Genomic DNA, 178583 nt, shown 5'->3' on the forward strand with positions numbered 1-178583 from the left:
GGGTCGTCGGTAAAGCGTTGTCTTTCGTCATCCGCGCGCTGAAGAAGTAGTTCTCGCCTAGACTGGCGGTAGTAACACGGGAGTCCGGTGAACCGGGCTGAGAGGAAGATTCCGTAATCTTCGACCGTCGAACCTGATCTGGGTAATGCCAGCGCAGGGAGGCAAACTATCTCGCTACCCGTGCCCATTCGAAAGGGCGCGTTTCGTGCATTCAACAACAGTAAAAAGTTCCGCTTCATCTACTACCGGGACCACCCCGCGAACGAAGCGGAATCTCCGCTGGCGGGTCGTGGACATCGTCGTTGCCAGCGTTATCGGCGTGGCATCCGGTGTCATCTTCTGGGCGTGGGGGCTCGCCTGGGGTCCGCTCAGTGCAGCCCTGTCCTTCACTCCGGGGCTCGGTGGTCTTCTCGCCGGCGGCTGGCTTTTCGCCGGTGTTCTCGGCGCGCTCATCATCCGCAAGCCGGGAGCGGCGATCTACACCGAACTCGTCGCTGCGGCTGTCTCAGCCCTGATCGGAACCGTCTGGGGCTTTGAAACGCTGATCTGGGGCCTCGTGCAGGGCATCGGAGCTGAGATCGTCTTCGCTCTCTTCTTCTACGCCAATTGGCGGATCGGAGTCGCCCTGCTCGCCGGAGCCGGAACCGGTCTCGCGGTCGGCCTCCTCGACACGACATTCACCAGCTACGCAGCCCTCGACATCGCTGCAAAGACGACGTACATCGTCAGTGCCATCGTGTCAGGTACCGTCATCGCCGGCCTGCTGTCGTGGTTCGCTGTCCGCGGTCTCGCCGCGACCGGAGCGCTGAGTCGATTTGCCTCGGGCCGTTCGGCCAAGACGGTGTCAGCAGCCGGGAACCCATGACCGACAGACTCGGCTCCGGCTCAGTCCCTGGCGCGAGCATCCGCGCCAGGGACTGGGGCTGGCGTCACGCCGGCCGCGGTAAACCCGCGGTGTCGGCGCTCGACCTCGACATCGAACCGGGGGAGCGAGTGCTCCTTCTCGGTGCATCCGGAGCCGGCAAATCAACCCTGATGCAGGCGATGGCCGGCGTTCTCGGCGGTGACGAAGAAGGAGACGAATCCGGCACGCTCCTCCTCGACGGCCGGCGACCAGCGGATGCCCGTGGCCGGGCCGGTCTCGTCCTGCAGGACCCGGACTCGCAGATCGTCCTGGCTCGAATCGGTGACGATGTCGCCTTCGCGCCGGAGAACCTCGGTGTGCCCCGCGAAGAGATCTGGCGACGCGTGCGGTGGGCACTCTCAGCCGTCGGACTCGATCTGCCCCTTCACCATTCATCGTCCGACCTGTCCGGCGGGCAGAAACAGCGGCTCGCGCTGGCGAGCGTTCTCGCCATGCAGCCCGGACTTCTGCTCCTCGATGAGCCAACGGCCAATCTCGACCCTGATGGGGTCCGTGAGATCCGTGACACCGTCGACCGTGTCGTGGCGAACACCGGGGCGACCCTCGTCGTCGTCGAACACCGCGTGGCTGTGTGGCGCGACATTGTGGACCGGGTGGTCGTACTGGATCCGTCGGGAGGGGTCCTCGCCGACGGCTCACCGCACGCGGTTCTCGAACGTGAAGGGCCGCGGCTCGCCGCTGCTGGCGTTTGGGTGCCAGGAATCCCACCGCGGGTTGCCGATCGACCGCACCGCAGGGCAACCGGTGCGGATCTCCTCGTTGCTTCTGATCTCGCGGTGGGCAGGACGCCGTTCGCCTCCAAACAGCCGTTCGTCGCGGCATCCGCGATCGATGTCACGCTCGCGGAGGGAACCGGTCTTGCCCTCACCGGGCCGAACGGAGCAGGCAAGTCGACGCTGGCTCTGACCCTCGCCGGCCTGCTGGAACCGGTCGACGGCTCGCTTCGGGCGACACGCCCTCTCGCTCGCGGTCTGTCCGGCTCACCGTTCCGCTGGAAGTCTCGGGACCTGCTCACCCGGCTGGGTACGGTGTTTCAGGATCCGGAGCACCAGTTCCTGGCTGCCACCGTGCGCCGCGAGCTCGCCATCGGGCCTCACGCCCTCAAGCTTCCTCAGCGCGACGTCGATGCACGCGTCGATGAGCTTCTGCAGCGACTCCGGCTCGATCACCTCGCGGATGCGAATCCGTTCACCCTCTCCGGCGGGGAGAAGAGGCGGTTGTCGGTTGCGACGGTGCTCGCTGCCCGGCCGCAGGTCCTTCTTCTCGACGAGCCGACGTTCGGACAGGATGCCGTCACCTGGGGTGAACTCGTCTCGCTCCTGGGGGAGCTCGTTGACGAAGGCCGTTCGGTCGTCACGGTCACCCACGACCGCGCGCTCGTCACCACGTTCGCCGATCGCGAGCTGGCTCTCGGCACGACCTCAGGGGTTCCGGCATGACCGCGCTCATGCCGGAGATCCGGGATTCCGCCGTCGCCCGCGTGAACCCGATAGCCAAGCTGGCGGTCGCGGTGGTGATCAGCCTCACTCTTTTGCTCTCGATCGACGTGGTCTCGGCATCCGTCGCCCTCGTGCTCGTGGGCATCCTCCTCTTCTGGTCGGGCCTCGACGCCCGCCAGTTCTGGCTGCGGACGTCACCGCTCTGGCTCGCTGCTCCATTCGCCGGGCTGACCACGGTGCTCTATGGGGAGGATTCCGGCGCCCTGCTGTTCGAGTGGGGCCTGGTGTCGGTGACCGAGGGGTCGCTCGGCCTCGGCGTGTCGATCACCCTTCGTGTTCTCGCGATCGGATTGCCGAGCATCGTGCTGTTCGCGACGACGGACCCGACAGATCTCGCCGATGGGCTCGGGCAGATCCTGAAACTGCCGTCACGGTTCGTCCTCGGGGGACTGGCGGGCATGCGCATGATCGGGCTGTTCATCGACGACTGGCGAGCACTGGGCCAGGCCCGACGGGCACGGGGCGTCGGTGACGCTCACGTTCTCATCCGACTGGGCACGCAGGCGTTCGCGCTGCTTGTGCTCGCCATCCGCCGCGGGAGCAAACTCGCGACCGCGATGGAGGCCAAAGGCTTCGGATCGGATATCCCCAGAACCTGGGCCCGTCCGTCGACGTTCGGGGGGCCGGAAATCGTCCTCATCTCGATCGGGCTCGTCATCGCAGCGGCAGCCGTGACGGCGGCTGTCCTGGCTGGAACCTGGAACTTCATTCTTGACTGATGCAACCGGCGCGGAGCCGGACGCCATGGCCGTGAGTGTCGACGATGCCGTCGGTCGGATTCTCGAGCTGTGCACACGCGACATCGAAACGGTTATCCTCGACGGGCCAAGCGGTGCTGGCAAATCCACTCTTGCGAACGCCCTCGTGCTTGCGTGGCCGGGAGCGCTCAGCCTGGTCCGGATGGACAACGTCTATCCCGGCTGGGGCGGGCTGGCGGCGGGAAGCCGGCACGTGCACGACGCCCTGCTCGAACCGAGACAGCGATCGGTGCCCTCGCGCTGGCAGCGCCACGACTGGGCGAGCGGAAAAGCAGCGGAATGGCACTCGGTGCCCGCGAACCACTCGCTTCTCCTCGAGGGATGCGGCGCGCTCTCGCGACGCAACGCCTCGCTCGCGACGGTACGGATCTGGCTGGACGCTGATGATGAGGAGCGCAAACGGCGGGCGCTCGCTCGCGACGGCGGCGGTTTCGATGCCCACTGGGATGAATGGCAGGAGCAGTTCGAGCGGTTCGTTGACGCGGAAGACCCGGTGTCCCGTGCCGATGTGCGGCTGCGGTTGCCGTAGCGAGAGTTAGCGGGAAGGGCGGCTTAGAGCGAGTCGATCAGGGCACCGATGACGGCGCCCGGATGCGAAAGCCGCCAGAAGACGCCTGGGTCGTGCAGACTCGCTCCGAGCTTCAGTGAGATCGGTTGTTCTTCTCCCGATCCGTCGTCGACGAAGATCGTTCCCACCCGCGTTCCCGTCCCGGCGGTCGTCACCGGGTCGGTGTCGACGGTGATGTCAGGAGTCACCCGCCCCCAGCGTGGCGCTTCCGGTGACAGCCCTGCCAGGGCATCGGCGCTGTCACCCCACGCGGTCGTGAACGTCACGACCGGTGTCCCTTCGGCAAGGATCGGCGTCGCGGAGACACCCGCCGTCGCGCTGTCGACGAAAGCGTTCATGGCGGCATCCAGGGCGTCCCAGTCCGGCTGTCCCAGGATCGCGCCATACGCCCGGAACGACTCAGCTGACCCCTCGACGGGAATGTCCAGCCCGAATTGCAGGCAGATGCCGGCGGCATCCGTGTAGCTGCGGGAGATTCCGGTCACGCCGCGCTCGGGCAGGTACGTGGTGGTGTTCTCGATGCCTCGGCGGCTGGGGAGTCCGGTCACCGGCTCGGCGAGCACCGAGGCGATGGCGGGCGTTTCGAGAGCGATGGCTGAGAGCCTCGCCAGATCCGCCGCCGTTCCGACGCTCCTGTCGCTCAGACCGGTTGTGTCAACCACAGTGGTCTCGGCGAGACCCTGCTCGGCCAGCCATGCGTTCGCAGCGACGAGATAGTCGTCGACGGATCCGAACGCCCAGCGGGCGAGGGTGTCGGCGTGATTGTTGCTCGAGCCGAGCAGCATCGCCTGGAGCATCTCCCGCTCTGACCAGGCGTCAGCGGTGTAGACGCTGACTGTTCGGGTACCTGCCTTCTGATAATCGAGATAGGCCAGATAGTCCTCGCTCGTGATCGGGACGGTTTGTCCTTGAGACTCGGCACCGAGCGGATGCTTGTCGAGCACCACGAGGGCTGTGATCGTTTTCGTGATGCTCGCCATCGGGACGGGTTCGGTGCTGCCGGACGTCGCGAAAGGCGGGGCTGTGACAGCCTCTGTCACAGCACTGGCGCCGGCGGCGGGGAGGACCGGGGGAACGGCCGGCTCCGTCTCGGCCATGGCGACCCGCGTCACGGATGCCGTCGGCAGCGGACCCACGAGCGCGGCGGACCCGCAGACCCCGACTCCGAGGATGATGACGGTTCCCGTGAAGATCCCGATTCCTCGAGCTACACCCATCGCCTGCCCCCGAATCCCGTCACAGCCTCAGGCTAACCCGGGGAGGGGGAATCGCTCGTCAGGCCCAGCCGAGTGCGTGCAATTCGTCGTCGTCGATCCCGTAAAAATGCGCGATCTCATGCACCAGGGTGACGTGAATCTGTTCCCGGAGGTGGTTGACATCCTCTGCCAGTGCGAGAAGAGGGTCACGATAGATGCTGATCATGTCGGGAAGCTCACCGAAACCGTACTGGTCCCGATCGGTGAGCGCGACGCCGTGGTACAAACCGAGCAGATCGAGAGACCCGTCCTCAGGAAGATCCTCGATCATGATCGCGACGTTGACCAGTCCATCGACCATGTTGTCGGGGAGCGCATCGAACACCTCGCCGACGAGGGCTTCGAACGTGTCGGCATCCATGTCGATCATGTGACCTGAACCGATCTGCGAGCCTCGGCGAACTGGCTTGCTGCTTGGGGTGAGTAACGGGGCTTGAACCCGCGACCTTGCCTTGGGTCCTGCACCACAACCAGGCGCTCGGTCTACTTGGGGTGAGTAACGGGGCTTGAACCCGCGACCTTGCCTTGGGTCCTGCACCACAACCAGGCGCTCGGTCTACTTGGGGTGAGTAACGGGGCTTGAACCCGCGACCTCCTGGACCACAACCAGGCGCTCTACCAACTGAGCTATACCCACCATGCGCAACTTCCGACCGGAGTCGAACTTTGCAACCCTGAAAGTCTATTACAAAGTTTGGCTGTAGTTGTCCACCACGGCCGCGGCGACGATCTTTGCTTCGTCGGAGGTCGGCCCGGGCAGCGGGACGAACGCAGCCTGACGGTAATAGGCGAGTTCACGGATGGACTCAAGGATGTCCGCGAGGGCACGGTGGCCGCCGTCTTTCGCCGGAGCGTTGAAGTAGATGCGCGGGTACCAGCGGCGTGCCAGCTCTTTGATCGAGGACACGTCGACGTTGCGGTAGTGCAGGTGAGCGTCCAGCCGAGGCATGAACTTCGCGAGGAACGCCCGGTCGGTGCCGATCGAGTTACCCGCCAGCGGAGCCTTCTGCTCATCCGGCACATGACTGAGGATGTACTCGAGAGCCTGGAACTCGGCGTCAGCGAGGCTGACTCCGTTCGGGATCTCTTCCAACAACCCCGAGGAGCGGTGCATGTTCGTCACGAAATCACCCATGTTCTCCAGCGCGGAGGCATCCGGCTTGATGACGATGCTGATTCCCTCGTCGACGGGTGCCAGATCGAAGTCGGTGACGACGACGGCGATCTCCACCAGTTCATCGACAGCGAGGTCGAGCCCGGTCATTTCGCAGTCGATCCATACCAGGCGGTCGCTCACATTACTCATGCCCCAATGCTACTGGCGACCAGCGACGCTCAAGCCCGCTCCCGCGGCTGCGGTATCCTGAATGCTGCCCGCCTCCGTAGCTCAGGGGATAGAGCAGGAGCCTTCTAATCTCTTGGTCGCAGGTTCGAATCCTGCCGGGGGCACTTCGTCAGGAATCTCGCGGTGTTTCTCATGCTCTTGATCGCAGGTTCTCATCGCCATGACGAGGGAGAGAGGCATCCGATGACACTGCGAGGCGAGCTCACGACGTTCACGGATGCGCTCGGCAGCTCCATGACGGACGGCCGATCGATCGCGGCCTTCGTCGCAGTCGATCTACCCACGGCACGGAGCGACTATGACCTCGGCGACAGCCATCGAACCTATTTGAAGTCCACGGACAAGGGCGTCGAATTCGTCTACGAGGACGGACGGCTCCGCTCAGTCTTCATCTCCACGATCGACAACCCGATTCGCCGAGCCTATCCGCGGCCTGACGCGCTCATCGAAGGCCTCTCGGGGACGGCGACTCGCGGTCAGGTGCTCAAGCGGTTCGGGGAGCCCGAGTGGACGAGCGAAGAGGCAGATCGGTTCAAGCTGGCGGCGGCCTGTTATGTGCGCTTCGCCTACGAGAACGGCCGTGTCGTTCTGATCAGCGTGATGCGCGAAGTGCCCCAGTGACCACGGGTGAGATCGAGACCCACTCGTACATCCGGGATCCCGCTCGGAATCTTCCCGGTCCTTCTCCAGCACTCTCAGCCAGGATGAGGCCATGACTTCGCCAACTCGCCCCCGCCATCCCGTTCCGACTCCAGCCGGGCCCGGGCAGGAGTCCGTGTGGGACTACCCGCGGCCACCGAGAGTCGAGCCAGCGCGCGATCGCGTCACCATCCGGCTCGGGAGTGCGGTCATTGCGCAGTCCGAGCGTGCAGTGCGTGTTCTGGAGACGAGCCATCCGCCGGTCTACTACGTTCCCATTGACGACTTCGTCGCTGGCGCGTTGACCCCGGTCGGCAGGTCGACGTGGTGCGAGTTCAAGGGTGAGGCACGGTACTTCACCGTAAATTCAGGGAACACCGTCGTCGAACGCGGCGCGTGGCACTACCCGTCGCCTCGACCGGGCTTCGAGTCGCTGGTTGGAATGGTTGCGGTGTATCCCGGCCTGATGGACTCGTGTGAAGTCGGCGACGAAGCAGTCCAACCCCAGGAGGGGGACTTCTACGGAGGGTGGGTGACCTCTCGCATCGTCGGTCCCTTCAAGGGGGCTCCGGGAACGATGGGCTGGTAGCCACGAAGTTCCGCGGCGAAACACCGTCGTCATCTGGCCACGGTAGGTTAACGCCATGCGACAGCTTCAGAAGCAGATCATCGAAGAACTGGGTGTCCAACCGAGCATCGACGCCGCGGCTGAGGTCGCCCGGCGAGTCGATTTCCTCGCCGATTACGTCCGGGCCACGGGAACGAAAGGGCTCGTGCTCGGCATCAGTGGCGGCCAGGATTCTACTCTGGCAGGCCGGCTATGCCAGCTCGCCGTCGAAAAGCTTGCACAAGGGGGCACAGTCGCGACCTTCATCGCCGTTCGACTGCCATACGCGGTGCAGCACGACGAGAAGGATGCGCAGCTCGCTCTGGACTTCATCCGGCCGAGTCGGACGATCACCTTCAACGTCCACTCCGCCGTTGACGCAGTCGAAGACGAGTACGCCGAGGTCGCCGGCGCGCCGCTGACCGACTTCCATAAGGGCAACGTCAAGGCACGAACCCGGATGATTGCGCAGTACGCCATCGCGGGGGAAGAAGGATGCCTCGTCGTCGGCACCGATCACGCGGCGGAAGCGGTCACCGGCTTCTATACGAAGTACGGAGATGGTGGAGCCGACCTGCTTCCGCTGAGCGGGCTGTCCAAGCGGCAGGGGCGCCAGCTGCTCGAGTACCTCGGTTGCCCGGTGTGGTTGCGTGAGAAGCCGCCGACAGCCGATCTTCTCGATCGGAAGCCCGGTCAAACCGACGAAGCAGACCTCGGACTTGAATACGAGGACATCGACGATTATCTCGAGGGCAAAGAACTGAGCGACGACGTCGCTTCTGCCATCGAAGCCCGCTTCCTGGTGACGCGGCACAAGCGCACGATGCCGGTCACTCCTGCGGATACCTGGTGGCGGGACTGACTCGTCCCAGGCAGCAAAAAAGCGGTGCCGTATTCGTGCGGCACCGCTTCTTTTAGCAGCTGAGCTAGGCGAGCTTCTTCTCTTCTGGCTGTTCGCCGGCGGCACGCTTGACATCCATGGCTGCGACGTCGTCGATGAGTTTCTGAGTGGTGGTGTCTGGGCCGGAGAACGCGGCCGGCGTGACGGACGGCTCGCCGGCATCCGTGGCCGTGTACTTCTCCCGGTGTTCGCGCGCAGCCCAGGCGTCCTGCTCGGCGACGAGAGTCTTCTCATTGGCGGTGGTCTCAAACTTCCAGCGCTCGAGGTCGCTCTCGAAGACCTTGCGCGTACGAGACGGACGCGCCTGCCACTCGAGCAGCCTGTCGCGGAACTCCGTTCGAGCCGCACCGAGCTCGAATCCGAAGGTTGCCGAGTCTCGTTTCATTTCTGCCAGCTGATGTGCCGCCCAGTTCGCAGCGGTCGCTGCGCCCTTGATCGGGAGCAGTCGCAATTGGATGTCGGCCTGTGCGACGGCACGGTCAGCGAACGACTGTTCCTGAGGCGTCAGGGAATTCCACGAGGCCGCTTCGCTGGACGCATCGACCAGTGCAGCGATGGCGGCGGTCTTGAGGTCCCGGTCGCGCTGGTCGACCAGTCGCCGCACGGCGGCCTTGGTCACAGCGGCGGCGATAAGGGCCGACACGAGGATTGCGACAGCAACGACAGCGGCGATGAAAAGCACCGGTCGAGTGTCAGGTGCGGTCAGCCAGGCTACGAACTCATTCCACAATTCCATGTGCCGAAGATTACCTGCGAACCTGTTTGGAACCGCGGAACTCGGGCCGTGTCGTGGAAATGGTCGGGCGCCACGCCGGTTGTCAGAGCGCGCGCAGGCAGTCCATCGCGTCGTCCATCCGCCAGAATTCGCCGAGAGTGTGGAAGCGAGACTGACCGGGGGCGAGACGTTTGGCGACGTACTCCGTGCCGTCAACGCCGTCGCGACGCTCGATGTGCCCGACAATGCGACCATCGGCGACGGTCGCTCGCCACAGGTCTTCCTTCACGCGCACCAGGCTCAATCCACTCCGGTGACGCGCGATGTCGGGCGTTGCATGCCCCTGTGCTGCGAACCGCGTCGCGGTCGACCCCGTTGAGCTCGTTCTGCTCCTCGTGGATGTCATGTTGTCCTCCTCGCGCGTGGCCGGCCCCGGTTGTTTTTGTAATCCGAGGCTACGGTGCACCACTGACATCGCCAGCTGTCAGGCGCGAGGTGGCGATACGCCCTACTTCAGTCCGGTGCCGTCAACGGCGAATGGGTCGATGGCGGCCAATTCGTCTGCACTGAGGGGTGGTGCTTCGAGCGCTCGTACGTTCTGTTCGAGCTGATCCACCGAACTGGCTCCGATGAGAGCCGAGGTTACCTGTGGCCAGCGCAGTACCCACGTGAGGGCGAGCTGTGCGAGTGTTTGGCCTCGTTCCTGCGCGATGGTGTTGAGCGCGCGGGCGCGTTTCAGGTACGTCTCGTTCAATCGGTCCTGTGGCAGGAAGTGACTGGTCGCAGCGCGGGACGACGAGGGGACGTTCCCGTCGAGGTAACGGTCCGTGAGCATGCCCTGTGCCAGAGGGGAGAAGACGATGGAGCCGGCGCCGACCTCGTCGAGTACATCGAGGAGCCCGTTTTCCACGTGACGGTTGAACATCGAGTAGCTCGGCTGGTGGATGAGCAGGGGGACTTTGTGCTCGGCGAGTGCTGCAGCGGCCTGCAGCGTCTGTTCGGGCGAATAGTTCGAGATCCCGGCGTACAGGGCACGTCCGGAGTGTACGGCGGTGGCGAGGGCCCCCATCGTCTCTTCGATCGGGGTGTCAGGGTCTGGTCGATGGGAGTAGAAGATGTCGACGTAGTCGAGCCCCAGTCTGCGCAGGCTGGCGTCCAGCGACGACAGCAGTGTTTTGCGGGATCCCCATTCGCCGTATGGACCAGGGGCCATGTCGTAGCCCGCCTTGGTCGAGACGATGATCTCGTCACGATGGGAGGCGAAGTCCTCGTCGAGGATCCGGCCGAAGTTCTTCTCAGCCGAGCCAGGGGGAGGGCCGTAGTTGTTGGCGAGGTCGAAGTGGGTGATCCCGAGATCGAACGCCCTGCGCACGATCGCCCGCTGGGTTTCACCATCTCGTCCGTCGCCGAAGTTGTGCCAGAACCCGAGGCTGACGCGAGGAAGAAGCAGACCACTCCTGCCCGTTCTGGCGTACTGCATGGTGTCGTAACGGCTCTGGTCGGCAACGTAGCTCATGAGGCAATGCTAGTGAGCAGGTCGAGGAAGCGATGTTCCTCCACCACGGATGCCGCCACGCGCTTCATCCACAAGTTCGTCCTCGTGAGATGCTCGCCGCCGTCAGCGAACCACACTCGGAGTGTGGTTCCGGGGTCGGCAGTCCGGCACGAGGGTCGGCTCCGGAACCATGCGGTGCCACCACCCGGTGTGCTCGACGACAGAAATGGAGCAACCTCATGACCGACATCATCACCCTGACCGGACTGGTCGCCACCGTGCCATACGTGGTGAGCCAGGACGACAAAGTGCCCTTCACCAGCTTTCGGCTGGCATCCAACCAGCGCTACTTCGACCGGCGAACCTCGCAATGGGTGGCCGGCGACACCAACTGGTACACCGTGACCGCGTTCCGTGCCCTGGCGGTCAATGCGGCGGCGTCGATCCACAAAGGAGATCGGGTGATCGTGACAGGAAGACTCAAGGTCCGGCGATGGGAGACAGGGGAGAAGAGCGGGCTCGCCGTCGATGTCGAGGCGGAGGGCATCGGACACGATCTGGTGTGGGGAACCACGCGGTATGAACGGACCGCCCAGCGTGAACAGCAGTCTGCACCGCCACAACTCGGTGTCTCCAGCGCCGGGGAGAGTCGCGCCGATTCTTCCGGTTCCTCGGAGCCAGGCCTGCAGGATTCCCAGGAGGGGAGCGTCTGGCCAGTATCGACGCCGGGGCATACCGGCGACCTTGTGTCCGCGTCTGCCGACTCTGAGCCTCCGTTCTGACCGGAGCCGGACAACCTCGCCTACTATCGACTCGGGCGCGGGCGACACAGCCGGGACCCGGATCAAGGAGTTCAGGCATGCGCGGCACCCTCGCCAACGTCTCTCAGGCTGCCATGGCGACGGCCATCGCGGTCCTCGTGCTGACGGGGTGCTCGATGCAGTCCTCGCCGAGCCCCGCGACATCCGGCCCGGGCATGCAGGGGAGCCCGACGGCGACCCCGGTGCCGTCCTTCGACCCGGCAGCCCCCGTGGACGACGCACGGATCGTCTTCGACAGTGTGAACACCGCAACGCTCGCCGGCAATCCCGATGCCGAAGGCAGCGACTTCGTCGATGCACTCTCCGCGGCGGGTTTCGACAGGGCAACGATGGAACTCACGGCGGACGAGACGACGATCGGGAATGCGGCCGACTCGATCCAGTTCTCGGTCCGTTGGGGGGAATCCTGCCTCATCGGGCAGAACGGGCCGGCGGTGGGTGGGTATCACTCCACAGTCGCGCCGGTGCTCGGAACGGGGCGATGCCTCATTGGGAGCACTCGGCCGATAGACTGGTAGCAATATGGCTGAATACATTTACTCAATGGTTCGCGCCCGTAAAGCGGTCGGCGACAAGCTCATCCTCGACGACGTCACAATGTCGTTCTACCCCGGCGCCAAGATCGGTGTGGTCGGCCCGAACGGTGCCGGTAAGTCAACAATTCTGAAGATCATGGCCGGCCTGGATACTCCGAGCAACGGTGAAGCCAAGCTCACCCCCGGATACACCGTCGGCATCCTCATGCAGGAGCCCGAGCTCGACGAGAACAAGACGGTACTCGAGAACGTCCAGGAGGGCGTCGGCCCGATCAAGGGCAAGGTCGACCGCTTCAACGAGATCTCCGCGGCGATGGCCGAGCCCGACGCTGACTTCGATGCTCTGCTGGCCGAGATGGGCACGCTGCAGGAAGAGATCGACCATGCTGACGCCTGGGACCTCGACTCGCAGCTCGAGCAGGCCATGGACGCACTCCGCACCCCGCCGGGGGATTCCCCGGTCGCCAACCTCTCCGGTGGTGAGAAGCGCCGCGTCGCGTTGTGCAAGCTCCTCCTGCAGAAGCCTGACCTCCTGCTCCTCGACGAGCCCACTAACCACCTCGATGCCGAAAGCGTCCTCTGGCTCGAGCAGCATCTCGCGAAGTACCCCGGTGCTGTGCTCGCGGTCACTCACGACCGGTACTTCCTCGACCACGTCGCCGAGTGGATCGCCGAAGTCGACCGCGGTCACCTGTACCCGTACGAAGGCAACTACTCGACCTACCTGGAGAAGAAGCAGGAACGACTCCAGGTCCAGGGCAAGAAGGACCAGAAGCTCTCCAAGCGTCTCGCCGAGGAACTCGACTGGGTGCGTTCCAACGCGAAGGGCCGCCAGGCGAAGTCCAAGGCCCGCCTCGCCCGTTACGAAGAGATGGTCACCGAGGCTGAGCGCACACGGAAGCTCGACTTCGAGGAGATTGTGATCCCGGTCGGACCACGTCTCGGTGCGCAGGTCATCGACGCGAAGAAGCTGCAGAAGGGATTCGGCGAACGGATCCTCATCAGCGACCTCAGCTTCACACTTCCACGAAACGGCATCGTTGGCGTCATCGGTCCCAACGGTGTCGGTAAGACGACGCTGTTCAAGACGATCGTCGGCCTGGAGCCGCTGGATGGCGGCGAGCTGAAGATCGGTGAGACCGTCGACGTGTCCTACGTCGACCAGAGCCGTGGCGGAATCGACCCGAACAAGAACCTGTGGGAGGTCGTGTCTGACGGCCAGGATTACATCCAGGTCGGTAAGACCGAGATTCCGTCGCGCGCCTACGTCTCGCAATTCGGCTTCAAGGGACCCGACCAGCAGAAGAAAGCCGGTGTCCTCTCCGGTGGAGAGCGCAACCGTCTCAACCTGGCTCTCACGCTCAAGCAGGGCGGAAACCTCCTCCTCCTCGACGAACCGACAAACGACCTCGACGTCGAAACTCTCGGAAGCCTCGAGAACGCGCTTCTCGAATTCCCCGGGTGCGCCGTGGTGATCACTCACGACCGGTGGTTCCTCGACCGCACGGCGACTCACATCCTCGCGTACGAAGGAACTGAGGAAGACCCGGGCAACTGGTACTGGTTCGAGGGTAACTTCGAGTCGTACGAACAGAATAAGATCGAGCGACTCGGACCGGATGCTGCGAAGCCTCACCGCTCCGCGTACCGCAAGCTCACGAGAGACTGATGCGGGTCCACGTCCCGATCCACTTGCGCTGGGGCGACCTCGACGCATACAACCACGTCAACAACGTGGAGCTCATGCGGCTCCTCGAGGAAGCCCGAGTGCGGGTGTTCTGGCGTGACGACGCCGAAGGCGGCGACGTCGACGCTGGGATGGCGCTGATCGAAGCGGAAGCAGGGTCGAATACGATCACCCTCATTGCCAGGCACGAGGTCGAGTACCTGTTGCCCATCCCGTACCAGCGTCAGCCGCTCGACGTGCAGGTGTGGATCGGGAATCTTGGCGGCGCAAGTCTCGAGGTGGACTACGAGGTGTACGGTCCTGTCGGCGGCGATCAGCCGTTGTACGCCCGCGCATCGAGCACCATCGTGCTGGTCGACGCGGCGACGTCGCGTCCCCGCCGGATCACCGACGAGGAACGCACCGCGTGGACCCGCTACCATGAGGATCCGATCCCGTTCGTCAAGCGACGTTAGGCGGGGCCGCCGGCCGACAGCGCCAGTGGCACCCGAACCATGCCCTCCTGGGCGACGCTCGCGACGAGGACACCGTCGCGCGAGTAGAACCTGCCCTGTGCAAGCCCGCGCCCGCCGGACGCGCTCGGGGACTCCTGGACATAGAGAAGCCACTGGTCGACGCGGACCGGCCGGTGCCACCACATCGCGTGGTCGAGGCTGGCCGCCTTCAGGTCGCGCGTCATCCACGGCAGACCGTGGCGGCGCATGATCGACTCGAGGAGCGGGTAGTCGCTCGCGTAGGCGAGTGCAGCCCGGTGCAGGTTCTCGTCATCGGGCAGATCGCCGATCGATTTGATCCACACGGCATTCGTTGCTGTCCGCTCTCCCTCGACCGAGAGATAGATCGGTGACGGCACGTGGCGGATGTCGAACGGCCGGTCTCCCGCCCATGACCGGGCAACGGGATGGTCGATGTGGGCGAGGACTTCAGCTGTCGTCGGAAGGTCCTCCGGGTCCGGGTAGCCTTCGGGCATCGGCGCCTGGTGGTCGAGGCCTTCGTCGATGTCCTGGAATGACGCGATCATCGACAGAATGGGCAGTCCGTTCTGATAGGCCTGTGTTCGGCGGGTGGAGAACGACCGACCGTCATGGATCCGGTCGACGCTGAACGTGATCGGCTGGTTGACGTCCCCCGGCCGAAGGAAGTAGGCGTGCATCGAGTGGATGACGCGCTGTTCCTCCGTGGTGCGCGACGCAGCCATCACCGATTGTGCGAGAACCTGGCCCCCGTACACCCGTCCTCCCGGCATCCACTGAGACGGCCCCGTGAAGATGTCCTCACTCGTGCGAGCGCCTGTGTCCGACAGGTCGAGGGCGCGAAGCAGGGAATCGAGGGGGTCGGTCATGAGTCTCCGATCGAAGGTGGGGCGCGGTCGGTGTTTGCTGCGCTGTCAGTTAGTTTAGACAGCAGATGACGAACACATTTTCGCTGGAAGACTCCGCCGCGATGGCCGATCTCCGCACCTATCTGGCCCGGGCGCGAGTGGTCGACGACACCGCCGTCCGGTTGATTGCCGCGGGGGGAGTACTCGCGGTGTACGCAGCGGTCCTCTACCCGCGCGGGCTGCTCGATTCGAGTCCGACGATCCTCGGCCTGCGGACGTTCGCCGAAACATCCGGCGCCGTTTTCGATCGTGTGGTCCCACCGGCCGCGATCTCCGATCGGCTCGCCGCCCTGGAGAGTTCAGCGGGCGCGGTCCAGGTCTCGCTCCCCGACAGCGATGTGCGAACGAGCTGGTCAGGGATCGCGCCTCCCCGTGGTGCCTGGGAACAGATCGGCTCGGTGAGTTCCGTGGTCCTGGAACTCGTCGCGCGTGACGGTGCCGGCGAGGTGGCGCGTGCCGTACCTGAGAACACCGGCGACCTGCTTGTCCAGCGGGTGCGATCGGACGTGTGGTCGCGGCCGCTCAGTGAGTCCCAGCCGGTTCCCGCCGGACTCGCGTTCGCCGCTGCGAGCCTCGGGTTCCTGGTCGGGGAGGAAGAGGTTCCGCTCTTTGTCTCCGGGCAATGGCTCCGCGCGAGTCCTGTTCGAGGCCACGTCCTCGTCCGCAGCGGGCGCGGCTGATTCACTGGTCTCAGCCGAGAAGCTCGGTCATGCTTTCCTGGGCGATCCTGCGAAGCACAGGCGAGTCGTCCGACGAGAGCATCACAGCGGATGCCATGACGAGAGCCCACCCCTCGGCGCGCCTCCAGGTGGCTTCGATCGTGATGTCGACCTCAGCCGCCGGTGTGGTTCCCATGACCCCAGCATCGCAACCGTTCCCGTTTCGGTCGCTCAGAGCAACTGGACGTCGATCGCGCGGCCGACCGTTCGACCGGTGAACAGGCATCCGCCGAGGAAGGTTCCCTCGAGCGCGCGGTAGCCGTGCATGCCGCCGCCGCCGAAACCGGATGCTTCACCGGCCGCATAGAGGCCTGCGATTGGTGTACCGGACGCATCGAGCGCCCGGCCGGACAGGTCGGTATGGATGCCGCCGAGGCTCTTCCGGGTGAGGATGTGGAGCTTGACGGCGATGAGCGGCCCGGCTTTCGGATCGAGCAGCTTGTGCGGTGTGGCTACCCGGAGAAGTTTGTCACCCCGTGAGGCGCGGGCTCCCCGAACAGCGGTGATCTGCGCGTCCTTCGAGAAGTCGTTGTCGAGCTGGGCGTCACGCCATCGGATCTCCTGTTCCACCCGTGCGACGTCGAGCGGCGCATCGCCGGAAAGCGTCCGCATCCCCTCGAGCAGTCCGGAGAGGTTGGGCGAGACGACGAAGTCCTCGCCGTGTTGCTTGAACGCTTCCACCGGCCCGGGAGCTCCCGCCCCGAGGCGTTTGAGCAGCAGTTTCACATCCTTGCCGGTGAGGTCCGGGTTCTGTTCGCTTCCCGAGAGCGCGAATTCCTTTTCGATGATCTTTTGCGTGAGCACGAACCAGCTGTGGTCGTAACCGGTGGAGACGATGTGCTTGAGCGTGCCGAGAGTATCGAACCCGGGGAACAGCGGTGCGGGCAGTCGCGTGCCCGTGGCATCCAGCCAGAGAGATGACGGTCCGGGCAGGATCCGGATGCCGTGGGCCGGCCACACCGGATCCCAATTGGTTATGCCCTCGGTGTAATGCCACATCCGGTCGCCGTGAACGAGGTGCGCGCCGGCATCCTGCGCGATCCCGAGGCCGCGACCGTCGACGTGGGCGGGCACACCCGAGAGCATGGATCGCGGCGGAGTTCCGAGCCGCTCGGGCCAGTTCTCGCGAACGAGATCGAGGTTGCCGCCGATCCCGCCGGTCGTGATGACGACCGCTTCAGCAGTCAGCTCGAATGCTCCGTCGACGTCGCGGGAGCTGGCTTCGCCTCGCGCCGCATCCGACGGCGAGAGGATGCTGCCGCGAACGCCGGTGACCGAGTCGCCGGTGCGCACCAGTTCGTCGACCCGGTGGCGGGGGAGCAGATGCACCCGACCGTCGGAGACCCCAGCGAGCACGCGGCGAAGGAACGGCTCGACGATGGCGGGGCCCGTTCCCCACACGATGTGGAACCGCGGGACCGAGTTTCCGTGCCCGTTAGCGGTGTAGCCGCCCCGCTCGGCCCACCCGACGACGGGAAAGAAACCGATGCCCAGTGCATTCAGCCACGCGCGTTTGTCACCGGCGGCAAAGTCCACATAGGCCTCCGCCCAGCGCTTTGCCCAGCCATCGTCGGGCCGGTCGAACGCGGCGGAGCCCTGCCAGTCCTGCCAGGCGAGGGCATGTGAGTCACGGATCCCCATCCGCCTCTGCTCGGGGGTGTCCACGAGAAAGAGTCCGCCGAACGACCAGTGTGCCTGGCCACCGAGACAGCTGCGTGGTTCCTGGTCGACGAGGAGAACTCGCCGACCGGCATCCGATAATTCAGCGGCGGCGACGAGACCAGCGAGTCCGGCGCCGACGATGATGACGTCGGCCGAGGTCGGTGTGGGCGCTGGCATCGGGATCTCCTTCGGCCCGTCAGCTCCGTCGCCGGCGGGCTGCCCCCATCGTAGGAGATGGGCGGGGGCCTGGCGCTACTCCTCGAACGTGTTGACCATCGCCTGGGCGGCGCGCTCGAGGTAGTCCCAGAGGGTTGCCTCGTGGAGTGGCGACAAACCGAGGGTGTCGACGGCGGCGCGCATGTGAAGGAGCCAGCGGTCCCTGGCATCCGGATTGACCTTGAACGGCATGTGCCGCATCCGCAGGCGCGGGTGGCCTCGCTGCTCGCTGTAGGTGGACGGTCCGCCCCAGTACTGCTCGAGGAACATCAGGAGTCGCTCCGTGGCCGGACCGAGATCCTCCTCCGGATACATCGGTTTGAGCACGGGATCCGCTGCGACGCCCTTGTAGAACTCGACGCAGAGCTTCTCGAATGTTGGCCGGCCTCCGACCTCCGTGTAGAAGGTGGATGCCATCGCGTCACTTGCCATCTGAATCCTCACTACCGGTGGATGCGGGGCCGGCATCGGCCCGGGGAGCGGACTTCTTGGGTCGGCGTGGTGCCTTCGGGCGTCGCGCCGGTACCTGCGCTTCAAACGGAGCGGTGTCGACGACGGGCACCGCGGCGGCGGCTTCGGCTGCTGCATCCGGTACCTCGCTTCCTGAGGTCACAGCAGCGGCGCCGTCCGAGTTGGTGCTCCCGGCAGAGACTGGCCCGTCCCCGGAAGCCATGACGACGCTGTTGAGCGGGGTGAGTCCGGAACCCATGCCGTCGAGAGCCTTCTTCAGGTGGAGCCGGAGGTCACGGGCAAAGTCCCAGCGGGCACCGACCCGGGTGCGCACGACGAGCCGAACGACGAGGGCCTCCGCCGAGATGGACTCCAGTCCCCAGACCTCGGGCTTGCCCAGCATCGCGGAGCGCCACTTCTTGCTCGACGCCAGGGCGCGAGCGACCCGGAGCAGCTCGGCCTGCACTTCTTCGACGTCGGACGCGTAGGGGATGGCGAGGTCAACGATGACCCGGGCCCAGCCCTGTGACATGTTTCCGGTCCGCAGGATCTCGCCGTTGCGCACGAACCAGAGGGTTCCCTCGACGTCGCGGACCTGGGTGATGCGGATGCCGACGGTCTCGACGACACCGGTCGCCTGTCCGAGGTCGACGACGTCACCGACGCCGAGCTGGTCTTCCATCACCATAAAGAGCCCGTTCAACACGTCCTTGACGATGTTCTGGGCACCAAAACCGAGACCCGCGCCGAGGGCAGCGGTGAGGAGCGCGAACGACCCGAGGATGCTCTGGTCGATCACATTGACGATGAGGAGAACGGCGACGACGACCACGGTCACGTTGATGATGTTGGTCAGCACAGAACCGAGCGTCCGTGTGCGCTGAACGACGCGGGCCGTTGTCACCGGAGAGACGGTGAGCGACTGAGTGTCGTCGACGTTCTGGCCCTTCTTGACCCCCGACACGATCTGCGCGACAACGCGGCGGATCGTGAAGAGCAGAAGCCAGCGCACCACGAAGGCGAACAGGATGATCAGGGCGACGCGAACGATTTTGAGTTCGTAGATGCCAGCAACGACGGCTGTGAAGGATTCCCAAGTCATATCCGGCAAAGTCTACCGACCGGTCGCCGCGCGAACGCTGGGACCCGCTGCCCCATGAACGCGAAATGCCGGGTTTCGCGGGTGTCGGACGCATCCGACCCGCGAAACCCGGCACCTCGTGACGGATCAGGCGCGCGCGTCGCGCTCCTGGGCCTTCAGCGCACGCTCGACACCGGCGAGGTTCTCGACCACGATCCGGCGAAGAGCCGGTGGCTCGGCGTTCTCGTCGAGCCACGCGATCGTCGCGTCGCGGAGTTCTGCGTTCGCGAGCGGGGCCGGGTACATCCCGACAGCGAGGTATTCGGCGATCTTGTAGCTGCGCGACTCCCAGATGCCCTGCAGCATCCCGAAGTAGTCCGGGATGAACGACGCGAGCACGTCCTTGTCGCGGGCACGCTGGAACCCGATCCCCGTCCACTGCACGATTGCGTTCGGTGCGGTGTCGCTGTCGACGACGGATGCCCACGCGGCACGCTTCGCTTCGAGCGTCGGGATTGCGGCACGGGCGAGTGCCGCTGCCTTGGCACCGTTGGCCGTGTTGTCGTTCGCGAGCGCTGCGTCGACCTCGTCGTTTCCGGCGACGCCGCTGGCGGTGAGCGCTGTGAGGAGTTCCCAGTCCAGGTCGGTGTCGACCTCGAGGCCATCGAGCGTGAGTTCTCCCGACCGCAGGCCGCGGAGGATGTCGACGTGCACGTCGGTCGACGCGACGCCGGCGAAGAACTTCACGAACTGGAACTGGGCGTCAGAACCCGCCTCAGCACCTTCGGCCAGCTGCCAGAGAGCGTCGCCGACCTCGACGAGGATCTCCTCACGCGCTTTGGGGGCGACGTACTGGGTCGACGCGAGGACGAGCTGGGTGAGGGTGGTCCGAATGGTCGTCGACTCGGTCTCGCTCGCGATGTTTCCGAGGACGAGGCGCACGTAGTCACGTGCCGGTGTCTCAGCATCGCGGGTGGCATCCCAGGCGGCAGCCCAGACGAGCGAACGGGCGAGGGGGTCCTCGATCGTCGCGAGCGACGAGGTGGCAACGGCGAGCGACGCGTCATCGAGGCGGATCTTCGCGTAGGCGAGGTCATCGTCGTTCAGGAGAACGAGGTCGGGGCGCTTCTGGCCGACCAGCTCGGAAACATCCGTCCGCTCTCCGTCGACGTCGAGCTCGATCCGGTGCTGACGCACGAGAGAGCCGTCGACCGAGTTGTAGAAACCGATCGCCAGGCGGTGCGGCCTGATGGTGGGGTACTCGGGTACGGCGGACTGCAGGACGGTGAATGATGTGATCACACCGGCGTCATCGACCTCGATCTCCGGACGGAGCGTATTGACTCCGGCCGTCTCCAGCCACAGCTTGCCCCAGTCGCTCAGGTCGCGACCGGATGCTGTCTCCAGTTCGGTGAGCAGGTCGACGAGTTCGGTGTTGCCCCACTCGTGCTTCTTGAAGTAGGCGGCGACGCCGGCGTAGAACGCGTCGATGCCGACCCAGGCGACGAGCTGCTTGAGTACCGATCCACCCTTGGCGTAGGTGATGCCGTCGAAGTTCACCTGTACGTCTTCGAGGTCGTTGATCGTTGCGACGATGGGGTGCGTGGACGGCAGCTGGTCCTGCTTGTATGCCCAGCTCTTCTCCATGGCGTTGAACGTCGTCCATGCGCCGGTCCATTCCGTGGCCTCGGCGACGGCGATGGTTGATGCCCACTCGGCGAACGACTCGTTGAGCCACAGGTCGTTCCACCACTTCATGGTGACGAGGTCGCCGAACCACATGTGGGCCAGCTCGTGGAGGATGGTGACGACGCGGCGCTCCTTGACGGCATCCGTCACCTTCGAGCGGAAGATATACGCCTCGGTGAAGGTGACGGCCCCCGCGTGCTCCATGGCGCCAGCGTTGTACTCGGGAACGAACAACTGGTCGTACTTCGGGAACGGGTACGGGTAGTCGAACTTCGATTCGAAGTACTCGAAGCCCTGTCGGGTCTTCTCGAAGATGTAGTCGGCGTCGAGGTACTCGGACAGGCTCTTGCGGCAGAACACACCGAGCGGGATGGTGCGTCCGTCGCTCGAGGTGAGTTCGCTGCGCACGGCGACGTACGGGCCGGCGATGATCGCCGTGATGTAGCTCGACATCACATCGGTCGGCTCGAAGGTCCACGTCTTGCTGTCCGCTCCGGCGTCAACCGGCTCAGGGGTGGGGGAGTTGGAGATGATGTCCCAGTGGGCGGGGGCGGTCACGGTGAACTGGAACGTCGCCTTGAGGTCGGGCTGCTCGAACACCGCGTACATGCGGCGGGAGTCCGGGACCTCGAACTGGCTGTAGAGGTACACCTCGTCGTCGACCGGGTCGACGAACCGGTGCAGCCCTTCGCCGGTGTTCATGTAGATCATGTCTGCGTCGACGGTGAGCACGTTCTCGGCTGCGAGGTCATCGAGGGCGATGCGGATGCCGTCGCTCACGGCTGCGGGGTCAAGGCTCTTGCCGTTGAGCGTCACGGCATGCACGGTGCGGGTGATGGCGTCGATGAACGTCGACGAGCCCGGTGTGGCGGTGAACCGGATGGTCGTGGTCGAGCGGAAGGTCTCCGGACCAGTTGTGAGGTCGAGGGCGATCTCGTAGCTCGAGGTGGAAACGAGCGATGCCCGTTCCTGTGCTTCGGCGCGGGTGAGGTTTTCTCCGGGCAACGCTGAACTCCTTAGTGCGGTGGCTGGGCACGAATCGGTCGGATCGTGCCCGACTTGCAAGCGTAGTCCTCCACTCGCATCGGGGCAGGGGGGAATGAGACGGCGGCCTTCCGTGGTTGGCTGGGAGTATGAGCACTGATACCCCGACCTCCGTTGATTTCTGGTTCGACCCCTCGTGCCCCTGGGCATGGATGACGTCCCGCTGGGTGGACGAGGCGGCGAAACTCCGCAACCTCGACGTGACGTGGCACGTGATGAGCCTCGCCGTGCTCAACGAGGACCAGGATGTCTCGGAGGAGTACCGCGCGTTCTTCCCCCGCGCCCTGCGGTACACCCGGCTGATCGCGGCGGCAAAGGAAGAGCACGGTGACGCCATCGTCAAGCCGCTCTACGACGCCCTTGGCACGCGCATCCACCCGGGCGGCTCGACCGACCCCGATTCGGTGATCCCTCAGGCGCTCGCCGACGTCGGCCTGCCCCCGGAATTCGCGAAGCACTCGGAGAGCGACGCATACGATCCCCAGATGCGTGCCAGCCACTTCGACGGTATCAATCGGGTCGGCCAGGATGTCGGCACCCCGGTCATCGCGGTCAACGGCGTTGCGTTCTTCGGCCCCGTGATCTCCCCGGCCCCGACGGGTGATGAAGCCGCGAAGCTCTGGGACGGCGTCGTCGCGGTGGCCTCCTATCCCGGATTCTTCGAGATGAAGCGCAGCCGCACAGTGGGCCCGATCTTCGACTGAGTGAGTGTCGGGCGCCGGCGGATCGCGAAAACGGCAGAATGGGAGCATGCGCATCCATATCGCCACCGATCACGCCGGCCTCGACTTCAGCCAGCACCTGCAGCAGCACCTCCGCGACTCCGGCCATGAGGTCGTCGATCACGGGCCCGCCGAGTACGACGCCCTCGATGACTACCCGGCGTTCTGCATCAACGCCGCCACCGCCGTCGTGCGTGACCAGTCCGCAGGGATCGAAGCCCTCGGGGTTGTGTTCGGAGGATCAGGGAACGGTGAGCAGATCGCCGCGAACAAGGTGCGAGGCATCCGCGCAGCCCTGGTCTGGAACCTCAGCACCGCAAAGCTCGCGCGCGACCACAACGACGCGAACGTGATCTCGATCGGCGCCAGGCAGCACTCGGTCGACGAGGTCATCTCGTTCATCGACGCGTTCATCGCCGAACCGTTCACTGCCGAAGAGCGCCACGTTCGCCGGATCGCGCAGCTCGCCGAGTTCGAGAAAACGGGCACCATCGCCGGCAAGAACGTCGACGCGGCTCCCGAACGAGCCTGACGTGCCAGAGGGTCACTCCGTCCACCGCATCGCCCGGCAGTTCCGCCAGAACTTCCAGGGCCGCCGGGTGAGCGTCTCGTCGCCCCAGGGCCGGTTCGTCGAGGGCGCGAAAGTGCTCGACGGGCGAACGGTCACCGACGTCAAAGCCGTCGGCAAGCAGATGTTCATCGACTTCGACGACAGTGTCTGGCTGCGGGTGCACCTCGGAATGTACGGTGCGTGGGACTTCGCCGGTGAGATCACCTCGGACGCTACGATCCAGTCAGCCAATGGCCGCATGGGCCACACGAACCAGCGGGGAACAGACCTCGCCGCGGCGATCCTCGACGATGCGGGGGAGAACTCCCTGAGTTCGATCGGCGCACCACGCAAGACGCGTGTGCGGATGTCGGAGCAGACAAAGGGGCTGGCTGACTCCGAGTGGGAGACATTCCCTCCGGAGCCGGTCGGGGCGGTTCGCGTGCGACTCCTGACCGAGAACGCCGTCGCGGATCTCCGTGGTCCGACCGCGTGCGAGATCATCGACGACGCCCGGGTCGGTGAGGTCATCGCGAAGCTCGGGCCGGATCCTCTCCTCGATGACAGTGACGCCGCTGAGGACCGGTTCACCGCCGTTGTGCTGAAGAAGCCGACGCCTATCGGGCTGCTGTTGATGGACCAGTCCGTTGTCTCCGGAATCGGAAACGTGTACCGGGCTGAACTGTTGTTCCGTGCGGGGGTGAACCCGCACACACCCGGAAAGCTCGTGCCGGAGGAGACAGTCCGCGACATCTGGCGCGACTGGTCCCGACTGCTCCGCATCGGTGTCGAGACCGGGCAGATGATGACGATGGACAACCTCACCGGTGAGGACTACCGCAAGGCGATGGCACACCGCGACGACAGACACTGGGTCTACAAGCGTGAGGGCCTGCCCTGCCGGGTCTGCGGCACGCACATTCTTCTCGAGGAGATGGGAGCCCGCAAGCTGTACTGGTGCCCCGTCTGCCAGGCCTGAGCCGGAGCATCCGATGACGAACTTCCGCCTGCGCGCGTCCCGGCCGGGATCCGGCATCCGTCGTACTCTGACCGGCGTCCGTATCGCCGGGTTGGGCGACGACGTCGTTGACGTGGTGATCGAGGACGCAACGGTCGCCGAGATCCGTCCGAGCGGCGCTTCCCAGCCGGACGGGGAGACCACGAACGGCGATGGGCGCTGGCTTTTGCCCGGCCTGTGGGATTCCCACGTGCACTTTACCCAGTGGGCGCAGATCTCGCGCCGCTTCGATCTGGGAGCCACCCGGAGCGCGCGCGAGGTGCTCGACGTCGTCGCCGCGAACACGGTGCAGGGGGAGGACGGGCCTGCCGTCGGTTTCGGGTTCCGCGACGCCCTCTGGTCGGATGCCGCGTCGCTCGGTGAACTGGACGGCGCGTCACATGGCCGAGCCGTCATCCTCATCGCCGCCGATCTCCACTGCGTCTGGCTGAACAGCGCCGCTCTGCACCAGTTCGGCCACCCGGGCTCGGACTCCGGGCTGCTCCGCGAAGAGGACGCATTCACCATTCTCCGTACCCTCGACACCGCTCCCGATGACGTCGTCGACGGCTGGGTGAACGACGCCGCGAACCGGGCCGCCTCCCGTGGGGTCGTCGGGATCAACGACTTCGAGATGTCATGGAATCTGAGTGCCTGGACCCGGCGGATCGCTTCGGGCACCATCGCGCTGCGTGCCCGGTTCGGCGTGTATCCACGCGACCTCGACCAGGCCATTGCCGAAGGGCTGCGGACCGGCGACATCCTCCCGCACACGCACGGGCTGCTCGAGGTCGGCCCGCTCAAGGTGATCACCGACGGATCCCTCAACACCCGCACCGCGTATTGCGTCGACGAGTACACCGGCGTCGCAGAACACACGCACGGTGTGCTCACGGTTCCGACCGACGAATTCGTCGGCCTCATGTCGCGCGCCCGCGACGCCGGGCTCGAGTCGGCGATCCACGCCATCGGTGACCGCGCGAACAGCCTCGTTCTCGACGCGTTCGAAGCGACAGGATCGCACGGCTCTGTTGAGCATGCGCAGCTGCTGTCGCCGGGTGACGTCGCTCGGTTCGCAACGCTCGGGGTCACCGCGAGCGTGCAGCCCGAGCACGCGATGGACGACCGCGATGTGGCGGAGCGCTACTGGGAGGGGCGCACCGGGCGAGCGTTCATGCTCCGCAGTCTCCTTGACGCCGGTGGCACTCTCGCTCTCGGGTCCGACGCACCCGTCGCCCCGCTCGACCCGTGGGTGGCGATCGCGTCCGCGGTCGGCCGGTCGCGCGACGGGCGTGCCCCGTGGCATCCGGAACAGTCAATCTCGATCGCCGAAGCTCTCGCCGCATCCACTCGCACAGGCAACACCACGGTGCGAGCCGGGCAGCCCGCGGACCTTGTGCTGGTCGAGCAGGACCCGTACGCGGCAACACCCGACAGCCTGCGACGGATGCCGGTGGCCGCGACGATCCTCAACGGCCGCGATACCTACACGTCGCTCTGACCGCGTTGCAATGACAAAGGAGGGCCGCCCAGATGGGCGACCCTCCTTTTTTGTCTGCGTCTAGCGGGAGACGTGGGCGACGAGGAACCAGCGGTCCTTTTCGAGACCGCGGGCGATCTCGATCGCGATGTCCTGGCTGGTCAGGTCGATGCCGTCCAGTTCGTCGACGGCCGTCTTGATGGAGACGAGAGCGGCGTCGATCTGTGCGACGAACTCCGCGATGGTGTTCTCTGACTGCTGGAAGCCAGCGGTCAGTTCACCGGTGGAAGTCTTGGCGGCGACGGTCGCGAGTCGGGCGTCGACGGGGAGGCCCAGGGCGACGATGCGCTCAGCGGCGCTGTCAGCCCAGTCCTGTGCGTGGGCGACGATGGTGTCGAGGAGCTCGTGGACTCCGACGAAGTTCGCTCCGCGAACGTGCCAGTGTGCCTGCTTGCCGTTGACGACGAGGGCGGTCATGTCGATGACGACCGGGGTCAGGAACTGCGCGACTCCTGCAGCGACGTCGGGGCTGACGGAGGTCGATGGAATCGTGGTGATGTCTGTCATGGTGTTCCCCTTCACTGTGCGCGTGGTTGATTGCGCTGTTGACGACAACGCTACTCAGGCTCAGGCATTCCGCAACCAAGCCAAGGCTCGTCTAACCCACCGGTCCAGCGACGTCCTCGCCGGCCGGGTCAGCGTAGGGACGAGATCCCACGGGCGACGCTTTTGAGGTCACGGATCCTTCGCTCATAGGTTGCGGCGAGAACGATGAGGATGACCCCGCCGATCCCCGCCCAGAGCCACCACGGGACGGAACCGTACAACCCGGAAATCCACGGCCACAGTTGGGCCAGGGCATGAACGACCACAACGGCGGCACCGATGAGCGTCGGAGCCTGCATTCTGAGCGCCAGTCCGACCCCGAGCACGACAAGCGACCCGATGCCCAGGGCAACGACCCGCCACAACTCGTTCGGGCCGAGGTTCGCGAGGAGCGAGGGAACGAGCAGAAGGAGCAACCCGGCGCCGATGGGTGCCCACGATCGCATCTGCGGGAACCGCGCGAGCCGCGCGGCGCCACCGGCTATCAGCGCAACCGCGAGTGGCGCGGTCGCCAGTTCGAACGGCGACGCTGCATCGGAAAGCAGCAGAAGCACGACGAGCACGGCAGCAGCGCTGATCGAGACCCATCGGAGCAGGGGCGAGAACTCGTCTCGAACGGATGCCGCCAGCACGATCCCGCAGACGACCAGAAGCACCGTCACCCCCCGCCACCCCGCGAGGGGCTGTTCCGCAAGAGCGGCCATCGTCGGCAGGGTGAGCGCCACCACGGATGCCGACAGGGCGACCGCGGGAAGGACAGCCGACGTCCGCTTGCTGAAGAACCACAGGAGCCCCGCAGCGATGAGGATGACGGCTGTTATCGCCGACCACACTTCGAACGGGACCCCGATGCTCGTCCGATCGCTGAGTGCGCGGAAGACGCCGGCCACGAAGGCGGCGAGCACCCCGGCGAGCCAGAACGGCCGGCCGGCGTTGAGGCCACGCGCCGCAGCCGGCGTGAGCAAACCGGCGACGACGAGGGCGGCTGACGTTGCCAGCACGACCCCTGAGCGCAGGAGCGAGTCGCCAAGGAAGAGTGCGCTCGGTGCGAGGCCGAGTGCCAGACCTGCGACAAGGAGAACCTGACGCTCACGGTCGACGTCTCGGACGAGCCTGACGATGACGCCCGCAACGATCGTTATCGCGAGAGGAACGGTGACGAGCTCGAACGGCGCCAGATTCGCCGGAGCGAGGAGCGCGCCGCCGAGCACCGCTGCGGCGGCAATCGAGACCCAGCGGAGCGCCGGCGAGAATTCGTCCCGCATGCACGCGGCGAGAACGAAACCGCACAGCACGAAGAACACGATGAGGGCGCGCCAGGGCTCGACCCCCGCGACGGCGACTGCTGCTGCCGTCGGTGCGGCGAGAGCAACGACCGCAGCGACGATCGACACGGTCGCGGCACCGCCCGGCGATCGGCGGGTCAGGTGCCACGCCAGGGTGGCAGCGATCAGCACGGCAGTGGCGCCAGCCGACCACCACTCGAAGGGGATGCTCTCGTCTGACTGGTGGAGGAATGCGCGCCCCACCCCGGTCAGGAAGCTCGCCCCGACACCCGCGGACCAGAGAATGACCCCGCCCCGCAATCCGCGGTGGGTCTCAGGAGCGAGCGCGCCGGCGACCACGAGAGCTGCGGAGACCGACAGGACGAGAAGCGGCCTGAGCGGGTCGGAGGTCAGACCGGCGATGGCACTGGGAACGAGTCCCACCGCGAGCGCGGCGATCAACAATGCTGACCGGCCGGGAACCGCCTCGGCGGCCACGGGACGCCTGGCAAGGATCAGCCAGAGAATTGCCAGCAGGAGCCCGGCGACCGGGAGGGTGTACCACTCCACTTCGTCGACGTCCGAGCGGACGAGTCCCAACCAGAGCGCGGAGACCGCCAACGGCAGTCCGAGCCACGCGAGATGCCTCCGCTCTGACGTGCCGGTGACGATGCCGCCCGGACCACTGGCCACGACGAGAGCGGCAACGGCGAGCAGCAGCAGTGCAAGCCAGCCCATCCGGGGGCTGTCGGGGAGGCCCGCGATGACCCCCAACCCGACGATCCCGAGAACAGAGTCCCAGACCATGCGCGGCGCGGCAGAGCGCGGAAAGAGAAGGAGCGCGACACCGGCGAGAAGAACCGCGACACCGGCGACGATCACAACGAGCGATGACGAGCGGTCCTCCGCGCCGAGAGTTGGAGCGTATCGGCTCCATGCGACAGCGGATGCCGATGCGATCGCGGCCGGCGCGATCGCCGCAGCGACGAATCGCTCGGGCCAGGTGGCCACGGATCGGACCAACTGCCAGAGGATGCCGCCGACGGCCGCGAGCACGAGCGTCGCGAGCAGGAAATCGGCTTCATCGGAAACGAGGAGCAGGCAGACTCCGCCGAGAGCGGAAAAGAGCGCAACGGTGAAGACCGCGGCGTTCTCCACGCGAGTGAGAAACCGTGTTCCGGCGAGGAGGCCGATCCAGAGAAGCACGGCGGTCGTTGTGAACCAGAGCACCGGCTGAGCCCACGGGAGTGGCCCGCCCGTCGCCGCTGCGAACCACCCGGGTATCAGCGACACCGTCGCCAGCACCGTCACGGATGCCACGACCGAGACCAGGGGCAGCAGCCAGACTGCGGCCGCATGGCGGACCCGGAACCACACGACCTGCCGGAAGGCGATGAGGAGGGCGATCGCCCCGAGGAGCGCGAAAGGGAATGTGACAGTGCTCGTCGCTCCGATGGTGCCGAAGGCGAGGAGACTCAGTCCGAAGACGAGTCCCAGCACAAGCCGCAGGCCGGGCAGCCCGCGAACAACCCCGACAAGGACGACGACCGAGAGCACCCCGAGCCACGCCGTGGAGGCGACCGGCTGCCCGAGCGTCGCACCCGCTCCGATGAGCCCGACACCGCCGAGCGCGACGGGCGCCCATGCCGTGCGTTGCGCGAGGCCGAGGAGGAAGAGCGCTGCGAAACCCAGGCCGGCGACGGAGAGCGCGGCGAGAGGGGCTGCCCAGCCCTGCGTGAAAGCGACACCGGGACTCTCGAACGCCGTAAGGCTGAACGCGCCGGAACCCACACCCCACGCTGCGGTGGTCAGGTTTGCTGCGGCGGCGGGAAGAGCCGCGAGGCCCGCAACCCCGAGTGGAACCCACGTCGCGAGCTTCAGAGCGCGCGCCAGCCGGGCGAGTCGTTGAGTCCGGGAAAGCGTGGCCACAAGGACAGCCGCGAGAGTCGTGCCGGCGAGAGGCAGCCAGCGCCATTCCTCTCCTGCGTCTCGGGGGACAAGCCCGAGCCCGGCGCCCGTCGCCGTGAGTCCCAGGCCGACAGCGGCGACCACCGCCCAGGGGGTGAGAGCAGCAGGGGTGGACCCACGAGAGTCTGACGGAGCCGCTTCAGCCGCTGGCGCAGGTTCGACAAGGAGGGAGAGGAGCCAGCATCCGGCCGCAATGGAGAACGCGAGGACTCCGCCGAACGCTAGATCGGGGAATGCGCCAAGGGCCAGGACGGAGCCGAGGATCGCACCGGCGACGCTCACCAAACGAAGCGTGACGCGTTCGACAGTGAGCCGGACACGGGACCAGAGCGCGGTCGCACCGAACGCGACAACCATGGCGGCTGCCCACAAGCCGGTGACGGGAGCCGGCTCAGGGAACAGGCCGAGCACCAGGGTGAACGCCGCGACCGGAGCGAGGAGTACGGCTGAGACCGACAGCGTGCGGAGTGGGAGGATCCGGAACGCGAGCAGGAGAAGCGCCGACAGAGCGCCGAGAGCGAGGCCGGTGTAGAGCCAGATAGCGAGACCGTCGGATCCGAACAGACCGTTCGCGCGGATGATCCACAGATCGAGCAGGAACAGAACGACGGCAAGGCTCGCGATGCCCTCGGCGGTTCCTCGAAGATTGCGGCGGAAAAGGAGGGCGGCGACGCCGAAGACGACGATACTCGCTGCCCCGGTAAGCACGGACCGGACCTCGAGGCTCGCCACGAGGTACGCGACGAGCACGAAGAACAGCGCCATGACCGCGACGAGCAGAACGCCGACGGTGAGCATGAGGATCTGGATGCCCGACCGTCGCGGTCGCGCACTCTCCTGAGGTTGTGGGAGGTTCAGCGGTGGGACCGGTGGAGCGGTAGGCGGCGCAGCGGGAGCCGCCGCGGCTCCGGGTGCGAAGCGTTCCGGGTTCACTCCGGGGTCGGTCGGATAACCAGAAGCCGGCGCGCGTTCCGGCGATGGCGAAGCCGGCGGATAGGCGAACTGCCCAGCTGCGGCCGGAGCGGTGAACTGTTGCGAAGCGAGGAAATCCGCCTCCCGGCGTGCCAGATCCGCCCGGCGGCGTTCCTCCTGCTGCACACGCATGCGGGCAAGCAAGTCCTGACGTCTCGACTCCGCGGCCGCAACCGCGGCGCCCGCCTCGAGCAGGTCCGTTGCCGCCGGCACCGTCAGATCGAGTCCGCAGTTGGCGCACACCGCGCCGCCGAGCGATGAGAAACAGGCGGGACAGACGGTCGTGTTGGTCAGCAGAGACGGGTCGGCCGGCCACCAGCGGGCGGGGCGGAAGGTGTCTGGCATTGCCCCATTCTGTCGGAGCGCCGCGAGCTGCGTGGGCCCCAGTTGTGGATGGGGAGGCTTGGAGCCCCCCTGTGGACAGCTCGGGGCCGCTGTAGTCTGGCCGCATGACGAGCGACGACGCAGCATCCATCATTCCGCTGACCGGCGTGAAGGGGCCTGACGTCGCTGAAACGGCATTCGTTGCTCCCGGCGCACGCATCGTCGGGAATGTGACGCTGAAGGATCGATCGAGTGTTTGGTACAACGCCGTTCTGCGGGGCGATTCCGCTTCGATCGTTCTCGGCGAGGGCAGCAACATCCAGGACGGCGTCGCGGTCCACGTCGATGCGGCGTCCCCTGTGGTCATCGGACGGGGTGTCTCCGTCGGCCACAATGCCGTCGTCCACGGGTGCACGATCGGCGACACCGTGCTCGTCGGAATGGGTGCGGTCGTGCTCAGCGGCGCTGTGATCGGCGACGAATGCCTCATCGCTGGGGGAGCGGTGGTGCTCTCCGGCGCCGAAATTCCGCCACGGTCTCTCGTCGCCGGAGTGCCGGGGAAAGTGCGACGCGAGCTGACTGACGACGAGGTCGACGGCATCCGGAAGAATGCGGAAATTTATCTCGAGCACTCGCGGCACCACGCCGAGTCGATCGAGGGCGGTTCGGTCTAGTCCGAACCGTTCTTCCTGACCCAGCGCCGATGCGAGGTCATTGCTGAGCCGAGACACACCGCGGATGCCGCCATGAGGCCCACTCCTGCACCGAAGCGGCCGGTTCCGAAGAAGATACCCGCGCAGATGAAGAGCGCGACGCCGATGGTCGTCCAGATCGAATACGAGCGGAGCATCTTCATCGCTTCGCCTTCGATTCGTCTGGTGGGACGGGGAACTGGAGGGGCTGACGAGAATCGAACTCGCATCATCTGTTTGGAAGACAGAGGCTTTACCACTAAGCTACAGCCCCGAAATCTGGCGGGGTACCGTCAGGGTTTCGGTTTGCGCCGGAAGACCGGCACCCGAATATCGTAGTACACGTTTCGGGGTGCGATGTGCCGCGACCCGCCGCGTCGGTTTTTTGCCCGCGGTCGTGCATTAGACTGTCTGAGGCCTTCCACTGCCGCCTCGATTCTTGGCGTGTGAGTCCAACCCGGTAGTTCCCTACCGGGGCGTAGCTCAGCTTGGTAGAGCGCCCGGTTTGGGACCGGGAGGTCGCAGGTTCGAATCCTGTCGCCCCGACAAGTCCGTACTCCTCAGATCGAGGACGAATCCACAACACAGGAGAACACACCAACGTGAAATCCACGGTCGAAAAGCTCAGCCCCACCCGCGTCAAGCTCGCCATTTCGGTGACGCCTGAGGACCTCAAGCCGAGCATCACCCACGCCTACGGCCACATCGCCGAACAGGTCAACATCCCCGGATTCCGCAAGGGCAAGGTTCCGCCGGCGATCATCGACCAGCGCATGGGCAAGGGCGCCGTTCTCGAGCACGCCGTCAACGAAGGCCTCGACGGCTTCTACCGCGCCGCTGTCGAAGAGCACAGCATCCGTACCCTCGGTCGTCCCTCCGCGGACATCGTCGAGTGGCCCAGCGACAAGGACTTCTCCGGAGACCTCGAGCTCGCCATCGAGGTCGACGTTCGTCCCGAGATCACGCTCCCGTCGTACGACGACATCACCATCGAGGTGGATGCCGCCGAGATCACCGACGAGGACGTCGCCGCAGAGCTCGACAAGCTCCGCACACGCTTCGGCACGCTCGTCACCGTCGACCGCCCGGCAACAACGGGTGACTTCGTTCAGATCGATCTCGTTGCCGCGATCAACGGCGAAGAGGTCGACAACGCGACCGGCATCTCGTACGAGGTCGGTTCAGGCGACCTGATCGAGGGCATCGACGAAGCACTCGAGTCGCTCACCGCCGGTGAGGTCACCACGTTCAGCGCTCCTCTGCTCGGTGGCGAGCACGAGGGCGAGAACGCCGAGATCACCGTCACCGTCGGTGCCGTCAAGGAACGCGAAATGCCCGCGGCCGACGACGACTTCGCACAGATCGCGAGCGAGTTCGACACCATCGCCGAGCTCACCGAGAGCCTCAAGGAGCAGGTCGCGCGCCAGAAGGCCTTCGGTCAGGGCACCGCTGCTCGGACCAAGCTGCTCGAGAAGCTCGTCGAGCTCGTCGAGATTCCCGTTCCGGAGAAGCTCGTCGAAGACGAGGTTCACCGTCACCTCGAGGGCGAAGGCCGTCTCGAAGACGACGAGCACCGCGCCGAGGTCACCGTTTCGAGCGAAGCAACGTTCAAGCAGCAGATGCTGCTCGACACGATCGCCGAAGCCGAGAACGTCCAGGTCAGCCAGGATGAACTCACCCAGTACCTGATCCAGGGTGCGGCTCAGTACAACATGGAGCCGGGCGAGTTCATCAAGGTTCTCGACGAGAACGGTCAGATCCCGGCCATGGTCGGAGAGGTTGCCCGCAACAAGGCCCTCGCTGTCGTGCTCGCAAAGACCAAGGTCGTCGACACCGAAGGCAACACCGTCGACCTGACCGGTTTCGTCCCGACGGACGACGAGGACGCTGAAGAGGCTCCCGCCGATGAGGCCGCAGCCGATGAGGCTTCAGCCGACGAAAGCTCTACCGAGAAGTAAGTTTCTTCTTATCGACGGATGCCCCGGGAACGTTCCCGGGGCATCCGTCATTTAACCGCGGAGCGGCGCGATATCTGCCCACGGCGAACAGAGCCGTTCAGCCGCGTTGGCTCCGATAGATTCGATTACACGCAACAACTGAAATGGAGCGCGACATGGCCGAACTGACACTGCCCAACAGTGTTTTTGACCGACTGCTGAAGGATCGCATCATCTGGCTCGGCGCAGAGGTCCGCGATGAGAACGCGAACGAAATCGCTGCGAAGCTGTTGCTGCTCGCGGCTGAGGACTCGAAGCGGGACATCTACCTGTACATCAACTCTCCTGGTGGCTCGATCACCGCAGGCATGGCGATCTACGACACGATGCAGTTCGTTCCGAACGACATCGTCACGGTGGGTATCGGCATGGCGGCGTCGATGGGACAGTTGCTCCTGACTGCCGGCACCAAGGGCAAGCGATACATCACCCCGAACGCTCGAGTGCTGCTGCACCAGCCGCACGGTGGGTTCGGTGGAACGTCGAGCGACATCCAGACCCAGGCGCAGCTCATCCTCGACATGAAGCGTCGTCTGGCCGAGATCACCGCTGCCCAGACCGGCAAGTCCGTCGAGCAGATCAACGCCGATGGTGACCGCGACCGCTGGTTCAGCGCGCAGGAAGCCCTCGAGTACGGGTTCGTCGACCACATCCGCGAGTCGGCCACTGACGTCGCCGGCGGCGGCGGAACCGAATCAGTCTAAGCGTCGAGAAATCAAGAGGATAAAACATATGGAAACCCCGACTTTCCGCGCCGCAGGCAACTTCGCCGCTACGGCCGCTGCCATGCCGAACTCGCGCTACATCCTGCCGAGCTTCGAGGAGCGCACCGCATACGGGTACAAGCGCCAGGACCCGTACGCCAAGCTTTTTGAAGACCGCATCATCTTCCTGGGTGTCCAGGTCGACGACGCGTCGGCCGATGACGTCATGGCTCAGCTTCTCGTTCTCGAAAGCATGGATCCGGACCGCGACATCGTCATGTACATCAACTCACCCGGTGGGTCCTTCACCGCGATGACGGCGATCTACGACACGATGCAGTACATCCGTCCGCACATCCAGACCGTGGTGCTCGGCCAGGCGGCATCCGCCGCAGCCGTCCTCACGGCCGCCGGTACGCCGGGTAAGCGACTGGCTTTGCCGAACGCCCGCATCCTGATCCACCAGCCCGCAGTCGGCGAGGCCGGACAGGGTCAGGCATCCGATATCGAGATCCAGGCGGCTGAGATTCTGCGGATGCGGATCTGGCTCGAGGAGACCCTCTCGGCTCACTCCAACCGGAGCGTCGAGCAGGTCCACAAGGACATCGACCGCGACAAGATCCTGTCGGCCGAGCAGGCACTCGAGTACGGCCTGATCGACCAGGTCCTGACGAGTAGGAAGCACGTTCCGACGACGAACACCACTGCTTCCGGAGCGATCACGTCCGCATAGCGCGCAAACAGCAACATGAGAGCGGAGCCGGGATGTCCCGGCTCCGTTTTCGTTTTCCGCCATCGAGTTTTTCGACACCCGGCACGTCACCTACGGCACGATGTCCGAGGTTCGGGTTAGGCTCAAAGTAGGCAACTAGCCAGCAAGAGGGAGTGTGGACTGATGGCTCGAATCGGCGAGAGCGCAGACCTGCTCAAGTGCTCCTTCTGCGGGAAGAGCCAGAAGCAGGTTCAGCAGCTCATTGCGGGGCCCGGGGTGTACATCTGCGACGAGTGCGTCGAGTTGTGCAACGAGATCATCGAGGAGCGCCTCGCCGAGGCAGGCGAAGCAGCAACACCTGACTTCGAACTGCCGAAACCGAAAGAGATCTTCAACTTCCTCGAGGAGTATGTCATCGGCCAGGAGCCGGCGAAGAAAGCTCTTTCTGTCGCCGTCTACAACCACTACAAGCGCACGCGCGCCCGCACCTCGCTGACCAGCGCCGACTCCATCGCCGACGACATCGAGATCGCCAAGAGCAACATCCTGCTCATCGGTCCGACCGGTTGCGGCAAGACCTATCTCGCGCAGACACTCGCCAAACGGCTCAACGTGCCCTTCGCTGTCGCTGACGCCACCGCCCTGACCGAGGCCGGCTACGTCGGTGAAGATGTCGAGAACATCCTTCTCAAGCTCATCCAGGCTGCCGACTACGACGTCAAGCGCGCCGAGACGGGCATCATCTACATCGACGAGGTCGACAAGATCGCCCGCAAGGCCGAGAACCCGTCGATCACTCGCGATGTGTCGGGCGAGGGCGTGCAGCAGGCACTGCTGAAGATCCTCGAGGGAACCGTCGCATCCGTTCCCCCGCAGGGTGGGCGCAAGCATCCGCACCAGGAGTTCATCCAGATCGACACGACGAACGTGCTGTTCATCGTCGCCGGCGCGTTCGCCGGGCTCGAAGAGATCATCTCGTCCCGCGCGGGCAAGAAGGGCATCGGGTTCGGTGCTCCTCTGCACTCGAAGGGCGACGACATGAACCTCTTCAGCGAGGTTCTTCCTGAAGACCTGCATAAGTTCGGTCTCATTCCTGAGTTCATCGGCCGTCTACCCGTCGTCACGACAGTCACCCCTCTCGACCAGCACGCGCTGATGGAGATTCTGACCGTGCCGAAGAACGCGCTCGTGCGTCAGTACCAGCGCATGTTCGAGCTCGACGGGGTCGAGCTCGAGTTCGAGCAGAGTGCGCTCGAGGCGATCGCGGATCTCGCGGTGCTCCGCAAGACCGGAGCTCGTGGACTCCGCGCGATCCTCGAAGAGGTCCTCGGCCCGGTCATGTTCGAGGTGCCGTCGACCGAAGAGGTTGCCCGCGTCGTCATCACCCGTGAGTCGGTGCTCGAGAACGCGGCGCCGACGATCGTGCCGCACAAGCCGCGCCGCCAGGAGAAGTCAGCGTAGAGCTCCGCTCGCCCGGGTCGCTTCGGTCGCTCCATCTGACCGACGGTTTGCTGCCCGCGTGTGCTGCGGGCGCGGCATCCGCGTGCTCCAGTTGCCTCATAAGGCTGTTTCGGCGGATCGAGTTGCCTCAAAGTGCTGTTCGCTGAATCGAGTTGCCTCAAAAGGTCGTTCGTGGTGAGTGGGAACGACCTCTTGGGGCAACTCGACGCCCTACGCCAGGCCGCGCCGCTCGAGCAGCGGTTCGATGCGGGCATCGCGCCCACGGAAGTCGCGGTACGCCTCGAGCGGATCCTTGCTTCCCCCGACGCCGAGCAGCAGGGCGCGGAACCGGTCCCCGTTCTCGCGGGTGAGTCCGCCGTTCTCGGTGAACCAGTCGACGGCATCCGCATCGAGTACCTCGCTCCAGATGTAGGAGTAGTAACCCGCGTCATACCCACCCGAGAACGTGTGCGCGAAGTAGGTACTCGAGTACCGCGTCGGCACCGCGGGGTTGTCGAGTCCCGCCGCAGCAAGCGCTGAGCGCTCGAACGCCTCAACGTCAGAGATCTCATCGTCCGCGGTGATCCGGTGCCAGGCCTGGTCGAGCATCGCCGCGGCGAGGTACTCGCTCGTCAGGAAGCCCTCGTTGAACGACGCCGAGCGGTGGAGATTGTCGACGAGAGCCTGTGGCATCCGCTCGCCGGTCTCGTAGTGCACCGCGTAGTTCGCGAGCACCTCGGAATCGAGCATCCACATCTCGTTGACCTGACTGGGGAACTCGACGAAGTCACGGAACACATTGGTTCCGGCGAATCGCGGATACGTGACCCGGGCGAAAAGTCCGTGCAGCGCGTGACCGAACTCGTGGAAGAACGTCGTGACTTCGTCGAAACTCAGCAGGGTCGGCTGTCCAGACGCCGGCTTCGGCACATTGAGGTTGTTCACGACGACAACCGGCTGGTCGAGGAGGCTGTTCTGGGACACGAGCGGATTCATCCATGCGCCACCCCGCTTCGAATCCCGGGTATACAGGTCGAGGAGATATAGGCCGACCGGCGTGCCATCGGCTTCGGTCACTTCGAACACACGCACGTCGGGGTGGTAGGCGACGAGGTCGGCGCGCTCGGTGAATTGCACGCCGTAGAGACGTTCCGCCGCGTAGAAGATCCCGTCGACGAGCACCCGTTCCGCCTCGAAGTACGGGCGCATCGCGGCAGTGTCGACGTCGAACCTGGCGGTACGCACCTGTTCGGTAAGGAACGCCCAGTCCCAGCTCTCCACGGTTAACGGTTCCGCTGACGCGTCGGCGAGAGCCTGCAGGTCCGCCTGCTCGATGCGAGCGTTGCGAGCAGCGGCCGGCGCGAGCGAATCCATCATCTCGGCGACCTTCGCGGGTGTGCGCGCCGTCTGGTCTGCGGTCACGAATGCGGCGTGCGACTCGAAGCCGAGCAGACGGGCCCGCTCGGCGCGCAGTCGCGTGATGTCAAGCACAAGCTCGCGATTGTCGAACGTACCGCCACGGATGCCACGGGCCTGCGACGCGCGCATCACCCGTTCACGAACGTCGCGGCGGGTCAGGCTGGCCAGGGCGGGGTTCCCGGTCGGCAGCACAAGGCTCAGCAAATACGTGTCGTCGAGGCCGCGCTCCCGCGCCGCTTCGGCGGCCGCGGAGGTCTCGCCTGCGCTGAGCCCGTCGAGGTCCTCGACGTCTTCCAGAAGGACGGCGAGCTCGTTGGTGTCGGCGAGCAGGTTCTTCTCGAACCGCGTGGTCAGGGTGGACAGGGTGCTGTTGAACTCGCGCAACCTGTCCTTGTCTGCGTCACTCAAGCCGGCGCCCGCGAGAGTGAACTCGGTGTAGTACCGTTCGAGCAGGTACCGCGATTCGGCGTCGAGCCCAAGGTGGTCGCGTTGCTCGTGAACGAACCGGATCCGCGCGTACAGATCAGGGTCGAGTCGGATCGCATCCGTGTGCGCAGACAACAGCGGTGCGATGCGCTCCTCGAGTTCAGTCGTCGTCGGATTGGAATCCGCCGACGTCTTGTTGAAGAAAACGGATGCCACCCGCTCGAGCATCTGCCCCGACCGCTCCAGTGCCACCAGCGTGTTCTCGAAGGTCGGCGCCTCGGCCAGCCGTGCGATGGCATCCACTTCGGCGAGCTGCTCAGCCATTCCCTGCTCGAAGGCAGGGAGGAAATGGTCGTCGCGGATGTCGGCGAAGGGCGGAAGCTGGTAGGGAAGTGTGCTCGGCTCGAGGAACGGATTCGGCGTGTTGGGCATGCCTCCACCCTAGGGCGGTCATGTGGGCTCGGAGGGCTCCCACACACGCATAGGGTGGGAGTATGGCAACTTCCGAGCGCTACACGCTGGGTCACCACGAAAGCGTTCTTCGCACGCACAGCTGGCGCACCGTCGACAATTCCGCAGCATATCTGGCACCCTATCTGACACGTGGTGCCCGGGTTCTCGACGTGGGTTGCGGACCAGGAACCATCACGATCGACATCGCCCAGCGCGTGTTCCCCGGTGCGGTGTTTGGGATGGATGCATCACCCGAGGTGTGCTTGCAGGCGTCGACCCTCGCGCGCGACAGCGACGTGCTCAACGTCGACTTTGCCGCGGGCGACGCGTACGCCCTCGACTACCCGGACGACACGTTCGACGTCGTGCACGCACACCAGCTGTTGCAGCACGTCGGTGACCCGGTCGCGGTCCTGCGGGAGATGCGGCGCGTGGTCAAGCCGGGCGGCATCGTCGCCGCCCGCGATGTCGTCTACGGAGCGGCATCCTGGTATCCCCTTCTTCCCGGCCTCGACACCTGGATGCGCGTGTACCAGTCGGTCGCCCGCTCGAACCAGGGGGAGCCCAACGCCGGGCGGTCGCTCAAAGCCTGGGCGATGGATGCCGGGTTCACCGATGTCGAAAGCACTGCCTCGATCTGGTGCTTCTCGACCACGGACGACAGGGACTGGTGGGGGAGCGCGTGGGCTGTCCGGGCTGTCGAGTCGAGTTTCGCGCCGCAGTCGATCGAAAGCGGGTCAGCGACCCAGGCCGAACTCGAGGAGATCTCCGCGGCGTGGACGGAATGGGTGGCCGACGAGCGCGCATGGTACGCCATGCCCCATGGTGAAATCCTCGCGCGCAAGTAGCCGCTGACCGAGGACTACAGTTGCTCTGTCCCGCCAACGGCCAGAGGAGTTTCCCATGAGTTCTAGCCCCCACAGCACGGTCTCCTCGGATCGATACGTGAAGTACCGCTGGTGGGGACTTCTGGCGATCAGCCTCGGTGTGGCGATCATCATCATGGATGCCACGATCGTGTCGGTCGCCGTGCCCTCGATCGTGGAAGACCTCGGGATCTCGAGTACCGAGATCCAGTGGGTGCAGGAGATCTATACCCTGCTGTTCGCCGCTCTGCTTCTGACGTGGGGTCGAATCGCTGACCGCGTCGGCCGGCGCAGGATCATGGCGATCGGAATCATCATTTTCGTCGCGGCGAGCGTGCTCTGCGCTGTCGCAGACAATGGAGCCGTCCTCATCGCCGGACGAGCGCTGCAGGGCCTCGGAGGGTCCATGATCCTCCCGACAACGCTCGCGCTTCTCAATGCGAACTTCTCCGGCCGTGAACGCGGCATCGCATTCGCCGTCTGGGGTTCCACGATCGGCGGGATGGCCGCCGTCGGACCCCTTCTCGGCGGCTGGCTGACCGAGAACGCGAGCTGGCGCTGGGCCTTCGGAATAAACATTCCCGTCGGCGCTCTCGTGCTCCTGGGCCTGTTGCTCTTCGTCGCCGAATCCTCCGAAAAGGTCAGTGGCGCGCTGCAGCGCCTCGACGTCGTAGGCGCTCTCCTCTCCATCCTCGGGTTCGGCGCCCTTGTCTTCGGGTTGATCGAAGGGCGTAACTACGGCTGGTGGACAGCCACAGCGGATGCCCCGTTCAGCGTCGGCGGAATCTCTCCCGTTCCGTTCGCCTTCGCGGTCGCGATTCTGGTGCTCACCGCCTTCGTGCTGTGGGAACGATCCCGAACGGCAGCGGGCAAGGGCGTCGTTCTCGACCTCTCGCTGTTCCGGATCCCCTCGTTCGCCAACGGCAATGTCACAGCGCTCATCGTGAGCTTTGGCGAGTTCGGGCTCATCCTCTCGCTCCCGCTCTGGTTCCAGAACGTCCTCGGCTACACAGCGTTCGAAGCCGGTCTCGCGCTCGTTCCGCTCGCGGCCGGGTCCTTCCTGGCCAGCGGCGCTGTCGCGGGGCTCTCGCGCCGGCTCTCGCCGATCGTCGTCGTCCGGATCGGCCTCGGCCTCGAGATCCTCGCGATCGCCACGCTTGCCCTTCTCATCCGGCCGGACAGCACCGGCTGGCTCACCTCACCGATCCTGCTCGTCTACGGAATGGGTGTCGGACTCGCCACCGCGCAACTAACGTCGGTCGTTCTTGCGGACGTCCCCCTCGATCGCAGCGGGCAGGGGTCCGCGACACAGAGCACGGCCAGGCAGACGGGTTCGGCGCTGGGTATCGCCGTTCTCGGAACGGCATTCTTCACCACGCTTCAGCTCGGGACAGAATCGCGACTCTCCGACGCACTCGCGGCGTCGCCGTCGCTCCAGCCGCTCGTCGACTCGGTCACTGCGACGTCGGGTGGCAACATCGCGTCCCTCGCGGCGGATCCGCAGACCGCTTTCATCGCGGATGCCGCGCGCGCGGCGATGACGGATGGTGCGTCCCTCGCCGGTTGGATCGCGGCAGGGGCTCTCGTGATCGGGCTCCTGACGAGCCTGCGGATTCGAACGTCGGTGGCGGCGCAAGACTCTGTGTCAGAGGAGCGCACAACCGCGGGCGAGTGATCTCTCGAGCGCCCGGAACTACTCTTCGTCGTCCTCTTCGAGAGCGTCGACCTGCCGGATGGTTGCGGTGTCTTCCGCGGCGTTGTACGTGATGACCGTGCCGTCATCGAGCTCGATGACGGGACGCCGTTCGAGCCACGTCAGCGTCCAGCGCCAGGAACGTGCGTCGACGTCTTCAGCTCGGAGCTCGTCCTCGACCGTTCGCACGGCAGCGACGACGACCTCGGGAAGTCCGGCCGGGGGTATGTCGCCGACGGTCCAGCGGGTTCCGAGTTGCATGATGCCTCCGTCAGACGGTCAGGTCGTAGGTGATCCACTCGGTTCGCTTCGCGACCTTGTCATACAGGACCTGCGCTTCGTCGTTGTCCGGAGCGGTCACCCAGCGGACGATCTCGGAACGCTGCGCCCGCGCGATCTCGGTCACGTGCTCGATGAGTGCCGTCGCGATGCCGGTTCCGCGTGCGTCGGGAGAGACGAACAGGTCATCGATGTAGATCCCGGTCCCGCCGGCGAGGGGACGCGCGAAGGTCCGGTAGTGAGCGAGACCGACGAGCGAGCCGTCTTCAGCCTGGGCGACGAGCGCAGACAGGTCGTGTTTCTTCTCGCTGATCCAGCTCCATACCAGCAGCGCTTTCTCATCCTGGACGGGTGTGCCGTAGAACTCGCCATACCCGGCGAACAGGGGCAGCCAGTTAAAGAAGTCGCGGTCCTTGACCGGGCGAATCTCAAACGTCATTGTTTCTCCTCAACTGTGGTTCGACGTAGGGGCGTCGACCGGGGCAAATTCCACGCCGGTGACCGCAAGCTCGTCTCCGGGGGTGAATGTGAGTCTAACGATACGACCGACCGCTTTGAGATCCCCTTCTGCGAGGGTCAAGAGTGTGACCTGCTCAGGACTTCCGGTGATGGTCGCCTTCTCAAGCGTGGCTTTCTGGGATGCCTTGGCGTCGGTCTTCGCCCGGCGGATGCTCGTGAGCGCCTGCCCGGTGAGCACCAGCAGTTCCGGCTGGCCGGCCGAAGCGAGGTCGTCCACGGTGGGCCACGCTGCGGAGTGCACCGATCCGTCATTCCACCAGGACCAGGCTTCTTCGGCGGCGAACGGGATGAACGGCGCGAAGAGGCGCAGCAGCACGTGAAGAGCCTCACGCAGCGCTGCGACAGCGGACGCCTGACCCGGGTGGGAAGCGTCGTACGCTCGTTCCTTCACGAGTTCGAGGTAGTCGTCGCAGAAGGTCCAGAAGAAGGACTCGGTCATTTCGAGAGCACGAGCGTGGTCGTACGACTCGAAAGCGGAGGTCGCGTCGGCGACGATCGTCCGGAGCGTGGCGAGCATGCTCAGGTCGATTGGTTCGGTGACCGCGGCGTCGTCCGCTGACTCGAAGCTCAGGATGAACTTCGATGCGTTGAGCACCTTGATCGCGAGGCGCCGGCCGATCTTGATCTGGGTCGGGTTCTGCGGATCGAAGCCGGCATCGGTGCCGAGGCGGGACGATGCGGCCCAGTAGCGGACGGCATCCGACCCGTGCTTCTCGAGGATGTCTGCCGGGGTGACGACGTTTCCCTTCGACTTCGACATCTTCTTGCGGTCGGGGTCGAGGATCCAGCCCGAGAGACCGGCGTGCTCCCACGGCTTCTGACCGTGTTCGAGCACCGACCGCAGCATGGTGGAGAACAGCCAGGTGCGGATGATGTCCTGGCCTTGCGGGCGGAGCGAGAACGGGAACACGGTGTTGAACAGTTCGTCGTCGCGCTCCCAGCCGGCGGCGAGTTGCGGAGTGAGCGATGACGTCGCCCAGGTGTCCATGATGTCGAGCTCGCCCGCGAACCCACCCGGAACGTTCCTCTGCGACTCGTCGTAGCCGGGAGCGGTGTCGCTCGACGGGTCGATCGGGAGAGAAGCTGCGTCCGGGGTGATGGGCGAGTCGTAGACCGGATTGCCCTCGGCGTCGAGCGGGTACCACAGCGGGATCGGCACACCGAAGAAGCGCTGGCGCGAGATCAGCCAGTCTCCGGTGAGGCCGCCGACCCAGTTCTCGTACCGCACCCGCATGAAGTCCGGGTGCCACTCGAGTTCGTTGCCGAGCTCGATCAGCCTGGCACGGAGTTCTTCGTCGCGCGCGCCATTCCTGATGTACCACTGGCGGGTGGAGACGATCTCGAGGGGCTTGTCGCCCTTCTCGTAGTACTTCACCTGGTGGGTGGTCGGTTTGGGGTCGCCGATGAGGGCGCCAGCGTCCTTGAGCTGTTGCACGACGGCCTGCTTGGCGCTGAACACTGTCTTGCCGGCGATCTCCGCGTACGCGGCGAGCCCGGACTCGGAGGTGATCACGTCCGGTGCCTCGGCGATGATGCGGCCGTCGCGGCCCATGATCGTGCGGTTGGGCAGGTCGAGTTCCCGCCACCAGATCACGTCGGTGACGTCGCCGAAGGTACAGATCATCGCGATGCCTGCGCCCTTGTCCGGCTGCGCGAGGTGGTGCGCGAGCACGGGGACCTCGACCCCGAAGACCGGTGTCGTCACGGTGGTGCCGAAGTAGGGCTTGAACCGCTCGTCGTCCGGGTGCGCGACGAGGGCGACACACGCCGGCAGGAGTTCGGGACGCGTTGTCTCGATCTCGATCGTTCCGCCGTCCGGCTTCGTGAAGGCGACGCGGTGGTAGTTGGCCGACTGCTCTTTGTCCTCGAGCTCGGCCTGGGCAACGGCGGTGCGGAAGGTGACATCCCACAGGGTGGGTGCCATCGCCTGGTAGGCCTCGCCCCGTTCGATGTTGCGGAGGAAGGCGAGCTGGCTGATGCGGATCGAGTCGTCGCCGATCGTGCGGTACGACTGGTCCCAGTCCACCGACAGGCCGAGAGTGCGCCAGAGCGCCTCGAACTGCTTTTCGTCCTCGACGGTGAGGCGTTCGCAGAGTTCGATGAAGTTACGGCGCGAGACCGGCTTCTGGTCGGCCGCTTTCGAGCTCTTGCCGTCTCCGCCTTCGAACGGCGGGACGAACTCGGCGTCATACGGGAGAGTCGGGTCGCAGCGCACACCGTAGTAGTTCTGCACGCGGCGTTCGGTCGGCAGGCCGTTGTCGTCCCAGCCCATCGGGTAGAACACCTGCTTGCCGGTCATCCGCTGGAAGCGGGCGACGACATCCGTGTGGGTGTAGCTGAAGACGTGGCCGATGTGCAGCGAACCGGATGCCGTCGGCGGGGGAGTGTCGATGGAATACACGCACTCGCGGCCACCTTCGACGGCAGCGCTCCGGTTGAACCGGTAGGTACCGGCGGATTCCCATTCGGGACCCCATTTGGCTTCAAGGCCCTCGAGGACGGGCTTGTCTGGAACGTGCGCGGTCATGGGAACTCCGGGTTCGCTATAGGCGGCACCGTGTGTACGTGCCTGAGTGTTGGGATCTGTCCATGGTAGCGGAGCCACGACCGGCCAGCCGGATCGAGCTCACGCTCAGCGTGGTGCGGCGAGCCGGGGAGCGTCTGCGATGAGTCGTGCGGTGTACGGATGCTGCGGGTCGTCGAAAACGCGTGTCGCGTGGCCGGTTTCGACGATGCGCCCGTCCTTCATGACCGCGACGCGGTCGCTCATGTGGCGGATCACTCCGAGGTCGTGCGAGATGAACAGGTAGCTGAGCCCGCGTTCCGCCTGCAGCCGGTCGAGAAGGTCGAGCACCTGAGCCTGGACGGTGACGTCGAGGGCAGACACCGGTTCGTCGCAGATCAGGATCTCCGGCCGGGAAGCGAGGGCGCGCGCGATCGAGACGCGCTGGCGCTGACCGCCGGAGAGGTACAGCGGCCGGGTGGTGGCGACCGACTGGGGGAGTCCGACGGCGTCGAGGAGTTCACCGACGGTGGACCTGTCGTCGGGGGGAGCGAGGGCGACGGCATCGTCGAGGATTCGGCGAACCGTCAGTCGAGGGTCGAAGGAACTCAGGCTGTCCTGGTAGATCGCCCCGATCCTGCGCCGAAACGGTCTGCGTTCGCGTTCCCTCAGCGCGGAGAATGGCTCTTCGTCGAGGAGAACGTCGCCGGCGTCGGCATCGGTCAGCGCGAGGATCAGCCGGGCGACGGTCGTCTTGCCCGACCCGGACTCTCCGACAAGGCCGAGGGTCTCGCCGCGAACCAGGTGCAGGGAGACATCATCCACGGCACGGAAGCGTCCGGCCGGTGCGCGATACGTCTTCACGAGGCCGGATGCCGACAGGACGACCGGCGGCGAAGCATCCTGAACAGCCATCGGAACAGTTTTCGGCGCCGGCGCCATCGTCTCGCTGGGGACGAGCGGGGTTCGTCGCGGTTTGTCCGTTGGTACTGCGGCGATGAGGCGGCGGGTGTATTCCTCGCGCGGGTTTTCGAGGAGGGTTCGGGTGTCGCCCGTTTCGACGAAGCGCCCGTCCTTCATCACGAGCACCCGATCGGCGATGGCGCTCACGACGGCGAGGTCGTGGCTGATCAGGAGGATGCCCGTCCCTCGGTCCTTGATGCTTGCGAGCAGGTCGAGGATCCGGGCCTGGATGGTGACGTCGAGAGCCGTCGTGGGTTCATCAGCGATGAGGAACGGAGGATCCAGCGCGATGGCTGCGGCGATGAGGGCGCGCTGGCGGAGGCCACCGCTGAGTTCACCCGATCGCTGCGACATTGCCCGCTCCGGGTCGGGCATCCCGACGAGGGTCAGCAGTTCGATCACCCGCGTCCTCGCCTGCTCGGCCGACAGGCGGGAGTGAAGACGCAGGGCGTCGCCGATTTCACGGCCGATCGGCCGGAGCGGGTCGAGCGAGCCCAGCGCATCCTGCAGCACCAGTCCGACCCGGGAACCGCGGACGCCGCGCCAGTCCCGTTCGGTTGCTCGCGCGAGATCGCGCCCGGAAAGGGTGAGCATCGAGGCGGACACCTGTGAGTCCCGGCCGGCGAGTCCGAGGAGTGCTCGGGCGGTGACGCTCTTGCCCGACCCGGACTCGCCGACGATGGCGACGCATTCGCCCTGCCCGATTGCGAAGGAAAGGTCGCGAACCACTGTCGTGTCGCCGAACGAGACGGTGAGCTGGTCGACGTCGAGGATATGGGTCATCGGTTTCCTGCCGTCCTGCGGGTGAGGCTTCGGCCGAGAACCGTCGTCGCGATGGTCGTGAGCACGATCATCAGCCCGGGGAACACGGTGAGCCACCACGCGGTGCCGATGTAGGTTCGGCCGGCGGAGAGCATGGCTCCCCACTCGGCTGCCGGGGGCTGGGCGCCGAGGCCGAGATAGCTGAGGGCAGCCGCCCAGACGACGGCCTGCCCGATCCCGAGGGTGGCGAGCACGAGAAGCGGCGCGAGAGCGTTGGGCAGGATGTGACGGGTGAGAATCCGAAAGGGCCCGTGGCCGAGAACCCGGGCGGATTCGACGTAGGCGGAGGTGCGGATGCTGACCAGCTGGCCGCGGATGATGCGCGCGTATCCTGGCGCGGTCGACAGGCCCACGGCGATGGTGGCGGTCACCGGTCCAGGGCCGGCGATGACGATCACGAGAAGGGCGAGGAGGAGGCCGGGGAAAGCGAAGAGCACTTCGATGGTGCGGTTGACGGTGAAGTCGAGGACCCGCCCACCGAAGCCGGCGAGGATTCCGAGGGCGAGACCGAGGACGAGCCCGATCGCGGTTGCTGACACTCCGATGAGGAGCGATGTCGATGTGCCGGCAACGACCCGGCTGTAGATATCACGCCCGGACTCGTCGGTTCCGAACCAGTGTGTGAGCGAGGGAGGCTGGAAAGCGTCCCGCGCGGAGATCGCGTTCGGTTCGAACGGTGAGATCAGGCCGGGAACGATGGTGGCAGCCAGGAGGAAGAGCACGAAGCCCAGCGCGAGCAGTTCGCCGACACCCGGTCGTGCGCGTCTGGCCGGTGCTGCGCTCGCCGCAGCGGTCCGCAGGTCGAGTTCGCTCATCGCGTTGCCTCCGCACGGCGCAGGCGGGGATCGGCGAGCCGCGAGGCGGCATCCGTCGCGATCGTCATGACGATGTAGACGAGAGCGACGAGGAGCACCACCCCCGTGACGATCGGGACGTCGCGCAGGGTGACCGCCTGCAGGAGGGTGCGGCCGAGCCCGGGGCGGGCGAAGATCGTTTCGACGACGACAGCGCCCGAGATGAGGTAGCCGAGTGCCCAGCCGGACAGGCTGATGGCGGGAAGGCTTGCGTGGCGGAGGGCATGTCGAAGCCGGATGCCGGTCGGCGATTCTCCGCGTGCGCGCGCGGAGACGATGAACGGGGCATCGAGGGTGTCGAGAAGAGTTTCGCGCATCACCTGGGCGAGGAAGCCGGCAAGAGGGATGGCGAGGGTGAGTGTCGGCAGGATGAGGCCGGTGACGCCTCCGGTTGAGACAGGGGGAAGCCAGCCGAGTGCGCTGCTGAAGATCGCGATGAGGACGGTGGCGAGCCAGAAGTGCGGGAGCGCTGCGCTCGTGAGTTCGATGCCCTGACCGACGGATGCGGCGAGGCGGCCTCCTCCGGTCGACCAGAGCGAGAGGGCGAGAGCGAGCAGCCACGCCACGGTGAGCGCGGCGAAGGCGAGGATCAGCGTTCCTCCGATTTGCGCGCCGAGGAGATCGGCGACGGGAACCTTGAGGGCGTACGAGGTGCCGAGGTCCCCGCTGAGTAGCCGGCCGAGCGCGTTCAGGTATTGGATGCCCAGCGGCAGGTCGAGGCCGTAGTCGCGTCGGACCTGATCGAGCGTTTCCTGCGATGCCTGTGAACCCGGGCCGCCGAGGACGGCCTCGGCCGGGTCGCCGGGGATCAGCCGGATGGCGAAGAAGGTGAGCGTTGCGACAGCCCACAGCACGAAGATGGACCCGCCGAGCCGGACCAGAAGCCACCGCGCGGTGCGGAAGCCCCTGGACCGGGACGCGCGATTACTTTCCGTCAAGCCAGGCGTCATAGAACGTCGGCGTCGACACCGTCGGCAGTGAGCGGGCATCCTTCACGTGCGTGCCCATCAGGAAGTGGTTCTGCTGGTCGTACAGGGGCAGGATGTGGAAGCCACCGAGGATGATGCTCTGGGCGTCCTCGTACAGCGATGCCCGCTCGTCCTCGTCCGAGATCTCCGACGCCCGCGTTAGCAGGTCATCGAGTTCCGGATTGTTGACTTGCGAGAGGTTCGCGAAGTATCCGCTCGGCGCCGGGGTGATCCCGTCGGAGTGGTACAGGATGCGCAGCACGTCGGGTCCGACCTTCGTGTACGGGGCGCTCACGAGGTCGTAATTGTTCTGTGCGAGCACTCCGTACCAGCTCGACAGGTCGAGCAGGCTGAGGTTGACCTCGAATCCGGCGTCCTTCGCCGTCGCCTGGATCTGCTCGAACAGGGACTGCTCGGCGGGGATCGACTGGTTCGTCGACACCGGGAAGTCGAGGGAAAGGCGCTCGCCGTTCTTCACGCGGTAGCCGTCGGCGTCCCGTTCGTTCCAGCCCGCCTCGTCGAGCAGTCGGTTCGCCTCGTCGAGGTCGGTGCTGAAGAGCGACTCGTCGGAGTACCCGGCGGATTCGACGCTCGAGAGCGGTGAGTACGAACGCCCAGCCGAGCCGAAGAAGAGTGATTCGATGCCGTCGTTGACATCGACGGCCCGAACGAACGCTTCACGAACGGCCGGGTCGCTGAACGGCTCGGCTCCGGCGTTCAGCTCGATGCGGTTCGATGCTCCCGGTCGCGGTGCGTCGAGGTGGGCGAGAGTCTCGGTTTTTTCGGCCGCTGCGATCGTGTCGGGCTGGGCGTTGTCGAGCACATCGACCTGGCCGCCCTGCAGTGCGGCGTAGCGTGAAGCGGAGTCGGGGATGAAGCGCCATTCGATGCCATCGAGGTATGCCTTGCCGTCGTGCTTGGCGTCGGCAGGAGGCGAGTTGTAGTCGTCGTTGCGCACGAGCGACACGTGGTCCTGCTTGACCCACTCGTCGACGATGAACGGGCCGGTGCCGATCGGCGCCTGGCAGTTCTCCTCCATCCCGCGAGCGATCCCGGCGGGGGATTCGATCGCCAGCCACGGCATCGAGAGTGACTCGAGCAGGGCGCTGTCCGGCGCGGAGAGAGAGAATCGGGCCACCGTGTCGGAGACGACCTCGACCGAGTCCACCTTTCCCAGTGCGAGGTAACCCGTCGACGACTCGGTCGCCGGGTCTTTGAGGTGCTCGACGTTGACCTTGACCGCTTCAGCGTCGAGCGGGGTACCGTCGGTGAAGCTGACGTCGTCGCGCAGCGTGAACTCCCAGCTGAGGCCGTCGTCAGAGGCGGACCATTCCGTCGCCAGCCACGGAATGATCTTTCCGTCAGCGTCGCGTGAGACGAGCGATTCGAGGAACTGCCCGGCGATGAGCGCCTGCGGGTAATTGCCGCCGACGTGTGGGTCCAGGCACGTGGGTTCGGCGTCGCCGCTGGCGTAGCTGAGAATTCCGCCCTCGACCGGCGTGGTCGATTCTTCACCGGCCGGGGCCTGGCACCCGGCGAGGAGGAGGGCGATGCCTGCGGCCGCTGCGACGGATGCGATTCCGCGCCGGGCGCGTGCGGGTGAAGCGAGATGCATGTGTGTTCCTTGACGCTGGAGGGTGAGACGGCAATGTGTGCTGCGCACATTATTGGACGCGGTCTAATAACTATCCTAAGCGCGAATTTGTTCCCGGCGAACCCGGGTCAGGTCTGGTCGCTACGCTTTCGGTGGGAAGGAGCCGACATGAACGATCAGCCCCAGCAGGTCGGCCGTCCCCGCCGCTCGTCCAAGCGCATCCTCGAAGAGGCCGCTGCCGAGCTTTTTCTCGAGCAGACCTACGCGCGGACCACCGTCGACGACATCGCGCAGCGAGCAGGCGTGAGCCGCAACACCTTCTTCAACTACTTCGGCTCGAAGTCCGACGTGCTCTGGGTCGACTTCGACGAGACCATCGAGCGGCTGTCGGTCGAGCTCGAGGCGTCAGGCCCGGCGAATCCGGTGATGGACGCCGTGGGCGACGCGATCGTGCGAGTCGCCGCGTCGCATCCAGACGACCGTGTGCCGTGGGCTCTCACCCAGGTGGACCTCATGGGCACACGCGACGACCTCGAGGCATCCGGTCTTCGCCGGTTCATGAAGCAGGCAGAGGTGATCCGGCTCTTCCTCTCCAGCCGGACGGCCGTGGACGACGGGCTTCAGCCGCAGGCGGTTGCATTCGCGGTTCTCGGCGCTGCCGCAGCGGCAGCGGGAGTGTGGGCGAGCGCCGGGATCGGACGCCGGCCGCTCGCCGACTACGTGGCCGAGGCCGTCGACCCCGTGTGTGCCGGTTTTGCGGCCAGGCGCTGAGCTCAGTCGAGGATGTGCCTGAGGTAGCGTCCCGGTGCGTCGAGGTAGGCCTTCCAGTTCCGGACGAGATCAAGGTTCTCCCACTCGGCGCGGTGGATGCCGTCCGCCGAGACCTCGAAGATGGTGGCGCCCGGGAGCGACGCGAGTACGGGGGAGTGAGTCGCGCAGAGAACCTGCGAGCCGTTCGCAACGAGTTCGGACAGGGCGCCGATCATGGCGAGCGTCGAACTGAATGACAGGGCGGCCTCCGGCTCATCGAGGCAATAGAAGCCGGGCTTGGTGAGGTACGACTCGGTCACGGCGAGGAAGGATTCGCCGTGGCTCATGCTGTGGAAATCACGCCCATTCGGCAGGGAGCCCTGAAAGGTGTAGTAACCATGCATCGTCTCCGCGCGCAGGAAGAATCCCCACTTGGGAGCGCCCGCGCGCTTGACCAGCCGGATCCAGTCGGCGAGAGGTGATTCGGTTGGCAAGGTTTCGTGCGCCGAATGGATCGTTCCGCCCTCCGGCCCGAGCCCGTACGCGGCGGCGGCCGCTTCGACGAGTGTCGACTTGCCGCTCCCGTTCTCGCCGACGAGAAATGTGACGCCGGCCCCGAGTTCGAGCCCGGATTCGAGAAGTTGGCGGACGGCGGGGATCGTGACCGGCCACTCGCCCGCAGGGACGTCGGCGTCTGGCATCCGCTCGATGGATCGCACGAGACGCTGGTCGGCGAATGGTTCCGGTGCGGGCATGCAGCCCATTGTGGCAGCCCAGGCACGTGGCGTACTTGTTATAGCTGAACTAGAACTATAGAATCGACGCATGCTCCTCCGAATCGACCCGTCGTCGCCGACACCGCTGTTCGATCAGCTTGCGGCAAGCATCCGTGGTGCTGCCATCGCCGGTGGCGTGAAGACAGGGGAACGGCTCCCCGCTGCGCGCGAACTCGCCGACTCGCTCGAACTCAACGTGCATACCGTGCTTCGCGCCTACCAACTACTGCGCGACGAGGGTCTCGTCGACCTCCGTCGCGGACGTGGAGCCATCATCACCGACCGCGCCGAACGGTACTCGCAACTCAGTTCGGCCATCGGGGCCGTCGTCGACCAGGCCCGAACCCTCGATATCAACCCGGACACCGTCAGCTCACTCCTCCGAGAGGCCTTCAAGAAATGACCACCGAACCCCGCTCAACCGGACGCAGCCGTCACCTTCTTCTCGGGACCCTCCTCCCGGTCCTCATTGCGGCGGTCGGCGCTGCCGTCGGGATCTCCTGGCTGCCCGAACTCCCGGATCCGGTCGCCATCCACTGGGGCAGTGACGGCGCAGACGGGTACGGCAGCGCGTGGACTCTCATCCTCATCCCCCTCGGGATCACCGTGATGTTCACCCTGTTCACTGAGCTGCCCCTTGCCCAGTCCAGACGCCGGGGAGGACTCACCAGCAACGACAAGTTCCTCGTCGTCACGCGTCACTTCCTCAGCGTCCTGCTGACCGTCGGAACGATCGGGTCACTCGCCGTGCAACGCGGCCTCGCCGACGCATCCGACGCCCCGAACATCGGCGGGCCGATGGTGTTCGGTGCGGCAGGAGGCATTTCGCTCGCCGTGCTGGTCTGGTTCCTGCTGCCGAAGGCAGTGCCGTCACGGTTCGACGTGGAGCCGGAGGTCGAGCCACTCGACGTCGCTCCGACGGAGCGGGTGTATTGGGCACGGACCGTTCACGTCTCCGGTCCCGTCATCGTGCTCATCTGCGCCGTCGTCGTGCTCAGCGTCGGCACGGTGATCCTCACCTCGATCGCGTCGGACGGCGGGCTGCCCTTTGTCGCCTGGATCTCCGCCTTCGTCGTCGTGCTGTCGATCGGGATGTCGTTCTGGCGGGTCCGCGCCGACCGCCGCGGGTTCTTGGTGCGAGGCGCACTCGGCTGGCCCCGCGTCAGCATTCCCGCGGCGGACATCGCAGCGGTCCGGGTGGTCGACGTCGACCCAACCGCTGACTTCGGCGGCTGGGGCTGGCGTTGGGCACCTGGACGCCGCACCGGCATCATCATGCGACGCGGTGCAGCGATCGAAGTGACCCGCCGTGACGGGCGCCGACTCGTCGTGACGGTGGACGACGCCGACAATGCAGCAGCTGTGCTCCAGACGGTGCGATCGCGCGTGGCATCCTGAGTCGCGAGTTGCCCGCTTTCACGGGTGTCGGGCGACGAGAACCCGCAAAACCGGGCAACTCGCGGCGAGGTAGCGGATGACCCGCTATCCTTGAGGCAACGACTGCGAACCGGCCATCACCGGGGAGTTTCCGGAAGAACAGCGGCACGAACCTCTGCCGCCCAGTAGAACCGGACGGGTCTGGCCCGTCACAGCCAATGAACGAGCGGCCGACACGTGCGGCAAGCGAGGTGGTACCGCGGATCTGATCCGCCCTCGCAGGTGAACATCGAGAACCTGCCGGGAGAAAAATGCCTTACCCCAAGTCATCAGACGAATCGCTCCAGACCGGGGCCGCGTTCGGCGTCACATCGTCGCCCCGTTTCCCCGACATCGAGAAGGACATCCTCGAGTTCTGGAAGACCGACGCGACCTTTGAGGCATCCGTCTCGCAGCGGGAAGGCGCCGACGAGTGGGTCTTCTACGACGGCCCTCCGTTTGCGAACGGCCTGCCGCACTACGGCCACCTCCTCACCGGCTATGCCAAGGACGTGTTCCCGCGCTACCAGAGTATGCGCGGCAAGCAGGTGCACCGCCGTTTCGGCTGGGACACCCACGGCCTTCCTGCAGAACTCGAGGCGGAGCGCCAGCTCGGCATCACAGACAAGAGCCAGATCGAAGAGATGGGCATCGCGGCGTTCAACGGCACCGCCCGGGATGCGGTCCTCAAGTACACCGAGGACTGGGAACGGTACGTGACGCGCCAGGCGCGGTGGGTGGACTTCGAGAACGACTACAAGACACTCGACATCACCTTCATGGAGAGTGTCATCTGGGCGTTCAAGCAGCTCCATGACAAGGGACTCGCGTACGAGGGTTACCGGGTGCTGCCGTACTGCTGGCGTGACCAGACCCCGCTGTCCAACCACGAACTGCGCATGGACGACGACGTTTACAAGATGCGCCAGGACCAGACCGTCACCGTGACGTTCCCGCTCGTCGGCATGAAGGCCGAGTCGCTCGGACTCACCGGCGTGCGAGCGCTCGCGTGGACGACAACGCCGTGGACCCTGCCGACCAACGCGGCCCTCGCCGTGGGTCCCGACATCGAGTACGCCGTTCTTCCCGCCGGACCGAACGGCACACCGGATGCCACGGTGCTGCGCGAAAAGGACGGCACCGGCGGAACCACCGAGGTGCTCGGGGGCGAATATCTGCTCGCCACGGCCCTCGTCGGCAACTACGCGAAGGACCTCGGTTACGAGTCCGCAGCGGATGCCGTCGCCGCGATCTCTCGCACCGTCGTCGGCTCCGAGCTGCAGGACGTCAGCTACGACCGTCTCTTCGACTACTACTCCGATGTGGAGGAGTACGGGATGCAGAACGCGTGGCGCGTCCTCGTTGCCGACTACGTCACCCTCGAAGACGGAACAGGTATCGTCCACCAGTCACCCGCATACGGTGAAGAGGACCAGAAGATCTGCGAGGCAGCGGGCATCCCGGTCATCATCTCGCTCGATGACGGCGGAAAGTTCCTGCCCGAGGTGACCGACGTCGCCGGCCAGCTGTGGTCGGACGCCAACAAGCCGCTCACCCAGTTGCTCAAGGCGGAGGGCCGGCTGCTGCGCCAGTCGAGCTACGAGCACTCGTACCCGCACTGCTGGCGCTGCCGCAACCCGCTCATCTACAAGGCGGTGTCGAGCTGGTTCATCCGCGTGCCCGAGTTCCGCGACCGCATGGTCGACCTCAACGAGCAGATCAACTGGGTTCCCGAGAACGTCAAGCACGGCCAGTTCGGCAAGTGGATCGGCAACGCCCGTGACTGGTCGATCAGCCGCAACCGGTACTGGGGATCACCCATCCCGGTCTGGAAGAGCGACAACCCGGAGTACCCGCGCATCGACGTGTACGGCTCTCTCGACGAACTCGAGCAGGACTTCGGGGTCCGTCCGACCGACCTTCACCGTCCGTTCATCGACGAGCTCACCCGCCCGAACCCGGATGACCCGACCGGGCAGTCGACGATGCGCCGTATCACCGACGTGCTCGACGTCTGGTTCGACTCCGGATCGATGCCGTTCGCCCAGGTGCACTACCCGTTCGAGAACCGCGAGTGGTTCGACTCGCACAACCCCGCCGACTTCATCGTCGAGTACATCGGCCAGACCCGTGGCTGGTTCTACACCCTCCACGTCCTGTCGACCGCTCTCTTCGACCGTCCCGCGTTCAAGAACGTCGTCAGCCACGGCATCGTTCTCGGCAGCGACGGGCAGAAGATGTCGAAGTCGCTCCGCAATTACCCCGACGTCAACGAGGTCTTCGACCGCGACGGGTCGGATGCCATGCGCTGGTTCCTGATGTCGAGTTCTGTCCTGCGCGGCGGCAACCTCGTCGTCACCGAGGAAGGCATCCGTGAGGGGGTGCGGCAGATGTTGCTCCCCCTCTGGAACACGTGGTACTTCTTCAGCCTGTACGCCAACACGGCGCGGGAGGGCGGGTACGACGCGAAGCGACGGACCGACTCGAGCGACGTGCTCGACCGGTACATCCTCGCCAAGAGCCGGGTCATGCTCACCGAGGTCACCGCGCACCTCGACAACCTCGACTCCACGCTCGCAGCGGCCACCCTGCGCGACTTCGCCGACGTCCTGACCAACTGGTACGTCCGCCGTTCGCGCGACCGGTTCTGGGTCGGCGTCTCCGACGACGGCAGCGGAACCGAGGCATTCGACACGCTGTACACCGTGCTCGAGACGCTGACGCGCGCCGCTGCACCTCTTCTCCCGCTTGTCTCCGAGCGGATCTGGAAGGACCTCACCGGAGGGCGCAGCATCCATCTCGCCGACTGGCCAGACGCGGGCGAACTGCCAGAGGACGACGTGCTCGTGACCGCGATGGACTCGATCCGCGTGATCAGCTCCACCGTCCTGTCGCTGCGCAAGCAGGCAGGCAAGCGCGTGCGCCTGCCGCTGGCGAGCCTCACCGTCGTCGCACCGGACCCGAGCATCCTCGAGCCGTTCTCCGACATCCTCCGTGACGAACTCAACGTCAAGGAGGTCCGGTTCGTGCAGTTCGCCGAATCGAGTGCCGCCGACTACGGCATCACCTCGCGACTGACCGTCAACGCCCGCGCGGCCGGGCCGCGCCTCGGCAAGACCGTGCAGACCGCGATCAAGGCGGCTCGCTCCGGTGACTGGAGTGAAGAAAACGGCATCGTCGTCGCCGGCGGCATCGCGCTCGAAGCGGGGGAGTACGACCTCGTGCTCGAGACCGCATCAGACGCGTCGTCCGATTCCGCGCTCGCACTCCTCGCCGGCGGCGGGTTCGTCCTGCTCGACACAGCGACCACTCCTGCGCTCGAAGCGGAAGGCCTCGCCCGCGACGTCGTCCGTTCGGTCCAGGACACCCGCAAGGCGGCAGGCTTCGACGTGAGCGACCGGATCGCTCTCGGACTCGTCTTCGCCGATCCAGGCGACGCGGATGCCGTCTCCTTCGTCACCGAGGTCGACATCGCCGCCGAGACGCTCGCGACCACCTCGTCCATCCACGTCCTCGACGAGGTGCCGGAGGCATCCCGAGTCGGCACACCCGCCGAATGGCTTCCGGGCCTGCTCGACGGCGACGTGGAGTTCTACCAGGAGTTCGCGGCCGGCGCTTTCGCCAACGCCGGAGCGTTCACCGTGGCCGTCCGCCGCGCTACCAGGAGCATCAATGTCTGACAGGGACGAGATCAACGACGAATTCGCTGAGCAGGGCCGTGCGGTGTATGAAGCACTGCTGGCCCGCACAGGGGAAGGTGCGCCGCAGCCGCGGCTCGAGCCGACCCGGCGCGCGCTCGACCTGCTGGGGGACCCCCAACGGGCGTATCCGATCATCCAGCTCGCCGGTACCAACGGCAAGACGAGCACCAGCAGGATGATCGAGGGGATCCTCCGCGGCTACGGACTCCGAACCGGCCTGTTCACGAGTCCGCACCTGGTCTCGTTCAACGAACGGATCGTCGTCGACGGCGAACCGATCTCGAACGAGACCCTCGTGCGCAACTGGGAGGACATCCAGCCGTACCTCAACATGGTCGACCTCGAGCTCGAGGAGGCCGGCGAGCCGACGCTCACTTTCTTCGAGGTGCTCACCGTCCTCGGTTTCGCCGTGTTCGCCGACGCGCCCGTCGACGTCGCGGTTGTCGAAGTGGGCATGGGCGGCGAGTGGGACTCCACCAATGTCGCCGACGCCGCGATCGCCGTGTTCACGCCGATCGACCTCGACCACACCAACCGGCTCGGCTCGACCATCGCCGAGATCGCCCGAACCAAATCCGGAATCATCAAACCGGCGGCAACCGTCGTGACGGCGGCGCAGCATCCGGATGCGATGGCGCAATTGAAAAACGCCGCTGAGCTCTCCGAAGCACCCATTGTCGTCCAGGACGTCGACTTCGCCCTCACGAGTGACGTCGTCGCGGTCGGCGGCCAGGTGATCAGCGTCCGGGGACGTGCCGGCGAATACACCGACCTGTACCTGCCGCTCTACGGTGACCACCAGGGGCAGAATGCGGCCCTCGCCGTCGCAACGGTGGAGACCTTCCTCGGCAACGGACTGCAGCGGCTCTCGACGGACCCGCTCACCGAGGGTCTCACCGAGGTGGAGTCGCCCGGCCGGCTGCAGCTCGTCGGCATCGAGCCGACGGTGCTCGTCGATGCCGCCCACAACCCGCACGGCGCTCGGTCGCTCGAGGCAGCGCTCGGCAAGTACTTCGACTTCCGCGAGATCGTGTTCGTGCTCGGGGTTCTCGGCGACAAGGACGCCGAGGGGATCCTCGAGGTCCTCGCGCCGCTCGCAGCGCGCATCCACCTCACCGCGTCCACGTCGACCCGCTCCGTCCCGGTCGACGAACTCACCGACCGCGCTCGCGCGAGAATCGACCCACGCCTCCTGCACAGCTTCGACAGCCTCGAGGACGCCGTCTTCGAGGCGCGGGAGTGGGCCAACGAGGGCGAGTCACGGCTCGTCGTCGTCACCGGTTCCGTGGTGCTCGCCGGCGAAGTCGTCGTGATGGCCGAAGACAACGGGTGGAAGAAATGAGGGGCGGCAACCGCGGGGTCCGCCAGTCGCTCGCCTCGATCGTCCTCGCCTTCGAACTCATCGTCGTGTTCCTCGCCGCCCTCGTTGCGTGGGGACTCAAGGTACAGCCCGGCCCTGTCGCACTCATCGGCGGCGGCGTCATCTGTCTCGCGATCGTCGCGACGCTCGCCCTGCTGCGCTACGACTGGGCGTTCGTCCTCGGCTGGGTGCTGCAAGGCGTTATCGTTGCCACGGGCATCTTCGTGCCGGCGATGTGGATCGTCGGACTCGTCTTCGCGGGCATGTGGGTGTACAGCATGGTCGTCGGCGGTCGCATCGATCGCCAGAAATCTGCCGCACAGGGAATGGAAAGTTAGAACATGGTTGAAGAAACACTCGTCCTGATTAAGCCCGATGGCGTCGCACGCAGCCTGACCGGGGAGATTCTCCGCCGGATCGAGGCCAAGGGATACTCGCTCGTCGACATCCGCATGGTCCAGCCCGAGCGTGACATCCTCGCCGCGCACTACGCAGAGCACGAGGGCAAGCCGTTCTACGAGCCCCTCGTCGAGTTCATGCTCTCCGGCCCGATCGTCGCCATCCGCGTCGCCGGTGACCGCGTGATCGAGGGATTCCGGATGCTGTCAGGCACCACGGACCCGACCCTCGCCGCTCCCGGCACGATCCGCGGCGACTTCGGTCGCGACTGGGGCCTCAAGGTTCAGCAGAACCTCGTTCACGGCTCAGACAGCCCCGAGTCCGCAGCGCGCGAACTCGCGCTCTGGTTCGCGTAACCCGTCTCGTTTCGCGCGCGGCGGCATCCTGGGTCTCTCGGGGTGCCGCCGTTTTCGCGTTCGTTCGCGGGCTCGCGCGTTTCAAGGGACGCAAACCGTTGTTCTCCGCCCGAATGGGAGCAGTTTGCGTCCCTCGAACGGATGGTCAGAGCGTCGCGAGCACGTCGAGCCGCAACTGGGCGAGCACAGCGATGACCACGTAGCAGCCGAACGTCAGCACGACGATCCAGCCGGACAGAACGCGAGCGGCCGAACGGATGCTCCGCGGCACCGGCAGGATCCCGTTGGCCAGGTTCCTGAGGGTGACCGCCCAGAACAGGGGAATCGTCACAGCCCACGTCACCATGCACCACGGACACAGCGTTCCGAGCACGAAGATGCTCTGCGAGATGAGCCAGAGCACGAACGCGAAGGCTGCGGTCACGCCGAGCTGGAACAGCAGCAGGAACCACCGGTCGAAGCGTGCGCCGGCGAGCAGCGCTCCTCCGACCATGATCGGCGCGACCCACCCGGCAAGACCGAGCACCGGATTCGGGAACCCGAACGCAGCCCCCTGCCAGGAGGAGAGGTTTGCTGCGCACTGGACCAGCACGCTGTAGTCGCACGAGAGTGCCACGCCGGGGGACTCGAGGGAGACGAACTTCTCGACGGTCAGCGCGAAAGCGGCGATCCAGCCGATCGTCCCTGCGACGAGGAGGAAGACTGCGAAGCCGACCGGACGGCTGGAGATTTCGGGCTGGCTCACTCCTCGGATTATGCCACGCGGTTACGGATCACCCGGGTCGAGCGCACGGGGAGAGGCCGGTCCGTGCGATAATGACAGGACGAGGACAGGGCCGCGCCCTGGACCCGTACAACGAAAGGCTTATCGGGTCAGCGGTCGTAACGAAACGACCAGGATCCGGTGTTCGACGGAAAGAGTTTCGTCGGTCACAACGACCGACAGAGAAGGTGTGGGGCTAGAGCCAGAGGGCCGGCACCACGCAGACAGAATTTGCGGGGGGAACGCGCAAGCGGCCCACCGCTCGATATTTCCCGTAAGGGCGGCGCGGTTCGCCCCGCCGGATGAGGAGTCCACCAGTAATGGTGAATAAAAATTCAGACAGCAACCCCGACCAGCCGACCGACGCTCACGCGGAGGAGGCAACGGCACTGAACGACGGCGCCCAGCCGACCGAGCAGCAGGACGAGACGACCGAGTCGTCGACGAGCGCGGAAAGCACGACAGCGGATGCCACGGCACCGACCGTGCCGGCGGCTCCCGTTTTCACCGGAGCACCGACGACCGCCCTGTTCTTCCAGGCGCCCGACGTCAAACCGTTGCCGCCGCGGCCGAACGACGACTTCGACGATGATGACGACGACGAGGACGAGCAGTCCACCGTCCGACGTCGCGCACGTCGCCGCTCGAATGACGACAGGCGTGGAGGGCAGAACGACCCGGCCAACACCGTCGTCAAGGTCCGCCAGCCCCGCGAACCGCGCGAGGTCGAGCAGATCACCGAGCCTCAGCGCATCAAGGGTTCCACCCGCCTCGAGGCGAAGAAACAGCGCCGTCGTGACGGTCGTGATGCCGGCCGCCGTCGTCCCGTCGTCACGGAAGCCGAGTTCCTCGCCCGTCGTGAGTCCGTCGACCGCAAGATGGTCGTCCGCTCGAAGAACGGCCGCATCCAGATCGGTGTCCTCGAGGACGGCGTCCTCGTCGAGCACTACGTCGCGCGCAACCAGGAAGCGTCGCTCATCGGCAACGTCTACCTCGGCCGGGTGCAGAACGTGCTGCCGAGCATGGAAGCCGCGTTCGTCGACATCGGCCGTGGCCGCAACGCCGTTCTCTACTCCGGTGAGGTCGACTGGGATGCCGCTGAAACGGGTAACCAGCCCCGCCGGATCGAACTGGCACTGAAGCCGGGCGACCGCGTTCTCGTCCAGGTCACCAAGGACCCGATCGGTCACAAGGGGGCACGGCTCACGAGCCAGGTTTCGCTTCCCGGTCGTTACCTCGTCTACGTTCCCAACGGATCGATGAACGGTATCTCCCGCAAGCTTCCGGACACCGAGCGCGCCCGTCTGAAGAAGATCCTCAAAGAGGTCCTCCCCGACAACGTCGGCGTCATCGTGCGCACGGCCGCCGAGGGCGCAACCGAAGAGCAGCTCACGCTCGACGTGAACCGCCTCATTAGCCAGTGGGCAGAGATCTCCCGTCAGGTCGAGAGCGTCCAGGCGCCGGCGCTGCTGCACTCGGAGCCCGACCTGCTCATCAAGATCGTCCGGGATGTCTTCAACGAGGACTTCCAGAAGATGCTCATCGCCGGCGACGACGCCCAGGAAGTCATCGAAAGCTACCTCCGCGGGGTTGCCCCGGATCTCCTCGAGCGCGTCGAGCGTTACGAGGGAACCAAGGATGCCTTCGACGAGTACCGGATCACGGAGCAGATCGAGAAGGCGCTCGACCGCAAGGTCTGGCTCCCGTCCGGTGGCTCGCTCGTGATCGACCGTACCGAGGCCATGACCGTCGTCGACGTCAACACCGGCAAGTTCGTCGGCTCGGGTGGAAACCTCGAAGAGACCGTCACCAAGAACAACCTCGAATCCGCCGAGGAGATCGTTCGCCAGCTCCGGCTGCGTGACATCGGCGGCATCATCGTCGTCGACTTCATCGACATGGTCCTCGAGTCTAACCGCGACCTCGTGCTCCGCCGTCTGATCGAGTGCCTCAGCCGCGACCGGACCAAGCACCAGGTCGCCGAGGTCACATCACTCGGACTTGTCCAGATGACCCGCAAGAAGCTGGGTCTCGGCCTGCTCGAGTCGTTCAGCGAGCCGTGTGATGTCTGTGCCGGGCGCGGCGTGGTCGTGCACCACGACCCGATCGTCAAGCACCGCCAGAGCCCGCAGCCGGAGACCAAGCGTCGTGGCAAGGGATCGAACGGCAGCGACCGCAGTTCCGGTGGAAACGGGAACGGCAACGGAAGCGGCAACGCCAGCTCCGCACCGAAGGCGTCAACGCACGCCATCACCGACGACGCCAAGAATGCCCTCGCGAAGATCGCGGCATCCACGATTGCTCACCACACCGATGAGGAAGCCCCGGTCGAAGCGCCGGTGGCCGAGTCTTCGGAGCGGCGGAACGAACCCCGCGGCGAGCAGAACGAGTCGCGGAACGACCGGAACGACCAGCGCGGTGACCGCAACGAATCGCGTGGCAACCGCAACGAGTCGCGCAGCGAGCGGAACGAGCGTCGGAACGGCCGCGGGCGTGGGCAGAAGCAGCCGCAGCAGGACGCCGAGCAGGCCCCGGCCGCAGAACGTGTCGCGGCAGCACCGGCGCAGACGTCGGCCGAGGCACCGTCTCTTGCCATCCTCGACATTCCGATCGAGCCCGCTCGTCAGCCCCAGCGGGTCGACGCTCGCGCCGCGGAGGACCTGCTCGGCTCCGTGCTCGACGCGCTGCCGGAACCGAAGGAACCCGGAAAAGGCCGTGCCCGTCGCCGCCGAGTGACGACCGCCGCTCTCACCGGCACCCCGGTCGCGCACGACGCCGATCCAGCGACGGCGCAGGGGGAGTAGCAGAACTAGGAACGGCGACTGTCCCCGGGGGGCAGTCGCCGTTCTGCACGTTCACGTGCAGTGATCCTCAACCCGCTGCCGATCAGCCGGCGCACGAGCTCGTGTCCGTCGACGGGCACAGCCCCGGTGGCAACCAGGCTGTCGTAGCGCGACGCGGGGACGTCGTAATGGTCAAGGTCGAAGCTGCGCCGCGGGACGTCGTTTCCGGCAGCGAAATCGTGGAGTTCGTCGAGGGACACATCACTGATCAGGTGGCTCCAGAGCGTGTCGTGGGCAGGCCAGCGCGGAGGATCGATAAGGATGGCCATGGGAGAATTCTAGGAAGCCGCGACACGGCATCCGTTGCATTTGTGGGATTGGGTGCGATGAAGTAAAGTTTCCTGTTGGTGCACGTTGGCTTATCACCCCGTTTGCCCATGGTTTTCTGTCAGCTTGACCTCCCTTCCCGCTGGGGTCTACCGCACAGTGAATTTTCCTTTGACAGATTGAGCTCGGAGCGAATGAGCTCCCCAGAGAAGTAGGTACGAGAAGTGGTTTACGCAGTAGTGCGCGCCGGTGGTCGGCAGGAAAAGGTAGAGGTCGGCACCATCGTGACGATGGACCGGGTCAAGAACATCAAGAACGGCAAGGTCGAACTGGCCGCTGTTCTGCTCGTCGACGGTGACAACATCACCACCGACCAGGACGCTCTCGCCAAGGTCAAGGTCACCGCTGAGTTCCTCGAGAACCTCCGCGGCCCCAAGATCCACATCCAGAAGTTCAAGAACAAGACCGGTTACAAGAAGCGTCAGGGGCACCGTCAGGAGCTCACGCGCGTCAAGATCACCGGCATCAAGTAGAGCCTGAGGGAGAACAGACATGGCACACAAAAAGGGCGCGAGTTCCACTCGCAACGGTCGTGACTCGAACGCACAGCGCCTCGGCGTGAAGCGCTTCGGTGGTCAGGTCGTCTCGGCTGGCGAGATCATCGTCCGCCAGCGCGGCACCCACTTCCACCCCGGCGTCAACGTCGGACGCGGTGGAGATGACACCCTCTTCGCTCTCTCGGCCGGTTCGGTCGAGTTCGGCGCCAAGGGCGGCCGCAAGGTCATCAACATTGTGACGGCAGCCGCCGAATAGGCATCCGTTGGTTTCAACTCAGGGGCGAGCTTCGGCTCGTCCCTGAGTCGTTTATCCAGCGATTTTCGTGAAGTACAAGGTAATTGGAGGGCTCTCGTGGCCACATTCGTCGATCAGGTGACATTGCACCTGCGTGCTGGAAACGGCGGTAACGGATGTGTTTCGGTGCGCCGCGAGAAGTTCAAGCCGCTCGCTGGACCCGATGGTGGAAACGGCGGCAACGGTGGCGACATCGTCCTCGTCTCCGACGCGCAAGTCACCACGCTCCTCAACTACCACCGCTCTCCGCACCGCAGCTCGCAAAACGGTGGCCCGGGAATGGGTGACCACCGCAGTGGAACCACCGGTGAAGAACTCGAACTTCCTGTACCCGTCGGCACCGTCGTCAAGGACACGGACGGTACCGAGCTGATCGACTTCAACGAACCCGGCATGCGCTTCGTCGTGGCCCAGGGCGGCCAGGGCGGACTGGGCAACGCTGCCCTGTCCAGCACCAAGCGCAAGGCTCCCGGATTCGCTCTGCTCGGAACGCTCGGCTGGGAAGGGTCCGTCACCCTCGAGCTCAAGGTCGTCGCAGACGTCGCCCTCGTCGGGTATCCGTCGGCGGGCAAGTCGAGCCTCATCGCCGCGATGTCCGCAGCGAAACCGAAGATCGCGGACTACCCGTTCACCACGCTGCACCCGAACCTCGGTGTCGTTCAGGCTGGCGACAACCGGTACACGGTCGCTGACGTGCCAGGACTCATCGAGGGTGCCAGCGAGGGCAAGGGGCTCGGCCTCGAGTTCCTCCGCCACGTCGAGCGCTGCTCCGCGCTCGTGCATGTTCTCGACTGCGCAACGCTTGAGCCCGGTCGTGACCCGCTGAGCGACCTCGACATCATCCTGGGCGAGCTCGGGGCGTACCCCGTTCCCGAAGGACAGCTGCCGCTGCTCGAGCGCCCGCAGTTCATCGCGCTCAACAAGATCGATGTGCCGGAGGCCCGCGACCTCGCCGACATGGTGAAGCCCGAGCTCGAAGCACGCGGCTACCGCGTGTTCGAGATCTCCACGGTGAGCCACGAAGGCCTGCGCCAGCTTTCCTACGCCCTGGGTGACCTCGTCGCCACCGAGCGCGAGGCTCGCCGGGTCGAAGCAGCGGAGAAGCCACGCATCGTCATCCGCCCGAGGCCCGTCGACGAATCCAAGTTCACCGTTACCGTAGAAGGCGGCAGCTTCGGAAACATCTACCGGGTCATGGGCGCCAAGCCCGAGCGATGGGTTCAGCAGACCGACTTCACCAACGAAGAGGCCATCGGCTTCCTGGCCGACCGGCTTGCCAAGCTCGGCGTCGAAGACGGACTGTTCAAGGCGGGCGCCGTCGGAGGGTCCACGGTCATCATCGGTCGCGACAACGGCGTTGTCTTCGACTGGGAGCCGACGCTCACCTCGTCGGCCGAGCTCATCACCACTCCGCGTGGTCTTGACGCCCGGCTCGACGCCAACAACCGGCCGACCCGTAACCAGCGCCGTGAAGAGTACTTCGAGCGCATGGACGCGAAGACCGAAGCCCGTGCCGAACTTGTGCGTGAGCGCGAGGCCGGGATGTGGCGGGACCAGTACGAGGCTGACGAGCAGGCTGCTGCAGCAGGCGCGGACGAGGACAAGTAAGCGATGGCGATCTCCGGCCGTGACGGCATCCGTTCTGCACGTCGTGTGGTCGTCAAGGTCGGTTCATCGTCGATCAGCGGCAAAAACGCCGGACAGATTGCGCACCTCGTCGACGCTCTCGCCGAGGCGCATGGTCGCGGCACCGAGATCATCCTCGTGTCGAGCGGGGCGATCGCCATCGGGATGCCGTTCCTCGAGTTGACGTCACGGCCGACGGACCTCGCGACGCAGCAGGCTGCCGCCGCCGTCGGGCAGAACGTCCTGATTTATCGCTACCAGGACAGCCTCGACCGCTACGACATCGTCGCCGGCCAGGTTCTCCTGACAGCGAGCGATCTGGAGATCCCATCGCACCGCAGCAATGCACAGCGCGCGATGGAACGCCTGCTTGCCCTGCGGATCCTTCCCATCGTCAACGAGAACGACACGGTGGCGACCCACGAAATTCGATTCGGAGACAACGACCGGCTCGCCGCTCTTGTTTCGATCCTCGTCGATGCGGATGCGCTCGTTCTGCTCAGCGACGTCGAAGCCCTCTACACGCGTCCGCCGTCCGAGCCCGGTGCTGAACCGATATCGACCGTGCCTGCCGGCGACCCACTCACCGGCGTCACCTTCGGAGACATCGGTGCTGCCGGTGTCGGTACCGGGGGAGCGGCGACCAAAGTGTCGGCGGCCCGCCTTGCCGCCGATGCCGGAGCCGGCGTGCTCGTCACGTCGACCAGCCGGGTGAAGGAAGCACTGGGCGGTGCCAACATCGGAACCTGGTTCGAACCCACGCCGCGGGGCTGACGGCGAGGCGGAGCCTGCGACCGGCTAAAATCGGGGCATGACCACAACAAGCCCGACAGTTGACGTGCCCGCGAATGATGCCGTTTCGGGCGACAGCGTGACCGCCCGGCTCGAGCGGGCCCGCGTGGCATCCCGTGCTCTCGCCACGGCGAACGGGGATGTGAAGAACGCGGCCCTCGAGGCACTTGCCGTCGGTGTCGTCGCCGCCTCCGAACGGGTGCTCGCGGCGAACACCACCGACCTCGAAAACGGCCGTACGGCCGGCCTCGCTGACGGGCTGCTCGACCGCCTCCGACTGGACGACAGCCGGATCGCCGGCCTCGCCTCCGCAGTACGTGAGATCGCCGCGCTGACCGACCCGATCGGCCAGACCCTGCGCGGATCGAAGTTGCCGAACGGTGTCAAGATCGACCAGGTCCGGGTCCCCTTCGGCGTCGTCGGTGCCATCTACGAGGCACGCCCCAACGTCACGATCGACATCGCCGCCCTCGCGCTCAAGAGCGGTAACGCCGTCGCCCTGCGTGGAGGCACAGCGGCCGAGAACACCAACCGGGTTCTGATCGCCGTGATCCGGGATGCCCTCACGTCGGTCGGGCTCCCCGCCGACGCCGTGCAGACTGTCGACGACTTCGGCCGGGCAGGGGCGACGGAGCTGATGCAGGCGCGCGGCCTGGTCGACGTGCTCGTGCCGCGGGGGAGTGCCTCACTCATTCAGGCCGTCGTCACTGAATCGCGCGTACCCGTGATCGAGACCGGCGCCGGCGTCGTGCACATCTACCTCGACGAGACCGCACGCACCGACTGGGCGACCGAGATCGTGCACAACGCCAAGGTGCAGCGGCCCAGTGTCTGCAACGCGGTCGAGACGGTCCTCGTGCATCGCGCTGCCGCAGAACGGCTGTTGCCGTCCGTGCTGTCGCGCCTCGCGGCATCCGGTGTCACCATCCACGCCGACGAGGCCGTCGCGGGGTTGTACCCCGACGTCGTCGCCGCGACCGAAGACGACTGGGCGACGGAGTACATGAGCCTCGACATCGCCGTGCGCGTCGTCGACGGCCTCGATGACGCGCTCGACCACATTCGCCGGTATTCCACCGGCCACACCGAGTCGATCGTCACCGAGGACGTAGCCGCCTCCGAGCGGTTCCTCGCCGAAGTGGACTCTGCCGTCGTCATGGTGAATGCGTCCACGCGATTCACCGACGGTGGAGAGTTCGGGTTCGGCGCCGAGGTCGGCATCTCGACCCAGAAGCTTCACGCACGAGGCCCAATGGGGGTCTCAGAACTTACCAGTACGAAGTGGATCGTGCGAGGTACCGGGCAGGTGCGGGGTTAGTCGGTAGACTGGTTCAGGCGCTCCCGCGCGCAGAGTATCGAATGGAGTAAAGATGTCGATTGCGACAACCCTGCTGGCCGAAGCAGTTCACCACACCGAATTGCCGATGCCCAGCTTCATGTATGGAGTGGTCGCGCTCATCGTCTTCCTTTTTCTCGGAGTCGCAACGTTCAGCTATCGTGACGTCGCCAACCGTCACGCCGGTCGCGCCGGTGCCCGTGCGCGCACCGGCTCAGGCCAGGAGACCGGCCACTAGCCGCGGATGGCAGTCCTGCCGCGCGCGCCACGCGTTGGAGTGATGGGCGGCACGTTCGACCCCATCCACCACGGCCACCTGGTGGCGGCGAGTGAAGTCGCGCAATCCTTCGATCTCGACGAGGTCATCTTCGTGCCCACGGGGCAGCCCTGGCACAAAGAGGTTGTGACTCCTGCTGAGCATCGTTACCTGATGACGGTCATCGCGACGGCGTCTAACCCCCGCTTCATGGTGAGCCGGGTGGACGTTGACCGCAAAGGCACGACGTACACGATCGACACCCTCCGTGATATCGCCAAAGAGCGACCGGATGCCGAACTGTTCTTCATCTCGGGGGCTGATGCGATCGCTCAGATCCTGAGCTGGAAGGACGTCGACGAGCTGTGGTCGCTCGCGCACTTCGTCGCTGTGAGTCGACCGGGACACGCACTCAACATTTCGGGATTGCCGCAGCAGGACGTAAGCTTGTTGGAAGTTCCGGCTTTGGCGATTTCGTCAACTGACTGTCGGAGCCGGGTGAGCCGGGGATTCCCGGTCTGGTATTTGGTTCCCGACGGTGTCGTTCAGTACATCACCAAACACCACTTGTATCGGAGTAATGCATGACCCCGCTGCCCGACGAGCAACCGCTCTCTCGTCGCCAGCTGCGTGAGCAGCAGCGAACGACCGAGTCCAGTGATTCCATCCCGACGCCTCCACGCCGGGTCTCGACGACGTCCCCGGTTCCCGGGGGAGACGTTCCCGAGGTCGAAGCAGCACCCGAACCACCCGCACTGTCGACCGATCAGGTCGCCGTGCTCGAAGAAGCACAGGCGCAGGGCCGCCCACTCACCCGTCGGCAGGCACGTGACCTGGAACGGGTGCGGACGTCGTCGATGTCCACCATCCCCGCCACGGATTCACAGCCACAAAAATGGAAGACGGATGCCGCTCCCCGGGCGGACGCGACAGCATTCGTTGACGAGACACCGACGGTAACGCCGGAAACGTCCAGCGCTGACGAGGAAGCGCCGCTCACCACCAAGCAGTCGAAGGCCGAGAAGAAAAACGCCAAACGGAACGTTGCACAGGCCAATCGGGCTCCGTCGTTCGTGCCTTCAGCCGCGGTCGTCGCTCCCGAAGCGGACGTTGTCGACGCCGAGATCGTGCCCGCAGCAACCGACGATGAGCCGTCTCCGGCGGTCGACCTCGGGGACAACCTCCCCGAGCCGCCGGTGGAATCCGCGTTCGGACCTGCGGCAACCGCGCAGATGACGGATGAGGACCTGGAGACCGAGCCGAAGCTGTCCAGCAGCTTCGGGGCATCCGTTCTCTCTGACGACGACTCGACCGCGGCGGCGCTCGCTCAGCCGTTCGACCAGATCATCGCGCGCGGGCTGGAAGAAGCGGGCAACGGTGTGAGCACGAGCTCGATCGTCCTGCCGTCGATGCCCAACGGTCAGCCGCTCACCGGCCCCCTATCAGCCAATGGGAATGTCGTGATCACCGGGTCTATCGACCTTCCCGCCGGAATCGGCTCGTCCGGCGGAAATTCCGACCACTTCGACAAGTCAGACATCGATGCGATGTTCGATGCCGAGGACGACGCGCGCCCCGCAACAGCCGGAACTCCGGTGTCTGCGAGCAAGGCCGTGTCGACCCACACGGCGACCCGCGATGTCATCAACCCGCCGGCGCCCGCCCGCAGCAACAGGCTGCTTCTTATTCTGGCCATCACCGCGGGCGTCCTCGCCGTCGCTGTGTTGTCGGTCATCGTCGTCGGTATCGCGACCGGCGCTTTCCAGTCGCGATAATTCCCCGAAAGGTACACCAGCAGTGACAGCACGAGAATCCACCATCGCGCACCTCGAGATCGCCGCAGCCGCGGCGAACGACAAAGGTGCCGAAGACCTGGTTGCACTCGACGTCTCCGGGCCGCTCCCGTTCGTCGACATCTTCCTCATCGCCACGGGACGCAGCGAGCGCAACGTCGTCGCCGTCGCCAGTGAGATCGAAGACAAGCTCAACGAATCCGGTGTCAAGACGCTTCGCCGCGAGGGCCGCTCAGAAGGGCGCTGGATTCTCCTCGACTTCGGCGACCTGGTCGTGCACGTCTTTCACGAGGAAGAGCGACTGTACTACTCGCTCGAGCGCCTCTGGAAGGACTGCCCGGTCGTTCCAATCTCTGTCGCCACACCGGCGCAAGCGGAGTAGATTCGCGAGTCGGCGCTCGATTTCGACCAGCGCCGATTCTGTAGTAATCTAAACAGGTTGCTCCGAGAGATCAGAGCAACCGAATGGGTCTGTGGCGCAGCTGGTAGCGCACCTGCATGGCATGCAGGGGGTCAGGGGTTCGAATCCCCTCAGATCCACCAAAACCCCTGATGAACGTAATGTTCTCAGGGGTTCTTTTCGTTGAGCGGGCCGTGTTCTTTCGTTCCGTCATCCGATCTGTTGTCCGAACTGACGGGCGCTGGCTGCGGCCCCACGCATGTTGTTTTCGCCGAGGGAGGCCTCGGCGAAAACAACATCGCACTCAGCGAGAACGTTTCCGTGAAACGCTAGATACAGCCCTCGTACCGCTGCCAGCTTCCGTCGCACGATCAGGACTCCGACTACGTTGTAGTCATGAACTGGAATCTTGAGACCTGGGGCGACGACCTAACGGTTCGTCTGCGCAACGCCCTTGCGTCGAATTTTCAACTCCTCACCGCCGATCTCGACCCGGCGGATGTCGTTGGTGTCGGCGCATACACGGACGCGGATGCAACGAATGTCGTGGCAGCTGTGCACACCCGCGACCACTATCGAGCAGCGCTCGAGCGTCGACCGCAGTATGCCAACTACTTCCTCTGGTCGATCGGCGAGTGGGATCTACGCTTTTTCGAGCACCTTGACGAGGACGCACTTCAGTCCGTCAATTCCGAATTATTGACCAGGAGCCGAGATGCCTCAATCGCTCCCGCCCGCGATGTGTATCGAACGACGGTCTGGAACGCGGTCGTGAGGGCCCTCTCCGAGGTCGTGGACAACGATCTGGACGCCTACTTTGCGGGCGCGGTCCGTGCGTTCGAACCCATCGACGCGGACGTGGCCGAGGCCGAAATTCGCGGCTGGACTGCGCAACTCAATGGGCCCGAACTCATGGTCAAGTACGACGCCTGGGTGGCGAACCCATCGAGCTAGCTCGATGCGGTGGCAACTGATTCGGCGCCTATGGCGTCCACGGCTTGCTCCCACCACATCGAAGGCGGCTATCGAGCCAAAGCGCGAAGCACCAGCGGACGGGAAACTTGTCTTAGCGCGCGATCGGCTCAGCGGCAAACTTCTCTCTACCCGCATACGCGAATGCCCGACCGAAAAGTTCGGAACTCTCGTCTGGCGCGCCGGGATCGCGGGGCAGCACCCCGGTCGCCGCCCACAGAGATTCGCGGAGCCACTGCCCGGCACCATAGACGCGGAAATTTCCAACTCGATTGAGGTCGTCCACCGCTCTCTCTAGAAGGATGTGCACCCTTTCGAGTACCTCGATCTCGTGGCTGAACGTCGTCCACTCAACTTGTTCTGCACCGTACTCGAGCGAATCGAAGTCCTCGTCCGGGTCCGCCACAAACACTTCGCGTTCTTCTATCGTTGCTCGCCCGGCAAGGAGGGTGGCGTCATGAATGGTGTAAGCCCGGACAACAAGGAGCGGGTTCACGAACTCGTCGACGAGCGCATTTCTGTACCGGTTGAAATCGAGCGGTACCGCCCCGAACGATTCGATGAGCTCGCTCGCTGCCTCGACCGTGATCGCTTCCGGTACATCGCAGTGCTCGCGGGCACTGGCTATCAGAGTGTCAAGTTCGTTGGGCATCTCGAATCCTTTTGAAGGGTGGGCGGCAAGAACACACGCCACTCCTATTCTCGTTGTGCGGGTGACCATGAGTTTGAGAGCGAAGGCTTAACGACTCAAGATATCGTGTCGGATGCGTCCCTGAGCAGTGCGCCTGCGCCGTAGACCTGCCGGTAGCCGAATGGCCCGTGCTCGCACGGAATAATGGCTCCATGCCCTTCACCGAGCTCACCGATACCGATCGCTGCCCGTGCCTGAGCGGGGAGAGGTACGGGGTGTGCTGCGGTCCGCTCCACCGCGGCGACGCCCAGGCACCCACCGCTGAGCGGCTCATGCGTTCGCGGTACTCGGCGTTCGTGACCGGCGACTCGCGCTACCTGCTTGCGTCGTGGCATCCGCGAACCCGACCCACCACACTCGATCTCGATCCGGATGTGCGTTGGTACCGGCTCGATATCCTGGCGACGACCGGGGGCGGCCCGCTCGACACGGAAGGCGTCGTGGAGTTCCGCGCGTTCTACCGCTCCCCGGACGGACGCGGCGATCAGCACGAGGTCAGCAGGTTCTCGCGTGACGCTCGCTCCTGGAGATACGTCGACGCGGTCTGACAGCGTCAGCGCTGGGGAACGACCGTCAGCACCCGCGTGATGAAGGTGAGGAAGTCGCCCATCCAATCCCGCAGGAATGTCTCGGTCCCCTCATTCGTGATCATGCCGTCGTCAGCGATGAGGCCCGGCGTGATCTGGATGTAAGCCTCCGGCGCGTTCATCTGGGGTGAGTTGCAGAAGCTGAGCACGCTGCGTAGGTTCTGCTGCGCAACGGCGGTACCGATCGCCCCGATCGATCCTCCGATCACAGCGGACGGCTTGCCCGTGAAGGCGTTCTCCCCGTACGGGCGACTCGCCCAGTCGATCGCGTTTTTCAGTGCTCCCGGGATCGACCGGTTGTATTCGGGCGTGACGAAGAGCACAGCGTCGACGTCGGCGATCGCCTGTTTGAACGACCGCGCCACCTCCGGATAGTCGTCGTCGTAGTCGTAGCTGTACAGCGGCAGGTCCCGGATCGGGATCTCCCTCATCTCGAGTTCGGCAGGAGCAAGCTTGACGAGCGCCCCGGCCAACTGCCTGTTGATCGATGCGGAGGCGAGACTGCCGATGAAGTAACCGACCGAGTACGGCGGTTCGTGTTCGTGGATGGTGGGCATGGGAGTCCTTCCTTTCGGGCCACGCACCGGAAGGCCTCAATCGGACACCCCGTCGTGACGCTCCCACGCTACGACTCACCGCGCGCGGTGTCCATGACGCGAGCGGATGCCACCGGTTACGCAGGCGGCGCTTCTCCCGACTCCGCCGCATCCTGTCTGCGTCGCCGCCGGGCTTTGCGTCGGATGTCGGCGAGGAGGCGCGGCCGGGGGATCCGAACTTCGGTGGGGAGGGTCCAGCCGTACCGCCGCGCGAGCAATGACAACAGGGCACCGCTGCCCATCGCAACGGCCGAACCGAGCGTCGGCATGCCGAGCTTGCTGAGCACGACCATCTCGACGCTAGACACGAGCGCGCTTGTCGCGTACAGCGTGTTTCCGCCGAAGATCCGGGGGATGCGCAGCAGCATCACATCGCGGACGGCGCCACCACCGACGGCGGTCACGATTCCCATCGCGACCGCCGTCAGCCAACCGAGGTCCGCGTCGAGAGCTTTCTGCGCGCCGACGGCCGCCCAGGATCCGATCGCGAGGGCGTCGATCAGCACAAGGGATCGTTGAGACCAGCGCCCCCGGAACGGCACGAAGAATGCGATGACGGCACCCGTGATCGCGAGCGCGAGATAGGCAGGATCGGTGAGGGCGACCGGGGGACCCTGCTGCAGCAGCGTGTCGCGAATGATGCCGCCACCGAGCCCGCTGAGAACGGCGAGGATGACGAAACCGACGATGTCGAGCCGTGCAGAGCGAGCGGCGATGCCACCGAGGATGGCGTTCGCGAGAACGCCGGCGAGATCCACGAAACGGAGGATCTGGTTGAAGGTGTCCACTGTCGGGTCCATTGTCGAACCCTTCGGTTCTCGGCGGGCGCGAGACTCCGGCTCTCGCGCTTCCCAGAGTAACGGAGCCGGAGCGCAGCATCGCGCGGGCTGCGGGATACTGGGCTGATGCGCGCAGTCCTGTACGAGTCATTTGGGGGAGTACCCCGCGTCGTCGACGTCGAAAAGCCCGCGGCCGGGCCGGGCGCCGTCGTCATCCAGGTTCTGGCCACCGGCCTGTGCCAAAGCGATGTGCACGCGTGGGCAGGACATGATCCCGGCATCACGCTTCCGCACGTCCCCGGGCACGAACTGGTCGGGCGGATCAGCGAACTCGGCGCCGGCGTCTCGACCCTGCGAGTCGGTCAGCGCGTCACCGTCCCGTTCGTCTGCGCCTGCGGCGACTGTCCCGAGTGTGAGGGCGGCAATGGACAGGTGTGCCGCAATCAAACCCAACCCGGGTTCACCCACTGGGGCTCCTTCGCCGAGTACGTCTCCATCGAGTCCGCCGAGGTGAACGTGATCCCCATTCCGGACTCCCTCGACCCCGGTGCGGCTGCAATCCTCGGATGCCGGTTCGCGACGGCGTTCCGCGGTCTCGTCGGCCAGGCGCGACTGCAGCCGGACGAATGGGCCGTCGTTGTCGGCTGCGGCGGCGTCGGGCTGAGCGCTGTGATGATCGCCGCGGCGGTCGGGGCGAGGGTGATCGGCGTCGATATCGCGACCGACGCGCTCGAGCTCGCCACGGCATCCGGAGCAGAGGCAGTGATCGACTCGAGCGGTCTGTCCGATGACGAGGTGGTGGCGCGAGTCCGCGAGGTCACCGGTGGCGGTGCCGCCGTGTCCGTCGAGGCCCTCGGCCGGGAAAACACGACAGCGACCGCGATCCGCTCCCTGGCCCGCCGCGGCCGGCATGTGCAGATCGGACTGTATGCCGGCGACCCCCGCATCCCGATGAGCGACGTCATCGCGGGCGAACTCACCCTGCTCGGCAGCCATGGGATGGCAGCCCGCCACTACCCGGCAATGCTTGACATCATCGCCTCGGGCAAGCTCCGCCCCGAAGAGCTCATCACCCGCCGGATCAGCCTCGACGAGGTGCCCGCAGCGATGATCGATCTCGCCAACGCGAGGAACACCGCGGGCGTGACCCTCATCGTGCCCAGCTGAGATCGTCCTGCAACACCCGTCGACACCGAAGGAGATCATCATTCCCGCCCGAAGCCCGGCCGATGTCGCCGTCGATGCGAAGCTCGCGAGCATGTCGCGCGAGCAGAAGATCGCGAGTCTCCTGATGCTCCATCTGCCAGGAACGGATGCTGCCGCCCTCTCGTCGTTCATCGAGGAGCACCAGCCCGGCGGAATGATCCTCATGGGTGACAACATCGCGGGAACGGTCGATGACACCGCCGCGTTGACGCGAGCGGCCACGATCGATCCCGCTTTCCCGCCGCTGATTGCTATCGACCAGGAGGGCGGTGACGTTCGGCGGCTCGGCGGCGACGACTGGGCGTCCGCGCTGACGCTCAAGGACGCGCCCGCGATGGAGACGACGCAGGCCTTCGCTGGCCGCGCCCGACTCCTCGCCCAGGCGGGCGTCAACATCAACTTCGGCATCGTGGCCGACGTGACCGCAGACCCGGCGTCGTTCATCTACCGGCGCGCGCTCGGAACGACGCCCGAAGCATCCGCGGAACGGGTGGCAGCCGCGGTGACGGGCGAGAAAACATCCGTGCTGTCCACCCTCAAGCACTTCCCGGGGCACGGCGCTGCTCCCGGCGACTCGCATACGAGCGTGCCGAGCACTGGCAAGACTCTTCAGCAGTGGAACGCGACGGATGCCGTTCCGTTCCGGAGCGGGATCGCCGCCGGCGCCCCTTTCGTCATGGTCGGGCACCTCCGGTACGACGCCGTCGACCCTGTTCCGGCCTCACTCTCAGCGCCCTGGCAATCCATTCTCCGCGACCAGCTCGGCTTCGACGGGATCACGATCACCGACGACATACTGATGCTGCGGAACACCGGGCTCGCCGAATACCGGAACACCTCGGAAAATGCGATCCGTTCTCTCGCAGCGGGCATGACCATGCTGCTGTACGTTCTCAGCGCAACGCCCGCCGACGAGGGTGCCGACCCGGCTGCTCTCGTCTCAGACATCTCGGCCGCTGTGGATGCCGGGCGAATCTCCGATCAGCAGATCGAACACGCGGCACGAAAGCTTCTTTTCAGCCGGTTTCATCTCAGTCAGCGAGCCTGAGCGCCACTCACTCCCCGACGATCTCCTCATGGATCCGGCGCAGGTCCTCCATGAGGGAGCCGATGAGCAGCCAGTGCTCCGGGTGAGGGCGCGCGATCGTCAGTTGTGACGTCAGAACCGGCAACTCATCCGTTGCCGGCGCTTCGGCGTCCGCTGTCTGCTCGACTCGCGGCGCCAGAAGAAGCAGATCGTGCGCGGCACGTCTGAGCTCGGTCGCAATCGAGTGCATCGACGGCTCCTCAATGAGGGAGTCGTCGTAGTGATCATGAAGCGCGCGAGTCATGCCGATCACGCGGGTGACGATGGGTGTGAGCCTGGTCAGAAGTCGTGAGGTGTCTTCCAACCGGGTGCGATGCGCGCTCTTTCGCGGGTTGAGCGTGAGTGACTCCTCGCCGAGCCGGATAGAGGATGCCGCGGATTCCCGCATGGGTCGCAGAAGTCTCGCTTCGATCATGAGACGGTCCAGCGACTGCCGGGTCTGCGGGGTGGTGAGGGCAACGGCCAGCCGCTCAAGACTGGAAGCCAGCTCGGACGTGAGCAGGCCGGTATCGCGTTCCGCGGGTGCCAGCGCGACCGGGGGCACGATGAGCACGTTCACGATCACACCGAGTGCTGCACCGATCAGGGTCTCGACGATCCGGTCGAGTGCATAGCCGGGAGTCGTGGCGCCGAGAGCGAGCACGAGCATGGCGCTGATCGGGATCTGATTCGCCGAACCCGGCGCGAGGCGGAACGCCCAGCCGAAGAAGATCGAGACGACGATCGCGAGCAGGATCACCCAGGCGTGGGTGCTGAAAACCAGTCCGATCAGGGTCGCGATCACGACACCGGCGATCACCCCGACGCTTCGCTCGACCGCTTTACCGAACGACTGGTTGACGCTCGGTTGAACGACGAGCAACGCCGCGATCGCGGCGAAGATGGGCAGCTCTGATGGGAGCAGGAGAACGGCGAGCAACCAGGCCAGCACGGTCGCGACGGATGTCTTGACGACCTGCAGCAGCGGAACGCGACTGGGCGCGCGAAGGAACGACGGCAGTCGCAGCGCTGGAAGTCGTTTCACGAGTCCACGCTACCTCGCGGGAGGGAACGCTTCGGCCGCGATCGTTTCCGACACCGGCTTCTCCTTGAATCGGCTGTAATGCTCCACTGCGCGCTCGATCCCTCGCTCCGTGTCCTTGTCCAGTGCATCGAACGGCATGACCACCACGTCGATGCCCCTGGCCTTCTCGCGGCGGGACCATGTGCCGGAGACCCGGCCCCCGATGACCAGAGTCGGCTTGAACACACCGTTCCTGCCAGGGACGATCCGCTCCGAGTGTTCAGGGTTCAGTGCCGCCGAGCGATCCGCGTAGCCAAGCAGTTGTTCATCGAACCCGGGCATCAGGAACACATCGCTCGCCGCTTCATCGGGCCTGGCAGCGTCGAGAACGTCGCCGGCTCCGTAGTAGGTTCTGCCGTCGATAGATCTGGATGCCATCCGGTCACCGATCGCGGCGATTGCGGCGCGAACATCCGTGAGAGTGAGATTGGCCCACCAGGCGAGATCAGCTTCGGTGGCGGGACCGTGGCTGACGAAATACCGCAGCGCGACCACGGCGATCGCCTCGTCCCGGTCGTACGTCGCGGCTGTGGAGGGCGCCCACTCGTCGAAAAGCACGAACGCCTGCTCGGTGCCGACGAACGGGCCCTGGCAGATGAGTCCCGCGTGAGCGAGTGAGGAGATGAGATGGATGCCGCGTTGCCCGGCGGTCGACTGGCCTGCGGCCTCGAACACCTCGAGAAGTTGTTTGCGCGTGAGCGGGCCTTCCCCGAGTGCGCGCGTACCAGCATCCGTCGCGGTCGTGACGTCGTCCGCGGTGATGCCGAGCTCGCGGTGGCGGCTTGCGACGGCGGTCTTCAGCCGGTGCCGCGACAGCGGGAGGATGAGCCGGAGGTCATCGGGCGCCGTTACGTGAAGTGTGCCCCGCATGGGCCAGCTGCGCACAAGTTCACGCCGGTCGAAGGCAGCGCGCACGTCGGATTCCGTCGCACCCGGGGTGCGGAGCCCGATCGACCAGAGAACGCCGGGCAGGTCCTGCCCCTGCATCGCCGTGAGTTGCGTCACCGTCTCGCTGGGAGTCGCTGGCCGGTGTCGGTGCACCCTCTGCGAGGTGAGGCGCAGTCGAGCGAGCTGTGCGGGGGAGGATGAGTCCATCGGCCCAGTCTGCCGTTCGTTCGGCGCGGGAGTGAACTCCTCGACGGAAGGAGGTGCCAGTGTCGCCGGTGTCGGGCAGGATGAAAGCATGTGCGGACGATTTGCGATGGATAAGGAAACCGACGACCTCATCCGGGAGTTCATGGCCGAGACCGGCAAGACGGCGCCAGAGTGGACGCCGTCCTGGAACGTTGCACCGACCGACTCGGTGCCGGTGATCCGGGAACACCACGGTACCCGTCAGGTCGAATCAGTGCGCTGGGGAATGGTGTCTCCGAACTCGCCGACCTTCGGCGGGGGTAAACCCGTGATCAACGCCCGGATCGAGACCGTTGCGACCAATGGCCTGTTCAAGGGTGCATTCGCGTCATCCCGATGTATCGTCAGCGCTGCCGGCTACTACGAGTGGCAGCTCACCGAGAACGGCAAGCAGCCGTACTTCATCCACCACCCCGGCCATGATGTCGCCATGGCCGGGATCGTGAAGGCCTGGCCGGATCGCTCCAAGGCCGATGACGACCCCGGCCGATGGCGGCTGTCGATGGCGATCATCACCCGCGACGCTCACGTCGCACCGGGCGAGGTGCACGACCGGATGCCCGCTTGCCTCACTCCTGAGAGTTACGACGCCTGGCTGGGCGCCGACCTGTCGTCCAACGACGCCCTCGAACTGCTCGACGCGACGTCGTTCGAGGTTGCGCACGATTTCCATTACTTCCCGGTGTCCAAAGCGGTGAACAGTGTGAAGAACGACGGCCGGCACCTCATCGATCCGATCGAATTGTCAGATCTTCCGGGAACTCTCCCGGGGCTTTAGACCAGACCGAGTTCTTCGAGCTGCTCGAGAAGTCCCGCGCCGTCCGGGGCGAAGATCCATGGTGCCGCCGTGGTGTCCCGTCCTTCGCCCTTCGACCGTCCTCCGGCGAGGACCGCCTCGCCGGGAGACAGCTGGCGGATCGCGATGGCTGCGACGTTCCCGGGGAACTCTTCGGCGAACTCGCCGTAGATCTCCTCGTCGTGCTGCCCGTCATCGCCGACGAGGAGCCAGCGGATGTCGGGGAACTCGGCGGCGAGCCGACGGAGGTTGTCTGCTTTGTGCTGGCGTCCGCTCCGGAACAACCGGTCGTGCGTCGGACCCCAGTCGGTGAGCAGAAGAGCGCCGGACGGATACAGGTGCCGGGAGAGGAACCGCGAGAGAGTCGGTGCCACGTTCCACGCTCCGGTGGACAGATAGATCATCGGCGCGCCGGGGTGTTTGCGCACGAGGCGCTCGAGCATGACCGCCATGCCGGGAACCGGGGTTCGAGCGTGTTCGTCGAGCACGAACGTGTTCCAGGCGGCGAGCAACGGCCGGGGGAGCAGCGTGACCATGACGGTGTCGTCGATGTCGGAGATGACCCCGACACGCACCTCCGGGTTCGAGATGAAGACGTTCGAGACGACCGGCCGGGAGCCCTCGCTGCGCAGCGTGATCTGCTGCCACCCCGGCTCCAGGTCCACGGGGATCTCGGCGTCGATGACGCCGCCGCGGTCCGCCTGAACGGTGTGGGATTCGTCGCCGACGTCGATCGTCACGGTCGCCGAGACGACCGGGATGCTCGTGAAGCTGCGCCAACCGCGGACGCGCTGGGAGGGAGCGGCCGCCGGTGTGGCATCCGGTTTGGTGAGAAGCACCCGCGCGAGAACACGCAACAGGGTCGGCGAGCCGTACCCGGTGTACGGGATGACCGTCGCGACGAGACCGCGTTTGCGCCCACGCCGTGCCCGCCAGTCGAGCCACGCGTCATCGATACGGGCTGCACGGTGCAGGGTCAGGGCTGCCTTGGACGCGCCGGGACCGGGCTGCTCGCGATTTCGCATTCTGACAGTCTGGCATGCCGGTATTCCTCCGGCGGGATTCACGGCTCGTCGAGCGTATTGGCGTCTCCATCGCCGGCACGGTTCATGTGGCGTTCCTGGGTCTTGTTGAGCACCTTCTTGACGATGAAGACGAGCACCAGGAACCCGGCGATGATGCCGACGAAGATGTATCCCGCGTAGTGCAGCCTGTCCGCGAGCTCGCGGTACGTTCCCGCCGCTGCCGAGCCGACGGAGACATACGCGATCGACCAGAGGATGCACGCCGGTACCGTCCACGAAATGAACCGGCGGTAGGTCATCGTGCTCATGCCGACGGTGAGCGGGATGAGCGAGTGAAGCACAGGGAGGAACCGCGAGATGAAGACCGCGATTCCGCCGCGCCGGTCGAGGTAGTTTTCGGCACGCTCCCACTGCCGCGCGCCGATCTTGCGACCGAGCCGGCTCTCCCGGATCCTCGGACCGAAGTAGCGGCCGAGAGCAAAGCCGATACTCTCACCCGCCAGCGCTCCGAGAATCACGACCACGACGAGCGACACGAACTGCCACGGCCCTTCGACCGCGGTGCTCGCGACAATCACGACCGTGTCGCCGGGCACGATGAGGCCCACCAGAACGGATGTCTCCAGCAGGATCGCGACACCGGCGAGCGCGGTGCGGAGTACCGGGTCGACACCCTGAACGAGGTCAAGGATCCAACTGAGAAACTCGTTCACCCGATTGAGCCTAGGGGAATCAGATGATGACGAGAAGCACGGGCGGGACCACGAGGAGCGCTCCGGACAGGGCAAGGACGAGGGCACGCGCGCCCGTGGACAACGGGGGTTGCGGGTGCATCAGTCGCTGCACGCGGCTTCCGGCTACTCCCGGTGCACTGTCGCCGGCATGCAGGTGCTCGAGCGTCGAACCATCCGGGCTCGCGGCGCCCTCCGAGGCGACGAGCGCGATCGCCGTCGCGAGTGTGCTGTCGTCGACGTCACGGCGCGCCTGGTCGTCGGCGAGCATTTCCACGAGAAGGCCGACGGCGTTCTCCGCCCGATTGGCGATCGGGAACCAGGGCAGAGCGCTGTGCCACGACTTGAACGCGACGAGGACGAGGTGGTGCTGTTGCCGGAGATGGGCCCGCTCATGTGCGATGACGGCCCGCAACTGCTCGGGATCCAGAAGGGTCACGATGCCCTCAGACAGCACGGTGACGGACCGGGTGACCCCGGGCAGGCAGTAGGCAACGGGCGCGGGGTGGTCGAGGACCCGGGTGCCAGGCCGGTCGGGCATCGGCGCGCTCAGCAGGTTCACGAGGGATAGGTGGCGGTTACGCTGCCGTTCGGTGCGGACGGCGGTGAGGATGAGGTTGAGCAGGAGGTGTCCGGCGAGCAGAACGGCGAGGCAGAGGGAGAAGATGTGCCCGAGGTTCGCGGCCGGAGGGAGGGTGCCGTCGAAGAAGTGGCGTTGGAGCTCCGCGAGACCCGGCAGGAGGCTGGGTCCGAACGGGATCAACCCGTACGTGACGAAGGCGCCGATCATCGAGAGGCCACCCGCGAGGGCGATGGCCTGCCACAACGCAAGGCCGGTCCCGGGTGCGCGGGACGGCCACTGCGCTCGGGCGAGGAGAAGGGGGACCGGCCAGGCCAGCAGGACGGCCAGACAGGCGAGCACCACGGAGATGAAGAACATCACGCTCGGAGCTTAGTGTTCGCTGCCGCTAGCTGGAGTGGCGCGAGGAAGCGCCGAGCAGTTGCCGCAGGGTTTCCGCCTCGGCGGGGGAGACCGAACCGATGAACCGGGCAAGCGCGGCCTCGCGGTCCTGAGCCGCTCCAAGCACCTCGTGCATGAGGCCGGCGGTGTGTTCGGCCCGGCTCGTCACCGAGCGGTACAGATGAGGTCGCATCGAGCGGTCCCGCGAGACGAAGTTCTTGGCCTCGAGCCGGGAGAGCACGGTGAGGACGGTCGTGACGGCAACGTCCTTCGCGCCGGCCCTCTCACTGGCGTGAAGGCGGTCGCGAAGATCGTTTGCGCTCAGCGCGTCGTCTGCGTTCCAGAGCACGTCCATGACCGCTCGTTCGAGATCTCCCAGTGTTGCCATGCCTTTACGATACCGGCTTCGCCGAAAGTTTTCTACAAACAGTAGAAGTAGTTCTACGGCGCGTAGAAATGTGTCCTACACTCAAGGGAGATGGTTTCTACACAATGTAGAAATTCGCCGTGGAGGTGAAGTGAACGAGCTACTGGATCCGCTGCTGTTGTCACGCTGGCAGTTCGGACTGACGACGATCTACCACTTTTTGTTCGTACCGCTCACCATCGGAATGGCGCTGACCGTTGCGATCTTCCAGACCGCGTGGGTGCGAACGGGAAAAGCCCACTATCTCCAGCTGACCCATTTCTTCGGCAAGATCTTCCTCATCAACTTCGCCATGGGTGTCGTGACCGGCATCGTCCAGGAGTTCCAGTTCGGTATGAACTGGTCGGACTACTCCCGCTTCGTGGGGGACGTGTTCGGCGCCCCGCTCGCATTCGAGGGGCTGCTCGCCTTCTTCCTCGAGGCGACCTTCATCGGCCTGTGGATCTTCGGTTGGGACAAGCTGCCGGAGAAACTGCACCTCGCGACCATCTGGGTGGTCTCGATCGCCAGCATCCTCTCGGCCTATTTCATCATCGCTGCGAACGCCTTCATGCAGAACCCCGTCGCGTTCCGGATCAATGAGGAGAAGGGCAGGGCCGAGCTCACCAGCATCTGGGAACTGCTCACCAACCCGGTCGCACTGGCCGCGTTCCCGCACACGATCTTCGCCTGCTTCATGGTCTCGGCGGGTCTCATCATCACGGTCGCCGCGTGGCACCTGTCGAGAAACCAGCACCTCGAGACCATGCGCCCCGCACTCAAATTCGGACTCTGGTCCATGGTGATCTCGGGTGCCCTCACCACCCTCGCCGGTGACCAGCTCAGCCTCGCCATGGTGGCAACGCAGCCGATGAAGATGGCGGCGGCTGAGGCGCTGTACGTAACCTCGACCGGCGCTGACGCCTCCTTCTCGATCTTCACCCTCGGTACCCCGGACGGCGTCCACGAACTCTTCTCGATCCGGATTCCTTACCTGCTGTCGTTCCTCTCGACACACACCTTCGACGGAACCGTCGAGGGCATCAACAACCTGCAGGAGCAATACCAGACCCTCTACGGTCCCGGCGACTACGTCCCGATCGTGTGGGTGACCTACTGGTCCTTCCGCTGGATGATCGGCATGGGGATCATGCACATCTTCGTCGCGATGGTGGGTCTCTGGCTCACCCGCAAGGGGCGGATGCCGTCGAACAAGTGGGTGTGGAAGGCTGCGGTCTGGTCATTCCCGCTCTCGCTCGGCGCGATGATCGTCGGTTGGGTCTTCACCGAGATGGGCAGGCAACCCTGGCTTGTGTTCGGTCTCCTCGAGACGGCGGACGGCGTCTCTCCCGGCGTCACCGGGCTCGAGGTCCTGCTCTCGCTCACGGCTTTCACCGTCGTCTACGGATCCCTCGCCGTCGTCGAGTTCCGCCTCATCAAGAAGGCGGCGCAACACGGCCCGGCCGACACCCCGGAAGCCGATCCCGAAACCGGCAAACCCCTCGTCACCACGACGGTCTACTAGGAGGACATCATGGATCTCGGCGTTCTCTGGTTCTTCATCATCGCGTTCTTCTTCGTCGGCTACTTCGTGCTCGACGGGTTCGACTTCGGCGTGGGGATGAGTCTCCCGTTCGTCTCGAAGGACGACACCGACCGGCGCGTGGTCATCAACACCATCGGTCCGGTCTGGGACCTCAACGAAACCTGGCTGATCGTCGCGGGTGCGTCGCTCTTCGCCGCGTTTCCCGAGTGGTACGCGACGCTCTTCAGCGGGTTCTACCTGCCCCTCTTGATCATCCTCATCGCCCTCATCCTCCGGGGCGTCTCGTTCGAGTACCGCCACCAGCGACCCGAGCTCGCCTGGAAGAGACGCTTCGACAACATGATCGTGTGGGGCTCGGCGATCCCTGCCCTGCTGTGGGGCGTGGCGTTCGCCAACATCGTCCAGGGTGTTCCCCTCGACGCCGGGCACAACTACACGGGCACCGTGTTCGACCTGCTCAACCCCTACGCCCTTCTCGGTGGCGTCACGACGCTTCTGCTCTTCTTCACGCACGGGGCGCTCTTCCTCACCCTCAAGACCGACGGTGACATCCGCGACCGTTCGCGTGCGCTCGCGACGCGTGCCGGCATCCTCACGATCGTGGTCGCGGCATCCTTCCTCACCTGGACGGTGCTGGCATACGGGACCCTTCCTGCGTTCTTCCTCGCAGCCGGCGCCGCCGTGACCCTCATCGCTTCGGTGCTCGCGAACGCCCGCAAGCGGGAAGGCCTTGCCTTCGGCCTCATGGCGCTCACCATCGGACTCGCCGTCATGACGCTCTTCGCCGCACTGTTCCCGGAGGTCATGCCCGCGAGCAACGACCCGGCGAACAGCCTCACGATCGCGAACGCGTCATCCAGCCCGTACACACTGCAGGTGATGAGCTGGACGGCGCTGTTTGCGCTGCCGCTCATCCTCGCTTACCAGGGTTGGACGTACTGGGTGTTCCGCAAGCGGGTCACCCGTACCCACATCGACGGCGGGGCGGATGCCGGCGCGCAGCCCGTTCCCGACGCAGCGCACTAACCTGATCCCCGTGCGCCCCCTCGATCCCCGGCTTCTTCGTTACGCCGTCAGTGCGCGATGGTTCCTCGTCAGCGGCGCCGTCATCGGCGCGGCGACCGCGGCGTGCATCGTCGCTTTCGCCTGGCTCGTCACCGTGTGCGTCACCGGGGCGATCGACGGCCGGTCGCTCGAAGACCTGCTGCCCGAGCTCGGCGCACTCGTGGGCGTCGCGCTCGCTCGCGCCGGTCTCGTTTACGCACGGGATCTCGTCGCCGCCCGCGGGGCTGCACGGGTGAAGAGCGAACTTCGACTCGGTGTGCTCGACGCGGTTCGCCGCCTCGGTCCGGCATGGCTCGTCCGGCACAGCGGCGGCCGGATCGCGACATTGCTGGGTCGGGGCATGGACGCGCTCGACGACTACTTCTCGAAGTATCTGCCTCAGCTCATCCTCACCGTGATCGTCACCCCGGTGATGGTGGGCGTCATTTTCCTTCAGGACTGGGTCTCGGCGATCTTCATCCTCGTGACGCTGCCATTGATCCCGCTGTTCATGGTGCTCATCGGCTGGGCAACCCAGGCCGTGCAGCGGCGGCAGTGGGAGGTGCTCGGTGACCTGTCCACGAGTTTCGTCGACACCCTGGGCGGGCTTGCCACGCTGAAGATTTTCGGCCGGGAGCGCCGACTTGTCGACCGGATGCGCACGATCACCCGGGACTACCGCGTGCAGACGATGCGCGTGCTCCGCGTCTCGTTCCTCTCCAGCTTCGCCCTCGAACTCGCCGCGAGCCTCTCGGTCGCCCTCGTGGCCGTGTCGATCGGCCTGCGGCTGGTCGACGGATCGCTGGCCCTCTCCGTCGGACTTTTCGTTCTGCTGCTCGCTCCCGAAGCGTTCCTTCCGCTCCGGCAGGTCGGCACCAATTTCCACGCCGCTGCCGAGGGTGTCGCCGCCGCCGAAGACGCGTTCGCCGTGCTCGACGAGGCGGCCAGGATCCCAACGGATACCGCGGCATCCGTCGCCAGCGCGCCTCACGCATCCGGGTCGCTCGCCCTCCACGGTGTCTCGGTCGACTACGGCGAGGGACCGGTGCTCGCCCCGGTGACCGCAGAATTCCCGCAGCGCTCCATCACCGTGATCGCAGGACCGAGCGGCGCAGGTAAGTCGAGCCTGTTCGCGGCGATCCTCGGGTTCGCCGCGTCGAGCGGCACGATCACCCTCGATGGGAACGCTGTTCCTGCTGCTGGGAGGGAGCGGCCGTGGCTTGCCTGGACCGGGCAGCGACCCGCTCTCGTGGCGGGAACGGTCGCCGAGAACGTCGCCCTCGGCTCACCCTCGGTGGATCAGGAGCTGGCTCGGCGCGCGCTCGACCTCGCTGCTGCAGCCGACATCGACCTGGGCACTGTCGTTGGCGTTGCTGGATCCGGTCTCTCCGGCGGACAGTCCCAGCGCGTCGGCATCGCCCGCGCCATCTACCGCAGCCTCCAGAAGAACTGCTCCGTCGTACTGCTGGACGAACCGAGCTCTGCTTTGGATTCGGCGACGGAGGCGGTGTTGCTCGACGGGCTCCGGACGCTCGCCGACGGCGGCCCGGCCGTGGTCGTCATCAGCCACCGTCGCGCGGTGATCGACCGCGCCGATGCCGTCGTCCCCGTCCAGTCCACCCTTCTGGCGGGTGTCCGATGAACGCCAGGACGGGTCGGGTTTCGCCCGAGCTGCGAGCGGTGCTCTCCGCCGCACAGCCGCGAACCGCCGGCTGGGTGTGGGGCGTGATCTTCGGCATCCTCGCCGCGTTCTCCACGGTCGCGCTGCTCGCGACGAGCGCGTACCTCATCACCCGCGCCGCCGAGCAGCCGCCGATCCTGTATCTGTCGATGGCTGTCGTCGGGGTGCGGGCTTTCGCGCTCGGGCGCGCGTTCTTCCGCTACCTCGAGCGTCTCGCCAGCCACGACTCGGCGTTCCGGCAGCTCGAAACCGTGCGCGTCGACCTCCTGCGCCGGCTGATTCCCCTCGCACCCGACGGCCTCGCCCGCACGGGCCGCGGGTCGTTGCTGTCATCGCTCGTCTCCGACGTCGACGAACTGCAGAACCTGCCGCTGCGCGTCGTCCAGCCGCTCCTCACCTCCCTCGGCGTCGCCGGGATCGCCGTGTGGGTCGTCGCGCTGTTGTCTCCGGCCGCTGCGGTCGGGCTCGCGCTCTCCCTGGTCGTCGCCTTCGTGATCGGGACTCTCGTCGCCGGCCGCGTCGCGGCATCCGCTGAACGCAGCATCGCGCCGAAGAGGGCCGCGCTCGTCGACGCTCTGCTCGACTACCTGGGGAGCCTCGACGTTCTGCTCGCGTACGGTGCTGAAGAGGGCAGCAGACGCACGGTCGCGACAGCGGATGCCGCCCTCACGCGCGCACTCACAGCGCGGTCGCTCGGGGTTGGTATCGCTGCGGCAGCGATGTCGTTGTTCTCGGGACTCGCCGTCGCACTCGCGCTCATCTCCGGCATCCCGTCTCTCGCGCAAACCGGCACGGGGGCACTGACCGGTCCAGGACTTGCCGTGATCGTGCTCGTGCCGCTCGCGATCTTCGAGGTCGTGGCATCCGTTCCCCTCGCGTCAAGTGCGTGGCGGCAGGTGCGCTCGAGTGCTCAGCGGATCGCCGACGTCGCGCCGACGGTCGTGCCCGCCGAGATCCCCGTTGCTGGTGGCGTCGAGGTGTGGGCACCGGATCCGGCGGCACCGATTCTCGACCTGCGCGACGCATCCGCCCGCTGGCCGGGAGCGGACACCCCAGCGATCCGGGTCCCGTCCTTCGCCGTCCGGCGTGGCGAACGAGTGCTGATCGAGGGGGCCAGCGGCGCCGGCAAGACCTCGCTCGCGCACCTGCTCGTGCGGTTCCTCGACCACGACGGTGACTACCGTCTGGCCGGCCAGGATGTTCGCAATCTTCCGCTCGAAGCGGTGCGGGACGTCGTGGGGCTGTGCGAGCAGATTCCGTACCTCTTCGACGAAAGCCTGCGCCAGAACCTCCTGTTCGCCAGGGATGACGCGACCGACGCCGAGCTCCTCGAGGTACTCGACCGGGTCGGCCTCGGCGACTGGTGTGCGGGGCGCGGGGGACTGGACGCGCGGATGGGTGAACGCGGGTCGCTGGTGTCCGGCGGGCAGGCGCAGCGGATCGCGCTCGCCCGGGCTCTGCTCCGGGACTTCCCGGTGATCGTGTTCGACGAACCGACCGCGAACGTCGAAGCCGATCTCTCCGCCGACCTTCTCCGTGACCTGCTCACCGCTGGGGCAGCCGAGGAACGCAGCGTTGTTCTGATCTCCCACGGGGACGTGCCGTCTGATCTGCTCGACCGGCGTTTCGTCGTCGCCGACGGTGTGCTGCAGGAGCCTGCTGCCGCGGACTGAACGCCGGTGCGTTTAGGGTCGGATGTCGTCGCCGACCGGCTCGCAGATGACCACGGGAATCTGGCGGTCGGTCCGACGCTGATAGCCGGCGTACCCGGAATATGACGTGACGATCTCGGGCCACATCCGTTGCCTCTCGTCGTCGGTCGCGGTGCGCGCGATGAACCTGCTCGTCGTTCCGTCGACGGTGAGTTCGACCTCAGGGTTCACGGTGAGGTTCGTGTACCACTGCGGGTTCCGGCGATCACCACCCTTCGACGCAACGAGGACGTACGTGCCGTTCCCGAAGATCGGAGCGGTGAGCATCGTCGATCGTCTCTTGTTGGACGTGCGGCCGATGGTGTGCAGCTCGACGACGATCATCCGGCCGAATTTCCGCCCGATTTTTCCGCCAGACACAGCCAGCAGGATCCGGTGCACCCCGTTCATCGCGCGCATACCGAAGTCGGTCAGGGACGTCCGCAGTGTCATCCCGGCAGTGTACGGCGCATGCCTTCGACAGCGCTGACGGTTGCGCCGCTCGAATCTCCACGATCTGTTTCTCCATCCCGCCGCGAGCGACACAGGGTGGATACTCGCCCGCGGGAACGCCAGAGTGTGGCGACTCGACCACCGGATCGCCGGCTTTCTCCGGACACCTAAGGTTGACGATGTGGAAAGCAGCTCGAGATTTCGGCGCCTTGCGGCGTGGGTCGACCCCGAAATCGCCTTCCGAACCCTGTTCGCCGATTCGCCCCGTTCGTTCTGGCTCGACAGCGGCGTCGACGCGAGCGCAGGCTTCAGCTATCTGGGCGACGCGACGGACCTTCTCGTCGCGTCCGTCGCCGACGCATCCGTCACCTCCTGGGCCGGAAGTGATGCGACGGTCACCGCGGATGCCACGATCTTCGACGCGCTCCGGAGGAGCCTCGCGGATGCACCGGAGTCGGCTCAGGCGGGGCACTTCGCGCCGGGCTGGGTGGGCTGGCTCGGCTACGAAGCCGGGGCGCAGACGACCGCGACCCCGTCGCATCCGTCACGCTACCCGGATGCCGCCTTCCTGCGGCCCGCGCGGATGCTCATCTTCGACCACGGCGCCGGCACCGTCACCGCGGTGGAAGGCAGCGATCGGGACAGCGCGTTCGGGTGGCTCTCCGCGGTGGATCTCCCGACCACGACCAGCCCGGTCTCCGCGGCGGATTCGGCAACCGCGACCTGGCGGCACGACGCGTCCGCCTATGGCGCGCTCATCGAGCAGGCGCAGGAGGAGATCCGCGACGGTAACGCGTACCAGCTCTGTCTCACCAACGAGGTGCGGGTGCCCGGCGCGTTCGACCCGGTCGAGGTGTACCGTCGGCTGCGGCGAGCGAGCCCGAGCCACCACGGCGGCTTGATCCGCGTCGACGGCACGGCGCTCGTCAGTGCATCGCCTGAACAGTTCCTGCGGATCACGCCGGACGGCGCGGTCACGACGAAACCGATCAAGGGAACGAGACCGCGGGGGAGCACGCCCGAACACGACGACGCGCTCCGCACCGAGTTACTCGCTAGCGACAAGGAGCGCGCCGAAAACCTGATGATCGTCGATCTCATGCGCAACGACCTCGGCCGGGTCGCTGCAGGCGGAAGCGTCGCGGTTCCCACCCTCCTCGCGGTCGAGAGCTACGCCCAGGTGCACCAGCTCGTGAGTACCGTCACCGCGAGGCTCGCACCGGGGGTGAGCGCGGTGGATGCCGTCCAGTCTGCGTTCCCGGCGGGCTCGATGACCGGCGCACCCAAGGTGAGTGCGATGACGATCCTCGACCGGCTCGAGTCCGGTCCCCGCGGAGTGTACTCCGGCGCCTTCGGCTTCCTCGGCGCCGACGGTGCTGTGGACCTGGCCATGGTGATCCGGAGCATCGTGATCGACGCCGGCGGAGCATCCGTCGGTACGGGAGGTGGAATCACCGCGCTCTCCGTCGTCGAGGACGAGATCGAGGAAACGCGCGTGAAAGCGGCGGCTTCGCTCGCTGCCCTCGGGGTGCGACAGGAACAACTAGGCTAGATCGGTGGATCGTGCGGCAGCCGGAGAGGTTCCGCGCGGGTCCGTTCCCCGCAGATGAATGAGAGTCACGTGTCGAACGACGAGCAGAACCAGGCCGGACAGAAGTACGACTTTGCCCCGATCCAGGAGAAGTGGCTGCCGGTCTGGGACCGGATGAAGCCCTTCGCGACCGACGCCGAGGGCGACAAACGCCCGCGCAAGTACGTGCTCGACATGTTCCCGTACCCGTCAGGTGACTTGCACATGGGTCACGCGGAAGCGTTCGGCCTCGGTGATGTCGTCGCGCGCTACTGGCGCCAGCAGGGCTTCAACGTGCTGCACCCGATCGGCTGGGACTCCTTCGGCCTGCCCGCCGAGAACGCTGCCATCAAGCGCGGCGTCGACCCGCGAGGCTGGACCTACGACAACATCGCCCAGCAGAAGAAGAGCTTCCAGACCTACGCGCCGTCGTTCGACTGGGACCGCGAAATCCACACCTCGGACCCCGAGTACTACCGCTGGACCCAGTGGCTGTTCCTCCAGCTGTTCGAGAAGGGCCTCGCGTACCGCAAGGCCAGCGCCGTGAACTGGTGCCCGTTCGATTTGACCGTGCTCGCGAATGAGCAGGTCGTCGACGGCCACTGTGAGCGCTGCGGAAACGCCGTCACCAAGAAGAAGCTCACGCAGTGGTACTTCCGCATCACCGACTACGCCGACCGTCTCGTCGACGACCTCAAGCAGCTCGAGGGTGCGTGGCCGTCGAAGGTCCTCAGCATGCAGCGCAACTGGGTCGGACGCTCCACCGGTGCTGACGTCAACTTCGTTATCGAGGGCAAAGCCGATCCCGTCGCCGTCTACACGACGCGACCGGACACACTGTACGGCGTGACCTTCATGGTCGTCGCGGCTGACTCTGAGCTCGCCGCCGAGCTCGTCGCAGACGCTCCCGAAGAAACCCAGGCCGCCTTTGCGGAGTACGTCGACCGGGTCAAGGGTGAGAGCGACATCGAGCGTCTGAGCACCGAGCGTGAGAAGACCGGTGTCTTCCTCGAGCGGTATGCGATCAACCCGCTCAACGGAGAACGCCTGCCGATCTGGGCATCCGACTACGTGCTCGCCGACTACGGTCACGGCGCGATCATGGCCGTTCCGGCACACGATCAGCGCGACCTCGACTTCGCGCGGGCGTTCGACCTGCCCGTCCGCGTCGTCGTGGACACCAACCAGCCGGTCACCGGTGCCATCCCGGTCCTCGTCGACGGCGTGCTTCCGGACGACCTCCCGCCCGCCGACCCGAAGTCGACGGGTGAAGCGCTCGTCGGTCCTGGCCGTCTGATCAACTCCGGCCCGTTCGACGGCTTGAGCAAGAACGCGGCGATCGCGAAGATCACCGACGCCCTCGCGGCATCCGGTCTGGGAAAGACGGCGAAGAACTACCGGCTCCGTGACTGGCTGATCTCGCGCCAGCGGTACTGGGGTGCGCCGATTCCGATCATCCACTGCGAGGCGTGCGGCGAGGTTCCCGTGCCCGAGGACCAGCTCCCGGTCGAACTGCCACCGGCAGAAGGACTCGACCTGCAGCCGAAGGGCACCAGCCCGCTCGGTGCCGCCGAGGACTGGATCAACGTTCCCTGCCCGCGGTGTGGTGCCCCGGCGAAGCGTGACTCGGACACGATGGACACGTTCGTCGACAGCTCCTGGTACTACCTGCGTTACCTCAACCCGCAGTCGGACACGATGGCGTTCGATCCGAAGCTCGCCGACAAGTGGGCTCCGGTCGACCAGTACGTCGGCGGCGTCGAACACGCGATCCTGCACCTGCTCTACTCGCGGTTCATGACGAAGGTGCTCTACGACCAGGGCTACCTCTCCTTCACCGAACCGTTCTCGTCGCTGCTGAACCAGGGCATGGTGCTCATGGACGGCGCGAAGATGTCGAAGAGCCGCGGCAACCTCGTCGAGTTCGCGAGTGAGCTCTCGACCTACGGCGCGGACGCTTTGCGCGTGACGCTCATCTTCGCCGGCCCGCCCGAGGACGACATCGACTGGGCGGATGTCTCGCCCGCCGGATCCGCGAAGTTCCTCGCTCGCGCGTGGCGCGTCGCCCACGACGTGTCGAGTGCACCCGACGTGGTGTGGAAGACCGGGGACGTCGCACTGCGGCGGATCACCCACCGCTTCCTCGCCGACGCCCCCAGCCTCGTCGAATCGTTCAAGTTCAATGTCGTCGTCGCGCGCCTGATGGAACTCGTCAACGCGACGAGAAAAGTCATCGACACGGGTGCGGGGCCGGCGGATGCCGCGGTGCGCGAGGCAGCGGAAGTCACCGCTGTCGCGCTCAACCTCTTCGCCCCGTACACGGCAGAAGACATGTGGGAGCAGCTCGGTTACGAGCCCGCTGTTGCGACGGTGCAGTGGCGGAAAGCCGACCAGACGCTTCTCGTCGCCGAATCGGTCACGTGTGTCGTGCAGGTCGACGGCAAGGTGCGTGACCGGCTCGAGGTGTCGCCGAAGATCGCCACCGATGAGCTCGAGAAGCTGGCCCGGGCGTCTTCCGCCGTGCAGCGTGCCATCGGCGACAGGACGATCGTGAACGTCGTCGTGCGTGCCCCCAAGATCGTGAGCCTCGCGACCAAGCCATAGTCGGGTTTACCCGTCCCTGCACAGGGACGGGGCAGACCCGGGTCTGTCCACCGCGGCTGCTGAACCGTACCGACAAGCGGGGTCGCGGTCTTGACTGGACCGCATGGCCAGGCACGCTTCCGCGCGGCCGCCGCGCGCGGCATCCGCCCCGCCAGGACAGCTGGCGACCCGTCGGTCGACCGGTGCCAGGATCGGTGCCGGTGCGTTCGTCGTGCTGCTGCTCGGCGGTCTCATCACCGCGGTAATCGTTTCCCTGCTCGGAGCGACCGGTCAGGCGCGGACGTTGCCGCTACCTTCCCCGACGGCCGCCGTGGACGATGGTGGGGGCGCGGCGTTCTACGTTCATGTTCTGGGTGAGGTGACGGCCCCCGGCGTCTACTCTTTGCGCGACGGCGACCGGGTGGTCGACGCGATCGCTGCGGCAGGCGGGTTCACGGCGGAGGCCGACCAGCAGGCGGTCAACCTCGCCCGGTTCCTCAGCGACGGCGAACAGATCCTCGTGCTCGCGGTCGGAGCGGCGCCACCGCCGGGGCAGCTTCCCGGGGCACCGGGTGGGCCAGGCGTTCCGGGTCTCCAGGGTGACACCGTCAACCTCAACACCGCGACGACCGTCGAGCTCGAGACCCTCCCGCGGGTTGGGCCCGCCCTGGCTCAGCGCATCCTCGCGTGGCGCGACGCCAACGGGCGTTTCGGCGCCGTCGAGGATCTGCTCAACGTTCCCGGCATCGGCGACAAGACGTTCGAAACGCTTCGCGACCTGGTGTCGGTGTGAGAGGCGCCACTCGGCTGGTGCCGCCCGCCGTCGCGGCTTGGGTCGCAGCGGTCATCCTCGTGAGCATTCCGTCGGCGGCCGTCCCGGTGGCGCTCATCGCGCTCGTTGCCACGTGCATTACAACCGGTGTCGCCGTTGCGCGCGCGCGGCATCCGTCTCACACCGCGCGCCCGGTGTCACCGTGGTGGGCATGGTCGGCACTGGTTTTGCTGGCGGTCTTCCTCGCGGCAACCGCTGTCGCGGCCAGGGCTCCGTCTCGAACGCCGGACGTTCTGACCGACGCGGCCGATGCCGGGCGGCTGACGTCCATCCGCCTCGTGGTGACCGAGAAATCCATCCTCGATGATGATCGAGCGTCGCCGTGGGAACGGCGGGCGGATGCTCCGGGGAGCGACAGCGGGGAATCCACGGGCGAGAGTGCCCAGCGGATCCGGGGCACGGTGACCGAGGTCCACGAGGGCGGCTCACGCGTCGCCCTCGCTGCACCGGTGGTGTTGTTCGCGACGGTTCCTTCGCGGCATCCGGTGCCCCTCGGGGCAGTCATCGAAGCGGATACCAGCGTGCGCAAGACCGCCCCCGGTGATGCTGCAGCGTTCCTGCTGTTCGCCCGTCAGCCGGCAACGGTCGTTGAGGGTGCGCCCTGGTATCTCGGGTGGGCCGCCGATCTGAGGGCCGGTCTGGTGAAGCGGGCGGCCGAGCTACCGGGGAGGGGTGGCGAGCTCCTTCCTGGGCTGTCCGTCGGTGATACCACCGCGGTGAGCGATGAACTCGACACTGCGATGAAGACGAGCGCACTCAGCCACCTCACTGCTGTGTCCGGCGCGAATTGCGCGGTCATCGTGGCCGTGCTGACGCTTCTTCTCGCAGCATTCAGCGCCCCGCGCTGGCTCCGGATCTCGGGCGCGCTGGTAGGGCTCGGACTCTTCGTTGTGCTCGTGACACCGGAGCCGAGTGTCATCCGGGCAGGCCTCATGGCCCTCGCGGTGCTCCTCGCCCTCGGTGCCGGGCGACCGACGGCGGGCCTACCGGTTCTGTCCCTTGTCGTGATCGTGATCGTGGTCAGCGACCCGTGGCTCTCGCGGAGTTTCGGTTTCGTTCTTTCGGCTCTCGCGACGGGCGGGTTGCTTCTGCTCACCCGCCCGCTGACGCGGTGGCTGTCGGTGTGGCTGCCGCGGCCGCTCGCCGCGGCGTTCGCGATCCCGCTCGCCGCGCAGATCGCGTGTCAGCCGGTGCTCCTCCTGCTGAACCCCGACATCCCCGTCCTCGGAGTGCCGGCCAACCTTCTGGCGGCACCCGCAGCGCCGGTGGCGACGCTGCTCGGGCTCGCCGCCTGCCTTCTTGTGCCGGCCATCCCGGTGCTCGCAACGGTTGCCCTCTGGCTGGGCTGGCTACCGGCGACGTGGATCGCGGCGATCGCCGCGACCGTGGATCGGCTCCCGGTCGCCAGTGTTCCGTGGCTACCGGGAGCGGGAGGCGCCGTGCTGTTCGCCGTACTCACCGCGACGGGAATCCTGGCCGTTCTCGCCGTGAGGGTCGGACGCAGGACCGTCGCAGCGGTGTGTACAGGCGTGCTTGTGATCGCCGGGGGAGCGTGGGCGGGCACTCTCACAGGCGAACGGCTCGTCCCAGCGATGTCCCTGCCGCAGGACTGGAGCGTCGCCGCTTGCGACGTGGGCCAGGGAGATGCCATCCTGATCCGGTCCGCCGGCGCCGTCGCACTGATCGACACCGGGGTTGCACCCGATGCTCTCACTGCCTGTCTCGACACCCTGGCCATCGGCACCCTCGACCTCGTGATCCTCACCCACTTCGACCTGGACCACGTCGGCGGCGTCGATGCGATCGTGGGAAAGGCAGACCTCGTCCTGACCGGCAGACCCGAGAATGCGGCGGACGAACGGATGCTTGACGATCTCGCCGCGGGCGGCGCGACGGTACGGCGGGCGGATGCCGGGATGTCCGGCACGCTCGGGACCGCTCACTGGCGCGTGCTCTGGCCCCCGCCGCGGGCCGGCCCGCTTTGGACGGGCAACGCTGCAAGCGTGACGGTCGTGGTGGAGCCGGCCGAGCCGGACGGCATCCGTTCGTTGTTCCTCGGCGACCTCGATGAACGCGCGCAGAAGCGGATTCTTGCGGGCCACGGACTGCGTGGCCCGGTCGATCTGGTCAAGGTCGCGCACCACGGCTCGGCCGACCAGAGCGCGCGGATGTACGAGGAGGCTGCTGCGCGGATCGGGCTCGTTCCGGTGGGTGCCGACAACGACTACGGACACCCGGCACCCGACCTTCTCGACATGCTCGCCGCGGCGGGAACGACGCCGTTGCGAACCGACCTGTGCGGGCTGATCGTGGTCGGTGGCACGGCGGCGGCGCCGGTGGTCTGGACGGAGATGCCCTGCTGAGCGCTCTTCCTGTCCGTGGTCGCCGGTAGGCTTGCGGTGGAAGGACGGTGGACAGTGGCAGCTCCACGCAGCGGTACCGCAGCGAAGTCGGCGGCGAAGGTCGCGATCCCGCAACTCGGCTGGAACGCCGTACGCCCGGCGCCGATCGTTCTCGTCTCTGGCACCCAGGGCTTTCTCGCTGACCGGGCCATCCGGAGCCTTCGTGACTACCTCCGTGTCGAGGACCCGAGCCTCGAGGTGAACGACATCGAGGCCGACAGCTACGCCCCCGGCGAGTTGCTCACGCTCGCGAGCCCGTCGTTGTTTGCCGAACCGCGGCTCATCCGGGTGACGAACGTCGAGAAGTGCTCAGACGCGTTTCTCGCCGACGCCCTCGACTACCTCGGCTCTCCGGCGGAAGGCGCCTACGTGGTGCTCCGTCACGCCGGGGGAGTGCGGGGCAAGAAACTTCTCGATGCCGTGCGCGCGAGCAAGGCGTTCGCGATCGAGGTCGTCTGCGCCGAGTTGAAGAAAGACAGCGAGAAGCACGACTTCGCCGCCGCCGAGTTCAAAGCGGCGGGAAAGGCCATCCGGCCGGCAGCGCTTCGCGCCGTCGTCGCCGCGTTCTCCGACGACCTCGCCGAGCTCGCCGGTGCCTGCGCACAGCTCATCTCCGACAGCACCGCCGAGATCACCGAGGCGACAGTGACCCAGTACTACGGCGGGCGGGTCGAGACCAACGCTTTCGCCGTCGCTGACGCGGCAATCGCCGGTCGCTACGCCGAAGCACTCGTCGGGCTGCGGCACGCCATCGACTCCGGTGCTGACCCCGTGCCGATCGTCGCCGCTTTCGCCAGCAAACTCCGGACCATGGCCAAGGTGCAGGGCGGTCGCGGGTCATCCGCCGACCTCGCCCGCCAGTTCGGCCTCGCTCCGTGGCAGGTTGACCGGGCGCGACGCGACCTCGCCGGCTGGACCGACCGCGGCCTCGGCCGCTGCATCCAGGTGCTCGCCGACACCGACGCGAGCGTGAAGGGTGCTGGTCGCGACCCCGTCTACGCACTCGAGCGCATGGTGCACACGGTCGCCGGTCGCGGGCGCTGACCGTCGCCGGTCACCGTCCGGCTCATCGGTCCCGTCTGCCGGGTTTTCGCCGCGAAAGTGAGCATTGGGGACCGACGAACCCACGGGCATCCGCGGCCCCCGGCTCATCGGTCCCGTCTGCCGGGTTTCTGCGGCAAAAGTGAGCATTGGGGACCGACGAACCCCCAGGCATCCGCGGCCATCCGACTCATCGGTCCCGTCTGCCGGGTTTCTGCCGCAAAAGCGAGCATTGGGGACCGACGAACCCCCAGGCATCCGACGCGTTAACCACCACAGGCCCCGCCGAAGCGGAGCCTGTGGTGAAAAGAGGGTGTCGCTTAGAGCGAAGCAACCTTCTTGGCGAGAGCCGACTTGCGGTTCGCTGCCTGGTTCTGGTGGATGACGCCCTTGCTCACGGCCTTGTCGAGCTTCTTCGAGGCGACCTTGAGGGAGGACTCAGCCTTCGCCTTGTCACCGGCGAGGATAGCCTCACGGGTCTGGCGGACGAGCGTCCGGAGCTGGCTCTTGACGGCCTTGTTACGCTCGGTCGCCTTCTTGTTGGTGCCGATTCGCTTGATCTGCGACTTAATGTTTGCCACGTTTGTACGCTTCCGTTGTATGTCGAATGGGATGTGCCACTGGGCGAGAGAGGGCGCTTCGCGGCTAAAATCGTGCGGGGCAACCCACACGCAAGTCAGGGAGCAACGATACCAGTTCAGGTGGCGTTACCGGTAATTCGGAGCCAATCGCGTCGAACGCAGCCCGGCACCGTTCATGGGACAATGGGGAGTTAGTCCCTTCCCGCCCATCAAGATTCCTGAGGAACGCGTGAGCCCCAAAGCTGTAAAGGCACTCGAGCCTGCCGCTACCGACCCGTCGTTCATCCGCAACTTCTGCATTATTGCGCACATCGACCACGGCAAATCGACTCTCGCCGACCGCATGCTCGGCGTCACCGGTGCCGTCGCCGATCGGGACATGCGTGCTCAGTACCTCGACCGCATGGACATCGAGCGTGAGCGCGGCATCACCATCAAGAGCCAGGCCGTACGGATGCCATGGGCGCTCGACGGTCAGACCTACGCGCTCAACATGATCGACACCCCCGGGCACGTCGACTTCACCTACGAGGTCTCCCGCTCGCTCGCGGCGTGCGAAGGCGCCATCCTCCTCGTCGACGCAGCGCAGGGCATCGAAGCCCAGACGCTCGCGAACCTCTATCTCGCGATGGAGAACGACCTCGAGATCATCCCGGTCCTCAACAAGATCGACCTCCCCGCCGCCGACCCCGACAAGTACGCGAAGGAGATCGCCAACCTTATCGGCGGTTCACCCGACGACGTGCTCAAAGTGTCTGGCAAGACCGGTGTCGGAGTCGAGGAACTGCTCGACCGTGTCGTCGAGCGCATTCCCCACCCGGTCGGCAACCCGGATGCTCCGGCGCGCGCCATGATCTTCGACTCCGTTTACGACACCTACCGTGGCGTCATCACCTACGTCCGGATGATCGACGGCCACCTCAGCCCGCGCGAACGCATCCAGATGATGTCGACGCGTGCCGTGCACGAGCTCCTCGAGATCGGCGTCAGCTCACCGGAGCCGTCTCCGACGCAGGGACTCGGCGTCGGTGAGGTCGGCTACCTGATCACGGGTGTGAAGGACGTGCGCCAGTCCAAGGTCGGCGACACAGTCACCACGGCGCTGAAGCCCTCCACCGAGGCGCTTCCCGGCTACACCGACCCGAAGCCCATGGTCTTCTCGGGCCTGTACCCGATCGACGGCAGCGACTACCCGGTCCTCCGCGACGCTCTCGACAAGCTCAAGCTCTCCGACGCCTCGCTCAACTACGAGCCGGAGACATCCGTCGCGCTCGGTTTCGGATTCCGCTGCGGCTTCCTCGGACTGCTTCACCTCGAGATCGTCACCGAGCGCCTCGAGCGTGAGTTCAACCTCGACCTCATCGCGACGGCACCGAGCGTGACCTACGAAGTCACCACGGATGACAAGAAGGTCGTCACCGTCACCAACCCGAGCGAGTTCCCCGGCGGCAAGATCTCCAGCGTCGAGGAGCCGATGGTCAAGGTCGGCATCCTTGCCCCGAAGGACTACGTCGGAACCATCATGGAACTCTGCCAGGGCCGCCGCGGAACGCTGCTCGGCATGGAGTACTTCGGTGAAGACCGGGTCGAGCTGCGCTACACGATGCCGCTCGGTGAGATCGTGTTCGACTTCTTCGACCACCTCAAGAGCCGAACGCAGGGATACGCTTCGCTGGACTACGAGCCCTCCGGTTCGCAGACCGCCGACCTCGTCAAGGTCGACATCCTGCTCCAGGGCGAGCAGGTCGACGCGTTCAGCGCGATCGTCCACCGCGAGAAGGCGTATGCCTACGGCCTCCTGATGACGGAGCGGCTCAAGAAACTCATTCCGCGCCAGCAGTTCGAGGTCCCGATCCAGGCCGCCATCGGCGCTCGGATCATCGCCCGCGAGTCGGTCCGGGCCATGCGCAAGGACGTCCTCGCCAAGTGCTACGGCGGCGACATCAGCCGGAAGCGCAAGCTCCTCGAGAAGCAGAAAGAGGGCAAGAAGCGCATGAAAATGGTCGGACGGGTCGAAGTTCCGCAGGAGGCCTTCATCGCCGCGCTTTCCGGAGAGACCGAGACGAAAGAAAAGAAGTAGCGGATGCGCCGGAGCAACTTCGAGGACCAGCCGGTCGACTACGCAGCCGTCGGCGCCACCCAGGCGCACGACCTTCTGCAGTATCCACCGCATGGCTTCACGCCGATGGAGGAATCGATCCGGCTGGGAAGCGGACAGGAACGCTTCGAGGCGGCATCCGTGTCCCTGTTCAGCTGGGATGTCCAACGGCTCTCCGGCATCGACGTTCTCGAGGTGAAGGCCGATTCCAGCACGCGGTACGGCGGAATCCGTTACGACGAGGATGGAACGGCGCTCGAGCCGATCGCCGTTTCCACGGAACAGCGCTTCGCCGCGGACGGAACGCCATACGTGGCATCCGGATCGACGGCTCGACTGCGGGGCAAGGTCGGCGGTTTCCACATCGATGAGCGGTTCCGTGTCGTGTTCGTGATCGAGGAGCCGACAGTGACCGCATTCGCCGTCGGCACGATCGGTGCGCACCGTGTGAGCGGTGAAGAGCAGTTCCGGGTCGAGCGCAGGGATGACGACTCGGTCTGGTTCACGGTCCGCTCGTTCTCGCGCCCCGTTTCGCTCGTCTACCGCCTGTTCCCGCCGCTCGTGAAGATGCGCCGCAAAGCCTTCGCGACCGCGTACCTGCGGGCGCTGTCGCCGCTCTGGTCGAGCCCGACATCCTGACCGTGCCCGCTCCCGTGATCCCTTCCCGCTGATGGCCGGTCCCCAGCTCATCGCAGATCCGGCACCCGTCGACGGTGCGCTTCCGCACTCTGTCCTCGACGGAGCAGAAGAGCGGATGCTGTCGGTCTACCTTCACGTTCCGTTCTGTCGCGTGCGGTGCGGCTACTGCGACTTCAACACCTATACAGCGACCGAACTGCGCGGCGCGAAACAGTCCGACTACGCGAGTGAAGCGGCTGCCGAGGTGGCGTTCGCCGGCGACGTGCTCCGCGCGACCGGCCTGCCGGATCGCCAGGCGTCAACGGTCTTCTTCGGCGGTGGAACCCCGACGCTGCTGCCAGCGGCGGACCTCATCCGGATGCTTTCCGCCGTTCGCGACTCGATCGGTCTCGCGCCCGGCGCTGAGATCACGACGGAGGCCAACCCGGACTCCGTTGACGCGGACTACCTCTCCGCGCTGGCGGACGCCGGATTCACCCGGGTATCGTTCGGCATGCAGTCGGCGGTGCCTCACGTACTCGCAACGCTCGAGCGTACCCACGATCCCGACCGGGTCCCGCTCGTCGTCGACTGGGCGCGGCGCGCCGGCCTCCAGGTCAGCGTCGATCTCATCTACGGCACCCCGGGGGAGTCCCTCGAAGACTGGAGCCGCTCGGTGGATGCCGCGCTGGCGACCGGGCCCGACCACCTGTCCGCCTATTCCTTGATCGTCGAAGCGGGAACGAAGCTCGCCAGGCAGATCAAGTCCGGTCTCGTCGCCCAGCCGGACGAGGACCTGCAAGCGGACATGTACGAGATGGTGGACGCCAGGCTCGAGGCGGCAGGGTTCTCCTGGTACGAGGTGAGCAACTGGGCGAAATCTTCCGAATTCCGGTCGATGCACAACCTTGCCTACTGGCGCAGTCAAGACTGGTGGGGCATCGGACCCGGCGCCCACAGCCACATCGGCGGGGTCCGGTGGTGGAACGTCAAACACCCGGCCGCTTACGCAGGCAGGATGAGCGAGGGGCTGTCGCCCGGCGCTGGCCGGGAGACCCTCTCGGCCGAGACGCGGGAACTCGAGCGGATCCTGCTCCTCGCCCGCACACGTGACGGCATCCCTATTTCAACGCTCGCCTCTGAAGCCCGTGTCGCGGTCGCCGGACTCATCGCTGATGACCTCGTCAACGCCGAAGCCGCCCTGCGCGGTCGAGTTGAACTCTCACTGCGCGGGCGGCTTCTCGCCGATGCCGTGGTTCGCCGGCTGACCGTTTAGAGCCGGCCGGCGAACCCGGGATCTCGCGGTTACTTCACCATCCGGAAGGCGAATGGGTACCGGTAGGCCTGGCCGTTGTTGACCTTCACACCACCGATGATGCCGAAGATGATGCCGAGGATGCCGACGATTCCTGCGAGCGGGAACAGGAACAGGCCGATGACCACGAGGGTCAGGATTGCTCCGAGGATGTACAGCGCCACAACGAGGATCGTCACCGTGAGCTGGAAGTTCAGTGCTTCCTTCGCCTCCTGGCGGGTGAACGGGCCGCGGTCCTTGTAGACCAGGAAGATGATCAGCGGTGCGATCCAGCCGGCGGTCCCCGCCCCGAGGAACGCTCCGAGCGCTCCACCGAAGTGCGCGAACGACGCCCACTGCTTGTCTTCTGCCTGGGTCAGCGGTGCGGCGCCGGGCTGGCCCTGGTACGCGTACTGCTGGGGCGGCTGCTGACCGTAGCCCTGTTGGCCGTAACCGGCGGGAGGCTGCTGGCCGTAGCCCTGCTGCTGGCCGTAGTTGGGAGCGCCGGCGGGAGGCTGCTGACCGTAATTCGGGGCGCCAGCAGGCGGCTGCTGACCGTAGGGCTGCTGTCCGTATGGCGGTTGGGGCTGCTGGCCGCCATAGGGCGGCGGCGGTGACGCCGGGCCCTGCGGCGCCTGCGGCTGCTGTTCATTCGGGTCAACCGGGGGTTGCGCGTTGGGGTCGGTCATGGCCAAGCCTTTCGATCGATGACGCTGTCGCTGCTGGGTCCGCTCGCTCCGGAAAGGGCGGCGGGCTTCAGCTAAAAGGTAGCGGTGATCTCAACGCGCGGCAATTACTCCCCGGGCGAGCCGCGCGCTAGAATTGGCACTCAGGGCAATTGAGTGCCAGCACGGTGAGTGCGATCCCAGCGGAAGAGGTGGAGCTATGGTTTCCGAACGCAGCCTCGAAGTGCTCCGCGTCATCGTCCAGGACTACGTCGCGAGCCGCGAACCCGTGGGCTCCAAAGCAATCGTCGAGCGCCACGCATTCGGTGTCTCGGCGGCGACGATCCGCAACGACATGGCGCAACTCGAAGACGAAGAACTGATTTCAGCACCGCACACGTCCTCCGGGCGCATCCCGACCGACAAGGGATACCGACTCTTCGTCGACCAGCTCGCTGACCGCAAACCGCTCTCCGAAGCGCAGCGCGAAGCGATCGAGACCTTCCTCGGCCAGTCGGTCGGGCTCGATGACGTTTTGATGCGAACGGTGAGGCTGCTGTCGCAGATCACCAACCAGGTCGCCATCGTCCAATACCCGTCGTTCGCACGAGCGCTCGTGCGCCATGTCGAACTCGTCTCGCTCACCGACCGGCGCGTTCTCACCGTTCTCATCACCGACACTGGCCGGGTCGAGCAGCAGGTCGTCGAACTCGAGCAGTCGGTGGAGCCAGAACAGCTCGAACGACTGAAGGCAACACTCAACAGGATGCTCGGCGGAATCAATGTCGACGCGTCCGCCGCCCTCCTCGAGAAGGCCCGGAGCGAAGCAGCTCCCGAGGATGAGGCGCTGATGACGCGGATCACCCACGCCCTCGCCGAAGAGTTCGCGGAATACCGCCACGACAAACTCGTCATGGCCGGCGCCGCGAACCTCGCCCGCACCGAGGACGACTTCTCCGGAAGCATCTACCCGGTCCTGGAGGCGCTCGAACAGCAGGTCGTCCTGCTTCGGCTGTTCGGTGAAATGGCCGTCGACCGCGGCGGCGTCTCGGCATCCATCGGTCGCGAGAACGAGTCGTTCGGCCTGGGCGAGACTTCGATCATCTCCAGCAACTACCGTTCCTCTGCTGGCGAACTTGCCAGACTCGGCGTGCTCGGACCGACGAGAATGGATTACTCCAACAACCTCGCCGCCGTTCGAGCCGTCGCCCGTTATCTGTCCCGCCAACTCGGCGAGGGCTGACCCGCTGCAGTGCTCGGCGCTCCACAGTTCCTACCCCGGTCGTCTCGCGTCGAGAGCGACGACCACTACGACGAAAGGCCATGAGTGGCTGACCATTACGAAGTCCTCGGTGTGTCCCGCGAAGCGACGACCGACGAAATCAAGAAGGCGTACCGCCGGCTCGCCCGCGAACTGCACCCCGATGTGAATCCCGGTGCCGAGGCATCCGAACGCTTCAAGGAAGTGACGCACGCGTACGACGTGCTCAGCGACGCCAAGCAGCGTCAGCAATACGACATGGGTGGCTCCGGCGGCATGGGCGGCCAGGGCTTCGGCGGGTTCGGCGACATCTTCGACACCTTCTTCGGCGGGCAGCAACAACGCGGACCGAAATCCCGCCGCGAGCGCGGCCAGGATGCGCTCCTGCGCGTCGAGGTCGACCTCGCCGAGGTCATCTTCGGCACTCACCGCGACCTCGAAGTCGACACGGCGGTTCTCTGCCCGACCTGTTCAGGATCCTGTTGCCAGCCGGGCACATCGCCCGTGACCTGCGACATCTGCCGCGGAACCGGATCAATCCAGCGCGCCGTCCGCTCGCTCCTCGGCAACGTCATGACGTCAGCACCCTGTGGCACTTGCCGCGGTCACGGAACAGTGATCCCTCACCCCTGCGTCACCTGCCAGGGCCAGGGTCGCGTGCGCGATCGCCGCACCGTTCCCGTCGACATCCCGGCCGGTGTCGACACCGGCCTCAGGCTGCAGATGCCCGGCAGCGGCGAAATCGGCCCAGCCGGCGGCCCGCACGGCGACCTGTACCTCGAGATCAAGGTGCGCAGCGACGAGCGATTCAGCCGCAACGGTGACGATCTGCTGTGCACACTCGACGTGCCCATGACGGATGCCATCCTCGGTGTCACGACGACCATTCACGCTCTCGACGGCGACGTCGAGGTGGAACTCAAACCGGGAGTGCAGAGTTCCGAGGTCCTCACGGTGAAGGGCAGGGGCGTGACCAAGCTTCGCGGAAACGGCCGGGGTGACCTGCGGATCGGCGTTCAGGTCGTGACACCGACGAGACTCGACCACCGCGAGAAAGAACTGATCAAACAGTTCGCCGCCGGTCGTGACCAGAAGCAGACCCAGCTGGGGTCGTTCCAGCAGGGCCTGTTCTCCAAGCTGCGCGACCGGTTCCTCGGCTGACGTGAGCAGCCTGTACCTGCGTGAAGACCTCGGCGACACGAGCGCCGGTTCGGTCGTCGAACTCGATGGCGCCGAGGCTAAACACGCGGTGACCGTCAACCGGTCTCGGATCGGCGATGAGATCCGGGTGGGTAACGGTCGCGGGCTCGTGGTGACCGGTTCGATCGAATCGATCGAACCGGGCCGGGTGTCCGTACGGGTCTCGGACGTTCACGTCGAAGCCGAGCCCGTCCCGCGACTGGTGCTCGTGCAGGCTCTCGCCAAGGGTGACCGCGACGAGATGGCAATCCAGGCGGCGACCGAACTCGGGGTTTCCGCGATCATTCCCTGGGCGGCCGGCCGCAGCGTCTCCCGCTGGGAAGGCGCCAAGAAGGAAAAGGGTCGGGCTCGATGGGAGACCATCGTGCGTGAGGCATCGAAACAGTCCATCCGCTCCTTCATGCCCCCGGTGCACCCGATCGCATCGACGTCCGATCTCGCCGGGCTCGCAGCATCCGCTCTCGTCGTCCTTCTCGACCCGACGGCACCCGAACCACTCAGCGGGCTGGCCGCGTCGGATGATCGTGACCTCGTTCTCGTCGTCGGCCCTGAGGGGGGAATCAGCGACGCTGAACTCGATACCCTTACCGCCGCCGGCGCGGTTCGTGCGCGACTCGGCGACACGATCCTGCGCACGTCGTCGGCGGGGCCGGCGGCAATCGCCGTGCTCAATGTGTCGCTCGGCCGCTGGTGATCGCGATCGGCAGCCCGGCGCGAGCCCGAGCTTCGTAGGATAGGACCATGTCGAGAACCGAACCCAGCATCTTCACGCGCATCATCGAGCGCGAGATCCCCGCGAACATCGTCGTGGAGACCGATCGGCTGATCGCTTTTCATGACATCGCCCCCCAGGCGCCTGTGCACATCCTCGTCGTTCCGAAGACACCGGACTATGCGAACGTCGCGGAGCTCGCTGCCGGGGATCCCACGCTGCTCGCAGATCTCGTCGCGCTCGCGCAGAACATCGCCAACGATCACGGCGGCCAGTTCCGACTCATCTTCAATACGGGCGAACAGGCGGGACAGACCGTCTTCCACGTCCATGCCCACATTCTCATCGGCGACCTCGGAGAGGACCCACGTGCCGAATCCCACTGACCCCGACACCAGCAACGAGCCCACGCAGGAACCATCCGGCGAGGCAAAGCTCCACGTCGACGGCATTGCAATGGTGCGTCTGCTCGGCGCCCAGGATCGACTGCTCTCCACCATCGAGACGCGCTATCCCGAGGTCTCCCTGCACGTGCGGGGCAATGACATCACTCTCACCGGCGACCCCGGCCAGGTCAGCGCTGCCCACACCCTCATCGCCGAACTCATCGACATGGTGAAGAAAGGCCAGGATCTCGAGCCGCTTGAAGTGGTCTCGTCGGCACGCATCCTCGAAGACGGATCCGGCAAGCCGGCCGACCTTCTCGGGCAGGCGATCCTCACCTCGCGTGGCAAGAGCATCCGCCCGAAGACGCTCGGCCAGTCGCAATACGTCGACGCGATCGACGCGAACACGATCGTGTTCGGCATTGGGCCAGCGGGCACGGGCAAGACGTACCTCGCGATGGCGAAGGCCGTTCAGGCACTGCAGCGCAAAGAAGTCGAGCGCATCATCCTCACCCGTCCCGCTGTCGAAGCGGGCGAGCGGCTCGGATTTCTCCCCGGAACGCTCACGGACAAGATCGACCCGTATCTGCGGCCGCTGTACGACGCGCTCAACGAGATGATGGATCCTGAGCTCGTGCCGAAACTGCTCGCCGCGGGCACCGTCGAGGTCGCCCCTCTCGCCTACATGCGCGGACGGACACTCAACAACTCGTTCATCGTCCTCGACGAAGCACAGAACACCACGCCAGAGCAGATGAAGATGTTCCTCACCCGGCTTGGATTCGGGTCGAAGATCGTCGTCACCGGTGACATCACCCAGGTCGACCTGCCGGTCGGCTCGTCCGGGCTGCGCCTCGTGACGCGCGTGCTTGCCGACGTGGACGACATCCACTTCGCCCGGCTGACGAGTGACGACGTCGTGCGGCACAGTCTCGTGGCGCGCATCGTCGACGCCTACAGCGAATACGACCAGATCAAGCAGGCCGAGCGTTTCGAACGCGGGCAGGCACAGGAGTTCGCCAACCGTGCCGAGCGCAGGGGCTCAACGCCCCGCGAACGGATGCCCAGGAGGGGCAAGAGTTCATGAGTATCGAGATCAACAACGAATCGGCGATCCCCGTGGACGAAGCAGCACTTCTGCGTCTCGCCGACTTCGCGCTCGGTGCCATGCATGTGAGCCAGGAAGCAGATCTCAACATCGTCCTCGTCGACGAGGCCGCGATGGAGCAGCTCCACGTGCAGTGGATGGACGAGCCCGGTCCCACCGACGTGCTCAGTTTTCCCATGGACGAACTGCGCCCGGGAACCGAGGACACACCGACGCCGGCAGGACTCCTCGGCGACATCGTGCTGTGCCCCCAGGTCGCGGAAGGCCAGGCGGAGACCGCCGGGCACTCGACGCTGCAGGAGCTCCTTCTCCTCACCACGCACGGCATCCTCCACCTCCTCGGATTCGACCACGCCGAACCGGACGAGGAACGGGAGATGTTCGGCATTCAGCGTGACATCCTGCTCGGATTCTCCGTGCAGGAGCGATCCACCCGGTGATGATCCTTTACTGGTTCACCGGAGTCGCCCTCGTCCTCGTCGCCTTCGGTGGTCTGATGGCCGCGGCCGACGCCGCGATCGGCGTGACCTCCCGCGCGGTGATGGTCGAACTCGCCGACAGCACCCGCAAGCCACGGGCCCTGCGGGCGATCGCCGATGACCCTGGCGCTCATCTCAACGCCATCAACTTCATCCGGGTTCTCGCAGAGACGACGGCAGCGGTGCTCGTCACCCTCGCCTTTGCGTTCACGATCGACGAACCCTGGCTCGTTCTGCTCTTCTCGGCCCTCATCATGACGGCTGTGTCGTTCGTGCTCGTCGGCGCCAGCCCGCGCAGTTTCGGCCGGACTCACTCCGAGGCCCTCCTGCGGCTCGCCGCACCGATCATCCGTGCCGTCCGCCTTCTGCTCGGCCCGCTCGCGAACGCGCTGGTCGCGTTCGGTAACCGGGTAACGCCAGGGGTGGCGCGCGAGGCGTCGTTCTCCTCGGAGGAGCAGCTTCTCAACATGGTCGATGAGGCCACCGAACTGGAGGTCCTCGAAGAGGACGACCGGGAACTCATCCACTCGATCTTCGAATTCAACGAAACCGTCGTTCGCGAGGTGATGATCCCGCGGACAGACATGGTGACCGTCGACGCGCAGGTCACCGTGCAGCAGGCGATGAGCCTCTTCCTCCGCACCGGTGTCTCCCGGGTTCCCGTGACCGACGGCGAAGTCGACGACGTCACCGGTGTGCTCTATCTCAAGGATGTCGTTCGTCTCATCCACGAAGGGGATGCCGCAGCCAACAGTGTGAGCGTCAGCGCGCTGGCGCGTCCCGCGCTCTTCGTGCCCGAATCGAAGAAAGCCGACTCGCTGCTGCAGCAGATGCAGCTCGAGTCCAACCACCTTGCGATGGTCGTCGACGAATACGGCGGGATCGCCGGGCTCGTGACTCTCGAAGACCTCCTCGAGGAACTCGTCGGGGACATCTCTGACGAGTACGACACCGACACCCCGGATGTCGAGAAGCTGGGCGACGACAGGTACCGGGTCAGTGCCCGGCTGCCCGTCGACGAGCTCGGCGAACTGTTCCACCTGGAACTGGACGACGATGATGTCGATACCGTCGGTGGCCTGCTGACCAAGGTTCTCGGACGACTGCCCATCGCAGGTTCGGTCGCCGAAACCGACGGACTGCGGCTCACCGCCGAGCGGACCGAGGGCAGACGCAAACGGGTGAGCACGGTGATCGTGACCCCGACCGCCGCCCTTCGCGACGTCCAACGATCATTCGAATCGATCGAAACAACAGAGGAGTAGTCATGCACAATGACGATCAGAACACCGCCAATCCGACCGAGCCCACTGAGGGCGAAGAGACTGCGCCTGCGCAGGCCGACGACAACACTGAGCCGCAGCAGCCCGAGCGGGACGTCGTGCCAGACACCGGCTATCGCGCGGGTTTTGTCTCCTTCGTCGGCCGGCCCAACGTCGGCAAGTCGACCCTCACCAACGCGCTCGTCGGTCAGAAGGTCGCGATCACGAGCTCCAAGCCGCAGACCACACGGAAAGCGATCCGGGGAATCGTCCACGACGAAACCGGCCAGCTCATCATCGTCGACACGCCGGGCATCCACCGCCCCAGGACCCTCCTTGGTCAGCGCCTCAACGACCTGGTGCAGTCGACCCTCAACGACGTCGATGTCATCGGCCTCTGCATCCCGGCGAACGAAAAGATCGGCCCGGGCGACAAGTTCATCAACGAACAGCTCGATCAGTACCCGCGGGCAAAGAAGGTCGCGATCGTCACGAAGATCGACGCTGCCGCGCGCCCGGTGACCGCTGAACAGCTGATGGAGGTGCAGGAGCTGCGCTCGTGGGACATGATCATCCCCGTGTCGGCGACGAACAGCATCCAGCTCGACACCCTCGTGACGGAACTCATCGCCCTCATGCCGACATCCGCTGAACCGCTCTACCCAGCGGATGCCGTGACCGACGAGAACACGGAAGACCGGATCGCCGAATACATTCGTGAAGCAGCTCTCGAGGGCGTGCACGACGAACTCCCGCACTCGCTCGCGGTGACGATCGACGACATGATCGAGCGCGAGGACAAGGACCTTCTCGAGATCTTCGCGAACGTGTTCGTCGAGCGTGACAGCCAGAAGGCGATCATCATCGGCAAGGGCGGATCCCGCCTGCGCGACGTCGGGCAGCGGGCGCGGGTACCCATCGAGAAGCTCGTGGGCAAACAGGTGTTCCTGTCGATCCGGGTCAAGGTAGCCAAGGACTGGCAGCGGGACCCGAAGCTGCTTGGCCGTCTGGGCTTCTGACATACATCTCCAGGATGATTTCGGCCGTTCGTGCCGCCGCGGAGTCTTCTCTGCCGGCGGCACGAACTACCGTTGAACCATGCTTCGTTCCCTGACGTCCGCCCAGATCACCGTCGACATCGTCGTCGCGGCGCTGTTCGGGCTCGTCATCGGTGGAAGCGAACTGGCTTTCAGCGACGGAACCATCCCTGTGATCGTCGTCATGGGAATGACCGCGGCCCTCGCTGTGCGGCGCATCTCACCGGGCATCGCACTCGGGCTGTCCTGGCTTGCCGTCGCTATCCAGCTGACCGGCGGCCTGCAGGCAGTGCCGTCGAACGTCGCGATTCTTGCCGTCTTGTATGCGACCGGATGCTACGGCGAGCGCTGGGTCCGATGGGCGGGACTTGCGTCGGCCGTCGTTGGTGGCATCATCGCCGCCACCTATACGACGGCGATGTTCATCTACGGTGGGATCGACCTCGCCACGATCAGCCAGCTTCCCGCTGTCGTCCTGACGTCCTTCCTCGGCTCGATAGCCGCGATCTTCGTCTTCGCCCTGTCCTGGGTGACGGGACTCCTGGTGCGCACGTCCAGGAACGCGAAGGAAGAAAACGTTCGCCGGCTCCAGGCCCAGCAGGAACAGCGCATTGCACAGCAGAGCGTCGTTGTCGAGCAGGAGCGTAACCGGATCGCGCGGGACATGCACGACGTCGTCGCCCACTCACTCGCCGTGGTCATCGCGCAGGCTGATGGGGCGCGCTACGCCCACAAGGGCGACCCCGAAGCGATGGACGGGACACTCGCGACAATCGCCGACACAGCGCGAAGCGCCCTGGGGGACGTGCGTCTGCTACTCGCCGAGCTGCGGCACCGCCAGGGTGAGGGCCCTCAGCCCCTCCTCACCGACATCGACGCTCTCTTCGAGCAGATGCGGGGCGCCGGCCTGGACGTCCGTCCCACCGTTCTCCGTGAGGAGGCTCCGCTCCCGGTCGGTCACCAGATCTCCATCTACCGGATCCTGCAGGAAGCACTCACCAACGCCCTGCGACACGGCGACACGAGCGAACCGGTCCAGGTGGACCTGATCTGGCGTGACGGGGGAGTCACCGTTCGGATCGACAACGCCGTCTCCGGGCGCCCATCGCATGAGGATGCCCTCGGGCACGGCTTGCCCGGTATGCGGGAGCGCGCCGCCCTCGTCGGCGGATTCCTCACCGCGGACCGGACGCCTGCTGATCGGTTCGTCGTTACCGCCTTCGTCCCGGTGCCAGCCGCCATCCAACAGGGGAGCACCCGATGACCGCCGAAAGAATCCGCGTCGCACTCGTCGACGACCAGCAGTTGTTCCGTGCAGGGATCCGCATGCTCATCGACTCACAACCGGACCTCGAGTTCGTCGGTGAGGCCGGTGACGGGCGCGCCGGCTTCGAACTCGCCCAGGCAGCGAAACCGGACGTCATGCTCATGGATGTGCGGATGCCCGTCATGGACGGCATCGCCTCGACGATTGCGATCCTCGACTCGGCGGATGCCGCCGGACAGCGGGCCCCGAAAATCATCGTTCTCACCACGTTCGATCTCGACGAGGGTGCGGCGTCGGCGCTGCGCAAGGGTGCGAGCGGGTTCCTGCTCAAAGACACCCAGCCGGACTTCCTCCTCGCCGCCATTCGCACGGTGCACTCCGGAAACGCCGTCATCGCGCCAGGGGCGACGCACGCGTTGTTCGCCCACTTCGGCGCCCCAGCAGCCGGACCGACTCTCCCTCCCGAATTCGCCGACCTCACCGCCCGGGAACGCAACATCTTCTCGTTCGCCGCGCGGGGGATGAGCAACTCCGAGATTGCTGCGCAGGAATTCCTCAGTGAAGCGACGGTCAAAACACACATCTCGCGCGTGCTCGGCAAACTCGGTCTTCGTGACCGGGTCCAGCTCGTGATCTTCGCGTACGAATACGGCCTCAACACCGCGAATCATCCGGAAGGATGACCGGGTATCACTCGCCGAGCCGACGCGGGTGAGCCCCCGTAATTCCTAACGTTGGAGTATGAAAATCACTCCAACAGACCTCGGCCTCGCCGCTCGTGTCGTCCACGTCAGCAAGAGCTTCGGTATCGGGCAGGGCGCCGTGGTCGCGCTGTCCGACGTCTCCATCGGAATCCGTCGCGGACAGTTCACCGCCATCATGGGGCCGTCCGGCTCCGGCAAGTCGACGCTCATGCACATCATGGCCGGCCTCGACACACCGACCTCGGGTGAGGCCTGGCTCGGAGACACGCAGATCACCGCGCTCGACGACACAGCGCTCACCCGGCTGCGCCGACGCCGGATCGGCTTCGTCTTTCAGTCGTTCAACCTCGTCCCCACGCTGAGCGCGCGCGACAACATCCTGCTGCCGTTCGAACTCGACGGCCGGACGCCCACCGCGGACGAGCAAGGCTGGATCAACACCCTTTGCGACACGCTCCGGATCACCGACCGGCTCACTCACCGCCCGCACGAGCTCAGCGGCGGACAGCAGCAGCGCGTCGCGATCGCACGAGCACTCGCCACCCGTCCTGACCTCGTGTTCGCCGACGAGCCCACCGGAAACCTCGATTCCCGCACCGGGCGCGAAGTCCTCGCCCTCCTCGCGGAGGCGTGCAGCAAGTTCGGACAGTCCATCGCCATGGTGACCCACGACCCCGTCGCGGCAAGCTACGCCGATCGCGTGCTCATCCTCGCCGACGGCAAGGTCGTGCACGAGCTCGGCCCGTCGACACCCGAGCAGATCAGCGGCTACATGCTCGCGATGGATCGCGCGTCATGAGGATGCGCCTGGGTGACTACACAGCATCCATCCTCGTCACGATGCTCTCGTCGGCCTTCGGGGTGCTGCTCCTGCAAGGGACATCGGTTCTGACAACGATCATCTCCGGGGACGACATCGCCCAGAAGGAATCGGTTCAGGTCGCGCTGAGCCTTGTCTCGGTCATCTTCTTTGCGATCGCCGTGTACGTCGGGGGAGTGGTCACAGCGAACACCGTCGGAACGGTCATCGCCGGCCGCACCCGCGTCATCGCGCTCTATCGTCTCGTCGGTGCGTCGGCGTCGAGCCTGCGCCGGGCCGTTGCGGCCGACGGGCTCCTCGTCGGCGTCGTCGGCTCTGTTCTCGGTCTCGCTGTCGCGAGCATCCTGACTCCCGTGAGCGTGTCGATCGGCGTGGCGACGGATGCCATCCCTTCGGCTAGATACGACCTCTTCCCGGTGATTCTCGCAGTGCCGGTACTCGCCGTCGTGCTTGTCACCTGGCTTGCGTCCTGGGTCGGCTCGCGTCGCATCCTCGAGGTGACACCGATCCAGGCGGGAGCGGCAGCTGTTGAGCCCTCGCGCGAAGACATCGCCTCGCACCCGGTTCGGAATGCCGGGGCGTTCATCCTGATCGGGGTCGGTGTGCTGCTCCTCGCCGGCGGCATCGCACTCGGAATGGTCAACATGCTCGGCGTGCTCGTCGCGATGCTGGGCGGCATCCTCTCGTTCACCGGTGTCGTGCTCGGAGCCCCCCTGTTTCTCCCGGCGATCCTGCGATCGACAGGTCGGATGCTCGGGAGTGGCCCGGCGGCCAAGGTCGCGGCCGCGAACGCCGTGAGGAATCCGGCCCGCAGTACCCGTGCGACGATCGGTGTCGTCATCGGAGTCACCCTCGTCACCATGTTCGCGGTCGCGTCTCAGGGCTACGTCGACATGATCATGAAGGGGCGGGAGGCATACCCGGCCGACTATCAGGGCATCGACGAGACTCTCGCGGTCACCATCGGAGTCTTCGCCGTCTTGTTCGGGTTCTCGGCTCTGATCGCCGCCGTCGGCATGGTGAACAACCTGTCGCTCAGCGTGTTGCAGCGCACCCGCGAGATCGGACTCCTCCGTGCGCTGGGGTTCACCCGAACCCAGATCCGCCGGATGATTCTCGCGGAGAGCGTCCAGATGACCGTGGCTGCCGTCGGCTTCGGGCTCGTGCTCGGCATTCTGTACGGCTGGGCGGGCGCTCAATCGCTCCTCGGCTCGATCCTCGGCGGCGGGTTCATGCTCCCGTCGGTGCCGTGGCTCGTCGTGCTCGGAGCGATCGTCGCTGCTGCAGCACTGTCGACGGCCGCGTCAATCGCTCCCTCGCGACGGGCAACACGCATCTCGCCCGTTGCGGCCCTCGCCGTGGAGTAGCAAACCGCGCACTTCTCACGAAAAGACGGCCGCGACGACACAAAGTGCACGCCGTCGGCACGGGAGCGGGCTATCGGCGTGTTAGCCTGTTCCTGTGTTGTTCGGCGCTCTCCTCCTTAGCTGCCGCGGCGAGGCTTCGTTCTAAGCCCTCTCGTCGCGGGGTTTGTCGTCGGCTTCCCACATTCGCGAGGAGAATAGAACCATGAGAAACAACCAGTCGGCGTCGGCGATGCCGATCCACAAGTACCGTCCGTACCACGAGCAGATCACCGTCGACCTGCCCGACCGGACCTGGCCGACCAAACGCATCACCACTGCGCCACGCTGGTGCGCCGTCGACCTCCGTGACGGCAACCAGGCGCTCATCGACCCGATGAGCCCCGAACGCAAGCGCATCATGTTCGACATGCTCGTTCGGATCGGCTACAAGGAGATCGAGGTCGGGTTCCCGAGCGCGAGCCAGGCCGACTTCGACTTCGTCCGGAGTCTGATCGAGGAGAACGCCATCCCGGATGACGTCACCATCCAGGTTCTGACCCAGGCTCGCGACCACCTGATCAAGCGCACCTACGAATCCATCGCCGGAGCCAAGCAGGCCATCGTCCACCTGTACAACTCGACGAGTGTCCTGCAGCGTGACGTGGTCTTCCGTACCGACAAGCAGGGCATCATCGACATCGCCCTGCACGGCGCACGGATCTGCCGTGAGATGGAAAGCCTCATCCCCGAGACCACCGTGTACTACGAGTACTCGCCCGAGAGCTACACCGGGACCGAACTCGAGTACGCCGTCGATGTCTGCAACCAGGTGCTGAACGTGCTCGAACCCACCCCCGAGCGCAAGGTCATCATCAACCTGCCGTCGACCGTCGAAATGGCGACGCCCAACGTGTACGCCGACTCGATCGAGTGGATGTCGCGCCACCTTAACCACCGCGAGAACGTCATCCTGTCGCTGCACCCGCACAACGACCGCGGAACCGCCATCGCTGCCGCCGAGCTCGGGTACATGGCCGGAGCCGACCGGATCGAAGGCTGCCTCTTCGGCAACGGTGAGCGTACCGGCAACGTCGACCTCGTCGCGCTCGGCATCAACCTCTTCACCCAAGGCATCGACCCGCAGATCGACTTCAGTGACGTGGACGAGATCAAGCGCACCGCGGAGTACTGCAACCAGCTCAAGGTGCACGAGCGCAGCCCGTGGGCCGGGGACCTCGTCTTCACCGCCTTCAGCGGATCGCACCAGGACGCCATCAAGAAGGGGTTCGAGGCCATGGCTGCGGATGCCGCCGCTCAGGGCCGCGACGTCGACGAGCTGGTCTGGGCTGTTCCGTACCTGCCGGTAGACCCCAAGGATCTCGGGCGCAGCTACGAGGCCGTCATTCGCGTCAACTCGCAGTCCGGCAAAGGCGGGGTCGCGTACCTCCTCAAGACCGACCACGCCCTGGACCTGCCGCGCAAGCTGCAGATCGAGTTCTCGGGGGTCGTCCAGTCGAAGACTGACGAGCAGGGTGGCGAGCTCACGAGCGACGCCATCTGGCAGATTTTCCAGGACGAATACCTGCCGTCAGTGAGTGAAGCAGACAAATGGGGCCGGTTCGAGCTGCAGGGCACGCGGACGGCAAGCAGCCTGTCCGGATCCGTTGAGCTCACCGTGAACCTCCGCGATGGAGAGGACGTGAGCGAAGCGGCATCCACTGGAAACGGTCCGATCGCCGCATTCCTCGGGATTCTGCGCGAACGCGGAATCGACGTCACCCTCTTCGACTACGTCGAGCACACGCTCGGCGCCAGCGGAGACGCTCAGGCTGCCGCCTATGTCGAGTTGCAGGTCGCTGACCGCCGCCTCTGGGGCGTCGGCATCGACGGAGACATCTCGACGGCATCCCTCAAGGCCGTGGTGTCCGCGGTCAACCGGGCGATCCGTACCTCGGCAGGGGACCGCACACTCGCAGCCGTGTAGGCGAGCCGTCGGGCACAGTTCAGGATCCTGCTGGATACTGGACTGTGCCCGTTTATCGTGATGAAGGCGTTGTGCTGCGCACCCACAAGCTGGGTGAAGCCGACCGGATCGTGACCCTGCTGACCCGTCAGCACGGCAAGGTCCGCGCCGTCGCGAAGGGCGTTCGGCGGACCGGGTCGAAGTTCGGGGCCCGACTCGAACCGTTCATGGTCGCCGACCTTCAGCTTTACGAAGGCCGGTCGCTCGACGTGATCAACCAGGCGGAGACTCTTGCGTCCTACGGTGCGCTCATCGCCGCTGACTACGGCGCGTACACGGCGGCGACGGTCATGGTCGAGACGGCGGACAAGCTCACGGAGTCGGAGAACTCGCTCCAGCAGTACCTGCTTCTCGTCGGTGCGCTCCGGGCGCTCTCGCGGCACGACCACGACTCCTCGCTCACCCTGGACTCCTACCTCCTTCGCGCCCTGTCGCTCGCCGGCTGGGCACCGAGCTTCTTCGACTGCGCGCGCTGCCAGGCGCCCGGACCGCACAGCCACATGGTCGTGCAACTCGGCGGAGTGGTGTGTGACCAGTGCGCTCCCCCCGGGAGTCCGCGGCTGGATCCGCCCACGATCGCACTGCTCTCCTCGCTCCTCACCGGGGACTGGGACGTCGCCGACGCCTCCGACGACGACACCCGATCCCGCGCCAGCGGCGTTGCCGCCGCCTACACCCAGTGGCACCTCGAACGTGGACTGAAATCACTCGCGCACGTCTCCCGAGAAAGAACCGACAGTTGACTCCGAAACCCTTCACCCACCGGGATGCCGTCGAATACCGACCGCTGGACTGGACCGGCGTGTATCCGCCGATCGTGCCGGCGAGAGCGGTGCCCGAGCACGTCGCCATCGTCATGGACGGCAACGGCCGCTGGGCCAACCGCAAGGGTCTTCCGCGGGTCGAGGGTCACCGTGCCGGTGAAGCCGCGCTCCTCGACGTGGTGGCCGGGGCCATCCAGATCGGCGTCAAACACCTCTCGGTGTACGCGTTCTCCACCGAGAACTGGCGGCGTTCTCCCGACGAGGTCCGGTTCCTGATGGGATTCAACCGCGACGTGCTGCACCGCAGGCGTGACCAGCTCAACGAGTGGGGCGTGCGTGTGAGGTGGGCCGGTCGCAAACCGCGACTGTGGGCATCCGTCATCAAGGAATTGCAGTTCGCCGAGAAGCTCACCGAGAACAACTCCACTCTCACCCTGACGATGTGCGTCAACTACGGCGGACGAACCGAAATCACGGATGCCGTCAGACAACTGGCAGAACAGGTCGCCGCCGGAACCCTCAAACCGTCCGGGATCACCGAGAAGTCCATCCAGCGTGCGCTCTACACTCCCGAGCTCCCCGATGTGGATCTGTTCGTCCGCAGTTCGGGGGAGCAGCGCACCAGCAACTTTCTGCTGTGGCAGAGCGCGTACGCCGAGATGGTGTTCCTCGACACGCTGTGGCCCGACTTCTCGCGCACCGACCTGTGGGAGGCGATCGGCGTCTACATCGACCGCGATCGGCGGTTCGGTGGCGCCGTCGACAAGCCCGGTACCGCCTGACGTTCCTGGATACGCACCGTTCGTCGTTCGTCGGTCCCGTATGTCGGCTTCTCGCGATCAAACCCGACATACGGGACCGATGAACTCCCGGGAACCGGGGCCGCCGCTGTTCGTCGGTCCGGTATGCCCGTTTTTCGACCGCGAACCCGACATATGGGACCGATGAGCCTGCGGCCGCACGTTCGGTGGTCACCAGTGCACGTATCGGGCGGGTTCGGGGTGCGTTCGTGACAACTGAACGGATGCCGCGGGCCCGCCCGCCGGTTCGGTGGTCGCTTACGCACCGTATTCGCCGCTGAAGCGTGCATTAGTGACAGCTGAACGCGACCCCGTCACATCCATACCGTCTCGGGAATACCCCGCCGCCCGACCCGGTTGGCCCGAGAGTGAGTGAATCCATCAAAATCGACATCTGGTCCGACATCGCCTGCCCGTGGTGCTACATCGGCAAGCGTAAATTCGAAACCGGCGCCGCCGCGTTCGCCGAAAAAGCCGGCGCGGACGCGCCGGACGTGACGATCGAGTACCACAGCTATGAGCTGGCGCCCGATACCCCGGTCGACTTCGATGGCAGCGAGATCGACTTCCTCTCCACGCACAAGGGAATGCCGGCCGATCAGGTCAAGGGAATGCTCGACAACGTCGCGGGCATCGCCAGGGCGACAGGCCTCGACTACAACTTCGACACCCTCAAGCACACCAACACGGTCAAGGCACACCAGCTCCTGCATTACGCGAAGACGCACGGCAAGCAGGTCGAAGCCAAGGAACGCCTCCTCAAGGCGTACTTCACCGAGGGCAGGCACGTCGGCCGGATCGAAGACGTCGCCGACCTCGCCGCAGAGATCGGCCTCGACCGGGACGACGTCATCCGTTCGCTGAGTGCCGACGAGCACCTCGACGCTGTTCGTGCCGACCAGGCCCTTGGTCAGGCGTACGGCATCCAGGGCGTTCCGTTCTTCGTCATCGACGGCAAGTACGGCGTCTCGGGCGCGCAGGAAGCGGAGACCTTCGCCCAGGTCCTCGACCAGGTATGGACCGAACGCGAAGCGGCACACGCATGAGCAGCGAGCGCCCCACGCTGACCCTCCTCGGCGCGACGGATGCCGTCAGTTGCGAAGGCGACACCTGTGTGCTTCCGGCGCAGGCCGAGGTCCCGGCGACCGAGAAGGCGTCTACTCCGGATCGGTGATGTCGGCCACGGTTGCACCGAAGGCATCGACGAGCGCGTCGATGTCGACGAACGCACTGTGGCCCTGTTCACCCGCGCCGAGTGCGACCCGGCGACCCACCGCGGACTCGTCCACCCAGACGGGCCAGGCCGTGCTGCTTCCGAGTGGCGTGATCGTGCCGCGGCCGTATCCGGTCGCCTCGAACGCGACATCCGCCGACGGCATGGACAGCTTGTTCACGCCGACGAGGGCGCGCAGCTTGGGCCATGAGATCTTGCGGCCGCCGGGCACGAGTGCGAACAGGAAGTCGCCGTCGTGCCGTTTGACGACGAGCGTCTTGACGATCTCTTCCGGTTCGATGCCGAGCAGCCTGGCGGCATCCTCGAGGCTCGACGCTTCTGGCCGGGGAAGGACCGACACGTCGAGGCTGCGAGCAGCGGCGTCGGCCATCATCCGCTCCAGTCCACCGCCGATTCGCTGTTCGGTCATGGTTTCGCCAGCTTTCTGGGAGAATTGAAGGACATGTCTGCCATCCCCACGATAAGCCACGCCCCGGCACTGACGATCGGCTCCCTCGAGCTCGACGTGCCGGTCGTTCTCGCGCCCATGGCCGGGATCACCAACACCGCCTTCCGCCGACTCTGCCGAGAATTCGGCGTCGGGCTGTACGTCAGCGAAATGATCACCTCCCGTGCGCTCGTCGAGCGCAACAAAGAGACGATGCGCCTGATCACCCACCACGAGTCCGAGACGACCAGGAGCATCCAGCTCTACGGGGTCGACCCGAAGACGGTCTCCGAGGCCGTGACGATCCTCGTCGCCGAGGATCGCGCGGACCATATCGACCTCAACTTCGGGTGCCCGGTCCCCAAGGTCACGCGTAAGGGCGGCGGAAGCGCGCTGCCGTGGAAGCAGGACCTGTTCCGCGACATCGTCGAGGGCGCGGTGAAGGCCGCCGGCGACATCCCGCTCACGGTCAAGATGCGCAAGGGCATCGACTCCGATCACCTCACCTACCTCGAAGCGGGCAAGGCAGCCGAAGGTGCAGGCGTCGCGAGCATCGCCCTACATGCCCGCACCGCATCCGAGTTCTACTCCGGCAACGCCGACTGGTCCGCGATCACCAGGCTCAAAGAGGCCGTCACCACGGTTCCCATCCTCGGCAACGGAGACATCTGGTCCGGCGAAGACGCCCTCCGCATGATGGCCGAAACGGGATGCGACGGGGTCGTCGTCGGTCGCGGCTGCCTCGGCAGGCCGTGGTTGTTTGGAGACCTCGCCGCTGCCTTCACCGGATCGGACCAGCGGTTCACCCCGTCGCTGGGACAGGTCGCGACCACGTTCCGCCGCCACGCGGAACTCCTCGCCGAATTCTTCGAGAGCGAAGAGCGCGGATGCCGTGACATCCGCAAGCATGTCGCCTGGTACTTCAAGGGGTACCCGGTCGGCGGCGACCTCCGCGCGCGCCTGGCAACGGTGGAGTCACTCGATCAGCTCGACGAACTCCTCGCCACCCTCGACTGGTCGCTGCCGTACCCGGGTGCAGACGCCGAAGGCCAGCGAGGCCGTGCCGGCTCGCCAAAACGCACCGTTCTTCCCGATGGCTGGCTCAACTCACGCACGATCGGCGTGACTGAGCGCGGCACCCTCACCGAGACGGAGGCGGACACCAGTGGTGGATAGCGGGCAGTACAGCGAGCACGACAACGAGCGCGCTCTGCCCGAACACCACTCCTCGCGCCGCACCGACTTCGCCCGTGACCGCGCACGGCTGCTGCACTCGAGTGCTCTCCGCCGCCTTGCCGCCAAAACCCAGGTGCTCAGCCCGGCGGCGGGACTCGACTTCGCCCGTAACAGGCTGACCCACTCACTCGAGGTCGCGCAGGTCGGTCGTGAGCTCGCGACGAGCCTCGGCCTCGAACCCGACATCGTCGACACGGCCTGCCTCGCCCATGACCTGGGGCATCCTCCGTTCGGTCACAACGGCGAGCGCGCCCTCAACACCTGGGCTGAAGACATCGGCGGCTTCGAGGGCAACGCTCAGACCCTGCGGATCCTCACCAAACTCGAACCCAAGGTGTTCGGCGCGGACGGTCGCTCCTACGGATTGAACCTCACTCGGGCGAGCCTCGACGCGAGCTGCAAGTACCCGTGGCCGGCAGCACAAGCAGTGACCGACCCCGGCGGACGCGCTAAGTTCGGCTTCTTCGACGACGACGGCGACGCGTTCGTCTGGCTCCGCCAGGGCGCTCCCGCCCGCCAGCGCTGCATCGAAGCCGAGGTCATGGACCTCTCCGACGACATCGCCTACTCGGTGCACGACTTCGAAGACGCGATCGTCAACGAATACATCGACCCGGCCTTCCTCAGCGCCCGTGCCGGCCACGACTCGCTCATCCGCGCGGTGCAGGCATGGGCGGGCGACGGCTTCACCGTCGACGACATGAGCGCTGCCTTCGACCGGCTCGCCGGCTACGACGTGTGGATGACGAGCTGGGATGCCTCCCGTCGCGACCTCGCGAAGCTCAAGAACTTCACGAGCCAGATGATCGGGCACTTCTCCCAGTCGGCGACGCAGGCGACCCGCGAGGCGTATCCACAGTCGAGCCTCATCCGGTTCGGTGCGAGCGTCATCGTGCCCCACGAGGTGCAGGCCGAGATCGCCGTGCTCAAGGGCGTTGTCGCAGCGTTCGTCATGGCGAGCGACGCCCGCCAGCCGATCTACCGGCAGCAGCGTGACATCCTCACGGATCTGGCTGAAGGGCTCTATGCGGCCGGACCCGATTCCCTCGACCGAGGTTTCGCCGATGACTGGAACGACGCGGCAGACGACGGCGCGAGAAAGCGTGTGATCGTCGACCAGGTCGCGAGCCTCACCGACCAGTCGGCGATGGCCTGGCACGAACGGCTCGCGCTCCCCGCCTAAGGCCTCCCTCCCTGTGGGGAGGGCCTTCGCCCCGGTGATCCTCGATAGGATGGGACGATGGCCGGCCGCATTCGCTCAAGCGACATAGACGAGGTCAAGTCACGCACGAACATCGCCGACATCGTCGGCGATTTCGTCAGCCTCAAGTCAGCAGGCGTCGGCTCTCTCAAGGGTCTCTGCCCGTTTCATGACGAGCGCAGCCCCAGCTTCCACGTGCGGCCCCAGCTCGGTTTCTACCACTGCTTCGGGTGCGGCGAATCCGGCGACGTCATCTCGTTCCTGCAGAAGATGGACCACGTCACCTTCACGGATGCCGTCGAGCGGCTCGCCGCACGCGCCGGCTTCTCCCTCACCTACGAAGACGGCGAGGGTGCCCCCGACCACGGCAATCGGGCCCGCCTCCTCGCTGCAAACGCTGCAGCCGAAGGGTACTTCCGCGAGCAGCTCGCATCGCCCGGCGCAGACCCGGGCCGCCGGTTCCTCGGCGAACGCGGATTCGACCATGTCGCCGCTGAACGCTTCGGCGTGGGTTTCGCCCCGAAGAGTTGGGATTCGCTCACCAAGTTCCTCCGTGGCAAGGGATTCTCGGTCGAGGAGATCACCGCATCCGGGCTCGTCTCGCAGGGCGACCGTGGCATCTACGACCGGTTCCGCGGCAGGCTGATCTGGCCGATTCGCGACGTCACGGGGCAGACCGTCGGCTTCGGGGCGCGCAAACTCCTCGACGACGACAAAGGCCCGAAATACCTCAACACGCCCGAGACCCCGGTCTACCACAAGGCGCAAGTGCTTTACGGGCTCGACCTCGCCAAGCGCGACGTCTCCCGCAGCGGGCGTGTGGTGGTCGTCGAGGGATACACCGACGTGATGGCGTGTCACCTCGCCGGCGTCACGACCGCCGTCGCCACGTGCGGTACGTCGTTCGGCGTCGACCACATCAAGACCCTCCGCAGGGTCATGGGCGACGACAGCGGCAAGGGCGAGGTCATCTTCACCTTCGACCCGGATGCCGCCGGCCAGAAGGCCGCGATGCGTGCGTTCGCCGAAGAGCAGCGTTTCTCCGCCCAGACGTATGTCGCGGTCGCGCCAGACGGGCTCGACCCGTGCGACCTCCGGCTCAACCGCGGTGACGACGCCGTCCGACGGCTGATCGAGACGAAGGAGCCGATGTTCGAGTTCGTCATCCGGCAGACCCTCGCCGCCTACGACCTCGAAACGGTGGAGGGCCGCGTCGGCGCCCTCACGGCATCCGCTCCGATCATCGCCGACATTCGCGACCCGTCGCTCCGCCCCGGTTACACGAGGGTGCTCGCGCGCCACCTCGGCGTGGACCTCGCCGAGGTGCAGGCTGCGATCAGCCGCGCCGGGCGGGGTGCTGGTCGTGGTGCATCGACCAAGGGCGCGGGCGCGACCGAACCCGAGGCGCCCGCTGAGCGTCCGGCGTCGCTGCGAGACCTCCCAGGGGACCCGGCGACGCGCCTCGAACGTGACGCACTGATGGCGATCCTGCAGCATCCGGACATGGCTGGGCTCGATCTCGTGCAGCGAGCCGTTTTCACCGGCTTCGTGAACCCGACCCTCGCGATGGTCCGGGATGCGATCGCTGCGACTCTCGACAGCTTCGGTGCCGCCAACTGGTTCGAGCGGATCATCGAGACCGTGCCCACGCCGATGGTCGGATTCGTGCAGCAGCTCGCGGTCGCGCCGATCCCGGAGCGGGAAGAGCGGGACCTGACCGCGTATGTGCGCGAAATCACCATCGCGCTCATCGACCGGGACCTGCTGCGTCAGTCCCACGACATGCTCGGCAGGCTCCAGCGCACAGACCCCAGGGAGCGCGAGAGCTACCGTGCGATCCAGGCCGACATCATGGCTCTCGAGGCGGAACGCCGCAGGCTCCGCGAGCGCTGATCGGCGCGGGACTGTAGCGGCACCCCCACTGTGGGGCAGGATGGTGCCATGACTGCATCGGCAACACCGGAAGCGGCGGTGCTGGCCGACGACCTCGCCGTCGAATACCCAGCTCGCCGCCCCAGCGCGCCCCACCGAGCACTTGACGGCGTCAGCCTTCGTGTCGGAGTCGACGAGATCATCGGGATCATCGGCGAAACCGGCGCGGGGAAGTCCACGCTCGCCCGGGTCCTCGCCGGGGACCTTGTGACACCCAAGGGCACCGATCCGGCCCCGGTCATCGTCGGGGGAGAGGCGACGGTCCTGGGCTCGCGGCTGCGAGGCATCCGTCGCCGGGAACTCGACCGAGTCACCTTCAAGGTCGCGCACCTGCCCCAGGATGCCGCGTCGCGGCTCACCCCCGAGCGCACCGTTTCCGAGATCATCGCCGAGCCGATCCTGCAGCGGGACAGACACTACAACCGCAAGGCGATCGGTCTGCGGGTCGCAACGATGCTCGACGCCGTCCAGTTGCCGCTCGCGGTGCTCGACAAATTCCCGTTCGAGCTGTCGAGTGGCCAGCGCCAGCGGGTCGCCATCGCGAAGTCGCTCGTCCTCGGCCCTGAATTGTGGATCGCCGACGAACCGACCGCCGGGATCGACGTCACGGTGCGTGGAGCGATCAACGATCTCATCGGCCGGCTTCGCGAGGAGGGCAGTTTTTCAGCGGTCCTCGTCAGTCACGACCTCTCACTGCTGCGCCGGACTACATGCCGGGTCGCAGCGCTCGAATCTGGTCGTGTCGTCGGGCTCGGACCGATCGACGAGTTGCTCGCCGGCGGGCAGCATCCGTTCCTCAGCGGTCTCGCCGACGCGGAAAACCGTGTCACTGCCGACGGCGGCTGACCCGGAGGGCCTGTCGATTTGGACTCTGCCGATCCTTTGGTAAAGTAATCACGCACGACATAATCCTCGATAGCTCAATTGGCAGAGCAATCGGCTGTTAACCGGTAGGTTCTTGGTTCGAGTCCAAGTCGAGGAGCTGAGAAGACCACAAGGGCTCCACCCCTGTGGTCTTTTCTTTTCCCTCTGAGCCGCTCGCCCCGGCCGAGCGGCTCAGTCGTCGAGGTGGTCGACGCCGGGCATCCAACTCACCCCGGGAACGCCCCAGCCCATCTTCTTCGTGATCTTGTGGACGAGCTTGCGTTCGTGCCGAGCCAGACGGTCGACGTAGAGGTAGCCGTCAAGGTGGTCGTATTCGTGCTGGAGAATACGTGCCCGCCAGCCGTCGACTCGCAACTCGACGGGGTTCTGCTCCAGATCGACGCCGGTGATGATCGCTTCGTCGGCTCGCCGCAACGGGAATCGCTCGCCGGGGAACGAGAGGCAGCCTTCCGACTCGAGTTCTTCGTCGGGGTCGCCGGCGGGCGGGGGAGTGATCCACAGCTCCGGATTGATGACGACACCGCGCCAGGGCCCATGCTCGTCCGTGTCGTATCCGTAAACGAAGATCCGGAGCGGGACGCCGACCTGCGGTGCCGCGAGGCCGACGCCGGGAGCGGCATCCATCGTTTCGAACATGTCCGACACCAGCTGGCGAAGCGAGTCATCGAACACCGTCACCGGCTCTGCAGGGGAGTGGAGAACCGGGTCGCCGGAGATGCGAATGGGAAGAATAGACATTCGTTGAGCCTAACCAAGACACGCCCGTTGTAGGCTCGCTTCGTGATGTTTGCGAGCAACGACTTTACCGACCTGACGGCTGAGTTCGTTCGCAACCCCACCCAGCTGATCGGCATCCCGCTGGCGATCGTCGGTGCCGTGTTCTTGTCACTGGGCGCGCAGTTCCAGCATCGTGGAGTCACCAAGGTCGAGGCCAACAGCGGCGTCGACGCACGGACGGGCCTCAACGTGGGCCAGCTGAAGCAGCTCCTTGCGCGCCCGTCGTGGGTTCTCGGCACTCTCATGCTCGGGTTCGCGATCGCTTTCCAGCTCACAGCCCTCGTGTGGTCACCGCTGATCATCGTGCAGCCGCTCGGCGCCATCGCGCTTGTGATCACCGCCATACTCAATGCCAGGATCAACAAGGTCGACCTCAACCGGGCATCCGTCATCGCCATTTCGGCGTGTGTGGGCGGTGTGGCGCTGTTCGTGACCGTCGCCGCCCTGGTGGCAGGGGAGAAGCCGGTCACCCGAGCCGACCTGATCACCGTCCTCATCATGCTTGCGATCGTGCTCGTGCTGTTCGCGCTGGGTTTCGTGTTCTTCCGCAAGCGGTCACGCGCGCTCTTCTACATCCTCGCCGCCGGCATCATCTATGGATTTGTCGCCACCCTGGCGAAGGTTGTGATCAACCGGATCGTCAACCAGAACTTCGACTGGCTCACCGTGCTGTGCGTCGTTGCCCTGCTCGCGGCCACCGGTATCGGAGCGTACTTCGTGCAGACGGCGTATTCGTCGGGGCCGCCGGACCTCGTCATCGCGGGCCTCACGGTCGTCGACCCGATGGTCGCCGTCGCGATCGGCATCGTCGTGCTCGACGAGGCCAGCAACGCCCCGCTCTGGGCGATGATCGGTTTCGTCGTCGCCGGGGCGATCGCCGTCTGGGGTGTCTTCCAGCTCGCGAGGCACCACCCGCAGGCCCAGAACCACGCGCAAGCATCGGGCTGACCGGTCCCACGGGTCAGTCATCAGGTTTAGTGGCCGCCGTTTGCGGCCGCTACAGAGATGACGAAGTCGACCGCGTGAAATCGACAACCGCTTCCGACAGCGGTCAGCGGAAGGCTGTCTCAACTGCTGCGGCACGCGTGCCGGGTTCCCGCGAGGGAAGGTGGGGGCCGGTTAGAATAAACCGACCGATCCCGGGAGGCCAAACGCCGAGGGATGTGGCTGGTAGCTCGAGTACCGGCCGATGACGGAGGAAAACCCCCATCTTGCCTGACGCACTGAATCCGACCGACAACGGTTCGACCAGTTCCGCATCCGACGGAAAACGCCCTTTGCGGATCATCATCGGCGCTGACACCTTCTCGCCGGATGTGAATGGCGCGGCGCGATTTGCCGAACGGCTCGCAGCGGGCATGGTCGGTCGGGGCCACGAGGTCCACGTCGTCGCCCCAGCTCCTTCGCGCAAACGCGGCACCTGGACGGAGACCCACGAGGGTCAGCAGATGACGGTGCACCGGCTGAGGAGCTGGCGCTGGTATCCACACGACTGGCTGCGTTTCGCGTTGCCGTGGACCATCAACCGGAACTCCGCCCGCATCATCGACGCGGTGAAGCCGGATGTGATCCACTCGCAGTCGTACCTCAATGTCGGCCGCGGGCTCTCGAACGAAGCCGCCAAGCGTGGCATCCGGATCATCGCCACCAACCACCTCATGCCGGAGAACGCCCTCGAGTTCACGCTCATGCCTGACCGCTTCCGGGAAAGGCTCGTTCGATGGGCCTGGAAGCTCGCCCGCGGCAACCTCAGCCTCGCTGAAGCGGTCACCACGCCGACGCGTCGTGCAGCCGACTTCCTCGAGAAGTACACAGGTCTCACCGGCGTGCACGCGATTTCGTGCGGCATTGACGCCCACATGTACACGCCGAGTTTCGAGCCGCGTACCGAAAACCGGATCATCTTCGTCGGGCGGGTCACCGGTGAGAAGCAGATCGACGTGCTCATCAAGGCTTTTGCGACGCTCGACCCGGCACTTGACGCGAAACTCGAGATCGTCGGGGGAGGCGACCAGAAGCGCAACCTCGAGAACCTCGCCGCCGAGCTCGGGCTCGGGGAACGGGTGATTTTCACCGGCTATGTCAGCGACGAGGACCTGCGTGCCGCGTACACTCGCGCGACCGTGCTCGCAATGCCGTCGATCGCGGAGTTGCAGAGCATCGTGACCATGGAGGCGATGGCATCCGCTCTTCCTGTCGTGGCAGCGAACGCGATGGCGCTCCCACACCTCGTGCACGACGACGAGAACGGGTACCTTTTCGAGCCGGGCAATGTCGAGGAACTCGCGGCGCGGCTCACCGACGTGCTCACCGCTTCGCCGGAGAAGATCACGGCGATGAAAAAAGAGTCTCTGCGCATGATCAAAGCGCACGATATCCAGCGCACACTCTCGACGTTTGAGAGCATGTATCGTGGGGAATCGGTGACCGACCCCGTCACCGAATCGATTCCCATTCAGGTGTCCGACGACTAGACACCACCGGGGGCGGTAGCTCAGCTGGTTAGAGCAGCGGACTCATAATCCGTCGGTCACGGGTTCAAGTCCCGTCCGCCCTACATATAAACACTGGGAAGCAGGACTACGCCAGAAGCCCGCTGCCCCCTATTCTGCCCCCTATGGTGGCTTCTATCCGATCCACGAAGTATCTATTCTTCTCTCCGACCGTGTGTACATAGTTGGCGAGCGTGAACCCCACTCACGTGCTGGCCATCTCCGGCGCGGGCGGGCATGAGTTCTGGAACGCGTTCCGTTCGTTGGCGATTCGAACATTGTCGAAGCCGGAAACTGTGGGACACGCTCGCCCGTGAGGCACACCGGCACACGCTGCCTGTCACAATGAGCCTGTGGCTAATCGTTTCAAGGCGATGAATAGCGCTGAGGCATTGCGCACCACTCCGTCGAGCTGAAACTTGGGAAAGTAAAGATGGCTGATATCCCGAAGAAGACACCCCTAGATTCAGAGCTTGAGGCTGCACGTCGGTCCATACATACCGATGGCTATCCGATGAGCATCGGCGAACTCACGAATCTTTACCGGGATGGCGAACTAGTCATCAGTCCACCGTTTCAGCGACTCTTTCGTTGGGATGATTCCCAGAAGTCTCGCCTGATCGAGAGCATACTAATCGGAATACCACTGCCGTCGATTTTCGTCGTGCAAGATGAGGCTGGTAAATGGGAACTCGTTGATGGCTTGCAGCGAGTGAGTACTCTTCTGCAGCTACAGGGCATGCTGGACCCCAAGGAGTTCCCTTCGCTCGTATTGACGGAGACAAAGTACCTGCCGTCGCTGGAGGGCGCAGTATGGGAGTCGGATACGCAGCCTTCCCTTACCTCAGTTCAAAGACTCGATATCAAGCGCGCGAAGATTGACCTGAAGATTGTGCAGAGAGGGTCCGATCCCAAGACGAAGTTTGATCTGTTCCAACGTCTGAATTCCTTCGGGTCCAAACTTTCGAATCAAGAGATACGGAATGCTCAGTTGGTGGGCGTGAACCCGAGTTTCGTCGCATGGCTGAACGAGATCGCCAACCGCGAATCGTTTGTGTCCCTTCTTCGGTTACCCGAGGCCGATAAGGCCAAGAAGTACGACGAGGAACTCGCACTTCGATTCCTTTTCCTGCACTCAAAATCAAACGACGAAATACTTAGCATCCGCAGTTTCCAAGATGAACTAGAGGAATTCTCGGTGGGCTTGGCATCAAGCTTCTCGGATGACGTCAAGCACCGTCTGGACGAAGTATTCGGGAAGACGTTCGACCGGCTGCAGGCTGCCGACGAGGATGTTCTCCGGCGGTGGGACGCTGCGAAAAACAGGTTCACGGGCGGCTTCCTGAATACCTCCTTTGAGGCACTCGCTGTGGGGCTTGGCTATCTCATCACGGAGGGCTCGTGGTCTCGCCAAGATTTGCGGGCGGCCGCGATCGAGTTTTGGAACGAGCCCGAAATGACCGGACAGTTCGCCACGGGAAAGTCCACAGAGGCCCGCTTACGGTTGATGGTGCCTAAAGGGCGGAAGATCCTCAGCTCCTAATGGTGAAAATTCGAACCCTCGAGGCGTTGGAAGATGCGATCTCCGACGAGATAGCGTGGCGGAAGCGAGAACTTACTACCGCTCGAAAACTCGTGCAGCAATCGTCGGGCTCCACCCAGACCGCCAATCTGAGGTCTGGGGTCCTCATCCTGTACGCGCACTGGGAGGGCTGGGTCAAGAACGTTGCTCGTCTATATATTCGGTACGCCAATACCCAGAGCGCCACTTATGCTCAGCTCAGCTCTGCGTTCCTAGGCAATGCACTAAAAGTAAAGATTTCCTCCATCGAGAAGGCATCGACACCAGCAATACATAATGAGTTCGCCTTGTTTCTGATGGAGGGCCTTTCGGGCAAGGCTCGTCTTTCCGAGGATCTCGTCCAGACTCAAAGCAATCTCTCATCGGCGGTCTTGTCTAATGTCGTGGAGCGCCTCGGTCTACCGCGACGAACGGAATATGCCACGCGAGCGAACATGATTGACCAAGAGCTAGTGAACAGGAGGAACTCCATTGCTCATGGGCAGTTCTTGGAACTTAACGCCAACGATTTTCTAGCCCTTCATGAGGACGTGCTCGCGCTGCTGCAACTCTTCACCGACGACGTACGGAATGCCGCCTCCACCAGTTCGTACCTGAAAGATTCGGTCTAGCGAGTTCCTGCGGTTCAAGATCCGGACCTCATCGGCCCCGCACCCTCATTTGCTGCATCGCTAACCGGCTGCAGGTCTCGCTGGGAAGGTTCATTCGATGATCTAAAGGAACACTGACCCGAACTGAACAGAAGATGCTCCCCCTGCCCGGCGTTTGCGCCGTGGCGGGGGGAGCTTTTTCTGTCCCCCTATCTGCCCCCTATGGTTCTAATAACCTCCAACATAGAGCCACAGTTTGATCCTGAACTTCCGCATGTTTCCGCCGATCTGCCACACGAGCCACACCCACCAACAGGCACAACGGTAAACTCATAATCCGTCGGTCACGGGTTCAAGTCCCGTCCGCCCTACAATACGAGCCTGACCAAATCCCACGAGTGGGATACTTCAGCTCACTCCTCGTCGAGCGATTTCTGCCGACTCTCCGCGTCGAGTGCTTCGTGCCCTGGCCGTGTCCGGGGAACTCCCGCTCCACTTCAGCCGCCTCCGAATGCCTCTCGCTTTGCTAGTTGGGTTTCGCACGGAGGCCTCCGTGGGCGCCTGGCTCGCGGTCGCAGGAATTCTGATCCTGTTCACGTTGGCTCTGACCTGGCTGGCGGTGGTGGCCGGTCTTTCCGCCAGAACCGTCGACGGCTCGAGCGCCTTCAGTTACCCGCTGATCTTCTTGCCGTTCGTCAGCTCGGCGTTCGTGCCATCGCGTACGTCTGGGCCGTCGCGATGTACCGTCGCAAGCTCAGCTAACTGTCGCAGACCTGACGACCGCTCGGGGTCCGTCCACCACGATGGCAACCACGACGGCGAGGCTCCACCGGGAGTACGATCCGGGTGAAGCACTCCGCGTTCGCTGGAAGGAACCCGATGAGACAACTTCGATATTCGATCAACGTCACGCTCGACGGATGCTGCCACCACGAGGCAGGAGTGGCTCCGGACGAGGAGTCGATGCGCTTCTGGACCGCAGGGATGGAACGAGCTGATGCGCTGCTGTTCGGCCGGGTGACCTACGAGATGATGGAATCGGCGTGGCGAAAGCCCCTCACCGGTGTATGGCCCGAGTGGATGAATGAGTGGGAGATACCGTTCGCCGAGGCCATAGACCGGAAGAAAAAGTACGTCGTGTCGAGCACACTCGAGCGGGTCGACTGGAATGCGGAGTTGGTGCGCGGCGACCTCAAAAGGTCGGTGCAGCGGCTCAAGCAGGAATCAGGCGAAGGCGGCCTGTCGGTCGGTGGGGTGACACTTCCCCTCGCGTTGGCGGATCTGGGTCTGATTGACGAATACGAATTCGTCGTTCAGCCGGTCCTTGCGGGACACGGGCCGACGCTGTTCGCCGGTCTGAGCGAGCCAATCGAATTGGCGCTCGTGGACCGGCATGAGTTCCGGTCCGGCGCGGTCGCCATGCGATATCGAGATGATCGCCGCAAAGTTCGCGTTCTCGCCGGGGGATCGATACTGTGAGGCTTCTCACACACCAAAGGAGCCGATATGTCAGCTGAAGTGAACACCACTTTTCACACACCCGCGGATGTAACGTCGGTTGCCTCGGCGATTCAACGCGTGATTGCCGACAACAAACACATGCTTCTCGGGAACTCCGCCGACGGCAGCCAGATCGATTTCTTGACTCGGAAGACGATGTTGAACTGGGAACTCAAGGGGAGCGCAGTGACCACACCAGCGTCGGGTGGTTCAAACGTCGCACTTACGCTTGACGTACAGGACGGTCGCCCCCGCGCCCTGCTCGACGGCATGAAGAACCAGAAGGCACTCGACAAACTCGTCGGCCAGATTCAAGACGCGCTCAAATAGCGGCTGCCGGCGACCAACCAAAGGGCGCTCGTTTACACCGTCAATCCGCTCGGGGACGGCGGCCATAAGCTGCGGGCCCGCTGCAATATACTGCGACTATGCCAATCACACGCGGCCTTCCCGCTCAGCCGTCGGACCTCGAGCAGCACGGTGGTGATCTGTGAGCGGCGGCCTCGTTGCGCTGCTGGATGATGTCGCGGCGCTGGCCCGCATCGCGGCTGCCTCGATCGACGACGTCGCGGCCGGCGCGGCGAAAGCAGGAGTGAAGGCAGCAGGTGTCGTCATCGACGACGCTGCAGTGACGCCGCAATACGTCTCGGGTTCTGAGCCCTCTCGCGAACTGCCGATGATCAAGCGAATCTTCTGGGGCTCGCTGCGAAACAAGTTGTTGATCATACTGCCCGCGTTGCTGCTCATCAGTGCCTTCATTCCGGCAGTGATCCCATTCATCCTCATGCTCGGTGGCACCTACCTCTGTTACGAGGGCGCGGAGAAGGTCTGGCACAAACTGCGCGGCCACCATGCAGAGGAGAAGGCCCCGGCCGTCGAGCGAGGCCCTGAGGCAGAGGCGAAGGTGACCAAGGGCGCCATCACCACCGACTTCATCCTTTCCTGCGAGATCATGGTGATCTCGATGAACGAGGTCGCGGACGAGTCACTGTGGGTTCGCGCGATCATCCTCGTCGTTGTCGCAATCGGAATCACGGTGCTCGTGTACGGCGCCGTCGCACTCATCGTCAAGATGGACGACATCGGTCTGCACCTCACGACAAAGGACTCCGTCAGCACCCAGCGATTCGGTGCAATGCTCGTCAAGGGGATGCCAGCGGTCCTGGCCGGAATCACTTTCGTCGGCACGATCGCCATGCTCTGGGTCGGCGGCCACATCATGCTGCAGGGAGTTTATGACCTCGGCTGGCACCTGCCCTATGACCTGGTGCACACGCTTGAGGCCCCGTTCGTCGGGATCCCGGTCGTCGGAGGCGTCCTGGTCTGGCTTGTGGATACCCTGTGTTCAGCGGTGCTCGGACTGGCGTGGGGGCTCGTCGTGATGGCGGTCCTGCACCCCTTGCTGAAGATCCTGCCTTTCGGCAAAAAGAAGGGTGAGCACGAGGAAGGTGCCGTACGCGCTGCGGTCGCTGGTCATCGTCCGGAGAAGCGCGGCGTCGATTCGACCTCCTAGCTCAACCTGACCGTTCGGCCTCACTGCGCAGAATGCAGAACTCGTTGCCCTCGGGGTCGCCAAGCACGACCCACCCCGTTCCATCCGACATCCGTCGGTCGTCGATCACTCGGGCTCCCAGTTCCAGCAAACGCGACAGCTCCTGATCGCGCGTGCCGTCGGCAGGCACAAGATCGAGGTGGAGCCGGTTCTTGACCTGTTTCACATCTGGCACCTCGATGAAGAGAAGCCGCTGGGTCCGATCAGGCGAGAAGATCATGCACTCTTCGTCTCCCGGGCCGTCGGGATCGTCGGCGTCCGGCGCGAAGCCGAGGACTCTGCCCCAAAATAGCGACTGAGCGTAGGCGTCGAGGCAATCGAAGGTCGTGTGCGAGATGAGAGCGGTCACGACCGCAATGCTGGCAGCATCGCGACGCACGAGCAACTAAAGACCGCGTCTGACAGGTCCTTGCTGTCAGCATCCTGCACGTCACCCTTCCCGTAACGCGACCCGTCCTACCATGGGGTCATGACCTTCAAGACGGAACCGAGCACCGCCGACCGCCGTTTGCGTCTCGCGCTTTGGACAGTCGCGATCGTTCTCGCGCTCATCGGGGTCGGAGTCGCCATCGTCACCTCATCGTGGGCGCCGCTGGTAATCGTGTTCGGGTTGGCCCTGCCGATGATTCCGTTCCGTTCTCCCATGACGACGCGTCAGCGGACGCGCTGACTCATCGACTTGCGGAGCCGCAGGTGTACCGACTGAGTGTCCGGGGAAAGCGGGACGAGCTGGCGCTAAGCTCGCGTCATGGCTGAGAAAGCGAAGAGCGTCGAAGAGTATCTCCCCGCGCTCGACCCCCGAACCCGATCAGAACTCGAACGGATCCGCGGCATCGTGACACAGCTCGCGCCTGATACCGAAGAGACGATGAGTTACGGGATGCCCACTCTCAAATATAGGAATCGAGCGCTCGTGTACTTCACCGCCTCCAAGAAACACATGAGCTTTTACCCCTCCTCATGGGCGATAGAGGAGTTGAAGGAGCAGCTCGACAACTACAAGACCACCGAACACGTGATCCAATTCACCCCGGACAACCCCTTGCCCCGCAGCCTGGTCGAGGACCTCGTTCGCGTCCACATGAGCGAGATCGACGCGAACAGGCAGTAGCCGGTCGGGTTCGCGGTGAGGGGCGGCGCAGCCTAAGCAATTGCCGGATGGGAGTTTCGACTGTTACCCAAGTGGCTTTCCAAAACGGAAAACGAACCGATATGCTTTCCAGCATGGAAAACGATCACAGGAATTTGTCGCCGGCGGAGGCCGCCACCGCCCTGAACGGGCTGACCGTGGACAGGGAACGCCTTTCCTCGAGTGTGCAGGTGCCATGGGTGCTTCTCGCGGCGTTCGGGGGAGTAGGGGCGTGGTGGGTGTCGACCGCTTCCGGCACCACGCCCGGTGGGAATTATGAGCCACCGGCATCCGGGTGGTTGGCGCTGGTCGGGGCTCTCGTCATCGCGCACCTGGTGCGTCGAGAGACTGGCGTCCGGTTTCGCAAAATGGGCGTTCGTGCCGGATGGGCGTTCGCCGGCATCCTCACCGTGTGCCTCGTGGTCTTCAGCGTCTCTCTCGGCCTCGTGTCCTTCGGCCTGCACTGGGCGGTCGCACTGACCAGTCTGCTCGCCTTCGCGGCGACAACGTGGTTGGCCGGTGTGGCTTTTCGCTCAGCAGTGGAGCAGTTGCGCCGTGGGTGAAGCGAGCTTCGACGAGACCATTCACGCACCGGTCCGGTTGCGGATCTGCGGGCTCTTGCGACCCGTGGAACAACTCGACTTCGCGGTGCTGCGCGACGCACTGGACGTGTCGGATGCAACGCTCTCCAAACACCTCAAGACTCTCGCCGCATCGGGTTACGTCTCCTCGACGAAAGTTGCGTCCGCCGGACGCGATGACGCACGGCGAATCACCTGGCTGAGCCTCACCAACGCAGGAAGATCTGCGTTCGATGCGCATGTGCTCGCGCTTCAACAGATCGCAGGAACGCTCGCCTGAATCGAGGGTTGAGGTAGCGGCACGGATGTGGTCGGCTTAGTCGCGGAGAGGGGCGCAACGTGAGTGATCCATCCTGGACGCAAGTCGTCAAAACTGTCGAGCCGAACCAACCCGAGCTCAAGCGCGTGCTCGGTCCCGGGCTGCTGCTCCTGTTCATTGTCGGGGACATCCTCGGCACCGGCATCTATGCGCTGACCGGGCAAGTGGCCGCCGAGGTCGGAGGGGCCGCGTGGCTGCCGTTTCTCCTCGCATTCGCGGTGGCGACGGTCACCGCATTCTCCTACCTCGAACTCGTGACGAAGTTCCCTCAAGCGGCGGGAGCAGCGCTCTACACCCACAAGGCGTTCGGCATCCACTTCGTCACGTTCATCGTGTGTTTCGTGGTGATGAGTTCCGGCATCACGTCGGCGTCAACTGCTTCTCGCGCGTTCGCCGCGAACTTCGCGGTCGCCTTCAATCTTCCGGATGCAACGGTGATGACGATGCTGATTGCGCTCGGTTTCATCGTGCTCATCATGCTGGTCAACCTCCGCGGTGTTGCGGAGAGCGTCTGGCTCAATGTTGTCCTGACCCTCGTCGAGCTCTCAGGTCTACTCCTCGTCGTCTTTATCGGCATGTGGGCCATCACCGGCGGCAACGCGGACTGGTCCCGCGTGGTCGCTTTCGAAACACCGGAAGACAAGAACGTGCTGCTCGCCGTCAGCGCAGCTACATCGCTCGCCTTCTTCGCAATGGTCGGCTTTGAGGACTCCGTCAACATGGCGGAGGAGACGAAGGATCCGAGCCGCATCTTCCCGAAGATGATGCTGGGCGGGCTGGGTATCGCCGCGGCGATCTACGTGCTGGTGTCGATCACCGTGGTTGCCTTGGTGCCGATCGGCGATCTCGTCGGCAGCGAGACCCCACTGGTCACGGCCGTCGAAGCGGCGGCACCCGGCTTTCCCGTCAACGACCTCCTGCCGTTCATTTCCATGTTCGCGGTGGCGAACACCGCTCTGATCAACATGATGATGGCGAGTCGGCTGCTGTACGGCATGAGTCGGCAGCAGGTGCTGCCGCCGTTCCTTGCGCGGGTAGCGCCCCGACGTCGTACGCCGTGGGCCGCGATCCTCTTCACGAGCGTGCTGGCTGCGGGCCTCATCGTTTATGTCTCCCTCGATGCCGAGGGTTCGATCGTCGCTCTGTTGGGCGGCACGACGTCGTTGTTGCTGCTCACCGTGTTCGCAGTCGTCAACGTGACCGTCCTGGTGCTGCGTCGGCAGCCCGTCGATCACAAGCACTTTCGCACACCCGTCTTCCTTCCGGTCGTCGGCGCAATCACGTGCCTCTACCTGGTGCTGCCGTTCACTTCCGGCAGACCCGTCGGACAGTACTGGATTGCTGTTGTCCTCCTGGCGATCGGGGTCGCTCTCTGGGTGGTCGAGCGTCTTTACACAGCCGCGCGACGCCGCCGAGGATAGGGCGCCGTCACCGCCGGCTACTTCTGCGTCAACTCTTCCGCGAGCATCACGTCAGCAGGATGCAGGGTCAGGAGTGCTCGCTGTGATCCTCGACGTCCGGCTCGGCGCGCAAAACATCCGCGACCTCTTCCTCTGGACGGGGCGCGATGGTTTCATCGACCTCGAGTTCCGGGATGATCGGCGCGCTCCCATCGGGGAGGTGCTCGTCTGCGGAGTGCTTCTTGTGGTGGGACACGGGAATCCTTCGGTCGGCAACACCGCCAGCGTATACCGACGGGGCGCGCGGGGTCAGGAGCGGTCTAAATCGAATCGAGGAAGTCGACGATGAGACGCACCGTCACATCCGGCTCTTCGTCGAGAACATAATGGCCGCCGCCCTCGACAAGAGAGAAACGTGTGTCAGCGCCGAAGATGTGAGGATCAGCGAACACCTCGCGGGTGACGTGCGCGGGAAACCCGAGGTCCTCCGCGCCGAAGATGAACAGGGATGGCATCGCGAATCGTTCCCGGCGGTACGCGCCACGAATGATCCGCGAAAGCTCGGGGAGCACCATCCGTCGACAGAGGAGACTCGCGGCGCGCGACAATTCGGGATCGCGGAGAAGCGCGGCTGCCAGTCCGATGACCTCAGGGTCGAGCACGTGCCTCGAGTGGTGCTCAAAAAGATGGCGCGACAATCGTTTCCTGCGCAGCAGAGCAGGGCCGATCCCCGGGAGGGCGACCACTTCCTGGTGCCACAGGTGCCTCATCCCCGGAAGCATGTCGACCGAGAACTTCATTTGGGGTGGCGGAACCGAAATCATCACCTGCGCCGAGAACCGGTCGGGAAAGTCCAGCGCCAATTGAAAGGCTGTGATGGAACCCAGGTCATGGCTCACGAGTTTCACGCGCTCGAGCTCGAGGGCATCGAGCAGCTCAATGACGTCCTGCGCACGCCGTGTCCGGGTGAGGTCGGCGAAAGGGAGCTCGGTCCATCCCTCGCCGCGAAGATCTGGAGCAATCGATCGGTGGCCGGCCGCCTCGAGAGCGGACATCACTTCGCGCCACTGCCACCACGTTTGGGCGAATCCCGGGAGGAGCAGTACGCCGTCGCCCGCTCCCCGCGTCGCGACGTGCATTCGTCCGTCAGCCACGTTCACAAACGAATGGTCAACTCCGTCGACGACCGGCATTGAAGGTCTGGATGTCATTGTCACGGTCATGATGCACCTCGATGCACTACAGGAATAGTGCTCCTAGAATACAACGATTGATACTACGGCGGTAGTGCTAATCCGCGGTATCTGCTACCCGGGGTGGAAACGGCTCTGTGCTCGCTGAAAGCGGTTCATTCTCTGGCTCTGCCCGCCAAATGCAAGGGGGTATCCGCTTCGGAGCCCACCTACTTACAGTGATGAATGCGTGCGCGCTCGCGTACGACCGCACTCTAAAGAAGGAGACGCCATGAGCACGAAGGTTGAGAAAAGCATCCTCGTAAACGTCCCGCTGAGCGTTGCATACAACCAGTGGACCCAGTTCGAAGAGTTCCCGCACTTCATGAGCGGCATCAAGTCGGTGACTCAACTCGGCGATGAGAACCTGAAGTGGGTCGCAGAAATTGGCGGTGTCAAGCGGCAGTGGAACGCGAAAATCCTGGAGCAGGTGCCAGACAAGAAGGTCTCCTGGGCTGCGACGGACGGCGCGACCAACGCAGGGTCCGTGACCTTCGAGGACGTCGGTGGGGGACAGACGCAGGTGCACCTCGTACTCGAGTACGAGCCCGAAGGGCTGGTGGAGAAAATCGGTGACAAGCTCAACGTTGTCGAGAATCAGGCCGAGGGTGACCTCGATCGGTTCAAGGCCTTCATCGAAGCCGAGGGATATGCGACCGGGGCGTGGCGCGGGTCGGTAGACGGCACTACGTCCGGTGAGCCCGGCGTAGAAGCTGCCGAGAGTTCACGAGGCGACAGCGGTAAAGCGGGGATCTCTGGCAAGGTCGCTGCTGGCGTGGGAATCGCAGCCGCTGCCGCCGCCGTCGGTGTAGCCGCAAGTAAGAAGGGTGAGAAGGACACGGATCTCGAGGCAGATGTCACCGTGACGCCGGCCGTCGACACTCCCGTCGGCGATGTCGATCCGACCGTCGCCGGAACGACTTCCGCAGAATCAGAGGTCTACGTCGAAGAAGATCCGCTGCTCAACCGGGATCGTCGCGACGGCGGCGCCCTGTAAACGCGCGACCAGCGAAGTAATCGCACCGCCGGCAGTCCTCCTTCGGGTTGGGCCGCCGGCGGTTCGCTGTGATGATCAGCCCAGAAGCCACCGCCGCCAGCGAGATTGCTCGGGTACCCGGTCGGGCGCCGGGCCTTCGCCCAGCGCCCGCGCTGCCTCCTCCAGGTCATCCGCAGTCAGTGTGATCACGTCATCGCGGTCGAGAGTTTCGAGGCTTCGCGCCTCATCGAGAGAGAGTCGCAGCGCCTGTCGATTGAGCGACTGCTCGAACAGGGTGCGCGCGAAACGAGCGTTCCCCGAATCCTCGCCGGAGTGGAGGCCGTCGAGAATACGGCGCAGCATCACATCCGCTCCCGGTGCCAGCCGGTATTCGTGGTGCGCCAGCATCTGGCGGAAGATCGTCTCGAGTGCATCGAGTGAATAGTCGGGGAAGGTGATCTCACGGGCGAAACGGGAGCGCAGCCCCGGATTCGACAGCAGGAAGGACTCCATGAGCCGCGGATATCCGGCCACGATCACGACGAGACGGTGGCGGTGATCTTCCATCCGCTTGAGGAGTACCTCGATGGCTTCGGGGCCGAAGTCCATCCGGCCGTCTTCGGGGGTCAGTGCGTAGGCCTCATCAATGAAGAGGACACCGTCGAGCGCACGGCGGATGACCCGGTCCGTCTTGATGGCGGTCGCGCCGACATACTGACCGACAAGTCCCGACCGGTCGACCTCGACGAGATGGCCCTTCTGGAGGAGGCCAACTGCGCGGTACATTTCGGCGAGGAGCCGGGCAACAGTGGTCTTTCCCGTGCCAGGGTTTCCCAGAAAGACGAGGTGCTGCGACGTCGCCACTTCGGGCAACCCGTGCTCTTTCCGCCTGGCTTGCACCTGGAGCAGTGCGACGAGCGCCCGGACCTGTTCCTTGACGGTTTCCAGCCCGACGAGCGAATCGAGCTCGGCTTGTACCTCTTCGAGCGGGCGCGCTGCGACGGAGCGTCCGCCTACCAGGTCGCTCCGCAGCTCATCGACTCGCTCCGAGCCCGGCAGCTTGAGCTGCTCGGCAAGGTGGGCGATCGTCTCACGCAGTTCTTCAAGCGGATTGCGTTTGCTCGCCATCGGTTCCTCCTGTCACGATCGCGAGTCACGCGATCATCCGTCCCACGGTACTGAAGCGGGAGCAGGCAGGACAGGCGGTGGCCTCTCGGCCAGGTTCGTGCATAGACCCTTCGGAACGTCTAGACGGGTGGCGGCGCGGTTGACTCCCTCACCACGAGTTCGGTAGCCAGTTCGGTGTGGGACGAGTCGAGCTGCTCACCGCGTGAGAGGCGAAGCACTCCGCGCAGCGCGGCACGCCCCATCTCCTGAAGTGGTTGCGCCACCGACGTCAACCGGGGGAGCGTCTGCTCCGTGAGGGGTGTTCCGTCGAATCCGACGACGCTGAGGTCGTCGGGCACACGCAGCCCGCGATTGCGGGCAACCTCGAGCACCCCCAGAGCGATGGTGTCGCTCGCCGCGAAAATCGCTGTCGGCGGTTCGTCGAGGGCGAGCACCTCACGGCTCGCCTCAGCGCCCGATTTCTGGTTGAACGCGCCGGCAAGGATGTAGTCCTGGCGCGTCGTCACCCCCCGCCCCATCAGTGCTGCGAGATATCCGTGCAGCCGGGCCACACTGCATTCGGCGGCAGCGGGCCCGCCGAGAAACGCGATGCGTTCGTGGCCCAGGTCGAGAAGATGCTCGGTCGCGGCCTTCCCGCCGGCCCAGTTGGTTGCTCCGACGCTTGCGTAGCCGCCTGGTGGCGGCGGATTGAGCGGGTCGATCACGAGCACGGCGATCTCGCGGCGGTGGAAGGCATTCAATTGGTCGATGGTGATCTCGGAGGTGACGAAGATGATGCCGCTCCGCCCGGACTCCTTCATGCGTTCGGCCCACTCGTCGTGATCCACTCGCGACAGCTTGTCCGGCGTGTAGCTGCTCACGACGACATCGACATCCACATCGACCGCGAAATCGAGGATGCCGCGGAGGATCTCCATCGAGTAGGCCCCGTCGTGCACTCCGATAACCAGATCGATCATCGCCGGGCCGGTCGACCGCGTGCGGCGTTGCATCGGAGACCGGTAGCCGAGTTCGTCGAGCGCAGCCTGGACGCGGAGGCGGGTGGCGTCGGCCACGTCGTCGCGACCGTTGATCACCTTGGAGACGGTGGGTGCCGATACGCCGGCAAGCGCAGCGACGGTCGCCAGAATGGGTTTTGATCGGTGGGTCGTGGGCATGAGTGTTCGATTCGCTGGTCGGGTTGGTCCCGAAATATTTCGGGAACTCCAGAATGTCCCATCCTGCTGTGCGCCGCAATGCCGCCACGCCGGGTTTCCTTGACTCTTTTGTTGCGTGTGGCTACATTGAGGTGCATTCGTAGAAATAGTTGCGAAATCTATCGAAGCTCTTCTTGCGCTGTCGAGGCAGACAGCATCCGGTCCTTTTATCAATGGAGATAGAAAATGGAAACCAAGGCCACCCCCTCGCGTCGCACGTTCATTTCACTCGCGATTGCCGCACCGCTCCTTACCTGGGGTCTGACGTCCTGTGGCACCACCGGTCCCGGTGGTGCAGCAGCAGCCGGCACCGCTTCGATGTGGGCGCTCTCCGGAGATCCGAATGAGACGATCCGCAAGAACTCGGTCGACGCGTTCAACAAGAAGAACCCGGACGCGAAGCTTTCGGTGACGTTCTTCCAGAACGACGCGTACAAAACCAAGATCAAGACAGCGATCGGCGCCGGACAGGCACCGACCATGATCTACGGCTGGGGCGGCGGAACGCTCAAGTCCTACGCCGACGCCGGTCAGGTCGACGACCTGACGAGTTGGCTCGAGGAGAATCCGGACGTCAAGGACCGCCTCTTCGCCGGTGCCTTTGGTGCCGCGACCATCGATGGCAAGATCTTCGCGATTCCGATCCAGGCCGTGCAACCGATCGTCTTCTACTACAACAAGGAACTCTTCGAGCAGGCGAAGGTCGAACCGCCGGAGACCTGGTCCGATGTTATGAGCCTCGTCCAGACCTTCAACGACCGCGGCGTCGCCCCGTTCTCGCTCGGCGGCCAGTCCCGCTGGACCTCGATGATGTGGCTGCAGTACATGTTCGACCGCGTCGGCGGCCCCGAAGTTTTCACCGATATCTTCAACGGGAAAGCGGATGCCTGGTCGCACCCCGCCGCCATTGAGGCACTGACCAAAATCCAGGAGCTCGTCAAGGCGAACGGATTCATCAAGGGGTTCAACACGATCACCGCGGACAGCAACGCCGACCAGGCACTGCTCTACACCGGTAAGGCCGCGATGATGCTGCACGGTTCGTGGACCTACGGCGGAATGAAAAACGACGGTGCCGGCTTCGTGCAGGACGGCAAGCTCGGATGGGTTCCTTTCCCCACCGTCGAGGGTGGCGTCGGCGACCCGAAAAACGCCGTCGGCAACCCGTGCAACTACCTTTCAATCTCGTCGAAAGCGTCGGACGAGGAGAAGGCGACCGCAAAGAAGTACTTCACCGAGTCGCTCTCGAACGACGAGGAAGTCGCAGCGTTCATCGAGACCGGCGCTGTGCCCGTCGTCAATGGGATCGAGGACCAGATCAAGGAAACTCCCGACAGCGATTTCCTCGGCCACGTCTATGAACTGGGCGCGAACGCGCCCGCGTTCCAGCAGTCGTGGGACCAGGCGCTCAACCCGACCGCCGCCGAAGCGCTGCTGAACAACATCGACCAGCTCTTCGTTCTCTCGATCACGCCCGAGCAATTCGCGTCGAACATGAACGAGACCCTCGGCACATGACGATAGCCGCTGCCAGGCGGGTCTCCGGGGAGCAGACGACGCCGACCGAGTCCGGGAAGACCGGTCGGATCGCGTGGCTCGTCATCCCTGCTCTCGTCTTCTTCATTGCGTTCGCCGTGATCCCTCTCGCCGGAGTGCTGATTCTCAGCTTCACGAACTGGGACGGCATCGGTGCGATTACGCCTGCGGGGTTTGCAAACTGGGCGTCGGTCCTTGTCGACCCGGACATGTTCCACGCACTCGGCCTCACCCTGCTGGTCATGGTGCTGTCGTGGCTCGTGCAGACCCCGTTGAGCCTCCTGCTCGGGGTCTTCACCGCTGGTACCCAGAAGTACCGAGCGATCCTTGCGGTTCTCTACTTTCTGCCGCTCCTGCTGTCCTCCGCGGCCATCGCCGTTGCCTACAAGGCGCTGCTCGACCCCAACTTCGGCCTCGGGGCCGGCCTCGGCCTGCCCTTCCTGTCGCAGGACTGGCTCGGTAATCCGCAACTCGCCTTCGGTGTGGTCATCTTCGTCATCGCGTGGCAGTTCATCCCCTTCCACACCCTCATCTACCAGGGCGGCGTTCGCCAGATCCCGCGCTCGATCTATGAAGCCGCGGAGATAGACGGCGCCGGCCGGATCAAGCAGTTCTTCTTCATTACGATCCCGCAACTGAAGTACACGATCATCACGTCTTCGACGCTCATGACGGTTGGAGCCCTCACATACTTCGACCTGATCTTCGTTCTCACAGGAGGCGGGCCTGCGAACGCGACGCGCATCCTGCCGCTCGATATGTACCTGCTCGGGTTCCGGGCAAACCTCATGGGGCCGGCGAGCGTCATCGCCGTCATCCTCGTCGCCATCGGACTCGCCCTCGCGCTGTTCCTTCAGCGGCTCGGCGGTAAAGACAACAACAGCTCGCAGCTCGAAGGGATGTGATCATGACCGCGACCACCGATGCGACGTCCACGACAGTGGCGACCGCGCCAACGGCATCCGCCCGATCGAGACACGGGCTCCGCAAGCTAAACCTGCCCGGCGGCCTCGCAGGCTGGATCTGGCTGGCGATCATCATCATCCCGATCTATTACGTCGTCATCACGAGCCTCAAGACACAGGCAGGGTACTTCGGGCAGAACCCGCTCGCACCGCCACTCCAACCCACCCTCGAGAACTACGTGATGGTGCTCGAGGCGGATTTCGCCCGGTACTTCCTCAACAGCGCCATCATCACGATCGGTGCCGTCGTGCCGACACTGGCCGTGTCGTTCATGGCCGCATTCGCCATCGTTCGCGGAAACGGAAGATTCCTCAGGGGAGTGAACTGGCTGTTCCTGATGGGGCTCGCCATTCCGCTGCAGGCAACGATCATCCCGGTGTACCTCATCATCATCAGGCTGAGCCTTTATGACAGCCTGCTAGCGATCATCCTTCCGTCGATTGCTTTCGCCATCCCGCTGAGTGTGCTCATCCTGTCGAACTTCATCCGCGACGTTCCGAACGAATTGTTCGAATCCATGCGGCTCGACGGCTGCAGCGAGTGGCAGACTTTGTGGAGACTGGCTCTTCCCTTGACCAAACCGGCCATCGTCACCGTGGCAATCTACAACGGTCTGGGGGTGTGGAACGGCTTCCTGCTCCCGCTCGTGCTGACCCAGAGTCCCGACCTCCGTGTGCTCCCTCTCGCCCTCTGGACCTTCCAGGGCGAGTTCAGCGTCAACATTCCCGCCGTACTCGCGTGCGTCGTGTTGACAACCCTGCCTATCCTTGTCCTCTACATCATCGGTCGCCGCCAGCTCCTTGCTGGACTCACCGCCGGCTTCAGTAAATAACACTCACGAAGGAACCATCTATGACAAACGCCCGCACCGCCCTCGTGGTCCGAGGAGGCTGGGACGGCCATCAGCCCGTCGAAGCCACCAACCTCTTTCTGCCTTTCCTCGAAGCCTCTGGCTTCGAAGTGCGGGTCGAAGAAAGCCCGGCCGTTTACGCCGACGCGGACTACATGGCAACCGTCGACCTCATCGTGCAGTGCAACACCATGAACACGATCGAAAAGGACGAGTTCGCGGGCTTGCGTACCGCCATCGAGGCGGGAACCGGCATGGCGGGGTGGCACGGCGGTATTGCCGACTCGTACCGCAACAACTCCGACTACCTGCACCTCATCGGCGGGCAGTTCGCCTGCCACCCCGGAAAACACCCCGACGAGCGCATCGGTGATGCCTCGGACAACTACATCGACTACCGGGTCGAGATGACGGATGCCGCGGCAAGCCACCCCATCACCGAGGGAATCTCCGATTTCGATCTGACCACCGAGCAGTACTGGGTGCTCAGCGACGACTACATCGACGTGCTCGCCACGACGACCCTTCCTGCGCGGGAATGGGACGCGTGGACTCGTCCCGTCGTCTCGCCCGCGATCTGGACACGACAGTGGGGCAAGGGCAAGATCTTCGTCGCGACGCCTGGCCACTCGGTTGAGGTCCTTCAGGACGAGAACGTCCGCACCATCATCGAAAGGGGCATGCTGTGGGCGAGCCGCTGAACCCCCTGAACGTCGGAATCGTCGGCTGCGGCCACATCATCGGCGCCTACCTCGAGACGTTCCCGAGGCTCGACGCTGTACGGCTCGTTGCCGTCGCCGACCTCGACCGGTCACGCGCTGATGCCGTCGCGGCCGAGCACCCCGGTGTCCGCTCGCTGAGCGTGGACGAACTGATGGCGGACGACGAGGTTCAGCTCGTGCTGAACCTCACCATCCCCGCGGCGCACGCCCCGATCGCGCTGCAGGCCCTTGCCGCCGGCAAGATCGTCTATGGCGAAAAGCCCCTGGCCGCCAACTCCGAGCAGGCGGCAACGGTTCTCGCGGCTGCAGCAGAAGCGGGCATCACCGTTGGCTGCGCCCCGGACACCGTTCTGGGAACAGGCACCCAGACCGCTCGCCGAGCCATCGACGACGGACTGATCGGCCGCCCGATCTCGGCGACCGCCACGATGATGACGCCAGGGCATGAACGCTGGCACCCCAACCCGGACTTCTACTACGTGCCTGGCGGTGGCCCACTGCTCGACATGGGCCCGTACTACGTCTCGGCGCTCATCACACTGCTCGGCCCCGTGGCATCCGTCATCGGAGCGGCCAGCCACACGAGGACGAGCCGCACGATCGGCTCCGGCCCGCGGGAGGGCGAAGTCATCCCGGTGACGACGGACACCCACGTCACCGGCGTGCTCGTGCACGAGTCAGGTGCCCTGTCGACCCTCGTCATGAGCTTCGACGCCGTCGCCACCCAGGCCGCGAATATCGAGATCCACGGCGAGACCGGTTCGCTCATCGTCCCCGACCCGAATCGCTTCGACGGAGACGTGAAATTGCGCTCGCTCGGGTCGACGGACTGGGAGATCCTTCCGGTCTCGGCAGGCTACGTCGACGCAAGCCGCGGGATCGGGCTCCAGGACCTCGCCCTCACCGAGACGGATGCCGAACCGCGCGCGAGTGGGCGGCTCGCCTATCACGCGCTCGACGTCATGGAGTCGGTGCTGAAGTCCGCTCACTCCGGTCAGTCGGTGACGATCGAAAGCACCTGCGAGCGGCCGGCAGCGGTCCCGCTGACCGAGTTGAGCGTGCGGGCCTAGCCGCGCAACGCCGCCTTCTGGCTGCGCCACAACGCGTACTGCGCCCACGGATCGTCGATCCCGGCGCGCAGGACGTCGATGTGGGCGAGGATCTCCGGGTGAGGCGCGAACCACTCGGACGTGCCGAGCCGGTAGGCGGCAAACTGCCGGTGCCGCCTCCGCTCGGTGAGCCGGTTGCCTGGTTCGAACGCGAGAACTTCGTCGTGTCGGATGCCGGCGAACCGCTGGCGAGGATTCGCCGACGTTCCAATCTTGATCCGGTCGCCGAACCGCAGGTAGTAGACGACGTCGAGTCGTGGGTCGACGGTTTCGCCGTCAGGTGCATCGCCGACTCGCCATTCGCACACCGCGCACAACCAGCCGGAGGGGTACCGCACCCCGAGCCGCGACCCGCAGGCGACGCACGGTGACGGAAGCAGGTCCGTCGTGCCGGACGTCTGGGCGACCCAGTCGTGGGCGACCTCGAAGTGGGCGCCACACAGGTCGAGCGGAGCACCTGGCTCGACGTGCTCGCCGCAGCCCTCACCGTCTGGCGAAGTCGCAACACACCGTCGGTCGGTCATCATCCGTCACCTCGTCCGTGTGCGCGACAGTCAGACACGGATGTCACCGAACGTCTCGAGTGGGACCCAGCCCTCCGCCCGCGGACGGATGCCCTGCACGCGCTCGAGTCTGTCGGCAGCAACCAACCCGCCGAAGTCGAGACCCGTTGCCTCCTCGAGGTCCCTCACGGGCACCTGGAACGTGCGGAACGGACCGAGGGGCGGCGGAGCATCCGTCGATCGCGCCCTGAGTCGCGCCTCGGTGAGGTCGATCTCATCGAGTTGCGGGCTCTGGTCGAGGAGGTAGGCGGTGGACGCGAGTGTCGGAGCGTCGCCCGGAGTGGTCCACGCGGCGACCTTCCAGAATGCCCGAGGGATGCCGATACCGCGGTAAACCGGGTCGTCGTCGGCGAGCACGGAACCGGTGAACACGTCGAGTCGCTGCTCAGTGGCGTCGGCGTAGCCGAGGAGGTAGTCCTCGAGGCCGAGCCAGAGCTCTTTGGACTGGTTGAACTGGGCGGCCTGTGGAGCGGCGTTGGTATAGGCGAAGGTGTCACGGTTCGCCCGGGCGGCCTCGACCGGTGCTCCCCACACCGGATCGCGCCGACGCACGAGGTGCCCGCGGTCGAGGTCATTCCGGCGGTAGAGCTCAGGGCCCGCCTGCTCGTTCTCGGCGACACGGGAGTCGAGGTGCCAGTCGTCGCCGCGCGGAACATCCACAAGTGATGTTCCGTCGATGTTCACGGCAGTGGCCGCGGCCAGCCTTCTGCCGGTGTCGAGCAGAACAGTGAAGTGCGTGTAGTCGAGTTCCATCACCGCGCGAGCCGTTCGGGGGAGTGGGACCGCGATCGCGAGGAAGTCAGGGTTGTAACCGTCGGCAGGCGTGGTGTTCGGCATGACCCCAGCTAAGCACCGGCATCCGACAGCCGCACCTGTCCGGGCGACGACCCGTTCATCCGTTGCGGTCGAAATCACCCGGCGTACCGGGTGCGTGCGTCCGAATTGAGTGATCAGACGATCCTGAGGGCGCCGGACGGGACCTTGCCGCATCCCGCCATGCACGTTCGATGCGCCGGGGAAAGGGGGTGACTTAACGCGTTCGCCGCCCTAGCCTTCGAGCAGAAGCGGTCGGTCGAGCCAGACGCCCGCGCAAAGGGGGATGTCATGAGTTACGCGACGTCGATGCTTCGGGCTGATCCGCGCAGCAGTGAACTGGGTGATCCGTCGGCGCTGGCCGACTGCATCGAGGCCTGCCTCGAGTGTTCCCAGGCCTGCACGTCCTGCGCCGAATCGTGCCTGAGCGAGCCCGAGGTCGCGGCGCTCAGCGACTGCATCCGGCTCGCCCTTGATTGCGCCGACGTGAGCAGCGCCGCCGCCAAAGTTCTGTCGCGGCACTCTCGGTACGACGGCAACCTTCGCCGGGCGCTTCTCGCTGCGACGCGGGCGGCCAGCAGCCTCGCGGCTGAGGCATGCGAGGCTGACGCGGAAGGTTATGCCCACTGCCGGGTCTGCGCTGAAGCCTGCCGCCGCTGCGAGGCCGCGTGCGTCCGGCTCCTCGAGAGCCTCTGACGCCGTTATTCGACCCGCACCTCCTCCGGCGACTTGTCAGGCCGCCAGCCGCGCCACGAGGAGTGCCGGAGCGAGCCAGCACTCGTCCACTCCATGAAGGTAACCTCGCCGACCAGCTCAGGCTCGATCCAGTGCACGTGCAGCAACTCGTCGCGCGGAGCGTCATGCACCGGCGGTTTCTCGCGGGCCATCGACCGGAATCGCGTCACCAGGGACCTGCGTTCAGCGTCGGAGAAACCCGTACCGACGCGTCCTGCGTACCGGATGCCGGCGGCATCCGGTATCCCGAGGACGAGCGACCCGATCCCGCCCGCGGCGCTGCCTCCGCCGGCGCGCCAGCCCACCACGACCACTTCCTGCATGCGCTGATGCTTGAGCTTGATCCAGGCGCGCGAGCGTTTGCCCTCGGTGTATCGACTGTCGCGTTCCTTCGCGATGACGCCCTCGAGGCCGAGCGAGGTACTCGAAGCAAGAGCGGCCTCGATGTCACCGTCGAATTCCTCCGAAACCTGAACTGGTCCTGTGGGCACGACGCTCGCCCGCAACGCCGCACGGCGCACGTCGTACTCGTCGGCGGTGATGTCGTGCCCCTCGAGTTCCAGCAGGTCGAACAGCATGAGTTCGATGCTTGCTGACCGTGCCGCGGATTCGTCCTCGGTCAACCCGGCCCGGGACTGGAGAAATCCGAAATTCGGTCGACCTTTACGGTCCAGCGCGACGACCTCCCCGTCGAGCACGACGGAGGCAGGCTTCACCGCCTCCCTGATGGGCTTCAGCAATTCGGGGAACGTCGCAGTGAGGTCTTTACCCGAGCGGCTCTTCAGCCACACCTCGTCTCCGTCGACGTAGATGACGGCCCGGTAGCCGTCCCATTTCATCTCCAGTGCCCAGTCCGCATCGGGGTCGAGGTCGGATGCCGTCCCGGCCGTTGCGAGCATCGGGGCGCGGAGCGGTCGGGAGAGCGGTGCAACGTCATCCGGAGCGTCGGCGGCGAGGGCGGCGGGCGCCGGCGATCGCCGTTTCGAAGGGGTCTTCTTCTTGCGGTCCGGATCCATCAGGTGAATCAGCCAGTTGTTCTCGGCACCGGGGCGACTCGTATGGATGAGGGCGTATTTGCGCGGTTTGCCGCCGAGTCCGCCATCCGGCTGACCGGTCAGGGTGGCGATGACCTCCTTGCCCTCGCGCCATTTCTCCAGCTCGAATGTGCCCGCATCCCAGATCTTCACATCCCCGGCGCCGTACTCGCCTTTCGGGATCACGCCCTCGAACGTGCCATATTCCAGTGGGTGGTCCTCCGTCTGAACGGCGAGGTGGTTCTCGTCACTGTCCAGCGGTGGTCCTTTCGGGACCGCCCAGGAGACCAGCACGCCCTCATGTTCGAGGCGGAAGTCATAGTGCAGCCGTCGGGCATGGTGTTCCTGGATCACGAAGGAGTTCCCGCTCGACGGGCGCGCCGCGGCATCCGGAACCGGCTCAGGCGTCTTCGACCCGTCCCGCATGCTTCGGTATTTCGCGAGCCGGTCGCGAGATTCCGGGGTCGCATCGAAGCTGGCGAGATGCTCGGGGGTTGGCTCGAGGCCGGCATCACGAGACACGAGAAGGGGCGCAAGCAGGTCACCATGCTCCCTGACACGGTCGAGTACCTCCTCGAAGTCAAGCTGTTCGAGATCCGGGTCGTCGAGCTCTTCCCACGTGCGAGGGGCCGCGACCATCGGGGTCAGCCGGCCCCGCAGAGAGTACGGGGCGATCGTCGTCTTGGCCTGGTTGTTCTGGCTCCAGTCGACGAGGACCTTTCCCGTGCGCAGCGACTTCTTCATGTCGCTGACGACGAGGTCCTTGTGGTCGGCCTCGAGAGCACGCGCCAGTTCGTGCGCTACCGCTGACACCTGGTCGGAACTCCACCGCCCGTCGAGGGGGGCGTACAGGTGGATGCCTTTGCTCCCGCTCGTCACTGGCAGCGGTTCGAGGTCCATGTCGACGAGGATGTCACGGGCGAGCCGGGCGACGTCGGCGCAATCCGAGAGGGTGACCCCGGGGCCCGGGTCCAGGTCGAGCACGAGCCGGTCCGGTTTGCGACGACCGCCGGTGCGTTCAAACTGCCACTGGGGAACGTGGATCTCCAGGGCAGACATCTGGGCCAGCCAGGCGAGTGTTGCCCGGTCGTTGACGAGGGGATATTCGTTGGGTCCGCTGCTGTGCTCAATGGAGCGTCGGGCCACCCATCCCGGCGCCGATTCATCCAGATTCTTCTGGTAGAAAACCTCGCCCGGATGCCGCGCGGTTCCGACTCCATGAACCCACCGTTTGCGTGTCGCCGGGCGGTTCGCCGTGTACGGAACCATCACGTCGGCGATCTCGGCGTAATACCGCAGGACATCGGCTTTGGTGGTGCCCGTCTCCGGGTACATCACCTTGTCGAGATTAGTGACGGCGATCCGCCTGCCGTCGACGTCGACCATTTGCCTGCCGTTTCCGCGCGCTGCCACGATTACACCGGCTCGGGGGTCGGGGGATAGGTGATCGACAGTCCGTCGACGGACGCGAACCGCGTGAGCGTGTGCGGCTTGGCAGACGTTGCACTGAAAATGTCGCTGACCTCGATACCGCGCACGAGCAAGGCATCGCCGACGAGCGAACGGTGGCAGCGCCACGGCACTGCTTCCGCACACATGATGGCGACGCTCCTCTCGTCGGCAAGCGTCAGCAGCTCATCGATCCCGTGGGTGAAGGCATCCGTCTGCATGTAGTCCGCGTAGCCGCGGAATGACGTGTTGCGCCAGCCCATGTTCACGGACTCCGCCGTGGTGTGCCGAAGCCCGCCGAGTGCTGAAAGGCGCCGGTAGCCAATGCCGAATGTGGGCAGGCTCTTCGCCATCGCGTCCTCACCGAATTGAGGGTTGTGCCTGGACTTGGGGATCGTGCGGATATCCACCACCTGCGTCACGCCGTGGGCGTCGAGAATTCCGGCGAATTCTTTGATCGGGTGGGTCGAGTGCCCCACGGTGAATATCCGGGTCATGCCGGGCAGCGTATCGCCGTTCCGGAACGTGCTCAAGGCGTGGACAAGCCGGTCTGGCCGGGTCGCCGACCGCGCGACGGGCGGATGCTACGCAGCGGCAATGCAGGATCGGTCTCGGTGAACACCGCCCGGGTGTCGTCGAGCCACGCCAGTGCAGCTGATGCCCAGTGGCGGCGGGCTGAAGCAATCCGGTCGGAAGCGGGCGCCGCATCTGCCTCGGCACGCGCCGCCTGCCAGTTCGACAAGTGCCGGTCGAGGAGCGCCGACCAGTCGGTTCCCGGGATGCTCGACCCGAGAAGAACCTGGTCGAGGAAATCGGTCCACGCGCGAGGGTCGGCGTCGGACGGGCGTTCCAGCCAGGCGGCGACGGCTTCTTTCCCCGCCGGAGTGAGGCTGTACAGGGGCAGGTTGTCGTCGGTCGTCGTGCCGGTCGCAACCAGCCCGTCGCGTCGAAGGCGCTCCAGGGTGCTGTAGACCTGGCCGACGTTGAGGTCGGAGCGGTGCGGGGCCCGTGCCGCGATTTCATCGCGAAGTGCGAGACCGTAGCCCGAACCGAGCGAGAGAATCGCGAGAATGCCGTCCCGAACCGCCATGCCGCCTCCTGAACTCGCCTGCGTTCACTATACCGGGTATACGTCAATGCGGTGTGGCGGGTCTGCGGGCTCTTTACCACAACTCGAATCACATCGTTGTGATTTCGCGTGGGACTACGGCATAATTACTGCAACGGCACTGTGCCGACAATTTCATACGATGCCGCGAAATCCGCGCATCTCCATGGTCGTTGGGGAAGACGTACCACAGGAGATGGAGGAGAACATGGTGGCATCTGTTGCACGAGGGGTAATTTTGGTTCACTCCTCACCGCGCGCGCTCTGCCCGCACGTTGAGTGGGCAGCTGGTCGCGCTCTTGGTCGTGCCGTGAACTTCGCCTGGGAGGACCAGCCGGTCCTCAAAGGGGCTCAGCGCGCCGAGTTCTACTGGGAGGGCTACCAGGGGATGGGCGCCGCCCTGGCCTCCGCACTGCACGGATGGGAACACCTCCGTTTCGAAGTGACTGAAGATGCGACGCCCGCCTCCGACGGTGGCCGCTGGCTGCACACTCCCGATCTCGGCATCTTCTTCGCCCAGACCGACACGGCCGGCAACGTCGTCATTCCCGAGGACCGGGTGCGCTACGCCATGGAAGTGGCTGGCGCGAATGCGGACGAACTCCACCGCGAACTGCGAATCGCCCTCGGTCAGGCCTGGGACGACGAGCTCGAGCCGTTCCGTCATGCCTCCGATGACTCGTCCGTTATCTGGCTGCACAAGGTGGGCTGACACGACGACGTCCCAGCTGCAGGATCCACGTGTGTGGCCCGAGGCGCTCCGGTTGGTGATTTCCCGGTCGGTTCGTCGGTGAAACAGCGTTGATCCTGTGAACAGAAGAACCCCCGACGGATGCTCCGCCGGGGGTTCTGTCGTTCTACTCAGGCTCTCGTGCCTAGTAGCTCCGGAATGCGACGACCGCGTTGTGGCCACCGAACCCGAAGGAGTTGCTGATGGCGAGGAGGTCGCCCGAGCCGAGATCCCGCGGAGAGGTGACCACGTCGAGCGGGATCGCAGGGTCCTGCTCGGTGAGGTTGATCGTCGGGGGAGCCGTCCGGTTGTGGAGCGCGAGGATGGTGAAGATCGCCTCGAGTGCGCCTGTGCCTCCCAGCAGGTGACCGGTGGACGCCTTCGTCGCCGACACGGCGATGTTCGGCAGGTGGTCGCCGAACACCCGCAGAAGCGCGTTGTATTCGGCGATGTCGCCGACAGGAGTACTCGTAGCGTGCGCGTTGATGTGGTTCACGTCTGTGACGCTCGCCCCTGCCGCGTCGATCGCCGCGAGCATGGCACGGGCAGCCGCTGAACCCTCGGGGTCCGGCGCGGTGATGTGGTACGAGTCACTGGTGACGGAGCCGCCGGCGAGTTCGGCGTAGATCCGGGCGCCACGGGCGAGGGCGTGTTCTTCGGTCTCGAGAACGACGGATGCCGCGCCCTCACCGAGCACGAATCCGTCGCGTGAGACGTCGTAGGGGCGGGATGCCGTCTCCGGGGAGTCGTTACGACGCGACAGTGCCTGCATGGCCGCGAAGGATGCGATGGGGAGCGGGTGAACTACGGCTTCGGTTCCGCCGGCGATGACGACGTCGGCCAGCCCTGCCTGCAGGTGTTCGTAGGCATTCGCGATGGCCTCGGTGCTTGATGCGCAGGCCGAGACATCCGTGCGGGAGTATGCCCGCGAGGGGATGGACATGCTGATCGCCGCGGACGCGGCGTTGGGCATGAGCATGGGAATCGTCATGGGAAGAACGCGACGAGGCCCCTTGGCTTTGAGTGTGTCCCAGGCGTCGAGGAGGGTCCACAGCCCACCGATGCCGGTGGAGTAGTCGACTCCGACGCGGAGAGGGTCGACGTCGGGTGAGCCGGCGTCAGCCCAGGCTTCACGCGCCGAGACGAGGGCGAACTGGCTCGACGGGTCGAGGCGCTTGACCTCCTGGCGTTCGAGAACCTCGGACGGGCGAACCTTGGCTTCACCGGCGAAAGTCACGGGAAGGTTGTGTTCGGCGACCCACTCGTGTTCGAGGGCGCGGATGCCGGACTCGCCTGCGAGGAGAGCACTCCACGATTCCGGTGCCGTTCCTCCGAGGGGGGAGCTGGCGCCGATGCCGGTGACGACGATCTTCTTGGTCATGGGAACTCTCCTGGTGCTTGGTCAGCGATACGAAGGAAACAGCGTCCGCGATGCACGAAGACCGGGCCGGGCGTTCGCTCGCCCCGGTCTTCCGTGCATCACTGCAAAGGGTTTAGGCCTGCGCCTTGACGATGAAGTCGACGGCGTCGCCAACGGTCTTGAGGTTCTTGACCTCTTCGTCGGGGATCTTGACGTCGAACTTCTCTTCAGCGTTGACGACGATCGTCATCATCGAGATGGAGTCGATGTCGAGGTCGTCCGTGAAGGACTTGTCGAGCTCGACGGTGTCGGCGGCGATTCCGGTCTCGTCGTTGACGAGTTCAGCCAGACCGGCGAGGACTTCTTCGGTGGACAGTGCCATGGTGTTTCTCCTTGAGTATCGATTGACCGTGCAACAGTCTATGGGGGTGGCAGCACGAGGAACCCGCGCTGTTGAGCGGGATTTAGGGCAGGACGACGACCTGGGCGGCGAAAACGAGGCCCGCGCCGAAGCCGATCTGCAGGGCAAGACCTCCGCTGAGCTCCGGGTGTTCCTCGAGAAGGCGATGTGCAGCGAGCGGGATCGACGCGGCAGAGGTGTTGCCTGTCGTCTCGATGTCGCGCCCGATGGCGACGGTGTCGGGGAGCTTGAGCTGCTTGGCGAACTCATCGATGATGCGCATGTTCGCCTGGTGCGGGATGAACGCTGCGAGCTGGTCGGCGGTGATGCCTGCGGCCTCGAGTGCCTGCTTGGCGACCTTGGCCATGTCCCAGACGGCCCAGCGGAAGACCGTCTGGCCCTCCTGCCGCAGGGTCGGCCATTCGGCTTCGCCCCGGCGGTATTGCTGCAGGGTGGCGTTCATGCCGACGGCCCCGGCCTTCGACCCGTCAGAACCCCACACCGTTGGTGCGATCCCGGGGAAGTCGCTGGGACCCACAACAGCAGCGCCGGCGCCGTCTCCGAGGAGGAATGAGATCGAACGGTCGGCGGGGTCGACGACATCCGAGAGCTTTTCGGCGCCGACGACGAGAACGTAGCGTGCGGCACCCGAGCGGATCAGCGCGTCAGCCTGGGCTATAGCGTACGGGTAACCGGCGCAGGCGGCGTTCACGTCATACGCGGCGGCCGGATTCGACCCGACCCGGTCGGCGACGACGGCGGCCATGGACGGCGTCTGCTGGGTGTTCGAGATCGTTGCGATGATGACGGCGTCGATCTTGTCCGCGTCGACGCCGGAGACCCGGATCGCTTCGACAGCAGCGTCCGTCGCGAGGTCCGTTGCCGACAGGTCCTGGCTCGCGCGGGTGCGGGTGATGATGCCCGTGCGCTGGCGGATCCACTCGTCTGACGAGTCGATGGGGCCGATGAGGTCATCGTTGGGGACAGAGAGGTCCCCTCGCGCCGCGCCGAATCCGAGGATGCGGGTGAAGGCGGGGCCCTGGGACTGCCGGAGGGTGGGTGTGGTCAAGGCGTCTCTCTCGTTGCGGTGATGTGTCGGGAAGAAGAGTGTCAGGCTGCGAGCAGGTCGAGGGCGGACTGGAGATCGTCAGGGGACTTGATGCCGACGGCAGGGATTCCCTTGAGACCGCGACGGGCGAGTCCAGTGAGGGCACCGGCCGGTGCGAGTTCGATGATTCCGGTGACGCCGGCGTCGAGCATTCCGGCCATGGTCAAATCCCAGCGGACCGGTGACGCCACCTGCTGCACGAGGAGTTCGACGAACCGGTCGCCGGATTCGATTCGCGAGCCGTCGGCGTTGGTCCACAGCGGACGCGCTGGGTCGGATGCCGTGACCGACTGGGCGGTCGACGCCAGCTCGATACGGGCATCAGCCATGTACCGCGTGTGGAAAGCTCCGGCGACCTGCAGGGGTACTACCCGGGTTCCTGCGAGGGGGGTGGCGGCGAGTTCGGCGAGGGACGCGAGTTCTCCGGCGACGACCGTCTGTCCTCCGCCGTTGAAATTGGCGGGTTCGAGCCCCAGGTCATCGAGCCGGGCGAGGAGGGCGTCGGCGTCTCCGCCGAGCACAGCGCTCATGCCCGTTGGCACGGCGGCTGCTGCGGTCGCCATGGCGGTGGCGCGAGCGGCGACGAATCGCATCGCTGCCGTGTCGCTGAGGACGCCGGCCCCGACGGCCGCAGTGATCTCACCGACGCTGTGGCCGGCGATGCCGACCGAGTGGGGGATGCTCCCGAGTGCCCGAAGCGTCACGAGGCCCGCTGCGACGATGAGCGGCTGGGCGATGCGGGTGTCGCGGATGGTGTCGGCGTCCGACTCGGTGCCGTGGCGGATGAGGTCGAGGCCGGCTTCGTCGGAGTATCGCTCAAGCAGTTCCCGGTTTGCCGGGTCGTCCAGCCACGGGGAGAGGAATCCGGGCGTCTGCGAGCCCTGACCTGGGCATACGAGAACAATCACCGTACCAGTCTGCCAATCGTCGCGAAGATCGAGGTGTTGATCGCGTCACAAGAATCACCGGAACCCTTGTGCATGTCCCACATAGCGTGGGAACGGATGCCGCTCAGCGGCGCCGCTTGACGGCATCCGGTTCGGCGATCGAGCCGAGGATCAGCGCCGACTGGAGGATGAGCGCTTCGCGCGCTCCCGTCGCATCCCAGCCGATGACGTCGGACACCCTCTTGAGGCGATACCGGACCGTGTTGGGGTGCACGAAGAGTTCGCGTGCCGTTGCCTCGAGCGAACGTCCGTTGTCGAGGTAGCACCACAGGGTGGTGACGAGCTCGGTGGAGTGCGCCTGGAGGGGTTTGTAGATGCGCTCGATGAGCGTCGTGCGGGCGAGCGAGTCGCCGGCGAGGGCGCGCTCGGGCAAGAGATCGTCGGCCTGGACGGGGCGTGGTGCGTGGCGCCAGGCGCGGGCGACGGCAAAACCGGCGAGTGCAGCACGTGCGCTTCGCGAGGCTTCAACGAGGGTCGGGACGGCGTGACCGAGCACGAGGTGACCGGAACCGAAGCCGGGTTCCAGCTGGCTGGCGATCTCGACGAAGCTGAGTGACGCGGCGGTGCCGATCTCGTCATCATCGACTCCGTGGGACGTCTCAGCCCTGCCGATCACCAGAACGAGCCGGCCACCCTGCACTCCGATGAGAACATCTGCGGCCATGTGCCGAGCGGTTCGGCGCAACTGGTCCACGTCGAGCTGCGGAGGCGTCGTGCCGACGAGGACCGCGACTTCTCCGTGTCCGTGCCAGCCGAGTGCCGCGATCCTGCTGGGCAACTCGTCGTCGGCTTCACCGGAGAGGATGGAGTCGACAACGAGCGCTTCGAGCCGCGCGTCCCAGAGGCCGCGGGCCTCGGCTGCACGGGCGTAGACATCGGCAGCGGCGAACGCGATTTCCCGTGAGTACAGCAGGATGCTTTCACGCAGGTCCTCGGCGCCGCCGTCCTTGATCCTCGCTTCGACGACCTCGACGGTGACGCGGATGAGCTGCAGCGTCTGCTGCAGACTCACTGATCGCAAGAGTTCCCGCGGGGCAGCACCGAAGACGTCCGCCGCAATCCACGGCGTCGACTTGGGGTCGTCGAACCACGCAATGAACGAGCTGATACCGGCTTGCGCGACCAGCCCGACCGCGGACCGCCGCCCCGGCGGCATTTCTGCATACCAGGGCAGCGTGTCTTCGAGCTTTTTCAGAGTCGTCGTTGCGAGCTCGCCGGAGAGCCGGCGGAGCCATGCGAGCGTTTCTGCTTTGGATCGCGGCACGAGCGGGGAGCTGATGGTCTAGCTCTCGCCACCGGCGTTGCCGGTGGTCCCCGCGTTGACGTCGTTCAGCTTGTACTTCTCGATCGCCTGGGCAGGCACTGAACGGTCGATCTCGCCACGGTCCGCGAGGAGCTCGAGAGTCCTCACGACCATCGACGGGCCGTCGATCTTGAAGTACCGGCGCGCGGCGGCACGAGTGTCCGAGAAACCGAAGTCATCGGCGCCGAGTGAGGCGAAGTCTCCGGGGACGAACTGGCGGATCGAGTCGGGGACCGCGTGCATGAAGTCGGAGACGGCAACGAACGGACCGTCCGCGCCCTGGAGCTTCGACGTGACGTACGGGACCTTCTTCTCGGCATCCGGGTTGAGGAAGTTGTGTTCCTCGGCGATGATGCCGTCGCGACGAAGCTCGGTCCATGAGGTGACCGACCAGACGTCCGCCGAAACACCCCAGTCCTTCTCGAGGAGTTCCTGGGCTTCGAGTGCCCACGGCACAGCGACGCCGGATGCCAGCAGCTGGGCCTTGGGGCCGTCGGCTGCGGAGTCCTTGAGCTTGTAGATACCGCGGACGAGTCCGTCGACGTCGAGGTTCTCCGGTTCAGCGGGCTGAACGATCGGCTCGTTGTAGACGGTGATGTAGTACATCACGTTGGGATCTTCGTGCGTGCCGCCGTACATCCGCTCGAGACCGGTGCGCATGATGTGCCCGATCTCGTATCCGTATGCCGGGTCGTATGTGACCGTTGCCGGGTTCGTCGACGCGAGAAGCGGCGAGTGTCCGTCGGCGTGCTGGAGGCCTTCACCGGTGAGGGTGGTGCGTCCCGCGGTCGCGCCGATGATGAATCCACGCGTCATCTGGTCGCCAGCTGCCCAGAATGCGTCTCCGGTCCGCTGGTATCCGAACATCGAGTAGAAGACATAGATCGGGATGAGCGGCTCGCCGTGGGTGGAGTACGACGTTCCGACGTTCGTGAACGCCGCGGCGCCGCCGGCTTCGTTGATTCCGACGTGGAGGATCTGGCCCTGCGGGCTTTCCTTGTACGCCAGGAGGAGCTCGCGGTCGACCGAGGTGTAGTGCTGGCCGTTCGGGTTGTAGATCTTCGCCGTCGGGAAGAAGGCGTCGATACCGAAGGTGCGGGCCTCGTCCGGGATGATCGGGACGATCCGGTTGCCGAAGTCCTTCGAGCGGATGAGGTCCTTGAGCAGTCGGACGAACGCCATGGTGGTGGCGATCTCCTGCGTGCCAGAACCCTTCTTCGCGATCGCATAAGTGGACTCGTCCGGCAGGTTCAGCTGCGTGTACTTCGAGCGGCGCTCAGGAACGTATCCGCCGAGCGCGCGACGACGTTCGTGGAGGTACTGGATCGCCTCGTCCTGCTCACCCGGGTGGTAATACGGGGGCAGGTACGGGTTCTCTTCGAGCTGCGCGTCGGTGAAGGGGATGCGCATCTCGTCACGGAACGTCTTGAGGTTGTCCAGCGTCATCTTCTTCATCTGGTGGGTCGCGTTGCGCCCCTCAAATGACGGGCCGAGGCCGTAGCCCTTGACCGTCTTCGCCAGGATGACCGTCGGCTGCCCCTTGTGTTCGGATGCCGCCTTGAATGCCGCATAGACCTTGCGGTAGTCGTGGCCGCCTCGCTTGAGGTTCCAGATCTGTTCGTCGGTGTAGTTCTCGACCAGCTTGAGCGTGCGCTCGTCGCGCCCGAAGAAGTGCTCCCGCACGAACGCGCCACTCTCAGCCTTGTAGGTCTGGTAGTCGCCGTCCGGGGTGGCGTTCATCAGGTTGAGCAGGGCACCACTGTTGTCGTTGGCGAGGAGGTCATCCCACTCGCGACCCCAGACGACCTTGATGACGTTCCAGCCAGCACCGCGGAAGAAGCTCTCCAGTTCCTGGATGATCTTGCCGTTGCCACGCACAGGGCCGTCAAGGCGCTGGAGGTTGCAGTTGATGATGAAGTTGAGGTTGTCGAGGCCTTCATTCGCTGCGACCTGCAGCTGACCGCGGCTCTCGACCTCGTCCATTTCGCCGTCACCGAGGAACGCCCAGACCTGCTGGTCGCTCGCGTCCTTGATGCCGCGGTTGGTGAGGTACTTGTTGACCTGCGCCTGGTAGATGGCGTTGATTGGGCCGAGGCCCATCGACACCGTCGGGAACTGCCAGAAGTCCGGCATGAGGCGCGGGTGCGGGTACGACGAAATACCGCTCGGGGCGTGTGACTTCTCCTGGCGGAAGCCGTCGAGTTGGTCCGTCGACATCCGTCCTTCGAGGAAGGCGCGGGCGTAGGTGCCGGGGGAGGCATGGCCCTGGATGAAGATCTGGTCGCCACCGCCCGGGTGGTCGTGGCCGCGGAAGAAGTGGTTGAAACCGACCTCGTAGAGGGCCGCCGAAGAGGCGTAGGTCGAGATGTGCCCTCCGACACCGATCCCGGGGCGCTGGCCGCGGTGCACCGTGACGGCCGCATTCCAGCGGATCCAGGCACGGTAGCGACGCTCGATGTCTTCGTTGCCCGGGAATTCGGGTTCGTTCTCGGGAGCGATGGTGTTGATGTAGTCGGTGGTCGGGACCATCGGCACGCCGAGGTGCAATTCACGCGAGCGCTTGAGGAGGCTCAGCATGATTTCGCGCGCACGGCCGTGGCCGTGGGCTGCGACGAGCTGGTCGAGGGACTCTTGCCACTCGGCGGTCTCTTCCGGGTCCGCGTCGAAGTTGTTCACCGAGTATGGGTCCTGGTCGTTTACAGTCACCGTCGACCTTTCTGTATGGGCAGATCGTGCCTGGTTCTCACGGTGCATATCTGTCGCCGAGGTCAGGGTGTGAACTCCGCTGGCACCACTGATCAGCCTAGCGACTCGTGCGCGCGACAGGCGACATGACCGGCGCTGCTTGGCGCGGGCAACAGCGGGGTTTAGCATGTGGACCTTCCGCGTGACGCGGAATTCCCCGTAACCCAACCAGGCACCTCGCCTGAAAGGACGCCACATGGCCCTCGAGATCGGTGCTCCCGCGCCCGAGTTCACCTTGCCGAATCAGTTCGGCGAAGACGTCGACCTCCGCGGCTTCCGCGGCAAACGGTCCGTGGCGCTCGTCTTCTTCCCGCTTGCGTTCTCCGGTCGGTGCACGAGCGAACTGTGTGAACTCCGCGACAACCTGAAGCTCTTCGCCGATGCCGGCGTCGAGTTGATCGGTATCTCCGTGGACTCCAAGTTCGCGCTCCGCGCCTGGGCCGAGCAGGAAGGCTACGACTTCGCGCTGCTCGCCGACTTCTGGCCGCACGGCGAGGTGAGCTCGGACTACGGCGTGTTCCTCCCGGAGAACGGCTTCGCCAACCGGGCGACGTTCCTCATCGACATCGACGGCATCGTCCGGGCCAGGTTCATCACGGCACCCGGAGAGGTTCGACCTCTCGCTGCCTACCGGGCCGCGCTCGCGGACCTGCAGTCGACGCACGCCGAAGCCGTGTAACATGAACTGCTGCCATCGGCAGTGAGGGGCCTTTAGCTCAGCTGGTAGAGCGCCACGTTTACACCGTGGATGTCATCGGTTCGATCCCGGTAGGGCCCACTCTCTCAGCGTCTGGACGGATCGAATTCGCGTCGTCGTCGGTGAACGACCGAGTCGCGTCGCCGGGCTCCCAGCGGAGCAGATCACCCGGCTGACACTCGAGTGCCTCGCACAACGCCTCGAGGGTCGTGAACCGCACCGCCTTCGCCCGGCCGTTCTTGAGGACGGCGATGTTCGCGGGGGTGACCCCGACCAGATCAGCGAGCGTTCCGACGGCCATCTTGCGCTTCGCGAGCATGACGTCGATGTCGACCACGATTGGCATCAGATCACCTCTTTCAGCTCGGAGCGCAGCTCGCGTGCTTCCGCTTCCCTCTCGACCGCCTGGACGAGAAGCATCCGGAGCACGACGACGAGGAGGGCGACCCCGCCGCACGAGCGTGAGGAGCTGCGAGATACATACGGCGCTGACCTGCAGGGTCAGGACGCCGAGGATCAGGATGACGGCGAACAGGCTGCGGACCCAGTTCTCTGTGCCCTCCAGGTCTTGCCAGAACCCGCGTCGCCACGCTGTCGTTTACGATGGGCGGAGATGATTACTCGACGAGAAGCCGCACTCCGCTTGGACATTCCGCTTGAGATGGCGGTGCGCCACGGCATCCCCGGGCGACTGTCCGCAGAAGAGGTGGCCGAACTCGACGCGAACCCGCCGGCCTGGCTCGCCCAGTCCCGAGCGAATCGCACCGGGAAGAAGCCCGTCTGGGTCACGCTCACGTGCGATATTTGCGGCTTCACCGAGTCAGTCAGGCCCAAGAAGTGGTGGCCAGAGTTCGCCTACCTGAGCTGTGATTTCCACGGTTCCGACGAGCTGCCAGAACCCCGGCCAGGTCACTCCCGCACGGAAATCGATGGCATCGGCAGCCGGTTCATCGGCATCGTCGACGCGGACTCGTAGGGTCCCTCTCACCGTTTGTACAGGTCCGGTGGATACTCCTCCCAGCCCGATGCAGAAGTATGGCCGCTTCAGCCGCTCGCGCCCGGACCCGAAATCCTGCGAGTGTACGGTGGGCCGAATTGCCGCCGTGATCCCGACATCGTCCGTCACCCCATGTAGCCGCTGAGCACGTGCCGGCTTTGCCCGCGTGCTCGCGATGGTGAGACTGTCACGCCAGTTCGAAGCACTTTTTCGGCGTGTCTGCACCGAGGCTTGGTTCCGTATGCGCTGACCTGCGGAACACAAACCGGAAGACTCATGCTCAGTACTGCTCAGAAAACCACCCGTTTGTCCAAAGTCGCCGCGGTCGTCGCCGGCGCAGGCATCCTCACCGCCTCCGTTTTCACCCTCCAGGCGAACTCCGCCCAGGCCGAAACGGCTTCCCAGTTGTCTGGTTCCCTGAAGGGGATCGACGCATCGCTCACCGAGACAACGGATGCCATCACCGGCGCCCACGCGGAGAAGGTGGCGGAGGAGACCCTCGCCGAGGCCCACAAGGTCGTTGCCGCTGCACAGGACAAGGTGGACACGACGCCGCTCACGGCATCCGTCGCCTCGCTCGCCGGTTACAAGAGCCTGGAACCGGCTAGTGTCGTGACCCTCGCGTCGTACACGGACGGAACCGCTGAGAAGATTGCCGCGGCTGTGGTCGAGGCGGACCGCATCGCCGCGGAGAAGGCTGCGGCCGCCGCTGCAGCAGCCGCCAAGGCGAAGGCGGAGAAGATTGCTGCCGGAAACACCCCGGACGGCGCCCGCGCCACCGCCGCGTCGCTCGCATCGTCCACCTACGGATGGGGTGCCGGCGAGTTCTCCTGCCTGAACTCGCTGTGGCAGAAGGAGTCCGGCTGGTCATACACCGCGTACAACGCATCGAGCGGTGCCACGGGCATCCCGCAGGCGCTGCCCGGCAGCAAGATGGCGTCGGCCGGTTCCGACTGGAAGACCAACGCGGCCACCCAGATCTCATGGGGCCTCGGCTACATCAAGGCCGTCTACGGCAACCCGTGTTCCGCGTGGGGCCACTCACAGGCCGTCAACTGGTACTGATTCCCGGCGTCGCTGACCGCTGATCGCCACGAGCCGCCTCCCTGCGCAATCCGGGAGGCGGCTCGCTAGGCTTGCGGGGTGTCTTACTCACTCGCCGACGTGTGCGCAGCCGTCGAGGAACTCTGGCCGATCTCCGGAGCCGAAGGGTGGGACGCCTCCGGCCTCGTCGCCGGGCACCCGGATGACCCGGTGACGCGCGTCCTGTTCGCGGTGGATGCCGTGGCATCCGTCGTCGACCAGGCACTCGAAACCCGCACCGACCTGCTGCTCGTGCACCATCCGCTTCTGCTCCGCGGTGTGACGACCGTCGCGGCCGACCGCTACAAGGGGTCGGTGCTCACGAGGCTGATCCGCGCCCGCTGCGCTCTCCTCGCTGCCCACACCAACGCCGATGTGGTCGACGAGGGCACGTCGGGGGTGTTCGCCGAACGGCTGGGTCTCGTGGATGTGAGCCCGATCGTCCCGAACGCCGACAATTCGACCGGGATCGGCCGTGTCGGCCGCCTCGACCAGCCCACGACGCTCGGACATCTCGCCCACAGCATCGGCAGGATCCTGCCCGCGACGGCGACAGGCATCCGCGTCGCGGGCGACTACGACCGCGTCGTCGAGCAGGTTGCCCTGTGCGGCGGAGCCGGTGATTCGCTGCTCAACGACCCGGCGGTCCGGTCAGCCGACGTGTACATCACCAGCGACCTGCGTCACCACCCGGCTTCGGAGGCCATCGAACAGTCGCTGGTCGGCGGAGGACCTGCGCTCATCGACGTTTCGCACTGGGCGAGTGAGTGGCTGTGGCTCGATCGTGCCGCCGAACAATTCGCCGGCCTGCTCCCGGATCTGGAGATCTCGGTGAGCGACGTCCGCACCGACCCGTGGGATTTCGTCGTTACCCAGTAATCTGGGCTGACACCCGCAGCACCACTCAGGAAGAAGCCCGTGAAATCCAGCCTCGCCGAGCAGAAGAAACTGCTCGAACTGCAGACCATCGATTCGGGTCTCGCCCGTGTCGCCCACCGCGAGCGGAGCCTCCCCGAGCTGGCCGAGCACTCGAAGGTCACCGCCGAACGAACCGCGCTCAGCGGCCGGCTCGCCGCGGAACTCGGGGTACTCGAAGACGCGAAGACCGAACTGGGTCGACTTGAATCGGATGCCACGGTCGTCGACGCGCGGATCGCTCGCGACTCCGACCGGCTCACCCACACCTCATCGGTGAAGGACGTGACGGCGCTCGAGAGCGAACTCGAGTCGCTCAACCGACGCAAGAACAACCTCGAGGACATGGAACTCGTCGTCATGGAACGGGTGGAGCAGGCCGAAGCACAGCTCGCCGCGACCCGGGCTATCGACGACGGCCTTCAGGCTCAGCTCACCGACATCGCCGCGCGTAAAACCGCTGCGCTCGACGAGTTGTCGCAGGAGCGTGCAACGCTCTCAGCAGAGCGCGGCCTGCTCGAGGACTCGGTCACCGCCGATCTGCTCGCCCTCTACGAGAAGCTCCGCACCCGCGGCGGCACCGGTGCAGCCCTGTTCCGGGCGGGGACGTGCGGTGCGTGCACCATCACGCTCACCGGCAACGAGCTCCAGAAGATCCGGGCGGCAGAGATCGACGAGGTGCTCCAGTGCCCCGAGTGCTCGGCGATCATGGTGCGCACGGAGGAATCCGGCCTCTGGAGCTGACCGGAGGCATCCGCTCCCGAACCGTCCCGCGTGATCGATCGGTCCGAAAGGGCGAGGTCGCGTATCGATCGGTCCCAGAGGGTCGCTCGCATCGCCGCTGAGCGACCCTTTGGGACCGATCAACCGCACGGATGCCCCGTACCCCTCCGCGCCGACCGCACGGACGCAGCGACACCGCCCGGTAGGCTGAACGTGTGAATGGGTCGGCAAGACGGCCGCGTCGCCAGCGATGGCGCCGAGGAACGTCCGGGCTCCACAGAGCAGGGCGGTGGGTAACTCCCACCCGGGGTAACCCGCGAGACAGTGCAACAGAAAACAGACCGCCGGGCGCGCAAGCGCCAGGTAAGGGTGAAACGGTGGTGTAAGAGACCACCAGCGGCCGGGGTGACCCGGCCGGCTCGGTAAACCTCGCCCGGAGCAAGGTCAGACAGAGGACTATGGGGCTGCTCGTCCCGTCCTCGGGTAGACCGCTGGAAGGCTGCGGTAACGCAGTCTCGAGAGAGATGGTCGTCCAGGGCGCGCAAGCGCCTGAACAGAACCCGGCGTATCAGCCGGCCCATTCACCCCCAGAGAACGACGGATGCCACATGAACCGCGAATCGTGCCTCGCCGCCGACCGCAACGATCCGTTGGCTCCGTTCCGGGACGAGTTCCTGCTCCCGGACTGTGTCCTCTATTTCGACGGAAACTCCCTCGGCCCACGCCCCGTTGGCGCACTCGAGCGCGCGACGACCGTTGTCGCGGACGAGTGGGGCTCCGGGCTGATCCGCAGCTGGAACGACGCGGACTGGTTTTCGCTTCCCTCCCGCCTCGGCGACAAGATGTCGCACCTGATCGGGGGAGGCGACGGTGAGACGGTCGTCACGGATACCACCACCCTCAACATCTTCAAGACTCTCGCCGCAGCTCTCGGGATCGCCGAGAAGCGCGACCCGGCTCGGCGCGTCATCCTCTCGGAGCGGGACAACTTTCCCACCGACCTCTACATCACCGAGGGGCTCATCGAGTTCGTGGACCGCGGCTACGAACTTCGCCTGATCGACAGCCCGGCCGACCTGGCCGGAGCGCTCGGCCCGGAGGTCGCCGTCGTCCTGCTCTCCCATGTGAACTACCGCACGGGGGCCATGTTCGACCTCGCGGCGTCCACTCGAGACATCCATGACGCCGGTGCTCTCGTGATCTGGGACCTCGCGCACTCTGTCGGTGCCGTCCCGGTGGATCTCGTCGGCGCCGACGCCGACTTCGCGGTCGGCTGCACCTACAAGTACCTCAACGGAGGTCCGGGTGCTCCCGCTTTTCTCTGGGTTCACGCCCGCCACCACGATGACTTCAGGCAGCCGCTGTCAGGTTGGTGGGGCCACGCCCGGCCGTTCGCGATGGAGCCGTCCTATGAACCGCACGCCGGCATCCAGCGGTTCCTGTGCGGCACGCAACCCGTCGTGTCGCTCTCGCTCGTCGAATGCGGCCTGGACATCGCATTGAGGGCGGACCCGGTCGATGTCCGGCGCAAATCGCTCGAGTTGAGCGACCTGTTCATCGCCCTCGTCGAGGAACGTTGCTCGCGGCATCCGCTCACCCTGATCACGCCGCGCGACCCGGCCGCGCGGGGCAGCCACGTCAGTTTCCGGCACCCGGAGGGCTACGCCGTCATGCAGGCTTTGATCGCGCGCGGTCTCATCGGCGACTATCGCGAGCCCGAGGTCCTGCGTTTCGGCATCACGCCGCTCTACCTCGGTCACACCGACGTCTGGGATGCGGTTGAGATCCTGCGCGACGTGCTCGACAGCGAGGCCTGGGATTCACCCGCGTTCCGAAACCGCGCCGCCGTCACGTAGGTCTCTCGAAGCGGCCAGGCTGCGTTGGGGTCAGCTGAGCGGCGGGATCGTCCGTACGGCAAGCGCAGCAGCGCCGAGGATGCCGGCGTTGTTTCGGTGCACGGCAGGCACGATCGGCGTCGACAGATCGAGAAGCGGCAGGAACTTCGCGTGCTGTTTCGACACGCCACCTCCGACGATGAACAGGTCGGGGGAGAGGTACGCCTCGAGCGCCCGGTAGAAGGTCTGCAGCCGCTTCGCCCACTCCTCCCAGCTGAGGTCTTCACGCTCCCGGGCGGAGTTCGACGCCAGGGTCTCGATGTCATGCCCACCGATCTCGAGGTGACCGAACTCGGCGTTCGGAACGAGCGTGCCGTTGTGCAGGATCGCGGTACCGATTCCCGTGCCGAGCGTCGTCATTAGAGCCACACCGTCGACCCCGCGCGCGGCGCCGAACGACGCTTCGGCGTAACCGGCGGCATCCGCGTCGTTGACGAAGGTGATGTCGCGGCCGAGCGCCTGCTCGAACAGCTTCTCAGCCTCGAGGCCGATCCACTTCTTCGAAATGTTCGCAGCGGAGAGGGTGACCCCGTGCTTGACGACGGCGGGGAAGCAGACTCCGACCGGGGCGTCGGGTTCCAGTCCCTGGAGCTGCGTCACGAGCTCGACGGTGGTCTCGAGGATGCCGTCCGGCGTGCCGCCTTTCGGCGTCGGGATCTTGATCCGGTCGCTGAGCAGTTCGCCCGATGAAAGGTCGACGACCGCGCCTTTGATGCCCGTTCCGCCGATGTCGATGCCGACCGCTGTGCCGCTCATGCCGATGCTCCCGTCGGAAGGGTGAGGATGTCAGCGCCGCGTTCGGTCACGACGAGGGTGTGCTCGAATTGCGCGGTGATGCTCTTGTCTTTCGTCGTCACGGTCCAGTCGTCCGGCCACATGTCCCATTCGTGGGTGCCGAGTGTGAGCATCGGCTCGATCGTGAAGACCATTCCGACCTCCATCACGGTGTCGTACTGCGGTGCGGAGTCGTAGTGGGGGATGATCAGCCCGGAGTGGAACGCTTCTCCGACGCCGTGCCCGGTGAAGTCCCGTATGACCCCGTAGCCGAAGCGCCTGGCATACGACTCGATCGCGCGGCCGATGACGTTGACCTGACGGCCGGGAGCGACGGCCTTGATGCCGCGGCGCAGGGATTCCTCCGTGCGCTCGACGAGCAGACGCACGTCTTCGGACGGTTCGCCCGCGAGGAAGGTACGGTTGCTGTCGCCGTGCACGCCGTCGATGAACGCGGTGATGTCGATGTTGACGATGTCTCCGTCTTCGAGCACGGTGTCGTCAGGGATCCCGTGGCAGACGACCTCGTTCACTGAACTGCAGATCGACTTGGCGAACCCTCGATAACCCAGAGTCGACGGGTACGCGCCGTTCTCGATGAGATAGCGGTGACCGATGGCATCCAGTTCGTCCGTCGTCACCCCGGGGCGGACGTTCTCGCCGACGAGAGCGATGGCATCCGCAGCGATCCGTCCCGCCCGTCGAATCCGCTCGACCGCCTCCGGCGGGTACACGTCCGAGCCGGTGAACGGACTCGGTGCCGCCTTGCCGACATACTCGGGACGAGGGATGCCCGGGGGCACGTTTCGCAGGGCGGTTGGCGTACCGGGAATCAGATGGCCGTTGGGGTCCTTGGGCATAGGATCAAGCTTAGCCATCCAGCGAAGGGGGAACTCATGACCGAGGAACCGTCGAAGAAGTATTGGTACAACCTCAAGACCGGCAAGGTCGAGCAGGGTTTCGAATCTCCCGTCGTCGACCGCGCCGGCCCGTTCGACACCGCGGAGGAAGCAGCTCACGCTCTCGAGCGGATGCGTGCACGCAGCGCCGCATGGGACGAGGAAGAAGCAGCGGAGGACCGCTAGCTGTAGCTGTGCTCCTCGCCGGGGTACACGCCATCGGCGACTTCGGTGCGGAACGTCGAGACGGCATCCGTCAGCGTTCCGCGCAGGTCGGCGTACTTCTTGACGAATGACGGGATCCTGCCGGTCGTGAGGCCGGCGAAGTCGGTCCAGACGAGCAGCTGACCGGAGACGTGCGGGCCTGCGCCGACGCCGATCGTGGGAATGTCGAGTTCGGCGGTGACCTTTGCAGCCGCGTCTGCCGGCACCATTTCGAGCACGACCGCGAACGCGCCGGCATCCTGCACGGCCCTGGCGTCGCGGAGGAGTTGTTCCAGAGCCGCGCCGCGTCCCTGGATCAGATGTCCGCCGAGTCCATGTTCGCTCTGCGGGGTGAAGCCGATGTGACCCATGACCGGGATGCCCGCGGACACGATGCGACGGATCTGCTCGTGGCTGCGTTCGCCGCCTTCGAGCTTCACTGCCTGGCTGCCGGTCTCCTTCATGAACCGGAAGGCCGTCTTGAGGGCGTCCTCGGGGCCGTTCTCGTACGAGCCGAAGGGCATGTCAGCGATGACGAAGGCACGTTTCGCTGCTCCGGCGACGGCGCGGGTCAGCGGGATCAGTTCGTCGACGGTCACCGGGAGAGTCGTGTCGAAACCGAGGACCGTATTCCCGGCGGAGTCACCGACGAGCAGGAAGTCGATCCCGGCCTCGTCGAAAATGCGCGCCGTGAGCATGTCGTAGCTCGTCAGGCCGGTGATCTTGATGCCCTGCTCCTTCGCCCGCTGGAAGTGGCGGGTGCGAACTCGGGCGGGGCTGGGCGTCGCAGCGGGGACGGGTGCGGGCTTCATTGGCTCAGACATGGCGCCAGTCTAGCGAGGGAGCAACCGCCGGACGCCCGCGCTGCACACCGGGCACCCCATACCGGATAACCTATGAACGCAGCCGCCGCCGGACACTTCAAGGGGATCAGATGGATAAGCAACGGGACTTCGTTCTTCGCACGATCGAGGAGCGGGGAGTCAAGTTCGTCCGGCTCTGGTTCACCGATGTCGTCGGTACTCTCAAGTCAGTGGCGATCGCCCCGGCCGAGGTCGAGGGCGCGTTCGCCGAAGGCCTCGGTTTCGACGGTTCAGCCATCGAGGGCCTCTCCCGGTCGTACGAGTCTGACCTCCTCGCCGTGCCTGACCCGACGACGTTCCAGTTGCTCCCGTGGCGGGGCGAGATCGACCCCACAGCCCGCATGTTCTGCGACATCACCACACCGGACGGCCTCCCGGCGCTCTCCGACCCTCGCAACGTGATGAAGCGCACCCTCGAGAAAGCGGCGGACCGCGGCTTCACCTTCTACACGCACCCCGAAATTGAGTTCTACCTGCTGAAGTCAGCGCAGATCGGGCCCGAGGGCCCCATCCCCGTCGACTCCGCCGGCTACTTCGACAACGTCCCCGGCGGCACGGCACACGACTTCCGACGCCGATCGGTCCGGATGCTCGAGGACCTCGGCATCTCCGTCGAGTTCAGCCACCACGAGGCCGGCCCCGGCCAGAACGAAATCGACCTCAGGTACGCGGACGCCCTGACCACGGCGGACAACATCATGACCTTCCGCACCGTCATCAAGGAAGTAGCGATCGAGCAGGGCGTCTACGCCACCTTCATGCCCAAGCCGCTCTCCGACAAGCCGGGCTCGGGCATGCACACCCACATGTCGCTGTTCGAAGGCGACAACAACGCGTTCTACGAGGCCGGCGCCAAGTACCAGTTGTCGAAGATCGGGCGTCAGTTCATCGCCGGGCTGCTCAAGCACGCACCGGAGATCACCGCGGTGACGAACCAGTTCGTCAACTCCTACAAGCGGTTGTGGGGCTCCGTCGGCAACAACGGCCTCGCCGAAGCGCCGAGCTTCGTGACCTGGGGCCACAACAACCGGTCCGCCCTCGTGCGCGTTCCGTTGTACAAGCCCAACAAGGGCGGAAGCGCCCGGGTCGAGTACCGCGCGCTGGATTCAGCCGCGAACCCCTACCTCGCGTACTCACTGCTTCTCGCTGCGGGCCTCAAGGGCATCGAGGAAGGCTACGAGCTTCCCCCGGAGGCCGAGGACAACGTGTGGAGCCTCAGTGACGCCGAACGGCGCGCGCTCGGCTATGCCGCTCTTCCCGCGAGCCTCGACCACGCCATCCAGTTGATGGAAGAATCCGAACTCGTCGCTGAGACCCTCGGGGAGCAGGTGTTCAACTACGTCCTGCTCAACAAGCGCCAGGAGTGGCAGGACTACCGCGCCCAGGTCACCCCGTTCGAGCTCTCGAAAAACATCGAGATCCTCTAGAAGTCCCACCGGATGCGACGGGACCAGGCCACCCTCACCGAACTCGCTCGGCTCGGCTTCGCTGCGCTGAGCGGCGTTCGTGCACAGCTCGACGAACTCGTCGTCGCTGTTCCCATCGATGTCGACGAACTGCTGCCTGCCTTCGCCCGCGCGGCTGATCCCGATGAGGCGCTCTCCGGTCTCCTTGGCCTTGCCCGGTCGCATCCGGATGCCGTGACGGCGGCTCTTGCAGACGCCACGCAGCGCGATCGCCTCATCCGCATCCTGGGGGCATCCGTCGGCCTCGCCGATTTCTTCCAGCGTCACCCGGGAGAGATCGCGGCGGTGACGGGCTGGGACGGCGCCCTTCCCGACCGCGGAGAGTTGGTCGACAGCCTCCTGGAGTCCGTCGGCGCCACCGACGGCTTCGCTGCCGTCGGTGAAGACGATGGCTATACACGCCTGCGCGTCCGCTATCGTCGCTGGCTGGCGAGGATCGCCGCCCACGACCTCGCCGCCGAGGACCCCCGCGAGGTATTCGACGCCGTCGCCGTCGCCCTGTCGGATGCCGCCGCCGCCGCTCTCGAGGCATCCATCGCCGTCGCCCGCACGCAACTGACCACCGCGGCGTCGGGACCCATGCGGTTCGACGAGGACGAGGTCCGCTGGACCCGCTTTGCCGTGATCGGCATGGGCAAGGCGGGAGCGGGGGAGCTCAACTACGTGAGCGACGTCGACGTCATTTTCGTCGCCGAGGGGAGCGAAGAGCACGACCTCAGCAACGCGCGCGCCGTGGACGTGGCCACGCGGATCGCCATGCTCTGCATGCGCGGCATCAGCCAGCCTGACATCGAACCGGAATTGTGGGAGGTCGATCCGAACCTCCGCCCGGAGGGAAAGCAGGGAGCACTCGTCCGCACCCTCGACTCCCACCTCGCCTATTACGAACGCTGGGCGAAGAGCTGGGAATTCCAGGCGCTCTTGAAGGCCCGGGCTTTCGCCGGCGACGTCGAACTCGGTCAACGCTACGTCGACGCGATCTCTCCTCTCGTGTGGTCCAGTGCCGGCCGCGAGAACTTCGTCGGCTCGGTGCAGCGGATGCGCGAACGCGTCACCGAGAACATCCCCACCGATGAGGTGCATTACCAGCTCAAACTCGGTCCGGGTGGCCTGCGCGACGTCGAATTCACCGTGCAGTTGCTGCAACTCGTCCACGGCTCAGCGGAACCCGGGGTGCGGGTACGTGGCACCATCGCAGCGCTGAACGCCCTGTCGGAGCACGGCTTCATCGGCCGCGAGGAGGCGGCGGAGTTCGCCGCGGACTACCGGCTCCTGCGCGTACTCGAGCACCGGCTTCAGCTGCACCGCTTGCGCCGCACCCACCTCATGCCCCGCGACGCCGACGCGCTGCGGGTTCTCGCCCGGGCGTCGACCTTCGCGACCACCGGTGACGCACTCGTCACTCTCTGGGAGCGGACCAAGCACGAGGTCCGGGCGCTGCACGAGCGGCTGTTCTACCGACCGCTGCTCTCGGCTGTTGCGTCACTGCCCGAAGAAGAAGTCCTCCTCAGCCCCGAGCAGGCAGGCGCACGCCTCGCCGCCATCGGGTTCCTCGACCCGCTGGGGGCGCTCAAGCACATCGCAGCGCTCACCTCGGGGATGAGCCGCCGCGCGATCATCCAGCGCAACCTCCTACCGGTCATGCTGCGCTGGCTCGGCGAAGGAGCCGACCCCGACTACGGACTTCTCGCCTTCCGCCGCCTCAGCGAATCACTCGGCACGACACACTGGTTCCTCCGCATGCTTCGCGATTCGTCGAGCGTTGCGGAGAAACTCACTCGCGTCCTCAGCGGGTCGCGGTACATCGGTGAACTGCTCGACCAGATCCCTGAAGCGGTCGCCTGGCTCGAGCAGGACTCAGAACTACGCCCCCGGTCGCTCGATGCCCTGAGCGAGGAGATCTCAGCCATTCTGCGCCGGCACGACACGGACGCGCCCGCCGCGACCGCTATCCGCCGCCTGCGGCGTCGGGAGATCCTCCGCCTGGCCCTCGGCTCGGTCGCGGGTCCGCTGCCGCTCAGCGACCTCGCACAGGGGCTGACGGATGTCACGACAGCGACCATCGACGGACTGTTGCGCACCATCCGGCGCGGCGACGGTCTCGGAACCGACTCCCTCGAGTTCGCGGTCATCGGGATGGGCAGGTACGGGGGAGCGGAACTCGGCTTCGGCTCGGACGCCGACGTCATGTACGTCTACCGGACCACGTCGCTGCCGAACGAGCAGACTCACCTCGCCGCGAACCGGATCATCTCCGAACTCAACCGCCTGAGCGAGGATGCCCGCCTGCCGCTCGACCTCGACGTCAATCTGCGACCCGAGGGCAAGAACGGGCCCGTCGCGCGTTCCCTCGATTCTTACCGCGCGTACTACGCGCGGTGGTCGCTCACGTGGGAAGCCCAGGCGCTGTTGCGTGCTCGCGGGGTGGCCGGGGACGCTGGGCTGCAGCGCGACTTCGAGGAGTTGGCGGACAGCATCCGTTATCCCGCCGACATCACCGAAAACGCCGTCCGTGAAGTGCGGCGGATCAAGGCCCGCGTGGAGAATGAGCGGCTCCCGCAGGGAGCGGACCCGACCCGGCACGTGAAGCTCGGGCGCGGCTCGCTCAGCGACGTCGAATGGTTCGTCCAGTTGTTGCAGCTGCAGCACGGTGCCGCCATTCCCGGGCTGCGGACGACGAGCACCCTCGACGCCCTCACCGTGGCCGCCGAGAACGACCTGGTCGGCGAGGAAACAGCCGACCGGCTCCGCGCCGCCTGGATCTTCTCGTCGCGACTGCGCTCGGCGATGACCCTCTGGCTCAACAAGACGACGGATGTTCTTCCCAGCGACCGGATGCAGCTCGACGGCATCGCGCGCGTCCTCGAGTACCCGCCGGGGTCAGCGGCCCAGTTGGAGCAGGACTACCTCCAGGTCACGCGGCGCGCGCGCAGCGTGTTCGAGAAGGAGTTCTACGGCGCCCCACAGCGGCCGGAGCCGACCGCGCGCTGACCGGGCACCACCTGAGACGCAGAAGAGCCCGCTCCCGTGTGAAACGGGAAACGGGCTCTTCTTCGTTTTGGGACTATACGCCGTAGTAGAGCTCGAACTCGAACGGGTGCGGACGCTGCGCGAGAGGCTTGATCTCGTGCTCGCGCTTGTAGTCGATCCAGGTCTCGATGAGGTCGCGGGTGAACACGTTGCCCTGCAGGAGGAACTCGTGGTCGGCTTCAAGCGCCTGGAGGGCACCCTCGAGCGTGGACGGGACCTGCGGGATGCTCTTCGCTTCTTCCGGCGGCAGCTCGTACAGGTCCTTGTCGACGGGCTCGTGAGGCTCGATGCGGTTCTTGATTCCGTCGAGGCCGGCCATCAGCTGGGCGGCGAATGCGAGGTACGGGTTGCCTGAGGCGTCAGGCGCGCGGAACTCGATGCGCTTGGCCTTCGGGTTCGTTCCGGTGATCGGGATCCGGATCGAGGCTGACCGGTTACCGGCCGAGTAGACCAGGTTGACGGGAGCTTCGAAGCCGGGAACCAGGCGGTGGTAGCTGTTCACCGTCGGGTTGGTGAACGCGAGGACGGCAGGAGCGTGCTTGAGCAGACCGCCGATGTACCAGCGGGCGACGTCGGAGAGGCCTCCGTAGCCTGCTTCGTCGTAGAACAGCGGTTCTCCACCGTTCCAGAGCGACTGGTGAACGTGCATCCCGGATCCGTTGTCACCGAACAGCGGCTTCGGCATGAACGTCGCCGTCTTGTTCCACTGGTGAGCGGTGTTCTTGACAATGTACTTGAACTTCAGGATGTCGTCCGCGGAGTGCGTCATCGTGTCGAAGCGGTAGTTGATTTCACCCTGGCCGGCTGTGCCGACCTCGTGGTGACTGCGCTCGAGGATGAGGCCAGCATCGGAGAGCTTGATGCAGATGTCGTCCCGCAGGTCGGCGTGCTGGTCGACCGGGCTGACCGGGAAGTAGCCGCCCTTGTACGGGGTCTTGTTGGCGAGGTTGCCGCCGACACCGTTGACCTTTTCGTCCCTGCCGGAGTTCCAGGCACCTTCGCTGGAGTCGACCGAATAGAAGCTCGAGTGCTGGTTGACCTCGTAACGCACGTCATCGAAGATGTAGAACTCGGCTTCGGGGGCGAAGAACGCCGTGTCCGCGATACCGGTCGACGCGAGGTACTTCTCGGCCTTCTTGGCGACCTGGCGCGGGTCCTTCGCGTAGATTTCGCCGTTGCGCGGGTTGTAGATGTCGAAAACCATGATGAGGGTGCGTTCCGTGCGGAACGGGTCGATGTACGCCGTGGTGACATCGGGGATGAGCTGCATGTCAGATTCGTGAATGCTCGCGAAGCCCCGGATCGATGAGCCGTCGAACAGCTGGCCGACGGTGAAGAACTCCTCGTCGACGGTCGAAGCGGGAATGTTGAAGTGCTGCTGGACACCGGGAAGGTCGGTGAACCGGACGTCCACGAACTTGACGTCCGTGTCCTTGATGAACTTAAGCACCTCGGATGAATCGCTGAACATATGGAGAACTCCAAATTTAGTGTTGGTACCGAGAAGGATGCACCATGCAACCTGTAGTGAGAGTATGCACAGGGGATTACCCCGCGGTCACACCCATGTTTCTGGCATGTTACACGTCGGGCGGCGCGTAAGATCGGTGTGTGTCGAGTGTTCCGAAGTCCGCCGCCGCATCCGGTGGAGTAGCCCCGAGCAAGTATCCGGGCGAGCGCCTCGGCCTCCCCGAACACGGTCCCCGGAGCGTCGCTCGGGCCGGCCGTCGCCTGGCGGCTCTCGCCATCGACTGGTCGTCTGCCCTCCTCATCGTCTGGGTCTTCTTCCCCGCGACCCTGTCGGTGGGCAACGGATGGTCCAACAGCGTCGCTTTCGCTGTCCTCCAGATTATCTTCTTGGCGACAACCGGCGGCAGTGTCGGTCACCGGCTCCTCGGCCTCCGTGTCGTGCCACTGGCCGGCGGGTATGTCGGCCTCTGGAGGCCGGTCGTCCGCGCACTCCTGCTCACGCTCGTCCTCCCCGCGATCATCTGGGACTCGGACCAGCGCGGCTTCCACGACAAACTCGCCGGAACCGTCCTCATCCGGGCCTGACGCCCGCTCCGGTTCAGCCGTCCTTCCACGAGAAAACCCGCAGTGACATCGTCTCTGCGGGCTTCTCTGTGGCTTGCGTCGGGTCAGCGCGCGCGCTGCGGCCGCACCTTGAACGGGTCCACACCCTTGGGGATCGGGAGCGACCCGGCGCTGAGCGATGCGAGCCGGTTGACGACCGCGAGGACCTCGGGTTTGGTCAGCGTCTTCTTGACGGACCTGAACGATTTGGTCAGCTTGTAGAGCGGGACGGAATCCTCGTCCGGTCCCACGAAGAACACGGTGACAGGAACGTTTGGCACGACACGGTTGATCTTGCGCTTCTCATCGTCGACGAGGCGCCGGACACGTGACTGCGGGCCTTCACCGACGAGAACGACCCCTCCGCGCCCGACGGCACGGTACACGGCATCCTGTGTCTTCGCGTTGGCGTTGATGGGCATCTCGCTGCCCTGCCACCCGCGGGGGAGCGAGCTGCGGAACACAGCACCGACCGCACCGGGCTGGCCGGCGATCTGCCCGTAGGCGGCGCGCTCTGCCCGGCGGCCGAGGATGATCATCGCCGCGAGCACTCCGCCGAGCAGACCGGCGATGATCCACAGGACGAGAGCGAAGATACTGCCGGGAGAGAAGATGAGGGCTGCGGCCACGCCGACAGCGACGCTGCCGAGGAATCCCAGGAGCATCCACCAGACGACGCTCTTGTCGTAGCGGCGGGTCATCGTGAAGACCTGCCCCATTTGCTTCAGACGGCCGGGTTCCTTCGCCGCCTTAGCGGGTTTTTCTTTGCGTGCCATGGTTCCAAGGATACCGTCATCGAACGTGCCCGGCTGCGCCGATTGCTCCCGCCGCCGACCGCCGTTCCCTCACACGGACGTCGGGCAGTGGCTTCCTCCCCGGCGCCGTCCCGGTTTCGTCCGTGCGTGCCTTCCCCACGCATCCTTTCTCCATGACCGACCCGCCCTCTCCCGCGAATGAACACCCCCTCTCACCCGGTGCCGTCGTCGCCGGTTACCGCCTGGTTCGCCGGATATCGCTCGACACGGGAACCGCCGGGTGGCTCGCCAAAACGATCGACGGCAACGAAACGGTATCGATCTCACTGCACCGGGAGACGGATGCCGTGACGCGCCGGGTGCGGGCACACGCGGCGCTGCGTTCCCCTCATGTCCTGGCTCTGCGCGATCTGGCGTCGGACGGAGACGGATGCATCGTCCTCGTTTGTGAACGAACGGAATGGACTCTCGCGGCGTTGCTCGCTGCTCGGGTCAGGCTGGCAGCGGGAGAGGCGGTCACGATCCTCGCCCCGTTGGTCAGCGGGCTCTCGGCACTCCGCGAGGCGGGTTTCGTCCACGGCCACCTCACCGCTGCGACCGTACTGTTCAGCCCGGACGGGCGGCCTGTCATCGGCGGTCTGGAATTCCTGCGTGAGCGAGAGGTCGAAACGACGTCAATCGTGCTCAGCGACGTCCGGGCACTCGCCGCGCTCATTTCTCTCGTCGGCGAGGCCGTCGACGAACCGGCGAGGGATGGATTCCTCGATGTCCGTTCGTGGTTGATCGAGTCCCTCAGTGATGACGAGGAACCCGCGGGCCTGCTGGGCCAGCTCGAGTGCAGGCTCTTCGCGTTGGCGGAAGGGCTCCCCGTCGTCCTCGGCGCGGATCGGAAGGCACCACAGATCGATGGTGACGCTCGAGCACCCTTCTCCGTCACGTCCGCGCGGCGGGCGGCGGGCGCCCTGCCCACCACTGCGCGAATTCTGGCGGCGATGCTTCGTTCCGGAATCGGTGGGTGGGCAGCGAGGGCGGTTCGCGGCAGAGCACTCGCCGCGTGCGTCGGAATCGTCGTCCTCACCGGTTCGCTCATGGCCGGCCTGACCCTCGTTCCCGAGGCGAGCCCCGCCGCACCTGCACCGAGGAGATCAGTGCCCTCCAGCTCACCGCCACTCGTCACACCGCCTTCGCCGCGGGCATCCGTTCCCGGGAACGCCGAGCCTGCGCTTGTCGGCGACGACGTAGTTGCTGCGACCGCGGCCCTGTTGGCTCGTCGGGCTGACTGCCTTGGCGGTGGATCGACCGGTTGTGTCCCGGGCTACGCAGAAGGCGGATCCGCCCTTGCCGACGCCGATTCGCATCGGGCTGCCGAGGCAGGCGTCGACGGACTACTGATCGCCGAAGAGACCAGGAAGCGGATCGAGCAGCTCCAGGCATACGGAGACGCAGTGCTTCTCCGGGTTCTCGGAGCAGACGAAAAACGCCAGCCGGTGCTCGTCCTCACCGTGAGAACGGACACCGGCTGGCGTCTGCGTGATGTGTTCGAGCCGGACTAGATTCCGAGGTCAGCCTCGAAGTTGCCCTCTTCCAGACGGTTCTTCACCGCGACGAGGAAGCGCGAGGCGTCAGCCCCGTCAACGATGCGGTGGTCGTAGGAGAGCGCGAGGTACACCATCGAGCGGATCGCGATGGCTTCCTGGCCGGCAGCCTTGACGACGACCGGGCGCTTCGTGACGATTCCCGTTCCGAGGATCGCGACCTGCGGGAGGAAGACGACCGGCGTGTCGAAGAGCGCTCCACGCGAACCGGTGTTGGTCAGCGTGAACGTTCCGCCTGAGAGCTCGTCCGGCTTGAGCTTGTTGTCGCGGGTCCGCTCGGCGAGGTCAGCAATCTGTGCGGCCAGTTCGGCCAGGTTGAGGTCGCTTGCGTTGCGGACAACGGGGGTCAGGAGGCCCCGCTCGGTGTCGACCGCGATGCTCATGTTCTCGTGGTCGGGGTAGACGATCGAGTCGCCGTCGATCGTCGCGTTGACGACGGGGTATGCCTTGAGAGCCTCTGCCGCTGCGAGCGCAAAGAAGGGGAGGAACGACAGCTTGTTCCCGGTCTTCGACTGGAAGTCGTTCTTGACGCGGTCACGCAGGGTCGCGATGTTGGTCACGTCGACCTCGACAACGCTCGTCAGCTGAGCCGACGACTGCATCGAGATGACGGCGCGTTCCGCGACAACCTTGCGCAGTCGGGACATGGGCTGGGTGGTTCCACGCAGCGGCGAGACCTCGAGCGGGGCCGACTTGGCCGGAGCGCTCGAAGCGGATGCCGACTGGCCGGCCTGCAGGACGTCTTCCTTGCGGATACGTCCGCCGACACCGGTTCCGGTGATGGTGGAGAGATCGACACCCTGCTGGTTCGCGAGACGGCGAACGAGGGGAGTCACATAACCGTTTCCGCCGAGAGCGGATCCGGACGCAGCTTCCTCAGCCGCCGGAGCAGCAGGCGCGGGAGCGGGTGCTGCGGGAGCCGGTGCTGCGGGAGCAGACGCGGCCGGCGCCGGAGCGGCCGGCGCCGGAGCGGCGGGCGCCGGAGCGGCGGGCGCCT

173 protein-coding genes, 8 tRNA genes, 1 other RNA gene, 1 pseudogene and 1 riboswitch (1 of these 184 running past the window's edge) are annotated in these 178583 nt (G+C 65.4%); of the genes and pseudogenes, 118 read left to right on the forward strand and 65 right to left on the reverse strand.

The genetic code is table 11. The annotated features are described in order from the left end of the window. The 5 genes from D9V29_RS07185 to D9V29_RS07205 form a co-directional block, all read left to right on the forward strand. On the forward strand, nucleotides 1-50 hold the 3' end of the coding sequence (locus D9V29_RS07185; protein WP_121672655.1) for a hypothetical protein. It extends 310 nt beyond the left edge of the window; 50 of the gene's 360 nt are visible here — the last part of the coding sequence; its start codon lies off the left edge, out of view; it ends in the stop codon at nucleotides 48-50. A gap of 16 nt (nucleotides 51-66) precedes the next feature. Continuing rightward, nucleotides 67-177, forward strand: a riboswitch (TPP riboswitch). A 112-nt stretch (nucleotides 178-289) separates the two neighbouring features. Next, on the forward strand, nucleotides 290-865 hold the full coding sequence (locus tag D9V29_RS07190; protein WP_308428547.1) for an ECF transporter S component: 576 nt from the start codon (nucleotides 290-292) through the stop codon (nucleotides 863-865). Beyond that, nucleotides 862-2364, forward strand: coding sequence for an ABC transporter ATP-binding protein (locus D9V29_RS07195; RefSeq protein WP_121672657.1), 1503 nt, complete (start codon nucleotides 862-864; stop codon nucleotides 2362-2364). The genes D9V29_RS07190 and D9V29_RS07195 overlap by 4 nt, the downstream gene beginning before the upstream one ends. Further along, complete coding sequence (locus D9V29_RS07200; RefSeq protein WP_121672658.1) at nucleotides 2361-3143, forward strand: energy-coupling factor transporter transmembrane component T family protein; 783 nt, start codon at nucleotides 2361-2363, stop codon at nucleotides 3141-3143. The genes D9V29_RS07195 and D9V29_RS07200 overlap by 4 nt, the downstream gene beginning before the upstream one ends. Continuing rightward, nucleotides 3136-3711 carry a nucleoside/nucleotide kinase family protein gene (locus D9V29_RS07205; RefSeq protein WP_121672659.1) on the forward strand — a complete coding sequence of 192 codons (576 nt, stop codon included), beginning with the start codon at nucleotides 3136-3138 and terminating at the stop codon, nucleotides 3709-3711. Before D9V29_RS07200 ends, D9V29_RS07205 begins: the two co-directional genes overlap by 8 nt. 23 nt (nucleotides 3712-3734) lie before the next feature. On the opposite strand, the gene D9V29_RS07210 is transcribed toward D9V29_RS07205, so the two are convergent. From D9V29_RS07210 to orn, 4 genes are all read right to left on the reverse strand, one after another. Next, nucleotides 3735-4967 (reverse strand): D-alanyl-D-alanine carboxypeptidase family protein, encoded by a 1233-nt coding sequence (locus D9V29_RS07210; protein WP_121672660.1) that lies wholly within the window; start codon nucleotides 4965-4967, stop codon nucleotides 3735-3737. A 58-nt stretch (nucleotides 4968-5025) separates the two neighbouring features. Next, nucleotides 5026-5376, reverse strand: a complete 351-nt coding sequence (locus D9V29_RS07215; protein WP_121672661.1) for a metallopeptidase family protein — start codon at nucleotides 5374-5376, stop codon at nucleotides 5026-5028. Between the two features lie 191 nt (nucleotides 5377-5567). Continuing rightward, nucleotides 5568-5643: transfer RNA gene (locus tag D9V29_RS07220), tRNA-His, on the reverse strand. Between the two features lie 48 nt (nucleotides 5644-5691). Further along, nucleotides 5692-6312 carry an oligoribonuclease gene (orn, locus tag D9V29_RS07225; protein ID WP_121672662.1) on the reverse strand — a complete coding sequence of 207 codons (621 nt, stop codon included), beginning with the start codon at nucleotides 6310-6312 and terminating at the stop codon, nucleotides 5692-5694. Nucleotides 6313-6382: 70 nt separating this feature from the next. Here orn and D9V29_RS07230 point away from each other — a divergent pair. From D9V29_RS07230 to nadE, 4 genes are all read left to right on the forward strand, one after another. Continuing rightward, nucleotides 6383-6455: transfer RNA gene (locus D9V29_RS07230), tRNA-Arg, on the forward strand. 79 nt (nucleotides 6456-6534) lie between these two features. After that, a complete protein-coding gene (locus D9V29_RS07235; protein WP_147436234.1) occupies nucleotides 6535-6972 on the forward strand; it encodes a DUF6392 family protein in 438 nt (145 codons plus the stop codon). A 91-nt stretch (nucleotides 6973-7063) separates the two neighbouring features. Beyond that, nucleotides 7064-7579 (forward strand): DUF427 domain-containing protein, encoded by a 516-nt coding sequence (locus tag D9V29_RS07240; protein WP_121672664.1) that lies wholly within the window; start codon nucleotides 7064-7066, stop codon nucleotides 7577-7579. Between the two features lie 55 nt (nucleotides 7580-7634). Next, nucleotides 7635-8459 carry an NAD(+) synthase gene (gene nadE, locus D9V29_RS07245; RefSeq protein WP_121672665.1) on the forward strand — a complete coding sequence of 275 codons (825 nt, stop codon included), beginning with the start codon at nucleotides 7635-7637 and terminating at the stop codon, nucleotides 8457-8459. A 64-nt stretch (nucleotides 8460-8523) separates the two neighbouring features. Here nadE and D9V29_RS07250 read toward each other — a convergent pair whose 3' ends face one another. From D9V29_RS07250 to D9V29_RS07260, 3 genes are all read right to left on the reverse strand, one after another. After that, nucleotides 8524-9234, reverse strand: a complete 711-nt coding sequence (locus D9V29_RS07250) for a hypothetical protein (RefSeq protein ID WP_121672666.1) — start codon at nucleotides 9232-9234, stop codon at nucleotides 8524-8526. A gap of 82 nt (nucleotides 9235-9316) precedes the next feature. After that, nucleotides 9317-9619 (reverse strand): hypothetical protein, encoded by a 303-nt coding sequence (locus tag D9V29_RS14765; protein WP_147436235.1) that lies wholly within the window; start codon nucleotides 9617-9619, stop codon nucleotides 9317-9319. A gap of 102 nt (nucleotides 9620-9721) precedes the next feature. Next, complete coding sequence (locus D9V29_RS07260) at nucleotides 9722-10729, reverse strand: aldo/keto reductase (protein WP_121672668.1); 1008 nt, start codon at nucleotides 10727-10729, stop codon at nucleotides 9722-9724. Between the two features lie 218 nt (nucleotides 10730-10947). Here D9V29_RS07260 and D9V29_RS07265 point away from each other — a divergent pair, with 218 nt between their 5' ends. From D9V29_RS07265 to D9V29_RS07280, 4 genes are all read left to right on the forward strand, one after another. Beyond that, on the forward strand, nucleotides 10948-11490 hold the full coding sequence (locus D9V29_RS07265) for a single-stranded DNA-binding protein (protein WP_121672669.1): 543 nt from the start codon (nucleotides 10948-10950) through the stop codon (nucleotides 11488-11490). Nucleotides 11491-11567: 77 nt separating this feature from the next. Continuing rightward, complete coding sequence (locus D9V29_RS07270; protein ID WP_121672670.1) at nucleotides 11568-12047, forward strand: DUF6993 domain-containing protein; 480 nt, start codon at nucleotides 11568-11570, stop codon at nucleotides 12045-12047. Between the two features lie 4 nt (nucleotides 12048-12051). Continuing rightward, entirely contained in the window at nucleotides 12052-13734 is a 1683-nt protein-coding gene (ettA, locus tag D9V29_RS07275; RefSeq protein WP_121672671.1) for an energy-dependent translational throttle protein EttA, read from the forward strand. Then, nucleotides 13734-14207 (forward strand): acyl-CoA thioesterase, encoded by a 474-nt coding sequence (locus D9V29_RS07280; protein ID WP_121672672.1) that lies wholly within the window; start codon nucleotides 13734-13736, stop codon nucleotides 14205-14207. Before ettA ends, D9V29_RS07280 begins: the two co-directional genes overlap by 1 nt. On the opposite strand, the gene D9V29_RS07285 is transcribed toward D9V29_RS07280, so the two are convergent. Next, nucleotides 14204-15094: an acyl-CoA thioesterase gene (locus D9V29_RS07285; protein ID WP_121672673.1), complete on the reverse strand. Its 891-nt coding sequence runs from the start codon at nucleotides 15092-15094 to the stop codon at nucleotides 14204-14206. The genes D9V29_RS07280 and D9V29_RS07285 overlap by 4 nt on opposite strands. A 65-nt stretch (nucleotides 15095-15159) precedes the next feature. Here D9V29_RS07285 and D9V29_RS07290 point away from each other — a divergent pair, with 65 nt between their 5' ends. Then, a complete protein-coding gene (locus tag D9V29_RS07290) occupies nucleotides 15160-15813 on the forward strand; it encodes a DUF8185 domain-containing protein (protein ID WP_121672674.1) in 654 nt (217 codons plus the stop codon). A gap of 10 nt (nucleotides 15814-15823) precedes the next feature. Here D9V29_RS07290 and D9V29_RS14900 read toward each other — a convergent pair whose 3' ends face one another. The 5 genes from D9V29_RS14900 to pepN form a co-directional block, all read right to left on the reverse strand. After that, on the reverse strand, nucleotides 15824-15988 hold the full coding sequence (locus D9V29_RS14900) for a hypothetical protein (RefSeq protein ID WP_183084946.1): 165 nt from the start codon (nucleotides 15986-15988) through the stop codon (nucleotides 15824-15826). A gap of 35 nt (nucleotides 15989-16023) precedes the next feature. Continuing rightward, nucleotides 16024-17691 (reverse strand): FAD-binding dehydrogenase, encoded by a 1668-nt coding sequence (locus D9V29_RS07295; RefSeq protein WP_121672675.1) that lies wholly within the window; start codon nucleotides 17689-17691, stop codon nucleotides 16024-16026. A 75-nt stretch (nucleotides 17692-17766) separates the two neighbouring features. After that, nucleotides 17767-18162 (reverse strand): globin, encoded by a 396-nt coding sequence (locus tag D9V29_RS07300; protein ID WP_121672676.1) that lies wholly within the window; start codon nucleotides 18160-18162, stop codon nucleotides 17767-17769. Further along, on the reverse strand, nucleotides 18152-19282 hold the full coding sequence (locus D9V29_RS07305; RefSeq protein WP_121672677.1) for a mechanosensitive ion channel family protein: 1131 nt from the start codon (nucleotides 19280-19282) through the stop codon (nucleotides 18152-18154). The genes D9V29_RS07300 and D9V29_RS07305 overlap by 11 nt, the downstream gene beginning before the upstream one ends. Nucleotides 19283-19408: 126 nt before the next feature. After that, the gene (gene pepN, locus D9V29_RS07310) at nucleotides 19409-21955 is read right to left on the reverse strand and encodes an aminopeptidase N (protein ID WP_121672678.1); all 2547 of its coding nucleotides are present in this window, start codon (nucleotides 21953-21955) and stop codon (nucleotides 19409-19411) included. Nucleotides 21956-22083: 128 nt separating this feature from the next. Here pepN and D9V29_RS07315 point away from each other — a divergent pair, with 128 nt between their 5' ends. Genes D9V29_RS07315 through D9V29_RS07330 form a run of 4 tightly spaced genes read left to right on the forward strand, consistent with a single transcriptional unit; the run spans nucleotide 22084 to nucleotide 25764 of the window. Further along, nucleotides 22084-22698, forward strand: coding sequence for a mycothiol-dependent nitroreductase Rv2466c family protein (locus D9V29_RS07315; RefSeq protein WP_121672679.1), 615 nt, complete (start codon nucleotides 22084-22086; stop codon nucleotides 22696-22698). Between the two features lie 46 nt (nucleotides 22699-22744). Continuing rightward, nucleotides 22745-23248: a ribose-5-phosphate isomerase gene (locus D9V29_RS07320; RefSeq protein ID WP_121672680.1), complete on the forward strand. Its 504-nt coding sequence runs from the start codon at nucleotides 22745-22747 to the stop codon at nucleotides 23246-23248. A 1-nt stretch (nucleotide 23249) separates the two neighbouring features. Then, nucleotides 23250-24245, forward strand: a complete 996-nt coding sequence (locus D9V29_RS07325; RefSeq protein ID WP_121672681.1) for an Fpg/Nei family DNA glycosylase — start codon at nucleotides 23250-23252, stop codon at nucleotides 24243-24245. A gap of 13 nt (nucleotides 24246-24258) precedes the next feature. Continuing rightward, on the forward strand, nucleotides 24259-25764 hold the full coding sequence (locus D9V29_RS07330; RefSeq protein WP_121672682.1) for an amidohydrolase: 1506 nt from the start codon (nucleotides 24259-24261) through the stop codon (nucleotides 25762-25764). Between the two features lie 60 nt (nucleotides 25765-25824). On the opposite strand, the gene D9V29_RS07335 is transcribed toward D9V29_RS07330, so the two are convergent. Together D9V29_RS07335 and D9V29_RS07340 are read right to left on the reverse strand one after the other, a co-directional pair. Further along, on the reverse strand, nucleotides 25825-26310 hold the full coding sequence (locus D9V29_RS07335; RefSeq protein ID WP_121672683.1) for a Dps family protein: 486 nt from the start codon (nucleotides 26308-26310) through the stop codon (nucleotides 25825-25827). Between the two features lie 128 nt (nucleotides 26311-26438). After that, a complete protein-coding gene (locus D9V29_RS07340) occupies nucleotides 26439-30899 on the reverse strand; it encodes an SCO7613 C-terminal domain-containing membrane protein (protein ID WP_121672684.1) in 4461 nt (1486 codons plus the stop codon). A gap of 104 nt (nucleotides 30900-31003) precedes the next feature. On the opposite strand from D9V29_RS07340, the gene D9V29_RS07345 reads away from it, so the two are divergent. Continuing rightward, nucleotides 31004-31552, forward strand: a complete 549-nt coding sequence (locus tag D9V29_RS07345; protein ID WP_121672685.1) for a gamma carbonic anhydrase family protein — start codon at nucleotides 31004-31006, stop codon at nucleotides 31550-31552. Here D9V29_RS07345 and D9V29_RS07350 read toward each other — a convergent pair. After that, nucleotides 31549-31734 carry a hypothetical protein gene (locus D9V29_RS07350; protein WP_121672686.1) on the reverse strand — a complete coding sequence of 62 codons (186 nt, stop codon included), beginning with the start codon at nucleotides 31732-31734 and terminating at the stop codon, nucleotides 31549-31551. The two genes, D9V29_RS07345 and D9V29_RS07350, sit on opposite strands and share 4 nt — an antisense overlap. A 36-nt stretch (nucleotides 31735-31770) precedes the next feature. Then, a tRNA-Gly gene (locus D9V29_RS07355) sits at nucleotides 31771-31844 on the reverse strand. Nucleotides 31845-32042: 198 nt separating this feature from the next. Here D9V29_RS07355 and D9V29_RS07360 point away from each other — a divergent pair. The 5 genes from D9V29_RS07360 to clpX all read left to right on the forward strand — a co-directional run bounded on the left by D9V29_RS07360 (nucleotide 32043) and on the right by clpX (nucleotide 36444). Then, nucleotides 32043-32116: transfer RNA gene (locus D9V29_RS07360), tRNA-Pro, on the forward strand. Between the two features lie 56 nt (nucleotides 32117-32172). Continuing rightward, nucleotides 32173-33528, forward strand: coding sequence for a trigger factor (gene tig / locus D9V29_RS07365; RefSeq protein WP_183084947.1), 1356 nt, complete (start codon nucleotides 32173-32175; stop codon nucleotides 33526-33528). Between the two features lie 155 nt (nucleotides 33529-33683). Continuing rightward, a complete protein-coding gene (locus D9V29_RS07370; RefSeq protein WP_121672688.1) occupies nucleotides 33684-34271 on the forward strand; it encodes an ATP-dependent Clp protease proteolytic subunit in 588 nt (195 codons plus the stop codon). 28 nt (nucleotides 34272-34299) lie between these two features. Then, nucleotides 34300-35004, forward strand: coding sequence for an ATP-dependent Clp protease proteolytic subunit (locus tag D9V29_RS07375; protein WP_308428549.1), 705 nt, complete (start codon nucleotides 34300-34302; stop codon nucleotides 35002-35004). A 162-nt stretch (nucleotides 35005-35166) separates the two neighbouring features. Beyond that, a complete protein-coding gene (gene clpX / locus D9V29_RS07380) occupies nucleotides 35167-36444 on the forward strand; it encodes an ATP-dependent Clp protease ATP-binding subunit ClpX (RefSeq protein WP_121672689.1) in 1278 nt (425 codons plus the stop codon). A 210-nt stretch (nucleotides 36445-36654) separates the two neighbouring features. Here the strand turns inward: clpX and D9V29_RS07385 are convergent, their stop codons facing one another. Next, nucleotides 36655-38700: a M3 family metallopeptidase gene (locus D9V29_RS07385; protein WP_121672690.1), complete on the reverse strand. Its 2046-nt coding sequence runs from the start codon at nucleotides 38698-38700 to the stop codon at nucleotides 36655-36657. Nucleotides 38701-38762: 62 nt separating this feature from the next. Between D9V29_RS07385 and D9V29_RS07390 the strand changes: the two genes are divergently transcribed. Continuing rightward, on the forward strand, nucleotides 38763-39569 hold the full coding sequence (locus D9V29_RS07390) for a class I SAM-dependent methyltransferase (protein ID WP_121672691.1): 807 nt from the start codon (nucleotides 38763-38765) through the stop codon (nucleotides 39567-39569). A gap of 55 nt (nucleotides 39570-39624) precedes the next feature. Continuing rightward, nucleotides 39625-41262 carry a DHA2 family efflux MFS transporter permease subunit gene (locus D9V29_RS07395; protein WP_121672692.1) on the forward strand — a complete coding sequence of 546 codons (1638 nt, stop codon included), beginning with the start codon at nucleotides 39625-39627 and terminating at the stop codon, nucleotides 41260-41262. 18 nt (nucleotides 41263-41280) lie between these two features. Here D9V29_RS07395 and D9V29_RS07400 read toward each other — a convergent pair whose 3' ends face one another. The 7 genes from D9V29_RS07400 to D9V29_RS07430 all read right to left on the reverse strand — a co-directional run bounded on the left by D9V29_RS07400 (nucleotide 41281) and on the right by D9V29_RS07430 (nucleotide 49803). Next, the gene (locus D9V29_RS07400) at nucleotides 41281-41541 is read right to left on the reverse strand and encodes a hypothetical protein (RefSeq protein ID WP_121672693.1); all 261 of its coding nucleotides are present in this window, start codon (nucleotides 41539-41541) and stop codon (nucleotides 41281-41283) included. 10 nt (nucleotides 41542-41551) lie between these two features. Further along, on the reverse strand, nucleotides 41552-41998 hold the full coding sequence (locus tag D9V29_RS07405; protein ID WP_121672694.1) for a GNAT family N-acetyltransferase: 447 nt from the start codon (nucleotides 41996-41998) through the stop codon (nucleotides 41552-41554). Nucleotides 41999-42007: 9 nt separating this feature from the next. Beyond that, nucleotides 42008-44605, reverse strand: coding sequence for a valine--tRNA ligase (gene valS, locus D9V29_RS07410; protein WP_121672695.1), 2598 nt, complete (start codon nucleotides 44603-44605; stop codon nucleotides 42008-42010). 105 nt (nucleotides 44606-44710) lie between these two features. Next, nucleotides 44711-46327 carry a dipeptide ABC transporter ATP-binding protein gene (locus D9V29_RS07415; RefSeq protein ID WP_121672696.1) on the reverse strand — a complete coding sequence of 539 codons (1617 nt, stop codon included), beginning with the start codon at nucleotides 46325-46327 and terminating at the stop codon, nucleotides 44711-44713. Then, nucleotides 46324-47181 (reverse strand): ABC transporter permease, encoded by an 858-nt coding sequence (locus D9V29_RS07420; RefSeq protein ID WP_121672697.1) that lies wholly within the window; start codon nucleotides 47179-47181, stop codon nucleotides 46324-46326. The genes D9V29_RS07415 and D9V29_RS07420 overlap by 4 nt, the downstream gene beginning before the upstream one ends. After that, nucleotides 47178-48170 (reverse strand): ABC transporter permease, encoded by a 993-nt coding sequence (locus tag D9V29_RS07425; protein ID WP_121672698.1) that lies wholly within the window; start codon nucleotides 48168-48170, stop codon nucleotides 47178-47180. The genes D9V29_RS07420 and D9V29_RS07425 overlap by 4 nt, the downstream gene beginning before the upstream one ends. Next, nucleotides 48145-49803 carry an ABC transporter substrate-binding protein gene (locus D9V29_RS07430; protein WP_121672699.1) on the reverse strand — a complete coding sequence of 553 codons (1659 nt, stop codon included), beginning with the start codon at nucleotides 49801-49803 and terminating at the stop codon, nucleotides 48145-48147. The genes D9V29_RS07425 and D9V29_RS07430 overlap by 26 nt, the downstream gene beginning before the upstream one ends. 147 nt (nucleotides 49804-49950) lie before the next feature. On the opposite strand from D9V29_RS07430, the gene D9V29_RS07435 reads away from it, so the two are divergent. Beyond that, on the forward strand, nucleotides 49951-50553 hold the full coding sequence (locus D9V29_RS07435; RefSeq protein ID WP_121672700.1) for a TetR family transcriptional regulator: 603 nt from the start codon (nucleotides 49951-49953) through the stop codon (nucleotides 50551-50553). 2 nt (nucleotides 50554-50555) lie between these two features. On the opposite strand, the gene D9V29_RS07440 is transcribed toward D9V29_RS07435, so the two are convergent. Next, nucleotides 50556-51287, reverse strand: coding sequence for an AAA family ATPase (locus D9V29_RS07440; protein ID WP_121672701.1), 732 nt, complete (start codon nucleotides 51285-51287; stop codon nucleotides 50556-50558). A 70-nt stretch (nucleotides 51288-51357) separates the two neighbouring features. Between D9V29_RS07440 and D9V29_RS07445 the strand changes: the two genes are divergently transcribed. From D9V29_RS07445 to ndk, 6 genes are all read left to right on the forward strand, one after another. Further along, nucleotides 51358-51711 carry a GntR family transcriptional regulator gene (locus D9V29_RS07445; RefSeq protein WP_121672702.1) on the forward strand — a complete coding sequence of 118 codons (354 nt, stop codon included), beginning with the start codon at nucleotides 51358-51360 and terminating at the stop codon, nucleotides 51709-51711. Then, nucleotides 51708-52706 carry a DUF1648 domain-containing protein gene (locus D9V29_RS07450; protein WP_121672703.1) on the forward strand — a complete coding sequence of 333 codons (999 nt, stop codon included), beginning with the start codon at nucleotides 51708-51710 and terminating at the stop codon, nucleotides 52704-52706. The genes D9V29_RS07445 and D9V29_RS07450 overlap by 4 nt, the downstream gene beginning before the upstream one ends. Before the next feature lie 290 nt (nucleotides 52707-52996). Next, the gene (gene ileS / locus D9V29_RS07455; protein WP_121672704.1) at nucleotides 52997-56404 is read left to right on the forward strand and encodes an isoleucine--tRNA ligase; all 3408 of its coding nucleotides are present in this window, start codon (nucleotides 52997-52999) and stop codon (nucleotides 56402-56404) included. Continuing rightward, nucleotides 56397-57767 carry a bifunctional folylpolyglutamate synthase/dihydrofolate synthase gene (locus D9V29_RS07460; RefSeq protein WP_121672705.1) on the forward strand — a complete coding sequence of 457 codons (1371 nt, stop codon included), beginning with the start codon at nucleotides 56397-56399 and terminating at the stop codon, nucleotides 57765-57767. The genes ileS and D9V29_RS07460 overlap by 8 nt, the downstream gene beginning before the upstream one ends. After that, entirely contained in the window at nucleotides 57764-58123 is a 360-nt protein-coding gene (locus tag D9V29_RS07465) for a DUF4233 domain-containing protein (protein ID WP_121672706.1), read from the forward strand. Before D9V29_RS07460 ends, D9V29_RS07465 begins: the two co-directional genes overlap by 4 nt. 3 nt (nucleotides 58124-58126) lie before the next feature. Beyond that, complete coding sequence (ndk, locus tag D9V29_RS07470; protein WP_121672707.1) at nucleotides 58127-58540, forward strand: nucleoside-diphosphate kinase; 414 nt, start codon at nucleotides 58127-58129, stop codon at nucleotides 58538-58540. Between the two features lie 145 nt (nucleotides 58541-58685). Here ndk and D9V29_RS07475 read toward each other — a convergent pair whose 3' ends face one another. After that, a complete protein-coding gene (locus D9V29_RS07475) occupies nucleotides 58686-59285 on the reverse strand; it encodes a vitamin K epoxide reductase family protein (protein ID WP_121672708.1) in 600 nt (199 codons plus the stop codon). A 338-nt stretch (nucleotides 59286-59623) separates the two neighbouring features. On the opposite strand from D9V29_RS07475, the gene D9V29_RS07480 reads away from it, so the two are divergent. Next, nucleotides 59624-62107 (forward strand): Rne/Rng family ribonuclease, encoded by a 2484-nt coding sequence (locus D9V29_RS07480; RefSeq protein ID WP_308428550.1) that lies wholly within the window; start codon nucleotides 59624-59626, stop codon nucleotides 62105-62107. A 5-nt stretch (nucleotides 62108-62112) separates the two neighbouring features. Here D9V29_RS07480 and D9V29_RS07485 read toward each other — a convergent pair whose 3' ends face one another. Beyond that, nucleotides 62113-62415, reverse strand: a complete 303-nt coding sequence (locus D9V29_RS07485; protein ID WP_121672710.1) for a DUF4031 domain-containing protein — start codon at nucleotides 62413-62415, stop codon at nucleotides 62113-62115. Nucleotides 62416-62637: 222 nt separating this feature from the next. Between D9V29_RS07485 and rplU the strand changes: the two genes are divergently transcribed. The 11 genes from rplU to D9V29_RS07535 all read left to right on the forward strand — a co-directional run bounded on the left by rplU (nucleotide 62638) and on the right by D9V29_RS07535 (nucleotide 70422). Then, nucleotides 62638-62946 carry a 50S ribosomal protein L21 gene (rplU, locus tag D9V29_RS07490; protein WP_121672711.1) on the forward strand — a complete coding sequence of 103 codons (309 nt, stop codon included), beginning with the start codon at nucleotides 62638-62640 and terminating at the stop codon, nucleotides 62944-62946. A 19-nt stretch (nucleotides 62947-62965) separates the two neighbouring features. Continuing rightward, nucleotides 62966-63226 (forward strand): 50S ribosomal protein L27, encoded by a 261-nt coding sequence (rpmA, locus tag D9V29_RS07495; protein ID WP_121672712.1) that lies wholly within the window; start codon nucleotides 62966-62968, stop codon nucleotides 63224-63226. Nucleotides 63227-63322: 96 nt separating this feature from the next. Next, on the forward strand, nucleotides 63323-64873 hold the full coding sequence (gene obgE / locus D9V29_RS07500) for a GTPase ObgE (protein WP_121672713.1): 1551 nt from the start codon (nucleotides 63323-63325) through the stop codon (nucleotides 64871-64873). Nucleotides 64874-64876: 3 nt separating this feature from the next. Continuing rightward, nucleotides 64877-65665, forward strand: coding sequence for a glutamate 5-kinase (proB, locus tag D9V29_RS07505; RefSeq protein WP_121672714.1), 789 nt, complete (start codon nucleotides 64877-64879; stop codon nucleotides 65663-65665). A 37-nt stretch (nucleotides 65666-65702) separates the two neighbouring features. Further along, on the forward strand, nucleotides 65703-67001 hold the full coding sequence (locus D9V29_RS07510; RefSeq protein ID WP_121672715.1) for a glutamate-5-semialdehyde dehydrogenase: 1299 nt from the start codon (nucleotides 65703-65705) through the stop codon (nucleotides 66999-67001). Between the two features lie 52 nt (nucleotides 67002-67053). After that, nucleotides 67054-67257: a hypothetical protein gene (locus D9V29_RS07515; protein ID WP_121672716.1), complete on the forward strand. Its 204-nt coding sequence runs from the start codon at nucleotides 67054-67056 to the stop codon at nucleotides 67255-67257. 6 nt (nucleotides 67258-67263) lie between these two features. Beyond that, nucleotides 67264-67863, forward strand: a complete 600-nt coding sequence (nadD, locus tag D9V29_RS07520) for a nicotinate-nucleotide adenylyltransferase (RefSeq protein WP_121672717.1) — start codon at nucleotides 67264-67266, stop codon at nucleotides 67861-67863. Next, nucleotides 67860-69050, forward strand: coding sequence for a hypothetical protein (locus D9V29_RS15110; protein ID WP_229790336.1), 1191 nt, complete (start codon nucleotides 67860-67862; stop codon nucleotides 69048-69050). Before nadD ends, D9V29_RS15110 begins: the two co-directional genes overlap by 4 nt. A gap of 22 nt (nucleotides 69051-69072) precedes the next feature. Continuing rightward, nucleotides 69073-69450, forward strand: a complete 378-nt coding sequence (gene rsfS / locus D9V29_RS07525) for a ribosome silencing factor (protein WP_229790337.1) — start codon at nucleotides 69073-69075, stop codon at nucleotides 69448-69450. A gap of 85 nt (nucleotides 69451-69535) precedes the next feature. Further along, nucleotides 69536-69611 (forward strand) — tRNA-Ala (locus D9V29_RS07530). Nucleotides 69612-69864: 253 nt separating this feature from the next. Continuing rightward, nucleotides 69865-70422: a DUF4303 domain-containing protein gene (locus D9V29_RS07535; protein WP_121672719.1), complete on the forward strand. Its 558-nt coding sequence runs from the start codon at nucleotides 69865-69867 to the stop codon at nucleotides 70420-70422. A 112-nt stretch (nucleotides 70423-70534) separates the two neighbouring features. Here D9V29_RS07535 and D9V29_RS07540 read toward each other — a convergent pair whose 3' ends face one another. Continuing rightward, nucleotides 70535-71092 carry a hypothetical protein gene (locus D9V29_RS07540; protein WP_121672720.1) on the reverse strand — a complete coding sequence of 186 codons (558 nt, stop codon included), beginning with the start codon at nucleotides 71090-71092 and terminating at the stop codon, nucleotides 70535-70537. Between the two features lie 191 nt (nucleotides 71093-71283). On the opposite strand from D9V29_RS07540, the gene D9V29_RS07545 reads away from it, so the two are divergent. After that, a complete protein-coding gene (locus D9V29_RS07545) occupies nucleotides 71284-71679 on the forward strand; it encodes a YchJ family protein (RefSeq protein WP_121672721.1) in 396 nt (131 codons plus the stop codon). A gap of 5 nt (nucleotides 71680-71684) precedes the next feature. On the opposite strand, the gene D9V29_RS07550 is transcribed toward D9V29_RS07545, so the two are convergent. Together D9V29_RS07550 and D9V29_RS07555 are read right to left on the reverse strand one after the other, a co-directional pair. Then, nucleotides 71685-72275, reverse strand: a complete 591-nt coding sequence (locus D9V29_RS07550) for an NADPH-dependent FMN reductase (protein ID WP_121672722.1) — start codon at nucleotides 72273-72275, stop codon at nucleotides 71685-71687. 116 nt (nucleotides 72276-72391) lie between these two features. Further along, nucleotides 72392-73114 (reverse strand): trimeric intracellular cation channel family protein, encoded by a 723-nt coding sequence (locus D9V29_RS07555; RefSeq protein WP_121672723.1) that lies wholly within the window; start codon nucleotides 73112-73114, stop codon nucleotides 72392-72394. A 105-nt stretch (nucleotides 73115-73219) separates the two neighbouring features. Between D9V29_RS07555 and D9V29_RS07560 the strand changes: the two genes are divergently transcribed. Beyond that, nucleotides 73220-74260 carry an alcohol dehydrogenase catalytic domain-containing protein gene (locus tag D9V29_RS07560; RefSeq protein WP_121672724.1) on the forward strand — a complete coding sequence of 347 codons (1041 nt, stop codon included), beginning with the start codon at nucleotides 73220-73222 and terminating at the stop codon, nucleotides 74258-74260. A gap of 91 nt (nucleotides 74261-74351) precedes the next feature. Further along, the gene (locus D9V29_RS07565; RefSeq protein ID WP_121672725.1) at nucleotides 74352-75347 is read left to right on the forward strand and encodes a glycoside hydrolase family 3 N-terminal domain-containing protein; all 996 of its coding nucleotides are present in this window, start codon (nucleotides 74352-74354) and stop codon (nucleotides 75345-75347) included. 7 nt (nucleotides 75348-75354) lie between these two features. Here the strand turns inward: D9V29_RS07565 and D9V29_RS07570 are convergent, their stop codons facing one another. Both D9V29_RS07570 and D9V29_RS07575 read right to left on the reverse strand, forming a co-directional pair. Then, entirely contained in the window at nucleotides 75355-76410 is a 1056-nt protein-coding gene (locus D9V29_RS07570) for an FUSC family protein (RefSeq protein WP_229790338.1), read from the reverse strand. A gap of 9 nt (nucleotides 76411-76419) precedes the next feature. Further along, a complete protein-coding gene (locus D9V29_RS07575) occupies nucleotides 76420-77544 on the reverse strand; it encodes a winged helix DNA-binding domain-containing protein (RefSeq protein WP_183084948.1) in 1125 nt (374 codons plus the stop codon). A gap of 88 nt (nucleotides 77545-77632) precedes the next feature. On the opposite strand from D9V29_RS07575, the gene D9V29_RS07580 reads away from it, so the two are divergent. Continuing rightward, on the forward strand, nucleotides 77633-78361 hold the full coding sequence (locus D9V29_RS07580; protein ID WP_121672727.1) for an SOS response-associated peptidase: 729 nt from the start codon (nucleotides 77633-77635) through the stop codon (nucleotides 78359-78361). On the opposite strand, the gene D9V29_RS07585 is transcribed toward D9V29_RS07580, so the two are convergent. Genes D9V29_RS07585 through D9V29_RS07600 form a run of 4 tightly spaced genes read right to left on the reverse strand, consistent with a single transcriptional unit; the run spans nucleotide 78358 to nucleotide 81484 of the window. Continuing rightward, complete coding sequence (locus tag D9V29_RS07585) at nucleotides 78358-79404, reverse strand: App1 family protein phosphatidate phosphatase (RefSeq protein ID WP_121672728.1); 1047 nt, start codon at nucleotides 79402-79404, stop codon at nucleotides 78358-78360. The genes D9V29_RS07580 and D9V29_RS07585 overlap by 4 nt on opposite strands. A 38-nt stretch (nucleotides 79405-79442) precedes the next feature. Next, nucleotides 79443-80117: a DedA family protein gene (locus tag D9V29_RS07590; RefSeq protein WP_121672729.1), complete on the reverse strand. Its 675-nt coding sequence runs from the start codon at nucleotides 80115-80117 to the stop codon at nucleotides 79443-79445. A 19-nt stretch (nucleotides 80118-80136) separates the two neighbouring features. Further along, entirely contained in the window at nucleotides 80137-81075 is a 939-nt protein-coding gene (locus D9V29_RS07595) for a M56 family metallopeptidase (protein ID WP_121672730.1), read from the reverse strand. A 28-nt stretch (nucleotides 81076-81103) separates the two neighbouring features. Next, nucleotides 81104-81484 carry a BlaI/MecI/CopY family transcriptional regulator gene (locus D9V29_RS07600; RefSeq protein WP_121672731.1) on the reverse strand — a complete coding sequence of 127 codons (381 nt, stop codon included), beginning with the start codon at nucleotides 81482-81484 and terminating at the stop codon, nucleotides 81104-81106. Nucleotides 81485-81614: 130 nt separating this feature from the next. On the opposite strand from D9V29_RS07600, the gene D9V29_RS07605 reads away from it, so the two are divergent. From D9V29_RS07605 to cydC, 4 genes are read left to right on the forward strand one after another with little or no spacing between them, the layout of a single operon-like run. Further along, nucleotides 81615-83027 carry a cytochrome ubiquinol oxidase subunit I gene (locus D9V29_RS07605; RefSeq protein ID WP_121672732.1) on the forward strand — a complete coding sequence of 471 codons (1413 nt, stop codon included), beginning with the start codon at nucleotides 81615-81617 and terminating at the stop codon, nucleotides 83025-83027. Between the two features lie 9 nt (nucleotides 83028-83036). Then, the gene (gene cydB, locus D9V29_RS07610) at nucleotides 83037-84074 is read left to right on the forward strand and encodes a cytochrome d ubiquinol oxidase subunit II (RefSeq protein WP_121672733.1); all 1038 of its coding nucleotides are present in this window, start codon (nucleotides 83037-83039) and stop codon (nucleotides 84072-84074) included. Between the two features lie 10 nt (nucleotides 84075-84084). Further along, nucleotides 84085-85734: a thiol reductant ABC exporter subunit CydD gene (cydD, locus tag D9V29_RS07615; RefSeq protein ID WP_229790340.1), complete on the forward strand. Its 1650-nt coding sequence runs from the start codon at nucleotides 84085-84087 to the stop codon at nucleotides 85732-85734. Then, a complete protein-coding gene (gene cydC, locus D9V29_RS07620) occupies nucleotides 85731-87446 on the forward strand; it encodes a thiol reductant ABC exporter subunit CydC (protein WP_121672735.1) in 1716 nt (571 codons plus the stop codon). Before cydD ends, cydC begins: the two co-directional genes overlap by 4 nt. A gap of 12 nt (nucleotides 87447-87458) precedes the next feature. Here cydC and D9V29_RS07625 read toward each other — a convergent pair whose 3' ends face one another. Beyond that, on the reverse strand, nucleotides 87459-87917 hold the full coding sequence (locus tag D9V29_RS07625; RefSeq protein ID WP_220699933.1) for a nitroreductase/quinone reductase family protein: 459 nt from the start codon (nucleotides 87915-87917) through the stop codon (nucleotides 87459-87461). Between the two features lie 181 nt (nucleotides 87918-88098). On the opposite strand from D9V29_RS07625, the gene pabB reads away from it, so the two are divergent. The 5 genes from pabB (at nucleotide 88099) to holA (ending at nucleotide 96348) form a co-directional block, all read left to right on the forward strand. Further along, nucleotides 88099-89469: an aminodeoxychorismate synthase component I gene (gene pabB, locus D9V29_RS07630; protein WP_121672819.1), complete on the forward strand. Its 1371-nt coding sequence runs from the start codon at nucleotides 88099-88101 to the stop codon at nucleotides 89467-89469. Between the two features lie 69 nt (nucleotides 89470-89538). Then, a complete protein-coding gene (leuS, locus tag D9V29_RS07635) occupies nucleotides 89539-92091 on the forward strand; it encodes a leucine--tRNA ligase (RefSeq protein WP_183084949.1) in 2553 nt (850 codons plus the stop codon). A 103-nt stretch (nucleotides 92092-92194) separates the two neighbouring features. Then, entirely contained in the window at nucleotides 92195-92863 is a 669-nt protein-coding gene (locus tag D9V29_RS07640) for a ComEA family DNA-binding protein (protein ID WP_121672737.1), read from the forward strand. Then, complete coding sequence (locus D9V29_RS07645; protein ID WP_183084950.1) at nucleotides 92860-95265, forward strand: ComEC/Rec2 family competence protein; 2406 nt, start codon at nucleotides 92860-92862, stop codon at nucleotides 95263-95265. The genes D9V29_RS07640 and D9V29_RS07645 overlap by 4 nt, the downstream gene beginning before the upstream one ends. Nucleotides 95266-95319: 54 nt before the next feature. Further along, nucleotides 95320-96348, forward strand: a complete 1029-nt coding sequence (gene holA, locus D9V29_RS07650) for a DNA polymerase III subunit delta (RefSeq protein ID WP_121672739.1) — start codon at nucleotides 95320-95322, stop codon at nucleotides 96346-96348. A 317-nt stretch (nucleotides 96349-96665) separates the two neighbouring features. Here holA and rpsT read toward each other — a convergent pair whose 3' ends face one another. Then, on the reverse strand, nucleotides 96666-96926 hold the full coding sequence (gene rpsT, locus D9V29_RS07655) for a 30S ribosomal protein S20 (RefSeq protein WP_121672740.1): 261 nt from the start codon (nucleotides 96924-96926) through the stop codon (nucleotides 96666-96668). 229 nt (nucleotides 96927-97155) lie between these two features. Here rpsT and lepA point away from each other — a divergent pair, with 229 nt between their 5' ends. From lepA to hemW, 3 genes are read left to right on the forward strand one after another with little or no spacing between them, the layout of a single operon-like run. Further along, a complete protein-coding gene (gene lepA, locus D9V29_RS07660; protein WP_121672741.1) occupies nucleotides 97156-99006 on the forward strand; it encodes a translation elongation factor 4 in 1851 nt (616 codons plus the stop codon). Between the two features lie 3 nt (nucleotides 99007-99009). Then, nucleotides 99010-99663: a DUF1990 domain-containing protein gene (locus tag D9V29_RS07665; RefSeq protein ID WP_121672742.1), complete on the forward strand. Its 654-nt coding sequence runs from the start codon at nucleotides 99010-99012 to the stop codon at nucleotides 99661-99663. A 31-nt stretch (nucleotides 99664-99694) separates the two neighbouring features. Continuing rightward, nucleotides 99695-100918: a radical SAM family heme chaperone HemW gene (gene hemW, locus D9V29_RS07670; protein WP_121672743.1), complete on the forward strand. Its 1224-nt coding sequence runs from the start codon at nucleotides 99695-99697 to the stop codon at nucleotides 100916-100918. Nucleotides 100919-100947: 29 nt separating this feature from the next. Here hemW and D9V29_RS07675 read toward each other — a convergent pair whose 3' ends face one another. Further along, entirely contained in the window at nucleotides 100948-101625 is a 678-nt protein-coding gene (locus tag D9V29_RS07675; protein ID WP_121672744.1) for a DUF4870 domain-containing protein, read from the reverse strand. 196 nt (nucleotides 101626-101821) lie between these two features. On the opposite strand from D9V29_RS07675, the gene hrcA reads away from it, so the two are divergent. The 17 genes from hrcA to D9V29_RS15115 all read left to right on the forward strand — a co-directional run bounded on the left by hrcA (nucleotide 101822) and on the right by D9V29_RS15115 (nucleotide 117944). Next, complete coding sequence (gene hrcA / locus D9V29_RS07680; protein ID WP_121672745.1) at nucleotides 101822-102844, forward strand: heat-inducible transcriptional repressor HrcA; 1023 nt, start codon at nucleotides 101822-101824, stop codon at nucleotides 102842-102844. Between the two features lie 84 nt (nucleotides 102845-102928). Then, a complete protein-coding gene (gene dnaJ, locus D9V29_RS07685; protein ID WP_121672746.1) occupies nucleotides 102929-104023 on the forward strand; it encodes a molecular chaperone DnaJ in 1095 nt (364 codons plus the stop codon). Between the two features lies 1 nt (nucleotide 104024). After that, complete coding sequence (locus D9V29_RS07690) at nucleotides 104025-104756, forward strand: 16S rRNA (uracil(1498)-N(3))-methyltransferase (RefSeq protein ID WP_121672747.1); 732 nt, start codon at nucleotides 104025-104027, stop codon at nucleotides 104754-104756. Between the two features lie 47 nt (nucleotides 104757-104803). Then, the gene (locus tag D9V29_RS07695) at nucleotides 104804-105160 is read left to right on the forward strand and encodes a histidine triad nucleotide-binding protein (protein WP_121672748.1); all 357 of its coding nucleotides are present in this window, start codon (nucleotides 104804-104806) and stop codon (nucleotides 105158-105160) included. Between the two features lie 70 nt (nucleotides 105161-105230). Beyond that, the gene (locus tag D9V29_RS07700) at nucleotides 105231-106247 is read left to right on the forward strand and encodes a PhoH family protein (RefSeq protein WP_229790371.1); all 1017 of its coding nucleotides are present in this window, start codon (nucleotides 105231-105233) and stop codon (nucleotides 106245-106247) included. After that, on the forward strand, nucleotides 106244-106708 hold the full coding sequence (gene ybeY / locus D9V29_RS07705) for an rRNA maturation RNase YbeY (protein ID WP_121672750.1): 465 nt from the start codon (nucleotides 106244-106246) through the stop codon (nucleotides 106706-106708). Before D9V29_RS07700 ends, ybeY begins: the two co-directional genes overlap by 4 nt. Further along, complete coding sequence (locus D9V29_RS07710) at nucleotides 106708-108012, forward strand: hemolysin family protein (protein ID WP_121672751.1); 1305 nt, start codon at nucleotides 106708-106710, stop codon at nucleotides 108010-108012. The genes ybeY and D9V29_RS07710 overlap by 1 nt, the downstream gene beginning before the upstream one ends. Nucleotides 108013-108014: 2 nt before the next feature. Then, nucleotides 108015-109028 carry a GTPase Era gene (era, locus tag D9V29_RS07715; protein ID WP_121672752.1) on the forward strand — a complete coding sequence of 338 codons (1014 nt, stop codon included), beginning with the start codon at nucleotides 108015-108017 and terminating at the stop codon, nucleotides 109026-109028. A 79-nt stretch (nucleotides 109029-109107) separates the two neighbouring features. Beyond that, entirely contained in the window at nucleotides 109108-110310 is a 1203-nt protein-coding gene (locus D9V29_RS07720; RefSeq protein ID WP_121672753.1) for a sensor histidine kinase, read from the forward strand. Next, nucleotides 110307-110996: a response regulator gene (locus D9V29_RS07725; protein ID WP_121672754.1), complete on the forward strand. Its 690-nt coding sequence runs from the start codon at nucleotides 110307-110309 to the stop codon at nucleotides 110994-110996. Before D9V29_RS07720 ends, D9V29_RS07725 begins: the two co-directional genes overlap by 4 nt. 58 nt (nucleotides 110997-111054) lie before the next feature. Continuing rightward, a complete protein-coding gene (locus D9V29_RS07730) occupies nucleotides 111055-111816 on the forward strand; it encodes an ABC transporter ATP-binding protein (protein ID WP_121672755.1) in 762 nt (253 codons plus the stop codon). Then, complete coding sequence (locus D9V29_RS07735) at nucleotides 111813-113204, forward strand: ABC transporter permease (RefSeq protein ID WP_121672756.1); 1392 nt, start codon at nucleotides 111813-111815, stop codon at nucleotides 113202-113204. The genes D9V29_RS07730 and D9V29_RS07735 overlap by 4 nt, the downstream gene beginning before the upstream one ends. A gap of 202 nt (nucleotides 113205-113406) precedes the next feature. Beyond that, nucleotides 113407-115167, forward strand: coding sequence for a 2-isopropylmalate synthase (leuA, locus tag D9V29_RS07740; RefSeq protein WP_121672757.1), 1761 nt, complete (start codon nucleotides 113407-113409; stop codon nucleotides 115165-115167). Between the two features lie 44 nt (nucleotides 115168-115211). Then, a complete protein-coding gene (gene recO, locus D9V29_RS07745; RefSeq protein WP_121672758.1) occupies nucleotides 115212-115949 on the forward strand; it encodes a DNA repair protein RecO in 738 nt (245 codons plus the stop codon). Beyond that, nucleotides 115946-116752 carry an isoprenyl transferase gene (locus D9V29_RS07750; RefSeq protein WP_121672759.1) on the forward strand — a complete coding sequence of 269 codons (807 nt, stop codon included), beginning with the start codon at nucleotides 115946-115948 and terminating at the stop codon, nucleotides 116750-116752. Before recO ends, D9V29_RS07750 begins: the two co-directional genes overlap by 4 nt. 386 nt (nucleotides 116753-117138) lie before the next feature. Beyond that, nucleotides 117139-117816 carry a DsbA family oxidoreductase gene (locus D9V29_RS07755; protein ID WP_121672760.1) on the forward strand — a complete coding sequence of 226 codons (678 nt, stop codon included), beginning with the start codon at nucleotides 117139-117141 and terminating at the stop codon, nucleotides 117814-117816. After that, a complete protein-coding gene (locus D9V29_RS15115) occupies nucleotides 117813-117944 on the forward strand; it encodes a hypothetical protein (RefSeq protein ID WP_259462889.1) in 132 nt (43 codons plus the stop codon). Before D9V29_RS07755 ends, D9V29_RS15115 begins: the two co-directional genes overlap by 4 nt. On the opposite strand, the gene D9V29_RS07760 is transcribed toward D9V29_RS15115, so the two are convergent. Beyond that, a complete protein-coding gene (locus D9V29_RS07760; protein ID WP_183084951.1) occupies nucleotides 117928-118413 on the reverse strand; it encodes an aminoacyl-tRNA deacylase in 486 nt (161 codons plus the stop codon). The genes D9V29_RS15115 and D9V29_RS07760 overlap by 17 nt on opposite strands. A gap of 33 nt (nucleotides 118414-118446) precedes the next feature. Between D9V29_RS07760 and dusB the strand changes: the two genes are divergently transcribed. From dusB to D9V29_RS07785, 5 genes are all read left to right on the forward strand, one after another. After that, entirely contained in the window at nucleotides 118447-119607 is a 1161-nt protein-coding gene (gene dusB, locus D9V29_RS07765) for a tRNA dihydrouridine synthase DusB (protein ID WP_121672761.1), read from the forward strand. Further along, entirely contained in the window at nucleotides 119597-120850 is a 1254-nt protein-coding gene (locus D9V29_RS07770; RefSeq protein WP_121672762.1) for a deoxyguanosinetriphosphate triphosphohydrolase, read from the forward strand. The genes dusB and D9V29_RS07770 overlap by 11 nt, the downstream gene beginning before the upstream one ends. 57 nt (nucleotides 120851-120907) lie before the next feature. Then, nucleotides 120908-122761 carry a DNA primase gene (dnaG, locus tag D9V29_RS07775; protein ID WP_121672763.1) on the forward strand — a complete coding sequence of 618 codons (1854 nt, stop codon included), beginning with the start codon at nucleotides 120908-120910 and terminating at the stop codon, nucleotides 122759-122761. Nucleotides 122762-122809: 48 nt separating this feature from the next. Continuing rightward, nucleotides 122810-123646 (forward strand): ATP-binding cassette domain-containing protein, encoded by an 837-nt coding sequence (locus D9V29_RS07780; protein ID WP_121672764.1) that lies wholly within the window; start codon nucleotides 122810-122812, stop codon nucleotides 123644-123646. A 63-nt stretch (nucleotides 123647-123709) separates the two neighbouring features. Next, nucleotides 123710-123782: transfer RNA gene (locus D9V29_RS07785), tRNA-Asn, on the forward strand. A 74-nt stretch (nucleotides 123783-123856) separates the two neighbouring features. Here the strand turns inward: D9V29_RS07785 and def are convergent. Further along, nucleotides 123857-124423, reverse strand: a complete 567-nt coding sequence (gene def, locus D9V29_RS07790) for a peptide deformylase (RefSeq protein ID WP_121672765.1) — start codon at nucleotides 124421-124423, stop codon at nucleotides 123857-123859. A gap of 45 nt (nucleotides 124424-124468) precedes the next feature. On the opposite strand from def, the gene D9V29_RS07795 reads away from it, so the two are divergent. The 9 genes and pseudogenes from D9V29_RS07795 (at nucleotide 124469) to D9V29_RS07835 (ending at nucleotide 132139) form a co-directional block, all read left to right on the forward strand. After that, nucleotides 124469-125410 carry a DMT family transporter gene (locus D9V29_RS07795; RefSeq protein ID WP_121672766.1) on the forward strand — a complete coding sequence of 314 codons (942 nt, stop codon included), beginning with the start codon at nucleotides 124469-124471 and terminating at the stop codon, nucleotides 125408-125410. Nucleotides 125411-125673: 263 nt separating this feature from the next. Then, the gene (locus D9V29_RS07800; RefSeq protein WP_229790341.1) at nucleotides 125674-126936 is read left to right on the forward strand and encodes a glycosyltransferase; all 1263 of its coding nucleotides are present in this window, start codon (nucleotides 125674-125676) and stop codon (nucleotides 126934-126936) included. Nucleotides 126937-126945: 9 nt separating this feature from the next. Further along, nucleotides 126946-127019 (forward strand) — tRNA-Ile (locus tag D9V29_RS07805). A gap of 368 nt (nucleotides 127020-127387) precedes the next feature. Continuing rightward, nucleotides 127388-128497: a DUF262 domain-containing protein gene (locus D9V29_RS07810; RefSeq protein WP_121672767.1), complete on the forward strand. Its 1110-nt coding sequence runs from the start codon at nucleotides 127388-127390 to the stop codon at nucleotides 128495-128497. Next, nucleotides 128497-129147: an MAE_28990/MAE_18760 family HEPN-like nuclease gene (locus D9V29_RS07815; protein WP_121672768.1), complete on the forward strand. Its 651-nt coding sequence runs from the start codon at nucleotides 128497-128499 to the stop codon at nucleotides 129145-129147. Before D9V29_RS07810 ends, D9V29_RS07815 begins: the two co-directional genes overlap by 1 nt. 496 nt (nucleotides 129148-129643) lie before the next feature. Further along, a pseudogene (locus D9V29_RS15030) lies at nucleotides 129644-129850 on the forward strand (ABC transporter permease); the annotation flags it as partial. A 155-nt stretch (nucleotides 129851-130005) separates the two neighbouring features. Beyond that, nucleotides 130006-130605: a dihydrofolate reductase family protein gene (locus tag D9V29_RS07825; RefSeq protein WP_121672769.1), complete on the forward strand. Its 600-nt coding sequence runs from the start codon at nucleotides 130006-130008 to the stop codon at nucleotides 130603-130605. Between the two features lie 27 nt (nucleotides 130606-130632). Next, the gene (locus tag D9V29_RS07830) at nucleotides 130633-130956 is read left to right on the forward strand and encodes a hypothetical protein (protein WP_121672770.1); all 324 of its coding nucleotides are present in this window, start codon (nucleotides 130633-130635) and stop codon (nucleotides 130954-130956) included. 160 nt (nucleotides 130957-131116) lie between these two features. Next, the gene (locus D9V29_RS07835; RefSeq protein ID WP_121672771.1) at nucleotides 131117-132139 is read left to right on the forward strand and encodes a DUF808 domain-containing protein; all 1023 of its coding nucleotides are present in this window, start codon (nucleotides 131117-131119) and stop codon (nucleotides 132137-132139) included. 1 nt (nucleotide 132140) lies between these two features. On the opposite strand, the gene D9V29_RS07840 is transcribed toward D9V29_RS07835, so the two are convergent. Next, nucleotides 132141-132527 (reverse strand): VOC family protein, encoded by a 387-nt coding sequence (locus tag D9V29_RS07840; protein WP_121672822.1) that lies wholly within the window; start codon nucleotides 132525-132527, stop codon nucleotides 132141-132143. A gap of 120 nt (nucleotides 132528-132647) precedes the next feature. On the opposite strand from D9V29_RS07840, the gene D9V29_RS07845 reads away from it, so the two are divergent. From D9V29_RS07845 to D9V29_RS07865, 5 genes are all read left to right on the forward strand, one after another. Further along, nucleotides 132648-132848 (forward strand): hypothetical protein, encoded by a 201-nt coding sequence (locus tag D9V29_RS07845; RefSeq protein WP_121672772.1) that lies wholly within the window; start codon nucleotides 132648-132650, stop codon nucleotides 132846-132848. 78 nt (nucleotides 132849-132926) lie between these two features. After that, on the forward strand, nucleotides 132927-133289 hold the full coding sequence (locus D9V29_RS07850; RefSeq protein WP_121672773.1) for an iron chaperone: 363 nt from the start codon (nucleotides 132927-132929) through the stop codon (nucleotides 133287-133289). Between the two features lie 113 nt (nucleotides 133290-133402). Further along, nucleotides 133403-133870, forward strand: a complete 468-nt coding sequence (locus D9V29_RS07855) for a hypothetical protein (protein WP_220699934.1) — start codon at nucleotides 133403-133405, stop codon at nucleotides 133868-133870. Beyond that, nucleotides 133863-134168 (forward strand): transcriptional regulator, encoded by a 306-nt coding sequence (locus D9V29_RS07860; protein WP_121672775.1) that lies wholly within the window; start codon nucleotides 133863-133865, stop codon nucleotides 134166-134168. Before D9V29_RS07855 ends, D9V29_RS07860 begins: the two co-directional genes overlap by 8 nt. 59 nt (nucleotides 134169-134227) lie before the next feature. After that, on the forward strand, nucleotides 134228-135628 hold the full coding sequence (locus tag D9V29_RS07865; RefSeq protein WP_121672776.1) for an APC family permease: 1401 nt from the start codon (nucleotides 134228-134230) through the stop codon (nucleotides 135626-135628). 67 nt (nucleotides 135629-135695) lie between these two features. Here D9V29_RS07865 and D9V29_RS14905 read toward each other — a convergent pair whose 3' ends face one another. Beyond that, nucleotides 135696-135863 carry a hypothetical protein gene (locus tag D9V29_RS14905; RefSeq protein WP_183084952.1) on the reverse strand — a complete coding sequence of 56 codons (168 nt, stop codon included), beginning with the start codon at nucleotides 135861-135863 and terminating at the stop codon, nucleotides 135696-135698. A gap of 64 nt (nucleotides 135864-135927) precedes the next feature. Beyond that, on the reverse strand, nucleotides 135928-136761 hold the full coding sequence (locus D9V29_RS07870; RefSeq protein WP_183084953.1) for an alpha/beta fold hydrolase: 834 nt from the start codon (nucleotides 136759-136761) through the stop codon (nucleotides 135928-135930). 310 nt (nucleotides 136762-137071) lie between these two features. Here D9V29_RS07870 and D9V29_RS07875 point away from each other — a divergent pair, with 310 nt between their 5' ends. Further along, nucleotides 137072-137836: an SRPBCC family protein gene (locus D9V29_RS07875; RefSeq protein WP_121672778.1), complete on the forward strand. Its 765-nt coding sequence runs from the start codon at nucleotides 137072-137074 to the stop codon at nucleotides 137834-137836. Nucleotides 137837-137911: 75 nt separating this feature from the next. Here the strand turns inward: D9V29_RS07875 and D9V29_RS07880 are convergent, their stop codons facing one another. Both D9V29_RS07880 and D9V29_RS07885 read right to left on the reverse strand, forming a co-directional pair. After that, nucleotides 137912-138943, reverse strand: a complete 1032-nt coding sequence (locus D9V29_RS07880; protein ID WP_121672779.1) for an AAA family ATPase — start codon at nucleotides 138941-138943, stop codon at nucleotides 137912-137914. Between the two features lie 119 nt (nucleotides 138944-139062). After that, complete coding sequence (locus D9V29_RS07885) at nucleotides 139063-140100, reverse strand: LacI family DNA-binding transcriptional regulator (RefSeq protein ID WP_121672780.1); 1038 nt, start codon at nucleotides 140098-140100, stop codon at nucleotides 139063-139065. Between the two features lie 225 nt (nucleotides 140101-140325). Here D9V29_RS07885 and D9V29_RS07890 point away from each other — a divergent pair, with 225 nt between their 5' ends. The 5 genes from D9V29_RS07890 to D9V29_RS07910 are packed head-to-tail and all read left to right on the forward strand — an operon-like array spanning nucleotide 140326 to nucleotide 145283. Then, nucleotides 140326-141657, forward strand: a complete 1332-nt coding sequence (locus tag D9V29_RS07890; RefSeq protein WP_121672781.1) for an extracellular solute-binding protein — start codon at nucleotides 140326-140328, stop codon at nucleotides 141655-141657. Further along, on the forward strand, nucleotides 141654-142580 hold the full coding sequence (locus tag D9V29_RS07895; RefSeq protein WP_121672782.1) for a carbohydrate ABC transporter permease: 927 nt from the start codon (nucleotides 141654-141656) through the stop codon (nucleotides 142578-142580). The genes D9V29_RS07890 and D9V29_RS07895 overlap by 4 nt, the downstream gene beginning before the upstream one ends. 2 nt (nucleotides 142581-142582) lie before the next feature. After that, nucleotides 142583-143473 (forward strand): carbohydrate ABC transporter permease, encoded by an 891-nt coding sequence (locus tag D9V29_RS07900; RefSeq protein ID WP_121672823.1) that lies wholly within the window; start codon nucleotides 142583-142585, stop codon nucleotides 143471-143473. 20 nt (nucleotides 143474-143493) lie between these two features. Then, a complete protein-coding gene (locus D9V29_RS07905; protein ID WP_121672783.1) occupies nucleotides 143494-144192 on the forward strand; it encodes a ThuA domain-containing protein in 699 nt (232 codons plus the stop codon). Then, complete coding sequence (locus tag D9V29_RS07910) at nucleotides 144177-145283, forward strand: Gfo/Idh/MocA family protein (protein ID WP_121672784.1); 1107 nt, start codon at nucleotides 144177-144179, stop codon at nucleotides 145281-145283. The genes D9V29_RS07905 and D9V29_RS07910 overlap by 16 nt, the downstream gene beginning before the upstream one ends. Here the strand turns inward: D9V29_RS07910 and D9V29_RS07915 are convergent. Then, nucleotides 145280-145846 (reverse strand): GIY-YIG nuclease family protein, encoded by a 567-nt coding sequence (locus tag D9V29_RS07915; RefSeq protein ID WP_121672824.1) that lies wholly within the window; start codon nucleotides 145844-145846, stop codon nucleotides 145280-145282. The genes D9V29_RS07910 and D9V29_RS07915 overlap by 4 nt on opposite strands. 30 nt (nucleotides 145847-145876) lie before the next feature. Further along, the gene (locus D9V29_RS07920; protein ID WP_229790343.1) at nucleotides 145877-146722 is read right to left on the reverse strand and encodes a DNA/RNA non-specific endonuclease; all 846 of its coding nucleotides are present in this window, start codon (nucleotides 146720-146722) and stop codon (nucleotides 145877-145879) included. 267 nt (nucleotides 146723-146989) lie between these two features. On the opposite strand from D9V29_RS07920, the gene D9V29_RS07925 reads away from it, so the two are divergent. Next, nucleotides 146990-147394 (forward strand): four-helix bundle copper-binding protein, encoded by a 405-nt coding sequence (locus D9V29_RS07925; protein ID WP_121672785.1) that lies wholly within the window; start codon nucleotides 146990-146992, stop codon nucleotides 147392-147394. Nucleotides 147395-147399: 5 nt separating this feature from the next. On the opposite strand, the gene D9V29_RS07930 is transcribed toward D9V29_RS07925, so the two are convergent. From D9V29_RS07930 to D9V29_RS07940, 3 genes are read right to left on the reverse strand one after another with little or no spacing between them, the layout of a single operon-like run. Beyond that, a complete protein-coding gene (locus D9V29_RS07930; RefSeq protein ID WP_183084956.1) occupies nucleotides 147400-149853 on the reverse strand; it encodes an ATP-dependent DNA ligase in 2454 nt (817 codons plus the stop codon). Between the two features lie 29 nt (nucleotides 149854-149882). Further along, nucleotides 149883-150413, reverse strand: coding sequence for a DUF488 domain-containing protein (locus tag D9V29_RS07935; RefSeq protein ID WP_121672787.1), 531 nt, complete (start codon nucleotides 150411-150413; stop codon nucleotides 149883-149885). A 32-nt stretch (nucleotides 150414-150445) separates the two neighbouring features. Then, nucleotides 150446-151006, reverse strand: coding sequence for a PadR family transcriptional regulator (locus D9V29_RS07940; RefSeq protein WP_121672788.1), 561 nt, complete (start codon nucleotides 151004-151006; stop codon nucleotides 150446-150448). 226 nt (nucleotides 151007-151232) lie between these two features. Here D9V29_RS07940 and D9V29_RS07945 point away from each other — a divergent pair, with 226 nt between their 5' ends. Continuing rightward, nucleotides 151233-151736: a DUF3145 domain-containing protein gene (locus tag D9V29_RS07945; RefSeq protein ID WP_121672826.1), complete on the forward strand. Its 504-nt coding sequence runs from the start codon at nucleotides 151233-151235 to the stop codon at nucleotides 151734-151736. A 163-nt stretch (nucleotides 151737-151899) separates the two neighbouring features. On the opposite strand, the gene D9V29_RS07950 is transcribed toward D9V29_RS07945, so the two are convergent. From D9V29_RS07950 to aceE, 6 genes are all read right to left on the reverse strand, one after another. Beyond that, complete coding sequence (locus D9V29_RS07950) at nucleotides 151900-153135, reverse strand: beta-ketoacyl-[acyl-carrier-protein] synthase family protein (RefSeq protein WP_121672789.1); 1236 nt, start codon at nucleotides 153133-153135, stop codon at nucleotides 151900-151902. Nucleotides 153136-153247: 112 nt separating this feature from the next. Then, nucleotides 153248-153496 carry an acyl carrier protein gene (locus tag D9V29_RS07955; protein WP_090711896.1) on the reverse strand — a complete coding sequence of 83 codons (249 nt, stop codon included), beginning with the start codon at nucleotides 153494-153496 and terminating at the stop codon, nucleotides 153248-153250. 82 nt (nucleotides 153497-153578) lie between these two features. Then, a complete protein-coding gene (locus tag D9V29_RS07960) occupies nucleotides 153579-154583 on the reverse strand; it encodes a beta-ketoacyl-ACP synthase III (protein ID WP_121672790.1) in 1005 nt (334 codons plus the stop codon). A gap of 41 nt (nucleotides 154584-154624) precedes the next feature. Next, complete coding sequence (locus D9V29_RS07965; RefSeq protein ID WP_121672791.1) at nucleotides 154625-155530, reverse strand: ACP S-malonyltransferase; 906 nt, start codon at nucleotides 155528-155530, stop codon at nucleotides 154625-154627. A gap of 103 nt (nucleotides 155531-155633) precedes the next feature. Further along, on the reverse strand, nucleotides 155634-156833 hold the full coding sequence (locus D9V29_RS07970) for a PucR family transcriptional regulator (RefSeq protein ID WP_121672792.1): 1200 nt from the start codon (nucleotides 156831-156833) through the stop codon (nucleotides 155634-155636). An 18-nt stretch (nucleotides 156834-156851) separates the two neighbouring features. Further along, on the reverse strand, nucleotides 156852-159578 hold the full coding sequence (gene aceE, locus D9V29_RS07975; RefSeq protein ID WP_121672793.1) for a pyruvate dehydrogenase (acetyl-transferring), homodimeric type: 2727 nt from the start codon (nucleotides 159576-159578) through the stop codon (nucleotides 156852-156854). Nucleotides 159579-159813: 235 nt separating this feature from the next. On the opposite strand from aceE, the gene D9V29_RS07980 reads away from it, so the two are divergent. Both D9V29_RS07980 and D9V29_RS07985 read left to right on the forward strand, forming a co-directional pair. Then, nucleotides 159814-160296, forward strand: a complete 483-nt coding sequence (locus D9V29_RS07980; RefSeq protein WP_121672794.1) for a peroxiredoxin — start codon at nucleotides 159814-159816, stop codon at nucleotides 160294-160296. Between the two features lie 26 nt (nucleotides 160297-160322). Continuing rightward, nucleotides 160323-160395: transfer RNA gene (locus tag D9V29_RS07985), tRNA-Val, on the forward strand. On the opposite strand, the gene D9V29_RS07990 is transcribed toward D9V29_RS07985, so the two are convergent. Then, complete coding sequence (locus tag D9V29_RS07990; protein ID WP_121672827.1) at nucleotides 160355-160660, reverse strand: helix-turn-helix domain-containing protein; 306 nt, start codon at nucleotides 160658-160660, stop codon at nucleotides 160355-160357. The two genes, D9V29_RS07985 and D9V29_RS07990, sit on opposite strands and share 41 nt — an antisense overlap. A gap of 267 nt (nucleotides 160661-160927) precedes the next feature. On the opposite strand from D9V29_RS07990, the gene D9V29_RS08000 reads away from it, so the two are divergent. The 6 genes from D9V29_RS08000 (at nucleotide 160928) to kynU (ending at nucleotide 165888) form a co-directional block, all read left to right on the forward strand. Further along, nucleotides 160928-161290 (forward strand): hypothetical protein, encoded by a 363-nt coding sequence (locus D9V29_RS08000; protein WP_121672795.1) that lies wholly within the window; start codon nucleotides 160928-160930, stop codon nucleotides 161288-161290. Nucleotides 161291-161587: 297 nt separating this feature from the next. Beyond that, nucleotides 161588-162376 (forward strand): aggregation-promoting factor C-terminal-like domain-containing protein, encoded by a 789-nt coding sequence (locus D9V29_RS15120; RefSeq protein ID WP_229790344.1) that lies wholly within the window; start codon nucleotides 161588-161590, stop codon nucleotides 162374-162376. A gap of 78 nt (nucleotides 162377-162454) precedes the next feature. After that, complete coding sequence (locus D9V29_RS08010) at nucleotides 162455-163273, forward strand: Nif3-like dinuclear metal center hexameric protein (protein ID WP_121672796.1); 819 nt, start codon at nucleotides 162455-162457, stop codon at nucleotides 163271-163273. Between the two features lie 39 nt (nucleotides 163274-163312). Continuing rightward, nucleotides 163313-164053 carry a zinc ribbon domain-containing protein gene (locus tag D9V29_RS08015; protein WP_121672797.1) on the forward strand — a complete coding sequence of 247 codons (741 nt, stop codon included), beginning with the start codon at nucleotides 163313-163315 and terminating at the stop codon, nucleotides 164051-164053. A gap of 199 nt (nucleotides 164054-164252) precedes the next feature. Then, an RNA gene (gene rnpB / locus D9V29_RS08020) (RNase P RNA component class A) lies at nucleotides 164253-164616 on the forward strand. Between the two features lie 24 nt (nucleotides 164617-164640). Beyond that, complete coding sequence (kynU, locus tag D9V29_RS08025) at nucleotides 164641-165888, forward strand: kynureninase (RefSeq protein WP_121672798.1); 1248 nt, start codon at nucleotides 164641-164643, stop codon at nucleotides 165886-165888. Nucleotides 165889-165918: 30 nt separating this feature from the next. Here the strand turns inward: kynU and ppgK are convergent, their stop codons facing one another. Then, complete coding sequence (gene ppgK, locus D9V29_RS08030; RefSeq protein WP_121672799.1) at nucleotides 165919-166683, reverse strand: polyphosphate--glucose phosphotransferase; 765 nt, start codon at nucleotides 166681-166683, stop codon at nucleotides 165919-165921. Then, nucleotides 166680-167561, reverse strand: a complete 882-nt coding sequence (map, locus tag D9V29_RS08035) for a type I methionyl aminopeptidase (RefSeq protein ID WP_121672800.1) — start codon at nucleotides 167559-167561, stop codon at nucleotides 166680-166682. Before map ends, ppgK begins: the two co-directional genes overlap by 4 nt. A gap of 36 nt (nucleotides 167562-167597) precedes the next feature. Between map and D9V29_RS08040 the strand changes: the two genes are divergently transcribed. Beyond that, nucleotides 167598-167786, forward strand: coding sequence for an SPOR domain-containing protein (locus D9V29_RS08040; RefSeq protein ID WP_121672801.1), 189 nt, complete (start codon nucleotides 167598-167600; stop codon nucleotides 167784-167786). Here the strand turns inward: D9V29_RS08040 and panB are convergent. After that, entirely contained in the window at nucleotides 167783-168628 is an 846-nt protein-coding gene (gene panB / locus D9V29_RS08045; protein WP_121672802.1) for a 3-methyl-2-oxobutanoate hydroxymethyltransferase, read from the reverse strand. The two genes, D9V29_RS08040 and panB, sit on opposite strands and share 4 nt — an antisense overlap. Before the next feature lie 110 nt (nucleotides 168629-168738). Here panB and D9V29_RS08050 point away from each other — a divergent pair, with 110 nt between their 5' ends. Together D9V29_RS08050 and D9V29_RS08055 are read left to right on the forward strand one after the other, a co-directional pair. Further along, nucleotides 168739-170094, forward strand: a complete 1356-nt coding sequence (locus D9V29_RS08050; RefSeq protein WP_121672803.1) for a glutamine synthetase family protein — start codon at nucleotides 168739-168741, stop codon at nucleotides 170092-170094. 12 nt (nucleotides 170095-170106) lie between these two features. Continuing rightward, nucleotides 170107-173124, forward strand: coding sequence for a bifunctional [glutamine synthetase] adenylyltransferase/[glutamine synthetase]-adenylyl-L-tyrosine phosphorylase (locus D9V29_RS08055; RefSeq protein WP_121672804.1), 3018 nt, complete (start codon nucleotides 170107-170109; stop codon nucleotides 173122-173124). A 73-nt stretch (nucleotides 173125-173197) separates the two neighbouring features. On the opposite strand, the gene glnA is transcribed toward D9V29_RS08055, so the two are convergent. After that, complete coding sequence (gene glnA / locus D9V29_RS08060; RefSeq protein WP_121672805.1) at nucleotides 173198-174634, reverse strand: type I glutamate--ammonia ligase; 1437 nt, start codon at nucleotides 174632-174634, stop codon at nucleotides 173198-173200. A 140-nt stretch (nucleotides 174635-174774) separates the two neighbouring features. Here glnA and D9V29_RS08065 point away from each other — a divergent pair, with 140 nt between their 5' ends. Continuing rightward, nucleotides 174775-175218 (forward strand): RDD family protein, encoded by a 444-nt coding sequence (locus D9V29_RS08065; RefSeq protein ID WP_121672806.1) that lies wholly within the window; start codon nucleotides 174775-174777, stop codon nucleotides 175216-175218. Between the two features lie 83 nt (nucleotides 175219-175301). Here the strand turns inward: D9V29_RS08065 and D9V29_RS08070 are convergent, their stop codons facing one another. Continuing rightward, complete coding sequence (locus D9V29_RS08070; protein ID WP_121672807.1) at nucleotides 175302-176012, reverse strand: DUF4191 domain-containing protein; 711 nt, start codon at nucleotides 176010-176012, stop codon at nucleotides 175302-175304. 152 nt (nucleotides 176013-176164) lie between these two features. Here D9V29_RS08070 and D9V29_RS08075 point away from each other — a divergent pair, with 152 nt between their 5' ends. Continuing rightward, nucleotides 176165-177544 (forward strand): serine/threonine-protein kinase, encoded by a 1380-nt coding sequence (locus D9V29_RS08075; RefSeq protein ID WP_121672808.1) that lies wholly within the window; start codon nucleotides 176165-176167, stop codon nucleotides 177542-177544. Here the strand turns inward: D9V29_RS08075 and sucB are convergent. Then, nucleotides 177541-178583 (reverse strand): 2-oxoglutarate dehydrogenase, E2 component, dihydrolipoamide succinyltransferase (gene sucB / locus D9V29_RS08080; RefSeq protein ID WP_121672809.1); only part of this gene is annotated, 1043 nt, incomplete at its 5' end. The two genes, D9V29_RS08075 and sucB, sit on opposite strands and share 4 nt — an antisense overlap.

Source organism: Mycetocola manganoxydans, from assembly GCF_003667545.1.
Taxonomy (GTDB): Bacteria; Actinomycetota; Actinomycetes; order Actinomycetales; family Microbacteriaceae; genus Mycetocola_A; species Mycetocola_A manganoxydans.

Bases quoted from the DNA above. Each gene is read 5' to 3' on its own strand.
- ppgK (WP_121672799.1), bottom strand. From the start codon at position 166,683: ATGAGCGGCACAGCGGTCGGCATCGACATCGGCGGAACGGGCATCAAA.
- D9V29_RS07340 (WP_121672684.1), bottom strand. From the start codon at position 30,899: ATGCCAGACACCTTCCGCCCCGCCCGCTGGTGGCCGGCCGACCCGTCT.
- D9V29_RS07890 (WP_121672781.1), top strand. From the start codon at position 140,326: ATGGAAACCAAGGCCACCCCCTCGCGTCGCACGTTCATTTCACTCGCG.
- D9V29_RS07595 (WP_121672730.1), bottom strand. From the start codon at position 81,075: ATGTTCTTCATCTCCGTGGTGCTCGCCTGTCTGGCCGTCCTGCTGGCC.
- D9V29_RS07990 (WP_121672827.1), bottom strand. From the start codon at position 160,660: ATGCCAATCGTGGTCGACATCGACGTCATGCTCGCGAAGCGCAAGATG.
- D9V29_RS07425 (WP_121672698.1), bottom strand. From the start codon at position 48,170: ATGACGCCTGGCTTGACGGAAAGTAATCGCGCGTCCCGGTCCAGGGGC.
- D9V29_RS07575 (WP_183084948.1), bottom strand. From the start codon at position 77,544: ATGGACTCATCCTCCCCCGCACAGCTCGCTCGACTGCGCCTCACCTCG.
- D9V29_RS07480 (WP_308428550.1), top strand. From the start codon at position 59,624: ATGGTGAATAAAAATTCAGACAGCAACCCCGACCAGCCGACCGACGCT.
- D9V29_RS14765 (WP_147436235.1), bottom strand. From the start codon at position 9,619: ATGACATCCACGAGGAGCAGAACGAGCTCAACGGGGTCGACCGCGACG.
- D9V29_RS07930 (WP_183084956.1), bottom strand. From the start codon at position 149,853: ATGGTCGACGTCGACGGCAGGCGGATCGCCGTCACTAATCTCGACAAG.
- D9V29_RS07390 (WP_121672691.1), top strand. From the start codon at position 38,763: ATGGCAACTTCCGAGCGCTACACGCTGGGTCACCACGAAAGCGTTCTT.
- D9V29_RS07915 (WP_121672824.1), bottom strand. From the start codon at position 145,846: ATGACCGACCGACGGTGTGTTGCGACTTCGCCAGACGGTGAGGGCTGC.
- D9V29_RS07445 (WP_121672702.1), top strand. From the start codon at position 51,358: ATGCTCCTCCGAATCGACCCGTCGTCGCCGACACCGCTGTTCGATCAG.
- era (WP_121672752.1), top strand. From the start codon at position 108,015: ATGCACAATGACGATCAGAACACCGCCAATCCGACCGAGCCCACTGAG.
- D9V29_RS07760 (WP_183084951.1), bottom strand. From the start codon at position 118,413: ATGACCGAACAGCGAATCGGCGGTGGACTGGAGCGGATGATGGCCGAC.
- D9V29_RS07195 (WP_121672657.1), top strand. From the start codon at position 862: ATGACCGACAGACTCGGCTCCGGCTCAGTCCCTGGCGCGAGCATCCGC.
- D9V29_RS07450 (WP_121672703.1), top strand. From the start codon at position 51,708: ATGACCACCGAACCCCGCTCAACCGGACGCAGCCGTCACCTTCTTCTC.
- valS (WP_121672695.1), bottom strand. From the start codon at position 44,605: ATGACCGCGCACGTTCCAGACAAGCCCGTCCTCGAGGGCCTTGAAGCC.
- rpmA (WP_121672712.1), top strand. From the start codon at position 62,966: ATGGCACACAAAAAGGGCGCGAGTTCCACTCGCAACGGTCGTGACTCG.
- D9V29_RS07665 (WP_121672742.1), top strand. From the start codon at position 99,010: ATGCGCCGGAGCAACTTCGAGGACCAGCCGGTCGACTACGCAGCCGTC.
- D9V29_RS07200 (WP_121672658.1), top strand. From the start codon at position 2,361: ATGACCGCGCTCATGCCGGAGATCCGGGATTCCGCCGTCGCCCGCGTG.
- D9V29_RS07700 (WP_229790371.1), top strand. From the start codon at position 105,231: ATGGTGCGTCTGCTCGGCGCCCAGGATCGACTGCTCTCCACCATCGAG.
- D9V29_RS07885 (WP_121672780.1), bottom strand. From the start codon at position 140,100: ATGCCCACGACCCACCGATCAAAACCCATTCTGGCGACCGTCGCTGCG.
- D9V29_RS07640 (WP_121672737.1), top strand. From the start codon at position 92,195: ATGGCCAGGCACGCTTCCGCGCGGCCGCCGCGCGCGGCATCCGCCCCG.
- D9V29_RS07555 (WP_121672723.1), bottom strand. From the start codon at position 73,114: ATGGACCCGACAGTGGACACCTTCAACCAGATCCTCCGTTTCGTGGAT.
- D9V29_RS07535 (WP_121672719.1), top strand. From the start codon at position 69,865: ATGAACTGGAATCTTGAGACCTGGGGCGACGACCTAACGGTTCGTCTG.
- D9V29_RS07345 (WP_121672685.1), top strand. From the start codon at position 31,004: ATGACGAGCGACGACGCAGCATCCATCATTCCGCTGACCGGCGTGAAG.
- panB (WP_121672802.1), bottom strand. From the start codon at position 168,628: ATGTCTGAGCCAATGAAGCCCGCACCCGTCCCCGCTGCGACGCCCAGC.
- D9V29_RS07600 (WP_121672731.1), bottom strand. From the start codon at position 81,484: ATGGCAACACTGGGAGATCTCGAACGAGCGGTCATGGACGTGCTCTGG.
- nadE (WP_121672665.1), top strand. From the start codon at position 7,635: ATGCGACAGCTTCAGAAGCAGATCATCGAAGAACTGGGTGTCCAACCG.
- D9V29_RS07550 (WP_121672722.1), bottom strand. From the start codon at position 72,275: ATGCCCACCATCCACGAACACGAACCGCCGTACTCGGTCGGTTACTTC.
- D9V29_RS07420 (WP_121672697.1), bottom strand. From the start codon at position 47,181: ATGAGCGAACTCGACCTGCGGACCGCTGCGGCGAGCGCAGCACCGGCC.
- D9V29_RS07675 (WP_121672744.1), bottom strand. From the start codon at position 101,625: ATGACCGACCCCAACGCGCAACCCCCGGTTGACCCGAATGAACAGCAG.
- D9V29_RS07210 (WP_121672660.1), bottom strand. From the start codon at position 4,967: ATGGGTGTAGCTCGAGGAATCGGGATCTTCACGGGAACCGTCATCATC.
- D9V29_RS15110 (WP_229790336.1), top strand. From the start codon at position 67,860: ATGACCCCGCTGCCCGACGAGCAACCGCTCTCTCGTCGCCAGCTGCGT.
- D9V29_RS07845 (WP_121672772.1), top strand. From the start codon at position 132,648: ATGACCTTCAAGACGGAACCGAGCACCGCCGACCGCCGTTTGCGTCTC.
- D9V29_RS07925 (WP_121672785.1), top strand. From the start codon at position 146,990: ATGAGTTACGCGACGTCGATGCTTCGGGCTGATCCGCGCAGCAGTGAA.
- D9V29_RS07725 (WP_121672754.1), top strand. From the start codon at position 110,307: ATGACCGCCGAAAGAATCCGCGTCGCACTCGTCGACGACCAGCAGTTG.
- D9V29_RS07395 (WP_121672692.1), top strand. From the start codon at position 39,625: ATGAGTTCTAGCCCCCACAGCACGGTCTCCTCGGATCGATACGTGAAG.
- D9V29_RS07880 (WP_121672779.1), bottom strand. From the start codon at position 138,943: ATGGCGAGCAAACGCAATCCGCTTGAAGAACTGCGTGAGACGATCGCC.
- D9V29_RS07250 (WP_121672666.1), bottom strand. From the start codon at position 9,234: ATGGAATTGTGGAATGAGTTCGTAGCCTGGCTGACCGCACCTGACACT.
- proB (WP_121672714.1), top strand. From the start codon at position 64,877: ATGGCGATCTCCGGCCGTGACGGCATCCGTTCTGCACGTCGTGTGGTC.
- leuA (WP_121672757.1), top strand. From the start codon at position 113,407: ATGAGAAACAACCAGTCGGCGTCGGCGATGCCGATCCACAAGTACCGT.
- D9V29_RS07945 (WP_121672826.1), top strand. From the start codon at position 151,233: ATGGTGGCATCTGTTGCACGAGGGGTAATTTTGGTTCACTCCTCACCG.
- D9V29_RS07270 (WP_121672670.1), top strand. From the start codon at position 11,568: ATGCGCGGCACCCTCGCCAACGTCTCTCAGGCTGCCATGGCGACGGCC.
- D9V29_RS07695 (WP_121672748.1), top strand. From the start codon at position 104,804: ATGTCGAGAACCGAACCCAGCATCTTCACGCGCATCATCGAGCGCGAG.
- D9V29_RS07950 (WP_121672789.1), bottom strand. From the start codon at position 153,135: ATGACCAAGAAGATCGTCGTCACCGGCATCGGCGCCAGCTCCCCCCTC.
- D9V29_RS07795 (WP_121672766.1), top strand. From the start codon at position 124,469: ATGTTTGCGAGCAACGACTTTACCGACCTGACGGCTGAGTTCGTTCGC.
- D9V29_RS07875 (WP_121672778.1), top strand. From the start codon at position 137,072: ATGAGCACGAAGGTTGAGAAAAGCATCCTCGTAAACGTCCCGCTGAGC.
- D9V29_RS07580 (WP_121672727.1), top strand. From the start codon at position 77,633: ATGTGCGGACGATTTGCGATGGATAAGGAAACCGACGACCTCATCCGG.
- D9V29_RS08000 (WP_121672795.1), top strand. From the start codon at position 160,928: ATGATTACTCGACGAGAAGCCGCACTCCGCTTGGACATTCCGCTTGAG.
- D9V29_RS07300 (WP_121672676.1), bottom strand. From the start codon at position 18,162: ATGGCAAGTGACGCGATGGCATCCACCTTCTACACGGAGGTCGGAGGC.
- D9V29_RS07565 (WP_121672725.1), top strand. From the start codon at position 74,352: ATGTCGCGCGAGCAGAAGATCGCGAGTCTCCTGATGCTCCATCTGCCA.
- D9V29_RS07370 (WP_121672688.1), top strand. From the start codon at position 33,684: ATGGCCGAACTGACACTGCCCAACAGTGTTTTTGACCGACTGCTGAAG.
- ndk (WP_121672707.1), top strand. From the start codon at position 58,127: ATGGTTGAAGAAACACTCGTCCTGATTAAGCCCGATGGCGTCGCACGC.
- D9V29_RS08040 (WP_121672801.1), top strand. From the start codon at position 167,598: ATGACCGAGGAACCGTCGAAGAAGTATTGGTACAACCTCAAGACCGGC.
- D9V29_RS07540 (WP_121672720.1), bottom strand. From the start codon at position 71,092: ATGCCCAACGAACTTGACACTCTGATAGCCAGTGCCCGCGAGCACTGC.
- D9V29_RS07730 (WP_121672755.1), top strand. From the start codon at position 111,055: ATGAAAATCACTCCAACAGACCTCGGCCTCGCCGCTCGTGTCGTCCAC.
- D9V29_RS07825 (WP_121672769.1), top strand. From the start codon at position 130,006: ATGAGACAACTTCGATATTCGATCAACGTCACGCTCGACGGATGCTGC.
- D9V29_RS07435 (WP_121672700.1), top strand. From the start codon at position 49,951: ATGAACGATCAGCCCCAGCAGGTCGGCCGTCCCCGCCGCTCGTCCAAG.
- D9V29_RS07510 (WP_121672715.1), top strand. From the start codon at position 65,703: ATGACCACAACAAGCCCGACAGTTGACGTGCCCGCGAATGATGCCGTT.
- D9V29_RS07290 (WP_121672674.1), top strand. From the start codon at position 15,160: ATGACGAACACATTTTCGCTGGAAGACTCCGCCGCGATGGCCGATCTC.
- clpX (WP_121672689.1), top strand. From the start codon at position 35,167: ATGGCTCGAATCGGCGAGAGCGCAGACCTGCTCAAGTGCTCCTTCTGC.
- D9V29_RS07320 (WP_121672680.1), top strand. From the start codon at position 22,745: ATGCGCATCCATATCGCCACCGATCACGCCGGCCTCGACTTCAGCCAG.
- D9V29_RS07260 (WP_121672668.1), bottom strand. From the start codon at position 10,729: ATGAGCTACGTTGCCGACCAGAGCCGTTACGACACCATGCAGTACGCC.
- orn (WP_121672662.1), bottom strand. From the start codon at position 6,312: ATGAGTAATGTGAGCGACCGCCTGGTATGGATCGACTGCGAAATGACC.
- D9V29_RS07940 (WP_121672788.1), bottom strand. From the start codon at position 151,006: ATGGCGGTTCGGGACGGCATTCTCGCGATTCTCTCGCTCGGTTCGGGC.
- D9V29_RS07545 (WP_121672721.1), top strand. From the start codon at position 71,284: ATGCCCTTCACCGAGCTCACCGATACCGATCGCTGCCCGTGCCTGAGC.
- D9V29_RS07900 (WP_121672823.1), top strand. From the start codon at position 142,583: ATGACCGCGACCACCGATGCGACGTCCACGACAGTGGCGACCGCGCCA.
- D9V29_RS07315 (WP_121672679.1), top strand. From the start codon at position 22,084: ATGAGCACTGATACCCCGACCTCCGTTGATTTCTGGTTCGACCCCTCG.
- D9V29_RS07515 (WP_121672716.1), top strand. From the start codon at position 67,054: ATGTCGATTGCGACAACCCTGCTGGCCGAAGCAGTTCACCACACCGAA.
- glnA (WP_121672805.1), bottom strand. From the start codon at position 174,634: ATGTTCAGCGATTCATCCGAGGTGCTTAAGTTCATCAAGGACACGGAC.
- D9V29_RS07560 (WP_121672724.1), top strand. From the start codon at position 73,220: ATGCGCGCAGTCCTGTACGAGTCATTTGGGGGAGTACCCCGCGTCGTC.
- map (WP_121672800.1), bottom strand. From the start codon at position 167,561: ATGCCCAAGGACCCCAACGGCCATCTGATTCCCGGTACGCCAACCGCC.
- D9V29_RS07235 (WP_147436234.1), top strand. From the start codon at position 6,535: ATGACACTGCGAGGCGAGCTCACGACGTTCACGGATGCGCTCGGCAGC.
- dnaG (WP_121672763.1), top strand. From the start codon at position 120,908: ATGGCCGGCCGCATTCGCTCAAGCGACATAGACGAGGTCAAGTCACGC.
- D9V29_RS07710 (WP_121672751.1), top strand. From the start codon at position 106,708: ATGATCCTTTACTGGTTCACCGGAGTCGCCCTCGTCCTCGTCGCCTTC.
- D9V29_RS07855 (WP_220699934.1), top strand. From the start codon at position 133,403: ATGGAAAACGATCACAGGAATTTGTCGCCGGCGGAGGCCGCCACCGCC.
- D9V29_RS07215 (WP_121672661.1), bottom strand. From the start codon at position 5,376: ATGATCGACATGGATGCCGACACGTTCGAAGCCCTCGTCGGCGAGGTG.
- D9V29_RS08050 (WP_121672803.1), top strand. From the start codon at position 168,739: ATGGATAAGCAACGGGACTTCGTTCTTCGCACGATCGAGGAGCGGGGA.
- D9V29_RS07720 (WP_121672753.1), top strand. From the start codon at position 109,108: ATGCTTCGTTCCCTGACGTCCGCCCAGATCACCGTCGACATCGTCGTC.
- hrcA (WP_121672745.1), top strand. From the start codon at position 101,822: ATGGTTTCCGAACGCAGCCTCGAAGTGCTCCGCGTCATCGTCCAGGAC.
- D9V29_RS07735 (WP_121672756.1), top strand. From the start codon at position 111,813: ATGAGGATGCGCCTGGGTGACTACACAGCATCCATCCTCGTCACGATG.
- D9V29_RS08075 (WP_121672808.1), top strand. From the start codon at position 176,165: ATGACCGACCCGCCCTCTCCCGCGAATGAACACCCCCTCTCACCCGGT.
- D9V29_RS07280 (WP_121672672.1), top strand. From the start codon at position 13,734: ATGCGGGTCCACGTCCCGATCCACTTGCGCTGGGGCGACCTCGACGCA.
- cydB (WP_121672733.1), top strand. From the start codon at position 83,037: ATGGATCTCGGCGTTCTCTGGTTCTTCATCATCGCGTTCTTCTTCGTC.
- D9V29_RS08055 (WP_121672804.1), top strand. From the start codon at position 170,107: ATGCGACGGGACCAGGCCACCCTCACCGAACTCGCTCGGCTCGGCTTC.
- D9V29_RS07980 (WP_121672794.1), top strand. From the start codon at position 159,814: ATGGCCCTCGAGATCGGTGCTCCCGCGCCCGAGTTCACCTTGCCGAAT.
- D9V29_RS07375 (WP_308428549.1), top strand. From the start codon at position 34,300: ATGGAAACCCCGACTTTCCGCGCCGCAGGCAACTTCGCCGCTACGGCC.
- D9V29_RS07905 (WP_121672783.1), top strand. From the start codon at position 143,494: ATGACAAACGCCCGCACCGCCCTCGTGGTCCGAGGAGGCTGGGACGGC.
- D9V29_RS07430 (WP_121672699.1), bottom strand. From the start codon at position 49,803: ATGCATCTCGCTTCACCCGCACGCGCCCGGCGCGGAATCGCATCCGTC.
- D9V29_RS07350 (WP_121672686.1), bottom strand. From the start codon at position 31,734: ATGAAGATGCTCCGCTCGTATTCGATCTGGACGACCATCGGCGTCGCG.
- D9V29_RS07810 (WP_121672767.1), top strand. From the start codon at position 127,388: ATGGCTGATATCCCGAAGAAGACACCCCTAGATTCAGAGCTTGAGGCT.
- D9V29_RS07385 (WP_121672690.1), bottom strand. From the start codon at position 38,700: ATGCCCAACACGCCGAATCCGTTCCTCGAGCCGAGCACACTTCCCTAC.
- D9V29_RS07330 (WP_121672682.1), top strand. From the start codon at position 24,259: ATGACGAACTTCCGCCTGCGCGCGTCCCGGCCGGGATCCGGCATCCGT.
- D9V29_RS07485 (WP_121672710.1), bottom strand. From the start codon at position 62,415: ATGGCCATCCTTATCGATCCTCCGCGCTGGCCTGCCCACGACACGCTC.
- D9V29_RS07265 (WP_121672669.1), top strand. From the start codon at position 10,948: ATGACCGACATCATCACCCTGACCGGACTGGTCGCCACCGTGCCATAC.
- D9V29_RS07465 (WP_121672706.1), top strand. From the start codon at position 57,764: ATGAGGGGCGGCAACCGCGGGGTCCGCCAGTCGCTCGCCTCGATCGTC.
- D9V29_RS07895 (WP_121672782.1), top strand. From the start codon at position 141,654: ATGACGATAGCCGCTGCCAGGCGGGTCTCCGGGGAGCAGACGACGCCG.
- ileS (WP_121672704.1), top strand. From the start codon at position 52,997: ATGCCTTACCCCAAGTCATCAGACGAATCGCTCCAGACCGGGGCCGCG.
- dusB (WP_121672761.1), top strand. From the start codon at position 118,447: ATGTCTGCCATCCCCACGATAAGCCACGCCCCGGCACTGACGATCGGC.
- cydC (WP_121672735.1), top strand. From the start codon at position 85,731: ATGAACGCCAGGACGGGTCGGGTTTCGCCCGAGCTGCGAGCGGTGCTC.
- D9V29_RS14900 (WP_183084946.1), bottom strand. From the start codon at position 15,988: ATGGGAACCACACCGGCGGCTGAGGTCGACATCACGATCGAAGCCACC.
- D9V29_RS07400 (WP_121672693.1), bottom strand. From the start codon at position 41,541: ATGCAACTCGGAACCCGCTGGACCGTCGGCGACATACCCCCGGCCGGA.
- def (WP_121672765.1), bottom strand. From the start codon at position 124,423: ATGTCTATTCTTCCCATTCGCATCTCCGGCGACCCGGTTCTCCACTCC.
- nadD (WP_121672717.1), top strand. From the start codon at position 67,264: ATGGCAGTCCTGCCGCGCGCGCCACGCGTTGGAGTGATGGGCGGCACG.
- D9V29_RS07585 (WP_121672728.1), bottom strand. From the start codon at position 79,404: ATGCGAAATCGCGAGCAGCCCGGTCCCGGCGCGTCCAAGGCAGCCCTG.
- hemW (WP_121672743.1), top strand. From the start codon at position 99,695: ATGGCCGGTCCCCAGCTCATCGCAGATCCGGCACCCGTCGACGGTGCG.
- D9V29_RS07815 (WP_121672768.1), top strand. From the start codon at position 128,497: ATGGTGAAAATTCGAACCCTCGAGGCGTTGGAAGATGCGATCTCCGAC.
- D9V29_RS15115 (WP_259462889.1), top strand. From the start codon at position 117,813: ATGAGCAGCGAGCGCCCCACGCTGACCCTCCTCGGCGCGACGGATGCC.
- D9V29_RS07405 (WP_121672694.1), bottom strand. From the start codon at position 41,998: ATGACGTTTGAGATTCGCCCGGTCAAGGACCGCGACTTCTTTAACTGG.
- D9V29_RS07935 (WP_121672787.1), bottom strand. From the start codon at position 150,413: ATGACCCGGATATTCACCGTGGGGCACTCGACCCACCCGATCAAAGAA.
- D9V29_RS07460 (WP_121672705.1), top strand. From the start codon at position 56,397: ATGTCTGACAGGGACGAGATCAACGACGAATTCGCTGAGCAGGGCCGT.
- D9V29_RS07830 (WP_121672770.1), top strand. From the start codon at position 130,633: ATGTCAGCTGAAGTGAACACCACTTTTCACACACCCGCGGATGTAACG.
- D9V29_RS08070 (WP_121672807.1), bottom strand. From the start codon at position 176,012: ATGGCACGCAAAGAAAAACCCGCTAAGGCGGCGAAGGAACCCGGCCGT.
- ybeY (WP_121672750.1), top strand. From the start codon at position 106,244: ATGAGTATCGAGATCAACAACGAATCGGCGATCCCCGTGGACGAAGCA.
- D9V29_RS15120 (WP_229790344.1), top strand. From the start codon at position 161,588: ATGCTCAGTACTGCTCAGAAAACCACCCGTTTGTCCAAAGTCGCCGCG.
- D9V29_RS07850 (WP_121672773.1), top strand. From the start codon at position 132,927: ATGGCTGAGAAAGCGAAGAGCGTCGAAGAGTATCTCCCCGCGCTCGAC.
- D9V29_RS07415 (WP_121672696.1), bottom strand. From the start codon at position 46,327: ATGACCCATATCCTCGACGTCGACCAGCTCACCGTCTCGTTCGGCGAC.
- kynU (WP_121672798.1), top strand. From the start codon at position 164,641: ATGAACCGCGAATCGTGCCTCGCCGCCGACCGCAACGATCCGTTGGCT.
- D9V29_RS07780 (WP_121672764.1), top strand. From the start codon at position 122,810: ATGACTGCATCGGCAACACCGGAAGCGGCGGTGCTGGCCGACGACCTC.
- D9V29_RS07305 (WP_121672677.1), bottom strand. From the start codon at position 19,282: ATGACTTGGGAATCCTTCACAGCCGTCGTTGCTGGCATCTACGAACTC.
- D9V29_RS07440 (WP_121672701.1), bottom strand. From the start codon at position 51,287: ATGCCCGCACCGGAACCATTCGCCGACCAGCGTCTCGTGCGATCCATC.
- ettA (WP_121672671.1), top strand. From the start codon at position 12,052: ATGGCTGAATACATTTACTCAATGGTTCGCGCCCGTAAAGCGGTCGGC.
- D9V29_RS07920 (WP_229790343.1), bottom strand. From the start codon at position 146,722: ATGCCGAACACCACGCCTGCCGACGGTTACAACCCTGACTTCCTCGCG.
- D9V29_RS07955 (WP_090711896.1), bottom strand. From the start codon at position 153,496: ATGGCACTGTCCACCGAAGAAGTCCTCGCCGGTCTGGCTGAACTCGTC.
- D9V29_RS07625 (WP_220699933.1), bottom strand. From the start codon at position 87,917: ATGACACTGCGGACGTCCCTGACCGACTTCGGTATGCGCGCGATGAAC.
- D9V29_RS07295 (WP_121672675.1), bottom strand. From the start codon at position 17,691: ATGCCAGCGCCCACACCGACCTCGGCCGACGTCATCATCGTCGGCGCC.
- D9V29_RS07285 (WP_121672673.1), bottom strand. From the start codon at position 15,094: ATGACCGACCCCCTCGATTCCCTGCTTCGCGCCCTCGACCTGTCGGAC.
- D9V29_RS07335 (WP_121672683.1), bottom strand. From the start codon at position 26,310: ATGACAGACATCACCACGATTCCATCGACCTCCGTCAGCCCCGACGTC.
- D9V29_RS07240 (WP_121672664.1), top strand. From the start codon at position 7,064: ATGACTTCGCCAACTCGCCCCCGCCATCCCGTTCCGACTCCAGCCGGG.